Genomic DNA, 230686 nt, shown 5'->3' with positions numbered 1-230686 from the left:
GGAGGACGTCGGCTGGATCGGCGAGGACGGCATGACCGTCAACATGTCGGACTCGGTCGACAAGATCCGAGGGCACCAGAATCACGGGGTCGTCAAGACCTACATGTCGGACTCGTCTTCGGGGATCGAGGTCGTCGTCCTCGAGTCGAAGCTCAAGACCTTCCTCGCGTACTTCGATGCGACGGCGAAGAAGGTCGGGTCCATCGCGAGGATCGAGATCCCCGCGGCCCGCAAGGCGCGGACGATGACGGCCGTCATCGACGCCTTCGACACCTCGGACTCGTCGATCCAGTGGCGCGTGCTCCTGCCGAGCCTCCAGCTGGGGGCTCGCGAGGGCGTCCCGTTGAAGATCGGGGAGCTCACCGCCTACAAGTTCAGCTTCGAGATCCTCGACGGATTCCAGATCCTGACGAACGCGCCGGCGCTCATCCCCGCGGGCTGACCCTGGGCGCTGCTTATCTCCGTCCCCCTGGCTGGATGTCGGTCCCCGGCCAGGGGGACGGTCCCTCTCCATCACCTGCAGGACCGACTGATATCCCACTGAAAGGGGACCGACAATGACCACGACCACGAAGAAGAAGACTCCGTCGGCGGCCGAGCTGGCGCGCCGCGAAGCCCAGTCCGCAGCCGATAAGGGCGAGTCCCAGCCGATCACGGTGGACCTGTGGGGAGTCGATATGACGATTCCCCAAGAGCGGTTCAATGACCTGTCCTACACGGCGAATCTTCTGCGCATGGACGACGAGACACTGGACACGCCGGTCAGGACGAAGGCGGCGGTTTCGGTCGCGATGCACATGTGCGGCGGTCAATTCGATGAGGTGGTCGCCGCCTATCGTCGCGCGCACGAGGGGGCGGCGCCGATCTCAGCGTGCGGGGAGATCGTGCAGGAGATTTTCACGCAGCTGAACCCGGAATCCCAAGCCTCCTGACGCTGCTCCACAGGCGTTGGGAGGCGATCGAGGCGGATCTGCTGCGCGTCTACGGGGTGGATCTCCTCGATCTGTTCCGCGGGCGCCTGACCCTGCGCAGGCTCGCGGTCCTCGTCAAGGGGCTGCCTCCGGGGTCGCAGACGGGGCTCCTCGAGGGCGGGCCTGCGGCCCTGTCGAACGAGGCGAGCCTGATCCGCGATGTCGGGTGGCGTATCGAGTGCACGATCCTCGGCGCTATGGGGGCGAAGCAGTCGCAGATGCCGCCCCGGCCGGAGCCGCCCGAGCCGGGGTGGCAGGAGCGGGCCGCGGAGAAGCAGCGCAAGGCGGAGGCGAAGGCGCGGGCGTGGCTCGCGCGCCATCCGGAGATTGAGAACTGAACAGCATAACGAGGCGGGGGTGATCCGATGGCGGGGAATTTCGAGCTCGGGACCGCGTGGCTGCAAGTCTCGGTCTCCGGTAAGGGAATCGCGAAGGACATCAACCATGAGCTCGGCGGCGTCGACACGTCGGCGGCGGAGAACAAGATCACCGCAGGGCTGGGCGGGGCATTCAAGTCCGCGGCCAAGCTCGGCGCCGTCGCCCTGGGCGGCCTGACCGCGATCGGCGTCGGCGGCTTCCTCACTGACGTCACGAAGCAGGCCTTCGCGGCGTCGGATGCGACGGACAAATTCAAGGCGACCCTGAACTTCGCCGGTATCGATGGTGCCCAGATCGACGCGCTGACGGCCTCGGCGAAGAAGTACGCGGACCAGACGGTCTACGACCTCGGCGACATCCAGAACGTAACCGCCCAGCTCGCGGCGAACAACGTCAAGGACTTCGACAAGCTCTCACAGGCCGCGGGCAACCTGAACGCCGTCGCGGGCGGGTCCTCGGAGACCTTCAAGTCCGTGGGGATGGTCCTGACCCAGACTGCGGGCCAGGGCAAGCTGACGACGGAGAACTGGAATCAGCTCGCCGACGCGATCCCGGGCGCCTCGGGCAAGCTCCAGGAGGCCCTCCTCAAGAACGGCGCCTTCGTCGGCGACTTCCGCGACGCCATGTCCAAGGGCGAGATCACCGCCGAAGAGTTCAACCAGGCGATCCTCGACCTGGGCATGACCGACGCAGCGAACGAGGCGGCGACCTCGACGGCGACGATGGAGGGCGCCTGGGGCAACTTCGAGGCCACCATGGTCTCGGGGGTCAAGGAGATCGTCGACGGCGCTAAGCCCATGCTCACCGACGCCCTGGCCTCCATGTCCGACGCCGCCTCCAGCGCGTTCACGTGGATTCAGGAGGACCTCTTCCCCGGCTTGAAGGGCGTGTGGGACATCCTCGCGAACGGGGACTTCTCGGGGCCGATCTTCGGCCTCGAAGAGGACAGCGTCTTCGTGGACTTCCTCTTCAATGTCCACGAGCTCGGCCAGCAGGCCTGGGACATCCTCACCGGCCACCTGATCCCCGCGGTCCAGGACTTCTTCTCCTCTCTCCAGCAGAATCAGGGGCTGCGCGACTTCGTCTCAGCCCTCGGCGAGTTCCTCGCCAAGAAGGGGACGATCCTCGCCGTCGTCGGCGCCTTCACCTTGTGGAAGGCGGCGATGGCGGGAATCGCCTTCGCCCAGTTCGTCTCGGGCCTGTACGGAGCCGCGAAGGGCCTGGCCGTGCACACGGGCGCGCTCGTCGCCGACAAGACCCAGACGCTGATCCTCAAGGGCATGTACGGCGTCGACATGGTGAAGAACCTCGCCCTGTCGACGCTGGCATGGGGGAAGAACACGGCGGCGATCGTCCTGTCGAAGGGCGCCCAGCTGGCCGCAACTGGGGCGACGAAGGCCGCGGCCGCGGGCCAGTGGCTCCTCAACGCCGCGATGAATGCGAACCCGATCGGTCTGGTCGTCGCGGGCCTGGCGGCGCTCGCGGCCGGTCTGGTGTATGCGTGGAATCATTCGGAGACCTTCCGGGCTGTCGTGACGGCCGCCTGGGAGGGCATCAAGGCCGGCGCGATGGTCGTCGTCGATTGGTTCACCACCTATGTCCTGCCGACCTTGCAGGGCGTGTGGGAGGGTCTGAAGTTCGGGTTCGAGGTCTTCTCTGACCTCGTGCAACTGGGCTGGGACCTCATCAAGTACGCCGCGGGCCTCGTCGTGGACTGGTTCACCGCGCACGTCCTGCCGGTCCTGCAAGGCGTCTGGGAGGGGATCCAGGCTGGCGCCCAATTCATGGGCGACCTCATCACCGCAGCCTGGAACGGGATCAAGGCCGGCGCGGACATCGTCGTCAGCTGGTTCCAGACCTGGGTCCAGCCCGTCATCACCGCAGTCTGGGACGCCATCAAGGCCGGCGCCCAACTCCTGTGGGATGGGATCACGGTCGTCTGGAACGGGATCAAGGCCGTAATCTCGTCCGTCGTCGACTGGATCACCGGCACCGTGCGAAGCAGCATCGACGGCTTCACCGGCGGCGTGAAGGCCGCCTTCGAGACGATGCGCGACGCCATCGGCGCCGTCTGGGACGCCATCAAGGCCATCACCGCCGTTCCGATCAATTTCGTTATCGACACCGTCTACAACAACGGGATCCGGGCGACGGCGAACGCGCTCGCGGAGAAGATCGGCTCGGACGTGCGCCTGCCCTGGGCGCAACGGATCTCCGGCTACGCCTCCGGTGGTGTCCTGCCCGGCTACACGCCCGGCCGTGATATCTACCATTTCGTCTCGCCTGACGGCGGCGGCATGCTCGCCCTGTCGGGCGGCGAGGCGATCATGCGCCCGGAGTGGGTGCGCGCCGTCGGAGGCCCCAGCGCGGTCGCGGCTATGAACGCCGCGGCATCGAGCGGACGGGCTCTCCCGGGCGGGGACCGGGGCCAAGCGTTCGCCTCCGGCGGCATCTGGAACGCCGTGGAGGGCGGGATCACGGGGGCGCTCGGCTGGCTCCAGTCCTCGGCGCGCGCACTGTCGTCGATCATCACCGACCCTCTCGGCGCGGTCGCCAACCTCGTCCGCAAGCCGATCGACGCGATCATGGGTATGCTCCCCGGCCGGGGAATGTTCGCCGACGCGGGCAGGCACCTGCCCTACTCGTGGATCGATTCCATCGCCTCGTGGTTCCAGGAGTCCACGAAGGACATGAGCGCGTCGAGTCTGGTCGAGCAGGCCAGGCTCGCGATCGGCACGCCCTACGTGTGGGGCGGCGTCAACGTCCCCGGCGGCGTGGACTGCTCCGGCCTCGTCGTCTGGGCGCTCAGGGAGCTCGGCGTCGACGCCCCCCGCCACACAGCCTCCACCTTCCAGGCCGCCTCCAGCCCGGTCCCCCACGGGGCCGTCCTGCCCGGCGACCTGTACTTCTGGGGCGGCGCCCCCGGCGCCGGCGGCGCACACCACGTCGCCATCGCCTCAGGAAACGGGATGATGGTCGAAGCCCCGACCTTCGGGATGAGCGTCCGCGAGACCGGCGTCTACGGCGGAGCCCACGCCGGACGCTTCCTCTACGACAACGGAGGCCTCCTCCAGCCCGGCATCACCATGGTCGAGAACCGGACCGGCAAGCCAGAGCCAGTCTTCACCAACGACCAATGGGCCGCGATCCGAGACCGAGGAAACCCCATGCCGAGCGTCCTCGTCGTCAAAGACGCCGATGGCGCCCTCATCGGCCGCATGACCGTCGAAGCTGAAAACGTCATCAACCGGGCAACGGGAGCAGCCTCGCGCTCGCGGGTTCGTGAGCTGATGGGAATCTAAAAGAAGGAGGAAGCTGATGACGTCCTGGTCTGCTTCGTCGGGCTACATGTCAGTCGGTGTCGACCTGTCCTATTCGGGGGATCCATCATCGGGATACGTGACGGTCCGCGCGATCGTGACTGCGAGATCAGATGGGTATGGTCATAGCTTCTCATCGCAGTGGTCATGGTGGGGAGATTCTGGCGCTGGGTCTGAAGGATTCTCTTTTTCCTCTCCGTTCGGTGGGACTGTCCACAAGACCCTTTCGGACTGGACATTCCAGGCGTCAACCCGATACGGGGAGGCTCGATGGATCAAAGTAGGGGCTTCGCTGGGGCCGATCTGGAATGGCGGTAACCCGTCGGTCGAGGGATGGATTCAGATCCCCGCCCGCCCGTATTCTGCGCCGTCGGCTCCGACGGGCGTGAAGGCGCAGCGCCAGTCCGAGACGCAAGCCTTGGTCGCGTGGGCGCTTCCTGGGGCGTCTGCTGCGGCTCCGGTGCAGCAGATCGGTGTCCAGCGTCGTAGTCTGCGCGATCCGCAGTGGAAGCAGATGGTCTGGCTCACGGATGCGTCTGCGACGTCGTGGACGGATACTGCGGTGCCCGCGAACGACAGGGTCGAGTATCGGGTGCAGACCTGGAACTCGGGCGGGTATTCGGCGCATGCGGATGCGACGTCGGCTGTGACATCGAGCGTCGCGGCCCCCTCTGGGGTGCGTGCGGCGAAGGATGCGTCGGGGAACATCGTCGTCTCGTGGGACGCGAATTATCCCGGTGGAGGGATCTTCGAGGTCGTCGACAACGGGGTGAAGGTCGGGGAGGCTCCGGTCGTGTCCGGCGCTGCGCACTCGTTCACTCATCTGTCGCCCGATCCGCAGGTGACACACACATACACGGTCAAGCACATCGACGGAGGGGTGTCCTCTCTGCCGTCGACGCCTTCCCCGACGGTGCAGCTGCTCGCGAAGCCGAACGCGCCGAAAATCCTTCGCCCGTCCGCCGCTGTCCCATCGGGGGCTGTCCTCTTCGAGTGGCAGCACAATCCGGTCGATTCGACGAGCCAGAAGGAGGCGGAGATCCGTTATCGGGCTCGTGGGGCCGCCTCGTGGACGACGAGGCGCGTAACAACTGCTCGCCAGCTGTCGGTCGTCCTCGTCGCGGGATCCTACGAGTGGCAGGCGCGCACGAAGGGATTGCATGAGGAGTTTTCCGCGTGGTCTCCGGTCAGCTCGTTCACGGTCGCGGACGTACCGACGGTGGCGATTTCGTCGCCTGCTCCGAAAGCGACGATCAACCGGTCCCGCTGCGCCGTCGAGTGGTCGTTCTACCAGGCGCAAGGCGCCGGGCAGTCTGCGGCTGAGGCCGAGCTCCTCGATGCGTCTGGACGTGTCCTGGAAACGATCCAGGTGTCGGGCGCTGTGACGAGTGCAGTCTTCTCGACACCGCTGGAGGACGCGTCATCGTACATGCTCCGGGCTCGCGTCCGTTCCGGGCACGGACTCTGGTCCATCTGGGTCTCGTCCGCGTTCTCTGTGTCGTTTCCGGCGCCGCCGGTCCCGAAGGCGGAGGCCTCATGGGAGGAGAACGAGGGAGCCGCGACAATTTCGATCACGAATGCGGCTCCTCTTGATCCATCGCAGGACATCGTGAATCTGGCGAGAAACGGCCGGGGCAAGGTACAGGGAAGCCTCGTTGAGGTACGGCGGAACTACGCCGTGGCCCCCAACGGGGACGATTCGCTTGCAGACGGGGAGTTGGGGATCAAGCCCCTGTGGGGTGGTGAGGGGGCTCGCTGGAGCAGTGAGATCGTCACGGACCCGGTAGACGCTCCTGAGGGCGTTCGCGCGTATGTACTCAAACGCTGGTCGTCGATCGGGTCGGCGCTGGGAGACGTCGGGTTCCAGTTCACGAACGGGGCCGGAAAGAAGGGGTTTGCTGTTGCTCCGGGTGAATCCTGGTCAGTTTCCGCCTACATGCGGTCGAGTCGGTCGATCAAGCCGATTTACGCAAAATTGGCGCTTCTGCCGGCGAATGCGTCGGGCGAGCAGGTGACGCCATGGCTGTATCCGAGTGAAGAAGTGAAGCAGCTAGTCGGCGGGGTGTGGGAGCGATTCTCGGGGACATTCACCATTCCCGAAGGGGTTGCTTACATCAACCCCGTGATCTACCTGGGGATATCGCTCGACGAGTGGAGCACGTCGGATACTCTCGCGTGTGGAGGACTACTGGTTGAGAAGGATCAGCCTGTCTTGCCGTTCTTCGACGGGGCGTTTTCGCCGGATGAGGACATGATTCCAGCCTGGACGGGGAAGACGGGGGCCTCGGCGTCGACGCTTTCGGTGGTCCGGCCAGCCTGGGTGGACAAAACGAATGACAACGTCGTAGCGGCGGTGTCGAAGAGGGGTGGGATTCGCGTTCTCCGTGTGAAGGAGGGCAACGGATTCGCGTATCAGTCGCTGTCGGCGATCGGAAATGGAGTGGCCGTCGCGCTCGGCCTGTCGATGAGATCGGATGATCCAAATGCGGTCGTGGACTATCCAGTCGTCGCTCAATCGGCGGTGTCTCCATGGGTGAGCATTGTGAGGGCACTTCGGGAGAAGCAGCGGCTGCCGGAGGGGAGGGTCGTTGTCTCGGGGACGACCCCGAGCGATTCAGCGAAGTGGGATCCGTCGGCGTCGGTGTCGCTGGTCTTGCGAGCTCCGACGGTTCCGTGGACGTCGATCTGGTACGACGAGATCAGCTTCATCATTGCGCAGACCGAAGACGAGGCGAAGAGGATCGCCGCAGAGTATTTCGATGGCGACATGGGGCCGAACGTCATGGTGGGCGGCCAGTCGTATGCCGTGTCATGGGACGGTGGAGCGCGGGGGTCGTCGTCGACGGCGGTTCCGAATAGTCCGGCTGCGGTCTCGAATCTCATCGAGCGGTCGGTCGATGGGGGTGTGTCTTGGGAGGTCGTCGCCGAGGGGGTGGCGGTCTCGTCCTCGGTCATCGATCGGGAGTCCCTGTCTGCGGGGATGACCCTCTACCGGGTCTCCGCGATGACGGATCTTCCGTCGTCATCGTCGGCTCTCGTCGAGCTGCATGCGGACTCGGATGCCGTGTGGATCTCGGGTGGAGACGGGTTCTCTGTGGTGGTCCCGCTGGGGTGGGATCCTCAGCATTCGACCGGTGTGGGGCTCGTGAACAGGAAGGTCCATCATTTCGCGGGGCGTCGCCTCGGGGTGGAGATGTCGGGCAAGCAGCGCCAGCGGGCGGTGTCCGTATCAGCGACTCTCTTGGATGAGAGGCTCGATCTCATCCGGCGGCTGGAGGAGTTGTCATACCTGCCGGCGCCGTTCCTGTATCGCGATCCTCTGGGGAGGCGCTTCTACGCCAGTCTCAGCGGCGTGCAGATGGACCGGGCGGTCGGCGGGAAATGGAGCGTATCGGCTGCGCTTGAGGAGGTGGATCGGTGAGCGTTCATCGGCAGGCGGAGTACGTCGTGCGCCTCCTCGACGAGCAGGATCGGGAGATCCGCGTCCTGGACGGCGTGACCGGCGGGTCAGTGTCCCTGTCAGCATCGACCCGCCTGCGCGCCTCCGGGCAGCTCTCGATCAGGGACACGGGTGAAGAGATCGATTGGCTCTCCCACAGGGTGCGCATCGACTATGAGCCCGTCGGCGTGGAGCCGTGGCCGCTCGGCGTATTCCTCCTATCGACACCGCAGGACGCGCATTCGGATGCGGGGAGGGCATGGGAGGTCGACCTGCTCGGAAAGCTCGCTGTCCTCGACGGGGACAGTACCGAGCAGACCCTCACTGTCCCCGCGGGGGCGAATCTCGTCGAGGCGGCGCAGCAGCTCATCCGAGACGCTGGCGAGACTCGTCTCGCGGTCACTCCATCGGCGGCGTCGGCCTCCTCGGAGATGGTCTGGGACCCGGGGACCTCGGTCCTCACCATCGTCAATGACCTGCTCGACGCGGCCGGCTACTGGGCCTGCTTCACCGACGGCTCTGGCGTCGTCCACCTGGAGCCGTATGTGCGCCCCGCAGCCAGAGCCCGAGTATTCGATTTCATCGAGGGCGAGACGGCGATCCATTCGGCGGAGTGGACGCGGGATCAGGATCTCGCAGCCGTGCCGAACCGGGTGGTCCTCGTCGGCCAGGGCGAAGAGGAGAAGCCGGCGCTCGTCGGCGTGGCGACGAATGAGGATCACGAGTCGCGTTTCTCCAGGCAGCGGAGGGGTCGGTGGATCACGGTGTCGGAGACCGGGGTCGAGGCGGCCGACCAGGAGACGATCACCGCGAAAGCGCGCCGTAGATTGATCGAGGCGTCCACTCCGCAGGCGATCCTCCAGATCGCGCATATGCCGATCCCCATCGTCCCGAATGACGCCGGGGTCTTCCGCTCACAGGGGGTCGACTCGCGCGTCGTCCTCCAGTCGATCGAGTATCAGCTCGACCCGACCGCGCTGGCCCAGTCGAAGCTCCTCGAGGTGGTGGACCTATGAGCACCCTCGATTACCTCATGGACACTCTCGCTCAGGTGAAAGCCCGGGCCGAGTCCGCAGCCTCCTACAGGTGGGCGACCGTCACCAGCGTCCGCCCTCTGCGACTCCTCTTCGACGGCGAGCAAACCCCCGTCCTGCGCGAGCCCGTGAATCTCGTCGGCCCCCTCGAAGCCGGCCAACGAGTGTGGGTCATCACCGTCCTGCGCCGCTCCACGATCGTCGGCCGAGCAGGAGGATCAGGCCTTCCCACCGGAGCTCTCCTGCCCTACGCGGGCGCCACACCGCCTCAAGGTTTCCTCCTGTGCGACGGAGCAACCCACCCTAAAACGCAATATCCGGCGCTCGCGGCGGTGCTGGGCGCGACGGGGACGGGGACATCATTCAACGTTCCTGACATGCGGGGACGCTTCCCGCTGGGAGCTGGACGGAACCGCGCGAACACCTCCTCTTATTGGGGAACGGCCGCCGCGGGACAAGTCAACATACCGTTGGGAGAGTATGCGGGCGAGTATGAGCACACTCTCACAGTGGACCAGATGCCGAATCACAATCACGGCGTGTATTCCACGAGCTCGAAATGGGTGAATGGTGCGGGCATCTACGCCTCAAATGTCGGAGCCGGATCCGGGTGGGAGATCGTGTCGAACTGGGCTGCCAATGCGAATTTCCTCGACACCAGGAAGGTCGGCGGAGATAAGGCGTTTAAATCGATGCCCCCGTATTACTCGGTGAATTTCATCATCAAAACCTGAAAGGAAAGAACACGTGGTTGCGTCATCTACGGCGATCCTCGCCGCGCAGAACAATGAGGACCTGAAAGCCCGCGCGCGAGCGCTGGGGGCGACGCTTGGAATGACCTCTAGCGAGGTGGATTCCGTGTGGGATCAGACGGTCGTCAAGCCTGTGGACGAGACCGGAGCGTCATCGATCGCGACTGTCCTCGAGTACACGCAGGAATCTACGACAAGGCTCTGGCTGCGTTGCCGCCTGAACCTGGCAAGGACCTAGCGGCGGTGACGGACGCGCACATTCTCTATGCGCTCGTCCCGCATGAGACTCCGGAGTCCGACGTGGAGGCCGCCCATGAGGAGGGGATCCCGTCCGCCTAGCGTCTTTGCAGCGTCTCTACAACCAGCCCCGCCCGGGTCTTCCGGTGTGGGGCTTCCTCATACCCAGAAAGGGGAAACGGAATGGGTAATCTGAATCAGCTCATCTCCTCGATGAGATGGTGGTGCGAGTCCGGTAATTTGGGCTACGACCAGTCCAACCGGTGGGACGTGCGGGTCGGGGGCGAGACGGATTGCTCCGCGCTCGTGATCGCCGTCGCGCGATCCTGTGGCTTCGACACGGGGGCCGCGACGTACACGGGCAACATTCGCCGCGAGCTCACCGCACGCGGGTGGGTGGCCGTCACGCCCAACGGGGCGCCTGAGCCGGGGGACATCCTCCTGGCCGACGCGCACCACGTCGCCGTATATCTCGGCGGTGGGCTCCTCGCCCAGGCGTCGATCGACGAGCGCGGCCGAATCGCGGGCGGCCAGGCCGGGGACCAGACGGGCTACGAGACGAACGTCCGCGGCTACTACGACTACCCCTGGGACTGCTACCTGCGGTACACGGGTGGGCAGACCGCTGCCGAGGATTGGGCGGGCACAGGCTCGGCCTACAACCCCAACGGCTACGACGAGGAGTACACGCGCCGCGTGCAGACGCTCCTGGTCAACGCCGGGTATTCGGTCGGCCCCGACGGCATCCTCGGCGCCGATACGTTCGCGGCCGTCGAGGCATTCCAGCGCGACCGTGGGCTCGTGGTGGACGGTATCCCCGGCCCGCAGACGCTCGCGGCCCTGCAGGGTGGGAGCACCCAGGTGCAGACGGCGCCGCTCGTCGTCGACGCGATCATCGGCCCCGCGTCGATCCGCCGCCTCCAGGAGGTCCTGGGCACCGTGCAGGACTCGATCATCTCGGGCCAGTACGCGCCCAACATCGAGTACGTGCCCGCGGCAGGTGACGGCTGGGAGTGGACCAGCGAGGGCGAGGGGTCGGCGGCGATCGCCGAGCTGCAGCGCCGCCTCGGCGTCACCGATGACGGGATCCTCGGCCCGGACACGATCCGCGCCTGGCAGCGCCGCCTCGGCGTAACCGCCGACGGCTACCTCGGGTCCGCGACGGCCACCATGATCCAGAGGGCCCTCAACGAGGGGAGGCTGTGGTGAACGAGCTGCTCATCGGCATCGGATTCGACCCACTCGTCGTCTCCGCGATCCTCGGCCCGCTCCTGTCCGTCGCCTACGCCGCCGTCGACATCCCCTCGTGGTCGCCGACGAAGCGCCGCGTGATCGTCCTCATCGCGGCCGCGGTTCTCACCATCGGCGTCTGGGCGGCCGGCGCCTACCCGTGGGCCTGGGAGTACCTCGTGAGTGTCTGGGCAGTGATCATTGCATCAGCGCAAACGGCCTTCACGATCTTGAAGCGGATCGGAGTGATCGACTGGATCGGACGAGTCACCCCTGGCGGTGAAGGCTATGCGCCGCGCCACGCAGAGACAGGTGAGGATCAATGATCAGCATTCCGCCCCTCGAGTCTGCAATCGTTGTGGCCATCATCGGCTTCATCGGTGCGATTGCGGGAGCCCTCCTCAACCGCGCAACCCAACGCGATGCGGCCAGGATCAGCCTCCTGGACGTGACGATCCAAAACCTCACCAAACGCGTCGAGAACCTGGAGGCCGCGCTCGCCAGGGCCGAGTCTGATCGTGACGCAGCCAGAGCACTCGCACACGAAGCCGACTCCATTCGCTGGCACGCGATCTCCTATGCCAGAGCCCTCCTCGCGTGGGGACGGGATCTCCTCACCCTCATTCCCGAGGGCAGCGACACCCCGTCCGAACCGTGTCCGCCTCCTGAACTCGACGACAAGATCTAGCCCCTCAATCCACGCCCCGCCGGCCGCCTCTTGGGTGGCCAGCGGGGCGGCTTTCGCATTTTCCGACGGCTCCGGGGCGTCTCTGTAGTCATGACTACATTCCCCTGCGAAATCGTCATCTCCAGGGCTATTCTTTCTGGATCAACCTGCCGCGACTTTCCCGCAGAATCCCAACAGATTCGCACGATTTCGCGGGTAATCCGAATGCGCGATCCTCGTTTTCAACTCCCCTCTCGCGCACGTATGAGGAAGGGGTCGCCGGAGGCGGCCTCTTCCTCTTCCTCTTTTCATCTCCTCATTCCTTTCCTTCATCCTTCGTCGCGCTCCGGAGCCCGTTCGAGGGCTTGGGTATCCGTTCGCCTTCATCCCCCGGTTCCTGATCCGGCTTCGGGGTCGGCCGCCGAGGGCCCGGATCCCGGTCCCGCTCGAGGGCGATCGGGGACGAGACCTCTCTCACGCCCGCGGATCCGATTCCATGCTGTAGCGTTGAGCCCGTAGGAACGCGGTTTCAATGCAGTATCTCGCAGTGCGGTGGTGCAGGAGCTTCGGTCACTATGCCGGGCTCCGTTCGGATCCGGCCCACCGCCCGTGACGGGCATGCAGATTGGAAACACCCATGACCACTGGTGTCGTGAAATGGTTCAACGACGAAAAGGGCTACGGCTTCATCACCCCCGATGACGGTTCCGCCGATGTCTTCGCCCACTTCTCCAACATCGTCCAGGAGGGCGGCCGCCGCACCCTGTTCGAAGAGGAGAAGGTGGAGTTCGAGATCACCCAGGGCCCGAAGGGCCTTCAGGCCGAGAACATTCAGCGCCTCGGCTGATCCTCGCCTCTGAACGCGTGTGTCCCCCCGGCTTTCAGCCGGGGGGACACACGCGTTCAGCCCCGGGGGCGCTGGGGGCTGCGGCACGGCTCGCCGCCCGTCAACAACTCGGACAATCCCCGCGCGCACGTGACCACAACTCGGGCGCTCTGGGCGGTGCCAGCGCAGACGAATCCCACTGACCTGCGCATATGGCTGCGCTCGCAATATGCGATGTTCGAGTTGTCGCCGCACGCCCCCGGGCTCCTGTCCGACTTGTCGCCACGATCCCGAACGAAGCGCTCGGCTCCGCCACCGCCTCAGACCCGCACCGCACCTGCGAACCCCGTGTGATCTCATGCTCATCACTGGATTCCGCCCGAGGCCCCTTGCTACATTCGTAGGTGCTGAAACAGGTGGGCACCCGATCGGAAACGATTCCAGTCCACCCGGGGAAGCGAACTGACACGCTGCTGTGCGGGGCACGGTCAGTGCTTCGCGAGCACTGACCGAAAGAAGAACCCCATGGATCACATCGTCAAGTCCGAAGTCACCCCCGCCGCCTGGCAGAAGACCGCGGACCTCACCGGCCTCGTCCTCGCCGTCGTCCTCCTCGCCGTTCTCGGCGTGACCGCGGCCATCAACGCCTCTTCGACCGTTTCCGCCGTCATCGCCGCCCTCGTCGGTCTGACCGCCGCCCTCTTCGCGCCGGCCGCCTACGCGATCTCCCAGTCCACCAAGAACTGACACGCTCATTCCGGGGCGCGCAAGGATGCGCGCCCCCGCACGACTCGCGCGACGCACGGCGTCGCGCTTTTTCATTCCCCCTCCCACCCTCGTCCGAAGGCACAGCGATGACACGACAGCCCGCACCGAATAGCGGCCGCAACGAACCCCGCGCACTCGCCCTCGGGTTGAGCGTGTACGTGATCTGGGGATTCTTCCCCCTCTACTTCCACCTCCTCTCACCCGCAGGAGCCGTCGAGGTCATCGTCCACCGGGCCGTATGGGGCCTCGCCTGGTGCGCCCTCGCCCTCACGATCCTCAAGCGCTTCAACGCGCTCAAGGCCATCGCGGCCGAGCCGAGGATCCTGTCCCGCCTCGCCCTCGCGGGAGTCCTCATCGTCGTCAACTGGTCGACCTACGTCTTCGCGATCCAGACCGGCCACACGGTCGACGCCGCGATCGGCTACTTCATCAATCCACTCGTCACCGTCGCACTGGGACTCATCGTCCTCAGGGAGCGCATCTCCCGCCTCCAAGGCGCAGCCCTCGCCCTCGGCGCCCTCGCGGTCCTCATCCTCCTGCTCGCACAGGGCAGGCTCCCCTGGATCTCCCTCGCACTCGCCTTCTCCTTCGCCCTCTATTCACTGGTGAAGAAGGACGTCGCCGCGAAAGTCGACCCGCTGGCGGGAATGGCCGTCGAAACCGCGACGGTCGCGCCCTTCCTCCTCGCCTACTACGGCTACCTCGCCGCGAAGGGGCACACCTCCTTCCAGACCCTTCTCGCGCAGGGCGCCGATGCGCCCATCGATCCGCTGGCCCATCTCGCGCTCCTCATCGGGGCCGGGCTCATCACAGTCATCCCCCTCATCATGTTCGCAGCCGCCGCGAAGGGACTGACCCTCGGAACGCTCGGATTCATCCAGTACGTCTCGCCGGGCCTCCAGATGCTCATCGGCGTCGCCATCTTCCACGAGGAGATGCAGACGGCCCGCTGGATCGCGAGCGCGGTCGTCTGGGCGGCGCTCGTGATCCTGACCTTCGACGTCCTGCTCGCCTCCCGCAGACGGCGCCGACTCCTGCGGGCCGCCGGGGCCGCGAGCGCGCAAGCGGAGGGGGACGAGGGCGGGGCTGGCGACCCGGTCGAGGCCGACGGCCCCTCGGGCCCGCGAGACGATGGGCCCGGGACGGCCGAGGGCGCAAGCACGGCCCGGGAGGGCTGAAGGGCCGGGCCCGCGGGCCCTCAGTCCTGCGGCTCTTCGCGTCCCGTGTAGTTGACGAAGCGGGCCATGTGCCCCTGGAAGAGGGCGCGGATCGTGTCCGTCGAACCGTTCCTGTGCTTGGCGACGATGATGTCGGCCTCGCCGGGACGATCCTCCTTGTCGTAGTACTCGGGACGGTGGAGGAGCATGATGATGTCCGCGTCCTGCTCGAGCGATCCCGACTCGCGCAGGTCGGACATCATCGGCTTGCGGTCGTTGCGCGACTCGGAATTACGGTTGAGCTGCGCGACGGCGACGACGGGCACGTCGATGTCCTTGGCGAGGAGCTTGAGATTCCTCGACATCGCCGAGACCTCCTGCTGGCGCGACTCGACCTGGCGTCCGCTCGTCATGAGCTGGAGGTAGTCGATGACGATGAGACCGAGGTTGTGCTGCTGCTTGAGCTGGCGGCACTTCGCCCGGATCTCGGTGATCGTCATGTTCGCCGAGTCGTCGACGTAGAGCGGCGCATTCGCGATCTTGGCGACCGTGTTCGACACGCGCCTCCAGTCCTGGTCAGTCATCGAGCCCGACTGCATCTTCGAGAGGAAGACGCCGGATTCGGCGGAGAGCATGCGCATCGCGATCTCCTGCTGGCTCATCTCCAGGGAGAAGATGAGCGAGGTGATCCCGTGCTTGATCGATGCGGATCGGCAGAAATCGAGGGCGAGGGTCGATTTGCCCATGGCGGGGCGCGCGGCGACGATGATCATCTGGCCGCCGTGCAGGCCCTGGGTGAGGGCGTCGAGGTCGGTGAATCCCGTGGGAACGCCCTGGAGCTTGCCCTTCGAGTCCTGGATCTCCTCGAGGTGCTCGAGCAGGCTGTGCGCCATGGATTCCATGGAGACGTAGTCCTTCGAGGAGCGCTCCGAGGAGACGGCGTAGATCTCGGACTGGGCCTGCTCGACGATCTCCTCGACCTCGCCGCCCGCGTCGGCGTAGCCGAGCTGGACGATGCGCGTGCCCGCGGTGACGAGGCGGCGCATGATGGCCCTCTCACGGACGATGCGGGCGTAGTATCCGGCGTTCGCGGCCGTCGGCACCGAGGCGATGAGCGTGTGGAGGTAGGCGGCGCCGCCGACCTTCGTCAGGGTGCCGGCGCGCTGGAGGTGGCCCGCGACGGTGATCGCGTCGGCGGGTTCGTTCTGCCCGAAGAGGTCGACGATCGCATCGAAGATGATCTCGTGGTTCGGCAGGTAGAAGTCCGCTCCGCGGATCTCCTCGGTGACGGTGACGATCGCGTCGGTCGTCAGCATCATCGATCCGAGGACGGACATCTCCGCATCGATGTCCTGCGGCGGCGTGCGGTCGAATTCCTCAGACACCTCTCCACGTCCTTCCCTGTTGATCCGCTTCCCCGTACAGCTTCACGAGGGCGTTCGCGGGCGCGTCGGCTCCGGGGCCCTCGTTCGGAGGCGTTGCCGGGACGGGGGCGGGCAGGGGTCGCGCACACGCGAGAGTACAGCCTTAAGGGCGGCCTCCCGCACTCTGAACCTCCGGTTGAATGGGGATAACCTGGGGACAGGGTGTGGAAAACACGGCGAGTCCTCCACAGGCCTTGTGGGTAACCCTCATCGCCCTTCCGGGGAGCGCGGAGGTCGGGCTTAGGGTTTCCCGCACGATTCCGACACTTGTAATCACAGAATTGTCCACAGCTGTGTACACAGAATGTGGAAGGAAATCGGAGGCGAAATTCGTGGATGAACCTCGCGCGGGGGCGCCCGACCTTCAACCCGGACTTGAAGGTCGGGCCGGGGCGTCGCGCCGTCTGGTCCGCCGCATCCTCTCCCTCGCGCTTCCCGCCCTGGGCGCGCTGATCGCCGAGCCCCTGTTCACGCTCATCGACTCCGCGATGGTCGGGCACCTGGGAACTCCCCAGCTCGCGGCCCTCTCCCTGGCCTCCCAGGTCCTCCAGACCCTCGTCGTCCTCTTCATCTTCCTCGCCTACTCCACGACCTCCCTCACCGCCCGCGCCCTCGGGGCCTCCGACAAGAAGAAGGCCCTCCAGGTGGGCGTCGACGCGTCCTGGCTCGCCCTCGGACTCGGACTCGGCGGCGCGGCCCTGCTCGCCTGGGCCGCGCCCGCCCTCGTGCACCGCATGACGCCCGACCCCCAGGTCGCGGCCCACGCGATCGCCTACCTGCGCGCCAGCGCACCCGGAATCGTCGGCATGCTGATCGGCTTCTCCGCAGTCGGCGCTCTGCGCGGGCTCCAAGACACGAAGACCCCGCTCCTCGTGACGAGCCTGGGCGCCGCCCTCAATGTCGGCCTCAACGCCGCCCTCATGTACGGGATCGGCATGGGAGTCGCGGGTTCGGGCCTGGGGACCTCGATCGTTCAGCTCGCCATCGCGGGCGTCTACCTCGCGATCCTGCGGGCCCGGGCCCGCGAGGCCGGCGTCGCCCTCGCCCCGAGCGGAGCCGGGATCCTCGGCGCCACGAAGGAGGGCGCCCCCCTCGTGCTGCGCGGCCTCGCGCTGAGGGCCGCGGGGCTGGCGACGATCTGGCCGGTCTCGCGCATCGGCTCCGAGGCGCTCGCGTCCTACCAGGTCGTCCTGGCCACGTGGACCCTCTCCTCCTTCATCCTCGACGCCCTGGCGATCGCCGCGCAATCGCTCGTCGGGCTCGCGATCGGTCGGGGCGATGGGAGCGCCCTGAAGGAGCTTCTGCGGATCCTGACCCGGTTCGGGATCGGTGCGGGCCTCCTCCTGGGAGTCCTCATCGCCGCGACCTCCCCCTGGACGCCCCTTCTTTTCGGCTCCGATCCGGCGATCCGACCGATCGCCACCATCGGGCTGCTGGTGTCGTGCGCTTCGATGCCCATCAGCGCAGTGGTCTTCATGCTCGACGGCGTCCTGCTCGGCGCGGGGGACAACACCTTCTTCGCGAAGGTCGCGCTCGTGCAGCTCGCGATCCTCATGCCGGCCCTCGCCGCGGTGGAGTTCGCCCGCGAGGGCGGCGCCGGGCCCGCTTTCATCGTCGGCGGAGCATGGGCGGCGTACGGACTCGTCTACATGGGCGCGCGCTTCGTCTTCAACATGCACCGCACCTGGCGTTCGCCGAAGGGGCCCCTGGGGATATCCGCGTGAGCCCGCCGCCCCGCCTCGAGGACGAGGGCCGGGGCCCGACGCCGCCGAGGAGACGTGGCCGAGGACTCTTCGCGGGGACTGGTCCGCACTGGCCGATCCGACTAGACTTGCTCCTCGGACTGCCCTCGCACCCGCGAGGCGGTCCTGAGCGGGGGCCGGCGGCCTCCGCGAACGCATGACCCTCCTGTCACGGACCGTCCGTGACCGCGAAGACCATAGGAGGTGGGTACGCAACGTGCGTAACTACGAACTGATGGTGATCCTCGATCCTTCGATCGACGAGCGCACCGTCGCCCCCATGATGGAGAAGTACCTCGAGCCCGTCGCCGCCAACGGCGGTTCGGTTGAGAAGGTCGACATCTGGGGAAAGCGTCGTCTCGCTTACGACATCCTCAAGCGCTCCGAGGGAATCTACGTCGTCGTCAACATGACGACGACTCCCGATGTCGCGCTCGAGCTCAACCGCCGCATGGGCCTCGACGAGGCCATCCTGCGCACCAAGCTCCTGCGCCCCGACGCCCACTGAGCCCAGGTTCACCCTTTCCCTCATCCCACCGTCCAGGAGGAGACGCAATGGCACGAGAGACCCAGATCACGATCGTCGGCAATCTCACCGCCGACCCGGAACTCCGGTTCACGCCGAACGGTTCCGCGGTCGTCGACTTCACCGTCGCGTCAACGCCCAGCACCTTCAACCGGCAGACCAACCAGTGGGAGGACGGCAACGCCCTGTTCATGCGCTGCTCCGCGTGGAACGAATTCGCTGAGAACATCTCCGAGTCGCTCCGCAAGGGCATGCGCGTCATCGTCCAGGGCAGCCTCGTGCAGCGGTCCTACGAGGATCGGAACGGCCAGCAGCGCACCGTCGTCGAACTCCGCGTCGACGAGGTCGGCCCCAGCCTCCGCTGGGCCCGCGCCCAGGTGTCGCGCACTGAGCGCTCCGGTTCCGGTCAGGGCCGCGGCGGATATCAGGGAGGGAACCGTGGAGGCGCCCCGCAGGGCGGCTCCTACGGCGCATCGAACCAGGCCAGCTACGGCGCCCCCGCAGGCGGCACCGCCGACGACCCGTGGCGCCCGTCCGCTCAGGGCGACGCCCCCTTCGGCGAGCCGCCGTTCTGATCGACGCGGACGCGAGTCCGCATCGACCACGCAGACATCACATGCAGGGGCGGGACCGATTCCCGCCCGGATCCAAGGAGACCACCATGGCGAAGCCCCAACTTCGCAACAAGCCCATCAAGAAGAAGGCCAACCCGCTCAAGTCGGCCAAGATCGAGTCGATCGACTACAAGGACACCGCGCTCCTGCGCAAGTTCATCTCCGACCGCGGGAAGATCCGCGCGCGCCGCGTCACCGGCGTCTCCGTCCAGGAGCAGCGCCGCATCGCCCGCGCCGTGAAGAACGCCCGCGAGATGGCGCTCCTGCCCTACTCGTCGACCGGCCGCTGATCGGGGAAGGATACAGATATGGCTACCACCAAGCTCATCCTCACCCGCGACGTCGCCACTCTCGGCAACGCCGGCGAGGTCGTCGAGGTCAAGTCGGGCTACGCCCGCAACTACCTCGTCCCCCGCGGTCTTGCAACCAAGTGGACGAAGGGCGCGCAGAAGCAGATCGATCAGATCGCCGCCGCCCGTCGCCGCCACGAGATCGCCACCGTCGATGAGGCCCGCGAGCTCCGCGACGCCCTCCAGGCCGCCGCTCCCGTCACCGTTTCCGGCAAGGTCGGCAAGGCCGGTCGCCTCTTCGGCGCCGTGTCCGGCGCGCAGATCGCCGATGCGGTCAAGGCTCAGCTCGACAAGGTGATCGATCGCCGCCGCGTGATCATCGCCGATCCGATCAAGGCCGTCGGCGACTACACCGTCGTCGTCAACCTGCACCCGGAGGTCGCCGCGAACCTCAAGGTCCGCGTCATCGCCGAGTGATGCTCATCCTGTCGGCATGATCCTCTGACGCGAGGACTCCTGCTCCGACGGGCTGATCGAGACGCCGAGGGCCCGATCCGAAAGGATCGGGCCCTCACTCGTATCCGGGAGCGGCTCCTCCCGCAGGGTTGGGCCGGGAGCGGCCCTCCCGCGGGCCCAGGGCCCCGCGCGACGAGCGGCGACCGGAGGAAGCGGCCCTCGCTCAGGAGCCCCGCGCCCCTAGCCGGCGGCTCCGGCGTTCGGTTTCACGGCGCCGTTGTCCGGTTGCACGGCCTCATTCTCGCCGCCGGCGTTCGGATCGGGTGCGGGATGGACCTCATCCTGCCCCGAATCCGCGGGCGCCTCGGGAGCGATCGGCGTGGAGGGCACCGGTGCCGGAGTCGTCGCATCCGTTAGGGGCTGCTCCGTCTCGGTCGGCGCGGCGGGCGCGGTCTGCGCGCTCTGAGCCTGCTCCGGCACTGAATTCTTCGGCGTCCTCGTCGAGGGGACAACCCAGTCGAAGGTCGTCGTCGTCATCCCCTGGGTGGCCTGCGTCATGTACGCGATCCACACATCGGCGGCCCAGTCGGCGCCGTAGAAATGATCGAGGCCGCCGATGTTCGTCAGGGGGACCGCATTCCCGTTCTCATCGGACTGGTACATCGACACCGTCGTCGCGAGCCCCGGCACGAAGCCGGAGAACTGGGCGGACAGCTGATCCGAGGAGGTGCCCGTCTTGCCCGCCGTCTCGATACCGGGCAGCGCCGATCCGACCTTCCAGGCGGAGCCGTTCGCGCCGGTGACCGCGCGAAGCGCCGGCATGATGGACGAGACCTCTTCGACGTCGAATGCGCGTTCGCCCGTCTTCGCCGCCTCGTAGAGCAGGTTCCCGTGCGAATCCGAGGCCGTCTTCACGATGTGCGCAGTCATGCGCTCGCCGCCGTTCGCGATCGTCGCGAAGGCGTTCGCCAGATCGACGTTGTGCGGCGAGGCGAAACCGAGGACGTTGAGCAGGGACGCCTCGAGGCCGGCGGTGTCCTCGGGGATGCCCGCGTCGATCGCGGCCTGCATCGTCGCAGCGGGGCCGACCTCCTTGTTGAGGGCGACATAGGCGGTGTTGATCGACCATCCCGTCGAGGTGATGAGGTCCACCGAGCCGTAGGAGATCCCTCCGTTATTGGCGACGAGGCTCGTCAGCCCTTCGAAGGACTTCGGCGAGTTGCCGTCGTAGCGGTCGTGAACGGAGCCCCCCGCCCTGGCATTCGCGAGAAGCGCGAAGGGCTTGAAGGAGGAACCCGCCATGGCGATGTCCTGGGTGGCGGAGTTCTGCTGGCGCACCTCATAGTCGTAGCCCGCGAACTCTGCGACGATCTCGCCCGTATTCGGGTCGATCGAAGAGAGCGCGAGGTGCTGGAACCGCGGATCCCAGCCCTCGACCTCCTTCATCGAGTTCGCGGCGGCGATCGCTGCGTCCTGCTTGGCCTTGTCGATCGTCGACACGATCTTGAGGCCCCCGTTGAAGATCGTGTCCTCGTCCACGACGCCCGCGGAGATGAGTTCCGTCTGGACCTGTTCGATGAGGTAGCCGAGGGGGCCCGTCATCGACGAGGAGTTGAGGGTCGCGGGATCGATCGTTTCGGGGAACTCCGCGGCATCGGCCTCCGCCTGGGAGATCCAGCCGTCTTCGACCATGAGGTCGAGGACGCGCGCCCACCGGGACTTCGCCTGGTCGGGATCGACAGCGGGGTCCCATGCGGAGGGGGCGGGGATGATCCCGGCGAGCAGCGCCGCTTCGGAGAGGGTGAGGTCCTTCGCCGAATGGCCGAAGTAGGCCTTCGCCGCGGCCTCGATGCCGTAGGTGCGCCGACCGAAGTAGATCGTGTTGAGGTAGTTGCCGAGGATCTCGTCCTTGGACTGCTCCCGGTTGATCTTGAGCGCGAGGACGGCTTCTTCGGCCTTGCCGATGTAAGAGGTCGTCTGGCCGACGTAGTAGCGCTCGACGTACTGCTGGGTGAGGGTCGATCCGCCCTGGCGCGAACCGGTCGTGATGTTGTTGTAGAGGGCGCGCAGGATGCCCTTGGGGTCGATGCCGGAGTTCGTGTAGAAGGTCCGGTCCTCGGAGGCGACGATCGCCTTGCCGACGTAGTCGGGCAGCGTCGATGCATCGATGATCTGACGGTCGACTTCTCCGAGGTCGCCGAGTTCGGTCTCGCCGTCGGAGTAGTAGATCGTGGTCTTCTGAGCGAGGGCGAGGTCGTCCGCCTTGGGGATCGCGATGCTCGCGTACATGTAGAGGAAGGCCGCGAGTCCGGCGATGAGCACGGCGAGGAAGGTGAAGACCAGGCCGAGGCCGATCTTCTTCCCGATGCCGCGCTTGCGCTTCGCACCCGCCGCCGTCTTGGATCCCGCGCCCGAGGCGCGCCGCGAGGGCGCCTTGCCGCCTGAACGGCGGCCCCGGGTTTCGGCACGAGTGGGCAGGTGCGGGTGCGCGGAGCCGGATCCCATGATCTCGCTCCAGTCCTTCTTCCCGTCGCTTTTCGCCACGAATCCAACCTTTCAGCAGGGGTCGATTCCTCCAGCCTATGCACTCACCCTGAGAGTTAGCCGGAATCGTGATGGGCTCAACGTTTCATGCGGCGCCCGACGGTGCGCCCGCGTGCGCGGGATCCGGGCGCGCGGACGGCCGGCCTCAGTCCCACTGCTCCTCGGGGCGCCCCTCGGCGGCCCACAGGGTGTGGAAGGTCCCGGCGCGATCGATGCGCCGCCAGGTGTGCGAACCGAAAAAGTCGCGCTGGCCCTGGATCAGTGCCGCGGGCAGGCGCTCGGCGCGGATCTGACCGAAGTAGGACACGATGTCCGCCGTTGCGGCTCCGGGCGCCGTGATGCTCATGGGGATTCCTCCTCCTTCGATCGCGGGTCCGGCCTAGGGCCGTGACGGACGGCGCGCATGGCGGGGTCAGTCCGCCTGGAGCTCCGCCTCGCGCTTGGCCTTCGCCGCGGCCTTCCGGGCGCGCTTCGCCGCCACCATCTCCTCGTAGCGGGCCTGCTCGGCCTCGTACTCGGCGGCGATGTCGCGGACCTGGGGCGAGGACCACCACGCCAGCAGCGCCTCCTTCGCGGCTTCCTCGCCGAGAGGACCGCGCTCCATGCGGAGCTCGAGGAGGTGGTCGCGCGCCATCTTCACGGCGCGCGAAGGACGCAGGCCGAGGATCTTCATGATCTGGTCGCCGTCGAGGTCGGGGCGGATCGCGTCGAGCTCCTCCTGCTCCCGAAGGGCCGCGATCCGCGACTCGAGGTCGTCGTATGCGGCCGAGAGCATGAGCGCCTTGCGCCGATTCCGGGTCGTGCAATCGGCGCGGGTCAGGCGGTGCAGGCGCTCGAGGAGGTCGCCCGCGTCGGCGACGTACCGGCGCACGGCGGAGTCCGTCCACGCGGCCTCGCCGTAACCGTGGAAACGCAGGTGGAGGGCGACGAGACCGGCGACGGCCTCGGTGGTGGCCTTGTCGAACTTGAGCGCGCGCATCCGCTTGCGGGTGAGCTTCGCGCCGACGATCTCGTGGTGGTGGAAGGACACCGAACCGCCCTCGAAACGCCGGGTCGCGGGTTTGCCGACATCGTGCATGAGGGCGGCGAAGCGGAGGACGAAGTCGGGCGCGGGAACGGCGCCATCGGGCCCGGTCTCCAGGTCCATCGCCTGCTCGAGGACCGTGAGCGTGTGCTCGTAGACGTCCTTGTGCCGCTTGTGTTCGTCGACGGTGGAGACGAGCTCGGCGACCTCCGGGAGCACGATCGCGGCGACACCGGTGTGCACCATGAGCTCGAGGCCGCGCCTCGGGAAGGGGGAGACGATGAGGCGCTCGAGTTCGGCGCGGATCCTCTCGGCCGACACGATCTTAAGGCGCGGGGCCATCGCCTCCATCGCCTCCATGACATCGAGATCGACATCGATGCCGAGCTGCGCGGCGAAGCGGGCGGCCCTCATGATCCGGAGGGGGTCGTCGTCGAAGGACTGCTCGGCGGTCACGGGGGTCCGCAGGCGCGACTGCGCGAGGTCCTCAAGGCCGTGATGCGGATCGACCAGGGCCATCGAGGGCAGGCGCATCGCCATGGCGTTGACCGTGAAGTCCCTGCGGGTGAGGTCCCCCTCCAGGGAGTCGCCGAATGACACTTCGGGTTTGCGGGAGCCGACTTCGTAGGTGTCGGAGCGGTAGGTCGTGACCTCCACGCTCGTCGCACCGCGGCGGCCGCCGATGGTCCCGAACTCCTTGCCGACATCCCAGACGGCCTGGCCCCACAGGGCGAGGAGCTCCTCGGTGCGCTCCGGGCGCGCCGAGGTCGTGAGGTCGAAGTCATGAGGGGCGACGCCGAGGAAGGCGTCGCGCACCGGGCCGCCGACGAGGGCGATCTCCTCGCCCGCCGCCTCGAAGACCCGCCCGAGTTCGAGGATGTCGTCCGGGAGTTCGGCGAAGGCGCGCTTCGCATTCGCGAGGAGCTCGGGGATGCCTCGGACGTCATGAGTCATGGCTGTGCGACGATCGTCCGGAGCCGAGGGGGCTTCAGGGGACGCGCTGGGGGGATTTCGGGGAGTCATCGTCATTCAGAATGCCATGCCCGGGCGCCCGGGGGCCACGTCCGCCCCCGTGTCCGCAGCGTGAGGCCACCCACTGCGGAGGCCGCGGCCAGGGTGCCGACGCACGAAAACGAGGCGAGGCTGGCTAGAGTGGACGCATGCCCGAGCGCCCGAATGAACGCCGTCAGGGGGTCCCCAGCCCCCCTCGTCGTCGTATCGGCGAGCGCCCCGTGCACACGAGCGCCGCGAACCTTCCCGTCTCCCTCGAGACCTCCGCGGGGGGCATCGTCGTCGATGTCGTCAACGGGATCCCCTATGCGGCCCTCATCGCGAGGCGCAATCGCGCGGGCAGGATCGAGTGGTGCCTCCCGAAGGGGCACCTCGAGGCGGGAGAGACGGCCGAGCAGGCGGCCCTGCGTGAAGTCGCCGAGGAGACCGGCATCTCTGGGCGGATCATCCGCCACCTCGCGAGCATCGACTACTGGTTCTCGGGCAGCGATCGCAGGGTCCACAAGGTCGTCCACCACTACCTCATGGGCTATCAATCGGGCACGATCACCGTGGAGCACGATCCGGATCAGGAGGCCGAGGACGCGGCCTGGATGCGCCTGAACACCGTCGCGCATCGCCTCGCCTACCCCAATGAGCGCAGGATCGTCCAGATCGCCCTCGACCTCTTGTACAAGGGCACGTGAATGTCGCGCGCTCACGTCCTCACACGCATTCTCGTTCTCGGCGCCTCGGCCCTGACCGCGGCGTGCGCCACGGGTTTCGCGCTGACGCCGACGGGCCCCGCCCTCGCCGCCCCGGAGGAAGCGCGCGCTCTTCACGCGGCCGCCGAGGAACCCGCATCCGCACCTGCATCCCTCTTCGCGGGGGCGGCCCAATCGAACGGCCTCGAGGTGTCCATCAACGAGGTCGCGCCTCGGATCCTCACGGCCGAGAACGAGCTCCTGGTCGCCGGAAGCGTGAAGAACACGGGCTCGTCCGCCCTTCCGGCCCCGGTGCTCGAACTCTCGGTCGGGGCCTGGACGCCGGTCTCCGTAGCGGCCCTCGAATCCGAGCTCTCCTCGCCCTCCCCGTGGGAGGTCACGGTGTCGACGCAGGTCCTGGGGATGCAGCTCGAGCCCGGGGCCGAGTCCCCCTTCGAGTTCCGCGTGCCGATCGACTACCTGCCCCTCGGCTTCCCGGCCTCGTGGGGTCCGAGGACGCTCACCGTGTCCAGCTCGTCCCAGGAGGCCTCCGGCCGGGACCGCTCCTTGTTGATCTGGGACACCTCCCAGCCGATCGAGCAGACCCGGGTGAATGCGCTCATCCCCTGGACCTCGCAGAACACCCGCGGAGGTGAGGCCGGGCGCCGCGCGGTCCTCCAGATCGCGAAGACCCCCGGCGCAACCCTCGCAATGGATGCGCGGGTACTGCCGGCCCCCCGGGCCGGCGCCGACGAGGAGAGTGCGCAATCGGGCGTGTCGCGGGCTGAGGCCGAAGCCGCCGCGAACGATGCGCAGTTCGTCGATTCCCTCTACGGAGCGGCATCGGAGATCGTCGCCCTGCCCGAGGGCGACGCGTGCCTGGCGACCCTCGCCGCGACCGGCGCGGAGGACCTGCTCGATGAGGCGCTCGCTTCGATCGACGCCTTCCCCGCCTCTCCCGGGGCGCTCTCGGCCGTCTTAGGGGGCGGCGCTGCCGAGGGCGAGGGCGCGGAATCGGGTGCGGGCCCCCAGAGCGCCTCCCCCTCGGAGGAGTCGTCTCCGGCCGAGGACGGCGCCCACCGCCCCTCGATCGTGAAGAACGTGTCGTGGCCGCGCGGGGAGCTCTTCGGGACTCAGGCGCTCGGGGCGTTCGCGGACAGGGTGACGATCGCGCCCGAGGGGGCGCTCTCCCCCGTTCAGATCCTCGACTTCACGCCCTCCTCGGTCATGAAGGTCGACCCCGCAACGGGGAGCGCCGGTTCGGGGAGCACGGTGCTCGCACCGCACACGCAGCTCAACGAGCTCCTCAACTGGGCGACGACGAACAAGGCCGACGAGCTCGATGCCGAGCAGGGGCTCGCCGCGCTCACCGCGATCATCACGAGGGAACGCCCGAGCGCTTCGCGGACCCTCTTCCTCGCCGCCTCGCGCACCGAGGCCCCGACCGAGCGCTTGGCGCAGCGCCTGAACTCGCTTCTCAATGCGCGTTGGGTCGCTCCGATCTCCTTCCAGGAGGCGGCCGCCTCCGAAGCGAGCGACGTGGAGCGCCTCGCAGCGGATGCGGGGGCCGTTCCCGAGGCCTCGGCGGAGGCCGTGGCGACCGTGACGGATTCTTTGGCCTCCCTCGGTCATCTCGCCACGGCCGCCTCCGATCCCGAAGCGGTGTTCGCCTCGATCGGCGACGCGCTCCCCGCCCTGTCCGCGGCGGTCCCCGCGCAGGAGCAGCGCACGAGGGCGAACGCCATCCGCGCAGACGTCGCCTGGCTGCGCTCGCAGGTGTCGGCGACCCCCTCCGATGCGGTCAACCTCATCAACAAGTCCGCGGAGTTCCCCGTCCGGGTCCGCAACGATCTCGAATGGGACGTGGACGTCCTCGTCTCGATCGTCCCCTCCGACCCGCGCCTGGAGGTCACCTCCACGACTCGAGCCACCCTGAAGGCGCAGTCGGTGACCTCGGTCGGGGTCCCCGTGACGGCGATCGGTTCGGGGAACATCGAGGTCACCTACGACATTTCGACTCCCGACGGCGCGCCCCTCACGGATTCGCCCCCGATTCTCGTGAGGATGCGGGCCAGCTGGGAGGACGCGCTGACCGTCACCGCGGCATCGGCCCTCGCCGTGCTGTTCGTCGTCGGTCTCGTGAGAACAGTCCGCTCGAAGCTGAATCGCGCCCACGGACGCGCTATGAACGCACCAGGGGAAGATGCATAGATGAATCCACCGAATGACGCCTCTTCCGCTCCCACGGGCGAGCCCGCTCAGCCGAAACAGCACTCGCTCCTCCGAGCGAGCGCGCTGATGGCGTCCGGGACCCTGGTGTCGAGGATCCTCGGCCTCGTCCGTTCGATGATGCTCCTCGCCGTGATCGGTTCGGCCGGCGGCGGTGTCGCAGCGGCGTTCCAGACGGCGAACACCCTGCCGAACACGGTGTTCAACATCCTCGCCTCCGGCGTCTTCGACGCCGTTCTGGTCCCGCAGATCGTCGGCGCGCTCAAGCGCAAGTACGGCGGGGAGACCTACATCAATCGCCTCCTCACCCTGGCGGGGGTCATCCTCTTCGCCATCACCGTGGTCTCGATGATCGCCGCCCCGCTCCTCGTCGTCATCACCGCCGCGGGATACGACGCGGAGATCCGGGCGCTCGCCATCCTCTTCGCCCTCCTGTGCCTGCCCCAGCTGTTCTTCTACGGCCTGTACAACCTGCTCGGCGAACTGCTCAACGCGCGCCGCGTCTTCGGCCCGTACATGTGGGCGCCCGTCGTCAACAACGTCATCGGCATCGCGGGCCTCACGGCCTTCTTCCTCCTCTGGGGGACCACCGACGGCAGGATCGAGATCGCGGACTTCACGAGCACCCAGTTCTGGGTCCTCGGCGGATCCGCGACCCTCGGCGTGATCGCCCAGGCGCTGGTCCTCCTCATCCCGATGCGCCGCGCCGGCATCAGGTTCCGCCCCGATTTCCATTTCCGCGGAACGTCCTTCCGCTCGGCCTCCAAAGTGGCGGGCTGGACCTTCGCGACCCTCATGGTGTCGCAGATCGGGATCCTGTCGACGAACAACCTGGCGTCTCTGGCCGATTCCTACGCGAAGACGCACGATGTCTTCGACGTCGTCGGCATCAACGCCTATGCGACGGCCTTCATGATCTTCATGGTGCCGCAGTCGCTCATCACTGTCTCCCTCACGACGGCGATCTTCACACGCATGGCTGAGTCCGTCGCGGATCGCGACGATCGCAGCGTCGCAGCAAACTACGATCTTGGGGTCCGGACGATCACCTCCCTCACGCTCCTCGCGACTGCGATCCTCATGGCGGCCTCAGTCCCCATGATGCAGATGGTCCTTTACTCGACGAGGAACCAAGACGTCGTCTCCGCGTACGCATGGATTCTCGTCGCACTCATACCGGGAGTCGCCTCGACCGGCATGGTCCTCATGAGCCAGCGAGTTTTCTTCGCCTATGAGGACATCAAGCCCGTCTTCCTCATGGGAATCGGTCCTACGATCCTCCAAGTCGTCGTCGGCTGGTCGATGTACGCGCTGACGGGCGCGAAGTGGTGGGTTGTCGGGGCCGCGCTCGGCGAAACCGCTTGCCGCCTCGTTCAGGGCATCATCGCCGTCATGTGGGTCGCACGCCGTAACCCCTTCGTCGACCGTATCGCTCTCCTCCGTTCCTACTCGAACTTCCTCGGGAGCGCTCTCATCGCGGGCGGCGTCGCCTTCATGATCCTCCGCTTCGTCGGCGTCCACACGAAGCTCGCCTCGACCGCCGCCCGCTTTGGGGTCGCGAGCCTCAAAGTCGTTCTTGTCTCGATCATCGCCTCCCTCGTCTACATGGTTGTACTCCGCTTCCTATCCCCTTCGGACTCCGGTCGGACGATTGCGCCGCTCCTCGCCCGGCTCCGCGTCCCCGAGCCCCTTCGCCGTGTTCTCGCCGCGCCGATCACGGGGAACGGGGAAACGGCGGAGATAATGGGCGAAGACACCGACAGCGATTCTGGGGGGCCCATGGACGAGGATGAGAAGTTCGAGAACGACGAGTCGCCCTCTCCCGTTCCGACCTCCGATGCGGAGGCGGCCGATGATGCCACGGCTTCCGAGCACGCTGACGAAGGTGAAGAGCCTCGCGAGCTCGGCGGCGTCTTCCGCTCCCTCGCCGAGACCGACTCCGAGACGAACCAGGATGAGGCCCCTCTCCCCTCTTTCGAGGAGATCCTCACGTCTCAGGAGGGTGAAGCCGAAGAGCCGGGCGAATCGGATCATGACGCCGTGCCCTCCCATGCCGAGGAGAATGCGATCACGGGGAGGACCCGCGCGTGGCTCACGGCCGTTTCAGCGGCGGCCGTCGCCTCGGCGGAGAAGGTGAAGGCGCATTTCGCCGCGGCCCGATCCGTCGCCGGCGCTGAGGCGCCCGAGGCCGGGGCCGCCGGGGCCGCCGAGGGTGACGCCCCCGCCGGGGACTCGCCCGATCTCACCGCCGGGGCCGCCCTTGAAGACGAGGGGGCTGCGGCCTTTGCGGCTGACGGCGAATCCCCCGCCGTCGAGGAGGCCGCTGCGAGCAGGATCCCCGCCCCCGTGGCGGGCGCCGGCATCCCCGTGGCGCCGACCGGGCCCTCGGGCTTCGACGCCGTCCTCGCGCCTTCGAGCGCGGGAGCGGCGAAGATCCGCGCTTCGGCCGAGGAGCTCCTCACGACCCCGAACCCCGACGGGGGCGCGCACCCCCCTGCGAGCCCGGAGCCCGATCGCACGGACCGGGAGCGCCGTTTGATCGATCCGACGAAGCCGACGCTGATTCTCGCTGCGGCGCTCACCGTCGCCGCCGCCGTGTGGGCGGTCGGCACGGCCCTGTCGCCCGTGACGGATCTCGACATCGCCCAGTCGATCGTCGATGCGCAGTCGGGCGGCGCTCAGAGCGCCCAGTCGGCGCTCGACGGCGAAGCCGCGAGCGCGGCCCCCATGATCTCCTCGGTGTCGGTGCTCTCCTGGAACAACGACGACGGCGACCATCCGGATCTCGCCGTCAACATGATCGACCAGAATCCCGAGACCTCATGGAGGTCCCGCTACTTCGACATCAACGTATTCGATGAGAATGCGACGGTGACGATCGTCGTGAACCTGGAGGGGCCGGCCCTCGTTTCGGGTGTGACGCTCCAGATGGATCCCTCGACTCAGGGCGGAGAGGTCGTCGTGCGCAATGTCACCGATCCTTCCAACCCCCGGGGCGGAACAGAACTCGCGACTTCTGCGTTGTCAGAATCAACGGTGATCTCCCTGCCCGAACCCACGGAGGCCGGCGCCATCGCCCTGAGCTTCAGGGTGATGCCGACCTCGGTCGACGGCCGTCCGTGGGCGTGGGTGAGCGAGCTCTCCGTCCAATGAGCCCTGTCAGTGAGTCTGGGCCGCTCACGACCGAACCAAGATTGGATCCCCATGTCCTTCACTCCATTCCCGGATCTTCTCCGCTCCGTCGAGCTTCCCGCTGAGGAGACGGCCCAGGCCGTTGCCGCGCGTCCTTCCGGCAATGTTCCCGACGACGCTCAGATCCACGAGGTCGTCATCGTCGGGTCGGGCCCGGCGGGCTACACGGCGGCGATCTACACGGCTCGAGCGGGCCTGAAGCCCGTCGTCCTGGCGGGTGCTATCACCGCCGGCGGGGCCCTCATGAACACGACCGAGGTCGAGAACTTCCCCGGTTTCCCCGAGGGCGTTCAGGGTCCGGACCTCATGGGGCGCATGGCCGAGCAGGCCGAGAAGTTCGGCGCGGACATCCGCTACGAGGACGTCACCGCGGTCAATCTCTCCGGAAGCGTCAAGGTCCTCGCCGTCGACGACGAGCTGCTCTACGCGAAGGCCGTCATCCTGGCGACCGGTTCCGAATACCGCCGCATGGACGTCCCCGGCGAGGACCGCCTCTCCGGACACGGCGTCTCCTACTGCGCGACCTGCGACGGCTTCTTCTTCAAGGACAAGGAGCTGGCGGTCGTCGGAGGCGGCGACTCCGCGATGGAGGAGGCCACCTTCCTCACGAACTTCGCCTCGAAGGTCACCGTCGTCCACCGGCGCGACGAGCTGCGCGCCTCGAAGGTCATGGCCGAGCGCGCCATGTCGAATCCGAAGATCGAGTTCGCGTGGAACTCGGTGGTCGAAGAGGTCCTCGGCGAGGGCTCCGTGACGGGCCTGCGCCTGTCCTCGACCGTCGACGGCTCCGAGCGGGTGCTGCCGCTCGACGGCGTCTTCGTCGCGATCGGCCACCTCCCCCGCACGGACTTCCTCAAGTCCGAGGTCGACCTCGACGAGGCCGGTTACATCACGGTGGCAGAGCCTTCGACGCGCACGAACATCCCGGGGGTCTTCGCCTGCGGCGATGCAGTCGATCACACCTACCGGCAGGCGATCACGGCGGCCGGGTCGGGCTGCCGTGCGGCGCTCGACGCCGAGCGCTGGCTCGCCGCCGCGGGCGACTGACGCCTCGGCGGGACTCGGGGGGCGGGAGGCCTCCCGAGTCCCGCCGCGCACAGCCGGCCTCCCCCGCCCTCGACCCCGGCCCGAGGTCCCAGGGCCGGGCGGGCTCCATTCCTACAGTGGGGGCATGACCTCTCCAGTGAGCGCACCGAAGTCCGCCCCTTCATGGACCCGTCTCCTCCCCGGAGTCCTCGTCTCCTTCCTCGCAGTCGGGATCTCGTTGCTCGTCAACTCCTTCGTCCCGATCCTCTCGGCGATGCTCGTCGCCATCCTCCTCGGGGTCGTCGCCCGCAATGCGCTCCCCCTCCCCGCCTCCCTCGAACCGGGGCTCGCCTTCGCCGCGAAGCGCCTCCTGAGGGTCGGCGTCGTGCTCCTCGGCCTCCAGCTCATCGTCTCCGACATCGTCGCCCTCGGAGCCGGGATGATCCTCATCGTCGTCGCGGTCGTCGCCGCGGGCATGGGATCGACGCTCCTCATCGGACGCGCGATGCGCCTCTCGCTCACGCAGACCCTGCTGGTCGCCGGGGGCTTCTCGATCTGCGGCGCCGCGGCCGTCGCCGCGGTCGACGGCGTCATCGAGACGAAGGAGCGCGAGGAGGTGGTGACGGCGGTCGGCCTCGTCGTCATCTTCGGGACGCTGATGATCCCGATCGTCCCGATCCTGGGCGCCCTCATCGGCTTCGACCCCCTGACGACCGGCCTGTGGGCGGGGGCCTCCACTCATGAAGTCGCCCAGGTCGTCGCCATCGGAGGCGCCCTCGGCGAGGAGGCGCTGGCCGGGGCCGTCGTCGTCAAACTCGCCCGCGTGCTCATGCTCGCCCCCGTGATGGCGGGCATCTCGCTGTGGCGCCGCCACGCGATCCGCGCAGGCCGGGAGCTTCCCGGGATGGGCGCAGAGGGCGGGACGCTCCCGCCGATCATGCCGGCCTTCGTCGGGGGCTTCATCCTCATGGTGCTCATCCGCTGGCTGGGGGTCGTGCCCGCGAGCGCCCTGGCGCCCCTCAAGATCCTTCAGACCGCTCTGCTCGCCTCCGCGATGTTCGCCCTCGGCACCGGGGTGCGACTGAGGGACTTCGCGAAGGTGGGTCCCCGGCCCTTCGTGCTCGCGGCCGCGTCCACCCTCATCGTCGGCCTCACCGCCCTCGTCGGCGTGGGCTTTGCCCATTGAGCCGGGGCCGGGAAGAATACCCCCCCCCCGTGAGCGCCGAGAACCCCCGTCCTCTGTCCGATGCAAGGTTCCGAGGGGAGCCCCGCGACTACCAGGCCGCGGTCCTCGACGCCCTCGGACGCGAGGACTGGCGCGGCGGATGCGGCGAGGGGGATCGTTCCTTCCACCTCGTCGCGCCCCCCGGATCCGGCAAGACGATCCTCGGCCTGCTGCTCGCCGTTCACGACGGCCGTCGCGCGCTCATCCTCGCCCCTACGAGCGTCATCCGGGATCAGTGGGCGAATACCGCGCGGGAGCGCTTCGGGATCGGCGAGGGGGCGGCCGAGGATCCGCAGATGCTCGTCGACTCCGATGAGGTCGGCGACCTCAACATCATGACCTATCAGCGCCTGAGCGTCGTCGATTCCTCCTCCCCTTTCGCCGATGCGGCCCGTGAGCAGTGGATCGAGGAGATGGAGCGCTCCTGGTCGGATCGCGAGCGCGCGCTCGCCTGGCTCGAGGAGCTCCAGGACTCGAATCCGAAGGAGTATTCGAAGGGCATTCGTTCGCGGGCGAACGCGATCCGGAAGAACCTCCGCTCCCTCGACCCGAGGGTTCTCGAACAGACCCTGCACCCGCGAGCGCTGGCCCTCATCGAGGGGCTCATCCGCGCGGGCGTCCGCACGATCGTCCTCGACGAGTGCCATCACCTCCTCGATCATTGGGCGCTGGTCCTCCACCTCCTGAGCTCGAAGATCGAGGAGGCGGACGGCGACCCGCTCCTCATCGGCCTCACGGCCACTCCGCCCGATCCCGCCAGCCCCGCCGAGGAGCAGAATTACACGGGCCTCCTCGGCGAAGTGGACTACGAGGTCCCGACTCCCGCCGTGATCCGCGCGGGCGACCTCGCGCCCGTGCGCACGTGGGCGTGGTTCACCCGCGCGACCCCTAAGGAGCACCGTTTCATCGAGCGCCACGAGCGCATGCTCGAACGCGCCCTCGCGGGCGCGTTCGCCGCTCCCGAGGAGCTCGCCTTCCTCCACGAGTGCCTGATCGCCCCCGAGCCCGATCCCGAGGACGAGGGCGGGGCGACTCCCCCCTCCCTCGACGAGAGGATGCGGCGGGCCTTCGACTCCGACCCCTTCCTCGCCCTGGCCGCCGGGAGGATGCTCGTCCGGCTCGACGAGGAGGGCGCGGCGATCGACCCCGAGATCGTCCGGCGCCTGCCCGACACCACAGCGCCGAGCCTCGACGATCGCCTCCTCCTGCTCGCGCGTCACGCCCTGACCCGTCTCCTCCCGGACGAGGGGCGCGCTCAGGAGTGGCGAGAGCGCAAGCGCCTCCTGCTGGCGTTCGGATACCACCTCACCGACCGGGGGATCCGCAGGGGCAAGGATCCGATCGACGCGGTCCTGTCGCGCTCGGAGTCGAAGGACCGGGCCGTTCTGGACATCCTCGCCCTCGAGAACGAGTCCCTGGGCGAGGGCCTGAGAGCGGCGGTCGTGGCCGATCTCGCGCAGCACGACGACCGTTCGGCCCTCGCCGGGGCGCAGGGCTCCGGGACCGCGCGCGGGGGCGCCCTGCGCTGCTTCACCCTCCTCAGCAACGATCCTCTCGCGCGCTCGATGCACCCGGTCCTCATCACGGCTTCGCATTTGCGGCTTCTCGCCGAGGACGTCGAGGTGGGGATCGTGCGGCTCGTCGTCGGGACGCGCGGGCTCCTCGCCGAAGGATGGGAATGCCCCTCGCTCAACACCCTCATCGATCTCACGACGGTGACGACCTCCACGGCCGCCCAGCAGCTGCACGGCAGGACGCTCCGCCTCGATCCCGCATGGCCCGGGAAAGCCGCGCACAACTGGATCATCGCGTGCCTTCCCTCCTCGAATTCCCTGGTCCCGGACTCTCGCGAATACGCGCGCCTGCGGATCAAGGCCGAGCACCTGTGGGGGCCCAGCCGCGACGCGGCGGATCCCGAGGGGACGATCACCCGGGGCATCGATGCGATCCTCGACCCGGTTCAGCGCGAGATCCTGAGCGCGCCCTCCCCGCTCAAGGATCCCGTCTGCGACCTCAATGAGCGCACGAGGAAGGCCATCCCGCCGCGCGCCGAGAGCCACCGCCTGTGGCATCTCGGGACGACCGCGTCGGCGCGCATCCGATCGGGGGTCAAGCTGCGCGAGGACGCCCGTTTCGCCTTCGAGAGCTCGAACACGCCGCTCAGCGTCCTCCTGGGCGCCGTCGCCCTGCTCTTGTCGGCCGTCGCCTTCGCGGTCTCGGTGCTCGTGCGAATGGGCCCCGCCCAAGGGCTCCCCGCGCCGTTCGTCCTCATCGCGCTCCTCGTCCTCACGGCGCTGTTCCTCCTCTTCGGGATCGGGATCCCCGCGCTCAAGGAGACGCTCTTCCTCTGGAGGACCCGTTCTCATCCTGTCGCCCTCTACCACCGGGGCGCCCGGGCCGTCCTTCAGGCCCTTCAGGACTCGGTGTCCGGGGCGATCGACCCCGCGTCCATCCTCGTCGAAGAGGGCTCTCGCCTCCGCATCGAGTTCTCCGCCGGATCGGCCCGGGAAAAGGCCCTCCTTCACCAGTGCCTCGCAGAGCTCTTCACGCCCATCGGCCTTGGCAGGCCCCGCCACGTCATCATCCTGGGCCCGATGCCCGAGATCGAGCGGAGTTCCCCCGCTCACCTCCCGGGTCCTCTGCGGTGGTCCCTGGATCTGGGCATCGTCCTCGTGAACGCCGCGATGAGCTCGCGGAGCCACTATCTCGCGGTTCCCGCGGCCCTCGGCACCACGAAGGAGGCCGATGCGATTCGAATCCGCGTGGAATCGCGCCGTGGGTCCGGCCCGGGTCGTGGATCTGCGGATGAGGGCCAATTCGTCGATCTTCGTCGCCGCGCGCGCTCAGAACCGCGGGGGCATCCGGACGAATGCGAGAATCGTCGAGCATTGGGCGTAGGCGTCGCCCCCGGATCGGGAAGAATGTCCTCATGATCCCCGTTGCCCCGCTCGACGGCCTCGTGCCCGCGCCGATCTGCCTCGCCCTGCGCCCGACGCGCACCGGGCCCGGGGCTCCGGCCCTGTGGAAGGACCTCGTGATCGACTCGAGGCGCGCCGACCCGGCGAGGCTCGGCCTTCCCGACGACCTCGAGGAGTGGAGGATCGAGGAGGCGCACCGGATCGAGATCTCCTCGGGCCGCGCGCTCATCAGCGCCTCCACCGCCCTCGGCGAGTCGAGGGCGCGCCGCAGGCTCGCCGTGCTGTCCGCCTGCGCCGATCCGGCCTCGCCCGTCCCGGATCTCGTCCTCGTCGATTTCCCGAAGCACCGGCATCGCGGCCTCCACCTCGACATCGTGCGGCACTACTTCGGGCCCTCGACGATCCTTCGCGTCATGGACCTCATGGCCGATCTCGCGCTCAACGTCCTCCACCTGCATCTCACCGACGACCAGGCGTGGCGGATCGACATCCCCGCCCTCCCCGAGCTCGTGCGCGAATCCGGCGAGGGCGCGGTCGGCGGCGTCGAAGCGGCCGAGCGCGGCGGGGGCCTCGCCGAGGGGTGGCTCGGCCTCGATGAGCTCGCGGCCCTGTCCGCACGCGCCGAGGAGCTCGGGATCGCCCTCGTCCCCGAGGTCGATCTGCCCGGGCACACGAACGCCGCGCTGCACGCGATGCCCGGGCTCAATCCCGACGGGCGGACTCCGCCGGCGTACACGGGCGCCGAGGTCGGCTTCTCGAGCCTGTCGACCGGCGCGCCCGACACGGAGCGCTTCCTCACCGAGGTCGTGTCCGCCCTCGCGCCCCTGAGCGCCCACGGCCTCCACATCGGCGGCGACGAGTGCTTCTCGACGGAGCGCTCGGAATACGAGGCCCTCGTGACGAGGGCGCTCGGGCTCGTCCACGGGAAGGGGCTGCGCGCCTTCGCCTGGCAGGAGGCGGCGCCCCTCATGGGCGGGGGCGACCTCGTCCAGGTCTGGGATCCGCGCCTGTCCTCGACGGATGTCGCCGAGGCCGCGAAGCGGGGCGCGCGGATCGTCCTTTCGCCGGCCGACCGCGTCTACCTCGACATGAAGCAGGTCGAGGGCGAGCGCATCGGCTTGGACTGGATGGGCGTCGTGTCGGCGCGCCGGGCGCTCGAATGGGATCCCGAGCAGGTGGTCCCGGGGGCTCCCGCCGAGGCGATCGAAGGCGTCGAGGCGTGCCTGTGGACGGAGACGCTCCTGACCGAGGGCGATCTCGGCCAGATGCTCCTCCCCAGGCTCGCCGCCGTCGCGGAGGTCGCCTGGTGCGGGTCCGGGGTCGGCAGGTGGGAGTCCTTCGCGGCTCGGGCGGCGGCCCTGGAGCGGCTCTGGCGCTCGCGCGGCTGGACCCCGGCCCCCCTCACCGGCGAGTAGCGCCCTTCATGAGCGCAGGGCCCGTCACCGCACCGCCTCGGCGGGCGTGAAGCCGAGGCCGACGAGGAATTCGACGGTTTCGCGCTTGTCCTTGAAGACCGCGGTGTTGTCGAGGATCCGCGCGCACACGCTTCCGAGCTCGTCGCGGACGGCCCGGCGGACCTCCTCGCGGGTCGGCGAGGCCGGGACGCGCTCGGCGAGCTCGCTGAACACGAGCTCGAATTCGGCGAGTTCCTCGGGCAGGCCGCGCCCTTCGACGAGGGCGTCCTCGAGGGCGCCGAGCTGAGCGACGAGGCGTCCGGGGAGGATGAACAGGCCCTGGGCCTCGATGAGGCCGATCGATTCCTGTTTGATCGGGAAGAACTCGGGGTGGGCGTGGAAGACGCCGTCGGGGTAGCGCTCGCTCGTGATGTTCGAGCGCAGGATGATCGACATCTCGTATCCGCGATCGGTCTTGACGCAGGTGGGCGAGACGGCCGAGTGGATGCCCTCCTCGTCCTCGGCGATGATGCCGCGCTCGGGATCCGTGAAGGCCACCCAGGCCCGGCGGATCCTGTCGGAGATCTCCTCGATGTCGGAGCGGCGGGGCGAGACGACGCGGATGGCCGTGTTGAACCAGTCGAGGACCTCGACCCTCGCTTCGGGGAAGCCGTCGACCGTGAGGGCGGCGTAGGCGCCCGCCTTCTGCATCGGGAGGACTTCGCCGCCGCCCTGATAGTGGTCGTGGGCGAGGACGGATCCGCCGATGCGGGTGAGGGCGGCGTTCGAACCGATGAAGTAGCCGGGGAAGACGTCGACGAAGTCCATGAGCCTCGTGAATGCGGCCCGGTCGACGTGCATCGGGGTGTGCTCGGTGTTGACGGCAATTCCGTGCTCGTTGAAGTACCCGTAGGGGGAGAACTGCCAGAACCATTCCTGATCGCCCACCTTCACGGGCACCGTGCGCACGGTGAACTTGTCGCGCCCCGCGAATCCCTCGTTGTCGCGGCAGATCGTGCACTTCGGGTAGCCGCCGGAGACGGCGTTGCCGGCGGCGGCCTTCTTCGCGTCCTTGAACTCCGGCTTGGCGAGGTTGATCGTGACGATCAGCCCTTCGGGCGTTTCGAAGCGCGGGTTGCGGTCGAGGAGGGCGCGCTTCACGTATCCGTTGGCCACCGAGTAGTGGTAGAGCCAGGACATCGCGTCGGTGCCGCCCGCCTCTTCGAGGATGCGGGCGTAGGCGTCCTGGAGGCCCGAGGGCGCGAGCGAGCAGATCCCCATCACCCGGTCGCAGTAGTGGGCGGCCTCGGACTCGTCGAAGAGCCCGGCGGCGAGGCCGGCCTTCGCGAACTCGTCGAGCAGTTCATCGGGCGCCGTGTCCTGCGAGAGGCTCCCCGTGGGCGCGTAGGAGTTCAATCCGAAGAGCGCGAAGATCCGGTTGCGCACGTAGATCTCGTCGCGCTCGTCGAGCAGGAGGTTGATCCTCGCGTAGCTCACGAGCCGATCGACGACCGCGTAGAAGTCGCGGATCGGGTCCTCCTGCCCGTCTTCGGGCGCCCGGCGCCCCTGATACTCCTCCACGGTTTCACGCGTCACCCGGATCATCTCCTCCCATTGTTCTTCCATCTCCTCGACGAGCCTGATCTGCGTGCGCGCGCGCACGAGGTTGTGCTCGGGGTAGGCGGTCGCGAAGTAGGTGTCGCCCTCGAGGTGGTCGGCGAGGAAGCGCATGCCGCATTCGAGGGTCATGAGCTTGGCCGCGAAGGGCAGCAGTTCCGCCTCGAGCGCCGTCATCTGCTCCGCGACGGCGCTGACGAAGCCGTCGGTGTATGCGCGGTAGTAGTCGAGGCAGAAGTGGACCTTCGAGAGGTCCTGCTCGTCCTCGAGCGCGGTCGATGCGCCGAAGCGGATCGAATCGCCGAAGTCGTAGAGCATCGAGCCCGGCATCACGGTGTCGAGGTCGATGATCGCCTTCGCCTCGCCGGTCTTGGCGTCCATGAGGATGTTGTTGAGCTTCGTGTCGTTGTGCGTGACGCGCAGGGGCAGATCGCCCTCGGCCAGCGCATCGACGAGGCGCGCGTACTCCGGCGCCCGCGCGGTGAAGAACTCGATCTCGTCGTGCACGCCGGCCGCACGGCCGATCGGGTCCTCTTCGACCGCCCGTTTGAAGGCGGCGTAGCGCGAGGGGGTGCAGTGGAAGTCGGGGATCACCTCGACGAGTTCCGATGCGTCGAAGTCGGCGAGGAGCTTCTGGAAGCGCCCGAAGGCCCGCCCGGAGTTGCGGAAGACTTCGGCGCTCTCGACCCGGCTGTAGCTCACCGCGTCTTCGATGAACAGGTAGACGCGGAAGGATTCCTCGGAATCGGCGAGGAAGGGCTCGCCCTCGCGGGTCGGCACGAGGGTGAGGGTCTCCTGGCCGCGCTCGCGAAGGTGATCCGTGACGAGGCGGATGTTGCGGATGAGTCCGGCAGGATCGGGGAAGACGTCCGTGTTCATCGCCTGGAGGATGTAGCGGCGCTCGCTCGTCGTCACGAGGAAGGTCGAGTTGATGTGCCCGTCCCCGTAGGGCTCGACCGAGATGATCTCGCCCTCGAGCGCGAACCTCTCAGCGGTCCTGGTCAGATCGTCAGCACTGATGCCCATCACGCTTCTCCATTGTCGTCGTTCTGCATTCGATTCGGGGTCCGGGTGACGCCTTCGCCGCATCACAGGTCGAGCCAGCTCGATTCGCCGGCTCCGAGCGAGACCGCGATGTCGATCCGCGCCTCGTCCTGCGCGCCCTCGGCCCCGCCCACGAGGCCCGATCCGAGGATGCGGGCCTCCTGCGGCTCGTCGGAGTCGTTGTAGACGAAGGCGCGGCGCACCTGGGGGTACCACGCGACCTCGACCTGGGGGTTCGTGGTGATGAGGACGGATTCCCACTCGTCCTCGGCCCCTCCCGCCCACATGAGCGCGCGGTGGAGGAGGCGCGAGTTGACGGCCGACCACGTCAGTCCCGCCATGTAGACGGCGCGGCCCGCCCCGTACTCGTGGGTCGCCAGGCGCACCGAGCCCTTCTCGAGGCGGTGGATGCGGGCGCCGAGGGCGACGACGTCGCCGGGGTCTTCTCCCGAGGCGAACTCCTCGCCGAGGTCTTCGGTGATGAAGTGCTCGGGGGAGACTTCCGGGTAGCGATCGGTGGACAGGGACCAGGAGATCTCCCTATCGACGCCGAGCACGTCGGACAGGGTGAAGACGGTGCCGGATGCGGGGGTCGTCGATCCGCGGTCCGCCGCCTCGCCGATCCATGCGGTGGGTTCGCCGATTCCGATGAAGCCGCCGCCGTTCCACACGAATTCGCGGATCGTGTGCTGGAGCTTCTCGGAGGCCCAGGCGGGTCCGCCGGAGAAGGAGGTGTTCGCCGCGCCCGCGTTGATGAGGACGTCGATGCGGTCGAGGGCGGAGGCGTCGGATTCGAGGTCCTCGAAGGAGATGAACTCCACCGAGAAGGGCAGTCCGGCGAGGGATTCGATGACGCCGAGGTAGGTGTGGATCTGCTTGTACCACAGGGCGTGCGCGACCATGTGCGTCTGCCAGGTCCTCAGGGAGCCCCAGGCGTTGAGCACCCCGACGCGCACGCGCGTGTTCGCGGGGAGCTGCCCGCCGGAGGCTGAATGCAGGGAGCGGAATTCCGCGACGATCGCTTCGACGCGGTCGATAAAGTCGGGGAACTTCAGCGCGAGGGAGAGGTAGCCGCCGTATCCGATCCGGTCGAGGGGCTTGCGGACGATCGCCCGGCGCGCGGTGCGCCAGGATTCCTCCGCCTCTGCGACGGGGTTCCCTCCCTCGCGGAAGACGTCCGGGAAGAAGTAGGGGAGGAATCGGCCCTCGGTGTAGCGCACTCCGGGGATGTCGGCGATCATGCGGCAGGTCGCGGCCGAGCCGACCGATCCGACGACGGCGTCCATGCCGATGCCCGGGAAGTGCTTCCCGTAGGGCTCCATGCCGATCCAGTTGTCGCCGAGGAACATCATGGCTTCGCGCCCGGCCTCGTGTGTCATGTCGACGAGGGTCTTGGCCTTGTCGGCGACGCGTCGGCTCGTGAAGTCGATCCAATCGCGGAAACGGGGGCTCAGCGGCCTGAAGGGCGAGTTGTACCATCCGGCGTCGACGAAGTCCTCGGCCGTGAGGGCGTAGCCGTACTCCTTCTCGAAGGCCTCCATCGCGGGCACCGACACGGAGGCGGAGTATCCGAACCAGTCGACGTAGCGCTCGCGCCCTCGTGAATCGAAGGCCAGGGTGAAGTGGTAGAAGAAGGTCGTGAAGCGGACGACGTCGACGTGGGGGTTGCGCTTGAGCCAGATCGCGAGAGCGTCCTTCACGTGCGCCCAGGTCCTGGGGTATTCGACGTCGTAGGGGCGCTCCTTGACGCGCGAGGGGTCCAGGGCCCAGTCGTTCGTCAGGTAGTTGTACATCTGGGTGGAGTCCCAGATCTGCACGGCGAGGAAGGACACCGTGTAGACGTGCAGCGCTTCGGGATGCGCGATGGTGACGAGGGCGGAGCCGGCGTCGGCCGGGAGGGGGCCGACAAGGGGCACCGGATCGACGAGGGGGCGCGGCCCTGCGGTTTCGACCTCCCATTCCTCGGGGTCGAGGACACGGCCGGCGGTCCGGTCGATCACCTGCCACCAGCGTTTGACCTCGCAGTCGGTGTCGGGCCGGAACTGGGCTTGGAACCATCCCTCCATGACGTCGATGACGAGGGGGCCCGAGGGCGGGGCGGTGCGCCGTTCGGAGAGGAGGTACTGGTGGATGCGCTCCCCGGCCGACATGTCCGCCCATTCCTCGTCGCCGCGCGCGGGGAAGTAGGTGGAGTAGACCTTCGCGAATCCCCGGTCCACCCAGTCGGGCAGGGAGGTGCCGTCGGAATTGCGGACCGCGTCGGCGCCGAGGCGTTCGACGAGTGCCCGCACCTCCTCGTCGATCCCCGTTTCGATGGGAAGGGTGAGGCGCCCGGCGCGATTCTCGGTCATGGATACTCCCTTTCTCCCGGATGAGACGGGCACGGTGTGAGGATAGTCGGATGGGTTTCGCTGCTAGACGAGGACGACTTCGATGCCCGCTTCGCGGAAGCGGGCGACGGCCTGCGGGTCCGCGCGGTCGTCGGTGATGATCTGATCGATTTCGGACAGGGGGCAGATCCTCGCGAAGGCGCGGGCCCGGAGCTTCGTGCTGTCGGCGATGACGACGACCCTGCGGGCCTGGGCGGCGAGTCGACCGTTGATCGCGGCCTCGCCGTCGTGGGCGGTGAAGGCCCCCTTGGGGGTGAGCGCGTCGACTCCGAGGAAGAGGGTGTCGATCGATACGGAGTCGATGACGGGCGAGGCGAAGGGGCCGACGAGTTCGAAGCTCATGGATCGCACGACGCCGCCGGTGAGGACGACCCTAAGGTGCGGGCGCACGGCGAGTTCGGTGGCGATGTTGACGGCGTTCGTGACGATGACGACCTGTTCGCCCGAGGCCTCCGCGCGGAGCTCTTCGCGCACGGCGAGTTCGCGGGCGAGCTCGGTCGTCGTCGTCCCGCCGTTGAGGCCGATGATGTCGCCTGGGCGGACCTGGTCCGCAGCGGAGGCGGCGATCCTCCGCTTCTCCTGGCTGAGCTTCGCGCCGGGTCCGTAGCGGATGGGGATGTCGGAGGAGTGAGGGGAGGCCACGGCTCCCCCGTGGGTCCGGGTGATGAGCTGCTGGCCCGCGAGGTGGTCGAGGTCGCGGCGCACGGTCGCGGCCGAGACGCCGAGGCGCGCGACGAGTTCGTCGACCGTGACGCTCTCCTCTTCAAGGATCACCTCGAAGAGTTTCGTCAGCCGCTCGTGCCGTTGCATGGCACCGCCTCCCCGTGTGCGCCCCTCTCGGGGCCGGTCGTCATGCGATCGTAATCAGAGCGCAACCAAATCGAGCGTCGTTGCGTGGACCGCACTGTCCCGTTCAATTATGCTCTATTCCGTTGGCATCCCAGCATAAACGATCAGAGAGTTCTCAAAGAGGAGTATTCCAATGATCCGAAGGAAGAACGGTGTCGCCGCGACGATCGCGGCGGCCTCACTCGCCTCACTCGCCCTCGCAGGATGCTCGAACGGCGCTTCGAGCACGGACGCGAGCGCATCCGGCGCCGCTGCGAGCGACGGCGGAGCGATCACCATCGAGTACATCCACCGCCTGCCCGACGGCGAGGGGATGACGAAGATCTCCGAGCTCGCCGATCAGTGGAACGCGGAGCACCCGGACATCCAGGTGAAGGCGACGAAGTTCGACGGCAAGGCGCAGGAGCTCATCAAGAAGCTCGAAACCGACGTCAAGGCGGGCGCGGCGGCATGCCTCGCGCAGGTCGGCTACGGCGAGGTCCCCGAGGTCTTCGTCAAGGGCCTCCTCGAGGACGTCACCGCCGAGGCCGAGAAGTACAAGGACAACTACTCCGGCGCCTACACGAACATGTCCGTCGGCGGAACGGTCGTCGGCCTCCCGCAGGACACCGGGCCGCTCGTCTACTACTACAACAAGGCGGAGTTCGACAAGCTCGGCATCACGGCCCCCACGACGCTCGCCGAGTTCCAGGAGGCCGCGAAGACGGCCGCCGCCCAGGGCAAGTACATCGCGGCTTTCGAGCCCGATGAGGCCCAGTACTTCCTCTCCGCCCAGGTCGCGGCCGCCGGCGGCACCTGGTACTCGACCGAGGGCGACAACTGGGTCGTCACGGCCGATTCCGACGCCTCGAAGGTCGTCGCCGATTTCTGGCAGCAGATGCTCGACGACAAGTCCGTCCTCGTGACCGAGCGCTGGAACGACGGCTTCAAGGCCGCCCTCAACGACCAGTCGCTCATCGGCACGATCGGCGCCGCCTGGGAGGCCCCGCTCCTCGCGGGCGACATGGCGGGCACCCCGAACGAGGGCCAGTGGGCCGTCGCCCAGCTCCCCGACTTCGGCGCGGGCGCGAAGACCGGCCCCGACGGGGGCTCCGGCGTCGCCGTGACGAAGGGCTGCGCGCACGTCGCCGAGGCGATGGAGTTCAACAACTGGCTGAACACGCAGGTGGACGCCCTCGTCTCCCAGGGCCTCGTCGTCGCGACGACGACCGCCCCGATGAAGACCCCCGAGTCGCTCTCGAAGTTCTACGGCGGCCAGGACGTCTTCGCCGAGCTCGGCACTGCGAACGCCAACCTCTCGAAGGACTTCCCCTACATCCCCTTCTTCTCGACCCTCGGTGATCCGATGAAGCAGGCGGCCGCAGCCGCCGGAGCCGGCACCGGCAAGGTCGCCGACGTCTTCACCGCCGCCCAGGACACCTCGGTGAAGGCGCTGAAGGACGGCGGACTCTCCGTCAAGTGACGCGCTCATGAGCAAGGGGTCCCCTGCGTCACCCGTGGGGGACCCCTTGCTCGGGCCGGGAGTCGAACGACGCCGCCCGGCCGCCCCCCTGCCACCCCCACATCCACGAGGCGATACCCATGTCGAAATCGACCCCGGCGCCGCGGAACAGGAAAACTCGCGAACGTCATGAGGCGCTGACCGGTTGGGCCTTCATGGCCCCCTTCTTCGTGCTCTTCCTCCTCGTCTTCGCCATTCCGATCCTCGTCGCCATCCGCCAGTCCTTCTACCGCGAAGTCGCCGAGGGCGGCGGCCTCTACGGGGGCGGGGACCTGAAGACGACCTTCGTCGGATTCGACAATTTCGTCTACGCGGCCACGAATCCCGACTTCTGGTCGGGCATGGGGCGCGTCATCGTCTACGCGGCCTTCCAGATCCCCGTCATGATCCTCGCCGCCCTCGCCCTCGCCCTCGTGCTCGATTCCTACCTCGTCAAGCACAACACGATCTTCCGCCTCGGCAACTTCCTGCCCTTCGCGATCCCCGGCATCGTCGCTGCGATGGTGTGGCTCTACATCTACACGCCCGAACTCTCGCCGATCACGCAGATGCTCGCCCCCCTCGGACTCAACCCGGATTTCATGGCGAAGGGCTGGCCGATCCTCGCCTCGATGGCGAACATGACGACCTGGACCTACACGGGCTACAACATGCTGATCTTCCTCGCGGCCCTCCAGGCGATCCCCCACGAGCTCTACGAGGCCGCCCGCCTCGACGGCGCCTCCGGCTGGCAGATCGTCCGGCACGTGAAGGTCCCGCTGGTCTCGGGCGCGGCGATGCTCGCCGTGCTCCTGTCGATCATCGGGACGATTCAGCTGTTCAACGAGCCCTCGGTCATGTACTCCTCGAACACGTGGATGGGGACGAGCTACACGCCGATGATGATGGCCTATTACACGATGTTCGGGCAGATCTCGCCCGGCGGCGACGGGCCCGCCTCCGCGATCTCGATCCTCATGGCGATCATCGCCGGAGCCCTCGCCGTCATCTACGCCTTCGCCCAGAGGAGGACCCTCCGATGAGCACCTCGTCATCCGCCCGCTCGCGCCGGAGCACGGCCCGTCTCGCAGACGGCCGCGAATACCTCGCCTCCGCCGAGGGAATGCCGCCGAGGTCGATCGCCCCCTCGACTGCGGCCAGGACGATCACCCTCGTCGTCCTCGTCGTCACCCTCCTCTACTTCCTCGCCCCGATCGTGTGGGTGATGTTCTCGATGACGAAGTCGAATCCGGGCCTCGTCTCCTCGCCCGGATTCTGGTTCGCCGACGACATCCAGCTCACCGAGAACTACTCGAAGCTCATGAGCTGGACCCAGGGCCTCTTCTGGCGGTGGGTCGGCAATTCCCTCCTCTATTCGAGCACCGCCGCGGCTTTCGGCACGCTCGTCTCCGTCGCCGCGGGCTACGCCCTCGCGAAGTTCGCCTTCCCCGGCAAGAACATCACAATGGCCTTCATCATGGGCGGCCTCCTCATGCCGGTCGCGCTGCTGACGATCCCCCTGTACATCGTGTTCCACGGGATCGGACTGACGAACACGATGTGGGCGATCATCATCCCCTCGTGCGTCTCCCCCTTCGGCGTCTTCCTCGGGCGCGTCTACGCCGACTCCTCCGTCCCGAAGGAGCTCATCGAGGCCGCCCGCATCGACGGCGCCTCCGAGGCGAGGATCTTCTTCACGATCGTCCTGCGCCTCCTCGCGCCGGCGATGGTGACGATCTTCCTCTTCATCTTCGTCGCGACCTGGAACAACTTCCTCCTGCCCCTCATGATGGTCTCCTCCCCGGAGATCAAGCCCGTCACCCTGGGCCTGTACGGCATGATGAGCTACTTCAACCCCGAGAAGGGGGCCGTCATGATGGGCGCGCTCCTCGGGGTCGTGCCCCTCATCGCCCTGTTCCTCGGGCTCCAGCGGTACTGGCAGGCGGGTCTCGCGGCCGGTTCGGTGAAGGGCTGACGCGGATGAGCCGAGGGCCCCGCTCCGTCCGTTTCACGACGCCCGCCTACGGCGGCGACTGGAACCCCGAGCAGTGGTTCGCCGATGCAGATGCGGATGCGATCCTCGACGAGGACATCGCGAAGATGCGCGAGGCCGGCGTCACCCTGGTGACGCTCGGCGTCTTCTCCTGGTCGCGCCTCGAACCGGAGGAGGGCCGCTACGAGCTCGACTGGCTCGAGGGGATCCTCGACCGTCTTCACGCGGCGGGCATCGGGGTGGATCTGGCGACGGGGACCGCCTCGCCTCCCGTGTGGATGGCCCTCAACCATCCGGAGTCCCTGCCGGTCGATGCGCGCGGCGTGCGCCTCGGCTTCGGGTCCCGTCAGCAGTATTCCCCGAACTCGACCGCTTATCGCACAGCCGCCCTCGCCCTCGTCGATCGACTGGCCGACCGTTTCGGGGATCATCCGGCGCTCGTCCTGTGGCACGTGGGCAACGAGTTCGCCTGCCATGTCCGCGAGTGCTTCTCCGAGGAGTCGAAAGAGGCCTTCAGGGCCTGGCTCGAGGCCCGGTACTCGTCGATCGAGGCCCTCAACCGCGCCTGGGGGACGGACTTCTGGTCGCAGCGCTACACCTCCTTCGCGCAGGTGAGCCCGCCCTCGGCCATGCCGAGCTTCCCGAACCCCTCGCAGGTCCTGGACTGGCGGCGCTTCACGGACGACTCCTTCCGCTCCCTCTTCGAGGCCGAGGCCGCCGTGATCCGCGCTCATTCGACGCGCCCGATCACGACGAACTTCATGGGCGCCTTCCCCGTCCTCGACTACCGGAAGTGGGCGGAGTGCGTGGACGTCGTCGCGGACGACTCCTACCCGGATCCGGCCGATCCCCTCGCGGCTCATGAGATCGCCTTCGCGGGCGACCTCATGAGGGGCCTGGGCGGCGGGGCGCCGTGGATCCTCATGGAGCAGGCCCCCGGTGCGATCCAGTGGCGGTCGAGGAATTCGCCGAAGCGGCCCGGCCAGTTCCTCCTGTGGTCGCTGTCCCGGCTCGCCCATGGCGCCGATGCGGTCCTCCAGTTCCAGTGGCGCCAGTCGAGGGCGGGGGCGGAGACCTTCCACTCGGGGATGATCCCGCACGCGGGCGCTGTTTCGCGCACCTGGGACGAGGTCCTTGAGACCGGTCGGGCCCTGTCGCGGCTGGGACCGGTGGTGGGCGCCCGGACCGAGGCGGGGATCGCGATCGTCGTCGACTGGGAGTCGGAGTGGGCGCGGGCCGCTTCGATCGGTCCGACTGAGGAGCCCGCGGAGCCCCTCTTCGCATTGGCCCGGCACTGGCATCGCACGGCCTGGGAGGCCGGGTATCAGGTGGACCTGGTGGGCCCCGAGGCGGATCTGTCCGGCTATTCGCTCGTCATCGTCCCCGGCGTCTTCATCGATCGTCCCGCTCTCACGGACGCCCTTGCGGCCGCTGCGCAGGGCGGCGCCCAGGTCCTCGTCGTCGGGCCGAGCGGTGTCGTCGACGAGTCCGCTCATGCGATCCTCGGAGGGTATCTCGGGAGCGCCCGGGGGCTCCTCGGCGTCGCGGTCGCCGATCATGCGGCTCTGACGGGGCCCGTGCGCGGGGACTTCGATTCGCCTTCGGGTCCGGCGTCCGCGGTTTCGCGCATCACGAGGGCGGTCGGCGCTCCTGCCGCGTGCACCTCGATCGGCCTTCGGATCTGCTCGGAAGATCTGGCCGATCGGCTCAGCGCGCTGGCCGGTCCTGACGCCCGCGCCCGATGCGGCATGTGGGCGGAGGAGCTCGTCGGCTACGGCCGATCCGATGCCGGGGCGGAGAACGGGGGCTGCGGCGATGCCGGGGGCGAGGCGCGCGCCTTCACCCGGGCCGACGGCCTGCCCCCCGACGTCGATGCGGTCGCGGTCTTCGATGAGTCCGAAGGCGGAGCCGATCTCGCCGGGATGCCCGCCTTGACGCGACGCATGTTCGCTTCAGGGGGAGCCGCCTGGTATCTCGCCTGTCATCTCGACGATGTCACCGCGCGTGCCCTCTTCGACCTTCTCGCCGGGCGGGCGGGGGCCGCGCCCGTGATGGTGGGCCTCCCCGATGGCGTGGAGGCCTGCCGGCGCGGGGACTTCCTCTTCCTCCTCAACCACTCCGACGCCTCGGTGAGGGTGCGCGGGGTGAGGGGGACCGAGCTCCTCTCGGGTCGCTCCGTCGAGGACGGGATCGAAGTGAGTCCGAGGAGCGGGGTCGTCGTCGCCGCGCCCGCGTGAGCCACGATCCGGGCGGGTATGAGTCGAGGTCCGGGCGAGTGCGGACCCTGCTTGAGGCGGGGCAAGCCCGGGTCCAGCCGTTCGTGATCCGCGCTTGAGGCGGAGGCAAGCCCAGGTCCAAACGAGAAGGATCCGCGCTTGAGGCGGGTGCGAAGCTAAGGCCTGAGAGCCGATAGGCTGCGACCATGCCCTACGCCCAGATGCCACGATCCGAGGACGGGTGCCCCTGCGGTTCCGGCGCCCCCTTCGGCTCGTGCTGCTTCCCCTTCCTCGAAGGCGAACCCGCGCCCACCGCCCTCGCGCTCATGAGGTCGCGCTACACGGCCTTCGCGGTGGGCGACGAGGACCACCTGTTCCGATCCTGGCATCCGAAGACCCGGCCGGCCCCGCCCTTCTCCGATCCGACGATCACGTGGGAGGGCCTGCGGATCCTCGCCCTCGCCCAGGGCGGCGCGGACGATGAGGAGGGCGTCGTCGAATTCGAGGCGTACTTCCAGGATCATCAGGGCCGCGCCGGGAGCCTCCGGGAGCGTTCGCGATTCGCGCGGAGGGCGGGGCGCTGGTTCTACGTGGACGGCGAGGTCGGATGAGCCGCACGCATCCGGGCGACGAGGAACGCGCTCACGCCCCCTCCGATCCTCCGCCTCCCCCCGCCTTCAGGCCCTTCGAGGTGAGCCTCGGGCCCATCCGCATCGCCTCCGGCCTCGTCCTCCTCCTCGTCGCCCTCGTCCTCGGGCTCCTCGTGACGCTCAAGCCGATCGCGGAACTCGACCAGCGGGTCCTCGAATGGTTCGTCGCCCACCGGAGTCCGGGCGCGACTGCCGTGATGGAGGCGCTGACCGGCCTTTTCGCGCCGACGACCGCCGTCATCGGGGCTCTCGTCATCGGTGCGCTCGTCGGCGCCGTGTCACGCTCCGCGCTGTTCGGCGCGTACATCCCCGCGTCGATGGCCCTCACCTCGGCCTTCACCGCCGTTGCGAAGGACGGCATCGAAAGGGTGCGGCCGGCCCTTCCCGAACGGATCGTCGTCGAACTCTCTCACTCCTACCCGTCCGGGCACACGACCGCTGCGGCGGCGCTCGCCGTGTCGGCTGCGATCCTCATGATCTCGCGCTTCGCATGGACGCGGCCGCCCGTCCGAGGCGAATCCCCGGCGGGGGCTTCGGCCGGGACGGGTGGCGCTTCCGGGCGGGGGGCTGTTCGCGAGGACTTCGTTCGCTGGTCGAGGCCCGTCCGACGAGCGCTCATCCTCCTGGCGGCGCTCGGCCTCGTCGTCCTCATCGCCACGACTCGCGTGTACTTGGGCGCCCACTGGTTGAGCGATGTCGTCGGTGGTGCGATGGTCGGCGCGGGGGCGTCGCTCGTCCTGGCGGGGATCCTCCAGCCGCACTCGTCCTGAACTGTTTCCGCGACTGCTGCGACGGGTCGAGCAGGAGTCTTCTCGGACCCGGCGACAAGTCGGACAGACACCTTTCAGGCCCGGCAACAAGTCGGACAGACACCTTTCAGGCCCGGCAACAAGTCGGACACCCACCTTTCGAACCTGACAACAAGTCGGACACCCACCGCACTGCCTGCGGCGACAAATCGAGCATTTGAGCCCTTTTTGGGCCCGAAGCCCCTCATTTCAGGCCAGAATGACCGACTTGTCACCACCCGCCTGATGAGTCCCGACCGACTTGTTGCCACCCGACTGATGAGTCCCGACCGACTTGTTGCCACCCGACTGATGAGTCCCGACCGACTTGTTACCACCCGACTGACGGACCCCGACCGACTTGTCGCCACCCGACCGCTGAACCCCGGGCGACGGGCAATACCCGAGACCTCCCGATCCGCGCAGGCCTAGTCTTTCCACAGACCCGATTCGAGGAGGAGCCGTGGCCAAGACCGAGGATCTCATCGACTACGTCGAACGCGCCTTCGAGCCGCTCGCCCTCGAAACCTTCACGCCGGTCGATTCCCTCGTCCTGTCCTGGGCCTCCTACTTGCGGGTCCTCGGCGACGTTCCCGAGGCCGCGACTGCCGAGGGAGTGCGCTTCCAGGAGCTCCTGCGCGCTGAAGCCTTCCCCGCGTACTTCTCACCCCTGTGGGATCCGCAGAGGTCGAAACGCCTCCTCCTCGCGATGGGGTCGAGCCCCCGATTCCGCGACCTCGTCCAGTGCCGCTGCGTCGACGAGGTCGATGCCGATGCGCAGATGCAGTTCGCCGCTGCGACCTACATCCTCGGCGACGACCTCGTCTACGTGGCCTTCCGCGGGACCGACCGCACGCTCGTCGGGTGGAAGGAGGACTTCAACATGACCTTCCGTTTCCCTGTGCCCGCGCAGGAGGCGGCGGCCCGCTATCTCCGGCGGGTCGCGTCGGACACGAGGGCGAGGATCCTCGTCGGAGGTCATTCGAAGGGCGGGAATCTTGCGATCGCAGCCGCCGCTGCCAACCAGCAGCTCCTCGGAGAGCGTCTTCTTCGGGTGTATTCGCATGATGGACCCGGCTTCCTCCCATCCGTGCTCGAGCGTCCCGAATTCGTCGCCATCGCCGACCGGATCGACATGACCGTTCCCCAGTCCTCCGTCGTGGGGATGTTCCTCGACCATTCGGTGCCTTACGGCGTCGTGCGCTCGACCCGTGTCGGCCCCTGGCAGCACGACCCGTTCTCATGGGTGATCCTCGGCGAGGACTTCGAGTGCCTTGAGGGCCTGACCATCGATGCGAGGCATATTCAGGGGACGCTCGCCGAGTGGTTGGCCCGTCATGACGAGGCGGAGCGGGAGGCCCTCATCAATGCGGTCTACGAGCTGGTGACGATTCCCGGGGTCACGACGGTCGATGATCTGGCGGATTCATGGCAGCGGAACATCCCGGAGATCCGATCGCGCTTGGCGGGCATGGACCCGGAGACCCGCAGATTCATCCTTCAGTCATTGCTGCGGGTGGGAACGATCGGCCTGCATCGCATCCGTCCGACGCTGCGCGGGGCGCGCGGGGGCTTTGGCGGCGACTCGGGCCTCGCGGAGGCCTCCGCTGGCGGCGACTCGGACGCTGGGCGAAGGGCACCCGGCAACAACTCGGACACCAGGCCAGGCACCCCCGGCAACAACTCGGACTTTGGAAGAACCTGACGCCCTCTGAAGGTCGATATACGGCAGCGGATGACCGACTTGTCGACGCACCGCCTCGTGGGGGTGTCCGACTTGCAGACACGGCCACCCGCACCAATGCCCGACTTGTCGCCGGCCCTTCTCGCACTCGGTCGGATCAACCGCTCCCTCGGCGGAATGAACCCGTCGCCGGATGAGCAAAAGGGCGGCGGAAGGACCCCTCCTTCCGCCGCCCCTCAACGCTGAAGGGTCACTTCCTGCCCTTGATCGCACCCCAGATCGCGAGCACGACGATCGCACCGACGATCGAGAGGATCCAGGTCCGGAGGTTCCAGAACGAGCCGAGGCCGACGTTGAAGACGAAGTTGCCGATCCAGCCGCCGACGATCGCGCCGATGACGCCGATGACGAGGTTCGAGCCCCAGCCCTCCCCCGCACGACCCGGCATGATGGCCTTCGCGATGGCGCCGACGACGAGGCCGAGGATGATGTAGCCGAGGATTCCCATGCGGCTCCCTTTCGTTGACGGAATGATTTCGGCGGAGGTTCCGCCGTGCTTCCACCCTCTCACGATTCCGGGCCCACCGCAGATCGGTGCCGCCCCGCGAGGTGAAGAGTGCGTCACAGGGACGGCGTCCGAGGGCGGGGCCCTCAGTCCTTGAAGGGCCCGTAGGTCGCGAGGATGTTCCCCTTCTCCGTCGTCTCTACGCTGAGGAGGCGCAGACGGGTCGGGGCCGCGCCCTCGAAGGGCCGCCCCCTGAGGCGCCGACGATCGCCGGGTGGACGACGAGGGTGAGATCTTCGGGCGCGAGGGTCCGCGAGACGACGTGCTTCGTCGCGGAGTTGATGAAGTCGGCGTATGCCTGATCGGGGCCGTCGGAGGAGAAGGTCGACCAGTAGGGCGCCCACATCTCGTAGGTGACGCGGCCGAGGATCACCTCGTCGATCCGTTCGAGGGTTCGCGTCATGAAGGCGCCGAGCCCTTCGTCGAAGGAGTCGTACTGGAACTCGTTGGGGGTTCGACGCGGCGCCGTCGACTGAGAAGAAGGGCGCGGCGATGAGAGTGCGGGACATGGGGGGCCTTTCGCAGGGGAGGATCGTCCCCAGGATAGGCGCGCAGTCCCTTCGCAAGCCCTCTCCCCTCGGGCGCGGCAGGGGTTCGGCGACAACTCGGACTTTGGAAGACCCTGAGGCCCTCTGAAGGTCGATATACAGCAGCGGATGACCGACTTGTCGACGCGCCGCCTCGTCGGGGTGTCCGAGTTGTAGACACGGCCACTCGCATCAATGCTCGAATTGTTGACACCGAGAACCGAGGAAGAGTCCGAGTTGCTGCCACCCCTGTCTCCGCCTCAACAACCTCGTGGCATGAGCGGACCCCGCTCATCGCCTCAGCGCGCGGGCTCGAGCTCGATCCTCTCCCCCGCCCAGTGGTCGAGGAGCCAGCGGTCGTGGCTCGCGACGAGGAGGGTCCCGTTCCAGTCCGCGAGCGCGCCCTCGAGCGCTTCGATGGAGTCGAGGTCGAGGTAGTTCGTCGGCTCGTCAACGATGAGGATCTCGGGGGATGCGGCGACGGCGAGGGCGAGTTGGACGCGCCGCTGGTTGCCCGCTGAGAGTTCGGCGATCGGGCGGTGCCACATGGAGGGGTGGAGGATCCCGGCGCCGAGTTCCCCGATGCCCGCTTCCCAGGTCTCGGGGTCGAGGCCGGGGTCGCCGGGGGCGGGGAGGCGCTGGGGGACGAGGGCGAGGCGGCCTCCCGGATCGATGGTCCCGGTCGAATCCGGTGTCGGGGGCGTGCTGCTCGCGATCCATTGGAGGAGTGTCGATTTGCCCGAGCCGTTCGGGCCGGTGAGGAGGAGGTGCTCGCCGGCGCGCAGGTCGCAGGTGATCGGCGCGAGGCGTCCGGGCACATGCGCTTTCCGGATCGCGAGGGCGAGTGTTCCGCTCGCCTCGCCGACGGGAGGGAGGTCCATCCTGAGGAGGTATTCGCGGGGTTTGCGGACCTCACGGTGTGTGAGGGCCTCCATCTTCCGGTCGTCGCCCCGGGTCCTGCGGGTCATTGTTTTGGAGGCGCGGTCGGCGAAGAACTTCTTCTCTTTGCCCTTCGCTTCCTTGAGTCGGATGCCGCCCTCTTTGATGTCTTCGGCGGAGCGGCGGTGGGCGCGGATCTGCTTCTTCTCCTCCTGCTGGGCGGCGTGGAGTTGGACGTGTCCGGCTCGGGCCGCCGCTTTGCGTTCGAGGTAGTCGGCGTATCCGCCTGCGCAGCGTTGGACGCCCGGGAGGACACCTCCGCCCGTGGCTGTGAGGAGTGCCTGCCAGGGCGCGGTGTCGAGGTCGAGGAGGACGGTCGCGGTCTCGTCAATGAAGGCGCGGTCGTGGCTCGCGAAGAGGATCGGGCCGTGGAAGTCTCGGAGGAGTGCGGAAAGGAAGCGCGCGGCTTCGGCGTCGAGGTGGTTCGTCGGTTCGTCGAGGACGAGGACGGATGGGGCGGCCAACAGGGTGGCGGCGAGTTCGAGGCGGCCGCGCTGGCCGGGTGAGAGTGTCGACAGGTCACGCTCCTTCCCGTCTTCGCCTGCGAGGAGGCTGAGGCCTAGTCCGGCGAGGGTCTCTTCGATGCGCGCGTCGAGGCTCCACACGTCGGCGGCTTCCATCCGGGCGAGGAGCTCGTCGAATTCGCGGGCGAGGCGCCGTTCTTCGGCGGGAGACGGGCTGGTGGCGAGGGCGGCGTTCACCTCGTCGAAGCGGGAGGAGAGGGCACGGATCGGCTCGGTCGCAGCATCAAGGTAGTCGCCGACGGTCCCGGTCATCGTGAGGACGTCGGGGGCCCGGCGCAGGCCGGCCGCCCCGCCCTCGACGCCCGTGATTTCGGCTGAGCCGCTGCGCGGGACGAGGTCGCCGGTGACGATGTTGAGGAGGGTTGTTTTGCCGCAGCCGTTCGGCCCGATGAGGCAGGCGCGTTCGCCGTTGACGACGGTGAGGGAGACGCCTTCGAGGAGGGGCTCGGCGGTGTAGGAGAAGCTGAGTTCAGTGAGGGTGATCGCGGGCACGGGGGCTCCTGGACGCATCGATGCGGAAAGGGGGAAGCGTGTCGGCAGGGCCGAGGGCGTCAGGCGATCATGGGCAAACGGTAGCACGGCCGCGAGGAGCAGCTGTCGAACTGCTGGCAGAGACTCAGCGAAACCACGAAACGCATACAGCGAATCTATGAAAACTCAGCAGCGAAACGCCTGGATTCGGGACGAGGCTTGTCGCCGATGAAGGCTGCGCAGATACTGCCGTCATGCATGCCAACAGCGTCATTCTCTACGTCGCCGACCAGGGACGAGCCCGCGATTTCTATGCTGCGGTGCTGGAGGACACTCCATCGTTGGACGTCCCCGGGATGACCGAATTCGACCTTGGCGGCGTCACCTTGGGGCTCATGCCCTTCGATGACATGGCCGCGATGATCCCTGAACTGTCTGCCTCGCAGGGACAGCGGTGTGAGCTCTACCTGCGCCGCCCCGATGCGGCCGCCTGGCTGCATCGCGTCGAACTCGCAGGGGGACGGACGCTGTTACCGCTCGGCCCGCGAGCCTGGGGTGAGACCGTCGGCTACGCCCTCGACCCCGACGGCCACGTCGTCGCGATCTCGGAAGCCTGAGGCGGGAGAGGCTGAGGACGTGAACAACAGGCCGAGCGCACTCTTTCATTGCGATCGGCCCGTTTCGTGATGGTGGAGCCAATGGGACTCGAACTCGTAACCTCCTGCTTGCAAAGCAGGTGCGCTACCAATTGCGCCATGGCCCCTTGGAGGATTCAGTCGGCGAGAGGCTCGTCCGTGACGGACTTCCACAGCTTGACGTTATCGGAGAAGTCCTCGACGATCTGGCGGCTAACGATTCCTGCGGCGACCGCCGCTGCGATGACGCCCCCGGCCTCTACGGCGTGCCGGTGTCGGCGCTGTGGGAATGGCAGTGAGCCGCGGACCCTTGCCTCCGAGCATCGGAAAGAGACGGGTGTACGAGCTCATCGCAAGAGTGTGTGGGGGTTCCTGAAGCGACCAGCTTCGAGTAGCGAGGTTGATGTCGTTCGTCAGGTTCGGGAAGCTCAAAGCAGAGCAGTCAAGGTGCTCGATGCGGTCATTGATGGCTTCGGCGGGCAGGTACTGGCCTGAGCGGTTGCAGAACGCGAGGACGTCGGGGACGCCTCTCAAACTCGAACACCTGTCATCGAGGGCTGTCATGCGGGTGGGGCCCCGCCCTTTTCCACTCGGAGCGGAGTTCTTTCAGATTCCGAGGGCCTCGAACATTTCGTCAGCATCAGCAAAGCGGGATGTGCCGCGCGTACCGACTTCGCGGGCTTCTTCGAGCGCGGCAAGGGACTCCGCATTCGGCTCGCCATCGCTCTGCGTGAGCGGAATGCGGCTCTCGCGCGCGATCTGACGGTTGAAGGCCATGACACTGGACCGCGACGTTGATATCCCCTCCCTAGTTCCAAAGGTCTTCACGGCGCCAATCCTCTGGGAATCCCATCATCGTCTGAGCACTGAGACCAAGTGCTTCGACCGAGTGAGGAAAAGTCGTCATGACCTCGACGAACTTCGTAGGCCACGAGGTGTTCGGGTTGATCGCCTTGAGGAGATAAGCGGCCGTCGCTGAATGGAAATAGACGCGGTGATCCACCGGCGCCTTCGAGGAAGCCTCAAGATGAGCTAGGAAGTCGGGAGAACTCAACATATTGAGATTGAGGCGATCCGATTGGAACACGACGGGACGGTTCCATACTCGATTGCCGTGGGCACAGTGATTGCGTAGCACATTGAGCGGTCGCAGCCACCCCCGGAGAACATCCTGGTTTTTCAGGCTCAGCTCTCTGGCAATTGTGCGCTGGTCTTTGCGCTCCATGAGGCCCAAGAGACTGACAAGACAGCCCATCGTCATGAACTCAGTCGCCGCCCAAATCGGCACCTCACCGTTGTAGCGCTCAACGAAGTGTAGGACGAACTCGTGCTTACCGCGCTCAGCCTTAGCTTGCTGATCGTCGTACTCTCGGCGCCACACGTCGTAGCGACTCCGACCAGCAATGCGCCGATGCTCTTGAAGAGCCTGAGGCCCGAGCTCCGCGGTGTCCAGGTGAGCGAATGGGCCGTGTTTGCCCAGAACGTACCCGATCTTTACGCGCAGACCGATCTCGATCTGCTGGATGCCATCGAGGAGTACCTGGGCAAGCCTGTGATCAAAGTCGTGGAGCCGAACACCGTCCTCGAGGGATGCGCCATCAACGAAGGAGTCGAGGCGCTGAGGTCGTGTCCTCTTGCCCGTTGCTTGACGTTCTGGATCGATTCTCCTGAAGGGGTACAGGTATCCCGACAGTCTGTAATACCCGATCCTCTTGAGGTCTTGGATAGCACGCTCTGGATCTTCCACGGCGAGACCGCGACTGCGCAGCAGTGCCACCTGCTGGTCATAGGGGATATGAGGCTTGGCGTACTTCACGGAATCTGACCCCCATCGGAACATGAAAACCGGCCCATCGCGTACCGGTGGCCGCAGCCGAGTGGTACGTGAGAGGGGCCGGTGTTTATGGCATGATTCTATGCCATTTCGGCACACATTCACGCCGTTTGGACAGTGCACTCTCCCACTCAAGTCCATTGTCACTGGACGTCCCAGAAAAGGTCCACTCACCTCGTCGTCGATATGCCCCCCGTCAAGCTCCACGCGCCAACTGAGCAAGCCAGGCATCTCTTTGATCGTTACGAGCACGGACTCGGAGCGACATGCGCTCCGAGTCCGTCCGCCTACCGCCCCTCAAACCCGCAACTGGCATCGAAGCGGAGCACGCTCGCGTTCTCCTTGATGGTCCTCATTTCCACGTCGGTGAATCCTTCGGGCTTGCTGGCCTGAATGTCGATCGTGATCTCCAGGCTTGCTCCTGAGGCCGCGAGGAAGTCGATCATTTCGCGGCTGATGCTTCCAATGTGGCGTGCGTAGTGATCTGCGTCGACCGATACCGATCCGAAGAATCGTGTCTTCGGCGTTGGCGTTGGCGTTGGCGTTGGCAGGGTCGCAGGTGCCGTCGTCGCTGAGCTGGCTGTGCTGTGCGGCCCAGCATCCGCCCCCTGTTCGGGCAATGCCGCTCCGGGTTCGCCGTTCCCTGTGTGCTCACTCCCCGACTGTCCGGGAGAAGTACTCGGATCGTCGTGGGCCTGCGCGGCAGCGGCGCGACGCTGGTCTTCTTCTGCTTGGCGGGAGGCGCGCCCCATGTCGACCAGGAGCGTCGAATCCGTGATCTGGATTCTCGCGGTGGTGTCCGGCGGGATGATGAGGCCTTGGTATCGTCCGCTTTCGGGATCTTTCCCTGCAGCGATTGCGAATTGTTCGTCTCCGATGAGGACCGCGTCCGAGAGTGCGTGCTCGATCGCCCTGTCGAGGACGTCGCGCTGCACGAGTCGCGGCATGTACGGATAGCGGGTGAAGTACCCCCAGAGTTCCCCGACGCTGATCTCTCCGCGCTCGTCCCACAGTGTCCGCAGTTCGGTGTGGAGTGTCGCTCCGAGGATTGGGGCGCCGAGCTCGGTGATGAGTTGATCTTCTCGTCGGAGTTTGGTGCTCACTCGTTCGGCGAGCGATCGACCGCCGGAGTCGGGCACCCGCTCTGAAACGAGTTCGAAGGGCTTCGTGGCGTCGAGCTGTTCGGGGTAGAGCGCCCAAACGAAGGTGTCTCGAATCCGATCGGACACCGTCTGGTTGAATCGGGCGACCGAATCGTCGGTTTGTTTGCGCTGTTGGGCGGTGAGGTTGAGCGTGTCGCTGGTTGCTTGAACGCGTTTCCAGCCGAGGTAGCTGCGCGTCGCTGCCTCGAGGCTTTCCAGTGCTGTCTTGTCGGCGAGCAGGAAGATGAGGGCGTTGCGGTGGATGCGTTGGCTCGCGCCTTTTGTTTCGATGGCTTCGCGCACCCAGGTGTGCGCGGCCGAGTCGTCTCCGTCTTGTCTGCGTCTTACGTACCTGGGGTGCGCGATGACAAGTCGGGTGTCTTCAAGGTCGGGGATTTCTGCCGAGGAGGCGGGGGCGATGTGCACCCTGGAAAAGACGCTGCTTTCGCGTTCTTCGCTCTTGAGGCGCTCGGCGATCTCGTTCCATACGGTTTCGGGGTCTTCCCGGAGGCGTTCAGCGTAGTCGTTTGCGGTCTTTGTGACGGAGGGCTGTGTGTCGAACCAGTAGTGGCCTTGTTCTTCGTAGAAGTATGCGGAGCGTTGGGCGAGCAGTTCGAGGGCGCTGCCGAAGTTGCCGAGGGTGTCACCGGGAACGGCCGTACCGAGCCAGACGTATTGCTTGTCGATTCCCTTCCGAGTGCTGGTTGTCCGGGGGGCTGCGCCGAGGAAGATCGTGCGGGCGATTCTTTGGGTGACGAATCGTTGTCCGAGGTTCGGGCGGTCGAGGTCGATGTGGTGCGCGGTGGATCCGGTACCGTCGATGTCGGCGTCAATGATCGGTTTCCACTGGTCTTCGAGGTATTGGGTGAGGTCCGTGTTGACGGTGGTTGCGTCGAGGGGGACGTTGCCGGGGAGGATGAGCGCCGAGGTGTCGCCTTGTGCCCATAGTTCGTGGACGATCGAGGAGACGAGTTTGAGGACGCCGCGGGTGCGTTGGAATCGTTCGAGTGCTGACCAGTCTTCGTAGAGGCGGTCGAGGAGTTCGGGGTGCAGGGGGTATGAGGCGCGGATCCGCTTTTCGTAGTCGTCGTTGGGTGAGGCGGCGTCGCGGGGGAAGAGTGCGGTGTTGTTGCGGTAGAGGTTGGCGAAGCTTCGGGCCACGGTGGAGATCGTTGCGAGTCCGGCGGCGTTGGGTTCTTGGAAGAGGCGGCGCCTGACGATCTCGAAGGATTCGTCTTTGCTGGAGGGGCGCCATTGGTCGGCGACTCGGCGGATGACGTTTTGGAGGCGTTCGAGGGCGAGTTGGCCGTTTGTTCCGCCGATCTCGATGTCGTTGCCTTTCCCGTCGGTTCCGGCGTCGGAGGCGGGGATGGAGACGACGAGCATGACGCCGGGTACGGATCTCACGATTTCGGTGAGGGATTGAGCGAAGGTGAATTGGGTGTCGAAGGAGCCTGCGGGGAGTTCTTTGTCGGTGACGAGCTGGCGCGCGTAGGCGACCCATTCATCGATGAGGATGAGTGCGGGTGAGTATCGCTGGATGAGGGTGCGCAGTGCTTCGCCGGGGTTGGTGCCCGCTCGATCGTCTTCGGCGATGATTTCGTAGGCTTCTCGTCCGCCGAGTTGCCAGGCGAGTTCGCCCCAGAGTGTGCGCACTTCGGTCCCGTCGGGCTTGATCTGGGGCGATCCGGCTTTGAGGTAGGTACCGACGAGGGCGACGCGCTGTACTCCGAGATGGGCGAGGTTGGGGTTGCCGTTGTCTGTGATGAGTTCTTGGACTTCTTGAGGGAAGGCGCTGGCGGATGTTCCGCTGAAGAGGTGGTAGAGGGCGAGCATGGAGTGGGTTTTGCCGCCGCCGAAGTTCGTTTGGAGGTTGATGACGGGGCTTGCGCCGGTGTCGCCGCTGAGGCGTCGTAGTGCTCGCGACAGTAGGTCACGCAGGCCTTCGGTGAGGTAGGTGCGGGTGAAGAATTCGACGGGGTTGGCGTATTCGTCGCCGACTGCTTGGCCTGTGTGGACGAGGTGGAGGTCGGCGGCGAATTCGGAGGCGGTGAATTCTCCGCGTGCGACGTCGTCGTGGGGGCGGATGACTTCGCGCCAGGGTTTGAGGCCGGATCCGGGTTCGAGGGAGACGGCGGCGCGTTTGACCTGTTTGCGGGTTTGGTCTTCGTAGACGCTTCGTTGGAGGTCGGCGCGGAGTTTGTGTGCGTCGTCGGCGGAGTCGTTTGCGTCGACGGCGCGTAGGAGGCGTTCGATGGTGTCGAGGGCGCGGGCTGTGTCCTCGGAGTTGAAGGCTTCGCCGTGGGCCCAGAGGTTGCGGGTTTCGCGCAGTTCGGAGGCGAAGCTTTGTTGGGGTCGGGAGAGGATGTCTTTGAATTCTCGTCCGCGTTCAGTAATGGCGCGCAGTTGGACTTGGACGTCGTGTTTCACCATCGGACGCACCGGGGTTCCGCGGCGCTGAGCGTCTTCTTCTGCCCACATGTTCGGCCAGTCGGCGCTCCTGTAGATGCGGGTCATGACATCGTCGACGATGTCTTGAAGGCCTTCGCAGAGTAGGTCGAATCCCTTGCTGACTCTGTCCCTGTTATTCATCGCCATGGTCAGTCCTCTTCGTCGAAGGTGAAGGATTGTTGGGTGGAGCGTCGGCTCGGGTCGATGTGTCGAGCGTGTTCGCTGAGGTCTGCCCAGGCGCTCACAAGACCGTTGAAGAGGAGGGCGTCTGCGGTGTCCTTCTTCTTTTCCGCCTCGTGGAAGAGGAGGAATCCGAGTTCTTTGATGGCGTCCGCATTGATCCGCGTGCGGGCTTCGGCGAGTGCCGCAGCGACGGCGTCAATTCCGCGAGAGTCCATGAGTGCCGCGAGGCGCACCGTCGCTTCCCAGACGCTCACGCGCTCATCGGCGAGGGCGTCCCACTCGCCGCCGAGTTGGCTCGGTGCAAGGAGTCGGGCTTTGCCACCTTTAGCTTCGAAGATGCCTCCGCGCTCCAAGGCGCCGATCGAAGTGTCGGAGGAGCGGGCCAGCTGGTCGGCGATCCCGGAGTTCTCTTCGCTCCACCCGTATTGGCGGTACCACTTGACGGCAAAGCGGGTGTCGGGGTCGAAGTCGGATTCTTGTTCTCCGAGGACGTCGTCGAGGGTGGCGTTGATGAGGAGGAGCGCGTCGCGCACCTTCATGTCGGAGCCGTCGGCTTCGCGTACACGCGCGTATCGGGAGAAGACGGAGATCCCGGGCCCAATGGCTGCTTGTGCGAGGTCGACGGGGGCGATGCCGCCTTGCATGAGGGTGCGCAGGGCTTCGGGGAGTTCGGATTTGAGGCGTGCGACGAAGCCGCGACGCGTTGTGGATTCGGCGTTTTCAGGTCGGGGCCGACAGGCGAGGACGATCGAGGAGGCGAGGGCATTTGTTCCTTGGGAGAGCATCCGGTTCGACAATTCGCTGCGCACGGGCCAGGTCGCTGTGATTTCCCATCCGGTGGAAATGAGTCCGTCGAGCAGGGTGTGCCAGCCCGTCGAGGTCGTGCCCTCAGAATCCGCGTCCTGCTGCTTGTAGGCGTAGTAGACCGTGAGGGGTACCGAGGGGAGGGCACCTTGGCGAATTCGGGCGAAGACGGAGTTGAAGCCTTCGACAAAGAAGCGCGCGGCGCCGTCTTTCCCGTCGTGACGATAGGGATTAGCAACGAGCTCTTCGGCCTTGGGGGTGAGCATTGTGCCGACAACCTTGGTGTGAATTCCGCGCAGGCTGCGACGCAGCCACACGTAGAAAAAATCGGAGAGGTCGGAGTAGCCAATATTGTCGTAGTAGGGAGGATCGGTCGAGATCACAAGATTCGAATAGTCACGCTGGGAGGCACTGATCTGAGTGGCGACACCTTTGGCAACAGCCGGGGCGTACTCGACAGCTTTCGCTACCCACTCGATCTGCCCGAGGAAGTTGCCGGATGAAGAGGAGAAGGGGTTCGCTTCGGCATAGTCCCACACCATGGGGATTGCTTGACGCGCAAATACATTTCTGACGCTTTCACGACTCGAATCCCAGCTACACAAGCTTGCCGACCGATCCGACAATCGACTTACGCCAAGCGCCAGGTAGGTCGCGACAGCATCGGCATAGGCCCGGGCACCCGAACCTCCCTCCTCCAAACGCTCTCCCAATGGGAGTCCTGCCGCGAGCGCATCCGCCTCTACTCGCTCGCGAGCCTCTTCAACAAGGTCACTGAGGGTCATCATTGCCACAAGCTGACGGTGTGTAAAAAGATCGGAAAACGAGGCCATTCCGTATGCTGGTGGAGAGAACCACCTGGGATTATCCGCGATTTGACCATCGTCAATGCCATCGGGTCGGCCAACTTGCGCTGCAGCCGCGTGTTCTTCATTCGGGGAGATGTAGAGCCTCCCCCTTACCCCTTCAGCAACAACAGCAAGGAGATGCGCACCTATACGTCCGGCACGGCCTTCTTCGCGAATGTAGTCGTAGCTGAACGGAGTCCCATCCCCAACAGCTCGTGCGCCTTTCCCGTGTTTGATCGTCCATTCATCATCACCACGTGGCCCCTCGGCATTGTGGACAACCTCGTAGCGCACCTGCCCATCCTCGACAAAGGCGCGCACCCACGCTTCCTTGCCCTTCTTCTTACTCAGCCACCACGAGTTCACGAGCGGCACCTCAATGGGGTTCGCCGGATTGGGGCTGCGAACAGTGCGCGCCCACTTCCAGGCGATCACGGTGTACTCGCTGCCATCGGGCCCCACTGCTTTCGGGTAGAGGTGACCAATGCGGGCTTCGGCCTCGTTGCGCATCCACGTCCCGTAATAGCGGACGTCTTCGGCAAGGCCCTGCGCCCGCTCGTAGAAACGCTGAGCACCACCACCCGGATGGATGGGTTTAGCACCCGTGAAGCGCGGTGGAATCTCGACGAGGGCCTTATTGATGAGCAGCGCGAGGGGATTGAGGTCTGAGGCGTGAGCCGCAAGACCGAGGCGCTGTGCCTCCAAGGGAATGGAGCCTCCACCAGCGAAGGGATCGAGAACAGCGGGAAGCTTACCCCCGTTCGATTTACGGATCTCCTCTCGCGCCTGCTCAAGCAAGGTCTCATCCCAGCTGTTCTCCCAGACGACGAGGCGTTCCATGAGGGAATGGAGGCGCGCCCGCTCTGCATCTTGGGCCTCGATGGTGGGGAATTCCTCGGGACGTGAAGCCGGGTCGTCAACGAGCTGCGCAAAGAGAATCGCTCGTGCAGTCGCCAAGGGCTTACGTGACCAGTAAAGGTGCAGCGTCGACGGGTGCCCGTGCCGAATTGACTTCTCACGGATGGACGCCGCATTGATCGCCTCCAAAGGCAGGGAGGTTTCGATGAGCTTCTTCTTCGGCGTGCTCGTCACGTTTTTTCCTTTGTTGAGAGTGGAGGTGGAAGGAGAGGAGTGCGGTGTCATTGCGCAGGGCCTCCGCGCGCCCAGTAGTCGGCCCACACTTCGTTGTAGGAACGCGTCGTCGCAGAGGGCTCAAGATGAGAAAAGGCATGACGCACGTAGCGCAGACGATCAAGCGCTGAGCTCTGCGCCGATACCTCGACGAGGGCGAGGCGATGACGATCCCCCTGCGTATGCGCGAAGGTCACTTCATTCGTCGTGATCGTGAAGGTGTCCGATCCTTCGATCCGCCCCTTCACTTCGATGTAGTGGATGCGTCCCTCACCATCAGTCGAGGCAATGTCGTAACCGGGGTTGTTGCGCGGCATCTCCACCGGGTTTCGGCCAAGGGTCCGTTCGGCGCGAAGGACCGCTTCGACGGCCCGACGCTCCACCTCTTCGAGTCGCTCACGCCCGAAAACACCTGCCTCTGCCTGCGACTCTTCCAGGAGGTGACTGGGAATGACGAGCGCCCTGCCTCGGATAATGGCCGGGGTTGCGAGGAATTTTGTCGCCCCGTCGAGTTCGATCATTCGACGCTGCAAACGCTCATCCAACTCTCGGGCGCGAGCCCACGCGGTCTCCGCGCGCAGGCGCCCAACAGTTCCTTGACGCTCAAGGAGTTCAAGACGATTGAACTCATGATCCCAGTGGTTGATTTCCGCCCTCAGGCGCGCCCGCACCTGTGCCCGGGTTCGTTCAGTTTCGAGGCTCGTGCGCTCGACGAGCTCATGAAGGCGAGGCTGCAACCCCTCACGGAAGGCGAACGCCCTCGCCGCCTTGTCATGGCTGCCCAAGGCCCACTCGCTCGCGCGAATCCTTGCGATTCCCTCAGCCTCTGCGGGATCGGGGCGGTCATACTCCATGTACGGGGGAACACCAGCAAGGGTCACCGTCCCGTCCTCGGCAATGAGCGGATAGTCGAAATGTCGTTCCGCAGTGTCATGCGAGGAGGTTTCGATGCGCTGCTCGACGCTGAGCATGAGCATCGGCGCCTCGGCCTGACTGGGGCGCCGATCAACGAGCACCGTGCCCCGCTCCAAGGTGTCCCCGAGATCCTCGATCGTCAGCTCGATGAGTGCATCGAGAAGCGGATGCCCTGGAGCAATAAGCGCAGCATCAAGCTGGCCATCGGGATGCATGAGGGAACGCTCGAAGGTGACGCGCTCGTACTGCTCGGGCAGCGGAGCCCACCTATTGAGGCGTCGAGCCGTCTCAATCACGCGGCTCGGAACCCGTGTGATTTCGTAGCGGCCCCGTTCTCTTCGGAAAATGCGCCCGCCCAGACGGGTGAAGGCCGGGATGAAGAAGGCAGCGATGTAGCCGGGCTGGAGGCGGCGCTCGCGTGCCCGTTCCATTCGAGCCCGGACTTCATCAAGATCCAGGGAGGAGAACATCTCCGGGTGGAGTGCCCGCTCGGTGACCATTTCATGAAGGCCATCGGACACGCTCGAATCAATGATCCGATCGAGCTTCGCCTTCACCTGAGGCTGATCCCCATACCGGATTGCCTCGATAAGAAGGTCACGCAAGGACCGCTCCTCGAAAGCATCCTCTTCTCCGAGGACATTGAAGAGATTGCCCTCGTAGGCCGCTGACATCTGCTCGATCTTGCCGAGCAAACGAGTGAAGACATCACCCTCACGCGTATCCTTTGCGACCAGGTTCCACAGATGGCAGACCTCGCGTTGCCCGATGCGGTGAATACGGCCGAAGCGTTGCTCGATCCGGTTCGGATTCCACGGAAGGTCGTAGTTCACCATGAGGTGGGCACGCTGCAGGTTGAGCCCCTCGCCCGCAGCATCGGTCGCAAGGAGGACGACCGTGTCCGGGTCGTGGGTGAAGCGTTCACGTGCAAGCTTGCGATCCTCACGGCGTGTGCCGCCGTGGATCGTCACCACCGAATCTGCCCGGCCGAAGAGGGTGGTGATCTTCGATTCCAGGTATTCGAGCGTGTCGCGATGCTCCGTGAAGACAATGATCTTGCGGGCTTCGCTAGTCCTGCCCGGAGCGAGAAGCTGCTCGTCAAGAATCGAGCGGAGTTCGACCCACTTCTTGTCATCGTCTCGGTGTCGGACCTGACGAGCAAGAGTGATGAGTTCGGTAAGGACCGTAATTTCAGCCTGTAGCTCCGGGATCGTCTGAGCGGCAGTCGCTAGGTCGATGACCTCTTCAGCTTGTTCCTCAAAATGTGCGCGTTCTTCCGGAGTCGTGTCCTCGTCGATGTCATCGAAGTCATCGAGAGAGAAGGCGGGAAGACCGTCAGTGGTGTCGCTTACGCTGCCTGTGATTCCGCCCCACGAATTCGCGGGGGGGGGTACAATTCTCTACCCCGTCAGCGATCTGCTGCATTTCGCGGAGCTTATTCTCAAGACGGGAACGCCGACGGTCCAAGGACCGCCAGATGGCTTCGGGGCTTGAGGCAAGCCTGCGTTGAAGAACCGTCAAGGCAAAGCCCACGTTGTTCCCGCGCTTCTTGTCGCCCGCTTGCGCAATCCGCTCTGCGCGTCCCATTTCGGTGCGGACGTAGTCGGTAACGCGCTCGTAGAGGTCATGCTCAGCAGGACTCAATTTGTACTCGACCGTGTACGCCCTGCGTTCGGGGAAGAGTGGCTTGCCTTCGAAGGTGAGCAAGTCTTCCTTCACCATGCGTCGCATGAGGCCGTGAGTATCGGTACGGTGGACGCCTTTGCGGAACTGTCCTTCGAAGCGATCGCGGTCGAGCAGGGACATGAAGAGTTGAAAATCCTCTTCCTTGCCCGCGTGAGGGGTCGCTGTCATGAGGAGGAAATTGTGGGCGGTCTGAGACAGGAGGCGGCCGAGCGCGAAGCGCTTCGTCTCATCGACCTCGCCCCTCCATGAGGAGTAGTGGGCGGACATCCTGTGCGCCTCGTCGACGACCGCAACATCCCAATTCACCTCACCGAGCTGTTCCATGAGGTCCTCGCTGCGCGACAGCTGGTCCATGCGAGCGATGAGGAAGGGGTGCTCGGCAAAGACATTGCGCCCCTGGGCATCGTCGATCATCGTGCGAGTGAAAACATCGAAGTGGAGGTCGAACTTCTCGCTCAGTTCCTCACGCCACTGCTCGACGAGGCCCCCCGGAGCAACGATGAGGGCGCGTTCGCAATCCGAGCGCAGGATCATCTCTTTGAGATACAGGCCTGCCATCACGGTCTTGCCGGCACCTGGATCATCAGCGAGGAGGAATCGCAAGGGAATACGAGGAAGGAGCTCCTCGTACACGGCGCGGATCTGATGCGGAAGCGGATCAACATCCGAGCTGTTCACGGCGGCCAAGGGGTCGTACAGGGCGGCGTACTGGATCCGCAGAGCCTCAGCTGCCAAGCGGAATTCATCGGGATCGGCATCGAAAGCGGGAGCTGTATCTGCGTCACTGAGAACTTTGACCTGAACAAAATCGGCATCGGTGACCGTGCGAGCTCCGCTCACCCCTGAAGCCTCACGGTAGAAGATCTCGAAGACGCCCTCGTCGATCGGTCCGATCGCGATGAGCGTGACGTCCTGGCCGGGCACAAGTCCCCGGAGGCACTGCCCAGCATGCAACTGAGCGAAGGTCATTGCCGCGTCACCTTCAACATTCATCGCAGGGCACCTCCTTCCGGGTCGCAGGCACTCGATCAGTATAAGAAGGCGCATACGCGTCTGGAGCCCCCTCGATGAGGAGCAACATTGGGCCGCCCACATGCACACGGATCAGGTGACAAGACGAAAACGAGCGGTGCGATCGGCTAGAACTCATGGATAGTTCTTCGCGAGGTATCTCGCGGGAGGTGCGCAGATGCCTTCAAGAATCACGCGGTGAATCTCGTGCTGTTGAGCATGACCCACGGCAGCACTATGCGGGGCACACAACTTTAGATGTTATGCAGCAGATATTTCTAAAGTCAAATTTGTTCAAAGGCTGGGTAATGTCTCTGGTGCGCAGTCGATTCGTGAATGATCGTATCGTCCCCATCAATCCAGAAGAAAAGGACGATAACTTGGCTGCACACTTTGCACCACGTCGCATAGCCGTTGCGACCGCAGCCGGAGTACTCGCGACTCTCGGTCTCGGAGTCGTCTCACCGGCTCTCGCGGAAGACTCCGTGAGCTCATCGGCTCGTTCGATCACTTCCCCGGCTTTCACCACCGACGGTAAGCCGATGAACTACGCCGTAAATCTCACCACAGGCACCACTGCCGCATCCTTTGACCAGGCCGTCAGCCTGGCCGAGCAATGGGGTGTTTCACTGCAGAAATACCCTCAGTTCTCAAGCTTCTTCATCCAATCCGTTGACCCGCAATTCGCCGAGGATCTCAGCCAGGCGCTGAATGCCGCGGGTATCACCTTCGACTCCATCGGCCCGACACGACAGGCCGCTGTCACAGGCGACGAAGTGGTCGTGCCTCTCGAGAATCCCACAACACGCGCGGCCGCCAACGAACGCGCATCAACCGGCCTCGCCGATGGTTCACAGCTTGAAGACTTCACTCCAGACCCTTCTTCCTCACAAGCCTGGGGCCTTAGCGCAATCGGAGCGATCGAAGCTCAGAAGGTCGATGTTGAGCTCGATCCTGTCGTCGTCGGCGTCCTGGACACAGGCATCGCTCCGGACCACCCGGACCTCAAGGATCAGATCAATACCGATCTATCGGTTGGCTGCCAGTACAACGGCATCCCGAGGCAGGGTGTGGAGAACTGGGCTGACGATCACTACCACGGCACTCACGTCGCCGGAACCATCGCCGCCGCACACAACGGGATCGGAGTCGATGGTGTCGCCCCGCACACGACCTTGGCAGCCGTCAAAACCTCGAATTCTGAAGGACTCTTCTACCCCGAGTACGTGGTTTGCGCATTTGTCTGGGCCGCCGATCACAACTTCGATGTGACCAACAACAGCTACTACGTCGATCCTTGGGCCTACTGGCTTCCGAACGAACCCACCCAGGCAGCGGGCCTCGAAGTCGTCACGCGAGCAGTCCAGTACGCCGATGATCATGACGTTGTAAACGTCGTGGCCGCCGGTAATTCGAGCCACGACCTCGACCACCCCACGACGGACGACGAGTCTCCTAACGATGTGGGCGCGGATAATGTCATCAAAGGACGTGACGTCAGCAACGGCCTCGACATCCCCGCGATGCTCGATTCGGTTGTCACCGTTTCCGCAGTTGCACGCCCCTATAACGCCGATGCCGCGACCGCGACCCTGTCACGTTCGCGTTTCTCCAACTACGGCGTAAAGAACATTGAGGTCGCAGCTCCCGGCTCATCGATTTACTCAACCTTCCCAGCCAGCCGCAACTACTACGGAACAATTAGCGGCACCTCGATGGCATCACCACACGTCGCCGGTGTCGTTGCGCTCCTGCGCGGAGTCGATCCGACTCGCAGTGCCACCGAAACGAAGGAAGTGCTCTACCGACAAGCGGAACAGCTCTACTCACGCCTGGCGGAACCGACCGATGGCAGTGAATACCGCGGTCACGGCCTCGTCAACGCTCTCGGAGCGGTCTTGGAGGACCAGCCATCTGCCGAGGTGACGCTCAGCTATTCAACCGACGCGGGAAAAACCTGGAAGGAGTTCTCCGACGCGACTTCGATCCGCGACCCCTTCATCGTGCGTGCGCACGTCACCGGTCCCGCCACCTCCGTCCTCTTGAACGTGGCTTCGGACAACGCCGCTGTCGATGCCCTCTTGCCGAAGCTGTCGCAAGATGCCGACGGATCCTTCGACGGCGATGTCACGGTCACCACCGAGGAGATCGATCCGGCTGAGCTGCGCTCCGCTGCCCGCTCGAGCGCGACCTCTACTGAGAATCGTTCGGGAGCACTGTCCCTCAATGAAACTGACGATCCGCTCGTCCTTTCCATTGATGCCACCGCATACGGCCGAAATAACGATGCGCGCGCGGCGGACGACACCACCGTGGCGAGCATCGCGACCCTTCCCGAGGCCTCCCTCTCCGTTCACCCTGCGAACGCACCTGCTGACTCACTTGCCACGAGCGGTGCCGGTTCAGCACTCATCTTGACGGCGACCGGCCTTCAGCCGGGCGATTCGGCAAGCTTCAGCGCCGGTTCCCTCGGCCTGCTCGGCACCGCAACCGTAGATGCCGAGGGCGTTGCGACGCTGAACTGGACCGTCGGGAAGGAAACGGAGGCTGCTACCTACACCCTGTCGGTCACCGGTGCCCAAGGCGGATCCGCCAGCACGGCACTGGCAATCACCGCGGCTCCTGCGGAGCCCGAAACGAAGGCGGAAAGCTTCAGCGAAAAGTCCACCGCGACACCTGTGGCTGCCAGGGTCGCTACCGGTCTGGCCGCAACCGGTGCTGACACTCCCGCCCTTCTCGCGCTGGTCGCTCTAAGCGCCGTGGTCGGCATCGGTGGTGTAGCACTCGCGCGCCGTCACAAGTGACAGGCGAATGTCCGGGGCTGCGATAAAGCAGACGTGAACCCCGAAGCAAATGGGGTGGGAGCCGAGCGCTCCCACCCCATTTGCTTGCTCGAGGGTGGCCGAGAGGGTGAACGGCGCGTCCGTCGTAGGACGGACTCTCAACGAATGAGTGCCGCAATGACTACCAACGAGCGGTTCCCCTATGAAATGAAGAGGGACCTGATCACAAACTTTCCTCGCGATCAGGCCGTTTCGTGATGGTAAATGGGACATCGGGTGCATGAATCCTTTTGCTAGGTTCATGCACCCGACATCTACGTATGTTGAACGTACTAGGAGCGAACCAGCTTTCTTAGCTCCTCAATCGGGAGGTTAGCCAGCTGATCAAGGATCTCTTGCCGCTCGTCGTCGGGAAGCACCTGCGGTTCGGGATCCGGAGTTTCCTCGGGTCCATTAGCAGATCCGCCGCCCTTCGGGACAGTGGTGGTGATGGAGACGATCGCTGTCAACAGGAATACCAACGAAACACCAAGTGCCACCATCGCGGCGAGGCGTAGGGAGGTGTTATCACTGCGCCCAGTCATGGTAATCAGGTCGGGCACCTGGGCGCCCTGCAGGCCGTAGAAAACTGCCAGCGAAATAGCGGTGCCGATTGCACCACCGAGCGAGGACGCCATCTTGTAGATGCCAGCGCCGGAACCGGCCTGGGCGGCCGGCAGGTTTGCCAGCGCGGCATCGGTTGATGGCGTCGCGTAGAACGCCAGGCCGAGGCCGAATAGGCAGTAGGCGATGATTGCGAGAATGACGTACTGCCCAATGAGCAGATGGGTCATCATGAGCATCACGCACGACACGATGGTGATAAAGCAACCCCAGATCATTGGCTTCCGCGGCCCGAAGCGCTGTAGCAGCTTTTCGCCAATTCGGATGAACGCGATGATACACACGCCATAACCAAGCGAGAGCAGACCCGCATCGAACGGCGTGTACAAAGAGCCGTCAGCCTTGTGGCCTGCTAGCTGGATGACCTGCTGGCTAATGATCAGCATACCGATGGTGCCGTTGACCAGGAAGTTCGAGATCGTGGCGCCCGTGAAAGTGGTGTTCTTGAATAACGCGAAGTCGATGAACGGGTTGGATTGCTTGCGTTCCCATTGAACGAACAAGACGTATGCCACGACTGCCAGCAGTGCCAGGCCAAGGGTCGTGAAGCTGGACCAGCCCAGCTTGGAACCGTACAGCAGCACGATCATCAGGCCAAGGGTACCAACGATGAACAACGCCAGGCCGGGCGCGTCAAACTTCTTGTGGGTAGGCTCGGCGACCTTATTTTCAGGAGTACCGAGGATCATCAAGAACGAAATCACCGAGATGATGATCGATGCGATGAAGATACCGCGCCAGCCTACGAAGTTGACGACGGAACCGCCGAAGATCGCAGCCAGGCCCGAGCCGCCCCAGGAGCCAATGGACCACATCGACACCGCGCGCTGACGGGCAGGGCCGTCCCAATACGCCTTAACCAGAGCCATCGACGCCGGCATGATACAGGCAGCTCCGAGGCCTTGAATAGCTCGACCAGCCAGCAGCAACGGGAGCGCCAAGCCGCCAGAGGCGAAGACAGTGAGCAACGAGCCAGTAGCGTTCAACAAAATGCCAATGAGCGTGATCTTGACACGCCCGATCCGGTCGGCCAGGCCGCCCATCAACACCATGAACAGGCCGGAACACAGGCCGGTGATCGACACCGCCAGATTCATGCCCGCCGCATCGATATTGTCTGTCCCGATGTCGGCCATGATGTTCGGTGCGACGGTGGCCGCGGTGCCGGCAAACAGCCAGAACGTCACCACCGCGAGCACAACGCCCCACAGCAGCTTCTCAGTTCCCTGGTAGCCGGCCTTTTCGGTCGTTGTTGTCATCATTTACTCCTTCAGCCATGCCAGGCACGCGACGATCGCCGCTTCGGTTCCTGTGCGCAGGGTCGGCTGCATGACCGGCCCGAACGCAGGGTTATGGTTGGGGTACGTCTGGGCTCCAGCTTCGAATCCGCCGAAGCCCCAGTAGCAGTAGTCGATTCCGAACGCATCAGGGATGAAGCTGAAATCTTCCGACGCGGATACCTCGCCGCAATCCATCACGCGATCGGCACCGAAGTGATCGACGAACGCCTTGGTCACCTTCTCGGTTGTCGCGACGTCGTTGTCGGTGAGCGGGTAGGAATCGTAAACCTCAAATTCGGGGGCCTGAGGGCAGTTGGCGGCTTCGCATTCAGCGACGACGACGCGCTTGATGCCGGCCAGCAGTTGCTCACGGACGCCCATATCGTACGCACGGATATTAATCAGAAGCTGCGCCGAGTCGGGAATAATGTTCGACTTCGACCCGGCCTGAACCGAGCCTACCGTCAGCACCGCCATGCTGAACGGGTTGATCTCACGCGAAACCACCGTCTGTAGCCGCAAGACGATAGCCGACGCCAGAACCACCGGGTCCACTCCCAAGTGCGGCATGGAGCCGTGAGAGCCCTTGCCATGCAAAGTCACCTTGATTGAAGCGCCGGTCGACAGAATGGGGCCGACATGGGTGCCAACCTGCCCCGAACGCATCGGGCCAGCGAGGACGTGCTGGCCCAGGGCGACGTCGGGCTTGGGCAGCTTATCAACCAGGCCGTCCTCGACCATGGATTTGGCGCCGGCCGCTGTCTCCTCGCCGGGCTGGAACAGCGCGATGTGGGTGCCGCTCCAGGCATCGGTGTTTTCGGAGAGGATGCGGGCGGCACCGAGGTTGGCCACGATGTGGAAATCATGGCCGCAGGCGTGCATCACAGGCACCTCGTTACCGTTTTCGTCAGTTCGGGTAATCGTCGAGGCGTACTCAAAGCCAGTGCTTTCTTTAACTGGCAGGGCGTCGATGTCGGCCCGGAAAAGGACAGTAGCTCCCTTACCGTTTTCTAGGACACCAACAACTCCCCCACCGATCCGCTGCACCTGGTAGCCCAGCTTTTCCAGCTCGGCTTCGATGAAGTCGCAAGTTTCAGTTTCCTGCATCGAGAGTTCGGGATTCTTGTGCAGGTGGATGTATGACTCCTCCTGCCAATCGGTGATCGCGTCTAATGCTTTGTCAATATCGAGTGTTGACATCTTGCTCCTGTCCAAGCCGTTATGCGGCTTTTGAACAGTATCGACATAATGATACCTCGAGGTGATCTTGGGCTCGACCCCCGGAAAGTGGACATGGGGGTCGGGCCCTTTGAACTTTTCAGCGCTAAATAACCTGGCTCTTCTCAGTTGAGGGTGTAGGTCGAGCCGCGGCGGTGTCGGTGGGGGTGGGTGCGTCGGTGCCGGGGTAGGGGTCGAGGCCTCCCGAAGATGAAGGTTCTACACCGCTCATCTGGAAGACCTCGACATGCGCGACGCTACCTTCACTACCCCCGACGTGACCACCTTCGCCGGGCTGGATGACCTGGGCCTGCAGGCCGGCGGGCAACGCGTGGACCAGGATCGGGCGGTGCTGGCCTGCCGTGTCGTCGCGCAGGATCGGTGGTGTCACCAGTGTACGCGACGGGACCGGGACCGCTCGGCTGCTCGACATGATCGAGGGCCGGTCCAAGGCCGTGTTCAAGACCTGGCAGGCCTGGCGCGACCAGGCCCGGCGCGATGGCATCGAGGCCATCGCCATGGACGAATTCACGGGTTTCAAGACCGCTGCCGTCGAGAAGGTCCCACAGGCGGTGACGGTGATGGACCCCTTCCACATGGTCCACCTGGCCGCCGATACCCTGGACGAGTGCCAACGTCGCACCCAGCAGAACATCTTCGACCGCCCTGGCCGCGCCGGCGACCCGCTGTACCGGGCCCGTCACAGCCTGCACACCGGCGCCGACCTGCTCACCGACCAGGCGAAGACGCGCCTGCAGGACTTGTTCGCCGATGAGCGTCATACCGCGGTCGAGGTCACCTGGAACGTCTATCAGCAGATGATCGCCGCCCACCGCGACCCCGACCGAACGACCGGGAAAGCCACCATGACCGCGCTCATCGACACCATCGCCACCGGTGTCCCAACCGGGCTGCCCGAGATCGCCCGCCCGGGATGCACCCTGACTCGACGCGCCGACGACGTGCTCGCGTCCTTCGACCGCCCTGGCACATCCAACGACCCCACAGAAGCAATCAACGGCCGCCTGGAACACCTGCGCAGCACCGCCCAGGGCATCCGCAACCTCACCCACTACATCGCGCAGCCTCCTGGAAGCCGGCGGGTTCAAACGACACCTACACCGCTGATTGGGAAGAGCCGCCATCAGCGCTGAGCTGTCCGTGGAGCTAGCCGAGGCGATCCTCTACGCCGATGGTGGAGCCTCCGAAATCGTCAAAGAGTTTAAGTCCGGCACCATCACCCTCGGTATCGACGACATCGGCGCAGCCGTGGCAGCCGACCTAATCGGCGCACGAGTAGACGGCAACAAGGTACTGGTATCGGCCACCGAGGATGGAGGTTCTGGTGTGGCTATCGCGTTTCGAGCTGCGAAAGCAAACGGCACCTACCGCTACTTCTGGCTCTACCGCGTCAAATTCGCAGTACCAGCCACAAGCCTCACGACAAAGGGTGACTCTATCGAGTTTTCTACCCCAGAGATTGAGGGCACGATCCTGCGCCGCAACAAACCCGACAGCGCTGGTAAGCATCCGTGGAAAGCCGAAGCCGATGAAGCAACCGCTACCAGCAGCGTGATCACCGACTGGTACAACGCTGTTTATGAGCCCAGCTTCGGCAGCATGGAGGTGGGAGCATGAGCACCAAGAAGCAGCCAAAGCCCGCCTCGGTGATCACAATTAACGGCCAGGACTATCAGCTACGGCTCACCATCCGCGCGACCCGTGAGATTGCTGCCCGGTATGGCGGGCTAGATCATTTGGGTGACAAGCTCATGAAGTCGGAGAACTTTGAGCAAGCCATCGAAGAAGTTATCTGGCTGATCTGCCTGCTCGCTAACCAAGACGTCGCTATCTGGAACCTCCAGCACCCTGACGACAAGCGCGAAGAACTATCGACCGAGGTCGTTGAGCTGCTCACTGTGCCGGCTGACCTGACTGGATACAAGTCCGCGATCACTGCGGCGCTTGAGGAAGGCACACGCCGAGCGATTGTTTCCGAGCCTGACCCAAAAGCCGCAGAAACACCGCCAGCCAAGTGAGTGGCGAGTCGGACGAGGCCGCATTCACCCGTCTCGAATACATCGCCCTAGCCCACCTCCACCTCACCCAGGCGGAGGTGGGTTTACTGTGCTTCGGCTATCTACTCGACCTCATCGAATGCTGGCGGCAAGAAAACGGCCTCGCCAAACCAGCACTGCATCTCACGATTGATGATGTGATCCCTATCGGGATTTAATTCTGGTAGCGCTGCTTGTCGGCAATTTTTAGGCGGTTGAAGATGACTGTGGCAGCTTCGACGATGGATTTAAGTGGATAGCGTTGCTCCAGATACTCACGGTGCGCCTGGTATTTTCCACGACCTGTGCCGTAAGGAAGGTCGTTCAGCAGCGTGTTGACGACTTCATGCCCTTCGGAGCCAATCATGCCGAGAGCTTCAATCACCCACAGCCTGGCTTCAGGTCGAGTGATACCGCTCCACACCTTAGAAACGTCGAGGGTATCCCAGTCTTCGTACGCCTTACGCGAGATGTAGCCAACAAGGTGAGTGCGCTGTGAGAAATACCAGCGAGGAGATTCTTGATCTGCCCTTTCCAGTGAGTCTGAAAGTGGTAATTGCGGTTCAAGTTCTCCGAGCACTGCCGCGAAATCTCTAGCAAGCATTTTTCTAACGCCTTTCTTTTAGCTTCCGCTGCACAATGACATTCTCCCACGCACTACACGATTCGAGATGAGGTGAACCGGCTCTTCTCAGTTGAGGGTGTAGGTCGAGCCGCGGCGGTGTCGGTGGGGGTGGGTGCGTCGGTGCCGGGGTAGGGGTCGAGGCCTCCCGAAGATGAAGGTTCTACACCGCTCATCTGGAAGACCTCGACATGCGCGACGCTACCTTCACTACCCCCGACGTGACCACCTTCGCCGGGCTGGATGACCTGGGCCTGCAGGCCGGCGGGCAACGCGTGGACCAGGATCGGGCGGTGCTGGCCTGCCGTGTCGTCGCGCAGGATCGGTGGTGTCACCGGTGTACGCGACGGGACCGGGACCGCTCGGCTGCTCGACATGATCGAGGGCCGCTTCTCGGGTTAAAGGACAAAAGGAGTTGGTGGAGGGTTAGTCCCAGTCGTTTCGGTGGGGGCTTGTGTGGTGGAGTTCGTGCCAGCAGATGGCGTCGCCCCACCGGGGGATAGTCGCGGCGACGCCGTGTTCGCGTGAGGCGTGGTGCCAGGCGTCTTCGATCTGGGCGTCGGTGGGCATGACCTTGAGGATCTTGGCTGCAGGCAGGGGATGTTCGGTGTGCATGTAGCACCACCAGAAGATCGCTTTGATCCGCCGGCTCAGCCGCATGCCACGATGGTCGCGCAGCATCTGCCGCAAAGGCGCATTCGTGGCCCCTTCGATCTGGTTGTTCATCGCCGGCAGCACCCCCTCGAACTGAGGGTCGGTGTAGGTGAACAACACCCCCTTGACCAAGTAGCCGGTTCACACTGTTGCGCGCCCGCACGAGGCGTTCGTGCGTGTACTCCCAGCCGCCGTCAGGGGTAGGGGTCTTCTCGGCGAGGAAGTCCTCCCACCTCACGCACCACGCCATATAGTCCTGAACCCACACGGTCGCTTGTTCGCGATCCTTCACGTGAAGCAGCCGCGTGCCAATCTGGTAGAACTCGCGCGAACACGCCAATTTCGGCCGCGTGGTAGTGGCTTGTTTGACGATCCCGAACACGTGGAAGGTGCACCTTTGAACCCGAGTGTTAGGCCACGCTTTCTTTCGGGCCTTCTCAAAGCCGCTCCCCCCATCAGACACCACCACGACCGGAGGCGCGATCCGGTTCATGAGGGCCTCCCACGCACGCGAGTTCTCACTCCTTGCGACATACCAGCCCAACACATGCTCTCGTGTCTGGGCGATCAACACGACCGCTTTACGCCCCAAGTGCAGGCCGTCAACGAAGACGACCTCGTGGACCTCATCCACGACCGCAGACAAGGGCCAGACCTCCCACAAACGCTCACAGCGCCTACGAAACGACCTGCCACCACCTGGCATGTCCGCCTGCCTGGCCCCACCAAGCAGCCACGCGAGGAAGTTGTCCAGATGCTTCGCGGTGGCGTCAATCCGCTGCACGCCCGTTGAATGGCACGAGGTGCACTGCCACCTCTGCTTGCCCGTTTTCGACAGTCCGTACCGGATCAACTTCCTGCCACAAGAGGCACATTTCAGGATGTTCACTCACCGAATGTGCCAGCACCAACTTTGAACCCAACTTTCCCGCACCAACAAGCCGAAAAGTCGACGTTCTACCAACACATTTTGTCCACCCTCAAAGTTGGCGCCCAGCAACTTTGAACCCAACTTTCCCGCACCAACAAGCCAAAAAACCCAAGTCAAACCAACACGTCTTGTCCTATAACCCCGCTTCTCCGGTCTGTGGCGATCGGCTGAAGCGGCCCTGGGGTGAGGTCAGAGGCGGGAGAGGAGGTCGGCTTTTTTCGTCGCGAACTCTTCCTCCGTGAGGATGCCTGCGTCGCGGAGGTGCCCGAGTTTGGAGAGCTGCTCGGCGACGTCGGGAATCGCGGGTGTCGGTGCGCTCGCAGGTACGGGGGTCGGTTGGGGTGGCGTCATGGGCATCTGTGAGGCGGACGGGAGGGTGTAGCCGTCGCGTTGGATCTGGTGGATGGTGGCGATGATGAGGTCGGCTTGTCCGTGGTGGACTCGCATGGCGAGGTCGCCGCCGGAGGTGGTGAGGACGACTTCGGTGTTGAGCCCTTTGCCTCGGTGTTTGCCGATGTGGGTGATGGCGTTGAGTGGGATGATTTCGCCGTCTTCGCTGCGTCGGATTCCGGTGGCGAGGAGGGAGGCGCCCATGGTCATGAACCCGAGGGCGGCTTTGGATCCGGCGCCGAGCCAGCCTTTGCGGGTCCATTCGACGCGGTCGGGGTAGATCCTCACGTCGGCGTTTTTGCCGTGGATGTGGGATTTGAATTGCATGATGGGGTCCACAGTGGCCTCCTGATTGTTGGGTCGGCATCAATTGTGCACCGATGGCGTTGCCGACGGGGCGCGTATAGGGTGCGGGTGTGGGTGGTACCGGCTGCGTCAGGCCGGGGAACGCCAACTCCGGGGCCTGCGCTTAGCGCAGGCCCCGCGTCATTGCCTGAATGGCTACACGAATGGCTACACGCTCAGGCAAACCGCGGGGCCGACTACACGATTTTTCGTTGGAATCATGCGGATTCTTATGGTGGAGCTAACGGGACTCGAACCCGTAACCCCCTGCTTGCAAAGCAGGTGCGCTACCAATTGCGCCATAGCCCCTTGTGAAGGAATCAGTCCAGGGTTTCGTCTGTGACGGACTTCCAGAGCTCGACGTTATCGGAAAGATCCTGGGAGATCTGTCGAATGACGATTCCGATGGCGACGGCCGCTGCGACCGTCGAAAGAACCCCGATCCACTTCTTCATGGGATCTCCGCCTTTCCTTCGTCGCGGATGGTGGGCCTAGGTGGGCTCGAACCACCGACCTCAGTCTTATCAGGACTGCGCTCTAACCTACTGAGCTATAGGCCCAAATCCGTACCCCTCGGGCACCGGATTATCGTAACCGCACTTCACACGCACCGGCAAATCCGACGACGTGAACTGCGGCACGGAGTCGATCGGCGCGCCCGAAGGGAAAATCGACGCGCACCCACGGAGGACTGACAAGCGCGCACCCCCGAAGGAACGACAGGCGCGCGCACCCGAAAGCTCTCGGGCGCCGCTCGCCTCACTCGTCCATGAGGGAGACCTTGATGCCGCCGACCAGGGAGGCGATGACGTTGTAGAGCATCGCGCCCACGGTGGAGGCGGCGGTGAGCAGGACGACGTTGGCCACGGCGGCGATCGTCGCGTAGGACAGCACCTTCGGCAGGCGCACGTAGTCGAGCAGCACCGTGAACTTCTGCGCGCCGATCGTCGTGAGGAACTCCTCGATCGTCGAGAAGACGTGCATGCCGTCGACCATGAGCCACAGGACCGCCGTGCCGATGACGAGGGCGATGCCGAGGGCGACGGACAGCAGGAAGCTCACCTTCATGACGGTCCACGCGTCGATGCGGGCAACCGCCAGGTCGACCCTGCGGGGAGCGTCTTCGGTGGCGTACACGGTCGTCTCGTCGCTCATTCCTCGTTGCCTTCCTCAATGGAGTTCAGGTCTGACGCTACAGCCTCGACGGCGGTTTCGTCGTCATTCGCGTCCGACTGCGCGGAATCGCCACTCGTCGGGGACTCGGCGTCCCCCGCTCCGCGCGCCTCCGCCTCCACAGATGAGTCCTCTGCCGCAGACGCCTCCGCGGACTCCTCCTCATCCATCTCGCGCTCCGGGTTCGGGGTGATCGCAATGATCCGGTCGTCCCCGTCGGGGCGGGCGAAGATGACGCCCATCGTGTTGCGGGAGGTCGGGCGCACATCGGAGGCATTGACCTGGACGAGCTTGCCGGACTCGGTGATGACCATGACGTCCTCGTCCGGGTTCACGACGAGGGCGCCCACCAGGCCGCCGCGCTCGTCGACGAGCTTGCCGACGCGCACGCCCATGGTGCCGCGCCCCTTCGTCGGGTACTCCTCGACGGGGGTGCGCTTGGCGTATCCGGACTCGGTGACGATGAGCAGGTCCGCGCCCTCGCGCGGCACCTCCATGGACAAGAGCTCGTCATCGCCGCGGAACTTCATGCCGCGCACGCCCGAGGTCGATCGGCCCATCGGGCGCAGCTGCTCGTCGGTGGCGGCAAAGCGCACCGCCTGGCCGTCGCGCGACACGAGGATGAGGTCCTGGTCGGCGCAGATGACCTGGGCGGAGACGACCTCGTCGGGCCGTCCCTCCTCGTCCTCGCGCAGGTTGATCGCGATGATGCCGCCCGAACGCGGGGAGTCGTAGAGCTTGAGCGGGGTCTTCTTCACCAGGCCCGACTTCGTCGCGAGCACGAGGTAGTCGGCCATGTCGTAGTCGCGGATCGCGAGGACCTGCGCGATCTTCTCATCGGGCTGGAAGGCCAGGAGGTTCGCGACGTGCTGGCCCTTCGCGTCACGGCCGCCCTCGGGGATCTCGTAGGCCTTCGCCCGGTAGACGCGCCCGAGGTTCGTGAAGAACAGGAGCCAGTGGTGGGTCGTCGTGACGAAGAAGTGCTCGACGACGTCGCCGCCGCGCAGCTGGGTGCCGCGCACGCCCTTGCCGCCGCGCTTTTGCGAACGGTAGTTGTCGGTGCGGGTGCGCTTGGCGAAGCCGTCGCGGGTGATGGTGACGACGACGTCCTCTTCGGGGATGAGGTCCTCCATGCTCATCTCCCCGTCGAAGGGGACGATGCGCGTGCGGCGCTCGTCCCCGTACTTCTCGACGATCTCGGCGAGCTCTTCGGAGATGATGGCCCGCTGGCGCTCCGGCTTGGCGAGGATGTCGCGCAGGTCGGTGACGCGCGCCATGAGCTCGGTGTGCTCGTCGAGGATCTTCTGACGTTCGAGGGCGGCGAGTCGGCGCAGCTGGAGGGCGAGGATCGCGTCGGCCTGGACCTCGTCGACCTCGAGCAGCTCCATGAGGCCGGATCGCGCCTTGTCCACGGTCGCGGAGGAGCGGATGAGGGCGATGACCTCATCGAGGGCGTCGAGGGCCTTGAGGTAGCCCTCGAGGATGTGGAGGCGGTCGAGGGCCTTGTTGAGGCGGAACTGCGTGCGCCGCACGATGACCTGCATCTGGTGGGCGATCCAGTGCCGGATGAAGCCGTCGATCGACAGCGTCCTGGGCACCCCGTCGACCAGGGCGAGCATGTTCGCCGAGAAGTTCTCCTGCAGCGAGGTCCGCTTGTAGAGGTTGTTGAGGACGACCTTGGCGACCGCGTCGCGCTTGAGGACGATGACGAGGCGCTGACCGGTGCGGCCCGAGGTCTCATCGCGGATGTCGGCGATCCCCTGGATCTGGCCGTCGCGGACCAGCTGGGCGATCTTGTCGGCGAGGTTGTCCGGGTTGACCTGGTAGGGCAGTTCGGTGACCACGAGGCACTGGCGGCCGTGGATCTCCTCGACGGAGACGACGGCCCGCTGCGTGATGGAGCCGCGACCCGTCCGGTAGGCCTCTTCAATGCCCTTGTGCCCGAGGATCGTGGCGCCGGTCGGGAAGTCCGGGCCGGGGATGATGCGGATGAGGGCTTCGAGGAGTTCTTCGCGGGAGGCCTCGGGGTTGTCGAGGGACCACTGGACGCCCTTGGCGACCTCGCGGAGGTTGTGCGGCGGGATGCGGGTCGCCATGCCGACGGCGATGCCCTCGGAGCCGTTGACCAGGAGGTTGGGGAAGCGGGCCGGCAGGATCGTCGGCTCCTGGTTCTTGCCGTCGTAGTTGTCCTGGAAATCGACGGAGTCCTCGTCGATGTCGCGGACCATCTCCATGGCGAGGGGCGCCATCTTGCACTCCGTGTACCGGGGTGCGGCGGGGCCGAGGTTGCCGGGCGTGCCGAAGTTGCCCTGGCCGGCGACCAGCGGGTAGCGCAGGGACCACCATTGGACGAGGCGCGCGAGGGCGTCGTAGATCGCCGAGTCGCCGTGCGGGTGGTAGTTGCCCATGACGTCGCCGACGACGCGCGAGGACTTCGAGAAGGACGAGGTCGGGCGGTATCCGCCGTCGTACATGGCGTAGAGGACGCGGCGGTGGACGGGCTTGAGGCCGTCGCGCACGTCGGGCAGGGCGCGTCCGACGATGACGCTCATCGCGTAGTCGAGGTAGGACCTCTGCATCTCGACCTGCAGGTCGACCTGCTGGACGCGGTCGAAATCGACCGCCGCTTCGGTCTCAGTGGTGTGCTCGTCGCTCACGTTCGTCCTTCGCTTCGGGGGTGACGAGGGCGGGGCCCTCGCCTTGATAAGACTGGTTCGGTCGATGTCAGATGTCGAGGAAGCGCACGTCCGCGGCGTTGCGCTGGATGAAGGAGCGCCTGCGGTCGACGTCGTCGCCCATGAGGATCGTGAAGATCTCGTCGGCGTCGGCGGCCTCGTCGAGGGTCACCTGCTTGAGGATCCGGTGCGCCGGGTCCATCGTGGTCTCCCAGAGCTCGTGGTCGTTCATCTCGCCCAGGCCCTTGTAGCGCTGGATGCCGCCCTCCTTGGGCAGGCGCCGGTTTTGGGCCTGCCCTTCGGCGAGGAGCTTGTCGCGCTCCTTGTCGGAGTAGGCGAACTCGTGCTCGGCGTTCGTCCACTTGATCCGGTAGAGCGGGGGCATCGCGATGTAGGTGTGCCCGTGCTCGATGAGGGGCCGCATGTAGCGGAAGAGGAGCGTGAGCAGGAGGGTGGCGATGTGCTGGCCGTCGACGTCGGCGTCGGCCATGATGACGATCTTCCCGTAGCGGAGCTTGTCGAGGTCGAAGTCCTCGCCGATGCCCGTGCCGAAGGCGGTGATGAGCGAGCGGATCGTGTCCGAGGACAGGGCCCGGTCCAGGCGCGCCTTCTCGACGTTGAGGATCTTGCCCCTGATCGGCATGATCGCCTGGTGCTCGGGGTCGCGGCCGCCGACGGCCGAACCGCCGGCGGAGTCGCCCTCGACGATGAAGATCTCGCAGTCGGCAGGGTTGCGCGAGGAGCAGTCGCGGAGCTTGCCGGGCATGGAGGCGGATTCGAGGACGCCCTTACGGCGGGTCGCCTCACGGGCCTTGCGGGCCGCGACCCTGGCCGCCTGCGCCTGCTGACCCTTCGTGATGATGGCCTTCGCGTCGGCGGGGTGGGCGTCGAACCAGTCCCCGAGCTGGGCGTACACCTGCTGCTGAACGAAGGTGCGGGCCTCGGTGTTGCCGAGCTTCGTCTTCGTCTGGCCCTCGAACTGGGGCTCGGTGAGCTTGATGGAGATGACTGCGGTCAGGCCCTCGCGGATGTCGTCGCCGGTGAGGTTGTCGTCCTTGTCCTTGATGATCCCCTTGTCGCGCCCGTAGCGGTTGACGAGGGTCGTCAGGGCCGTACGGAAGCCCTCCTCATGCATGCCGCCCTCGGTCGTGTTGATCGTGTTCGCGAAGGTGTGGACCGAGGAGGAGTAGGCGGTGGTCCACTGCATCGCGATCTCGACGCTCATCGTGCCCTCGTCGTTCTCGGACTCGAAGTCGATGATCTCGGCGTTGATCGGCTCGTTCTTCTTCGCCGAGTCGATGTATTCGACGTAGTCGCGCAGGCCGTGCTCGTAGCAGTAGGACACCTGGCGGAAACCGGGGACCGGATCGTCCGCGGTGCCGAGCTCATCGCCCGTGATCTCATCGCCGTCGTCGACGGCGTTCGGGCGCTCGTCGGTGAGGGTGATCCGCAGGCCCTTGTTGAGGAAGGCCATCTGCTGGAAGCGCTGACGCAGGGTCTCGAAGGAGAACTCGGTGGTCTCGAAGATCTCGGGGTCCGGGTAGAAGGTCTGGGTCGTGCCCGTCTCATCGGTCTCCTCGCCGCGGACGAGCTCGGTGATCGGGGTGCCGCCGTTGGCGAAGGACATGCGCCAGGCGTAACCCTGACGGCGCACAATCGTGTCGACGCGGGTCGACAGGGCGTTGACGACGGAGATGCCGACGCCGTGCAGGCCGCCGGAGACCGCGTAGCCGCCGCCGCCGAACTTGCCGCCGGCGTGGAGGATCGTCATGACGACCTCGACGGTCGGCTTGCCCTCGGTCGGATGCAGATCGACGGGGATGCCCCGCCCGTCGTCGATGACGCGGATGCCGCCGTCGGCGAGGATCGTCACCTCGATGTGGCTCGCGTAGCCGGCAAGCGCCTCATCGACGGAGTTGTCGACGACTTCGTAGACCAGGTGGTGCAGGCCGCGTTCGCCGGTCGAGCCGATGTACATGCCCGGACGCTTGCGGACGGCCTCCAGGCCCTCGAGAACGGTGATGTCCGAAGCGCCGTAGCTTTCGGAACCATTCGTCGTCTTCTCGTTGTCAGCCACGCGGCTCCCCTCATCCATTCGGGCTGTTCACCCGAATATTCACCCCATCGATTCTAGCAAGAACGGCCATTCAACAGGGCTCGCCCCCGGTCGGCAGGGCCATCTCACACCCCGTGCGACCTGGGAGGATGCCGCTGTGAGCAGGGACACCCTAAGGATTGCGGATCGAAGGAGGGCGAATGGCGCCGATCCCCTCGCCGATGCTCCCGCCGCTCCCCCTCACCCGTAGGTGTCGCGGGGACCCCGGCCCTTGACCGACAGGGGCCCCTTGCGCCACGAGGGCGCGACCGGACCCCGGATGATGACCTGCTGAACGACCCCCGGGCCGACCTCTTCGTCGATGCGCCGTTCGATCGTCTGAAGCAGCAGGTGGAGCTGTTTCGCCCACGCCGTCGAAGAGCACCTGACGATGAGCGCGTGGTCCTCGAAGGCCTCGACCGTTGAATGCTCGGCCACATCGGGTCCGACGATCTGCGGCCACTTCGCCATGATGGAGCCCATCTTCGTGGGCGTGTCCCAGTGGTTCTTCGCGATCATCGCGTCGAGGACCTGGTCGATGCGTCCCGCCGGCCGGTAGTTGAGGCGCATCGCGGCAAGACCGGGCGCCTTCGCCCATTTCGAGCGCGCCCGGATCTTCGCGCGTTCGAGGGCGAGCAGATCGCCCTGCGCATCGCCCGACAGCGGACTCGGCGCCCCCTCCCCCGCCGATTCGGATCGGCCCTCGACATCAAGGGCCGTCTCCTCGGAGGCCCCCCGCAGGTCGCCCAGGCTCGGCCTCGATTCCTCCAGCCCCCAGGTCGGCGCCGTGGTGCGGACGTACCCCTTGGCCCGGGCGACCCGCTGGGCGCGGGCGAGCGCGCGGGCGAGGTACTCCTCAGTGGTCGCGGCCCGATCCGCGCCGCGACCCGCCCCCTCCCCGGCGGAAGGGGGTTGCGACCACGAGGAGGCGATCGCGCTCATGAGGCGACCGATCCGCCCTCGGGGGTCCAGGCGACGGGGATGACGTGCGCGACCAGCTCGGCGGGGATGTCCGCCTCGACCGCGGCGGTGATGAGGACCTGATCGGCCGCATCGACGCGCGCGGCCAGTCCCGTGCGCCGCTTCGCGTCGAGCTCGGCGAAGACGTCATCGAGGATGAGGATCGGCGTCTCCCCCTCCTCGCGCAGAAGATCGAAGGATCCGAGCCGCAGGGCCAGCGCCACCGACCAGGATTCGCCGTGGCTCGCGAAGCCCTTGACCGGCATGTGCCCGAGGACCAGACCGAGGTCGTCGCGATGCGCCCCCACGAGGTTCACGCCCCGGATCGTCTCCTGCTCGCGCATCCCGGCCAGCGCGGCGAGCAGCCTGCGGGTCTGCGCCTCGACGTCCTCCAGGTCGCCGCTTCCCGGATCGTCCCGGCTCGTGCCGATCACCCGGTCGACCGAGGCGTCGAAGGCCAGGGACAGGGCGCGCGGCGAATCGGCGATGTCCTCGTAGGCGCGCGCGGCCGGTCCGGCGAGCATCCTCGTCGCCCGGTGGCGGGCGGCCGTGACCTCCGCCGACAGTCGCGCGAACCTCTCATCCCAGATCTCGATCGTCGACAGCTCGGGTTCACGGCCCCTGCGGATCGCCGCCTGCGCCTGCTTCATGAGGGCCGCCCGCTGGCGCGCCACGCGATCGAACTCGCTGCGCGTCTGGGCGAAGAGGGGGCGCATCTGGATCGCGAGGTCGTCGAGCAGGGCCCTGCGCGCGCCCGGCTCGCCCCGAACGAGCTGGAGGTCCTCGGGTGCGAAGACGACGGTCCGGACGAGTCCGAGCAGATCCTTGGGCTTGGCGTTCGCGCGATTGATCCTCGCGCGGTTCGCCTTCCCGCGGACGATCTCGAGCTCGAGGACCTTCTCACGGCCTTCGGCTCCGACGGTCTTCACTCTGACGAAGGCGCCCCTGGGCGCCTCTTCGCCCTCGTCGATGGGGATGCGGACGAGCGCCGAGTCGGCGCCCACGCGATGGGAGGAGAAGGTCGACAGGTACGCGATCGCCTCGACGAGATTCGTCTTCCCCTGGCCGTTCGCGCCGAGGAGCACGGTCGGCCCCTCGGGCAGCTCGAGGACCAGGTGATGCCAGGAACGGAAGTCGTCGAGCGCGAGGTGCGAGACCCGCATCCTCAGACGCCGAAGCGAATCGGCATGAGGAGGTAGCGGAAGGTCGAGATCTCGCCCTCATCGGCCTTCGTCTGCCCGGTCATGACGGCCGGCTTGTTCGGGTGCGTGAAGCCGAAGCGGACGTAGTCCGTGTCCATGACGGCCAGGCCGTCGAGGAGGAACTGCGGGTTGAAGGCCGTGGCGATCTCCTCGCCGAACAGGGTCGCGTCGATCGCTTCGAGGGCCTGCGCGTTCTCGCCCTGACCGGCTTCGAGGACGAGGCGCCCTTCGGTGAAGGACAGTCGGACGGAGGTCTTGCGCTCGGCGACGAGGGCCATGCGCTTGACGGCCTCGAGCAGGGCGTGACGATCGCACACCGCCTGAATCGGCGTGGAGTCGGGGAAGAGCCTGCGCACGGGCGGGTAGTCGCCGTCCATGAGGGTCGAGGTCGTGCGGCGGCCCGCGGCGGTGAAGCCGATGAGCGAGGACGCGCCGGGCTGGTTCTCCGTGGAGACGCCGAGTTCGACCTTCGCGCCCGAGGTCATCGACTTCGCGACGTCCTGGAGGATGCGCGCCTTGACCAGGGCGATCTGCTCGATCGAAGGATCGGCGGGCTCCCATTCGAGTTCGCGCATCGCGAGGCGGTAGCGGTCGGTCGCGAGCAGGGTCATGCGTCCGCCGTCGATCTCGATCCTCACGCCCGTGAGCAGCGGAAGGGTGTCATCCTTCGACGCGGCGATCGACACCTGCGTGACGGCCTGACCGAGGACCTGCGAATCGATGGCGCCGGCGGTCTCGGGCTGCGCGGGCAGCAAGGGGTATTCGTCGATCGGCATGACGGCGAGCATGAAGCGCGAGGAGCCGCAGGTGAGGTTGACCTTCTGGCCGTCGAGTTCGAAGGTCACCGGCTTGGACGGCAAGGACTTGGAGATGTCCGCGAGGAGCCTGCCGGAGACGAGGACGTCACCGGGTTCCTCGACGGTCGCGGGGATCGTGGAGTTCGCCGAGACCTCGTAGTCGAAGGAGGAGAGGTGGAGCTCTTCAGCGGCGGCGTGTATGCGCACGCCGGCGAGGATCGGGCTGGCCGGACGCACGGGAAGGGCCCTGGCGGTCCAGGACACTGCCTCGGCGAGGACATCGCGGGCGACGGTGAACTTCATTCCGGCCTCCGTGAAGACATGACGATACGCCGTCTCACTCTACCTTCCCGAGCGGGCGAACGTTACTCGATCACCCGTCGGGCCGGGGGCGTGACGCGAATCCTCTGGAAAGAGCGGGTCCGGGGCTCATGTCATTCGGGGCGCGGGGGCTGGTGGCGGTGATCCGGCGTCATTCGAAATGACAAGAATCTTGTCATCATCAGGGATGTGGATTCTGTGGAAACGACGGTTTTCCCGTGCGCTGGGGCCCTTCAGCGGTGTTCACGCTTCCGGGGATGAGGATGGGGATCCGTCACGAGGGGCTGTGGACGGCGGAACATGTCATTCCACGATGTTCACAGGCGCCCCGCTCGAATCCCCAGGCTGAGGACGCTGATTCACCGCTCTGCTCACAGGGATTGTGAACGGGGCGGAAAAGGTGTGATTCGAGGGCGGGAGGAGCCTTACGAGCCCCGCGCGGCCTTCTTGATCCGGTTCGTGAGCTCCGAAACGTGGTTGAAGGTCTCCCGCTTCTCCTTCATCTGGGCGAGGATCTTCTTGTTCGCGTGGATGACGGTCGTGTGGTCGCGGCCGAAGGCCTGCCCGATCTTCGGCAGGGACAGGTCGGTGAGCTCCCTGCACAGGTACATCGCGATCTGGCGGGCCTCGACGACGTTGCGCGAACGGTCGGTCGAGCAGAGCTGGTCGATCGTCACCCCGAAGTAGGCCGCGCACTGGCCCATGATGAGCGAGATCGTGATCTCGTTGTCATCGGGATCGGAGACGTAGTCCTTGAGCATCATCTCCGCGAGGGAGAGGTCGACCCTCTCCTTGGTCAGGTTCGCGTAGGCGACGACGCGGACGAGGGCGCCCTCGAGCTCCCGGATGTTCGAGGAGATCCTCGAAGCGATGAACTCGAAGACCTCCGGCTGGATCTCGAGGGCATCCGTGGCGGCCTTCTTCTGAAGGATCGCGATGCGGGTCTCGAGGTCCGGCGGCTGGACGTCGACGAGGAGTCCGGAACCGAAGCGCGAGGTCAGGCGCTCTTCGAAGCCGTTGAGGTAGTTCGGGTGGACGTCCGAGGTCACGACGATCTGCTTATCGGCCTCGTAGAGCGCGTTGAAGGTGTGGAAGAAGCCCTCCATGGTCTGCTCCTTATCGCCGATGAACTGGATGTCGTCGATGAGGAGGATGTCGAGTTCGCGGTATCGCCTGTGGAAGGCCTCGACCTGCGAGTTGTCGGTCTTGTTGAGGCGGATCGCGTTGATGAATTCGTTCGTGAACTCCTCGGAGTTCACGTAGCGCACCTTGAGCTTGGGGTAGAGCGAGATCGCGTAGTGGCCGATCGCGTGGAGGAGGTGCGTCTTGCCCAGGCCGGAGTCGCCGTAGATGAACAGCGGATTGAAGGTGGTGCCCGGGGATTCCGAGGCGGCGAGGGCGGCCGCGTGCGCGAAGCGGTTCGACGGGCCGATGACGAAGGTGTCGAAGGTGTACTTCGGGTTGAGCCGGGTCTGCGCTCCGTCGAATGCGGGGGCGGGGGAGGCCGTCCGATGCTGTTCGGAGTGGGCCGGGGTGCGCTGGGGTGCCTGCGTCGGGCGCTCGTCCTGGTCGGCGTGGTCCCGCTGTCCGCTGCGCTCCCCGGGGTGCGCGCTCGAGTGCTCGGAGTCGTCCTCATCCTCGTCGAGGCTCGCGGCGAGCGCGGGGTCGACGGTGATGGCGATGCGGATCTCGCGTCCGAGTGTCGCTGAAAGAGCCCCCGCGACCTCGCTGCTCGCCTTGGATTCGATCCACGTCTTCGTGAAATCGGAGGGGACTGCGAGCAAGATGGTGCCCTCGATGTCGCCGAGGGGCTTGGCGGAGCGCAGATAGGTCGAGGCCGCGGGTCCGAGGTGATCTGTGGAAATGGTGTCGAGAGCCCGCTGCCAGGCAGCGTCCAGTGATGTCGTCTCCACGGTCCGTCCTCAAGGTGCTTCTGTGCGTGATGTCGATCACCGAATGGAGGGAGTTCCGCACCATTCGATCCTCTGTCACTGTAGCCGTCCCCAGCGTAATTCACAGCTTGGGGATGAAACTGTGGAAGGAAGTGCGCGAATGACATTTGTGTAGTTACACGGGCGGCGCTGCGCGGTGAAGCCGAAAGATGGAATTCCACAGGCCTGTGGATGGCGCGCGGGAATTCACACCTGTGGACGAGCTCGACCCACAGAGAATTCCACAGGTGTGAATACGGGGGTTTCGTCACAGCGGGACGAATGGCATTGACTCGCGTTCTTCGGCCTTCTAACCTGATTCTTCGTCTGTGCCCGTTTCGGCGGGCGCGCCATCGACTCCTGCGCGAAGCAATCGCGGTGGGGTCGCCACCACATGAACGATGAGCGGGAGTTGTCGGCCCGCTCCCGCCGAGGAGAACTGCAGTGACCACCAAGCGGACCTACCAGCCGAACAACCGTCGTCGCTCGAAGACGCACGGCTTCCGTCTTCGCATGAGCACCCGCGCCGGCCGCGCCATTCTGGCCGCCCGCCGCCGCAAGGGCCGCGCCAAGCTGTCCGCCTGAGACTGCGCTGGTGCTGCCTCGCGCACACCGGATGGTCGATCCCGAGGATTTCCGACGGACGTTCCGGCAAGGAGCGCGAGCCGGGGATCAGATCCTGATCGTCCACGCACGAACCGACGAGGAGCGCAATGACCGCCTCGTCGGTTTCGTCGTGCCTAAGCGGGAGATCAAAAGGGCGACGGGACGCAACCGGGTCAAAAGGCAGCTCCGACACCTCATGCGCGATCGCCTCGATTCCATTCCCGAGGGCGGCCGCATCGTCGTCAGGGCCAGCGGAAGAGCATTCGGCCGCAGCGCCTCGGAACTGGGCGCCCACCTGGATTCGGCGCTCGCCCGGGCCTGGAAGCGCTGGGAATCGAAATGAACGCCCCGGCGCGAATCATCGAGGTCATTCGCAGGCCGATCCGGTGGGTGCTCATCCTCCCGATCCGCCTCTACCGTCGATTCATCTCACCGATGATCGCCCCGCGATGCCGCTATGCGCCGAGCTGCTCGACCTACGCGATGGAAGCCATCGAGGTTCACGGGCCGATCAAGGGCATCATCCTCGGGACGTGGCGACTCCTCAGGTGCAACCCCTGGAGCCTGGGCGGCGTCGACCGCGTGCCGCCCAAAGGCCGATGGAAGCCGGAGCCGTGGACGCCCCCCGAGGACTGGGCGGGCAATGCGACCGACATCGTCAGACCCACCCCGATGGGGCTCGAACCCCTCCTGGGCGAGAACGCGGGTGCCGCCCTCGTCCCCGAAAACCCTCCGGCGAAGGCCGGACGATCACAGGGCGCGCGCCGCGCCCGAACTGCTTGAAGGAGCACGCATGTTCGACAAGATCCTTCACCCCTTCGCCGTGGCTGTGGCGTGGGTCTGGGTGAAGATCCACGACTTCCTCGTCCTGCTCGGATTCGAGTCCGGTTCAGGCGTCGCCTGGGTGATCTCGATCGTCCTCCTTACGCTCATCGTGCGCATCGCGATCGTGCCCCTCTTCCTCAAGCAGATCAAGAGCTCGCGGGCGATGCAGGCCGTCCAGCCCGAGATGCAGCGCATTCAGGCCAAGTACAAGGGCAAGAAGGATCAGGTCTCCCGCCAGAAGCAGGCCGAGGAGACCCAGGCCCTGTACAGGAAGTACAAGGTGAGCCCCTTCGCCTCCTGCCTGCCCGTCCTCGTCCAGATGCCGATCCTCTTCGCGATGTACCGTGCGATCTACGCGATCAAGGACCTCGCCGCGGGCACCTACAAGTACGCCGACATCGAGACCGATCACCTCGGTCCGATCGACCAGGAGGTCGCGAGCTCGATCGACGCCTCCACCGTTTTCGGAGTGCGCCTCTCGCACACGATCACCTCCGGGGACGGGACCGCGGCGGTCATCGTCTTCGTCCTCTTCATCGTCATCATGATGGCGCTCATGTTCTACTCCATGCGGATGTCGATGGTGAAGAACATGCCCCCGGCCGTCGACCCGAACAACCCGCTCGTCCAGTCGCAGAAGACCATGCTCTACATGATGCCGCTCATGTACCTCTTCTCCGGGGCCTTCTTCCAGATGGGCGTCCTCGTTTACATGATCACCGGTTCCGTCTGGGCGATCGGCCAGTCCTACTGGACCATCAAGGTCATGCCGACGCCCGGCGCCCCTGCGTACAAGGAGCTCGTCGCCAAGCGTTACGCGAAGTACACCGAATGGGCCAAGCCCTTCTTCGCCGACTACGATCTCGCCCGCGCGGGCCTGCCCTCCTCGGCGGAGGACCCGGGCGTCGTCGCCCTCAACGAGAAGACCTTCGAAGAGGCGGCCAAGCGGGCCAAGGGCCAGAAGGTCGCGACCGACTTCCCCGAGTCGATGACGGCCGGGGACAAGGTCTCGGTGCTGCGCAACCTCGCCCTGCAGGAGTGGACCACTCTTCCCGACGAGATGTGGATGCGCGGCGTCAAGGAGGCCACCGCCAAGGCCGAGGAGCGCCGCACCCAGCAGGCCAGGCGCGAGCAGCACAAGAAGATGTCCCGCGAAGAGCGACTCGCCGAGGCCGAGCGCCAGCGAGCACGCGAAGCCCGCAAGCAGGCGGCCGCGCAGAGCCCCGTTCAGAGCGCCGAAGAGCTCGAGCGCCGTCGCCAGGAGCGCCGGCGCGCCCGCAGGGAGCAGCGCAAGAACAAGGGCGAGTGAGCCACTCGCGACGGGGCTGAGAAGTCCGTCGCCTCAAGACCTCAACCCAATTCGAATTCGGGAGACTTAGATGACCGACAATCAGAAGGACAAGCTGACGCGCCTCGAAGAAGAAGGCGAGCTCGCTGCCGACTACCTCGAGGAGCTCCTCGACATCGCCGACCTCGACGGTGACATCGAGATCGACGTCGAGAACGGAAGGGCCAGCGTCGAGATCGTTTCAGAGGACCCGTCCGCCCTCGAGCGCCTCGTCGGAGAGGACGGGGATGTCCTCGATGCCCTTCAGGAGCTCACGCGCCTCGCCGTCCAGACCGAGACCGGCGAGCGTTCGCGCCTCATGCTCGACATCGCCGGCTTCAGGGCGGAACGCAAGTCCGAGCTCCAGGAGATCACGATGGAGGCGATCGCCCGTTTGCGCGCGACCGGCGAGTCCCAGCGCCTCGATCCGATGAATCCCTTCGAGCGCAAGGTCTGCCATGACGTCGTGGCCCGCGAGGGCTTCGTCTCCGAATCCGAAGGCGTCGAACCCCATCGTCGCGTGGTGATCCTCGCTTCCGAAGAACCCGGTGAAGAGGAAGCCGAAGAGGCGTGAGCACGGGGATGGGACCGGCCGCGGATGCCGCGGCTGCGGAGGCGAAGGGGCGCCGCGTTGGCGATCCCTTCGCTCCCGAGCAGCCGACGGATGAGGTGCGCGAGTTCTTCGGATCCTCCTTCGCCGATGTCGAGCATTTCGTCCGCATGCTCGAGGAGGAGGGTGAGATCCGAGGACTCGTGGGGCCCCGCGAAATGGAGCGCCTCTGGTCGCGTCATGCCGTGAACTCCGCAGCCGTCCTTCCCTTCCTGCCGAGGTCGGGGCAGGTCCTCGACATCGGTTCGGGCGCGGGCCTGCCCGGGATCATCATTGCGATCTGCCGTCCGGATCTGGACGTCCACCTCGCGGAGCCGATGGCGCGGCGCTGCGAGTGGCTTTCCGACGTGATCGACGAGATCGGTCTGGACAACGTCACCCTGCACCAGGCGCGCGCCGAGGAGCTGCGGGGCAAGGGTCGGGCCGACGTGGTGACGGCCCGGGCGGTGGCGAACATGTCGAAGCTGATCCGCATGACGACGAAGCTCATCGCGCCGGGGGGTTCGCTGGTCGCGCTCAAGGGACGCCGCGCGCCCCTCGAAGTGGAAGAGGCCGCACGCGAGCTCAAGAGCCATCACCTCGCTGCGAAGATCCATGAGGTTCCCTCGATCATGGAGGAGGAGTCCACCTTCGTCGTCGTGTGCAAGCGGACGAAGTAGCCTCCGCTCCTCCGCTTTCTTCGTTCATCGCGCCCGGGTGCGCCCGGCCGCACTTGGCCGGCGATCCTCGTAGACTGGACGGGCCGTGAGATGGAAGGTGGTCCTTTGAGCGTGGAATTGTCTGGCATGGATTCGACTCCGCTGCTGTCCCAGATGGAGCAGAACATGCGCGATCGGCGCCTTCTCGAGGACGCCGTGTTCGGACGCCCGTCGCGCACCCGGGTGATCGCCGTTGCGAATCAGAAGGGCGGAGTGGGAAAGACCACCTCGACGGTCAACCTTGCCGCCGCTTTGGCCGTGGGCGGTCTCAAGGTTCTGGTCATCGATGCGGATGCCCAGGGGAACGCCTCTTCAGCACTGGGTATTGAGCATTCGGCCGGAACGCCCTCGACCTATGACGTCCTCATTGGCGGCCAGCAGCTGTCGCAGGTCCTCGCGCCCTGCCCGGATGTCGAGGGACTCCTCGTGTGCCCTGCGACCATCGATCTTTCGGGAGCCGAGATCGAATTGGTCGATCTTCCGCGGCGCGAGTTCCGGCTCGCCGAAGCGGTGAAGGAGTTCCTCGCGCTCGTCCGCGATATCGATGTCGTCCTCATTGATTGCCCGCCGTCACTCGGGCTCGTCACCTTGAATGTGATGGTCGCCGCGGACGAGGTCCTCATCCCGATCCAGACGGAGTACTACGCGCTCGAGGGCCTCAGCCAGCTGTGGTCGACGATCGATCGCATCCGACGCGATCTCAATCCCCGCCTTCACGTCTCGACCATGCTGCTCACGATGTCTGATCGCAGGACGCGCTTGAGTGAAGAGGTGGAGGCCGAGGTGCGCGCGCATTTCGCGGATCTCACCCTGGAGACCGTGATCCCCCGTTCGGTGCGCGTGTCGGAGGCGCCCTCATACGGGCAGTCGGTCATCACTTATGATCCCCGGAACAGCGGAACCCTCGCCTATCGGAAGGCCGCGCTGGAACTCAGTCTTCGCCTCGCACGTTCCTGAGCGGGTGAGTCGCGGGCGGGGCCTCTCCTCTCGGTCTTCCATCGCGCTCTTTCGGTCGAGGCTTCTCGTCTCGATTTTGCTCCCACTCTCTGGCGCTTTCGCTTTCACTCTCTCACCCTTTCGCTCTGGCTCTCTGGCCCTCTCGCTCTGGCCCTCTCGCTCTGGCCCTCTCGCTCTGGCTCTCTCGCTCTGGCCCTCTCGCTCTGGCTCTCTCGCCCTTTCCCTCTCGCATTCTCCCTTTTTCGCGCGAGCATCCTTCCTCGTGATGCTCGCTTTCTTACGCTCAGGGGGAGACTGATCGGCCATCGTAGTCATCCGGACGGCTCCGTCAGGAGAGCGGTGCATCTTGCGCGATTTCGAAGGAGCTGAGCAGTTTTGTCGCTTTGATCTGCGAAAACACATCGGTGTTATTCACACTTCATGTTGATGCCGCGCCTCAGCTTCCCTCGTTTCAGTGAGTCGATGCCTCCTTCGCCACGGATGATGAGCACTGCTCGAGGGTGCATGGCATGGGTCTGGTCCTGGAGTCACCGTGATGTTTCACGTGAAACATTGAATGGGGCTTAAGCATGAGGGGTCCTCATCGCATGCTTCCTTTGAAGCGGGACTGATTGATGCTCAGCGGTGGTGGGCGGGCGACTTCGGGTTGAGGAGGGGCGCGGGTTCGGGGATCGGACTCTTGTTCATGGGTGATCGACGAGGAATGCCCCATCCCCGTATTCCTCTATCGTTTCCAGGACGGTAAGCTCGGTGTCTCGGTGTCTCGGTGTCTCGGTGTCTCGGTGTCTCGGTGTCTCGGTGTCTCGGTGTCTCGGTGTCTCGGTGTCTCGGTGTCTCGGTGTCTCGGAGTGAACGGAGTTTCGCCTTGTCCGGCGTCTCTGCTTGACTGAGCTTCGGCAGAGGCCACTGTGCCGCCGCATTCGCATCTCTCGCTACTTACGGCGTTTCGACATGGACCGATATTCGGGGCGGACGGCATTGCGTTGCGGCTGCTTCGGCCGCCGCTGCTTTCCCATCCCTGCCCTTGTTGTGTTGCGGGGCTTTTCTTTCGCCGCGGCTGCTCTCCCGCTCTGAGCCTTGTTGCGCTATGGATATCCTCTCACCGTGGCTCCTCTTCCGTCCCCGACCTTATTGCGCCATGCCTCTGCTCTCCCGTGCCTGCTCCCGTGCATCCTCGCCCTCTCGCAGCGGCCCCTATTTCGGCATGCCTCGCATTCTTCGTCATGTCGCTTCTCCCACGGAAATAGATGAGTCATCGGCTCATGAGTCGGCCGCTATCCCCTTTGCGGACTCCTCAACGCCGAAGGCGGGCCCGGAGGATTCTGATCTTCAGTGAAAGCCAAGCTCGGCGGATCTGATGCTCGATGAAGTCCGACCCGATGGACTTCGATGTTTCACGTGAAACATGGTCTGCTCATCAGTGAAGACCTGAGGAGAAAGCAGCTTGACGCATCTCCTCCCGATGTGGCCCGGGCGGACCGCGACAGTTCGATCGCCGCACTCAGGCCATTCGGCCTCCTCACGATGTGGCCGAGCAGACCGAGATGGCACGGCGCATCAGGGCATCCTTCAGTCGTCTAAGTCTCGACTTGTCTTGTTCACTCTTGAATCTGACTCGTGCATCGCGTAGGGCCTCTGTCCCCATCTTGGGCCCAGGTCCAGGTCCTTCTACTCCGCTTCTCGTGTCCACGAACTTCCAGGAGAAGTGTTCCGCAGTCCTCAGGCACTTCCATGTGTTCGGGCCAGATCCGAGTCGCAGGGCGGGTTGGACGGGGGCAGGTCGGAGTCCGGGGGCAGGCTGGATGGGGCAGGTGGGAGTCCCACTCTGCGTAGGTATCTCGTGTGCATTCCGGTGCCTCTCGGTTCTCCTCGGCGGGTGTCTCAGCTGCATGTTTCGGGGGCCTTCTTCGGTCCAGAGCGACAATGCCACGAGAGTGCGCGTCGTTCCACCTGCGTAGCTTTGCACCATAGAAGCTCAGGCCTGGAGCGCCGGGATACCCTGTCCATCTGTCGTCCCCCTGTCCGAATCATCACCCAGATATCAATCGCTCCATCTTCTTCTGGATTCAGCTGTTCATCGCACTGTCCGCAGTCCTCTTCCCATCCGATAGACGGGCCGTCCTCAAGGTCCGCCTCGTCATCTGGCAGTGCTCGACTCTCGAATCTTCTCCTCAGATTGAACTTTTGAGAAGCGGAATCGAGCTGCACTCCCCGCCGCACCCGCTCCCGACTTCGAACATCTGACATGCATCGGTCATGCACAGGCGGCCTGCGCGGGATGCCGTGAGACTGTTTCACGTGAAACAATGGGGCGACATTGATGGAGGTCATTATGGTGAACGAGAAGAGCAATCGCGCTGGTTCCGGAAGAGCTGCTACGAAACACGCAGCTTTGGGCAGGGGTCTTGGCGCGTTGATTCCTTCACAGGTGACCAATGATGACGACTCTGTTGCAGCATCGGGATCAGTGGATCCCCTCGACGTTCTCTTTCCCGGCCGACCTTCGGGCGCGCGCTCGCGAGCGCGAGGCGGCTCCGCGAAGGACTTGCTCATTCCCAAGTCTTCAAGCGCGTCGAAAGCTCGAAAGTCTGGCAAGTCGCCGAGCATCACTCCTTCCGAGGCGAAGAGCACGAATGCTCGAGGAACGGACGGGAAGGATGCTTCATCTGCTTCTTCGTCGGTTGATGAGCAAGTGAGGCATGGAAGAAGGAAGGGGTCGCAGGCCCGCTCCTCTTCGGCGAGTCCTGCGGATCGCAAGCTGGAGTCTTCGTCCGAATCGGGGACGACAACGGCTGCACTTGCTGACTCGCACAAGCCCAGCGCGCGTCTCTCACCGTCATCGAATGAAGTCGCTCAGAACAACGGCGAGCACGCGGGTCCCGATGCCGATGTTTCACGTGAAACATCGCAGGATCTTCTGCCCGTTCCGGGTGCGACCTTCGCGGATATTCCGATCGACTACATCGTCCCGAATGCGCGGCAGCCGCGCGAGGTCTTCGATGAAGACGATCTTGCAGAGCTGCGTGACTCGATCCGCGAAGTAGGGGTGCTTCAACCGATCGTCGTACGACCGATCGATTTCGATGCCGAGCATTCTCCGCGCCTCGTGGAATACATGGACGAGAAGCCGAGCGCGCGCTTCGAACTCATCATGGGCGAACGGCGCCTTCGCGCATCGGAGCTGGCCGGCCTCGAGAGCGTTCCGGCGATCATTCGGCAGACCGAGGACGAGGATCTGCTTCGCGATGCGCTGCTGGAGAACCTTCATCGCGCGCAACTCAACCCGCTCGAGGAGGCCTCCGCATACCAGCAGCTCATGGCTGATTTCGGTGCAACGCAAGAGCAGCTCGCGAAGAGGATTGCGCGCTCGCGTCCGCAGATCGCGAATACGCTGCGCCTGCTCAAGCTTCCGCCCGCAGTCCAGAAGAAGGTTGCGGCTCAGGTGATCTCCGCCGGCCACGCGAGGGCCTTGCTGTCCTTGGGGACGGCTCAGGAGATGGAGATGCTCGCCGAACGGATCGTCGCCGAAGGCCTCTCGGTGCGCACGACCGAAGAACTCGTGCGCCTCGGTCGAGTGAAGTCCGTTTCGAGAACGCGCACACCTCGCGTCCCGGTCGTCTCACCGCTCGGCGAATCAGTGGTCTCCGCATTGGAGAATCTGTATGAGACGCGAGTGACGATCACCGAAGGTGCGAAGAAGGGGAAGATCGTCATCGAGTTCGCCGGCCAGGAGGACCTCGAGCGAATCAAGGATCTCATCACGCGCCAAGGCTGAAACACCCGAAATCGTTTCCATCAACGACGGGGAAAGAACCGGGTCCGGCATGGGCGTTTCGTCCCCGTGCAATAGGCCACTAAAGTGGTCCGACCTACTGGGACGAAGGAGAATGGTCTCAATCCCGGAGTTCGAAGAGGAGGGTGGCGCGATGGTAGCCGAACCGTTGGCACGGCCTGTTCTCTTCGACGTGGGCGGCGTCCTCGTCAATTCGCACCCCGACCCCGCCTACATCGCAGAACTCATCGGCGACGGCTCGTCCGAACTGGTCTCCCTCGTGGATCAGGCGATGTGGGCGAACCGCGATGCTTATGACGCGGGAGCGAGCGACCGGGACTTCTGGGACAGGGTCTCGGGGGACTGTGGTCAACCCCAGGTCAGCGATGACGTGCTGGCCAAGCTCGTCGAACATGACTCCATGCGGATGCACGATGCCGATCCTGAAGCTGTAGCGCTCATCGACGAGCTCGCTCAAGCCGGTGCGCGCCTGGGGATCCTCTCAAACGCGCCCCGGCCCATCGCCGATCAGATCCGACGCGCCTCATGGGCGAAGGCCTTCACCAGTTTCGTCTTCTCCTGCGATGCGGGCTCATGCAAGCCGCATCGTCAGATCTACCGCGAGTCCCTTGAAGCATTCGAGGTCGATCCGGCCGATGCGATCTTCTTCGACGACAGGAAGAAGAACATCCGAGCAGCCCAGCTCCTCGGCATTCACGGCATCTTGTGGACCGGCGCCGCCCAGGCGCGCGAGGACTTGAAAGAGCTCGGCATCCTGGCCTGAATAGGGGTTCGTGAGCTTTCCTCTCCCCATCGCCTCTCCGGGAGTACCACCTCTCCGGAGGCTCCGCCTTCTCATGCGCTCCGAGAGCACCTTCATCGTCGACTGCTCTTCAGCACGGAGCCGGCCGTTAGCACGGTCCTGCCGAGCCATCGAGGGGTGCTGCCCGCACCTGAGGAGAACCGCCCGCGTCCAAGGGGCGCCGCCCGCGCCTGAGGGGCATTGCCTGCTGCACCTGAGGAGAAGCGCCCGCACCGGCGGAGAAACAGAACGGGGTCCTCCCCGAAGGGAGGACCCCGCACTCGAAGAACACTCAGGCGTCGTCGCCCTCGTCCAGCCGATCCCCGTCAAGCGGATCCTCATCAACCGGCCGTCCCGCGGCGACGAAATCCACGATGCGGCAGCACAGGCGGGCGAAGGACTCCGAAGCCTCGGCGGCCTGCGGAAGCAGGGAGGTGTCGGTCATGCCCGGCATGACGTTCGCATCGATGAACCAGCACTCGCCCTCGGCGTCCACCACGAAGTCCATGCGTGACAGGTCGCGCAGGCCGAGAATCGTGTGAGCCTCGATCGCCGCCTGGCGCAGCGCATCGAGCTGCTCCTCGCAGAGGCGCGCGGGCACGAAGTACTCGGTCGCATCAGTCGTATAGCGCGCAGCGTAGTCGTAGCGCCCCCCATCCGTCGCGATCTCAACCGGAGGAAGGGCCACGGGGCCGTCCTCGAGGTCGATCACCGAGACCGCGATGTCGCGCCCCTCGATGAACTGCTCGATCATGATGTGCTCGCCATAGGCGAAGGCGTCGACCATGGCCGAGCGCAGCTCAGTCGCATCGGCGACGGTCGACAGGCCGAGGGCGGAACCGCCGTCCGTCGGCTTGATGACGACGGGGAAGACGGTCCGAGACTCGATGGCGTCGAGCACCGGAGCGGCTCCGAGCTGACGGAAGAGCACCTGAGGGAGCGCCGCCCATCCGGGGGTGGCCAGACCCGCGGCGCCGATGAGGGCCTTCGCAGTCGGCTTGTTGGAGGCGAGCTTGGCCTGGACCGAGCTGGAACCGACGAAGGGGATGTCCAGGGCCTCCAGGAGGGTCTGAAGAGAGCCGTCCTCGCCGATCGAGCCGTGGACGAGCGGCCAGATCACATCGGGGGAGAAGGACTCGATAGTGGCGGTGAGCTGCTGGTCGAGGTCGGCGAGGCGGACTTCGTAGCCGGCCTGGACGAGGGCGTTGGCCACCCGACGACCCGAACGGACGGAGACGTCGCGCTCGTGGGTGAGACCGCCGGCGATAATGAGGACCTTCGATTTCACGGGTTTCTCCTTGTTCCCTCAGCGGGCGGGTGCCCGGCGAGGCGATTCGAATCGGCCTTGGATGAGCGTCGGATAGGGGTCACAGAGCGTTCGGAGCCGGCGCGATGCCCGGTCCGACCTCGTCGATGTCGTGCTTGTGGAAGCCTGCGCCGAACATGTCGACGAGTTCCTTCTCCGCGTTGACGACGGTGGACAGGCGACGAATGCCCTCACGGATCCGTTCGGGGGTCGGATAGCAGAAGGACAGGCGCATATGATCCCCGCCCTGCCCGTCGTAGAAGAAAGCGGTGCCGGCGACGTAGGCGACCTGGGCGCGGACTGCGCGCGGGAGCATCGACTTCGCATCGAGGCCCTCGGGAAGCGTCACCCAGGTGTAGAAACCCCCGTCGGGCGTCGTCCAGGTGCAATCCGGCATGTACTCCTCGAGGGCGCCGAGCATCGCCTGAGCGCGTTCGGCGTACATGGCGCGGAAGGCCTTGACCTGCGAATACCAGTCGTAATCCGTGAGGTATCCGGCGATCGCCATCTGGCCGACCATCGAGGGCGAGAGGATCGCCGATTCGGAGGCGAGGACGAGCTTGTCGCGAATCGCGTGGGGCGCGTAGGCCCAGCCGATGCGGAATCCCGGGGCGAACATCTTCGAGAAGGAGCCGAGGTAGACGACGCCCTCGGGCGAGAAGGACTTGATCGCCGGCAGAGGATCCGAATGGAATCCGAGAAGGCCGTAGGGGTTGTCCTCGAGGATGAGGAGGTGCTCGCGCATGCAGATCTCGGCGATGAGGGGGCGTCGCTCGAGTGAGAGGGTCACGCCCGCCGGGTTGTGGAAGTTCGGGATCGTGTAGAGCATCTTGATGGTCCGGCCGGAGGCGCGGACGTCCTTGATGGTCTGTTCGAGAGCCTCGGGGATGAGTCCGTTCTCGTCCATGGGAACGTGGACGACATCGGCCTGTCGGGCGCGGAAGACTCCGAGGGCGCCCACGTACGAGGGCGCTTCTGCGAGGATGACGTCGCCCGGGTCGACGAAGAGCTCGGTCATGAGGTCGAGGGCCTGCTGCGAACCCGTCGTGATGACCACGTCGTCGGGATCGGCGCCGACGATGCCGTCGTAGCTCATGACCTCGGTGATGCGTTCGCGCAAGACCTCCCAGCCCTGGCCCGAGCCGTACTGCATGGCCTGGGCACCATCGGTCGCGATGAGCTTCTTCGCGGACTCGGCCAGACGATCGAGGGGCAGGTCCTTGAGGTTCGGCATCCCCCCTGCGAGGGAGACCACCTCGGGACGCGAGACGACGGAGAACAGCGCGCGAATCTCGGAGGCCCGCAGGTTGTGAGCTCGTTCGGCGTAGGCGTTGAACCACGGGTCGAGTCGATTTCCCTGCTGATTGCCGTCCGGATTCGCTGAAGTGCTCACTGGACCTTCCTCTACTCGTCATGCTCTGCCGGGGTGGCAGAGTCTTCGTGTTCGCCGGGAGGGCGGCCGCCGAGGACGGGCCCCGACGCGGATGCGCGATGCGGGCGACACTCAGCCTAAGTGTGCCACCACTCACGCTGAAGAGCCGCATCGCTTCGCGCCGGGTGCGGATTGCGGGCAGCGCATCCGCGCGCGGCCCCGGAATCCCGGGGACCGGGGCGACAAGCTGAAATACCCGTGGGGCGGGGAGCACCTCCGGCCCGCCATCCAGGGGACCGGGGCGACAAGTCGGACGCTGACAGTCCGGTTTTGAAAGAGGGATCATGCTGACCTGGGCTTATGTTCGCAAGATGCCTCACCTGCGTCCGACTTGTCGCCGCCTCCGCACTGCATTCGAAGCTCCCAGGGTGGAATGATGAGTGGATGGTGCCCTCAGAAGAACGCTGAGGGGCCTGCTGAGCGGATGAATCCGCTGATCCGGCGCGGCCGGGTGCGCGGGCGGCGGGGAAGAGGAGAGACGATGAGCAGTGCGGGTGGGTTCGGGTCGAGCGGCCGCTGCGCCGATTCGCGTCCCCTTCGCCGGGGCGCCTCGCCCTCGTCCCTCATCCCGGACGGACCCGACCTCCTTGCGAGCGAGTTCGTCGCCGTCGACTTCGAGACCGCCAACCGGAAGGGCGGGGTCTCGGCCTGCCAGATCGCCCTGGTGAAAGTGGAGGAGGGGAGGATCGTCGACCGGGCCGCGACGCTCATCAAACCGCCTCCGGGATGGGATCGCTTCGAGTTCACCTACCTGCACGGCATCGGACCGGCGCATGTCCGCGAGGCGCCGATGTGGTCGGAGATCGCGCCGAGGATCGCGGACTTCGTCGGCGACGCACCCGTGTGGGCGCACAACTCCTCGTTCGATTCCAGGGTCTGGGCCGATCTCGACGGGCACTTCGGCACGCGCACGCATCCCTCGCGCTTCTACTGCTCCTACAGGACCGCGCGCAGGATCCTGCCGGGGCTCGAGAATTACAAGCTTCCCACGGTGACGAGGGCGTGCGCGCCCGAATTCCGCCTCGACCACCACCGCGCCGACTCCGACGCGGAGGCTTGCGCGCTCATTGTCGCCGCATTGCAGCACATGACCGCTGCCAACTGAGCGGCCGCCGCGAAGGGCTGAATGTTGCGTCAGTCCGACGGATGCCGAGCATGAGGAATCCCGTAATCGGAGAGCTGCTAGCAACTGCTAATTTGGGCTAAATTAGCAGTTGCTAGCAGTTGAGGAGGTGCGCGATCGATGAAGACACCAGTGCCGCCGCCCGCGCCTTTGGGCGTACTCAAACGGCGATTCCTCATGTCCGAAGCGAGTCCACAACGGATGCTCGACCTGGTCACGCTTCCCGAACTCGCCAGGGATCGCGAATACCACCCGTGGGAGTGGTTCTTCCGGCATGAGCCGCCAAGCGGCTTCACGCGGGAGGAGTGGTGGACCGCGGTCCGTTGGAAGCGGGAAGAAACTGCACGGCCGCTTCCGCTGCGCCTTACGGGCGGAACCCCGCTCTCCTTCAACCTCCCCGATCCGCTCCTCGAACTCCTCGAGGAGATCACCGCGCGCACGAAGGGGCAGATCGAACTCCCCGAGCCGGTGATGAATCCGACCACGCGGAACCGTTACCTCGTGAGCTCGCTCATGGAGGAGGCCGTCACCTCGTCGCAGCTCGAAGGCGCATCGACCTCCCGCGTCGTCGCCAAAAGGATGCTGCGCGAGGGCAGGACCCCGACGAATCGCTCTGAGCGGATGATCGTCAACAACTATCTCGCCATGCTAAGGATCATCGAGCTCAAGGATGAGCCCCTGAGTCCCGAACTCATCATGGAGATCCACCGGAGAGTCACCGAAGGAACCCTCGACGATCCTTCCGAGGCCGGATGCATGCAGGCTCCCGGCGAGGAGCGAGTGAGGATCTACGGCGACATCGCGAACGAGCAGGTGCTCCACGTCCCTCCGCCCGCCGAGGAACTCGAGGAGCGCATGAGCGCGCTCTGCGCCTTCGCCAACTCCGAAGGGAGTGCGGATACCGGCTACGTGCCACCCCTCATTCGCGCCATGGCGCTGCACTTCATGATGGGCTACGACCATTACTTCGCGGATGGGAACGGGCGCACCTCTCGGGCCGTTTTCTACTGGTCGATGCTCCACCAGGGGTTCTTCCTCGCGGAATTCCTCTCCCTCTCACGTCTCTTCCGCGCCGCCCCGGCGAAGTACGCGAGAACGTTCCTCCTCACCGAGCAGGACGAGGGCGACCTCACGCACTTCCTCCTCGAGCACGCGCGATTCCTCATGCGCGCGATCGAAGAGCTCGACACCTATCTCGCCTTGAAGACGCGGAGCCTGACAGCCCTCGGCCGTGCGCTTCGCGCAACGGATCTCAACCATCGCCAGATCGCCGTCCTCGAATCGTTCATGCGGGATCCCGGGGGCTGCGTGACGGTCGCGCAGCACAGCGCGACCCACGGGGTCGTCAAGCAGACCGCGCGCACCGACCTTCAGGGCCTCGAGTCGTGCGGCTTCCTCCTGAGCGCTCGGCGGGGGCGGGGCATCACGTGGTTCCCGGTCGACGACCTCGCGGATCGGATCGAGGGGCGGTCGATGTAGGGGGCGAAGGCCGACGGGGCTGAGGCGCGACGGCCGGGCGCGCTCATGAAGGAGCGTGCTGGAAGGGCTGACAGAGTGCAATCGTTTGCGTTACGATCGTCGCGCGGTGCCCGTCGGCGAAGGGCCGACGAGGGGCACGGCGAGGTGCGAAGCGCGGGCGAGGAAGCCCGACTGCGAGACCGTCCTCGTGCGGCGCCCGCGCATCGCTTCGAGAAGGGACAATCATGAGCATCGCCGTCATCGGCTCGAACAACACCGACCTCATCACCTACATCACGCGCATGCCGGTCGAGGGGGAAACGATCGAAGCGCCCGACTTCGAGATCGGCTTCGGCGGGAAAGGCTCGAACCAGGCGGTCGCCGCGGCGCGCCTGGGCACCGAAGTCGTCATGGTGACCTGCGTGGGCGACGACTCCTTCGGCCAGGCCTACATCGAGAACTACAGGGCGAACGGCATCGACACCGCTTACGTCAAACAGGTGCCGGGCACGTCCGGAGTCGCGCCGATCTTCGTCGATCCCGAGTCGCATAATCGCATCATCATCGTCAAGGGCGCGAACAACGGCCTTTCGCCCGAGGACGTTGAGGCGGCGGCCGAGGCCGTCGCCTCGACCTCGTTGATCGTGTGCCAGCTGGAGATCCGTCTGGAGACCGTCGCTGCGGCGATCGGGCTGGGGGAGCGGCTGGGCGTGCCCGTGCTGCTCAATCCGGCGCCCGCTTCGAGGGAGCTCGATCTTGAACTCGCCGCGAAATGCACCTACGTCATGCCCAATGAGACCGAGCTCGAGCTGCTCACGGGCATGCCGACCTCGACTGACGAGGAGGTGCGGGCGGCGGCGCATCGCCTGCTGGAGTCGGGCTGCCCGAATGTGATCGTGACGCTCGGGGCGCGCGGGGTCCTGTGGCTCAGCGCCGAGGGCGACGATGTCCGACTCGATCAGTTCCCGGCTCGGGCCGTCGACACCACGGGTGCGGGCGATGCCTTCATCGGCTGCTTCGCGCATTGCCTGTCGGAGGGCTTCGAGGTCGGCGAGGGGCTGCGGCTCGCGAACGCCTACGCCGCCCGTTCGGTGACGGCTCGGGGGACTCAGAAGTCCTATCCGGGCGCCGCCGAATTCCGCGCCTGGCTCCTCGAACGGGACGCGGCGCTCGCTGAATCCGCGATGAAACGCGATTGGTAACGATTGCACAACGAAGGGCGCGGACGCTCGACATGAAGTGACGCGCGTCCTAATCTCATCTGTGTTCGTGAAACCGAAACGTGAGTTCCCGCTCAGGAATCGGTCTTCCGCTTCCTTAGGGGACTGAGGAGTCCCCTAAGGAGCGATCGCGTTCTCATCCGAGAGCGCGCGAGCCTCATCAATGTCGATGTGAAAACACAAGGAGTCATCATGAAGCCCCGCTTCGCGGCCGCAAGTGCAATCGTTTTCGCTTCCGCTCTGGCGCTGACCGCCTGCTCCGGCGGCAGCGCCTCGAGCGACACCGCCTCATCGGGCGCCGCCGGCTCGTCCTCGAAGGACTACACCATCGCGATCGTCCCGAAGGACGCCACCAACCCCTGGTTCGTCCGCATGGAGACCGGCGTCCAGAAGTACGCCGAAGAAACCGGACTCAATGTCTTCCAGAAGGGCCCCGCCGAGACCGACGCGACCATGCAGGCCCAGGTCATCCAGGACCTCATCGCACAGGGCGTCGACGCGATCGGCGTCGTCCCCGTCGACCCGGGCGCCATCGAGCCCGTCCTCAAGGAGGCCATGGACGCCGGCATCGTCGTCGTCACCCACGAGGGCGCCTCGCAGGAGAACACGATGTACGACATCGAAGCCTTCAACAACGCCAAGTACGGCGCCTTCATCATGGACAACCTCGCCGCCGCCATGGGCGAGAAGGGCACGTACACGACGATGGTCGGCCACGTCACCAACGCCTCCCACAACGAATGGGCCGACGGCGCCGTCGCCCGCCAGAAGGAGGCCTACCCGAACATGACCCTCCTCGAGGCCGAGCCCCGCGTCGAATCCCAGGACAACGGCGAAACCGCCTACCAGGTCGCCAAGGAGGTCCTCAAGAAGTACCCCGAGGTCACCGGCATCCTCGGCACCTCCTCCTTCGACGCCCCCGGCGTCGCCCGCGCGATCGACGAACTCGGCCTCCAGGGCAAGGTCTTCACCGCCGGCACCGGCATGCCCGAAGCCAACAAGGAGATCCTCGACAAGGGCCTCGTCGCGGCCCTGACCCTGTGGGATCCGGCCGATGCGGGCTACGCGATGGCCTCGCTCGCCACCAAGATCCTCAACGGCGAGAAGATCGAAGACGGCATCGACCTCGGCCCCAAGGGCTACGTCATGCACTTCGCCGAGGGCTCCAAGAAGGTCCTCGAGGGCGACGGCTGGATCCAGATCACCAAGGAGAACGTCTCGAGCTTCGGCTTCTGACGAACCACCGGGGGCGCCGGCCCGCTCCGGCGCCCCCGGGCATTGCGCGTATCGGGTCGCGCCCTCGTGCGAGGGCGCACTGCGGCTTGGAAGGAATCGGGAATGGAATCCCCCCTCATCTCAGTGAAGAACGTCTCGAAGACGTTCGCGGGCGTGCACGCGCTCAAGAACATCGATCTCGACATCGCGCCCGGCGAGATCCACTGCCTCGCGGGCGAGAACGGCTCGGGCAAGTCGACCCTCATCAAAGTGATCTCCGGAGTCCACGAAGCCGACTCCGGAGTCATCGAGATCAACGGGCGCGCATGGACGAAACTGACGCCCCTGGATGCGATCGGCGCCGGCATCCAGGTGATCTACCAGGACTTCTCCGTCTTCCCGAACCTCACGGTCATGGAGAATCTCGCCCTCACGACCGAAGTCGCCGCCGGCCGCAAACTCGTCAACTGGAAGAGATTCCGGGCGATCGCCGAAGAAGCCGTTGCGAAGATCGGATTCGCCGTCGACCTGGACGCCAAGGTCGGCGACCTGTCAGTGGCCGACAAGCAACTCGTCGCCATCTGCCGCGCCCTCATGTCCGACGCGAAACTCATCGTGATGGACGAACCGACCACGGCCCTCACCAAGCACGAGGTCGACGCCCTCTTCTCCATCATCAGCGACCTCAAAGCCCGCGGGATCGCCATCCTCTTCGTCTCCCACAAGCTCGAAGAGGTCTTCGAGATCTCCGAGCGCTTCACGATCCTGCGCTCCGGCGAGAAGGTCATCACCTGCGACCGCGACGAACTCGATCGCCACAAGTTCGCCAAGTACATGACGGGCAAGGAATTCGACGAGACCCGCTTCGAGGCGGACCGCGTCACCGACGAGCCCGTCCTCGAAGTGAAGAACCTCTCCGCCCAAGGCGCATTCGAGGACGTCTCCTTCTCCCTCAAGGGCGGCGAGATCCTCGGCATCACGGGCCTACTCGGCTCCGGCCGCACCGAACTCGCCCTCGCGCTCTTCGGATCCCTCCCGACGTCCTCGGGAACGATCGCGGTCAACGGCGCGAACGTCACCCTCTCATCCGTTCAGGACGCCATCAAGGCCGGAATCGCCCTCGTCCCCGAGGACCGCCTCACCGAAGGGCTCTTCCTCACCCGATCCATCGGCGAGAACATTGTCATCTCCGAGCTCGACTCCTTCGCGGGGGCCCTCGGCGTCCTCGACAAGAAGAGGATCGAAGAGGAAGAAGCGCGCTGGGTCCGCGAACTCGAAGTCGCCACCCCGAACCACGAGAACGCCGTCAACACCCTCTCGGGCGGCAACCAGCAGAAGGTGGTCCTCGCGAAATGGCTCGCGACCAAGCCGGACGTCCTCATCCTCAACGGCCCGACCGTCGGCGTGGACATCGGTTCCAAGTACACGATCCACTCGATCCTCCAACGCCTCGCCAAGGAGGGCATGGCGATCGTCATCATCTCCGACGACATCGCCGAAGTCCTCACGAACTGCTCATCGGTCCTCATCATGCGCGGCGGCCGGATCTGCGAATCGATCGACCCCGCGACCACGAGCGAAGCCGAGCTCGGCGAACTCGTCTCCCGCGACGCCGCACCGGAAGGAGCGAAGTGAAATGACCTCCATGAAAACGAAGATCCTGCGCGCCAATGAATTCTGGGTCCTCCTCGTCATCATCGTCCTCGCCCTCGTCATCCAGATGAGAAGCGGTCAGTTCTTCTCGGCGAACAACCTCGTCGACCTCGCCAACGCCATGGTCGTCCCCGGTCTCTTCGCCGTCGCCGCGCACCTCGTCCTCGTCTCGGGCGGGATCGACGTCTCCTTCCCCGCCCTCGCCTCGCTCGCGGTCTACGCGACGACGCGGATCCTCGTCGATCAGGGCTTCAACGGCCCGGTCATCGTGCCCTTCCTCCTCGCGATGCTCTTCGGCGCCCTCCTCGGAGCCTTCAACGGCCTCTTCACCTCGTGGCTCACGGTCCCGACGCTCATCATCACCCTGGGCACGGCGAACGTGTTCTCCGGATTCATGCAGGGCGCGCTCAACTCGGTGCAGATCCCGAACATCCCCCAGTCGATGAAGGACTTCGGGGCGTCATCCCTCTTCACCGTCACGAACCCCCAATCCGGTTTGAAGTCGCAGATGCCCGTGAGCTTCCTGATCTTCGTCGCCGTCCTCGCGATCGCCTTCTTCATCACCCGGTACACGATGTTCGGGCGGGGGATCTTCGCCCTCGGCGGCGACGAATCCGCCGCCGAACGCGCGGGGTTCAAAGTCCGTCGCACGAAGTTCTGGCTCTACGTCATCGTCGGCGTGATCGCCGCGCTCGCGGGCATGGTCCGCACCACCTCCATGGGCCAGATGCACCCGACGAACCTCCTGGGCATGGAGATGATGGTCATCGCCGCCGTCGTCCTCGGCGGCACGGCGATCACGGGCGGCACCGGCTCGCTCACGGGCGTCGTCCTGGGCACCCTCCTCATCGTCATCGTCCAGAACTCGATGATCCTCACCGGCATCCCGACCTTCTGGCAGGGCTTCGCCCTCGGCCTCCTCATCATCATCGGAACCGGCGTCTCCGCCGTCCAGGTGGCGAGGTCGCGGCGCCTGCGGGCAGCGGCGTGAATAGGAGAACACTCATGAGCACTTCAACCACTCCCGCGCGCAAGCGGATCTCGATGCCGTCCTTCCTCGCGAAGGACACGTACATGACGAGGCTCGTCCTCATCCTCGTCCTCCTGCTCATCTTCTTCGCGATCGTGCGACCGGGGCCCTTCTTCGCCCTGCGCACATGGCAGTCGATGGCGATCCAATTCCCCGAATTCGGCCTCATGGCCCTGGGGGTCATGCTCACGATGTTCACGGGCGGCATCGACCTGTCCGCGGTGTCCATCGCCAACGTGACCTCGATCTGCACGGCGCTGGTGCTGCGGGCGATGCTCACCGGGGACGCGAACGCATCCTCAATGGGCATGGCCGTCCTCATCGCAGTCGCCATCGCCCTCATCGTCGGATCCGTCTTCGGCGCATTCAACGGCTTCCTCGTGTCCGTGCTCAGGATCCCCCCGATCCTGGCGACCCTCGGAACGATGGAGCTCTTCGGCGGCATCGCGATCATCCTCACCGAAGGCAAGCCGGTCTCCGGCATTCCCGACGCCTACGGCGCGGTCTTCGCCGCGCGCCTCGGCTTCATCCCGATGCCGCTCATCATCTTCATCGTGTGCGCGACGATCGTCGGCCTCATCCTCACCCTCACCGGGTTCGGCACGAAGATCCTCCTCATCGGGGCGAACGAGACCGCCGCCCACTTCTCGGGTCTGAAGATCAGGAGCCTCCTCATGAGGACCTACATGCTCTCGGGGATCATGGGGGCGATGGCGGGCCTCGTGATGCTCGCGAACTACAACTCCGCGAAGGCCGACTACGGGGCGAGCTACACGCTGCTCACGGTCCTCATCGCCGTCCTCGGCGGCGTGAACCCCAACGGCGGCAAGGGGCGGATCGCCGGCGTCATCCTGGCGGTCGTCATGCTCCAGGTCCTCTCATCCGGCCTCAACATGTTCCCGAACATCTCCAACTTCTACCGAGCACTCATCTGGGGCGGCGTCCTCCTCGTCGTCATCTGCGCAAATGAAATGAAGGGCAGGAACCCGCTGGCGCGTTTCCTCCCGGGAAGGAAGAACTGATGAAAACAGTGAGGAGCAAGCACGTCGTCGTGGGCGCCGACTTCGCGGGATTCCCCCTCAAAGAGGCCGTGAAGGCCCACCTGCAAGAACGCGGGTGGACGGTCACCGACCTCACCCCGGACATCGAGGCCTCCCCGATGTACCACCGCGTCGGCTTCGCCCTCGGGGCGAAGATCGCCGAGGGCGAGTTCGAGAGGGCCCTCGCCTTCTGCGGAACGGGGATGGGGATCCACATCGCCGCGTCGAAGGTCCCGCACGTCCATGCGGCCGTGTGCGAGACGGTGCCGGCGGCGAAACGAGCCGCGGCGGCGAACAATGCGAACCTGCTGGCCATGGGGTCCTTCTACGTCGCGCCCCCGACGGCCATGGCGATGGCCGACGCCTTCCTCGAATCCGAGCTCGGCACGGGCTACGAGGACTGGGACGGCTTCTACGAGTACCACCGCATCGGCTACGACGAGTGCGAGAACTTCGATTACGAGGCCTACAAGGCGAACGGCTTCGAGGTGCCGAACCCGCAGTCGGCCGTCCTGGCGGCCCAGCCGAAGGGGCTCGCGTACTGAAGCCGAGCCCGATCCGCATGAGGAGGGGCGCCCCCGTTGATCCGGGGGCGCCCCTCCCCCGCGTCTCAGCCCCGCAATCCCCCGGTGGATTCGCGGACGATGAGCTCGCCCTTGACCGCGAACCTGTGCGCGCTCCCGCCCTCGTCCCCCTCGTCCGACAGGAGCAGCTCGACCCCCAGGCGCGCGATCTCCGCGAGCGGCTGGCGCAGCGTCGTCACCGAGGGGCGCATGAACTGCGCGAACTGGATGTCGTCGAATCCGGTGACCATGACGTCCTCGGGGATGCGCATGCCGCGGTGACGCAGTTCGGTGATCGCGCCGATGGCGAGGAGGTCGTTGAGGCAGACGACCGCATCCCAACGGCTCCCCCTGGTCAAGAGCGAGGCGATCGCCTCACGGGCCGACTCGACGGAGAAGGAGCACTCGACGACGTCGGACTCGCTCAGGCGCATCCCGAACTCATCGGCCGCCGCCCGGGCCTCGCGCACGCGGGTGACGGAGGACAGGTCGGAGCCGGTGTTGGAGAGCATCGCGATCCGTGAGGCGCCCAGGCTCTGAAGGTGGGCGAGGACCGTGCGGATGCCGTGACGGTCGTCCACGCCGACCATCGGCAGCTCCGGCAGCTGAACCGCCCGATCGAGCTGGACGGAGCGGACGAGGGACGAGGTCCGCTCGACCGCCGGCGTGGAGAAGGACTCGTGGCAGGGGATGATGATGAGCCCGTCGACCTGGCCGCTCTCGAATCCGCGGAGCTGGACGTCCTCCTTGCTCAGCGACATCTGCGAATCGGACAGGAGGAGCGCGAGCCCGCGTTCGGCGAGCCTGTGCTCGACTTGGACGACGAGTTCCATGAAGAAGGGGTTCGCGATCGAGGGGACGACCATCCCGATCTGCCCGGTCCGGGCCAGTCTGAGCGATCGGGCGACGGGATTCGCCTGGTACCCCAGGCGCCTCGCGACATCGCGGACATGATCGCGGGTCTGGGCGCTGATGAGCTCTGATCCGCGGCCGAGGGCGCGGGAGGCGGTGGAGACGGACACGCCTGCCACGCGCGCGACGTCGACGAGCCGCGGTCGGGGAGGTTCGGCGTTGCTCATGCTCCCAGCCTACTTTGAGCCTCGGGTCGAACCGGGGCGCTGGAGGAAAAGTGGAACGGGAAGAGGCCCCGTTTCCTTGCGCTGGAAGCCCGGTGACCGAATAATCCCTTAAGAAGCTCATTTGTGACTGACAACGGAGTTGGCGCGCATGAACGCTCGAAGGTCCTCGTTCCGTCTTCTCGCCGCGGGATCGGCTTGGATACTCGTCCTCGCCCTTCTCATCGCCGTCATGGGAGCGCCCGCCCGGGCTCTCGGGCAGGACGGCGAGGGCCTGAGGCTCGTCTACGCGCAGCCGGCGTCGAAGACGAAGATGATCCGCTTCGCGAGCGGCGGCCAGTGCGATGACCGCTGGCAGCAGACGACACTGCCGATCGGGAGCGGGGATCTCGGCGCCACCGTTTACGGCGAGGTCAACAGCGAGCAGCTGCTCATCAACGAGAAGACCCTGTGGACGGGCGGGCCGAATTCCACGGCCGACTACGCCGGGGGCAACTCGCCCGAGCACGGGAAGAACGGCGCGACGATCCGTCGTGTTCAGGAGTTGTTCGAACGGGGAGACGCGGCCGGCGCGCAGAACGTCGCCAAGAGGGATCTGATCGGGGGGCTCGACCGCGACCGGGAGTACGGGGGCTATCAGGCCTTCGGCGTTCTCAAGCTCGCGCAGTCGACCGGACGCAGGTACGGGGAGTACGAGCGCTCCCTCGATCTGCGGTCGGGAATCGCCCGCGTGGCCTTCACCTCCGGGGGAGCGGCGTACGAACGCGAGTACTTCGCATCCAACCCTTCGGGCGTGATCGCGGGACGCCTCAGCGCTCAGGGCGCAGGGGTCACCGTCGGCATCTCCCTTCCGACGCAGCAGGACGCGAAGCGCAATGGCGAGGTGACGCGCGTGACGGACGAGGGCATCGAGGTGTCGGGCGCCCTGTGGAACAACGGCCTGCAATACGCCGCCGATCTGCGCGTCATCGTTGAGGGCGGAAGCGTCGCCGTTGACGGGCGACGCTCGACTCTCAACGTGAAGGACGCCCGCTCGGTGACCTTCTTCCTCGCAGTGGCGACGGATTACGCGAACGACTATCCGGACTACCGGACGGGTGAATCCCGACAGGATCTCGAGGGCCGTGCGGCGGAGCGGGCCGAGGCGGCCGCGAAGGCGGGGTACGAGGACGTCAAGGCCCGTCACCTGGCGGATTTCCAACCCCTGATGGATCGGATGCGCCTGGATCTCGGAGGGGACTCCGGGGGCCTCGCCACGGATCAGCTGCTCGCGGGGTACAAGGCGGGATCGAATGCTCCGGCTCAGGATCGCTATCTCGAGACCCTCCTGCATCAGTACGGGCGCTATCTGCTGGCGTCGTCATCTCGGGAGGATTCGCGGCTCCCCGCGAATCTTCAGGGCGTCTGGGCGGCCTGTTCGGCCGATAGGGGCAAGGAGAATCCCTGGCGCTCCGACTACCACATGAATGTCAATCTCCAGATGAATTACTGGCCGGCGTATTCGGCGAATCTCGTGGAGACCTCCGAACCCCTGGTGTCCTACGTCAACGGGCTGGTGGAACCGGGGCGCAGGACCGCGCAGATCTACGCGGGCACCAGCGGCGAGCCGGGAACGGGCTTCTTGGCGCACACGGAGAACACCCCCTTCGGGTGGACGGCTCCTGGGCATGAGTTCACCTGGGGGTGGTCGCCCGCCGCCCTGCCCTGGATCCTTCAGAACGTGTACGAGCGATACGAATTCACGGGCTCTGGCGAGACGTTGAGCGCCGACATCTATCCCCTGCTGAAGGAGAGCGCGACGCTCTACACCGAACGCCTCCTTCATCCCTCCACCGATCCGTACGGCGTCACCAGGCTGGTATCCTCGCCGGCCTACTCGCCCGAGCACGGTCCGATCACGGACGGCAACACCTACGAGCAGTCCTTGATCTGGCAGCTGTTCCACGACGCGATCGAGGCGGCCGAGGCGCTCGGAGTGGATGCGCCCATCGTCGGGACCGACGAGGGCTGCGCGGCGCAGAACTGGAACAGGGACTGGTCGGCCGAGGGGGCCTTCGTCGATTCCCGTGCGAATCGGTCATGGCGTTGCGCCCTCGAACTCCTCGACCCGATCGCTATCGGCGACGACGGGCAGATCAAGGAGTGGTACCTCGAGGGCCGGATCGGCAAGGACTCGGCCGGCGGGGCGATCAGCGGTTTTCAGGGCCGGCATCGTCACATGTCGCATCTTCTGGGCCTCTATCCGGGCGACCTCATCACCTCCGATGATGCGGCGAGCATGAACGCGGCGGTCGTGTCGCTCGATGAACGCGGCGCGAAGGCGACGGGTTGGGGCATGGCCCAGCGGATCGGCGCATGGGCCCGCACGGGCTCGGGCGACAAGGCGCATGAGCTGATCGCCTCGCTGATGAAGAACGGGATGTATCCGAACCTCTTCGACGCGCATCCGCCGTTCCAGATCGACGGCAACTTCGGTTATGCCGCCGGCGTGAATGAGATGCTCCTGCAATCGAATGCGGCCTTCGTCGACGCCGAGGGCGCGGAGCACCGGAACTACATGCGAGTGCTGCCCGCCTTGCCCTCCGCGTGGGCCGAGGGCTCAGTGGCGGGAATCCGCGCGAGAGGGGGCTTCCTTCTCGACTTCGCATGGAGGAACGGCGAGCTCAACGCCCTGCAGGTGACCTCCGAAGCCGGGAATGAGGCCGCGCTCGCATTCAGCGGAGCAGCCGGGACCCGTGTCATCGACATGACGGACGACGGGGCGAGCGTTCCGGTCACTGCGCTGGACGACGACCGCATCTTCTTCCCCACGCAGGCCGGGCACGTATACGCGATCAAGGGCTTCAGCTCGATGAAGCTGAGCGCGAGCGCGAGTGCGCGGCTCGTCGACGCCTCCGGCTCCGTGGACGTGACGGTCTCCGTGGCGAACGAGGGCGCGAGCGCCCTCGCGAAGGTAGTCGTCGAGGCGGTGAGCGATGCCCCCGGGTGGGAGTTCGATGCGTCTTCGCGTGAGATCGGCGAGATCCCCGCAGGCGGAAGCGTCGACGTGCACTTCGAAGCGACTGCGGCGGCCGCGGGGCCCGCTGCCCTTCGCTTCTGGGCCCTCGCGGAGGATCAGCGGGCCGTCGCCCAGGTCGATGTGGAGGCGCTGTGCGGCAGGTCGGTGCTCCCGAGCGTGACGGCCGCATCCTCCGAGCACACGGCGATCGAGGATACGGGCAAGGAGCGCGCGGCCGATGGGGATCCCGCGACGATCTGGCATTCGCAGTGGAGCGCGAAGTACCCCCATTGGATCGAAGTTGAACTCCCGGAGGCGATGTCGGTGTGCGGGCTCGCGTACACGCCGCGCACAACCGGAGGGGCGGTCAACGGGCGCGTGCGCGAATACGAGATCAGGGTGTCCGAGGACGGCGTGAACTGGAGCGAGCCCGTGACTCGGGGCGAGTTCACTGCGGAGGGGATCGCGCAGATCGCGCCCATCGGCATCCGGGCGAGATACGTGAAGCTCATCGGGCTATCGGCGCACGCCCCGGGAACCGACAACATGTCGGTCGCCGAGCTCTCGCTGATCGTGACGGATTCAGATCGGCGGGGTGCGCTCGCGGTCGCTGAAGCCGAGCGCGACGTGGTGGAATAGGGGAGGACCGCTCCGCGAAGGCAGGTGAATCTCATGGGGGACTTGTTCTCGTTCGCCCACTTCGGCTACGGGGTGGGGGCCCTGGCGATGACCGGGCTTCTGTGCTCGATCCTCGGCTTGGAGCGCCACTACCACCTCAAGGACGCGGGGGTGAAGACGCATGTCCTCGTCGGTGTGGGCGCCTGCCTGTTCACGCTCGTGTCGGTTTACGGATTCGGATCCTCGGGTCCCGCGGGTGCGCCGGTGGATCCCTCGCGCCTCGCCGCGCAGGTGGTCTCGGGCATCGGCTTCCTCGGCGCGGGGCTGATCTTCGTCAACAACGACACGGTGAAGGGGCTGACGACTGCTGCGACGGTGTGGGTGTCGGCCTCGATCGGCGTGGCCTGCGGCGTCGGAATGGTCCTCCTCGCCTGTGTGACCGTGCTCCTCCACGTTCTGCTGGTCTTCGCCGTGGGTCCCCTTCTTGAGCGCATTCCTTCACGGAAGGAGAATGATCGCCTCGTCGTGGAGTACGAGGCGGAAAAAGGCGTGCTGCGCCGGATCCTCGTGACCGCTTCGGGCTTGGGGTTCGCGGCGATGGTGAATTCAACGGAGCGGATCGACACCGAGCACGGTCGCGGTGTTCGCGCGATCATGCGTTTCGAAGGATCGCATTCCCTTGAGAATCTGATGAAACGGGTGGCCGATATCGAGGGCGTGAATGCGGTCGATCGGATCGAGCATTCCACCCTCGATTGAGTCGGCGCGTCGAGGATCGCCGTTTGACGCCCCTTCGCCCGGGGCGCTCAGGCGGTCCAGGCCATCGGGTCGTCGACGAGGCGTTGGAGGATCCTGTGGGCGGCGCCCTTGACCGCGAGGTCGCGCGAATCGGGGATGAGATCGATCCTCGGGTGCGACCAGGCGGCCTGGAGGACGCGCGTCCCGATCTCCTTCGCCGCGGGTTCGACGAGCCATTCGCCCAGCTCGGCGACGACGCCGCCGAGGAGGACGAGGGGGATGTCCGCAGCGTTGATGACTGCTGCGAGGGAGCGTCCGAGCGCTCCGCCGCCTTCTTCGAGTGCGGCGAGGGTCGCCGAGTCGCCTGCGAGTGCTGAGGCCTTCACGTCTTCGACTCCGGCTTCGCGCCCCAGTCCGGCGTGCTGTCCGAGTGCGCGCAGGCCGAGGTAGGCCTCGAGGCATCCGGTGGCGCCGCAGGAGCAGAGGGGTCCGGAGGGGTCGGCGCAGATGTGCCCGATTTCGCCCGACCATCCCCTCGCTCCGCTGAGCGGCCGGTGGTCGACGATGATGCCGGCGCCGATGCCGACCTCGCCGGAGACGTAGATGAAGGAGGCGGGTCCGGAGGGGACGCCGGGGAGCGGGTTGGCGACCGCGAAGGCCGCGAGATCGGCTTCGTTGGCGACGATCGCGGGGTGGACGCTGGTGAGGGGCGAGAGGAGGGCCTCCAGGGGGATGTCCCTCCAGCCGAGGTTGGGGGCCAGGGCGAGGGCGCTCGGGGAGACGAGGCCGGGCAGGGCCAGGCCGGATCCGAGGAAGAGGGCTCCTTCGGGCAGGGAGTCGGCGAGGAGTTCGCGCGCGGCTTCGCCGAGGCGGGTCATCGTTTCGAGGGGGTCGGATCCGGCGAAGTCGGATTCGATGCGTTTGGCGGCGATCTCCTGTCCGGCGAGGTCGATGAGGACGAGGTCGAGGGCGGAGATGTTGACTTCGAGGCCGAGGGCGACCGCCCTGCCGGGCGTCGGCGTGAGCCGGTTGGCGGGGCGCCCTCGTCCGCCTGTCGGGGGTTCGATCTCGATGACGAGTCCGGCGCTGATGAGTTCGTCGACGAGGCGGGAGATGGTGGCGCGGGTGATGCCCGTGGCCTGTGAGATGCCGGATCTGGAGATCTCCCCGGGTGCGGCGAGGATCTGGCGCAGGGAGAGGGAGAGGTTCATCGCGCGCAGGCTCTCCGCTTTCACTCCGGCCATGGCGCGTTCGGAGGGTTTGAGGGGGGAGCGCTGCACGACTGAGGCGCGTCGACGATGCTCGGCTTTCATGTCTTGACTCTAGCCTATTCGAACGACTAAGTTTTTCTTCGTAACAAAATCACTGTGGACCCGTCCATGAGAGGCACCCATGTCTGAGAACCTGTGGAACATCGAAAAGATCCCCTACGTCGGAACAGAGTCGCTCCGACAGGGACTCGGCTTCCGCTACTACGACGCCGACCGCGTCGTGGCCGGCAAGACCATGAAGGAGTGGATGCGCTTCGGCGTCGCCTACTGGCACACCTTCGAGCAGCGCCTCGTCGACCCCTTCGGCTCCGGCACCGCGATCCGCCCCTTCGACGGCAAGTACTCCACCCCCCTCGACCTCGCCCTCGCCAAGGTCGACTACGCCTTCGACTTCTTCACGACCCTGGGCGTCGACTACTTCTGCTTCCACGACCGCGACATCGCGCCCGAGGGCGACACCCTCCGCGAGACCAACGCGATCCTCGACAAGGTCGTCGACCGCATCGAGGAGAAGATGAAGGAGACGGGCGTCAAGCTCCTGTGGAACACCTCCTCCCTCTTCACCAACCCGCGCTTCCTCTCGGGCGCCGCGACCTCGCCCTTCTCCGAGATCTACGCCTACGCCGGCGGTCAGCTCAAGCACTCCCTGGAGATCGCCAAGCGCCTGGGCGCCGAGAACTACGTGTTCTGGGGCGGGCGCGAGGGCTACGAGAACCTGTGGAACACCGACCTCAAGCGCGAGCAGGACCACATCGCCCGCTTCTTCCACATGTGCGTCGACTACGCCGCCGAGATCGGCCTGGACTCCCAGTTCCTCATCGAGCCGAAGCCGAAGGAGCCGACCGCGCACCAGTACGACTTCGACGCCGCGACCTCGATCGCCTTCCTCCAGACCTACGGCCTGGCCGACAAGTTCAAGCTCAACCTCGAGGGCAACCACGCCAACCTCGCCGGTCACACCTACCAGCACGAGATCCGCGTGGCCCGCGCCGCCGGAATGCTCGGATCGCTCGACGCCAACCAGGGCGACAAGCTCATCGGCTGGGACATCGACGAATTCCCCTCGGACCTGTACGAGACGACCGCGGTCATGCACGAGGTCATCGCCGAAGGCTCGATCGGTCCGCGCGGCGGCCTGAACTTCGACGCCAAGCCGCGCCGCACCTCCTTCACCGCCGAGGACCTCTTCCGTGCCCACATCGTCGGCATGGACTCCTACGCGGCCGGCCTACTCGTGGCTGCGCGCATGCACGAAGAGGGCGTCATCAACGACCTCGTCGCCGAGCGCTACTCGTCCTTCGATTCGGGCATCGGCGCGACGGTCGAAGACGGCACCGCGACCCTCGCCTCCCTCGAGGAGCACGCGCTCGACATCCCGCAGGCCGAACTCATGGCCGCGGTCAAGTCGGACCACCTCGAGTCGGTGAAGGCGACGATCAACAACTACATCGTCGACACCCTCGGCCGCGCCTGAAATTCGACCCCGATAGGGGCCGTCCAGGCGCAGGGGCGTTGAGGCGGTCGGGTCCACCGGTCCCGACCGCCTCCTCCCCCCGCCGAGGTCATCACCTTTCTTCATCGAGATCATCACCTTTGGGCCGCGAGGGGATCTCCATTCCCCTCAATCCGCGGCACGCCCCGCCCTCGTCGCCCCTCGCCCGCAATTCCGGGGCGGCCCACCCGAATCCTCCCCAGGCCCATGACAACGAAGTTCTGGAGACTCCCATGACCACCCGCCCCTACGTCGCAGGCGTCGACACCTCGACCCAGTCCTGCAAGGTCGTCATCTTCGATCCCGCCACCAAGTCCGTCATCCGACAGGGCAAGGCCTCCCACCCGGACGGCACCGAGGTCGACCCCGCGAAGTGGTGGGACGCCTTCCTCGAAGCCGTCGATGAAGCCGGCGGCCTCGACGATGTCGCGGCCCTGTCCGTCGGCGGACAGCAGCACGGCATGGTCCTCCTCGACGAGGACGGCGAGGTCATCCGCCCGGCCCTGCTGTGGAACGACACCCGCTCCGCATCCTCCGCGCGCGACCTCATCCGCGAACGCGGCGCCGACGGGCGCGATGACGCGGGCTCCGAGGGCGCGAGCTGGTGGGCCGATGCGACCGGTTCGGTGCCAGTCGCCTCGCACACCGTGACGAAGCTGCGATGGATCGCCGACAACGAACCCGAGAACGTCGAGAAGATCGCCGCGATCTGCCTGCCCCACGACTACCTCGCGTGGCGGATCATGGGCTCGCCCTCCCTCGGGGCGCTCGCGACCGACCGCTCCGACGCATCCGGCACCGGCTACATGGCGCGCGAAACCCCCGAATACCGGCGCGACATCCTCGCCTCCGCCCTGCGCATCGACGAGGACGAGGCGGAGCGCATCATCCTCCCGGCGATCGCGGGCCCGTGGGACGTCGTCGGGCACGGCGACCCCGAACGCGGCTGGGGCGAGATCCTCATCGGTCCCGGTGCCGGCGACAACGCGGCGGCGGCCCTCGGCGTCGAACTGGAACCCGGGTCGGCGCTGCTGTCCCTCGGGACCTCAGGCGTCGTCTCCGCCGTGTCGACGACGTCGATCGCCGACGCATCCGGCCTGGTCACCGGCTTCTCGGACGCCTCCGGCAACTGGCTGCCCCTGGCCTGCACCCTCAACGCCTCGCGCATCATCGACGCGATGATGAAGGTGACGGGCCTGGGGTACGAGGAGTTCGACGAGGCGGCCCTGTCCGTCGATGACGCCGCCGGCCTCGTCCTCGTCCCCTACTTCGAGGGCGAGCGCACCCCGAACCTGCCGGACGCGACGGCCTCGCTTTCGGGCATGACCCTGGCGAACTCCGATCGCGCCCACGTCGCCCGTGCCACCGTCGAAGGACTGCTCACCCTCATGCGCTTCGCACTCGATGCGATGCGCGCCCAGGGCGCACCGATCGAGAAGGTGCTCATCGTCGGAGGCGGCGCGAAGTCGACGGCCGTCCAGGCGCTGGCCGCGCAGTTCCTCGGTGCGGCGGTCGAGCTTCCCGAGGCCGGCGAGTACGTCGCGCTCGGCGCCGCGAAGCAGGCCGCGAGGGTCCTGGCCGAAGCGGAATAGCCCTCGGCGCCGGGTCGCTGCGAGCCGGATCGCAGAGGGGAGCCGCTCGCCGACGGCACCGGGCCGGTGACGGCACCGGGTCGCCGAGGCGCACCGGGCCAACAAGGCGCCTTGGAGCGCCACCGCTGGGCACCACCGGGAAACGACGGGGGAGATGGAGTCGACATGAACGTCGGAGTACTCGAATGACTCGGGGAGAGGCGGGAGGGCTGCGGATCTACGCGGCCCTCCTGCGGCATCCCCATGTGGCGCGCTTCCTCCTGGGCGGGGTGCTCGTCCAGTTCCCCTACGCGATGGTGAACATGGCCCTCCTCATCGGGGCGCGCGACGGCTACGGCTCCTATTCGAGCGCGGGCCTCGCCGCGGCGGTCATGTCGATCGCGGGAGCTTTCTTCGGCCCGAACGTGGGCCGCGCCATCGATCGATGGGGGCAGAAGCGCGTCGTCGGCGTCATCGGCGCCTTCTGGGTGTTCTCCATCGCGGTCCTCGGCCTCGTCCTCGTGCTGCGTCCGCCCTACTGGGCGCTCGTCGCAGTCGTGGTCATGCTCGGGATCAGCGTCCCCGGCGGATCCTTGATCCGCGCCCGCTGGCGCGAGGCCCTGCGCGAGGAGTCCTCGGTGATGCCCTCGGCCCTGTCGCTCACCTCCGTGGCCGAGGAGTTCATGTGGGTGCTCTCCACCCCGATCGCGACCGCCCTGGCGACCTTGGTCTCGCCGATCGCGGCACTGGTCTTCGGCATCTTCACGATCCTGGCCGGTCTGCACCTGCTCCTCGGCGATTCGACTTTCGAACCCGTGCCCTTGGGTGAGCGCGTGCGTGCGCGACTCCGAGGTGCGCAGGGGCCGAGGGCGGAGCTCGGCTCCTTGGGGAACGAGGGCGAGCGCACGGAGGCCGGATCGGGCGACTGCGGGATCGAAGGCGCGTTCGCAAGCGCCGCTCATGCCGAGGAATCGATGATTCTCGAGGGCGGGGCGGATGCCCGGGCAGAGGCGGTGGCCCGGGCAGAGGCGGAGGCCCGGGCAGAGGCGGTGGGCGAATGCGCTCCCGGCGTTGCGCCGACTGCGCAGCCCTCGTCCTCATCGGCGGTCGAGCGCCTGTGGACGCCGACCTTCGCCGTCCTTCTTTTCGTTCTGATCTTCTACGGCGCTTTCCAGACGACCACGGGGATCGCGATCGTGGCCTTCGCCCGCGAGCTCGACATGCAGGCCTGGGCGGGGACCGTGACCGCCTGCTTCTCGGGCGGGTCGATGGTCGGCGCACTCGTCTACGGGATGAGGGCGTGGCCCGGATCCTTGTGGGCGCGCTTCTACATCGGGTTGGCGGCGCTCGCGGTCGCGTGCTCGCTGCTCGTGTTCGTCGGCTCGATGCCCGCGGCGGCGATCGTCATGCTCGTGTCGGGCCTGTTCCAGGCTCCGACGGTGGTCAACATCAATCAGATCTTCATGCGCATCGTGCCCGCGAAGCGCTTCACCGAGGGGATGGCCCTCTTCGGTTCGATGTGGGTGATCGGGATGTCGGTGTCGAACATCGGTGCGGGGGCTGCGATCGATCGTTGGGGAGCGTTCGGCGGTTTCGCGACCGTGGTCGGTTTCGCTCTGGGCGCCCTCGTGCTGGCGTTCGTCTCGATGCCCGCGGTGAAGCGGGTGTTGGAGGTGGGGCCCGGAGACGGGCCCGCCTGAGTCGGGGTGCGGCGGGTCTTTTCGTGGACTGAGCTACAGGACTACCCTCCGAGTACCGGGGGAGCCCGGTGTGCGTGTTTGTTTTGCTGCATCGGGTGGGGGATGTTGGAAGAGGAGTTGGTTGTTCCGCCGGTTGTGTATGTGCCGACGGCGCATGGTTCGGCGCGCTTCGGTGCTGAGGTGGAGCTGCGTCAGATGGATGATGGACGTGTCGCTTTGTTGGTGTATACGGCCTTGGATCGTTTGTATTCGTGTTGTGGGCGTGCTCAGCCGTGGGTCCTGTATCCGACGGAGCGTTTGGAGGATCTGGCCAGGGTCACTCCATACGATGTGATCTTCTTCGACATGGAGATTCCACGTGCCATGCGGCATCGTGAGAATGATGAGGGCGTGGGGTTGTCGGGTGGCGAATGAGTTCAGGGTGGATGCTGAGGCTTCCCGTGCGATAGCGGGGAGGCTTGAGGGGGTTGCCGTGTCGATCACTACGAGTGTTGACGGGATCCCGACGCAGTGTCGCGGTGGTGATGTGGAGCATCTTTTGTGGGGGATCGTGGGTGATGTGACCGCTGCGTGTGCTGTTCTCCATTCGAACGCGGCTCGGGGTTCGAATGCGGTGCGGAGGATTGTTGATGATGCCGAGTATGCGGATTCGGTGTTCGAGGCGGAGTTCGAGTCGCTGATGAGGGGGCTCGGCTGATGAGTGATGATCTGCTCGTCATCGATACCGAGATCAAGGGCTCGGCGTCGGAGATCGATGCTCTGGCGGATGCGGTGCGTGTAGTGGCTGATGCGCTCAGTGTTGGGCAGGATGACGTCATTTGGGTGCGCAATTTGCACAATGAGATGTCGGCTGGGGAGTTCGCCGCACGCTTCGATGAGTGGGTTGCGAAGCTGACGGCGGCGTTCGGGCGGGGCTGGGCTTTGGCGGTGAAGGCGGTGGATGTGTTCGCCGCGTATGCCGACCAGCTGCGGTGGGTTCAGAACAAGATGTCGGACTATCGCGCTCAGGCGCGTGAGGGTCATTTGGTGGTCGACGCGTTCTTGATCGTGTGTCCTGATGAGGTGTCGCCTCCGCTTCCTGAAATTGGCGTGCCGGGGCAGGGGCCAAGTGCTCAGTGGATGGCCGCGAATGCCGAATATGAAGAGAATGCGCGTCGTAGACAGCTGTTCAAGGTGTTGGCAGAGGATGTGCAGGATAAGCGCGACTACTTCGCCCGGTGGGTGAAAGATCATCTGGAGACTTTGCGGACGGAGTCGGTGAATCTGGTCGATGAGATCGGGGTCTCCTTGCAAGATGATGCGAAGGCGCAGGCATGGCAGATTCCCTGGGGCCTGCGTTCGGAGAGGCTGGCCGATCAGGCGGAGCTTTACCATTCGAAGGCGTTGGCGAGGGCGAGGGATTTTGTTGCGGCTCGTGCGACTGCTGCTGAGATTGAGGCTGGGGTTTTGTCTGTGGGGTCGAGGGCGATGGTGGAGGCTCTTGGTCGATCGCGTTTGGAGGTGCGTGCGCTTGATTTGGCTGAGGCGGGGCGTTTTGCCAGGGTGATGGGCAAGGCGGGTGGAACTGTGATCACGGTGGGTGCGATCGGGTATGACGTGGCGACCAGTGATACTCCGAGCACGAGTCTCGTGGGGGGCGTGGCCGGGGTGAGCGGAGGCGCAGCGGTCGGTGCGCTACTGGTAACGGAAGCTACTCCGATCGGGTGGACAATCGGCATCACGATTGCAGGTAGTGCGCTGGCGTCTAGCCTGGCATCAAGCATGTATGAAAAGGTGCTACCTCTGGAGACCCGTACGAAGATTGATCGAGGAATCAGAGAATTCCTCTACTGAGAGCTCTCTGCTCAACTTTGCTTCGACCAGACCGTAGGACGCGCAATCCCAAACGGGAGGTAATTTATCGAATGATAAAACGCAGGAATATTTCCGCTGATGAGTATGATCGTCAACAGCGTTCGCTTGTGTCGCTCGGCCTCTTTGTTTGTGTAGCCCTCTTAGCAATCGCATTCATTGCAAAGGATCGCTATCTATTGAGTGTTCGTCCGTTATTCCTAGCCTCTCCACTGATTTTTCTTCCAGGAATCGCTTTGGGGCTTCGAAAATCGATTTGTAGGGACCTGAGCATTCTCCAGGGAGAAAGAATCGTCCTCTTTGAGCCATTGATTCTCACAGTCTTTCATACCTTCTATATTATTGGATTCTGGATTGAGATTATCGTAATCATCTATAGTGCATTCTTTAGATTCACTGGCCTATCAGGAGCCTTCCTTGTTCTTGTTGCAATTGGTTTGTCTGATGTGGTTCCTCGTACACTGGGGCTTTTTAGGACGTCTGGGAGGTCGTATATTTCGTTTGGTGTGGAGGGGTTTGAGATGCGGGGGTCTTATGGTGAGGTGAGTCGTGTTTTGTGGTCGCAGAAGCCTCGGGTTGTCGGTGTGAAGCGGGGCGTTTTCTTGGAGGTTGAGCCGACGGTGTCGGGTTCTGGGTTGGCGGAGTTGTGGACCTTGCCGATTCGGTATTCGACGATTGAACGGATTGTTGATTATTACGTGGATCATCCGGAAGAGCGTGCCGTCCTCGGGACTGAAGAAGGGCTTCGGCAGATCGAGCGGCTCTGCAGGTGAACGATTCCGGGGTCGGGGAAGTGTGGTTGCTGTGGGTGCGATCGGGTATGACGTGGCGACCAGTGATACTCCGAGCACGAGTCTCGTGGGGGCGTGGCCGGGGTGAGCGGAGGCGCAGCAGCCGGTGCGGGTCTTGGGACAGTAGCGGCTCCTATTGCTGGTCCAGTTGTTGGACTCTTTGTGGGTGGCGCGCTAGCAGCATCGACGGAGTGGGGCTATGAAAGATTCGTTCCTCTTGAGACTCGGGGGAAGATTGACCATTGGATCATTGAGAAGCGTGACGAGTATCAGTGAACCGTAGGATGTGTTCGTAAAATAGGCGGACCCTGTCAATAATTCCAAAGAGATGGACCTCGAATGAGATCTTGTGTTGATCACGAAAAATTCAGTGATGCGATAAGTGTTGCTGTAGGTATCTTGATCCCTGTAGGAATTGTCTTCTACTCACATCCGCCGTACGCATATATTTACGTCCTAAGATTCACCTTCCTCATGGGTAGTATCACTTTGATCATTGCGCTGCCGATCCTGCAGAGAGCTCGAGTATTCAGGCATTTTTCCTGGAATCGTGATGGTGAAGTCATGTACCTCTCTGAGCCGCGCCTTCTTCTCGTAATCAGAATAGTCTATATTCTCCTAGCATTCATCACTGTTCTTTCAACCTTCATCCCAGTAATCATATATAGATTGCCGTCACTATTTGTAATTTCTGCAATATTCTGTTACTCATTTGCGCGCGATGGTGTCCTCTATTTGAGGGGGTTTTTTACTGCTCCGTATCGGGCGTTCGTTGCGTTGGATGTTGAGGGGTTCACGGTGCGCAGGGTTGATGGTCGGGTATCAACGTTCGCGTGGGAGGATTCACCTCGCGTGTTGGGTGTGAGTCGTCGAGGTCGGCTCGTGCTGACTGCATCGAGGAGTGGGCCGTCTGAAGTAGATTTCGCTTCGCTGCCTATCAAATATTCGGCGATTGAGCGAATCATCAATTACTACGTTGAGCACAAGGAGGCCCGTGCTGCTCTGGGTAGTGAGGAGGGGCTTCGGCAGATCGAGCGGCTCTGCAGGTGAGCGATTTCGGGGTCGGGGAAGTGTGGTTGCTGTGGGTGCGATCGGGTATGACGTGGCGACCAGTGATACTCCGAGCACGAGTCTCGTGGGGGGCGTGGTCGAGGTGAGCGGAGGCGCAGCAGCCGGTGCGCTTCTCCCCTCAGCAGCCATTATTCCCGCTGTTCTTCTAGGGGTAGGTGTTGGTGTTGGAACATCGTATGTTTCTGAATGGGTATATGAGAAGTCTGTTCCTCTTAAAATCAGAGGAAAGATCGATCGTGGGGTTAGAGAACTTCTCCACTGAATAAGGCCTGCATTCGTTATGTGCAATATTTTGTGTGTCCAGACGGAGTAAGAATGGTTTCTTATAATGTTTAAGAGAAGAGATGTGGCTGTAGATGAGTATGATAAAATGCAGCAGCGCATGCTCTATTTTGAAATTGCAGGAATTGCCCTTCTTTCAATACTGTCTATTGTTCCGAATAGTCGAACGATTGAAAGCGCTCGCGCGATACTATTGCTAGGTCCTTGGCTTTTGTTGAGTGCGATTCCGTTTGCAATGCGATATTCGCTCCAAAAGAAAATATCTTGGCGAATAGTTGGATCGAACATCCGCATAGATGAACCGCTGTTTCTGACAGTCTTTCACGCCGTGTATGTCCTTTCTGGATGGATTCTTGTTGGAAGCATTGGATATAGTGTTCTATTTCATTTCACTGGTTTGTCAGGCCTGTTTGTTGTATTTCAAATCTATCTGTTGTCTGATGTGGTTCCTCGTACATTGGGGCTTTTTAGGACGTCTGGGAGGTCGTATATTTCGTTTGGTGTGGAGGGGTTTGAGATGCGGGGGTCTTATGGTGAGGTGAGTCGTGTTTTGTGGTCGCAGAAGCCTCGGGTTGTCGGTGTGAAGCGGGGCGTTTTCTTGGAGGTTGAGCCGACGGTGTCGGGTTCTGGGTTGGCGGAGTTGTGGACCTTGCCGATTCGGTATTCGACGATTGAACGGATTGTTGATTATTACGTGGATCATCCGGAAGAGCGTGCCGTCCTCGGGACTGAAGAAGGGCTTCGGCAGATCGAGCGGCTCTGCAGGTGAACGATTCCGGGTCTGGGGAGGATCATCAATCCCGAAGTGTCGGCGATATGTCTGCGTCGGTGCGCAGTGTGCGCGTCGGGCGGGCGCTTTGGGGCGGGACCGATGGGGTCAGTCGCTGAGGGGGGCGGGGGCGGTTGAGTCGCGGACGACGAGCCGGGTGGCGAGCTGAATGGGCGAGCCGGCCGTCGCCCCCGGATCTTTCGACATGAGGAGCACGGTGCGCACGGCCTGCGCCCCCATGTCGCCGAGCGGCTGATGGACGCTGGTGAGCCTGGGGGTCGCCCAGCGCGCGAGGTCGGTGTCGTCGAAGCCGATGACGGAGAGGTCCTCGGGGATCCGCAGTCCGAGTTCACGGGCCGCCTCGTAGACGCCGATCGCGGTGACGTCGTTGGAGGCGAAGATCGCGCTCGGGCGCTCGGGCGCGGGGAGTGAGAGGAGACGGCGTCCGACTTCGAGTCCGTTCTCGTAGGAGTATTCGGAGCCGCCGACGAGGGCGGGGTCGAAGGCGATCCGGTTCATTCTCAGGGCCGACAGGTAGCCCTCGAAGCGCTCGTGGCCGGGCACCGAGTAGGCGGGGCCTTTGACGAAGGCGATGCGGGAGTGGCCGAGGGCGATGAGGTGCTGCGTCGCCTCGACGCCGCCGTTCCAGTTCGTCGCGCCGATCGAGGCGGTCCCGATCGGGGTGGGGGATGCGGGGTCGATCGCGAGGTGGGCGAGGCCGGCGTCTTGGAGGCGGGCGATGAGGTCGGTGCTCGAGGGCGAGGTGACGGTGATGATGCCGATGCCCCCGCCTTCGACGAAGTCCGAGATCCAACGATCGTCGAGGGGGCGGATCCTCGGTTCTTCGCCGGTGCCGAATGAGGTGTGGCTGAGGAGGAGGTCGGCGTCGAGCTGGAGGGCTGCTGTGGAGGCGCCTTTGAGGATCTCGAGGGTGTAGGTCGTCGAAAGATTGTCGGCGACGATGGCGATCGAGGGGCGAGCCGCGGTCGGGTGCGCGGGGGCGGTGCGCTGATATCCGAGTGCGGCGCAGGCGTCGAGGACGGCGCGCCGTGTCGATTCGGAGACGTCTTTGCGGTTGTTGAGGGCTTTTGAGGCCGAGGCTTTGGAAACGCCTGCCAGTTGGGCGACCGCATCGAGGGTGACCTTCTGCTTGCGAGGGGTATCACTCATAGCAACCTCCTTTCATCCTTCAGCATACGAAACAGTTTCGTTTTATTCAAGGAGTAATTGCAAAGAGTAATTGGCTGTTGGCATTTCGTTATCTGCGCGCAATCTGTGCGTCTTGACATATTTTCTCTCACACCTAAACTAAGTGGTGTTCAGGTTGGTTCGCGAAAGATTTCGGTTGATCCCTGACCGGAGCGACCACCGACGGAGGTTTCAACGGTGAAACGACACTCACGAATGCTCAGTGTGACGACAGTCGCCGCCGTCGCCGCGCTCGCCCTCGCAGGCTGCGCCGGTGGTGCGGGGTCCGACTCCGGGTCCGCCGACGGCAAGGTCACCATGGAGCTCTGGCACAACTCCACCACCGGTGAAGGCAAGGCCTTCTGGGACAGCACCGCCGCCGACTTCATGAAGGAGAACCCGAACGTCACGATCAACGTCTCGGCCGTCCAGAACGAAGAGCTCGACGGCAAGCTCCAGACCGCGATGAACTCCGGTGACGCCCCCGAGATCTTCTTCTCCCGCGGCGGCGGCAAGCTCAACGACATGATCGAGGCCGGACAGGTCCAGGACATCACCGATCAGATCACGGAAGAGACGAAGACCGCGATCGGCCCCGGCCCGATGTCCACGCTCACCGTCGACGGCAAGCTCTACGGCGTTCCGACCTCCGTTCTGCCCGGCGGCATCTACTACTCCGAAGAGCTCTTCGCCCAGGCCGGGATCACCGAAGCCCCCACGACCATGGACGAGCTCAACGCCGCCATCGACAAGCTCAAGGCGGCCGGCATCCAGCCGATCGCTCTGGGCGCCAAGGACGCATGGCCCGCCGCCCACTGGTTCTACTTCTTCGCCCTGCGCGAATGCAGCCAGGACACCTTCCTCACCGACTCCGCCAAGGGCGATTTCTCCGATCCCTGCTGGCTCAAAGCCGCTGAGGACCTCAAGACCTTCGCCGATACCGAGCCCTTCAACGACGGCTTCCTCACCACTTCCGCCCAGCAGGGCGCCGGCTCCTCAGCGGGCCTCGTCGCCAACCACAAGGCCGCCATGGAACTCATGGGCGCCTGGAACGTCGGCGTCATCGCGGACCTCACCCCGGACAAGAAGCCCCTCGCGGACCTGCGCTGGTTCCCCTTCCCGGCCGTTGACGGCGGACAGGGCGGCGAAGGCGCCCTCATGGGCGGTCTTGACGGCTTCTCCTGCTCGACCGAAGCCCCCAAGGAATGCGCAGAATTCCTCAACTTCGCCGTGAAGAAGGAATACCAGGAGAAGTACGCCGAGGCCTTCAAGACCATCCCGGCCAACACGGAGGCCCAGGGCGTCGTTCAGGAGCCCGCGCTCAAGAACATCCTCGAGGCCAACAACAAGGCCCCCTACATCGCCGTGTGGCTCGACACCCTCCTCGGCCAGAACGTCGGCAACGCCCTCAACATCGGCGTCGTCGACATGCTCGCCGGCAAGTCCGGCCCCGACGGCATCCTCAAGGCGGTCCAGGCCGCAGCGGATAAGGAGTGATTCGAGACCATGTCAGCAGCCCCCGTGCTCGACGGGGGATCCGGGGCCGCGGGAGCCGCCGAGAAGCGCTCCCGCGGCCGCGGCCGCTCACAGAAGTCGGAGATCGGTAGGCGCGAGCGCCTGGAGATCGCCGTCCTGTCCGGCCCGGCGATCCTCCTCTTCCTCTTCTTCGTCATCTTCCCCGTCCTCATGGCGGGCTACTACGGCTTCTTCAAATGGAAGGGCTACGGAGTCCCCACCGACTTCGTCGGCCTGAAGAACTACATCACGATCCTCACCGACCCCGAGTTCCACGCGGTCCTCGGCCACAACGCGATCATCCTCGTGGCATCCCTGCTCCTCCAGGGGCCGATCGCCCTGCTCCTCGCACTCCTCCTCAACAAGAAGATGCGCGGGCAGTCGATCATCCGCGTCCTCATCTTCATCCCCTACGTCATCTCCGAGGTCATCGCCGGCACCGCATGGTCGCTGCTCCTCCAGAGCCAGGGCGGCGTCAACCGCCTCCTCACCGACATCGGCCTCGGCGCCTTCACCCGGGACTGGATCGCCGATCCGAAGATCGCCATGGCGACCCTCATGTTCATCCTCACCTGGAAGTACGTCGGCTTCGCCGTCATCATCTTCCTCGCGGGGCTGCAGGGGATCCCGACCGAGCTCATGGAGGCCGCGAAGGTCGACGGAGCCTCCTACTGGCAGATCCAGCGCCGCATCACGATCCCCTTGCTCGGCCCGACGCTGCGCATGTGGGCATTCCTCTCAATCATCGGCTCCCTCCAGCTCTTCGACCTCGTCTACATCATCTGGGGCCAGTACATCGCCTCGACCGCCGGAACCTCGACGATGGCGAGCTACATGGTGATCAACGGCCGTCTGGCCGGCAACTACGGCTACGGCAACGCCGTCGCGGTCGTCGTCTTCTTCATCTCGCTCATCATCGCCCTCGCCTATCAGCGTTTCGTCCTGCGCCGCGACACAGAGGGCGCGCTTACAGGAGGCCGGAAGTGAGCACTGCAATCCCGCTCAAGCGACGCAAGAACGGCGCCCCGAAGCTCGAATGGGGCAACCCCGGCATCTACTTCCTCGCCGCAGTCGTCTCAATCGCGCTCCTCGCGCCCGTCGTCTACGTCATCATCGGCGGCTTCCGCACGAACTCGCAGATCACCGACAATCCGGCCGGCCTTCCCAACCCGTGGGTCATCGAGAACTACACGGAGGTCATCGCCAGCCCCGTCTTCTGGCGCCAGATCCTCAACTCGACGATCGCCGCCACGGCGACCACCGTCGGCGTCGTCATCCTCGGCATGATGGCCTCCTTCGTCATCGCCCGCTACCCCTTCAAAGGGCGCGAGGCCATGTACTCCCTCTTCGCCGCCGGGCTCATGTTCCCGATGACCGTCGCGATCACGCCCCTGTACATCCTCATCAAGTCCCTGGGGCTGACGAACAACCTCCTCGGGGTGATCCTCCCCGGCATCGCCTTCGCCCTGCCGACGACGGTGATCATCCTCGTGCCATTCCTGCGCACGATCCCGAAGGAACTGGAGGAGGCAGCCGCCCTCGACGGCTGCGGAAGGCTCGGCTTCTTCTGGAAGATCGTCCTGCCGCTGTCGGCTCCCGGCGTCATCACGACGGGCATCCTCGCCTTCATCGGATCCTGGAACTCGTACATGCTGCCGCTCTTCGTGCTCTCCGACGAGTCCCTCTTCACCCTTCCGCTGGGCGTCCAGGCCTTCGCCTCGCAGTACTCGGTGGACACCGCCAGGGTCCTCGCCTTCACCTCGCTGTCGATGATCCCCGCCCTCATCTTCTTCTCACTCTTCGAGCGCCGCATCGTCGGCGGTCTGACGGGAGCCGTGAAGGGATGAGCGCCCGAAATCCGATCCTCGCCGGGACCTTCCCCGACCCCTCCGCGTGCCGGGTCGGCGACACGGTCTACCTCGTGAACTCGACCTTCACCTGGTTGCCCGGCTTGCCCATCCACGCGAGCCGCGACCTGGAGAACTGGGAGCTCGTCGGCCACGCCCTCACCGAGGGCAACGCCGGCCCCCTCGACCTCGAGCTCGGAGCGGAGTCGCAGGGCATCTTCGCCCCGACTCTGCGCCACATCGGCGGACGATTCGTCCTCGTCTGCACGACGGTCGTCGGCACGACCGAGCGCTCCTTCGTCATGACGGCGCCGCGCGCCGAAGGGCCGTGGTCGACTCCCCGCTTCCTCGAAGGCGCCGGCGGCATCGACCCGGACGTGTTCGAGGACGAGGACGGGACCGTCTGGTGGACGGGGACCCGCTTGGCCGCCGACCCCATGTGGCACGATCAGACCGAGATCTGGACGCGCCCTGTGGACCTCGACGCCGCCCGCTTCACGGGCGAGGAGACGGTCATCTGGCATGGCGCCGTCGAGAAGGCCGTGTGGTCGGAAGGCCCGCACCTCTACAGGGTCGACGGCACCTACTACCTCTTGACGGCCGAGGGCGGGACCGCCGAGGAGCACTCCGTCTCAGTCGCCCGGGCGCCGCACCCGCGCGGCCCCTGGGAGGGCTGCAAGCGCAACCCGATCTTCACGCATCGCAATCTCGGCCGGAGCTCTCAGATCCACAACATCGGGCACGCCGACATGTTCACCATGCCCGACGGCTCCTGGTGGGCGGTCATGCTCGGCGTGAGGCTGCGCGGCAACCGCCACCTCCTCGGGCGCGAAACCTTCCTCGTGCCGGTCTCGTGGGAGGAGGGGTGGCCGGTGTTCGCACCGGGAGTCGGGAGGGTCCCCGCCGCCATCGACGTCCGTCCCGGGATCGCCCCCGAGCAGCGCTGCCTCGCGCCCCTCGGAGACGCCCCCGAACGCCCGCATGAGCTTGAACTCCCCATCGCCGAACTGAGCGCCAAAGCACTGAGACCGGTCGGGGCGGAGTGGATCGGCGAGGAGGAGCGGTCCTTCCGCGGCGTGCGCGTCGCCTCCTGGAAAGCCGCGATCAGCCTCGCCGCAGAGACGCTCGCCGCAGGAGGCCTCGTGCCCGGCATCGTCCAGGATGCGAAGAACTCGGCCCGCGTGCGCATCGACGAGGACGGTCGCCTGGTCGCCCGGATCCTCGCGCGCGGCGAGGAGGAGGAACGGGTGCTCGGGCGTCCCGATGCGGGCGCAAGGGTCCGAGTCGGCTTGCGCGACCTCGTCTGTGAGATCGCCTTCGGCGATGAACGCGCCGAGACGGTCCTCGCCCTGCCCGCGGGCTGGCTCTCCACCGAGGAAGCCGGGGGATTCACCGGCTGTCTGCTCGGACTGTGGGGTCCCGCCCTCGAGAACATGACTGCGCCGGTGCGCCTCGCCGGAACCGAATTGCGCCCCTGAGCGCCCGACCCCTGCGCCTGAGGGCGCACGACTTTGGAGACATCATGACCACCTGGCAGAACGCGTCCCTCAGCGACGAGGAACGGGTCGACGCCCTGCTCGCCGAGATGAGCCTGAAGGAGAAGATCCACCAGCTCGCCTCCTTCTGGGCCCGTGATCCCGAGGCGGCCGCCCCCGCGCCCGAGCCCACGGGGCCCGAGGGCGAGGCCGATTCCGTCGAACAGGGGGCCGGGCACGAGGTCGCGCCCATGGAGAACGCCTTCGCGGCCGATTCCCTGTCCTGGGAGGAGTCGATCGACGGCGGCCTGGGGCACATCACCCGCGTGTGGGGCACCGACCCCCTCGAACTCTCCGAGGGCGCGGCCAAGCTCAAGAAGATGCAGGCCGAGGTGCGCGAATGCAACGCCTTCGGCATCCCCGCGATCGTCCACGAGGAGTGCCTCACCGGTTTCACCGCCTACCGGGCGACCGTCTACCCCGCGGCGATCGCCTGGGGCGCGACCTGGAACCCCGGGCTCGTCGGCGAGATGGCTTCACGGATCGGGCGGGACATGCACGCCCTCGGCGTTCACCAGGGCCTGTCGCCCCTGCTCGACGTCGTGCGCGACTACCGCTGGGGGCGCGTCGAGGAGACCTGCGGCGAGGACCCCTACCTCGTCGGAACCGTCGGCACGGCCTACGTCAAGGGCCTCCAGGGCGCGGGCGTCATCGCGACCCTCAAGCACTTCGTCGGCTACCCGGCCTCGCGCGGCGGCCGCAATCACGCGCCCGTGCCGATGGGCCCGCGCGAGCTCGAGGACGTCATGCTCCCCTCCTTCGAGATGGCGGTCCGCGAGGGCGGCGTCGACTCGGTGATGAACTCCTACTCCGACATCGACGGCGTGCCCGCCGCGGCTTCGCGCCACCTCCTCACTGAGGTCCTGCGCGAGCGCTGGGGCTTCACGGGGACGACCGTCTCGGATTACTGGTCGGTCCGATTCCTCGAGAAGATGCACCGGATCGCGGGTGACGGGGTCGAGGCCGCGGCCCTCGCCCTCAACGCCGGATTGGATGTCGAGCTGCCCGAGACGACCTGCTATTCGGGGCTCGCCGAAGCGGTGGAGCGCGGCCTGGTCGAGGTCGCGGACATCGATGCGGCGGCTCGCCGGGTGCTCCTCCAGAAGGCGCGTCTGGGCCTGCTCGACGCCGAATGGGAGCCCTTCGTCGACGAGTCGCGCGACCTCGATTCTCCTAAGAACCGCGAGGTGGCGCGCCGCATGGCCGAGGAATCGATCGTCCTGCTCAAGAATGACGGGGTCCTGCCCCTCGCGCGCCGCTGCGGCGCCGTGGTGATCGGCCCGGTGTGGGAGGAGGTCCGCTCCTTCATGGGCTGCTACGCCTTCCCGAACCACGTGCTCGCCCGTTACGAGGACGGCCGCACGGGCCTCGACATCGAGACCCTGCCCGAGGCGCTCGGCTCCGTCCTCGACGATCCGGTCTTCGTCCGCGGCACCGGCTTCATGGAGGGGACCGACGAGGAGATCGCCGAGGCCGTTGCGGCCGCGAAGAACTCCGAGCTCGCGATCCTCACCCTCGGCGACATCGCTGGCATGTTCGGCGAGGGCACCTCCGGCGAGGGCTGCGACGTCGCGAGCCTCGACCTGCCAGGGCGCCAGGGCGAATTGCTCGACGCGGTCCTCGGCACGGGCACGCCCGTCGTCCTCGTCCTCGTGACGGGACGCCCCTACGCGCTCGGCGCCTATGCGGATCGCTGCGCCGCGGTCGTCCAGGCCTTCATGCCCGGAGTCGAGGGCGCGGGCGCGATCACCCGGGTCCTGTCGGGCGAGGTCTCGCCCTCGGGCCGCCTGCCGATCGCCATCCCGAACACCCCGGGCGGCCAGCCCGGCACCTACCTGCAGCCGCCGCTCGGATGGGAGTCGGAGGGCATCTCGAACATCGATCCGCGTCCGCTCTTCCCCTTCGGGCACGGCCTGTCCTACACGAGCGTCGAGTACTCGTCCCCCTCGGTCTCGACCGGGCGCATGGCGCTCGACGGGACGGTCGAGTACTCGGTGACGGTGACGAACACCGGTGGGCGCGCCGGGGCCGAGGTCGTCCAGCTCTACGCCTCCGACCCGGTCGGCGAGGTCGTCCGCCCGCTCAAGCAGCTCATCGGTTTCGCGAAGGTCGAGCTGGCGCCCGGCGAGTCCGCTCGCGTTACCTTTGAAGTCCACGCCGATCGCTTCTCCTTCACGGGAGTGGACATGAAGCGCATCGTCGAGGGCGGGAGGATCCTGCTCGCGGCGGGGCGCTCCTCGGAGGAGCGCCTGCCCGCGTCCGAGATCGAACTCGAGCCCGGGCGTCGTATCGTCGGCGAGGGGCGCGTCCTCACCACTCCGGTGAGGATCGAGAGGAACTGAGCAAGACTGCCGGGGGCCGGCGCTGGTTGGGTGCGCCGGCCCCCGGGAGCGGTCGCGAAGGAGTGAGCGATGTCGACCCGCTACGACATGGAACTGCCCGACTTGCAGGCGTATCGGCCGGAGCTGGCCGAGCCCGCCGACTTCGACGAGTTCTGGCGGACGACTCTGGAGGAGAACCCCTTCGATCCGTCCCTTGTGCGCGTCGAGGAGGTTGGGACGCCGCTTGAGACTCTGCGGGTCTTGGACCTCGTCTTCCCCGGTTTCGGGTCGGATCCGATCCGCGCCTGGCTCACGCTGCCCGCGTCGGCCGAAGGCCCCTTGCCGGCCGTCATCCAGTACCAGGGTTACGGCGGAGGCCGTGGCCTTCCGGTGGACCACCTCGACTGGGCGAGCGCCGGATTCGCACATTTCTTCATGGATTCGCGCGGGCAGGGCGGCACTTGGGGCAATGGGGGAGCGACCCCCGATCCGCGCGCTTCGGGCTACGGCGACCAGGGGTTCATGACGCGCGGCATCGAGGATCCCCGCGATCATTACTACCGCCGGATCTACGTCGACGCCCACCACGCGGTCGAGGCCGCGGCTTCGCTGGCGCAGGTCGACTCCTCCCGGATCCTCGTGACCGGCGGATCCCAGGGCGGGGCGCTCGCGATCGCCGCCGCTTCGCTCAATCATCGGGTGGTCGGCGCGATGCCGGACGTCCCCTTCATGAACCACTTCCGCCGTTCGGTCGCCCAGACCGAGGGCACGCCCTACGACGAGATCGTCCGTTATCTCGCGGTCTTCCGCGATCGGGTCGACAGGGTGTTCGAGACCCTCTCCTACTTCGACGGCGTGCTCCTCGGGCGCAGGGCTCTGGCGCCCGCGCTCTTCTCCACGGCTCTGCTCGATTCGGTGTGCCCGCCCTCGTCCGTGTTCGCGGCGCGCAACTGGTGGGGCGCGGCGGCCGAGGGGGAGGCGCCGAGGGCGGACATCGAGGTGTACTCCTTCAACAACCATGAAGGCGGGGGCGCCTACCAGTGGCTCAAGCAGGTCGAGTGGGCGAGGGGATTGCTCGGCGACGGAGAGTGACGCCGTCTTGAGGCGGACGCAGGCCCTTTCGCCCCTTCCGTCCTCGTCCCGTCGTCATCGGGGATGATGGCCGGTCGGGACTCGTCGAATCCGACTGGCGTCGGCGGTCGTCCGCAGGCTCTTCGGGGGCCTCGTGGCGCCTCTTGTCGGCTGTGAGGAGGCGTTGATCGCGCTTCTGGCGCGGCCTGTGCGCGCTCCGGTGTCGAGTGCGAGGGGGCGTGATCATCGCTCCTCGGCAGTCGATGCGACGTGCGGTACCGGGTGACGACTCCTGTTCTCGTGATTGATTTGACATTCGTAGAAACCGGTTGCGACAATGATAGAAACCGGTTTCCATGTTCGTTGGCAGACAAAAGGAACGCACGGCGATGACGACGCGCACCCCCACGGCTCACCTCCTTCCCGCCCTCGGGCTCATACTCGTCACCGCCGTCTGGGGATCCACCTTCTTCCTCACCAAGAATCTGCTCGAAGACCTGCAAGCACTGGACTTCCTCGCCCTGAGATTCACGATCGCCGCCCTGGCCGGATCCGTGATCCTCGGACGGCGAATCATCAAGGCCGATCAGCGCACGTGGGCGCGCGGCGCATCCGCAGGACTGCTCTACTTCGCCGCCCAATTCCTCCAAACCGAGGGACTGAAGACCACCGACGCATCGATCTCCGGATTCATCACCGGCATGTACGTCGTCCTCACCCCGGTCGTCGGATTCCTCCTCTTCTCAAACCGTCCGGCCGCCCGGACATGGATCGCCGTCATCATCGCGACCGGCGGACTGACGATCCTCAGCCTGAACGGCCTCTCGTACGGCATCGGGGAAACCCTGACGCTGGGCGGCGCCCTGCTCTACGCGCTCCACATACTCGTCCTGGGCCGATGGGCCGAACGCGACGACCCCCTCGCCCTGGCCGCGATCCAACTCATCGTCATCGCCGTTCTGGCCGACATCACGGCCGCCCCCGGCGGATACGGGCTCCCGACGAGCGCGGCGAATTGGGCCTGCCTGCTCTACATGGCCCTCGTCGCCGCCCTCGCCGCCCTCGTCATCCAAACCTGGGCGCAGTCGCGCATCCCCGCTGCCTCAGCAGCGGTCATCATGACGACCGAACCGGCATTCGCCTCCCTCTTCGCCATCGCACTCGGCGGAGAGCACCTCACGGGACGCCTCGCCATCGGCGGAACCCTCATGCTCTCGGCGATGCTCGTCACCGAACTGCGCCCGTCGGCCGACGAACGCAAAGGCGACGCCCGCCGATCCTCCCCAGAAGACCAAGCATCGTTCACACTCACCGCACAGAAAGGATGACAACGATGTCACTCAGAAGAACCGCCTGCCTCGCCCTCACCTCGGCACTCGCGCTCGGCGCGACCGCCGGGTGCTCCGCAGGGGGGAGCGCCGACCGGGCCGAAGGAAGCGTCACCTGGTCGACATGGGGGAACCCCGAAGAACTCGCCGTCTTCGAAGAGTTCAACAAGGACTTCATGGAACGCCACCCCGACATCCGAGTCGATTTCCAACCCGTCGCCTCCTACACCGACTACCACTCCAAACTCACCACGCAGCTGACCTCCGGCACAGCGCCGGACGTCTTCTACGTCGGAGACGACCGCATCGCCTCGCTCGTCGCCAACAACGTGCTCGAACCCCTCGATCCGCACCTGAGCGATGACGCAGCCATCAAGCTCGACGACTTCCCCGAGCGGATCTACCGCGTGGCGCAGCTCGACGGCAGCACCTACGCCCTGCCGAACGACGTCAATCCGGACGCCTTCTGGTACGACAAGCAGGCGCTCGCTCAAGCCGGCATCACCGAGGACCCCGCCGAACTGGCCGCCAAGGATCAATGGACGACGCAGGCCTTCTTCTCCATGACGCGCAAGCTCGCCGAAGCCGGCATGACGGGCGCAGCATTCTGGAACTACTGGTCGACCACCAACTCGATCATCGAGTCCCAAGCCGGACCGGTCTACACCGACAACGCCTACACGGCCAACACGAATCCCGCGGCCGTCGAAGCCGTACAGCAATGGGCGGACCGCTTCGCCTCCGGGGAACTAGCCGTCGCCGACCTCATGCCCGCAGGACAGGACGCCGACACCCTGTTCGTCACCCACCAACTCGGATTCCTCGTGCAAGGGCGTTACACGGTCGCCACCATCGAAGGCGCCGGGAACTCCATGAACGACTACGACGTCGTGCGCTGGCCGACCCCCGACGGCGCCGCCGCCTCGACGGGCGTCGCCTCCTCCTTCCTCGCCATCAACAAGAACGCCGCGGACAAGAAGGCCGCCTTCACCTTCTTCTCCGAATTCCTGTCGCGGGACGGGCAGACGCAGCGGCTCTCGAACTCCGGCAACGCCCTGCCCTCAATCGCAGGAGTCGACGAGATCGTCACGGGATCGGGCAAGCCCGCCCACGTCGCGACCCTCATCGAAATGAGGGACGAAGGATTCGCGAACTACCAGGTCGAGGCCGCCGTCCCCGACCTGTCCAACACCATCGCGAATGACTACATGCTGCCGATCTACCAGGGAAAGCTCACCGCTCAGGAGGGGCTGGACGCCATCGCGAAGATCGTCAAGGAATCCGTAGGCGACTGATTCCGGATCGAAGAGTAGAAGCACCATGACCACTCCTCCGCTGACCGGCGGTAAACGGGGACGGCTCGTGGAGGATGCGCGCAAGCCGAGTGCTCGAAGCGCCTCCTCCACGACCGCCCCGTGGCGCCGCAAGGACTCCTATTGGGCCGTGTTCTTCCTGGCCCCTCAATTCATCGGGACCGTAGTCTTCACGCTCATCCCGTTCCTTCTCGCCTTCGCCCTCGCCTTCACCGACTGGAACGGCTTCGGCCCCCTGCGCTTCATCGGATTCGCCAACTTCACCAAGCAGATCGGCGATCCGCTGTTCATCAGAGCCGTCGCGAATACTCTCGGCCTGGCCGCCATCACCGTTCCCGTAGGGCTGTTCCTCGCCATCGTGATCGCAGTGCTGCTCAATCGGATCCGGAGCAAGACCGTCTACATGATGATGTTCTTCGCCCCCGTCGTCACCTCGTCAGTGGCCGTTGCGCTGATCTGGCAGCAACTCCTGCGGGTCGACGGAGCGCTGTCGACCACGATCGCGGCGATCACCGGACTGGATTCACCCGACTGGCTCAACGACCCCCGTCTGACGCTCGTCGCCGTCAGCGCCGTGACGATCTGGTCATCGCTCGGACTCAACGTCGTGATCTTCCAAGCCGGTCTGCAGAACATCAGTCCGTCAGTCCTGGAAGCCGCATCCATCGACGGCGCATCGGCCCTGCGCTGCTTCCGATCGGTGACGCTGCCGATGCTGTCCCCCACGATCTTCTTCCAATCGATCATCGCCTTCATTTCCTCGCTCCAGGCGTTCGACATCGTCTTCGTCCTCGTCAAGAACGCCGGACCGGACAATGCGACCCGCACGATCGTCTACCACATCTACGAGCTGGGACTTGAGAAGGGGCAGATGGGAATGTCCTCGGCGGCGGCCGTCATCCTGCTCATCTTGTCCGCTGCGATCACGATCATTCAGTTCGGCTTCGAGAAGAGGTTCGTCCACTATGAGAACTGAAGGTTCGCGCCCCCTGCCCCGAGTGCGATTCGGGTCCCTGGCCACCCACCTCGTCCTGGCGCTCGGCGCCATCGCCATGTTCGCGCCATTCGTGTGGATGGTCCTCACGGGGTTCAAAACACTGCCGCAGATCCTTAAAGAACCCCTGAGTTTCATACCGGATCCGTGGACCACTCAGAACTTCACCTCCGCATGGACCCAGGCGCCGTTCGTCCAGGCCTACGCGAACTCGGCCTACATCACGATCGCGATCGTCTGCGGTTCGCTGATCACCACGTCAATGGCGGGCTACGCCTTCGCGCGCATCGACTTCCCCGCAAGCCGCTGGCTCTTCGGCGTCGTCCTGGTCAGCCAGATGATCCCGAAGCAGGTGACCCTGGTCCCCTTCTACCTGCTGATGGCGAAAATCGGTTGGGTGGACTCCCATCTGGCCCTGATCATCCCGGGAATCCTGGTCAACCCCTTCGGCGTCTTCCTCGCCCGCCAATTCATCCTGTCGATCCCCAAGGAACTGGAGGAGGCGGCCACCGTCGACGGGGCTTCGCGTCTGCGCATCTACTGGCAGATCATCCTTCCGCTGATCCGACCGGGCCTGGGGGCCCTGGCGATCATCGTGGCGCTCGATGCGTGGAACAACTTCCTCCTGCCGCTGGTCCTGCTCAACCGATCCCAGCTCTTCACCGTGCCATTGCTGCTCTCGCAGTTCCAAGGGCAGTTCGGCGGCATCAACACGGGACTGATCATGGCGGCGACCGCCGTATCGACCATCCCCATGCTCATCGCATTCGTCATCGGGCAGAAGCAGATCATGTCGTCGTTGGCATCATCGGGTCTGGGGGGAAGATGACGGGGAACGCCCTGCCTTCAGCCGCCCCCGGCTGCGAGCTGCCTTTCGTGGATCTCGACCACGTCGCCTTCAGCGTTCCGCGTTCGCGCCTGCTCGTCACCAGGAACGGGACTGATCTGCATATCTACGAGGCGCGTTACGAAGTTCTGCTCGATTCGTGCCTTCTGGTCATCGCCTCCTTCGCCTCCAGGCGGTCCGAGGGCGGTCAAGCGGCCGCCTGGATCGCTCAGGGAGCGCATCTGAGGAGCGGCGGAGCCGAGCTGGCGATCATGGGGGAACGCATCTGCTTCGGGCGGGACGAGCACGCCGGCTCGTGGCGCTTGACGGTCGTCGATCCGCTGAGGATCAGCGTCACCGAGCAGGACGACGCCCTGATCGTCGACGTGTGCGACGACGAAGCCTCCTCTCAGGGACGCCGGACCCGCGAGGGGGAAGACGCTACGAGCCCATCCGGGGGATCCGACTCCTTCGCGGACTTCGGGGCGAGCGCGGATCGGGTCGTCGACGAGTGGATGTCGCGCATGCCGGCGTGCGCGCCCCACCGCGTCCCCGCAATGCGCCACTGCTGGTGGACGTTGGGGGTCAACACCATCGACACGGTGATCGATGGGCGCGGGCATCGGATCATCGTGCCCTCGAAACGCGGCTACGTGGGCCTGTGGCAGTGGGACGCGTACTTCATCGCCATGGGCGTGGCCCACGGCGATCCGGATCTGGCCCTCGAGCAGTTCGAGATCGCGATGCGCTTTCAGGGCGATGACGGTCAGCTCCCGGATGTCGTCCACGAGGAGGGCGTGCTGGCCTCATCCGATGACCTGCCGCCCGCCGACCGCCTCAAACTGGAAGCGGAGGGTTCGGCCAGCATCGGACTCGGCGCCGTGCCCCTCACGAAGCCCCCGTTGACCGCCTGGGCATTGGAGAAGGTGCTCGCATCCACCTCGCCCTCGGTGCGCTCCCAGCAGATCGAGCGCTTCTCCGCTTCGATCGCGAAGAGCCAGGAGTGGTGGTTCGCCCAGGGGATCCCTCCCGTGTACGCCCACCCGTATTCCTCAGGTCTGGATGACAGCCCCGTCTTCGATTACGAATTGCCCGTTGAGACGCCGGACCTGCTGGCATACCTCGTGCGCCAGGATGAGATTCTCGCTTCGTGGCGGCGCGAGGGGCTGGGGCACTGCGACGACGAGGCTGATCGCCACGCTCATCGCGCTGAGGACACCCGTCGTCTGCTGCTGGATCTGTGGGACGCGGACGAGCAGATGTTCGTCGCGCGCAACGCGCATCGGCGGATCCCGCATCGCACGATCGTCCACTTGCTCGCATCATTCGCAGGAGGCCTTCCGGAAGGGATCGCTCGGAGCCTGAGCGAGGACATCCGATCCGAGAACCGCTTCTCGTCGCAGTACTCGCTGCCCGTCGTGTCCTTCGACGACGACGCCTACCGCGCCGACGTCATGTGGCGCGGGCCCGTCTGGGCGAATACGTCGTACCTCGTCGCGGAGGGCATGCAGGCATGCGGGCATGAACGGCTCGCGCAGGAGCTGCGCGCGGGGATCATGAAGATGATCGAAACAGCGGGTCCTGTCGAATACGTGAACGCCTCCACCGGGCAGCGCTGCGAGGGGGCCGCCTCTGCGTTCTCCTGGTCGGCCGCCCTCTACGTCGACCTCGCAGTGCGGGAGTACATGGCCTCGAGCTGAGGGGAGCTCCTCGCGTCGGTCGGGGGATCGCCGCATCGCTTGCGCGGGAAAGCGCGACCGGTGCCGGTTCAGCCTCGGCTTGAAGGCCTCCATGTCGAACGCGCAGCGGCAACACGCCTTTGAATCGTCGGCGGGACTCTCAGGCCCCTTCGGCGACCCGCGCGAGGATCTCGCGTGCGACCTCGTCCGTCGTCACGAGGCATGTGATGATCCCCGAAGCGGCGATCGCCCGGATCGCTCGTGCCTTGCCGATCTGACCGGCGACGGCGACGACTTCGGGAGTGGACTTCAATTGGTCGACGCTCACGGAGATGCGGCGGCGGTTGAGCACCGTGTCGATGTAGTCGCCGTTCGCGTCGAAGAAGAGTCCCACGACCTCCGCAACGGCGCCGAGGTCGTCGAGTTCTGCGATCTCATCCGGTGTCATGTGCTCGGCGAGCTGGTTGATCGCCGGGTTCTTCCACGATCCGACGGAGAGGTAGGCGGCGTCGAGGGAGTCGTAGAGGCCGAGGACTTCGGCGACCGCCGGCTCGTGGCGGACAGCGTTCGCGCCCTCGTCCGTGGTGGAGAAGAGCGGAGCGATGAGGGCTTTCGTTGAGAGCTGCGAGTTCGCCGAGATCGTCGCGAGCATGCCGATGGGGGACTGAAGCGGATCGTTTCCCACCATGCCGGAGACCTGGACGAATTCCATCTCCGGCAGGCCCGAGAGGCGTTCGACGACGGGGAGGAGCGTGCGCCCCCAGGAGAAGCCGACGCGATGTCCGCGTTTCGCGCGCGATGAGAGGTAGCGGGCCGCCCGTTCGCCGAGGCGCTCCCGCTCGACCTGGACGTCCTCGTCCGCACGGACGAGGAGGACTTCGTCGAGTTCGAGGGCGGAGCGGAGCTCCCGCGCGAGGGCGACATCGCCGAGGAGCGGGTGCTCGACCTCGATCCGAACGACCCCCTTCGCCCTCGCCGCCTGCAGAAGGCGGGCGACTTGGAATCGGGACATCCCCAAGGCGTTGGCGATCTGCACTTTCGACTCGTCGTCGAGGTAGTAGCGCCGGGCGACATCGGCCATGAGCGCGAGGTTCGTCTCCTCGTCGCGTGAGCGCGCCGATGCGGTCGTCATGACCCCATTGTGCCCGATCAGGGCGAGTGCCTTCGCTGCCGCCCGATCAGTCGATCCGCTCGGCGACGAGCCGGTGTCGAATCTCGTAGGTCCGTCCCCCTTCGAGGTCGACGGCCGTCGCGTAGTCCGCCCTCGTCAACGGATTGTCCGCCGCGGACACCCCTTCGCCGAAGTCGAAGGCGGAGGTGATCGGCTCGACGCCGAGGCAGAGATTCGTTCCTCCCCAGGGCTCGGCGCTCCGCCCACGATTTGAGATCCACAGCATCGCGTTCCCCAGGAGCTCCGGATCCCATTCGACGGCGACGCGATAGCCGTCGGCCCTGTTGACGAGGGCGATCCTCGGCTCCTTCGGGCCGGCGATGAGGACGATCTCGTCGACGTCGACCGTCAAAGGAAGGCGCGTGAGGTCGATCGTCGATCCATCAGCGCGGGGGGCGGCCCCGAGGTCATCGAACACGGCACCGACTTCGAGGACGCTCGTCCCCGAATCGAGGGGGAGGACCCAGAAGGCCCCGGCCTCGGGCGTCTCGAGCGCGGCTGCGCCCGGTTCCGTCGGGAGGGAAAGGATCGGGTGAAGGCCGAGGGGGAGTCGGCAATCGCGCCGCACGTGGATCCGATCGAAGAACTCGACGGCGCCTTCTCGGCAGGTCACCGTCCGTTCGAGCCCGGCGATCGGGGAATCGTCGGGGTAGGTGAGGGAGAGGGTTGCCGAGTCCTCCGCAACGACGATCGGCGTCCACTCGAGGTTTGAGGAGGGGCCGTGGATCCACGGGCTCTCACCGTCGTGCCCCTCGCGCCATCCCTCCGGGAGCTCCTCGGCGCTCGCGGGGGCCGCGCCGAAGGGGACGCAGAGGAAATCTCCGCGAAGACGGTCGAGGATCGGCGCCTCCGGGAATCCCTTCCACGTCGCGACGTAGGTCGGGGAGAACTCCCGCTCTGTGCCCGCTTCGAAGATCGCGGTCGTCATCGCGCCCTGAAGCTGAATGGCGGCCTTCGTCGTGCCGGTGCCGATACTGAGATCCATGGGTCGACTCCTTCGTCGTGCTCGCTTCTCTGCCAAGACTAGTGGAGCCAACAGCGCCAACCTGCGGCCCCGGGTCTCGTGAAGATCATGGTTCGCCATGTCGAGAGTCGCTCCAATTGTCGGATCAAGTTACAAATAGAGGATAATTCGTGATCAGCTTTCGTAACGAAACTGGCAATGAGAGCGCTCCGAATCGTGAATGTGGAGATGAAAGCGCAGATCACCTAGCCAGTAGCTACAAGATCAGGGCAGCTGTACGAACGTGCGGGGAGTGTTCTTTTATTTGCACAAAGGCTTGTTGTGCGCTCAAATCGATGCTAGCGTGAGCGACATCCCACTCGAAGGCGAGTGGAGTCGAAGCCGGGCCCTCCTCGTGAGGGCGCTGGTGGGGCGGCCACGCCCCCAGATTGTTCACGGTTCCAAGGCGCGGCGACGTTGAGGTTGCCGTTCCGTCAACAGCAAGGAAATGCAGAGAATGACACCTCGTCAATCCCTCAAGCGCGCCGCCATTGCCGGTGCCACCGTTCTCCCTCTCGCTCTCCTCGGCGCATGCTCGTCTGGGGGGACTTCACAGTCAGGTGCCGGCGCTAGCCAGACTGCGAAGATGTACACCTGGATTTCATCCGAGTCAGATCGTGAGCAGTGGCAGGCCTTCGTTGATGCCGCCAAAGAGGTGAATCCTGACTTCGCTCTCGAATTCGAAGGGCCTTCGTTCAATGACTACTTCACAAAGGTGAAGACGAGGATGGTCGCTTCGGATGCACCGTGCTTGCTAACTACTCAGGCTGCCCGGGCTCAAGAGCTCGCCGGTATTCTCGCTCCGCTGGATGATCTGATGGAAGCGAACGGCGTTGATGTCTCGATCTATAACGAGGCGATGATCAAGGGAATGACTGTTGATGGAAGCGTCGTTGCGCTTCCGTACGACGCCGAGCCGGATGTCCTCTACTACAACCGACAGATGTTCAAAAATGCCGGTCTTGAGGAGCCGACGACGTCATACTCGACGGAGCAATGGCTGTCTGATCTCAAGGCCCTGACGAAAGATGGCAAATGGGGGCTGGCGGTGAAGCCTAATCTCATGGATAACGCTCCCGGCGCTCTCGGGTTCTCCTTCGGCGGTTCGGTCTCGGAGGACGGTGAAGTCACGATTTCCGAGCCGGAATTCGTTGAGGGTGTCCAGTACGCCTTCGACCTCGTCGCCAAGGAAGGAGTTGCCCAGGCGCCGAACGCGGCTGACGGTGATGCTCCTTCGCAGGGTGCGTTCACGTCCGGCTCGGCAGCAATGCTGTTCGACGGGCCGTGGATGTATTCGACATTTGAGGAAGCTCTCGGAGAAAACCTTGGTGTTGCCGTCATTCCGAATCCGACGGGCAAGTCCATCGGTGTTATTCAGGGATCCGGCTTTGGCATCTCACGGAGCTGCCAGGACAAGGAAGGCGCCTTCAAGATCCTGATGCAGCTCGTCACGCCGGAGGTCATCGGCAAGGTCGCGGGAACGCGGGGCACGGTGCCGTCAGTCTCAAGCGTCGTCGACCAGTGGGCTGCCGACAAGCCGGCCGACAACGTTGAAGCAATCAACTATCTGCTCGACAACGGCACACCGCTCGTGACGACCACTGCATGGAACCAGATCTCGACGTCCTTTCTTCAGTACAGCCCGGAAGGCTTCCGCGGAGCCAGGACGGCCGAGGACATCCTCACCTCCATTGCAGAGTCCTCGAACTGATGATTCGTTCAAGAATAGGAGCTGACTCGTGAACGCCTCTGTACCTGTTCGCGAAGAAGCCTCCAGGAATGCCTCGCCGGTCCGCGAATCCCGCCAGGGTTTCGTGGGCCGGCCACGGCGGAGACACGGGGATGGGCTGAAAGCCGCCGTATATCTCGCGCCGGGCATGCTCGGCTTCCTCTGCTTCATCATCGTTCCGTTGATCGCATCGGCGATCATCAGCTTGTTCGACTGGTCGCTCTTCGGGGGAGCGGACTTCGTGGGAGTATCGAACTACTCGCGAATGCTCAAAGGCGAGGATCCAGCATTTTGGACCGTCATGCGCAACACTGTTGTGTTCGCCCTCTCCTACACCGCGCTCAACCTCGTCATCTCGCTCGGACTATCCTATTGGCTCCAACACCTTCCTGACTTCTGGTCGAGGCTGCTCAGAGTCATCTTCTTCATTCCTGTCGTGACGCCGATGGCTGGAAATGCTCTCATCTGGCGTCTTCTACTTTCGGACCAAGGCGTTGTCAATGCAGTGATCGGGAAACTCGGGATCGGACCGATTTCTTGGCTCAATACCCCGTCATTGGCAATGGCATCTCTGCTTATCATGTCGCTCTGGCAGGGCCTTGGATATAACATTGTCGTCCTGACCGCCGGGCTGAATGGCTTGAATACTTCGGTTCTTGAAGCGGCAGAAATCGATGGCGCGAACGGATTCCAACGATTCTTCCAGATCGTCTTTCCGATGATCTCTCCAACGGTGTTCTTCTGCACGATCATGACTGTGATCGGGGCGTTTAAAGTCTTTGCTCAGCCCTACTTCCTCACCGCTGGAGGTCCAGGCGAGTCGACGAACACTGTCGTGCTGTATCTCTACAGGAACGGGTTTGCATTCGACAAGCTCGGATACGCCTCTGCTCTCGCATGGGTGCTTTTCGTTGTCGTCATGCTCCTCACGGCACTGCAATTCAGTCAACAGAAGAAGTGGGTGAACTACGATGCGTGATCACACCAGGAAGTCTACTGGTAGAAGAGTTGCCAATGTGATCGGCGCTGTTCTCCTTGTGGTCATTGCGGCTGCGTTTCTCTTTCCATTCGTTTGGATGATCATCACGTCGCTCAAGCCGACCGCCGAGGTCTTCTCATCGGGTGCGGCTCTCACAGGCTCCAAGATCGAATGGTCAAATTACCCTTCAGCTTTGACCTCGATCCCCTTCGGAAGAGTGATTCTCAACTCATTTATCGTCTCTATCGCCGGATCCCTGCTTTCGGTATTCGTGTCAACGATGTCTGCCTACGCGTTCGCTCGCCTTCGGTTCAAATATCGGGATCACCTCTTCATGCTCTTCATCGGGACGCTCGTCCTTCCGCAGGAAGTCCTGGTGATTCCCCTCTATATCGGAATGCAGCGTCTCGGCCTCGTCAACTCGTACTTCGCCTTGATCGTTCCGTTCGCTTTCGGTGCATTCGGTGCCTTCCTCATTCGACAGTTCGTCATGTCATTGCCGCACGAATTCGAAGAGGCTGCCCGAATCGATGGGTGTGGGGACTTTCGGATCATGACACAGATTCTGTTGCCGTTGCTCAAGGCGCCTATCATGGTTGTGGCTGTATTCTCTTTCATTGACTACTGGTCGACCTTCCTTTGGCCACTCATCGTCGTCAATGATGCGAATCTTGCGACGATTCCTCTCGGCCTCCAGATGTTCTCTGGCGAACGTGGAACGGATTGGGGGCCGATGATGGCAGCGGTCACGCTGACGACGATCCCGTCAATCTTCATCGTCGTGTTCTTGCAGAAACAACTTGAAAAGGGCGTTGCGCTCGGCGCGTTTGGAGGTCGTTAAAATGGAGTTCGCTCCCACCGAAGTCAACTACAAGGCAAAGTCTTGGTCGGATCTTGAGCGGCCGGTGCCCAGGTGGTACGTGGAAAGTCCGCTCGGATTTTTCGTTCATTGGGGTGCGTATTCGGTTCCAGGCTGGGCTGAAGATCATGGCGAACTCGGCACGGAATCGGACTGGACGGAGTGGTTCACTCATAATTCCTATGCGGAGTGGTACTACAACACGATGAGGATTGACGATTCTCCGGCACAGGTTCGCCATCGCGACCTTTACGGCGCTCTTGAGTATGACTCTTTCCTTGATATGTGGGATGCGTCCGACTGGGATCCTCGATCGTGGGTCGATCTCTTCAAACGCGCAGGTGGGGATTATGCAGTGCTTACGACGAAGCACCATGATGGCATTACGTTATGGGATGCTCCGGAAACCGGCACTCGGAACACGGTCATGCGGGGGCCGAGGCGGAATATCGTCGCAGACTTCTGTGATGCTGTGAGGGAGGCGGGTGTTCATGTTGGCCTCTACTACTCCGGTGGTCTCGACTGGCACTACCGGCCGTTCCCGCCGATTCTCACTCAAGAGCAGTGCGAGAATACCTATCGACCTCGCGATGCCGAGTATGCGCGCTACGCCTTCGTTCAGTCGCGTGATCTCATTGATCGCTATCGTCCCGACGTCTTCTGGAACGACATCGATTGGCCCGACGAAGGAAAGAATTTCGGCGAATTCGGACTCGGTCGGTTGATGGAGCACTTCTACTCGGTCTGCCCCGAAGGAGTAACGAATGATCGTTATGGAGGGGTCCACGCCGACTTCCTCACGTCGGAGTATCAGCATTTCTCGGAGTCAGAAGATGCTGCGATGTGGGAGAACTGCAGAGGCGTCGGTCTGTCCTTCGGTTTCAATCGCAATGAGGGGGCAGACCAGTATCTCGACGGACCTTCTGCGGTCCGGCATCTCGTCGACGTCGTCGCGAAAGGTGGCCGTCTCCTCCTGAATGTGGGACCGAGGGCGGATGGACGCCTGCCCGATGAGCAGCGCGCGGCGCTCGAGGGTTTGGCAGAGTTCATGGGGCCGCACAAGGAAGAGCTCGTTGGTTCAAGGGTGTTGAGAGGAGCGTTCGCATCAGATGGGTGGGCGCGTGCGCTTATTCACGATGATCACGCTGCGCTTGTTGTCGATGAGACCGTGAACGTCATCAGGCACCTTCCCGAAGGGTATGACTGGTCGCGGGCGAGTTCTCGTGAGGCGCAGGTGACATGCGAAGGAGGAAGGCTGCTCATCAAGGCCCGTCCGGGGATTCCGGCGGTCATTTGCGCGCCACGGTCTTGACAGGGAATTCGGCAGGAGAGTGGGCCCCGCCGCCGGTGGGGCCCACTCTCGCGTCAGGACGTCTGCGAGTCGGTGAGCGTGTAGGTGAAGGAGTAGAGCGAGGCGTTGTAGATGTGGCTGCCGTATTCGATGACGCGGCCCGTCGAGTCGTAGGCCGTTCGGACCATGGTGAGGACCGGGTCGCCCGGCTTCATCGCCATCTTCTCGGCCTCTTCGGCCGTGACCGTCCTCGCGCCGATCGCCTGGGTCGCGGAGACGAGGCGGATCCCCCGCTCGCCGAGGCAGGCGTAGAGGCCGTGGTCGGCGAGCTGGGTGAGCGAGGGGGCGACATCGGAGCACAGGAGATTCGTGAGGAGGGCGAGGGGCTGCTCGTCGATGTAGCGGAGGCGCTCGATTCGGACGATCTCGGTCTTCTCTGCGACCTGGAGGAGTTCGGCGTCCTCGGTGTCGGCGAGAGCGACGGAGTAGGAGAGGACCTCGGTGCTCGGTGTAAGTCCGGCGCGCAGGAGGTCGTCGTTAAGGGAGGTGAGCCCAAGGGAGCGGCGGACGTGCGTCGGGGTGACGCGGGTGCCCGCTCCGCGTCGACGGGTGAGGAGGCCCCGTGCAACGAGGTCCTGGAGAGCCCGGCGGGCGGTCGGCCGCGAGACCTCGAGGCGTTGGGCCATGGAGACCTCGTCCTCGATGAGCTGGCCGGGGGCGAGGGTGCCCGTGGCGATGAGCCGTTCGAGGGGTTCGGAAATTTGGCTGTACAAGGGGGCGTCCGCGTTGCGATCGAGGACTAGCGTCGGTGCGTAAGGTTCGTCGAGATTCATGTCAGCACCTCCAAGGTGCGGGAGAAGTGTTCGTTGCCATTGTCTCAATTTGTTCGCACAAAGATTGACATCTCTGCGATGTTGAAGTGACAATAACAGAGTACAAGCCTCCGTCGAAGGAGAAGGGAAAGGAGGTCGGATGAACGCAGCGGTTCGCCCGAAGCACCGTTCAGACCACGACCCTCACCCGAGATGACATAGACCCCCGACGGGACCCTCCCGCCGAGACCGGGGAACTCCGCAGCACGGTCGACGCCGACCGCCGCGCGAAGGTCCCGCCAAGGGATCGGGCAGACCGATCCGAGGACACGAGAGTTGAGAAAGAACCGATGAACACTGTGAAGCACTGGATCGACGGAGCCGAATACGCCGGTGACCCCGTCGGCGTCCGCGACATCATCGACCCCGGCACGGGGGAGAAGACCGGCGAACTGCTCGAGGCTTCGGCCGCCGACCTCGACCACGCAGTCGAGGTCGCCCGCCGCGCCCAGAAGGAGTGGGCGAAGGTCTCCCTCGCCAAGCGGACCGCGATCATGTTCCGCATGCGTGAGCTCGTCCTCGAGCACCAAGACGAGATGGCGCGGCTCATCGTCTCCGAGCACGGCAAGAACTACTCCGACGCGATCGGCGAAATCCAGCGCGGCCGCGAGACCCTCGACTTCGCGACTGCGATCAACGTCGCCCTCAAAGGCGAGTTCTCCTTCGACATCTCCACCGGTGTCGACATCCACACGCTCCGCCAGCCCGTCGGCGTCGTCGCCGGCATCTGCCCCTTCAACTTCCCCGCGATGGTCCCCATGTGGATGCACCCGATCGCCATCGCGACCGGCAACGCGGTCGTCCTCAAGCCGGCATCCCCGACCCCCTCGGCCGCGCTCCTCACTGCCCGCCTCTACAAGGAGGCCGGACTCCCCGACGGCGTCTTCAACGTCGTCTCAGGCAATCGAACCCTCGTCGACGGCATCCTCCGCCATCCCGGCATCGACGCGATCTCCTTCGTCGGCTCGACCCCCGTCGCGCGGATCGTCCAGGAAGTCGGAACAACGCACGGCAAGCGCGTCCAGGCTCTCGGCGGTGCGAATAACCACGCGATCGTCATGCCCGACGCCGACCTCGACTTCGCCGCTCAGCACATCTCCGCGGCCGCCTTCGGCGCCGCCGGGGAACGCTGCATGGCCCTCCCCGTCGTCGTCGCCGTCGGCGGCATCGGCCCCGACCTCGCTCGCCGCGTTCGCGCCCACGCCGAAAAGATCCGCGTCGGATACGGCATGGACGAGGGCGTCGAGATGGGCCCGGTGATCTCCGCGGCCGCGAAGGCCCGCATCACCGGTCTCATCGACGACGCCGAGGCGCGTGGCGCCGACATCGTCCTCGACGGGCGTCCCCTCGTCATCCCCGGGCACGAGAAGGGCTTCTTCCTCGGACCGACCATCGTCGACGGCGTCGGTGTCGACGCCCCCCTCTACTCCGAAGAGGTCTTCGGGCCGGTCCTCACGATCGTCCACGCTGACAGCTACGAGGAAGCGATCAGCATCGTCAACTCCTCCCCCTTCGGGAATGGCTCGGCGATCTTCACGAACGACGGCGGTGTCGCCCGCCGCTTCACCCTCGACGTCGAGGCCGGCATGGTCGGCGTCAACGTCCCGATCCCGACCCCGGTCGCCTACTACTCCTTCGGGGGATGGAAGGACTCGCTCCTGGGCGACACCCACATCCACGGGCCCGAGGGCGTCCGCTTCTACACGCGAGCGAAGGCGATCACGGAGCGCTGGCCCTCCGAGAAGACCTACGCGGCGACGATGTCCTTCCAGCGGGAGGAGTGAGTCGGCCTCGACGAGGCCCCGCTGATCGGGGATCGGAGTCGATCGCGATGCGCGGCGGAGGGGAGCGAGCTCCCCTCCGCCGCGCGCTCGTACGGGTTCCGAGGACGTGAGCGCCCCGCCCGACTAGCGTGAATACGACACGCCGAACACGTGGAGGCACCCATGCGCATCGTCTGCGCCCCCGACTCCTTCAAGGAATCGATGACCGCTCTTCAGGCGGCCCGCGCAATGGAACTCGGCGTCCACGACGCCCTGCCCGATGCCGAATGCGTGCTCGTCCCGATGTCGGACGGGGGCGAGGGATTCACCGACGCCATCGGGCAGGCGTGGGACGCCGAAGCGGTAGAGGTCGATACGCTCGACGCGCTCGGGCGGCCGATTCGCGCCGCCTACCGGCTCGCCGAAGACCGGGCGGTCCTCGACGTCGCGTCCTGCTCGGGCCTCGAGCTCATCGCCCCGCAGGACCGCAGGATCGACCCGGCGAACACCCGCGGATTGGGGATCCTCATCCGGGAGGCGCTCTCGCGCGGGGCGAGGAGCCTCCTCATCGGGATCGGAGGGTCGGTGACGAATGACGCCGGAGCGGGAATGCTCGTCGCCCTCGGCGCCCGCCTCCTCGACGCGGGCGGGGCCGAGGTCGGAGCCTCCCCCCTCGAGCTTTTGCGGGTCGTCCGCGTCGACGACTCCGCCCTCGCCCGCCTCTTCGAAGGCGTCGAGGTGCGCGTCGCCTCCGACGTGACGAACCCCTTGTGCGGGCCGGAGGGCGCGAGCGCGGTTTTCGGCCCTCAGAAGGGCCTCGCGCCTGAGGATGTCCCCGCATTCGATGCGGCGCTTGAGACCTTCGCCCGCGCTTCGGGCCGCTGGGATCTCGCCGCACTGCCCGGATCCGGTGCAGCCGGTGGGCTCGGCTTCGCGCTGCGCGCCTTCCTCGGGGCCGCGCTCGTGCCCGGCCTCGACCTCGTCGCAGAGGCGCTCGGGCTCGCCGAGACGATCGAGGGCGCCGACCTCGTCCTCACGGGCGAGGGGAAGGCCGACGGGCAGAGCGCGCGGGGGAAGACCCCGGCCGGCGTCGCCGCGCTCGCGGGCAGACTCGGCGTGCCCGCTCTCGTCTTCGCCGGTGCGCTCGGGGATGGCGCCGAGACCCTTCTTGATGTCGGGGCGACGCGGATCATTGCGATCTCGACGCCGGACGAACCCCTCCCCGTGGCCCTGCGGCGCGGGCCCGAGAACCTCCGCCACGCGGTGGCGGCTGCCCTTCGTCAGTCGCGCTGAGGAGCGTTTTCTTCAGGGAATCGGTGTGATCGGCATCCTCTGAGGAAGGAGCGCGCCCCGCCCTCGGGAATCGAGGGCGGGGCGCGCCGCGCGGGCGGGGGCGAAAGCCCCTCAGACCCCGTACTTCGAGGCGAAGCCCTCCTCGAGCTTTTCGAGTGAGACCCCTTTCGTCTCGGGCACGACGAAGAGGTAGAAGCAGAGCGACACCACGTTGATCGCCCCGAAAGCGGCGTAGGTCCATGCCGCTCCGAGGTGCGTGATCATCACGGGGAACACGTAGGAGACGACCGCGTTCATCAGCCATCCGCACCCCACTGCGAAGCCCTGAGCGACTCCGCGGATCCGCGCCGGGAAGATCTCCGATACGAGCACCCAGTTCACCGTGCCCGACTGCTTCGCGAAGACGAACAGGGATACGAGGATCACGACCAACCAGGGCCAGAACGCGGGGATTTCGGCGGAGATCGTCCCGTCGGCCAGGGTGTACGGCGCGATTCCGAACGCGAAGACCAGGGCGAGGGTGAACAGGAAGAAGGTGACGCCCGATTCCTGGTAGATGCCCACGTGGCGGCGCTGGAGCCTGCCGACCAGCCACAGGCCGAAGGCCGCGCCGATCGTGGCCACGGCGCCGGTGATGACGTTCAAGGAGATGGAGTCGGTCGTCGAGAAGCCGGCGGCGTGGAGGATCTTCGGCAGGTAGTACATCGCCGTGTTGATGCCGGTCAGCTGGTCGAAGCAGGCCAGGCCGATGCCGATGAGGGTGAGGCGGCGCGTCCACTTCACCGAGAGGGTCCGGAGCAGCGACCACTTCCCTTCGTGCTCCTCGGCGGCGTGGAGCTCGATCATCTCCGAGATCTCGGCGCCGATGTCGTCGAGCTTCGGGTCGCGGATCCGCTTGAGGGAGCCGATCGCCTCGGCGTAGTGGAGATTCGCCGCGTACCAGCGCCCGGACTCGGGCATCATCCGCATGCCGATCCACAGCAGGATCGCGGGGATCGTCGCCAGGACCAGCATCCAGCGCCACGCCTGCCCGTTGCCGCCGATGATCTCGAGGGCGCTCATCGTCTGCGCCGCGTCCCAGGACAGGGACTCCCTGGTTCCGGTGGTGACCTCCGGGCCGCCGTGCCCTCGGGCGAGGGCGGCGTTCATCGAGTATGCGAGGAGCTGGCCGAAGACGATAATGAACTGGTCGAGGGCGACGAGCTGTCCGCGCACGCGAGTGGGCGCCGATTCGGACAGGTAGATCGGAACGGTCGCCGAGGCGCCGCCGACGGCGAAGCCGAGGATCAGGCGGAAGAGGAGCAGGACGGGGATGTTCGGCGAGAAGGTGCAGCCGAGCGTGCCCACGAGGAAGACCAGCGCGAGGAGGAGGATGTTGTGCCTGCGGCCGTAGCGGTCCGAAAGCCGCCCGCCGAAGATGGCCCCGAGGGCGGCGCCGACGGCGAGGGTCGCGCCGACGAGGCCTTCGACGAACTCGTTGAGCCCGAGGCCCCCTGCGGCCCGGGGCATGTACATGTACGGCAGTGCGCCCGCGATGACGCCCGTGTCGTAGCCGAAGAGCAGTGATCCGAAGGTGGCGACCGCTGCGAGGAGGGCGATGCTCCGCTTCTTGCCCGAGGCGGGCGTGGACTCGACGAGGCGGTCGAGATCCTTCCTGCTGGGGCGGGCGCCGATGGGGCCCGGGAGTGTGTGTGTCATGTGGCAATAGTGCTCCTTAGTCGTATGACATGCCGTGTCACGCCCGGCTGCGTTTCCGTGTTCGCGCGCCCCCGGGCCCTTTTCCGGGTGTGGGAAGGGTCGGAGGACCCGGATCCTCCCTTGCTATTTATTTATCGATCGGTAGAATATGTGTGTCGATCGAAGGAGCTCGCCATGAGTACACATGCAGACCTCACCGCCCGCGCCGCCGCCCTCGTCGAGGAGATGACCCTCGAGGAGAAGGCCTCCCTCACCTCCGGCCGGGACTTCTGGCACACGAAGGGGGTCGAACGCCTCGGCCTCGTCCCGCTCATGCTCACCGACGGCCCGCACGGCCTGCGCAAACAAGCCGGAGCATCCGACCACCTCGGACTCAACTCCTCCGTCCCCGCCACCTGCTTCCCGCCCGCCGCCAACCTCGGCTCCACCTGGGACCCCGAACTCGTCCGCGAGATCGGCGTCGCCCTCGGCGAGGAGACCAAGGCCAACGGGGTCGCCGTCCTCCTCGGCCCCGGCACCAACATCAAGCGCTCACCGCTGTGCGGACGCAACTTCGAATACTTCTCCGAAGACCCCCTCCTGTCCGGAGAACTCGCCGCCGCCCTCGTCGACGGCGTCCAATCCCAAGGCGTCGGCGCCTCCCTCAAGCACTTCGCGGCGAACAACCAGGAGACCGACCGCATGCGCGTCGATGCCCGCATCGACGAGCGCACCCTGCGCGAGATCTACCTCCCCGCCTTCGAAACCACGGTCCGCAAAGCCCAGCCCTGGACCGTCATGTGCTCCTACAACAAGGTCAACGGCACCTACGCCTCCCAGAACCGCGAGCTCCTCACGCAGATCCTCCGCGAGGAATGGGGATTCGAAGGACTCGTCGTCTCCGACTGGGGCGCCGTCGACCAGCGCATCCCCGCCCTCGAAGCCGGTCTCGACCTCGAAATGCCCGCCTCCGGCGGACGCACCGACGCGCAGATCGTCCGCGCCGTCCGCGAAGGCGAACTCGACGAATCCGTCCTCGACGCCGCCGCCACGCGCATCGTCACCATGATCCTGCGCGCCGCCGGCACCCCCGCCCGCGAGGACTTCGACGCGAGCGCCCACCACGAACTCGCCCGCCGCGCCGCAGCAGCCGGATCCGTCCTCCTGCGCAACGAGGAGGCCGAGGGCGGCGACGCACTCCCGCTGCGCCCCTCCTCCTTCACCGAGGACAACCCCCTCGTCCTCATCGGCGAGTTCGCACGCACCCCCCGATACCAGGGCGCAGGATCCTCCCAAGTCAACCCCATCCGCCTCGACACCGTCCTCGACTCGCTGCGCGCACGCCTCGGCGAGGAAGCCGTGGCCTTCGCCCCCGGCTTCCACCTCGCCGAAGCAGCGGGCGTTCAGGACCAGGACGGGACCGCGGACCTCGACCCCCGGGAGCTGAGGGAGAACGCCGTCGCCCTCGCCGAGGGCCGCACCGCCGTCCTCTTCCTCGGCCTGCCCGCCAAGAAGGAGGCCGAAGGCTACGACCGCACGGACATCTCACTGCCCGCCGAGCAGATCGAACTCCTGCGGGCCGTGTCCGAAGCGGCCTCCCTCAGCATCGTCGTCCTCTCCAACGGTTCGGCCGTCGAAGTCGAATCCTGGGAACGGCTCGCCAACGCCCTCCTCGAGGCCTGGCTCGGAGGCCAGGGCGCGGGCTCGGCCATCGCCGACATGCTCCTCGGAGACCTCGCCCCCGAAGGCCGACTCGCCGAATCGCTCCCGGCCGAACTCGCCCAGGTCCCCGCCCAACTCAACTTCCCCGGCGAGGCCGGAGTCGTCGAGTACGGGGAGAGGATCTTCGTCGGATACCGCGGCCTCGACGCGATGAACGCACCCGTCGCCCACCCCTTCGGCTCTGGCCTCGGCTACACGCGCTTCGACCTCGAGATCCGCTCCATCCCCGAGCGCCTCGACGCCAGGGGAACGGCCGACGGCGACATCCTCGGGAGCATCCGCGTCCGCGTGACGAACCTCGGCGAGCGCGCGGGCGCCGAGATCGTCCAGCTCTACGTGGGACGCGAATCGCCCTCCGGCATCGCCCGCGCACCGAGGTCCCTCGCCGGATTCGCGAAACTCCGCCTCGAAGCCGGCGAATCGCGCGAGATCGACCTCCCCATCACCCGGCGCGCCCTCTCCCACTGGGACGCCGCCGCTCACGGATGGGCCGTTGAAGAGGGGCGCTGGATCCTCGCCGTCGGCGAGCACTCGCGCGACTCCCGCCATGCGGTCGCAGTCGAGGTCCTCGCCGACGCGGCTCACCCCGAACTCGTCGATCACTCCACCCTCGCCGAATGGACTCGCCACCCCCTCGGCCGCCCCCTCCTCGAAGCGCACGCCCCCGGGCTCACCGCCCTCGCCGAGGACCCCGAGATCGGCGAGATGATGGGCGCGATGCCGCTCGTCCGACTCTCCCGCTTCCCCGGGATGCCGATCACCGAGGCCCAGTACGAGGCGATGGTCGCCGAGCTCCCCGCCCGCGGGGCCTGAACCCCCGCAGCGCCCCGCCGCCCCGGGTCCTCGGAAAGGCGCGGGCTCATGTGCGAGCATGCAGAGGCGAAGGAGGAGCAATGGAAACAGCACACGTCGACCGGAGGCCGGGACGCCCCCGCGCGGGCAGTGAGGACAAGCGCGCGCGGATCCTCGTCGAAGCGCTGAAGGTCTTCGGGGAGAAGGGGTACGAGGGCGCCTCCCTCGCCACGATCGCCCGCGCCGCCGACATCACGAAACCCGGTCTCCTCCACCACTTCGGATCCAAGGAGGAGCTCTTCACCGCGGTCCTCGACGAGCGCGACCGGAGAGCGGTCTCCCTCGGAGTCTTCGACGGGGATCGGAGCATGCGCGAAGTCCTCGACGCCTTCTGCGCCCTGGTCGCCTCCAACGTCGAGGAGATCGAGGGCACCGCCCTCTTCACCGCGATGACCGGCGCGGTCGTCACAGCCGATCACCCCGCGCATGCGTGGTTCGCCGATCACCTCGCCCGGGCGGTGAACGTGCTCGCCCGGGCCTTCGAGCACGGGAAGGCCGAGGGCGTCCTCCGCCCGGACGCGCCCTCCTGGGAGCTCGCCCGCGCGCTCGTCGCCCTCTCCGACGGCCTTCAGGTCCAGATGCTCTGCGCCCGGGCCGACAGGCGCGCGCAGAAGGAGAAACCCGGATCCGAGGCGGCAGGGGGAGCCCTGGCGGGGGCCGAGGGCGCTCCGACCCCCGCCTCGCCCGGAAGCGGCGCCGCCGAGGAGCCTCCCCTCGTCGGCCTCCCCTACGACACCGGCATCGCCGCCGAGTTCCGCGCGGCCGCCGACGCCCTCGTCGCGACGTGGCTCGTCGAGGATGCGGGCTCGGGCGGCGCACAAGGCTGACATCCGCGCCGCCGCCCCGCCCGGGGGCGGAGCACACGCGCATCAGAACCTCCTCACAGACGCCTCATAGGCTCCCGGGGTCAGATAGGGACATCTGAACACCCGTAAGGAGCCACGATGTCCACACTGACGATGATCGGCATCGACCTCGTCGCGATGACCCTCCTCGCCCTCCCCCTCTACTGGCGCCGCCACAAGCGCGCCGACCTCGTCGCCGCGTTCATCAGAGTGAACATCGGCGTCCTCGCCGTCACGATGATCCTCACGCAGGCCACGGTATCGACGGGACTCGGACTCGGGCTCTTCGGCGTCCTCTCGATCATCCGGCTGCGCTCCTCGGAGATCAGCCAGCGCGAAGTCGCCTACTACTTCGCCTCCTTGTCGATCGGGCTCCTCAGCGGAATGGCGGGCGCTCCCGATGCGCTGACCATCGGGCTCATCGCCCTCATCCTCGCCGCTCTCGCCATCGCCGACTCCCTCCTCCTCGGTTCGCAGCGGAGCCAACAGGTCCAGCTCGACCGCGCCATCGCCGACGAGAAGGAACTCGTGGCCGAACTCGAAGCGAGACTCGGAGCGGACGTCCTCAAGACCCGCATCCTCAAGATCGACCTCGTCAACGACCTCACCCTCGTCGAGGTCCACTCCCGCGCGGCCTGAAAGGAGGACCCCGCGCCCCGCACGCGACTTTGCGCCGCCCCCTCGGGGCCCTCAAGCGCTCGCGCCGCCCCCTCGCCTCCCTCGCCGTGATCGCGGCCCTCGCCCTCGGCGCCTGCACGAGCGGCGCCTCCTCCGCCGGGGCCGCCGCGAGCAGCACCGCCACCGCCTCCGAAGCCGTCGCCGCGTCCTCATCGGCCGACGATACGACGAACCCGCCGACCCTGGACGAAGCCCTCGCCGCGAACGCCCGGGCCAGCGCAGTCTCGGATGAGGAGTGGTCCTCCTCGGACGCCGTCGAGGTCGTCCTCTCCGGAACCTCGGCGAGCTCCACCTCGGAGTCCGTCGCCGTCGAGGACGGAACCCTCAGGATCAGCGCCGCCGGCGTCTACCGGCTCAGCGGCTCCTACGAAGGGCAGATCGTCGTCGACGCCCCCGAGGACGCCCGAGTCCGGCGGCGACGGCCTGAAGTCCGACGAAGACGAGGACGCGACCGCGGGCTACGTCCTGATCCGCGGGGGTGAGATCTGCGTGGTCGCAGGCGGCGACGGCATCGTCGCGCACAGCGACGCCCTTCTGGCGGGCGGCTCCATCGACATCGAATCCGGGGGCGGCGCCTCGACGGGCGCGGCTCTCGAGACCTCGAGCAAGGGGGTCAAGACCGGGGTCTACCTCATCGTCGAAGGCGCGGATCTGTCCGTCGACTCCGCGGACGACTCCCTCCACTCCGACGGCGCGATCCGCCTCAGCTCGGGGACCCTCGAGATCGCCAGCGGCGATGACGGGATCCATGCCGAGGTCGCGGCCGTTCTCGACGGGGCCGATGTCACGGTCTCCCAGTCGAATGAAGGACTCGAGGCGGGCCTCATCACCGTCGCCGACGGGAGCGTCGACATCACGGCCTCGGACGACGGGATCAACGGCTCCGGATCCACGAGCGTCGAAGCGGGCGTGGCCGCCGCGGCCGCCTCCTCCGACGAGACCGGCGCCGTTGAGCAGCAGGACCAGCGCCAGGCGGGCCCGGGCGGGGAAGGGGCGGACTTCACCGACTCCGGCGAGCTGGTCACCATCTCCGGCGGTTCCCTCGTCGTGAACGCCGGAGGCGACGGCCTCGACTCGAACGGCTCGATCTCCATCACCGGCGGCACGACGACGGTGTGGGGCCCGACGAACGACGGCAACGGCGCACTCGACTGCAACGGCACCATGAGCGTCACCGGGGGCACCCTCCTCGCAGTCGGCTCCGCCGGCATGGCCGAAGCGCCCTCCTCGACCGAAGGCGCGGGCTGGATCTCCGCGGCCCTCTCGGGCGCCCAGGGATCGAAGGTGAGGATCGTGGACTCGGCCGGAACGGAGATCCTCTCCTTCACGGCGAGCAAGGCCTTCGCATCGATCGTCTACGCCTCAGCGCAGATCACGAACGGCGCCGACTACACGATCGAGGTCGACGGCTCCTCGACCTCGGTGACCGCCGGACAGGCCGCCGCCGGAACGGGCGGGGCGATGGGAGGCCCCGGAGGCCAGGGAGTGCCGGTCGCCCTGGGCGGCCCCAGGGCCCGATGAGGCCCGCGCCGGCGTGAACGGCGTTTTCGGGACCGGCTCCGCAGCGGGGCCGGTCCCGAAAACGCGCCCGGAAGGGGGCTCACACCTGCTCGGGCACCATCGAGATCGCCCCGCAGGGGCACTCCTGCGCGCACACCCCGCAGCCCTTGCAGTAGTCGTACTTGAACTCGTACTCGCCGGGCCGGATCTTCGTGATCGCATTGTCCGGGCACACGCCGAAGCAGTTGTCGCAGCCGAAGCAGTTCCCGCACGACATGCACCTGCGGGCCTCGAAGAGGGCCGATTCCTCGTCGAGGCCCTGGACGACCTCGTCGAAGGTGGAGGCCCGCCGCGCGCCCTCGAGCTTGGCGCGCACCTGATGCGGGGCGTCCGCGTAGTACCAGGGCGTCATGCGCGAGAACTCGGCGTCCGCGTGCTTCGGCGCGGGCGAATAGGCCGTTCCGCGCAGGTAGGCGTCGATGTAGCGCGACGCCTTCTTCCCGTGCCCGATCGCGACCGTCGCGGTGCGCTCCGAGGGGACCATGTCCCCGCCCGCGAAGACGCCCTCGATCCCCGTCATCATCTGATCGCTCACCGTGACGACGCCGTCCTCGATCGTGATGCCCTCGGCGTTCTCGATGAGGGACAGATCCGACTCCTGACCGAGCGCCATGATGAGGGAGTCGGCGCCGAGCTCCTCGAACTCGCCGGTCGGCTGCGGGAAGCCCGACTCGTCGAGCTCCATCTTCTCGATCGTCATCGTCTCGCCGTCGACGTGCTTGATCGTCGAGAGCCAGCGCATCATGATGCCCTCCTCCTCGGCCTCGGCGACCTCCGAGTCGTGGGCGGGCATGCGGTCGCGCGTGCGCCGGTAGACGATGATCGCCTCCGAGGCGCCCAGGCGCCTCGCCGTCCTCGCGACGTCGATCGCAGTGTTCCCGCCGCCGTAGACGACGACCCTGCGGCCGAGCATCGGCTTCTCGCCGACCTCGACGTCCTGGAGGAGGGACACGGCGTCCATGATCCTCGCCGACTCGCCCGCCGGGATGTAGGCGCGGCGGCCGATGTGGGCGCCGACCGCGAGGAAGATCGCATCCCAATGACCGACCTCGTCCTCGATGCTCTCCACCTTCGCGCCGTACTCGATGCTCACCCCCATGTCGAGGATGCGGCGGATCTCCGCATCGAGGACGCCGCGCGGCAGCCGGTAGGCGGGGATGCCGAAGCGCATCATGCCGCCGGCCATCGGGCCCGCCTCCTTGATGTGGACGCGGTGCCCGGCCAGGCGCAGATGGTAGGCGGCCGACAGGCCCGAGGGCCCGGCCCCGACGACGAGGACCGACTTGCCCGAATCGGGGGCCGTCACCGGGACGGTCCACCCCTGTTCGATCGCCTTGTCGCCGAGGAAGCGCTCGATCGCGTTGATGCCGACGGCCTCGTCGACCTGCACGCGATTGCACGCGCTCTGGCACGGGTGGTAGCAGACGCGGCCCATCGTCGCGGGCATCGGATTGTTCCGCATGATCTCCGCCCAGGCGGCCCGGTAGTCGCCCTCCTCGGCGCGGTAGAGCCACTGCTGGATGTTCTCGCCCGCCGGGCACGCCGCGTTGCACGGGGGGAGGAGGTCGACGTAGATCGGGCGCTCCGTCCGCCACGAGCCGGTCTCATTCGCCAGGGACGATCCGACGTTGAGGGTGATCGCGAATGGCTGCTTCTCGATGGTCATGGCCTCACTCCTGCTCCGGGGCGTCGGCGCGCAGCGCCGCCCTCGTTAGGGCCTGCGGTCTGCGAAGGCCCACCTGCACTCCGCTCGCGCCTGCCGCCTCCCGGGCGAGGACGGCGGCTTCGGCCCGCCCCTGCTTCGTCTGGGCGGCCGCGTGGAGGATCTGCTCGTAGCGCCCCTCGGGATCCTCGGGGGCCGCGAGGACGCGGGCGCGCACGTCCTCGTCGAGCCTCTCCTCGTCGATGAGCCCGTAGCGCCGGATGTTGCGGTCCGCAATCGCCTGGAGCCTCGCCAGGGTCTCGGCGTCGCCCCCGCCCTTGAACAGGTGCGCGAAGCGCCGCTGCGGGCGCAGGTACTCCTCGACCGGCGCGGGCCTGCGGATCTTCGTCACCGAGGTGATCTCCCCGCCCTCGGCCTCGAAAACGGGGAAGAGCCCGGTCTGCGTCGCCAGGCGCGCGAGCTTGACCGTGATGTTCGAGGGCGCGCCCCAGCCGAGCGGGCAGGGCACGAGGACGTGGATGTAGCGGGCGCCCCGGTAGCCCATCGCCTTCGTCACCTTGTACTCGAGGTCGCGCAGGTCCGCGACGGTGGCGGTCGCGACGTAGGGGATCTCGTGGGCCATCGCGATCCGGGCCATGTCCTTGCCCTGGCCGAAGCGGTTGCCCGGGTTCGGGCCCACCGGCTGGGTCGTCGCGGTCCGGGCCGTCGGGGGAGTGGCGCCCGAGCGCTGCACCCCCGTGTTCATGTACGCCTCGTTGTCGTAGCAGATGTAGAGGACGTCGTCATTGCGCTCGAACATGCCCGACAGGCAGCCCATGCCGATGTCGACCGTGCCGCCGTCGCCGCCCTGGGCGACCACCCGGGTGCCGCGACCCTTCGCCCGCAGGCCGGCCGCCGCGCCCGCCGCCACCGCGGGGGCGTTCCCGAAGAGGGAGTGGAGCCAGGGGACGGTCCACGCCGACTCGGGGTAGGGGGTGGAGAAGACCTCGAGGCAGCCCGTCGCGTTCACCGCGATGAGATCGCCGCCGGTCGCCGCCGCCGCCGAATCGAGGGCGTAGCGGGCGCCGAGGGCCTCGCCGCAGCCCTGGCAGGCGCGGTGCCCGGAGGTGAGGGTGTTCCAGCGGTTCGGGTCGGACTGGACGGAGCGGTCGCCCTCCTCGGCGAGGCGGTTGCCGACCGCGTAGGAGCCGACCTGGTAGAACTTCACGTGCTCGCGCGCGGGGATCGCCGTCTCCCGCGTCCCGGGGATGCTCGGCTGAACGCTCATCTCCCGACTCCTTTCAGTTGGCCCCGGTCGCCCGCGGCGAGGGCGGTGCGTCGTCCGTTGGCGGCGCGCCGTGCGCGAGGGCCGCGTCGGTTCGGGCGTGCGAATCGCGCATGATGTTCTCCGCGGTCGGGCCCGAGCGTCGCGACGCCGCTTCCCGGGCGAGCTCCGCATCGACGAGCGCGCGGTCGAGGTCGAGGAAGGTCTGCTCCTCGAGGGCTCCTGCGGCGAGATCGTCGAGGAGGGAGTGGAGGGAGGCCTTCGTGATCGGGCGCCCGCCCAGGCCGGCGAAGACCTCGTAATTCTCGATGCTCATGCCGCGCACGGCGCTGCGGCAGTGCGAGGAGACGATCCCGCCGAGCCCGACCGAGAAGGCCTTCTCGACGTTGACGAATCGCGTACAGCCCTTGAGCGCTTCGCGCACAGCGTCCATCGGGAAGGGGCGGAAGCTCGTGATCCCCAGGACCCCGATCCTCTCGCCGCGCGCGCGGCGCTCGTCGACGACGTCCTTGATGGTCCCCAGGACCGAGCCCATTGACACGATGATCGTTTCGGCGTCCTCGGTGCGGTAGGGGCGCACGAGGCCGCCCGATTCGCGTCCGAAGACCTCCTTGAAGTCGGCCGCGACCCGAGGAATGAGCTCCAGGGCCTGCTTCTGGCGGTGGTGGGCGAGGTAGCGGACCTCCGTGTACGCCTCGGGGCCGACCATCGCCCCGATCGACACCGGCTTCGCCGGGTCGAGGACCTGACGCGGTTCGTAGGGCGGGAGGAAGCGGGCCACCTGATCCTCGTCGGGCACGTCGACGATCTCCATCGCGTGCGTGAGGATGAATCCGTCCATGCACACCATGACCGGGATCGAAAGCTCCTCGGCGATGCGGAAGGCCTGAACGTGCAGGTCGGCGGCCTCCTGGTTCGTTTCCGCGTAGAGCTGGAGCCACCCGGAGTCCCGCTGGCTCATCGTGTCCGTGTGGTCGTTCCAGATGTTGATCGGCGCGCCGATCGCGCGGTTCGCGACCGTCATGACGATCGGCAGGCCGAGCCCCGCGGCGTTGTACACGGCCTCGACCATGAAGAGGAGGCCCTGGGAGGCGGTCGCCGTGTAGGTGCGTGCGCCGACGGCGGAGGCCCCGATGCAGGCCGACATCGCGCCGAACTCCGACTCGACGTTGAGGTATTCGCAGCCCTCGAGCCCGCCCTTCTTCACGAGGGCGGAGAGGGCCTCCACGATGTGCGTCTGGGGGCTGATCGGGTAGGCGGCGATCACTTCGGGGCGGCAGGCCGCGACTGCCCTGGCGATGGCCTGCGAGCCCTCGATCTGTTCACGCATCGGCGTTCTCCTTCGTGTTCGCCCCCGAGCGGGAGGCGACCAGACCGTAGGCGGCGCTCGCTGCGGCGGCGTTCGCGTCGCCGACCCCGCCGGGGAATCGCCGGCGGATCGCACCGATCACGGAGTCGAGTGCGATGAGGCCGGTGAGGGCTGCGACGCCGCCGAGCATCACGGCGTTCGGGACGGGGCGCCCGACGTGCTCGCGTGCGATGTCGAAAGCGGGCAGGACGATCGCGTGCCCTGAGGGGAGTGAGTCGACGAGGCCGTCGAGGCCCAGCTCGTGGAAGTCCTTCGTCGAGTTGAGCAGGACGAATCCGTCGGGCTTGAGGCCTGCGAAGACGTCCATGACGGACAGCAGCGTCGGGTCCTGAACGACGACGACGTCGGGTTCGAGGACGGGTTCGCGCGTGCGGATCTCCTGATTGGCGATCCGGCAGAAGGAAACGACGGGGGCGCCGGTGCGCTCCGAACCGAATGAGGGGAAGGCCTGCGCGTGATGCCCGTCCGTGAACGCCGCCATCGCGAGCAGGTCGGACGCCGTGACGACCCCCTGTCCCCCTCGACCGTGGATTCTCACTTCGACCATGTCTTCGACGCTAGGCCGAGCGTCGGCGATGCGGGTGAGATCGCCATGAAGTCGCGGTGTCCTGCCGAATCGCCGGGGTCGCCTCCTGAGACCGGGGGTGACGGAAGGCACAAATTCGCGCGCCCGGCCTTCTCTAATCCCCGATTCGCAAGGGGCGCGCGCGTCTCGGCGCCCGGCCGGAGGCGCATTCGCCGCCGATCGTCGGCGCTTCGGACGCGCATCCCCCGACGAGGACGGGCCCCGACGGAGATGGGGCGCGATGCGGGCTGATGAGGCGTGGAAGGGCGGGGTCCGTCAGACTTGGGGCATGGACATGACACCGCAGCCCCCGAACCCCGTCCAAGTCCCGCACCCCCAGCAGGCCGATCCCCGGCCCCTGCCCCCTCAGCCGGGCGTTCCCGCCGAATGCCCGCAGGCCACCTATCCGCAGGCCGGATACCCCCAGCCGGGCGTTCCTGCCGGATACCCTCAGGCCGGGTACCCGCCCCTCGCCCCCCGGCCCCATGTCCCCGAACAGCCCCGCGTCGAGAAGGCCTCGAAGCAGCCCTGGCCCGCGCCCGGGCACTCCCGCCTCCACAAGTCCGACCGCCCCCGCCCTCGCAGATGGTGGACGCCGCTGCTCACCCTCCTCCTCGGCGGGGTCTCGTGGTTCTTCACCATGATGCTCATCCTGCTCGTCTTCGCCGTCGTCGTGGCCGTGAGGGGAGGCGACATCACCTCACTCCTCAACCTGTTCGAGGGCGGTCCGGCCTCGCTGTCGAACCCGTGGTTCTACATCTTCAACTTCGGGCTCCTCGCCCTCATGATCCCCTTCCTCTGGCTCGCCATCCGAGTCGTCGAAGGCGTGGGCATCGGCGCCCTGTCGTCCATCGAGGGCCGCTTGCGGTGGAAGCGACTCATCACCGCCCTTGGCATGGCCCTGCTCGTCCTCTCGCCCTCGATCATCCTGTCCATCGGCGACACGATCCGCGTGGGCGGCATCCCCGCCGACGCGCTCGAACGGGCGCCCCTGATGTTCGCGATCGTGATCGTCCTCGTGCCCCTGCAATGCGCTGCCGAGGAGTACGTGTTCCGCGGTTTCTTCCTGCGGATCCTCATGGGCTGGGGCGTCCCGGCGCTGCTCGCCATCGTCCTCGCGGTGATCCCCTTCTCGCTGGGCCACATCTACGGGTGGATGGGCATGGTTGACGTCACCGTCTTCGGGCTCGCGACGGGCTGGCTCGCCTGGCGGACCCGGGGGCTTGAAGCGTCGATCGCCCTGCACGTCGTGAACAACATGATCGGAATCGTGTTCGCGGTCCTGGGCGTCGCCAACCCCCTCGACGACTCCGGCATGCCCCTGTGGGTGCTCGGGCTCAGCGTCGGATCGACGATCCTGTACACGGTCATCGTCGACCGACTGTGGGCGGTGCGAGCGGAGGAAAGGCCGGACCGGGCCGCGATCGCCTAACCTGAAGACGCCCTCGTCATGCCCGGGCGCTGAACATCCCGAGCCGCCTGAAACGAAAGGACCGCCATGACCCTCCCCTCCGAAAAGCTCGCCGAGCTCGGCCTCGAACTGCCGCCCGTCGCCGCGCCGGTCGCCGCCTACGTTCCGGCGGTCCTCGACCGGGGCGTGATCCGCACCTCCGGCCAGATCCCCGTCGTCGCGGGCGAGCCGGTCTGCATCGGCGCGGTCGGCGCCGATGGCGCCGACCCGGATGAGGCGAAGGAGGCGGCGCGGGTGTGCGCTCTTAACGCGCTCGCGGCCGCCGCCGAGCTCGCCGGGGGCGTGGATCGTCTGGCCTCGGTGGTGAAGCTGACCGGCTTCGTCGCCTCGCTGCCGGACTTCTACGGTCAGGCGGGGGTCATCAACGGCGCCTCGGAGCTCTTCGGCGAGGTCTTCGGGTCTTCTCACGCGCGTTCCGCAGTGGGCGTCGCCGCACTTCCCCTCAATGTCTCCGTCGAGGTCGAGGTGGAGTTCGCCCTGCGCGAGGACTGACTCCCCGGTGCGCTCCAAGCGGAGCGCGTATAGACTGGCGGGGTACCCCCACCGGGTATATCGTTCCGAGCCTGAAAAGGATCATCATGGCCGACACCCCGCCCACCGCGACCCCCGGGGGCGCGCACCAGACCTTCAAGCTCGTCGCAGCCGACACCAAGCCCGAGAACCTCAAGGCAGAAGGCGGCGGCTGCGGCGGGCACGGACACGGCGGCGGTCGCAGCGCAGGCGGCTGCGGCTGCGGCGGGCACGGTCGTCGTCACGCGGTCGACGCCCCCGAAGCTGTCAAAACCGCGGGCGGCTGCGGATGCGGAGGCCGCGGTCACGGCGGAGGCCAGGCCGGTCGCGCCCGGGCCTCCAGCGACGTCGAGGAACTCGTCATCCATTCGATCCCGAAGCTCGTGCGCCATGCCGCGCTCTTCGCCGCGATCGACGCGATCCCCGTCGGGGAGAACCTCGTGATCGTCGCCCCGCATCAGCCGACTCCCCTGTTCCGCCGTCTGGAGGCCTCCGAGGCCCATTACCGCGTCGAGACCCTCGACGCGGGGCCCGACGACTGGCGCTACCGCATCACCCGCATCTCCTGAGGCCGGCATTCCGCTCGATGCGCGGCGGCCGAGCGCAGGCCGAGAGCGCCGCAGTCCGAGAGGGCTGCGGCGCTCGGCCGCATCGCATCGGGACAGGGCCGGACGGCACCGCCCTCGGCGATCGCGCACGACGCGCCGCACGCCGAAGCGGAAGGGTCACGCGCGGGTCCGGGGGCGTTTGATCTCCACCGCCCGATCGATCGCCTCGACCGTGTCCTTCGCATCGCCGAAGAGCATCGAGGCGTTCGGCTTGAAGAACAGCGGATTCTGCACGCCCGCGTAGCCGGTCGCCATCGAGCGCTTGAAGACGACGACCCTCTGGGCCTCCCAGACCTTCAGGACCGGCATGCCCGCGATCGGCGAACCCGGCTCTTCCGCAGCGGGATTCACCGTGTCGTTCGCGCCGATGACGAGGACGGCGTCGACCTCGGAGAAGGAGTCGTTGACCTCGTCCATTTCGAGGACGATGTCGTAGGGGACCTTCGCCTCGGCGAGGAGGACGTTCATGTGCCCGGGCAGGCGGCCCGCGACCGGGTGGATCGCGAAGACCACCTCCACTCCCCGGTCGACGAGGTCTTCGACGAGGGCGGCCACCGGGTACTGCGCCTGCGCGACCGCCATGCCGTAACCGGGCGTGATGACGACCTTCTTCGCTTCGAGGAGGAGGTCGGCCACGGCCTCGGCGTCGAGCTCGTGGATCTCGCCCTCGGGTGAAGCCTGCGCCGCCTGCGCCGTCGATGCGTCCGTGCCGAAACCGCCGAGCAGCACGTTGAGGAAGGAGCGATTCATCGCCTCGCACATGAGGTAGGAGAGGTAGGCGCCGGAGGAGCCGACGATCGCACCCGTGATGATGAGCAGGTCGTTGCTCACGAGGAAGCCCGTGAAGGCCGACGCCCAGCCGGAGTAGGAATTCATGATCGACACGACGACGGGCATGTCGCCGCCGCCGATCGCGATGACGAGGTGGACGCCGAGGGCGAGGCCGATGAGCGTCATGGCGAGCAGGGCGATCCAGGCGGGCGCCGAATGGTCCGAACGCATGACGAAGAAGACGCCGAGGGCGAGGCAGACGAGCAGGGCCGCGAGATTGAGCTGATTGCGCGCGGGGAGCAGGATCGGGCGGCCCGGGATCGTCCCGTTGAGCTTGAGCCCCGCGACGATCGATCCGGTGAAGGTCACCGCGCCGACGAACACGGACACGAAGACCTCGCCGAAGTGGAAGCCGCCGAGGGCTGCGGCCGAGGCCTCGGGGGCGATGTAGGAGTTGTACCCGACGACGACGGCCGCCAGTCCGACGAGTCCGTTGAAGATCGCGATGAGCTGAGGCATCCCGGTCATCGCGACCCTGAGGGCCCGCCAGATCCCGATCACTCCGCCCAGGCCGATCGCCAGGGCGATGAGCAGGCCGGTGACCAGGGCCCCGTGCGCCGGATCGGAGCGCAGGACGAGGAGGATCGCGGCCGCGCAGGCGATCGCCATGCCGACGGCTCCGGCGATGTTGCCGGCGAGGGCGGTCTCGTGCTTCGACAATCCGGAGCAGGCGACGATGAACAGGATCGAGGCGGCGATGTAGGCGAGGGTCACCGGTTGGGCGAGGGCGGGGATCTCGACGGGGAGGGCTTCCGCGGGCGGCATGAGGGTCATTGCGGGCATCTGTCGGCTCACTTCCTGAACATCGCGAGCATGCGGTGGGTGACGGTGAAACCGCCGAAGATATTCACGCAGGCCAGGACGATCGCGATGAAGCTCGCGCCTGTGATCAGCGGATGCGGGTCCCCGATCTGCGAGATCGCGCCGATGAGGATGATCCCTGAGATCGCGTTCGTCACCGACATCAAGGGGGTGTGCAGCGCGGGCGTGACATTCGAGATGACGTAGAAGCCGAGGATCACCGCGAGGATCAGGACGATGTAGTGCCCGGTCGCCGCGGGCGGGGTGGCGAGGACGAGGGCGGCGAAGGCCAGGGCGGCCAGGCCGAGGCCGATTCCCCGGGCGATTGCCGACTTGCATCGTGCTCGGGCCTTCGCGCGGGCGCGGGCGGCGAGCTCCTCCTCGGACGCTTCGGGAGCCGGGTCCTGCGCGGCCGGGGCCGCGGACACGGCGATGGGCGGCGGCGGCCACATGATCGCCCCCTCGGCGACGACGGTGATCCCGCGGATCACCTCATCGTTCATATCGAGGTCGATCCGCCCGTCCTTTGCGGGCGTGAGCAGTGCGAGCAGGTTCGCGAGGTTGCGCCCGTAGAGCTGGGACGCCTGTGCGGGCAGGCGCTCGGCGAGGTCCGCATATCCGATGATCGTCACCCCGTTCCCGGTGGTGATCGCCTCGCCGGGGACTGTGAGCGCGCAGTTCCCGCCGTTCGCCGCGGCCATGTCCACGATGACGGACCCGGGCGACATGGCGGCGACCGCGGCCTCGTCGAGGAGGATCGGCGAGCGGCGTCCGGGGATGTTCGCGGTCGTGATGACGATGTCGGACTTCGCCGCCTCTTCGGCGTAGAGGGCCCTGGCGAGGGCCGCGGCGTCCGCGTCCATCTCCTTCGCGTAGCCGTCGCTCGACCCCTCCTGGAGGTTCGGCACGGGAACGAAGGACGCGCCCATCGATTCGACCTGCTCGCCCACTTCAGGACGCACATCGGAGGCGTACACCCGGGCGCCCATCGAGTTCGCCGTCCCGATCGCGGCGAGTCCCGCGACGCCCGCTCCGATGACGTACACGCGGGCCGGGGGCATCTTGCCCGCGGCCGTGACCTGACCGGTGAAGACCCTCCCGAAGCGGGAGGCCGCTTCGATGACCGCCCGGTAGCCCGCGACATTCGCCTGGGAGGACAGGACGTCCATCGCCTGCGCGCGCGAAATCCGGGGGACCGCATCGATGGCGAGGGCGGTGATGCCGGTCGGGGCGATGCGTTCGGCCAGGCCCGGGTCCCGCATCGGCGCGAGCCTCGATACGAGGATCGCACCGGGATGCATGGAGGCGATGCGCTCCTCGCTCGGCGCATCCACGCACAGCACCATGTCGGCGTTCCACACTTCGGACTCCGGAACGATCGACGCGCCCTGCTCGGCGTAGGCGTCGTCGGGGAAGGAGGCCCGCGCTCCCGCTCCTTCTTCGATCGCGACCTCGTGGCCGAGCCGGATCAAAAGTGCTGCGGTCTGCGGACTCGCCGCAACGAGGGCGTGTCCTTCGGGCTCGCGGGGGATGGCGATGCGCATGCGCTTCTCCTTCGCGCGTCGTGGTGTGGATCACGGTTCTGAGTCGGTTCGTCACCCTATGCGCCGGATTCGCATCGGCTTCGGGACCTCGGGCCCCGGGACCTCGGGCCCGGGCGGGCGCATTCGATCCGCCTCGTCGTGTTGATCCCCGACGCGAGGAGGTTTCGGCGGCTACCGTTGTCGTATGGACTTCTTCGACGATGACTCAAAGCAGCCGGAAGAGGATTTCGACCGGGTCGAGGTCGAACGCGCCCTTCGCGCGCCGATCGAAGACGTGTGGGCGGTGGTCGCCGAACCGGGATGGTGGATGAACGACGGCCCCCTCGACGACCACGAGGTCACCCTGGATGAGGACGGCGTCTACCGGGTCCTCGACCCGGATGCGGGCGAATGGCTCGTGGCCAAGGCCGATGAGGATCCGATGGATCTTGTGGCCTTCCGCTGGTACCCCCTGGCCAGTGATGAGCTCCCCGAGGAGTACGCGACCCGCGTGGAGGTCTCCCTGTCCGACGAGGGCGGGGAGGTCGTCGTCCACGTCGAGGAGTCGGGCCTGTCCTCGGTATCCGATGACGAGGACGTCGCCCGGCAGGCGTGGGAGGACGAGGCCGGGATGTGGGAGGACGTCCTCGGAGCCCTCGAGCGCTTCTTCGAGGCGAAGGCCGCTCGCTGAACCAGGGGCCTCTCGGGGCGGCCCCAGAGGCGTCCCGCCGGACGCTCAGCCCTCGTCGTCGTGATGGCGGGCCGCGCGGGATTCCCGCCTGAGTCGATTGTGCTCGGCGACCTCCTCGGGCGAGAACGGGCCCAGGGTCGCGCCCTTCGCGCCGTCGGCGCGCACCCATGCGACGCTCAGTGAATCCTTCGCGCCGAAGCGGGCGAGGTGAACGCCGACGACGGCCTCGATCCGTTCCAGTTCCTCATCCGAGGGGGCGCGCAGTTCGAGGATGAGGGCGTCCTCCTCGCAGGAGAGGGCGCAAGTGCCGGACTCGATGCCGTCCCGGGTGAAACGCAGTTCGCCCAGGCAGGATCCTTCGTCCCAGACCGCGGGGATCCTCCGGCCCATGTGCGAGGCGAGCTGCTTGCCGTAGCGCGCCGGCTTGTCGGTCGAGACCCTCGCCGTCGAGGTGCGGACGTCCGAATCATTCATAAGGGTATCCTCAATCAATTTCGATGATCCTGCGTATCAGGCTTCTCACTATCCGCTCCGCCATGCGCTTCCGCATCCTCATCGCCTGAACTGGCGGGCCCGATGCGCGGCGGCTGGAGTAGCAGTTGCCTACTGCCCCGCGCAACCGAGAATGAACGCCGCCGCACTCTTGAGCCGACGGCGATTGGAGCCCGATGCCCGACCAGGAAACCCTCGACCCGACCCCCGAACGCTCCCTGAAGCGCAATCTGACGAACCGCCACGTCCAGCTCATCGCCATAGGCGGGGCGATCGGAACGGGCCTGTTCATGGGATCCGGCAAGACGATCGCGACCTCGGGCCCTTCGGTCCTCCTCGTCTACGTCATCATCGGCGCCGTCCTCTTCCTCTTCATGAGGACGATGGGCGAACTCCTCCTCTCCGACGAGCGCTACACGACTTTCGCCGACATCGCCCGCGACCTCATCGCGCCCTGGGCCGGATTCGTCCGGATGGACCTACTGGATGTGCTGGGTGGTCACCGGAGTCGCCGACATGGTCGCCATCACCGGCTACGTGCGCTTCTGGTGGCCGAACACCCCCGCGTGGATCCCGATCCTCGCGATGACGCTCCTCCTCTTCTCCCTCAACGCGATGACCGTCAAGGCCTTCGGGGAGACCGAGTTCTGGTTCGCCCTCGTCAAGATCATCGCGATCCTCGCCCTCGTCGCCGTCGGAATCGCGATGGTCGCCCTCGGCACCGTCGACGACCAGGGCTCCGCGGCGGCAGTCGCCAACCTGTGGAGCCACGGAGGCTTCTTCCCGACCGGATTCACAGGATTCCTCGGCGGATTCCAGATCGCCCTCTTCGCCTTCGTCGGCATCGAACTCGTCGGCACGACCGTCGCCGAGACCGCAGACCCCGAGAAGACCCTCCCCAAGGCGATCAACTCGATCCCCGTGCGCATCATGCTCTTCTACGTCGCAGCCCTCGCCGCCATCATGATGGTGACCCCCTGGGACCAGGTCGATCCCGAGCGCTCGCCCTTCGTCACCATGTTCTCCATGACCGGCCTCGGCGCCGCGGCGACCATCGTGAACCTCGTCGTCCTCACCTCGGCCGCCTCCTCGGCGAACTCGGGGATCTACTCGACCTCGCGCATGCTCTTCGGCCTCGCCAACCGCGGGGACGCGCCGAAGGTCTTCTCCCGCCTGTCCAAGCGGCACGTGCCCCGCAACGCGCTGTTCCTGTCCTGCGTCCTCCTGCTGTCCGCGATCATCCTCATGGCCTCCAGCGATTCGATCTCCGCGGCGTTCACGCTCGTCACCTCCATGTCGGCGACCCTCTTCATGGGCGTATGGGTCGTCATCGTCGTCTCCTACCTCCTCCACCTGCGCAATCGGCGCGAGCTTCACGAGGCCTCGGTCTTCAAGGCCCCGGGCGGCGCGCTCGCGGCGTGGATCGTCCTCGTCTTCATGGCGGCGATGGTCGTCGTCCTCGCCCTGTTCCCGGACACGAGGGCGGGCCTGCTCACCTCACTCATCTGGATCGTCTTCATCGTCGCGGCCGCCCTCGTCCATCGTCATCGGATGCTCGTGCGGGCCGAGGCCGATCCCCGTTTCGCGAAAGGGGACCGGGAGCGTTAGTCTGTGGTCGATGCCACGGGAACCCGGAGCAACCGGGTTGAGAGGAGGACTCGAGGTCCTCGACCGTCGAACCTGAACCGGCTCATACCGGCGTAGGGAGGCTGCCTGCTCGTCGGCATTCGCACGTGACCGATAGAGAGGTGAATCCCCTTCATGACCACTGCAACCGCAACCCGTTCGCGCCTCGGCTGGCGCGTCGTCGACATGGTGACCGCCGCGATCCTCGGCGTCGCCTGCGGACTCGTCTTCCTCGTGTGGAACCAGATCGGCGGACTCGGATACTCGCTCTTCGAAGCGGTGACGCCGGGCATCGGCGGCCTCGTCACGGGCATCTGGCTCATCGGCGGCACGCTCGGCGGCCTCGTCATCCGCAAGCCCGGCGCGGCCCTCTTCGTCGAGGTCCTCGCCGCCTCCGTGTCGGCCGCCCTCGGCTCCCAGTGGGGAATCCCGACCATCTACTCCGGCATCGCGCAGGGACTCGGCGTCGAGATCGTCCTCGCCCTCTTCCTCTACCGCCGCTTCGACCTCCTCGTCGCCTCGCTCTCGGGCGCGGGCGCGGGCCTCGGCGCCTGGATCCTCGAACTCTTCACCTCCGGGAACCTCGAGAAGGGCGCGGTCTTCAACGCCACCTACCTCGTCTGCCTCATGATCTCCGGCGCCCTCCTCGCGGGCATGCTCGCCCACGCCCTCGTCAAGGGACTCGCGAAGGCCGGCGCCCTCGACCGCTTCGCCGCGGGCCGCGAGGTCCGCGAAAGGGTCTGAGGATCCCGATGGCCGAGCCGACAGCTCCGTCCCTCCTCCACGGCGCGCCCCCCGAGCCGCGCCTCGGGCCCGCCTCCGTGTCGCTGCACTCGTGGGGGTGGCGGCACGGGGGCCGCAAGGCCTGGGCCCTGACCGACGTGGACCTCGAGATCGCGCCCGGTGAACGGGTCCTCGTCCTCGGCCCCTCCGGCTCGGGCAAGTCGACCCTCATGGCAGGGCTCGCCGGGCTCCTCGGGGACGAGGACGAGGGCGAATGGGCCGGTTCCCTGCTGATCGACGGGCGGGCGCCGGAGGAACAGCGCGGCCGGATCGGCCTCGTCATGCAGGACCCGGAGGCGCAGGTCGTCCTCGCCCGCGTCGGCGACGACATCGCCTTCGGCATGGAGAACCTCGCCGTTCCCCGCGAGGGGATCTGGCCGCGCGTCGACTCCGCACTGTCCCGCGTCGGCCTGGATGTCGCTCTTTCACATTCGACCTCGCGCCTTTCGGGCGGGCAGAAGCAGCGGCTCGCCCTCGCCTCCGTGCTCGCGATGGAGCCGGGGCTCCTCCTGCTGGATGAGCCGACGGCGAACCTCGATCCGAAGGGCGTCGCGGGCGTGCGCGACGCGGTCGGCAGGGTCCTGGAGGCCTCGCGGGCCACGCTCGTCGTCATCGAGCACCGCGTCGACGTGTGGGCTGACCTCGTCGACCGGATCGTCGTGATCCTCGACGGCCGTGTCGCAGCCGATGGGCCGGCCGCGGATGTCCTCGCCACCCGGGGCGACGAGCTGCGCGAACGCGGAATCTGGCTCCCCGGGGACCGGGTCGCGGCCGAGGCGCTCGCAGGCGTTTGCGCCTCCAAACGCGAATCGCCCTCCGGGACCCCCCGGGCGGAGCCCCTGGAGAACGTCGGGCCCGAGCCCTCGCCCGAGCCGATCCTCATCGCCCGGGATCTGTCGATCGGCTACGGCGCGGAGCACCCGGTGCGCAGCGGTATCGACCTCGACATCCCCCGCGGCGTCTCGACGTGCATCCTCGGGGCGAACGGGGCGGGCAAGACGACGCTCGCCCTCACCCTCGCCGGACTCCTCCCGGCCCTCGGCGGCACGATCGCGGCTTCACCGGCCGCCGGCATCCCCGGCGGATCGAAGGACCCGCACGACTGGAAATCCGCCGAGCTGCTCGGACGCATCTCCATGGTCTTCCAGGAGCCCGAGTACCAGTTCGTCGCCCGCAGCGTCCGCGCCGAGCTCGAGATCGGCCCGAGGAAGTCGGGGATTGAGGGCGAGGCCCTCGACGCCCTCGTCGACGAGCACCTGGCGGCCCTCGGACTGGCGAGCCTCGCCGGGGCCAACCCCATGACCCTGTCGGGCGGGGAGAAGCGCAGACTCTCAGTCGCCACCGCCCTGATCTCCGCTCCCGAACTCCTCATCCTCGACGAGCCGACCTTCGGTCAGGACAGGCGCACCTGGATCGAACTCGTGCGCCTGCTCCGAAGCGCCTGCGACCGCGGCACGACGCTCGTCTCGATCACCCACGACCCGGCATTCGTCGAGGCCATGGGGGACCGTGTGATCGACTTCGACGCGCTCGGCGAATCGGCGCGCCCGCCCGCCTCGGAGTCATCGCCTGCTCGGCCCCCGATGCCGGACCGGTCCGGCACGGCCCCGCATTCAGGAAAGGGGATGGGCGCCCCTTCAGCGCCGGCGTTCGGCGCGGCCTGCGAAGAGGCCCCGAGCAGGCGCTCGATCCTCGACGCGGTCAACCCGGTCACCCAGGTCCTCGCCCTGATCCTCATGACGACGCCCCTGCTGGCATCGATCGACGTCGTGTCCGCGGGGACCGCCCTCGTCCTCGAACTCGCCTTCGTCGCCGCCTCGCGCATGAACCCGAAGACTCTCGCCCTGCGGATGGCGCCGATCCTCGTGGCCGCACCCCTCGCCTCCCTCTCGATGCTCCTGTACGCCAAGCCCGAGGACTCGACGATCCTCTGGTCCTTCGGGCCCGCGATGATCTCGGAACGCTCGGAAATGCTCGCAGCCGGCATCCTCCTGCGCGTCCTCGCGCTGGGAATGCCCGCGATCCTCCTCCTCTCCCGGATCGACCCGACCGACATGGCCGACGGCTTCGCCCAAGTCCTGCGTCTGCCCGCCCGCCCCGTCCTCGCGAGCCTCGCGGCCGCGCGGATGACCGGCCTCATGGTGGCCGATTGGAAGGCGCTCGAGCAGGCGCGAAGGACCCGGGGGATCGATGATGCGCGGAGGATCGTATCTGCGGCGCGCGGCTCCTTCGCACTCCTCGTCTTCGCCCTGCGGCGATCGGCGAAGCTCTCACTCACGATGGAGGCGCGTGGCTTCGGGGCGCCCTGGCCGAGGACCTGGGCGCGCGAATCCCGACTGGGCGTCGCCGACTTCACGATGCTCCTCGCCTCGGCCGCGGTCCCCGCGATCGCCCTCGGCATCGCGATCTGGACCGGGCATTTCGAGGGGCTCGTGTGAGCGGGCCGGATTCCCCCCGGCCGCCCGCAACCGGCCTCCGGGCCTCCTGGGCTCCGGGGGAGACGATCCCCGAGCCCCTCCTCACCCTCGTGCTCGGAGCTCTTGCGGCCCCGGCGTCCGCGACGCCGCTCGTCCTCGTTGACGGCCTATCCGGGGCGGGGAAGTCGAGCTTCGCGGCCGGGCTCGCCGAGTCGCTTCAAGAACGGATCGGGGGCGGGTGGCGAGTCCTCGGCCCGGATCTCTGGTTCCCGGGTTGGGACGGGCTGCGCGCAGCGCAATCGGTGACTCTCGCCCTCGTGAAAGACCTGAGAAGGGGAAGGGCCGGTGCGTACCGGCCATGGGACTGGGAGCGCTCGCGGGAGCTCCCCCCGATCGAGGTCGCCCCCGGTGCGCCGACGATCCTCGAGGGCTGCGGGGCGCTCGCGCCTCAGACTCGCCCCCTCGCCGACTTCGCGATCTGGATCGAGGCCGCAGGCGGGGGCATGGTGCGGCGCACGCGTGCGCTCGAGCGCGACGGCGAGGCCTACCGCCCCTGGTGGGACCGCTGGGAGGCGCAGGACCTCGCGCGCCTCGCATGCGACCGGCCGCGCGAGCTCGCCGACGCGATCGTCCTCACCTGATCGTTTCTTCGTGATGTGCGGATGACTTCGGGGAATCAGTGAGCGGGAGGAAGCAGATGCGAGAGCAGGGGGTGCGCGTCTTCGGCTTCATACGAGGAGAGGAGCTGATCGGCGTCCATCTGAATCACATGGGACAGCATTGTCAGATTCCGGTGACGAGGGAAGGTGTCGCGCAGCTCCATCGGGATGAAGCCGTCCTCGGTGGCGAGGCGTCCGCTGAGGAAAGACAGCTGTTCGAATCGCCAATGAGGTTCGGCGCTCTCGGGCGCGGAGGGGATGACGATCGGTGCGAAGCCGAGGTGTCTGCGGGCCTCGGCACCGATCGCGACGATGGCCCATTTCTCTATGATCTCCTCATAGGGGCATAGCATCGTCGCGATCCGTGGTTCGGAGCGTTCACTCGTGCCGTAGCAGTACTGGTCGTTCTCTTTCCACAAGTGGTGGAAAAAATGTCCCATGTCCCAGGTGAGGCGCACCCCTCCGCCTTCGGCGGCGAATGCTTGGGCGCCGGAGCGGCGCGCGAAATTGATGAGGGAATCGGCGATGGACATTTCAGGCGCGTACCTTTCCGGCGAGGATTCCGAGTTCGATGCATTCGATGGCGGTGAGAGGAATATTGCCCCAGATGAACTGGACCCCTCGTGCCCCGCCTTCGAAGCCGTGCCATGGTGCGGTGATGCCGGTGCGAATGTGCACGCTTTCAGGAAGGGAATCGATCGTGTACTGGTAATAGGAGGAGTGGAGGGAAAAGGGATCGAGCGATCGGCTTTCGAAAGAACATGGGTTTCCATTTGCGGGAAGGTGGCAGAAGTATTTGCCGGTGGGCTCGCCGATTCGATCCACATGAGGGCCGTAGCGAGCTACGTAGTCGGAGAGGGAGGAGAATTCCTCGATAGTTCGACGAAGCATACCCATCAAATGGTCGTGGTCATCCCCGGGCCAACGGATCAAACCGACATTGGGCGTTGAGTGGGACATCTGCTCCCCTTTCGAGCGTGTGGCCTCGTGCGTTTTGAGGAGATCGGACATGTCGTGGTGATTGTTGAATCCCTCGTTGAAGGATCCTGCTTCTCCGGCGGATGCGCTTCCGCCCAGGATACGTCGTGTCAGGGAGTCATCGTTGAAGTGGTGTTGGGGTGTTCGAGGAGGTGGGTGAGGAGGGGGGTTCCTTGGGGGTGGAGGTAGGAGGTGAGGAGTTCGTGGGGGTCGGCGTCCAGGATCCATGTCATGGCGGATACGCCTTCGAAGCGTGGAGCCCATGTTCGAACCCGGAAGTCGGCTGTGGTGCCGTCGGGGCGGACGGGGATCCATCGGCTGTTGCCGACGTCTTGGAAAGACCAACCGGGACAGACCAGGGTCGAGTGGAGAGTGATAGCAATGTCTTGGAATCCTCTGCGCCAGCGGACTCCGTGCATGAAGGCGAGCATGACCCAGTTCGCCATGAAGTCGGGGTTGGACGTGTTAACTTCCCGGGTGGGAGGTTCGCCGCGTTCGCGTGTGCCGTAGAAGAAGCGTTCGTCTTCCTTCCACACGTGATAGGTCAAGGCCCCGTCGTAGAAATGAAGATCATCGCCGTCGCTTGCGAGGTGGTAGTTCCATTCTTTTACGACGATTTCGAGTAGTTCTTTAATGAAGTCCAATGGGTGTCACGACTCCTCTCAAAATCCCCTTGTCAACGAGGTCGGCTGCGTTCAGGGGTTTCCCGTTCTCAAAGAACTGAAGCTGACGCGCACCGCCGGGGGCGCGGGGGTGTTAGTTGGTGGTGTTGGGGTGTTCGAGGAGGTGGGTGAGGAGGGGGGTTCCTTGGGGGTGGAGGTAGGAGGTGAGGAGTTCGTGGGGGTCGGCGTCCAGGATCCATGTCATGGCGGATACGCCTTCGAAGCGTGGAGCCCAGCTCCAGGCGCGGAAGTCGGCTGTGGTGCCGTCGGGGCGGACGGGGATCCACATGCTCTCGCCGACGTCTTGGAAAGACCAACCGGGACAGGCCAGGGTCGAGTGGGGAGTGATAGCAATGTCTTGGAATCCTCTGCGCCAGCGGACTCCGTGCATGAAGGCGAGCATGACCCAGTTCGCCATGAAGTCGGGGTTGGACGTGTCAACGTCCCGGGTGGGAGGTTCGCCGCGTTCGCGTGTGCCGTAGAAGAAGCGTTCGTCTTCCTTCCACACGTGATAGGTCAAGGCCCCGTCGTAGAAGTGAAGATCATCGCCGTCGCTTGCGAGGTGGTAGTTCCATTCTTTTACGACGATTTCGAGTAGTTCTTTAATGAAGTCCAATGGGTGTCACGACTCCTCTCAAAATTCCTCTTCTGACGAGTTGATCGGCGTTCAGGAGCTTCCCGTTCTCAAAGAACTGAAGCTGACGCGCACCGCCGGGGGCGCGGGGGTGTTAGTTGGTGGTGTTGGGGTGTTCGAGGAGGTGGGTGAGGAGGGGGGTTCCTTGGGGGTGGAGGTAGGAGGTGAGGAGTTCGTGGGGGTCGGCGTCCAGGATCCATGTCATGGCGGATACGCCTTCGAAGCGTGGAGCCCATGTTCGAACCCGGAAGTCGGCTGTGGTGCCGTCGGGGCGGACGGGGATCCATCGGCTGTTGCCGACGTCTTGGAACGACCAACCGGGACAGGCCAGGGTCGAGCAGGGATCGATGACGGTGAGGCGGAGCCCCCTGCGCCAACGGACCTCGTTCATGAAGGCGAGCATGACCCAGTTCGCCATGAAGTCGGGGTTGGACGTGTCAACGTCCCGGGTGGGCGGTCCGCCGCGTTCGTGCGTGCCGTAGAAGAAGCGTTCGTCTTCCTTCCACACGTGATAGGTCAAGGCCCCGTCATCGAAGTTGAGATCGTCGCCGTCGTCAATGAGATAGTACGCCCATCTTGTCCCCTTCTTTCCTTCTGTTGTGACGATTTCGAGTAGTTCTTTAATGAAGTCCAATGGGTGTCACGACTCCTCTCAAAATCCCCTTCTTGACGAGTTGATCGGCGTTCAGGGGTTCTCCGTTCTCAAAGAACTGAAGCTGACGCGCACCGCCGGGGGCACCGTGCCAGGGGGCGACGGTGCCGGTGGTCACGGTGATCCCCTCGGGAAGAGGCCCATCGGCGATCTCGTACTGATAATACGACTCGTGAATCGATGAAGGGGCGATGGCGCGCTCCTCGAAGGAGGCGATGCGGCCGTCGTCAATGGCGCCGAAATAGCTGCCGCCCGGATTTCCGATGCGGTCGATCGTCGAACCGAATTGCGAGCGGTAGTCCTCGATGGAGATGTGATGCTGAATGGTGCCGTCGTCGACCATTCCATCGAAGACCTTCCCGGGTTCATCCTGTGGCCATCGTGCTCTGTAGCTTTCCGGATCGGCGAAGTCGCGCACCCAGTCGAAGAAGGTCTTCGGGCTGCCGTCGGGGTGAGTACCGAAGAAATGACGAGGATCCTTGACGAGGTCACCGGGGGTGACGCCATCAATCCGCCCGTGTGAATAATCAATTGCCGGGTTGCGTTTCAGCTCGCGCGGGTCCACCGCATCCACAATGTCCTGGATACTCTCGGGCGGACGACTACGCAGTTCCGCAAGCTCCGCCTCTGACAAATCGCGGCGCTCAACCCCTAAAACCCCATGATCAGCCTTCCCGGATTCGGCATGCGCATGGTGCGCAGCACCATCGGGGGTGTCATGCCTGCCGATGGGATCCGTGCCGGGGAAAGCGTCCCTATTATGGACGGACACCTCGTCGGCCCGGGCCATGGGAGCCAAAGCATCCGCCGCACTCGCCTTCGCCGCAGAATCGCCCCCGGTGGGAACAGGGCCAAGACGCTCCTCAAGAGAAGCGGAGGGGTGCGGGCTCCCAGTCGAACGAGAAGAACCGGGAACGGAATCGACCCGGGAGGAAGAACGCTTCGCATCCATCATCGCCTCAGCGGCATCGGTGCGCTCAAGAGCGTTCGGAGCAAGACCGCGCGCTCCACGACGCGCATCCGCCGCAAGGTCAGCACCATCGTGGATACGATCCGCAGCTCGTGCCACCCGGCCCGCTCTACTCAACTTCGCGGCCGCCAGCGCAGCCGTGCCCGCACCCGCCGTCGCGATCGTCGCTGCGGCGTCAGGAACAAGATGGCCGAGAGCCCGAGCCGGATCATCCGCCCAGGTGTCCCAGTCGAGCACGCCCTTGCCCACACTCACTGCGAAAGCCGCAGGATCCCGGTACGCGCCGCCCACGATTTCGGCGGCATCGGAATACTTGTGCGCATACTTCGCCGCGAACTCATCGGCACTCAAGTCCCCGCTCAAAACCCTCGCACCGTCGAACATCGCACCGAACTGAAGGCTCGCGATCAGACTCCCCAAATCGACGACGGCCTCCCCCGCGCCCTTGAGGACTCCACCGATGAATTCCAAACCGCTCGTCACCTAATTGCGCGCACTCGGAGCCCCCGCGCACCCCGCACGCACCTCGGAAGCCACCCACGTCGCCTTCTGATCCAACTCCTCGACAATCGCGGCAAAAGCCGCACTCGCCTCGTCACGCAGCGCCTGCCCCGGATCTGTGAACGGAGTCGGCGACAGACGGGCCAACTCCACCTGAGCGACGCCGGACCTCAACCACGAGTTTTGCGCATCCAGTTCACAGGTCAGCTGCGCTTCGTAGGCGACGCGCGCCCGGCGCGTCGCCTCCTCCCCCTGCTCATACAGTGCCTTACAGCTCGAAGCGCGCACCCGGGCGAGGGAAACGGCATCCGCCCACGCGGTCAGAGCAGCACCCGCACGCGCGAAACCGCTTGCGGCCTCACGCCAGCGTTGAGGCTCGCATTCGAAACGCGCACGGAAGCGATCGGCCGCCCGACCGCTCCACCCATCAGTCGAAATCGAGGCCACCGCATCGGCGAACTCCGCGAACTCGCGCGAACGGGCCTGCATCACCGCCGCGCGCGAGCGAACCTGGGCAGGATCCCCCTCAATCACGAATAACGGAGCACCCGAACAGCCCACACCCACCCGAATCACTCCCCCGCGAGAGGCCGTTGCGGAAGAGATGCCATGATCCCTCTCAGATGCGCCATCGTCTCAGCGCTCCGCTGCACATACTCCGCATAGTTCGCGGCAACCTTCGCCAAACGGCCCGACACCTCTGAAATGTCATCCGTCATGGCATTGATCCCACGTTCCCAACGATCCTGAAACTCGTCAACCGCGGACCACACCGTGTCGCAGGCAAGCGCGGCCTCCGTCGGGACGTAATCATCCACGTCCATGTCACGCTTGAGCTCAACCAGTTCGCTCGAACGATTCGCAGCAGTGAGCAGGGCCTCCAAATCAACGTCGAAATCATGACCGGCCACCGCGATCCCCCTCAGTCCATGATCGCAACATTGGCGACTTCAATTCGGTAAGCGTCATCGTGCAAAGACCCCATCGCCTCCGCAGCAGCCTCCAAGGCCGAAGCGAACTGATCCGCGCGCTGCGCAAGTCGAGCATCGAAATCCATCTGGGACTCCCGCGAGGCCGAACGCGCGCTCCAGCCTGAAACCCGCCGACCCACAGACATGCGCATCGCCTCATGCTCTTCACGCAATGTCGCCGCGAGCGAGTCAAGACCCGTGCGGATCGCCTCCGCATCAGCGTCGCGGAAGACCAAACGCTCAGCGGTCATAAAAGGGCCCCCAAACGAGAAGCCAAACGTTCTTGTGCTTCTCTCAATGCCAACGCACCCCTCACCTCGTCGTCAGTGCGGGCGGTCGTACGATCGACGGTGATGAGGGAATCCGCGTAATGCGCGTAGTCGGCCTCGAGGGTCCGGTAGGCCGCGCACCACTCGTCAACGCAGCGAAGGAAGAGAACCATCCCCTCCCCCGTGATCCCCGAAGCATGAGCGCCGAGCGTCGACTCCAAGGCCGAAACCCCATCGCCGATCGCACTGCGCGCCTCGCTGACATCGCCTGCAGCGGCAGTCTGCGCGCCCAAGGTCATAGCCGTTTCGATGGACACATCCCTCCCCGGTGCATGCCTACCCTGCAACGGGAATCTAACGGCCCCGCCAGTTCGTACACAAGTCCTTCGAGGAAGATACGCGTCCCTGAAGCCCCGGAACTGCCTAGAATCACCGGGATGGACAACCCCTTCGACATCGCGGCGCCGAAGTACGCCGCGGTGCGCCCCGCATACCCGGCGGCCGCCCTCGACGCGCTCCTCGCGAGGACCGAAGGACGCGCCTGCTCGCCCATGCGCGCCGCCGACATCGGCGCGGGCACGGGCAAGATGAGCCTCCTCCTCGCCGAGCGAGGCTTCGACGTCGAAGCCGTCGAGCCCTCGGCCCCGATGCGCGCCCAGATGCGCGAGGCGATCGAAGGCGCGCCCGGACGGATCCGGATCCGCGAAGCGAGCGCGGAGGCGACCGGCTTCTTTGACGCATCCCTCGATCTGGTCGTCTACGCCCAGTCCTGGCACTGGGTCGACGCCGAAGCCGCCGGCGTCGAAGCCGCGCGCATCCTCCGAGCGGGCGGCATCCTCGCAGCCGTATGGAATCAGATGGACGTGTCCGTCCCCTGGGTCCACCGGCTCACGCGGATCATGCGCTCCGGAGACGTCCACAGGCCCGAGAACCCGCCGGCTTTCGGGGGGCTCTTCGAAAAGCCCCGCCTCGACCTCGTCCCCTGGGAGGATCGCATGACGCCCGAGGCCCTTCTCGAGCTGGGCACCACCCGATCCTCCTACCTGCGCCAGGACCGCGCGGGGCGCGAGCGCATGCAGGCGAACCTGCGGTGGTACCTCTACGAGCACCTCGGGTACGCGCCCGGCCGGGAGATCGAGATCCCCTACACGACGCTCGTGTGGACGGCGGCCCTCCTGTGATCATCGACGGAGACGGGGTCTTTCAAGCCCGGCGGCATCGCGAGAGCCGCTGCGCGCCCGCCCCGCCTCCGACGCGCTTCGGGGTCCGCGCTCAACGCTCCCAGGGGTAGGCGATGCCGGTTGCGGCTCGGACCCCGTCGAGGAGCTCCATCACGCGCAGAGTGTCCGCCCAGGGCATGGTCGCCGACTCCTTGAGGCCGGCCGCCAGGCAGCGGGCCACCTCGGCGGCCTGGTACTGGAATCCGCCGGGAACCGTGCCGTCCCATTTGACGAGCTCGCCGTTGTCCGGCTTCCCCTCGCCGAAGGTGCGCAGGCGCAGCGACGTCGGCCGGTAGAACTGGTCGGCCATCTCGATCGCGCCGCGCTCGAACACGACCTCGCCGTAAGTCGCCGAGCGGCCGTTGAAGTTCGAGCTCGCGGTCGCCACCGCGCCTTCCGTCGTGAGCAGAGCCGCGGACTGGACGTCGACGCCCAGGTCTGTGAGCTTCGCGGTCGCGCCGACGAGGCGCGCCTCGGGCAGGATCTGCTGGACGAAGGACATCGAGTAGACGCCGAGATCCATGAGGGCGCCGCCGCCGAGTTCGGGGTCCCACATGCGGCGGACGTGCTCGAGCTTCTGGCCGTGGTCGGCGTGGACCGTCGCCACCGCGCCGAGACCGCCGTTCGCGACGATCTGCGACAGCACCTTCTGGTGGGGCAGATGGCGCGTCCACATGGCCTCCATGCAGAACAGATTCTTCTTCTCCGCGAGGTCGAGGACGGCTTTCGCGCTCGCGGCGTCCATCGTGAAGCACTTCTCGACGAGGATCGGCTTTTCGGCCTCGAGGGCGAGGGACGCCAATTCGGCGTGAGCGGGGTGGATCGCGGCGATGTAGACGGCGTCGATGTCGTCGGCGGCGAGGAGCTCCTCGTAGGAGTCGTAGGCGCGTTCGACTCCGAAGTCGGCTGCGAAGGCCTTCGCCCGTTCGGGGTCGCGTGCGGCCACGCCCGCCATCACGCCCGAGGAGTAGGAGGCGACGTCGCGGGCGAAGACGGAGCCGATCCAACCGGCGCCGAGGATGCCCCAGCGGATCGGGGGAGCTTCCATCGGATCGAGGAGTTCAACCCCTTCGGCGAGGGCGGCGAGGGGCTCGGGAAGGGGCGCGAGTGCGGCATGGGGGTTCGACTGCGTTGTCATGGCCCGATTGTTTCACACCAAGACGAAGTCGGCTGAGGCGGGCTCGCGCTTGCAGGTCCGGCCCCGCTGTCTCCCCCTCCCCCCCCCCCCCGAAAAGTGCCGGAAGTCTTCTCTCCCCCGAAAGTGCCCAAGAAGCCCTCTGAAGATCCACGGACCCCTTCTTGGGCACCTTCGGGGTTGTGGATACGCGTCGTGACCGCCGCACAAGTCCTACGGTTCGGCTGTTCAGCTCTGAAACCGAAGGAAGCGACCATGCCGATGAGCTCACGCCAAGTCCGGGACGCAATGGTGCTGACAAGCCGAAACAAGCGCCTTCCCACGCGCGAGGGCCTCATTCCCATCGGCCCGGGGGCGTGGCTTCCCGAATCACTTCTGAGAACGACGAAACGATCATGGGAGCGTGCGGAATTGATCGCCAAGGCTCGCGCGTGGGCCTGCCTTCACTCCCACGCGGCATGCGCCCCGGTCGGACTGACGGCCGCTCTCCTCGCCGACCTGCCCTTGGCCGCGACTCCTCGCGAGTGCTCACTCGCAGCTCGCGACGGCCGACGTTCTCAGAGGTTCACCCTTCCGGCCGTCGTCCTCGACGGGATGGTGATCGCGCCCGAACAGCCCTGTCGCGTCCGCCGAATCCGCGGAGGGCTCGCGCGCCGACCGGTCGTTGACTACGCCTCTGATGAATTCATTGAGGATGCGCTCATCACGATTCTCCTTCTCGAGAAGGGCGAGCAGGCCTTTGTGGCCGCATGCTCAGCATTGAGGCGCCTCGTCATCGGGAATGCGAACCGCTGGGCACCACGTCGGCGATCCGAGTGGAAACTCAAGGAATCGCTGCGGGCCAGGCTCGATGCTGCGAGAAGGCACTGCCCTGGAGCGGCCGACGCCCGGTGGATGCTTGCGAACGCCGAAGCCGGATGCGAATCAGTCGGCGAAGCGCGGCTTCTGTGGATCCTTCGATCATGCGGTGTCGGCGGTACCCGGGTTCAGTTCCAGGTCTCTGACGGATTCGAGGAGTACTACTTGGACATCGCCATTCCGGAGCTGGAGATCGCCCTCGAATTCGATGGACGGGCCAAATACGGAGTCACGGCGGAAGAACAGGCGATCGCATGGGGAGACCAGTTCGAGCGAGACCGTTTCCTGAGTAATCGCGGGTGGAGCGTCCTGCGGTTCAGCTGGAACGACCTCGAAGATCCTGCGGGCATTATCGAACGCCTTGAACGGGCCGCCCGGACGAGGGGGAGGAATCTTCGCAGGTGTGCGCGTGCGCGAGTCCGTGCGTTCTCGTGGGGATGACCGCATGCGTGAGATTCAGCCCCGTCCTCGTTCCTTCGCGCCCCCTCTTTCTCCCGAAGATGCTTTCAGAAGTCTTCTCTCTCCCCCAAAAGTGCCCAAGAAGCCCTCTGAACGTCCATGGACCCTTTCTTGGGCACTTTCGGGGGGAGGAGGAGAGAGAAAGCCCCAGGAGGGCCCGTCCCCGGAGGGCCCGGCCTCACAGGAGGTCCTTGCGCTCCATCCACTTCATCGCCAGCCAACCGAAGGGGATGCGCCCGTAGAAGGTGACGAGCCTGTAGAGCACTGCGGTGGGCAGGCCGATCGACAAGGGGATGCCCGCGACCTGAAGGCCTGCCGTCAGCGCCGCCTCGACCGGCCCGATGCCGCCCGGGGACGGGATCACCGACCCGAGCGAATTCGACGCGAGGTACGTCAGAGCCAGGGAGAGGAAGTCGAGAGAGCCGCCCATTGCGACCAGCCCCGCCCAGAACGCGCCGATGAAACCGATGTTCATCAGGAGGTTCCCCGCGAGGATCGCCGCGATCCGATGCGGTCGGCCGACGATCCAGATGAGGCGGGGGAAGACCTGCGTCCAGGTCGGTTCGACCTTCGACCACACCCACCTGCGGAAGCGGGGGACCGACAGGGCGATCCCGATGCCCGCGATCACCAGCGCCGCGACTGCGAGGATCGTGCCGTAGGGGAGCTGGACGGACAGCGAGTTGCCCGACAGGACCATGACGAGCAGCAGGAGCGACAGCATGATGAAGAGCTGGAGCAGCTGCTGGAGCGTCACGGTCGTCGCGGCGACGACCGTGCTCACCTTCTTCTTCTTGAGGAGGCGCAGGTTCACGACGGCGGGCCCGACGCCCGCTGGGGCGACGATCGTCGCGAGCGAAGCGGCGACCTGCGCGACGACCGCGTCCGAGAACCGCAGGCGCACGGGGCTCAGGGCCATGAGCGGGATCGCCCCGCCCACCCAGGTGAGGCAGGCGAGCCCGAAGGCGGCCGCCATCCACCACGGATTCGCTTCGGTGATGGCCGCGGTGATGTCCTCGAAATTCAAGGAGCCGAGGACGACGACGAGCGCGACGAAGAGGACCGCGACCATGATGACGGTGCGCGGTTCGAATCGCCTGACGTTCGTGAGTTCGACGGCCTCGCCCTCGTCAGCGCCCAGGACGCCGGCGCGAAGACCCTCGACGAGGGCGGATCGCTTCAGGCTCTGATTGAGGGAGGAGGGCAGGACGGCGCCCTGGATGACGGGCACCGCGGACTCGAGGGCCCGGGCGTCGACGATCCTGCGGGCCGATTCGAGGGCGCGCTCCTCACCTGCGCACAGGGCCTGATGGACGAGCATCTGCGCGATGTCGATCCTCCGGTTGAGCTCGGTCCCCGCCACCTCGCCGCGCTCCCAATCGAGGATCCACAGGTCGCCGTCCTCGTCGACGACCAGCGAGTCGAAGCCGAGGTCGCGGTGGCTGATCCCGCGGGAATGGGCGGCCAGGAGCTGGCGCCATGCGTCGTCGAGCATCTCATCGCTGAGGACGCTCCCGGGCAGCTCGTGCAACGGCGTCGTCGGGGGGAGAGCTTCTGAGACGGATACGAGGGAGTCGCCCGCCCGGGCGATCCCGATGAGTTCGGGCGTGCGGACGCCCGCGCGCTTCGCCGAGATGGCGACGAGGGCGGAGCGCTCCGCGGTCGCCTTCAACGAGGGGGAGATCCAGCGGCTGAGCCCGCGAAGGCGGATGTTGTTCCACACGTCGACGATCGTTCCGAGGATCTCGCGGCCCGGGTCGAGGACGACGACCTCGACGGTGCGCCCATTGTCGAGGAGCGCCTGGTAATGGCGGTTGCGATCCTGATCCGGGCGTCGCGTCACCGTGTAGTCGGCGGATTCCGTCGCGCGGTCGATGATCCTCAGCCGCGAACGCCGGTCCTCGACGACTGTCCGGGTGGTCAGGGGCTCTTCACTCGTGTCGAGGTCCGTGCGGACGATCTGCACGGGGACGGTCCCGATGTCGAGCAGGGCGCCGACGATGTCGGCCCCGGAGGCCCGGCGATCCTCGAAGCCGAAGATCCAGCGCGCGGAGCAGCCGACGGCCCTGCCGATGAACACGGAGATGAAGGCGCCGGGAAGGGTCATGGAGGAGCGCAGGACCCCGAGGAAGACGATGACCCACATTCCGGCCCACGACCAGCGGACGGTCTTCATGTTCTGCGCTTCACCGGCCGCCGTGAACAGGGCGCACAGCGTGATGACGACGATGTTGATGGCGATCGCGGTGGAGGTCGTGTTGCCCTGGACGGCGACCGCCTTGGCGACGCGCAGGGGCGCGGTGACGTTCTCGGGGAGCAGGGAGGCGCTCCAGAGGACCCCGGTCCCGATGAGCGCCGCGAGGATCGCGGTCCCGACGGACTGGAGGATCGCGGTGAGGCGGCGCCTCAGGGCGAGGGCGAGAACGATCGCGATCGGCGCGAAGAGGACGACCGTGCCTTCGACGAGCGTGATGGGGAGGAGGAGCACCTCGCGGATGAAGCGGAAGCGGAGGACGTCTTCGGTGACGCCCTGAGTCGTCGAGTTCGCGAAGACGCCGATCGCCCAGATCGCTCCGATCGCCAGGAGCGAGACGATGAGGTCGAAGAGGTCCGCCCGTCGCCGTTGGCGGGGCTCGACGCGGTCGGAGAAGCGCACCTCGCCGGGGAGGCGGCGCGGCCGAGGGGAGGGGGCCGGAGCGGAGTCGCCGGGAGACTCGGGGGCTTGTGCGGACTCCTCCGGGGGCGGGGAGGATACGGGTGAATCGAGGTCCGCTTCGGCGGACGCGACAGGATTCACTTCGCCGTCCATGTTTGAGATCCTACCGGCGCCTTCACGGCGGGTAGTGTGGGGGCGGAACGTGTACGCATATCAAGGAGACCGATTGTTCCTCCAGAACCTCGCCCCGATGGCCTCCGACGCATCTTGGCTTCAGACCTTCATCGGATGGTTCCACGATCCGGAGAGCCTGCTCCTCGCGATGGGCCCGTGGGTGCTGTGGGGCACCCTCGCGATCGTCTTCATCGAATCGGGAGTGCTCTTCCCCGTCCTCCCCGGCGACTCGCTCCTCTTCACCGCGGGTCTTCTGCACGATCGCCTCGGACTCCACCTTCCGACGCTCATCGCCCTGGTCTTCGTGGCCGCCTTCATCGGCGCGCAGATCGGATACTGGCTCGGCGCCCGTTTCGGTCGGAGGCTCTTCTCCGATGACGCGCGATTCCTCAAGACCGAGCACCTGGTCAAGGCGGAGCGCTACTTCGCCGAGTACGGGGGCCGTTCGCTGGTGATCGGCCGTTTCATCCCCTTCGTGCGGACCTTCATCCCGCTCGCCGCGGGCATCGCGAAGTACCCGTACCCGAAGTTCCTCGCCTTCAACTCCCTCGGGGCCCTGCTCTGGGGCGCGGGCATCACCTATCTGGGGTCCGCCCTCGGCGGCGTCCCCTTCGTGCACGACAACCTCTCGGCGATCATCCTCGCGATCGTCGGCGTCTCCTTGATCCCGATGCTCGTCGAGGTCATCAATCACCGTCGGGCGGCGAAGAGGAGCGCCCTCGTCGCGGTCGAAGCCCTCGCCGCCGACGAGGCCGCCGTCCCCGAGGGCCGCTCCTGTCAGGAGTAGCCGGACGATGCTCGGCCAATGGTGGGCGCTGATCCCGACGATCGTCGGGATGCTCGTCCTGACGGCGCTCCCCGCGTTCTTCTGGACGAGGGCGCACCTGCGCTCCTCAGTCGTCGCCCTGGCCGTCTCGCCCGCGATCGTCTTCGGGGTCCTCTCCCTGCTCTCCTTCGCCTTCGACGCCTTCGCCATCGCGTGGGAGCGTGCGAAGGTCTTCCCGGTCCTCGGGCTCCTCACCCTGGTGGGCGCTGTCGTCTGGCTGCTCGCCACCGCGAAGAGGGCGACCGGCGGGCCCCTGCCCGCCGGCGGCTTCGTCGACGCGATCGGGCCGAGGCGCCCGCTCGGTGAGGAGCAGGCGAGGGTGCGCGCCTCGACCTGGGGGATGATCGTCCTCGGATCCCTGCTCGCCGCGATGCCGATGCTCCTGCGGGCCGATCCGCGCCTTCCCGCCCAGCAGTGGGATTCAACCTTCCACCTCAACGGGGTGTGGTCGATCCTCCACTCGCACTCGGCGAGCCCCTTCGGAGGGCTCGCCGAGCTCTACGGCGGCCGCGAGGTCTACTATCCGACGACCTGGCACGCCCTCGTCGCCCTGTTCTCCACGCCCACTCGGGTCGTCCTCGCCGCGAACGCCTCCTCGATCGTCCTCATGATCATCTGGGTGCTCGGGGCGACGGCGCTGACGAGCGTCCTGGTGCGTTCGAGGGCCGCGATCCTCGCCTCGCCGATCCTCGCGGGGCTGCTGCTCGACATGCCGGCCGACAACCTCACGATGTACAACCAGTGGCCCAATGCGAGCGGGCTCGCAGTGGTCCCGGGAGTCGTCGCGCTCGCGATCATCGTCGGGAGGAGGTTCGCCGCGGATCTCGACGCCGGTCCGCGGGCGCTCCTCCGCCACGCCCCACTGCTCGCCGCCCTCCTGCTCGCGATGCTCGGCGCGGCCTCGGCGCATCCGAGTTCCGCCTTCGTCCTCGCCGCCCTGCTGCTGCCCGCGCTGCTGGCGGCATCGTGGAGGATCATCGCATCGGCGATCGGCGCGGGCGCTCGGGCTCGCGCGGTCGCGGTCGGCGTCTTCGCCCTCGCCGCCGCCGTCCTGCCCTTCCTCGCCCTGACCGCCGACAAGATCCGTTCGATGGGCGACTACCCGAGGTCGGGGATCTCCTGGAGCTACGCCTTCTCCCACATGTTCACGCCGGCGCCCCCCTTCACGCCGACGACCGCGATGAGCATTCACATCGTCGTGCAGGCGCTCCTCCTCCTGGCGGGCGTGATCGCCCTCGTCTTCTCGCGCAGGACTGCCGATCCGCCGCCGATGTGGCCGATCGCCTCCTACCTCGTGTTCTGCCTCCTCACCTTCCTCGCCTATGCGCCGATCGGCGAGGTCAGGAACTTCCTCCTGGCGCCGTGGTACCTCGATGCGCGCCGGATCATGGGTGCGCACGGCCTGACGATGGTGCCCCTCATGGCGCTCGGTTTCCATGCGATCGGGGCGGCCCTCGCCGAGCGCTTCGACTCCGCTCGATCGCGCGGCGCCCACGTTCAGGAGGATGCGACGAGGCCCGGGGCGCCCGTGCGATGGCGGGTCGACGTGGCTCTCGGCTTGGTCCTCCTGCTCGTGACGGGGCTCGGCGCCTACGATGCGCGGGCCGTGGCGAGCGACTACGTGTACGACCCCGACAACCTGGGCAAACCGGGGATGGCCAGCAGGGGCGAACTGGCGATGATCCGCCGCATGCGGCTGCTCATCCCGGCGGATGCCGTGGTGCTGGGCGACCCGATCGCAGGCGCCGCATACACCGAGGTCATCGGCCAGCATGAAGCGGTGTTCCCTCAGCTCACGCGGGTGAGCGCCAAGGACGCGCCGGAGAGCGTGCTCGCCGAGCGGTTCAACCGGATCGGCGTCGATCCGGCGGTGTGCGATGCGATCCGCGCCCTGGGGGTCACGCACTATTACGAGGACGAGGACGGCTGGTACTACGACTTCCGTCGTTCCTCGCGCTACCCCGGCTTGTACGAGGTCGACACCTCCACGGGATTCGAGCTCGTCGACGAGGGCGGGACCGCGAAGCTGTGGAGGATCACGGCCTGCGACCTCGGGGACTGACCCCCGGCCCCGAGTCCTCCTCCCGGTCGAGGGCGCGCCCGTGTGCCGCGGACGCGGATGCCGCGAGGGTCCTGGGCCGGATAGCCTTGCGTCATGCGCAACCCCCGATCGTCCGAGAACCCGTCGAGCGCCGCCGTGACGAACATGCCCGGTCCTGCGCCCGCCGGTGAGAGGATGCGGATCGCCTTCCTCGGTCCCTTCGGCACCTTCACCGAGCAGGCCGTCCACCAGGTCGCGCCCGCGGGGGCCGAGCTGCTGCCCATGTCGTCTGCGCCGCACGCGCTCGCCGCCGTGCGCCGGGGCGAGGCGGATCGCGCGGTCGTCCCGATCGAGAACTCGATCGAGGGCGGTGTGAATGCGACGCTCGATGCGCTCTCCCACGGGCAGCCGCTGGTGATCGTGGCGGAGATGGTCGTCCCCGTCGTGTTCCAACTGGTCGTCCGGCCGGGCACCCGGGCCGAGGACGTCCGCAGGATCGGCACGCATCCGCACGCCTGGGCGCAGTGCCGCAACTGGGTGGAGGCGACTTTCCCCGGTGCGATCCACGTGCCGACGACCTCGACCGCGGCCGGGGCCGAGCTCCTCGCGAGCGGTGACGCGAACTTCGATGCGGGCCTGTGCTCGGCCGTGTCGGTGACGACCTACGGCCTCGACGCGCTTCATCGCGATGTCGCGGACAATCCCGGTGCGGTCACGCGTTTCGTCCTCGTCGCCGAGCCGGGCGCGCTCCCCGCGCCGACGGGCGCGGACAAGACGACGATCCAGGTGGCCCTGCCGGTGAACGAGTCCGGTGCGCTGCTCACGCTCCTCGAGCAGTTCGCCGTGCGCGGCGTCGACCTGTCCAGGATCGAGTCGCGCCCCAGCGGCGACGGTCTGGGCGACTACACCTTCAGCATCGACATCGTCGGGCACATCGCCGAGGAGCGCGTCCAGGCGGCCCTGGTGGGACTCCACAGGTATTCGCCGGAGGTGCGCTTCATGGGTTCCTACCCGCGGGTGGACGGCGTCCGATCCGAGGTCCTGCGCGGAACGAGGGACGAGGATTTCCGGGTCGGGCGCGCCTGGGTGTCCTCGATCCTTAACGGCGGTGACGGTTCCGAAATCGCGGCGGAGAACGCGCCGGATTGGCCTTTGCTCGGCTGAGCCCCGATCCGCGTCAGGCGCTCGGCGGGCGCTCATCGGACGCTCGGCGGGCGCGACCGCCCGGTCGGCGCGCCTATTCGGCGGGAGGGACCGCGATGTCGAGGGCGCCGCGGTCGAGGCGCACGTGAACCGCTCGCGCCGTGCCGATCGCGTCGCCGTCCACTTGGACGACCTGCGGCGACTGAGCCAGGACGGACGCCCCTTTCGCCTGACGGAAGCGGACGCTGCCCGTCGACGCGGGGGGATTGAAGGTTCTTGCGCCCGTGCCCTGGGCGAGGATCTTCCACGACAGGTCCGCCCATCCGAGAAGACCGGACTGGGTCGACACGGCCATCACGTCGAGCAGGCCGTCATCGAGGCGCGCCGCCGGCGCCAGGGTGATGAGCGGGAGCAGGCCGCAGTTCGCGAACATGAGCGTGCGCGATTCGATCCAGGCGAGCTCCTGGTCGGGGGCGTCGTCGACGCGGACCCCTTCGAGGGTCGCGGATCCGGCGATCGTCGGGCTCCCCTCGTTCGGCGAGGGGGCGTCCCCGACGGGGTCCTCGGCCGGAAGGGGATCGCGCAGGAGGAGGCGCAGCTTCGTCCCCTCGCGGGCGATCGCGCCGAGGGCGGCGACGACGTAGGCGAACCATCCGATCCGCTTCTTCAGGTCGGAGTCCGTCGAAGCCATCGTTTCGCCGTCGAAGCCGAGTCCTGCGATGACGACGAAGGAGTACTCGTCGGTCGCCGGAAGGGAGGAGGGCTCTTCCATGTCCGCACCGCGGGCCGCGGCGGCCGTGCGGGCGGCCCGCACGAGCATGCCCTCCGCCGGAATCGATGAGGGCTCGTCGACGGCGTCGAGGCGGAGCCAGCCGCAGTCGACGAGCCGGTGCTCGGGGCCGAGGGCGACGCGAACGGCCTGTTCCGCGTCGTCGATCGGGATCGAGAGGTTGCGGGCCAGGACATTGCCGGTTCCCGCGGGGAGGATGCCCATGCGAACCCCGGTGCCCGCCAGGCCGGCGGCGACGGCACGGACCGTGCCGTCGCCGCCCGAGGCGATGACGAGGCTCGCGCCCTCGGCGATCGCCTCGATCGCCTGGCCGGTGCCGGGGTCCTCGGGGGTCGTGGTGATCCAGTGGACGTGCGGGACGCCGAGTTCGGCCGCCGTCGCGTTCACCGAGGCTTTGAACGCGGCGAGGTCTTCGTGCTTCGAGGGGTTGACGATCACCCAGGGGCGCGGCCGCCCTCGTTCGGGGTCGTTCGCGAGGGCGGGATCGAGCATCGCCTTCCGGGTCGTCGCGATGCGTTGATCGCGGGCGAGGAGGAAGCGGGAGAGGAATCGCACTCCGATGCCGGCGAGGCACACGATTCCGAGCAAGATCCATGCCGTGACGCTCATGACTTCAGCCTATCGGCGCCCGCCTGCCTGCGCGCGCAGGCGGCGGAAGCGGGTCCGTGAGGTGTTGAAGGCGTGAGCCGGACCGCCCGGAGGGGCGGCCCGCCGGGCGCGGGAGGCGCACCGGGCCCCGGGCGGGCGAGGGCCGCCCCGCCGAGGGCGGCCCGCCGCGTCCGCGCTGTCCTAGGATGGTCGCATGATTGATGTGCGCGCCCTCCGTGAAGATCCCGAACCCGCCCGCGCCTCCCAGCGCGCTCGCGGCGCCGATGTCGAACTCGTCGACCGCATTCTCGAGGCGGACGCCCTGCGCCGCTCCTCCCTCCAGGAGTTCGAGGCTCTTCGCGCCTCTCAGAAGGAGGTCTCGAAGTCGGTCGGCAAGGCCTCCAAGGAGGAGCGCCCCGCGATCCTCGCGAAGGCGAAGGAGCTCGCCGAGCAGGTGAAGGCCGCTGAAGCGCGCGCGAATGAGGCGGATGCCGAGGCGGATCGCCTCGCGCGCCTCCTGCCGAACCTGGTGCTGGCGGGGGTGCCCACCGGCGGCGAGGACGACTTCACGGTTCTGCGCCACGAGGGCCCGGCGGTCCGCGACTTCGCGGCCGAGGGCTTCGAGCCCGCCGACCACCTCGCGATCGGCGAGGGGCTCGACGCGATCGACACGAAGCGCGGTGCGAAGGTCTCGGGCGCGCGCTTCTACTACCTCAAGGGCATCGGCGCCCGCCTCGAGCTTGCCCTCATGTCGATGGCGATGGATCAGGCGCTCGCGGCCGGGTTCACCCCGATGATGACTCCGACGCTCGTCACTCCCGCGGTCATGGGCGGCACGGGCTTCCTCAACGAGCATTCCGACGAGATCTACTACCTGCCCGCTGACGACCTCTACCTCACGGGCACCTCCGAGGTCGCCCTCGCCGGCTACCACGCGGACGAGATCCTCGATCTCGAGGCCGGCCCGAAGCGCTACCTCGGCTGGTCGACCTGCTACCGCCGCGAGGCCGGGTCGGCGGGCAAGGACACGCGCGGCATCATCCGCGTCCACCAGTTCAACAAGGCGGAGATGTTCTCCTACTGCCGTCCCGAGGACGCCGAGGCCGAGCACGAGCGCTTCCTCGCCTGGGAGGAGGAGATGCTCGCCAAGGTCGAGCTGCCGTACCGCGTCATCGACACGGCCGCGGGTGATCTCGGCACTTCGGCCGCTCGCAAGTTCGACTGCGAGGCGTGGCTGCCGACCCAGGAGCGCTACATGGAGGTCACTTCGACCTCGAATTGCACGACCTTCCAGGCGCGCCGCCTCGGCATCCGCGAGCGCCGCGAGGGCGGGCAGATGTTCCCGGTCGCGACCCTCAACGGGACGCTCGCGACGACCCGCTGGCTCGTCGCGCTCTTCGAGAACCATCAGCGGGCTGACGGTTCGGTGTACGTCCCCGCGGCGCTGCGCCCCTACCTCGGGGGCGTCGAGGTCCTCGAACCGGTCAAGTGAGCGCGCTCGATCCTCGGATCCTCAACCTCGTGACGCCGCCCCCTTCGGGGGAGGCGCCGATCCCCTTCGAACGCCTCGTCGAGGCGGCGAGGGCGGCCCTGCCCGCGGATATGCCGACGGATCCTTCGAAGATCCTCGTGGGGCTCGACCTGGACGGGACGGTGCTCCTGCCGACGGGCGCCTCCGAACGGGTGCGTTCGGCGATCCGCGCGGCCGGGGATGCCGGCATGCATGCGGTGATCGCGACGGGACGGTCCCTGGAGGCGACCGCGCCCGTCCTGGATCAGCTGGGTGATCCGAGCGGGTGGGCGGTCTGCTCGAACGGTGCGGTCACGGCGCATTTCGACTCCGCCTCGCCCGAGGGGGCGGAGGTCTGCGAGCTCCGCTTCTTCGATCCGGACGGGCTGATCGGCCTCGTCGCCGAGCATCTGCCGGACGCGATCTTCGGTGTTGAAGTGCCCGGGATGTTCCTCGTCTCCGGATGGTTCCCTCCCGGCGAGCTCATCGAGGCGCATGAAGTCGTTCCCCTCGATGATCTTCGAGGCCGTCGGGCGATCAAGGTCGTGGTCCGCGCGCCGCATATGAGCAGGCCCGATTTCGATTCGCTGCTCACCGCGATCGGCGTCCCCGAGCGTTGGGAGTGCTCCGTCGGCTGGACGAGCTGGGCGGATGTGCTTCCGCTCGGAGTCTCGAAGGCGAGCGGTCTTGAATCCCTGGCCGAAAGGCTCGGCGTCCCGCCCTCGGGGACCGTGACGATCGGCGATGGGACGAATGACGTCCCCATGATCCGGTGGGCGAATTTCGGCGTGGTCATGGGAGGCGCGTCCGCGGACATCAAGGCCGAGGGCGATCATGTGACGGGCGCGGTCGAGAACGATGGGGCCGCGGCCGTCATCCGGGCCGTCCTGGAGCACTGCGGGGTCGTGGAACGCTAGCCAAGTGAACGTTCACAGTGGCAGAATCTCCACAGAAGGTCAACGACGACGTCAGGAGTGCGAATGTCTGAGTCAGTGAAGGAGCTCATCGAGTCGGGGAACACCTCCCTCGGTATCGAATTGGGGTCGACCCGCATCAAAGCCGTCCTCATCGGCCCGGACCACGAGGTCCTCGCATCGGGGGGCCACTCCTGGGAGAACCAGCTGGTCGACGGCCTCTGGTCCTATTCGCTCACGGCGGTCGTCGAGGGGATCCAGGACGCCTACGCCGACCTCGTCGCGCAGGTCGAGAAGCGCTACGGCGCCGTCCCGACGACCTACGGCTCGCTCGGCGTGTCCGCGATGATGCACGGCTACCTGGCCCTCGATGAGGACGGCGGACAGCTCGCCCCCTTCAGGACCTGGAGGAACACGAACACGGGGCGCGCGGCGGAGGAGCTCATCGAGGCCTTCGGCTTCAACATCCCGCTGCGCTGGTCGATCGCCCACCTCCACCAGGCCGTCATCGACGAGGAGCCTCACGTCGGGCGGATCGCCTCGATCAACACGCTCGCCGGCTGGGTCCATCAGCGCCTGACGGGCGAGCGCGTCCTCGGCGTCGGCGACGCCTCGGGCATGTTCCCGATCGATTCGACGACCGGCGACTACGACGCCGGCATGATCGCGGCCTATGACGCCCTCGTCGCCGAGCGCCGACTGCCCTGGAAGGTCAAGGACGTGCTCCCGAAGGTCCTGCCCGCGGGCGCGCCCGCCGGTTCGCTCACCGCCGAGGGCGCGCTGCTGCTCGACCCCGCCGGGCGCCTGCGCCCCGGCGTCCCGATGTGCCCGCCCGAGGGCGATGCGGGCACGGGCATGGTCGCGACGAATTCGGTGGCGCAGCGCACCGGCAACATCTCCTGCGGCACCTCGGTGTTCCTCATGATCGTCCTCGAGAAGGCCCTGGAGCGCCTGCACACCGAGGTCGACATGGTGACCACTCCGGACGGCTCGCCGGTCGCGATGGTCCACTCGAACAACGGCGCTTCGGAGATCGACGCCTGGGTCGCGATGTTCGTCGAGTTCTCGAAGCTCGTCGGCCATGAGATCTCCGTGCCCGAGGTCTACGACCTCCTCTACTTCAATGCGCTCAAGGGCGAGGCGGATGGCGGCGGCCTGCTCGCCTACAACACGCTCTCGGGTGAGCCGATCCTCGAACTGGACCAGGCGGTGCCCTTGTTCGCGCACGGGCCCGAGGCGCGCTTCACCCTTGCGAATGCGATCCGCGTGCAGCTCATGAGCATCTTCGCGACGGTTCGCGTGGGTCTGGACATCCTCGGGGCCGAGGGGGTGGCCCTCGACCGGCTCTTCGCGCACGGCGGTCTGTTCAAGACCCCGGGCGTCGCCCAGAAGGTGCTCGCCGATGCGCTCGGGATCTCCGTGTCCGTCGGCGAGACGGCGGGCGAGGGCGGGGCGTGGGGCATCGCGGTTCTCGCGCGCTACCTCGTCGCCAGGGCCGAGGGCGAGACCCTGCCCGAATACCTGGATGCGAAGGTCTTCGCCGATGCGGGCGCGAGCGTGATCGAGTCGGATGCGGCCGATCACGAGGCCTACGATCGTTTCCTCGCCCGGTATCGCGCGGCTCTGCCGGCGGTCCAGGCCGCGGGCGGGGCGCTCTCACTCTGATCCGCCCCCTCCCCGCAGCGAGGTCATCACTTTTCTTCGTCGAGGTCATCACTTCTTCACACCGAGGGGATGCGAACCCCGTCGTGCTGATACGTCGGGAGATCCCCTCGGTGAGAAGAAGTGATGCTTTCGAGGCGGGGAGGCGGGCCAGGACGGATTCCCCGGTGCCGCCGGTGCTTCCGCCCGCCCTCGTCCCCGCTCCACCGCCCCGGCCCTGCCGCCCCTGGCGGTTCCGTCCCCGCTCCACCGCCCCGCCCTCGTTCCCCCTCATTCCCCGAACGCGGACGACCGGGCGCACCGGCGTGTTCCGAGGCCTTCGCGCGGGCCGCTACGATTGCGGTCATGGGTAAAGCAAGCCGCCGTAAGAAGGTCGCGAATCCCGCCGCTCTGGCGGCCTACCGCGCACCGATCCCCTTCGTCGCCCGTCCCTTCGAGGGCCTTGTCCGAGAGGTCGAGCTCGTCGCCATGCGCGAGCTCATCCCCGCCGCGATCATGACCGCGCGCACCGACGCCGCGCACGGCGGCGTCGAATTCGACATCGTCACACTCCTGCCGGACGGCCGTTCCGCCATGGTCCGCGGTGACGGGCGCATCCTCATCGCCGCGCAGACCCGCGCGAACTCCGCCGATCTCTCCCACGACATGGGCGCGGCGCTCCTCGCTGCGATCTCGGCGAAGGAGGACGGGAACGAGGGCCTGATCGACCTCGATGTCCGCGAGCCCTCCGAGCGCCTCCAGGACCTCGTTGATCCGGACGGCTTCTCCGAGATGGAGATCGTCGAGAACTTCGCCTTCTGGCTGGACCCCTCGGAGGAAGTCGACGAGCAGACCCGCCGGGCCCTCGAGGAGAACCGCGACGAGATCATCGAGACCGTGCCGGTTCCCGGGGTCGCGGGGATGTACTGGTGCGAGATGAACCGCAACTTCGTCCGCTACGTGTCCGCCGTCGAGGAGAACCCGCTCTTCGACGCGCTCTCCCGCCTCCACGTCCGCGGTCAGGCGCGCCTGTCCGAGGGCTCCCGCTTCGTCGGCGCCTTCCGCGCCTGCGGCCTCGCGATCCCCGTTTTCGAGCTCGCCGAGGGCGAGACCGCCGAGGGCGTCGCGGCTCCCGCGGCGGCTTTCGTGAAGGCCCTTGACGAGGCCCTCGCCGAGAAGGGCGCCCTGAGCGCTGAGGAGCGCCGAGCGAAGCAGGGTCTCGTGTCCCGTCAGGTGACGATCCGCTGATCCCCTCCCGCCTGTGATCGGGGGCGCCCGGGCGAAGCCCGGCGCCCCCGATTCCGTGTGAGTCCCTCGGCCGGGCGCGAGGCCCCGGCGGCTAGAATCTGAGGCGTGGATTCCTCGGTCAGCAAGGCGCGTCCCGGGCCGCAGCGCGTGGCGGCGGTGATCCCGGCGCACAACATCGGTCATGATGTCGCTTCGACGGTGAGGGCCTGCCGCGCGATCCCGGGGGTCGACCTCCTCATCGTGGTGGATGACGGTTCGGAGGACAACACCGCGGCCTCAGCGAGGGCCGCGGGCGCGGTGGTCGTCAGGCACTCCGTCGCGCGAGGTCGGGCCTCGGCGATCGAAACCGGGGTGAAGGTCGCGGCGATGCGTGACCGCGCGGATTGGCCCGAGCGCCTCCTCCTCATCCTCAACGCCGATCTCGGGGACTCGGCGGTCGAGGCGACGGCCCTCGTGGAGGCCGTCGTCAGCGGCGAGGCGGATGTGGCGTGCGCGGTTCCGGCGGTCGCGGATTCCCGCATCCGCAAGTCGAGGGCGAAGTCGCTGGCCAGGGCCGTGATCCGCAGGGCGACGGGGTGGGAGCCGACCTCCCCGCTCGCGCCCGTGCGCTGCGCGACGCGTGAGGCGATTCAGTGCGCGATGCCCTTCATGAACGGATACGGCCTCGAGGTCGCGATGACGATCGACGTGCTGGTGGCGGGCTTGTCGATGGTGGAGATCCCGTGCCGCTTCGAGCGCACGGGCGCGGATCGGTCCTTCGGCGACTTCAACCGTTCGACGCGCTTCACGGATGCGGCGATCGCCTCGTTGAGGAAGACTCTCCACCGGGTGAGGATCCCCGCTGCGAAGCGGATCCACTCCGATGCGCGTCAGGGGATCGGGATCCCGTACCCGCGTCCCGCCCGCGAGCGCATCGAGCCGCCCGCGACGGATTGAGTCCTGGCGCGCGGCTTTCGCCGTCCCGCGCACGAATTGCTTTCCGTCGCCCGCTTCGCGCCGCCTGTCTCGCCGCCCTCAGCGCGCGGAGCGGAGCCTCAGCGAGTTGAGGACGACGAACACCGAGGAGAAGGCCATGGCGGCGAGGATTGGGCTGTGTCTGCTTCTGGTGTGTGGGTGGGGGTGGGGTCGTGACTTTGCCTGAACGTAGGATCGGGGGGTGAGGGTGAGGGGGTTGGGGTGAGTGTTGAGTTTCTTGGGGTGTGGACTGAGTCTCTTCGGGAGTGCGGGGCGTGTTGTGGATGAGGCGTATTTGAGTTTGACTCGTGTCCGGGTCGGAGTGTTCTTAGGGGTGCTGGTGTTGTCGGGGGGATTCTCACGGTGGGGTCTGTTGTGGAGAACGGGTATGAGCAGGCGCGTGATGATTCGATCGACCCGGGTCTGACTATGGGTGAGCGGGTTGCTCGCACTGTGACACACGGCCTCCTCGAAGGTGGGTTCGAGTCGGCCGGTGAATCGGCCGGAGCGATTGGTGGTGGTATCGCGGGGGTTGCGGGTGGCCCGACCGGGATCGGCGCCGGGTTCGTTGCAGGCGGAGAAGCAGGAGGGGAGTTGGGCAAGACAGCGGGTGAGCGTGCCGCGGGCTGGTTTGATTCCTTCATCATTCATCCTGTTCTCGGTTCCAAAGGGGCGGATTCGTGACGACGAAGATGCTGCTCGAATTGGTGGCCTTTACTGGGTTCATCTGGTTTTTGTGGGCGATGGCGATGTTTACGGACACGGTGGTCGGGCGCGCCGCCATTGCGGTCGGGGGTGCTTTTGGTCGGGGGGTGATTGCCGGGCTCTTCCCCCTGACAGGGCTCGCCTTCACTTCCTCGATCTTGGTTGAGCTCATCGGGCCGACGGGCTTTTATGCGACGATTCCGGGGGCGGTACTCCTCGGGGTCTTGGTGCTGCTGTTCGTTGTTGCCGGTGGTGGAGGTTTGGTTGTTTGGATTTTTGATGTGGACTTGCCGGAGTGGGCGTATCCGGAGTATCACGCGAGGCGGCGCAGGCAGCGTCGTGTAGAAGACGATGAGGTGAAGCGTTCTGATATGTATCATGTCGCTTCTCACCCGGATCCTGAAGCCTCGGTAAGGGTTAGTGCGGAGCTGGTGAGCCCGAACGCGCTGCGTGTTCGTCGTCCCTGGTCGTGGTACAACTCGGCTTTGCGTTCGGTTCTGATTACGGTGAACGGTGTTCGGGTGGGGCGGATCTGGAATGGTCAGACCCGGCTCTTCCCACTGCCCAAAGGCGATGTCGCCGTGTACGCCGTGCTGGATTGGGCGACATCGGACCTGGTCTACTCGGTCCTGCCCGAAGGTCATTGCCTGGATGTGACGCTCACTTTCGCCAGCCCGGACAAGATGTTCACCAACCCCAACACGTACCTGCGTCTCCACCCCACCAACCCCGATGATGGAGGAGTTGCACAGGCTGGGCCAGGGGAACCGTGAATTGCGGTGCATCAATAAGCCCCTCAGGCTACCTCGGCTTTTCTCGCAGCGGAACTTGCCGCCCTACAACGAGGCGATCCGTTGTTGCGTCGACGGGCACCTCGATCATTTCAGGGGTGAAGTAATCTGTCGCATCCGGGGGGCGATATGGCTGGCGTTGTCACTTCGCGCGCCTATTGACCCGACCAGGGACGCTCGGCCTGTACCACGGGTCTGCAAGACGCGGTCCTTACTGGCAAGATCAGACGGAATTCATGCGGACAACGACAGCGTGTACGGGGTACGCAAGATACACCAAAAGATGCGCCGCGAACATCATCTCCGTGCGGACCTTGGGCGGGTTGTGCTGCGCCGCGTTCATCACTGACTGTTCACTCGCCGGATCGGCGACGGGGCAGTCTCTTCGTCCCCTAACGCCCAGGGACTACCGTTACTCACCCTAGAACACGTAACCGATCTGCACAGGTGCCAGCCGCGTCCCTCGCGGCCTAAAAACCAGAAGGAAAACTGTCAACCAAACCCTCAGCAGTCCCGTTGCACCCTAACCACAGAACCAAACCCAAGATGCTTCATTCCCAGTCGGGTAGGGGCGGGAGAAGGTCTGCGGGGTTGGTGGGGTGGAGACGCAGGTACGTGTTGGGGTTGGTGAACATCTTGTCCGGGCTGGCGAAAGTGAGCGTCACATCCAGGCAATGACCTTCGGGCAGGACCGAGTAGACCAGGTCCGATGTCGCCCAATCCAGCACGGCGTACACGGCGACATCGCCTTTGGGCAGTGGGAAGAGCCGGGTCTGACCATTCCAGATCCGCCCCACCCGAACACCGTTCACCGTAATCAGAACCGAACGCAAAGCCGAGTTGTACCACGACCAGGGACGACGAACACGCAGCGCGTTCGGGCTCACCAGCTCCGCACTAACCCTTACCGAGGCTTCAGGATCCGGGTGAGAAGCGACATGATACATATCAGAACGCTTCACCTCATCGTCTTCTACACGACGCTGCCTGCGCCGCCTCGCGTGATACTCCGGATACGCCCACTCCGGCAAGTCCACATCAAAAATCCAAACAACCAAACCTGAGAAGACCGAGATCACTGCTATCAAAAGCAAGACCCCGAGGAGTACCGCCCCCGGAATCGTCGCATAAAAGCCCGTCCGCTCAATAAGCGCCGTAATGAGCCCGGTGGTGAAGGCGAGCCCTGTCAGGGGGAAGAGCCCGGCAATCACCCCCCGACCAAAAGCACCCCCGACCGCAATGGCGGCGCGCCCGACCACCGTGTCCGTAAACATCGCCATCGCCCACATGAACCAGGCGAGCGCAGCAAGAGCGAACCCCGACCAGAAGACGTCAGCTGGCATCATCTCGTCCCAACAATCGATTCCACACACGGTCATCAGCGAAGCTGCCTAGCCATTCGCCGAATTCTCGACCTGCTTCCCCTCCTGCTTCTCCGCCTGCAACGAACCCGGCGCCGATCCCGGTCGGGCCACCCGCAACCCCCGCGATACCACCACCAATCGCTCCGGCCGATTCACCGGCCGACTCGAACCCACCTTCGAGGAGGCCGTGTGTCACAGTGCGAGCAACCCGCTCACCCATAGTCAGACCCGGGTCGATCGAATCATCACGCGCCTGCTCATACCCGTTCTCCACAACAGACCCCACCGTGAGAATCCCCCCGACAACACCAGCACCCCTAAGAACACTCCGACCCGGACACGAGTCAAACTCAAATACGCCTCATCCACAACACGCCCCGCACTCCCGAAGAGACTCAGTCCACACCCCAAGAAACTCAACACTCACCCCAACCCCCTCACCCTCACCCCCCGATCCTACGTTCAGGCAAAGTCACGACCCCACCCCCACCCACACACCAGAAGCAGACACAGCCCAATCCTCGCCGCCATGGCCTTCTCCTCGGTGTTCGTCGTCCTCAACTCGCTGAGGCTCCGCTCCGCGCGCTGAGGGCGGCACCTCGACATCGCTCAATGCCTCAAGTATTCACCATGCGAATAGACGAAGTCTGTACAGGCTCGTTACTTCATCGCGTCTTCGTTTATATGACACCCACAAGTCGCCCGCGTATCCGGGAGTGTCCGGTTATCGGTGTAAGTGGCGCTTTCTACTGGTGGGTGCTGTCCGCGGGTATGCGGTCGGCGAAGGTGGTGGCGAACGCGTTCGATGCGGGCTTCCAGCGCATGCCCCAGCGGGTCTGCCCGGTGCCCTTTGGGTCTCGATCTCACGGTCGGATAGAGCGTCTTCAACGCGGCCTGCTCGTTCGGGAAATGCCCCCTGGCCCTCACCGCCGTGGGGAACCTGGCGTTCAACGACTCGATCGCGTTCGTCGAACACAACACCTTGCGGATCTCCAGATCCGTAGTCCAGGAACGAAACGAACTCGCTCCAGGCACCTCGCCAGAGCCGGATCATCGCCGGGCCGGACCTGCCCCACATGTCGGCGAACTCCCCGAACGCCCGCTCAGGCGCTTCCGCCGTGGGTGCTTTGTAGACGGGTTTCAGATCGGCGACGATCTCGAGCCAGATCCCCAAAATGTCCTTTGGCACACCGATCGCGGCGTAGAAGGGCTCCAATGGACGGCTCATCTGCGCGTTCATCTCGTCAACAACGCGGTCGGTGATCCGGTTGATCGTGTCCTTCAAGACCGACGTGCCGTAGACCCCGGCGAAGTGGGCGCCGATCTCACCGGTCGTCAGGCCTTTGCGGACAACGACAGAACCATAGCGTCCATGTCCGGCAAGCGGCGTTGGCGCTTCTTCACCAGCTGAGGCTCGAAGCTCCCGTTGCGGGAGTTACCGCTACCCCGGCCGAACGGGTCGTGCTTGTCATAGCCCAGGTGCTCGTTGAGTTCCTCGTCGTGAGCTGCTTTGAGACCTGCACGGTCAACGCTTTTAACAGGCCGTCAGGGCCGCACGGGACAATCCCCGCATCACGGGCTTGGCACACCATCTGCGCGATCACCTCACGCTGGGCCTTGTCCGGCTTAGCCGGCTCATCCGGGGAAAGTGCCGGGACCACAGCCACCAATCTGGCCGACTCCACGGCCAACGAGCTGCTGCTGGTGGTTATCTCGGTCGTCATGACTCCTCCTGCCCTGCCAGGCGATGAAGCCGCTTACACCGTTAATCGGATACTCCCGAATGGAAAGAAACCTAGATCGATTCTGAACGTAGGATCGGGGGATGAGTGTGAGGGTGAGGGGGTTGGGGTGAGTGTTGAGTTTCTTGGGGTGTGGACTGAGTCTCTTCGGGAGTGCGGTCGTGTTGTGGATGAGGCGTATTTGAGTTTGGCTCGTGTGCAGGTGGAGGGTGCGCCTGATTTGGGGCCGTCGACGGTTGCGGCTCGGGCGGTGCTCGATGCGGTGGAGTCCGGTGTGTGTGCGTCTGCGGAGGCGGTGCGCACGGTGTCGATGTCGATGATGGCTGCTGCGGATTCGTTCGAGGAGCTTGAAGAGCAGATTCGTGCGGGCATGGTTTCTGAGCAGGCGGTGTTCGATGCGTAGGGGTGTGTGGTGAGTGGTCTGGTGGATTGTCGGGTGCGGGTGGCCTCGGGTTCGCCGGTGGCTTTGGCGACTTCTTTGGGGTCGCAGCTTGCCAAGTTGATGGATGCTCGGGAGTGTTTGACTTCGGCGCGTTCGGCGCTGGTCGGGCAGATGAGCGGTCGGACGGTGACCGCGATTCGTGAGTGTGTGGATGCGCAGCTGCTGCTTGTCGGTTCTCATGTTCAGCGGGTGATGTTGCTGATCGCCGGGTTGGAGGCTTTGGGTGAGGACTTGGGGCTGGTGGAGACGGGCTTGTATGCGGTGTTGATGGAGGCTGAGGCGTGGGGTTTGCGGGTTGTGGGTGGGGTGGTGCATGCCCCGGGCTGGTCGGATCCTGATCGTGAGGTGAAGGTAGGGGTGTTCGCCAGGCTTTCGGGGATAGTCGGTGAGCTTCGTGCCGTCGAGGAGGTGGCGCATGCGCAGTTCGCTGAGGTGTGTAAGGATGCGCAGATGTTGCCTTCTGAGGCTGTGGAGGCTGCTAAGGAGTGGCAGCGGGAGATTGTTGCGGCGCGTAGTGCGGGGGTGACGGCTGCTTGGTCGACAGCGTTGCTTCCTGGCGTGACGTTCGTGTCGCCGGATTCGGCTGCCCGGAAGGCGCAGCTTGAGAAGATGATTAGCAACGGTGAGCCGGCGCAGAAGGTGGCGCGTGCCGTTGAGGGGTGGAGTGCGGGGCGTGTTGCGAATGAGTCGACGCTTGTGGGGCGTTGGGCGGCGCGGGTGCGGAGTTTGGTTCAGGAGGTGGATTTTTCGAACCGGGTGGCTATTGCGGGTGAGGCTTCTGCGACGGGCAAGGCGTTGCGGGCGGGCCGGACCGTCCTTAGGGGTGCTGGTGTTGTCGGGGGGGATTCTCACGGTGGGGTCTGTTGTGGAGAACGGGTATGAGCAGGCGCGTGATGATTCGATCGACCCGGGTCTGACTATGGGTGAGCGGGTTGCTCGCACTGTGACACACGGCCTCCTCGAAGGTGGGTTCGAGTCGGCCGGTGAATCGGCCGGAGCGATTGGTGGTGGTATCGCGGGGGTTGCGGGTGGCCCGACCGGGATCGGCGCCGGGTTCGTTGCAGGCGGAGAAGCAGGAGGGGAGTTGGGCAAGACAGCGGGTGAGCGTGCCGCGGGCTGGTTTGATTCCTTCATCATTCATCCTGTTCTCGGTTCCAAAGGGGCGGATTCGTGACGACGAAGATGCTGCTCGAATTGGTGGCCTTTACTGGGTTCATCTGGTTTTTGTGGGCGATGGCGATGTTTACGGACACGGTGGTCGGGCGCGCCGCCATTGCGGTCGGGGGTGCTTTTGGTCGGGGGGTGATTGCCGGGCTCTTCCCCCTGACAGGGCTCGCCTTCACTTCCTCGATCTTGGTTGAGCTCATCGGGCCGACGGGCTTTTATGCGACGATTCCGGGGGCGGTACTCCTCGGGGTCTTGCTTTTGATAGCAGTGATCTCGGTCTTCTCAGGTTTGGTTGTTTGGATTTTTGATGTGGACTTGCCGGAGTGGGCGTATCCGGAGTATCACGCGAGGCGGCGCAGGCAGCGTCGTGTAGAAGACGATGAGGTGAAGCGTTCTGATATGTATCATGTCGCTTCTCACCCGGATCCTGAAGCCTCGGTAAGGGTTAGTGCGGAGCTGGTGAGCCCGAACGCGCTGCGTGTTCGTCGTCCCTGGTCGTGGTACAACTCGGCTTTGCGTTCGGTTCTGATTACGGTGAACGGTGTTCGGGTGGGGCGGATCTGGAATGGTCAGACCCGGCTCTTCCCACTGCCCAAAGGCGATGTCGCCGTGTACGCCGTGCTGGATTGGGCGACATCGGACCTGGTCTACTCGGTCCTGCCCGAAGGTCATTGCCTGGATGTGACGCTCACTTTCGCCAGCCCGGACAAGATGTTCACCAACCCCAACACGTACCTGCGTCTCCACCCCACCAACCCCGATGATGGAGGAGTTGCACAGGCTGGGCCAGGGGAACCGTGAATTGCGGTGCATCAATAAGCCCCTCAGGCTACCTCGGCTTTTCTCGCAGCGGAACTTGCCGCCCTACAACGAGGCGATCCGTTGTTGCGTCGACGGGCACCTCGATCATTTCAGGGGTGAAGTAATCTGTCGCATCCGGGGGGCGATATGGCTGGCGTTGTCACTTCGCGCGCCTATTGACCCGACCAGGGACGCTCGGCCTGTACCACGGGTCTGCAAGACGCGGTCCTTACTGGCAAGATCAGACGGAATTCATGCGGACAACGACAGCGTGTACGGGGTACGCAAGATACACCAAAAGATGCGCCGCGAACATCATCTCCGTGCGGACCTTGGGCGGGTTGTGCTGCGCCGCGTTCATCACTGACTGTTCACTCGCCGGATCGGCGACGGGGCAGTCTCTTCGTCCCCTAACGCCCAGGGACTACCGTTACTCACCCTAGAACACGTAACCGATCTGCACAGGTGCCAGCCGCGTCCCTCGCGGCCTAAAAACCAGAAGGAAAACTGTCAACCAAACCCTCAGCAGTCCCGTTGCACCCTAACCACAGAACCAAACCCAAGATGCTTCATTCCCAGTCGGGTAGGGGCGGGAGAAGGTCTGCGGGGTTGGTGGGGTGGAGACGCAGGTACGTGTTGGGGTTGGTGAACATCTTGTCCGGGCTGGCGAAAGTGAGCGTCACATCCAGGCAATGACCTTCGGGCAGGACCGAGTAGACCAGGTCCGATGTCGCCCAATCCAGCACGGCGTACACGGCGACATCGCCTTTGGGCAGTGGGAAGAGCCGGGTCTGACCATTCCAGATCCGCCCCACCCGAACACCGTTCACCGTAATCAGAACCGAACGCAAAGCCGAGTTGTACCACGACCAGGGACGACGAACACGCAGCGCGTTCGGGCTCACCAGCTCCGCACTAACCCTTACCGAGGCTTCAGGATCCGGGTGAGAAGCGACATGATACATATCAGAACGCTTCACCTCATCGTCTTCTACACGACGCTGCCTGCGCCGCCTCGCGTGATACTCCGGATACGCCCACTCCGGCAAGTCCACATCAAAAATCCAAACAACCAAACCTGAGAAGACCGAGATCACTGCTATCAAAAGCAAGACCCCGAGGAGTACCGCCCCCGGAATCGTCGCATAAAAGCCCGTCGGCCCGATGAGCTCAACCAAGATCGAGGAAGTGAAGGCGAGCCCTGTCAGGGGGAAGAGCCCGGCAATCACCCCCCGACCAAAAGCACCCCCGACCGCAATGGCGGCGCGCCCGACCACCGTGTCCGTAAACATCGCCATCGCCCACAAAAACCAGATGAACCCAGTAAAGGCCACCAATTCGAGCAGCATCTTCGTCGTCACGAATCCGCCCCTTTGGAACCGAGAACAGGATGAATGATGAAGGAATCAAACCAGCCCGCGGCACGCTCACCCGCTGTCTTGCCCAACTCCCCTCCTGCTTCTCCGCCTGCAACGAACCCGGCGCCGATCCCGGTCGGGCCACCCGCAACCCCCGCGATACCACCACCAATCGCTCCGGCCGATTCACCGGCCGACTCGAACCCACCTTCGAGGAGGCCGTGTGTCACAGTGCGAGCAACCCGCTCACCCATAGTCAGACCCGGGTCGATCGAATCATCACGCGCCTGCTCATACCCGTTCTCCACAACAGACCCCACCGTGAGAATCCCCCCCGACAACACCAGCACCCCTAAGGACGGTCCGGCCCGCCCGCAACGCCTTGCCCGTCGCAGAAGCCTCACCCGCAATAGCCACCCGGTTCGAAAAATCCACCTCCTGAACCAAACTCCGCACCCGCGCCGCCCAACGCCCCACAAGCGTCGACTCATTCGCAACACGCCCCGCACTCCACCCCTCAACGGCACGCGCCACCTTCTGCGCCGGCTCACCGTTGCTAATCATCTTCTCAAGCTGCGCCTTCCGGGCAGCCGAATCCGGCGACACGAACGTCACGCCAGGAAGCAACGCTGTCGACCAAGCAGCCGTCACCCCCGCACTACGCGCCGCAACAATCTCCCGCTGCCACTCCTTAGCAGCCTCCACAGCCTCAGAAGGCAACATCTGCGCATCCTTACACACCTCAGCGAACTGCGCATGCGCCACCTCCTCGACGGCACGAAGCTCACCGACTATCCCCGAAAGCCTGGCGAACACCCCTACCTTCACCTCACGATCAGGATCCGACCAGCCCGGGGCATGCACCACCCCACCCACAACCCGCAAACCCCACGCCTCAGCCTCCATCAACACCGCATACAAGCCCGTCTCCACCAGCCCCAAGTCCTCACCCAAAGCCTCCAACCCGGCGATCAGCAACATCACCCGCTGAACATGAGAACCGACAAGCAGCAGCTGCGCATCCACACACTCACGAATCGCGGTCACCGTCCGACCGCTCATCTGCCCGACCAGCGCCGAACGCGCCGAAGTCAAACACTCCCGAGCATCCATCAACTTGGCAAGCTGCGACCCCAAAGAAGTCGCCAAAGCCACCGGCGAACCCGAGGCCACCCGCACCCGACAATCCACCAGACCACTCACCACACACCCCTACGCATCGAACACCGCCTGCTCAGAAACCATGCCCGCACGAATCTGCTCTTCAAGCTCCTCGAACGAATCCGCAGCAGCCATCATCGACATCGACACCGTGCGCACCGCCTCCGCAGACGCACACACACCGGACTCCACCGCATCGAGCACCGCCCGAGCCGCAACCGTCGACGGCCCCAAATCAGGCGCACCCTCCACCTGCACACGAGCCAAACTCAAATACGCCTCATCCACAACACGACCGCACTCCCGAAGAGACTCAGTCCACACCCCAAGAAACTCAACACTCACCCCAACCCCCTCACCCTCACACTCATCCCCCGATCCTACGTTCAGAATCGATCTAGGTTTCTTTCCATTCGGGAGTATCCGATTAACGGTGTAAGCGGCTTCATCGCCTGGCAGGGCAGGAGGAGTCATGACGACCGAGATAACCACCAGCAGCAGCTCGTTGGCCGTGGAGTCGGCCAGATTGGTGGCTGTGGTCCCGGCACTTTCCCCGGATGAGCCGGCTAAGCCGGACAAGGCCCAGCGTGAGGTGATCGCGCAGATGGTGTGCCAAGCCCGTGATGCGGGGATTGTCCCGTGCGGCCCTGACGGCCTGTTAAAAGCGTTGACCGTGCAGGTCTCAAAGCAGCTCACGACGAGGAACTCAACGAGCACCTGGGCTATGACAAGCACGACCCGTTCGGCCGGGGTAGCGGTAACTCCCGCAACGGGAGCTTCGAGCCTCAGCTGGTGAAGAAGCGCCAACGCCGCTTGCCGGACATGGACGCTATGGTTCTGTCGTTGTCCGCAAAGGCCTGACGACCGGTGAGATCGGCGCCCACTTCGCCGGGGTCTACGGCACGTCGGTCTTGAAGGACACGATCAACCGGATCACCGACCGCGTTGTTGACGAGATGAACGCGCAGATGAGCCGTCCATTGGAGCCCTTCTACGCCGCGATCGGTGTGCCAAAGGACATTTTGGGGATCTGGCTCGAGATCGTCGCCGATCTGAAACCCGTCTACAAAGCACCCACGGCGGAAGCGCCTGAGCGGGCGTTCGGGGAGTTCGCCGACATGTGGGGCAGGTCCGGCCCGGCGATGATCCGGCTCTGGCGAGGTGCCTGGAGCGAGTTCGTTTCGTTCCTGGACTACGGATCTGGAGATCCGCAAGGTGTTGTGTTCGACGAACGCGATCGAGTCGTTGAACGCCAGGTTCCCCACGGCGGTGAGGGCCAGGGGGCATTTCCCGAACGAGCAGGCCGCGTTGAAGACGCTCTATCCGACCGTGAGATCGAGACCCAAAGGGCACCGGGCAGACCCGCTGGGGCATGCGCTGGAAGCCCGCATCGAACGCGTTCGCCACCACCTTCGCCGACCGCATACCCGCGGACAGCACCCACCAGTAGAAAGCGCCACTTACACCGATAACCGGACACTCCCGGATACGCGGGCGACTTGTGGGTGTCATATAAACGAAGACGCGATGAAGTAACGAGCCTGTACAGACTTCGTCTATTCGCATGGTGAATACTTGAGGCATTGAGCGATGTCGAGGTGCCGCCCTCAGCGCGCGGAGCGGAGCCTCAGCGAGTTGAGGACGACGAACACCGAGGAGAAGGCCATGGCGGCGGCCGCGAGCATCGGGTTGAGCAGTCCTGCGATCGCCAGCGGGATCATCGCGACGTTGTAGGCGAATGCCCAGAACAGATTGCCCTTGATGATCGCGAGCGTCCGCCTCGAGATGCGGATGGCGGTCGCGGCGCTGACGAGGTCGGAGTTCACCAGGGTGATGTCGGCGACCTCGATGGCGGCGTCGGTTCCCGAGCCCATCGCGATGCCCAGGCCGCGGACCCCCGCCTGTGCGAGGGCGGCCGCGTCGTTGACGCCGTCGCCGACCATCGCGACGACCCGTCCTTCGTCTTGAAGGGAGGCGACGACGGAGCGCTTGTCCTCGGGCAGGACCTCGGCGATGACGCGCGTGATGCCCACTTCGTCTGCGACTCGTCGCGCAGCGGCCGCGTTGTCCCCGGTGAGGAGGATCGGCTCGATTCGGAGCCGTGCGAGGGAGGCGATCGCCTCGGCGCTCGTCGCCTTGACCGTGTCGCGCACGGTGAGCGCGCCGAGGACGCGCGCGCTGCCCAGTCGCGCCGGCAGGTTGCGCCCGCCCTCGTCGCCTGAGGCCCCCGAGGGCGGGGCCGCGGTTTCCACGGCTCCGGGGAGGGTGCGGCTGAGCACGCGCCCGGTGTATCCGGCGGCGTTAACGACCTCTTCGAGTTCGGAGTCGGTGTGCTCGGCGCTGAGGGTGATGGTCGCGGACTCTGTGGCGAGGTTGACCGAGGCGGTGACGCCCTCGAGCTTGGAGAGCTTGCGCTCGACGCGTCGGACGCAGGAGGCGCAGGTCATGCCCTGGACGTCCATCGTGAGGGTGGCGAGCGGCGCGGGGCCGCCCGGGGTCGTCAAGGCCTCTCGGAGCCCGCTCGCCGGGCGGGTGGGGGCGGGTTCGTCCGACCAGTCGGGCACGAGGGCGGCGACGACCGCGGTGGAGCCCTCGCTTTCCGCCCGGCCGATCTCGGTGCGCAGTTCAGCGGGGATCTCGACGCCCTTGGACTCCAACCAGGAGGGTCTGCCGACGAGGGCGAGTCCGGCGCCCGCCGAAGGGTGATCGACGAGGGCGGAGACGCCCAGTCCCGCATGGTTCGTGAAGGCGGAGGCGGGGAGGGGTGCGATGCCCCGATCGGCCGCGCCCTGGACGATGGCGCGCGCCACGGGGTGCTCGGAAGCGGATTCGACTCCGGCGGCGAGCGCGAGGAGGAGCGCCTCGGGGGAGCGGGCCCCGGGATGCTCCGGCGCGGGGCCTCCGGGGGCGGCGGGGTGATGCTCTCGAGGGCCTTCGGGCAGTGCCCCGGTCGGGGTCGGGGTCGGGGTCGGGGTCGGGGCGATGGCGTGGAGGGACATGCGGCCGGTGGTGACCGTCCCCGTCTTGTCCAGCAGCATCGTGTCGATCGAGCGGGTCTGCTCGAGGATCTCGGCGGACTTGATGACGATGCCGAGCCGGGCGGCGCGGCCCGAGCCGACGAGCAGGGCCGTCGGGGTTGCGAGGCCGAGGGCGCAGGGGCAGGCGACGACGAGGACGGCCACGCCCGCCGTGAAGGCCGCTTGGAGCGAGGAGCCGGCGATGAGCCAGCCCGCGAAGGTGAGGATCGCGATCGCGATGACCGTCGGCACGAACACCGAGGAGATCCGATCGGCGAGGCGCTGGACGGGGGCCTTGCCGGCCTGGGCCTCGGTGACCATTCGGGAGATCCGGGCGAGCGCGGTGTCGGCGCCGACCCGGGTCGCGCGCACCTCGAGGGCGCCCCACGTGTTGACGGTGGCGCCGGTCGCCTCGTCGCCGGGGCCGACGTCGACCGGCAGGGACTCGCCGGTGAGGAGGGAGGCGTCGAGGGCCGAGTGGCCGGACTCGATGACGCCGTCGGTCGCGACCTTGTCCCCGGGGCGCACGAGGAAGAGGTCGCCGACGGCGAGGGAGGAGGCGGGGACGGGCGTCTCGGCGCGCTGCCCGGTCGCCTCGTCGATGCGCAGGAGGGTCGCCTCCTTCGCGCCGAGCTCGAGGAGGGAGCGCAGCGCATCGCCCGCCCGGTAGCGGGTGCGCGCCTCCATCCAGCGGCCGAGGAGGAGGAAGAGGACGATCGTGGTCGCGCCCTCGAAGTAGATCTCCGCGTGATGGCCGGCGGCTCGGGGGAGCAGGGTCATGGACATCCGCATGCCGAGTTCTCCCGCTCCTCCGAAGAGGAGCGCCCACCAGCTCCACAGGCTCGAGGCGGTGACGCCGAGGGAGACGAGGGTGTCCATCGTCGTCGAGCCGTGGCGGCCCGCGGCGAAGGCGGCCCGGTGGAAGGGCCAGGCGCCCCAGGTGACGACGGGGATCGAGGCCGCCGCGACCGCCCACTGCCAGCCGGTGAATTGAAGCGCCGGGAACATCGAGAGGACGAGGGCGGTCAGCCCGAAGGGGAGGGAGATGAGGAAGCGGCGCTTGAGAAGGGTCGCGTGGGCGCGAGCGCCCTCGCCGACCTGCGCCGGTGCGGGGGCGTCGTCGGGGGCGGCGTCCGGAACGGGGGAGGGGGGCACGTTGAGGCTTTCTGCGTCCGCGGTCCGGGGCGTTCGCGAAGAGGTCGGGTGGGCCCGGGTGCGGGGGTTCGGTCGAGTCATCGGCGCCGCTGGGCGGGGCCGAGGGGACGGCCAGGATGCGTCCCCGGTTCGGTGCCGGGGACGGGGCGGGCTCTCGCCCGCGGAGGGTCAGAAGTCGCGCGTGATGCCGACGAGCTCGAATCCCGCTTCGGCGACGGCTTCGCGCAGGGCGTCGTCGTCGACTCCGGTGTCGGTGAAGACGGTGACCTTGGAGGTGCCGCCCGATTCGAGGATGACGTCGACGTGCTTGACGCCGTCGACGGCTTCGAGCTCTTCGGTGACGGAGGCGACGCAGTGGCCGCAGGTCATGCCGTTGACGGCGAGTTCAACGGTCCGGTCGATTTCCATGGTCATGGCGGTTCTCCTTCGTGGGGTGGCGGTGGTGGGGTCGGGGGAGGAGGGGGTCAGGACTTGATGAGGCGGGCGATCGCCTTGGTCGCCTCTTCGATCTTCTCGCGGCCCGCCTCGTCGGATTCCTTGGCGGCTTTGACGACGCAGTGGTTCATGTGGTCTTCGAGGAGGCCGATGGCGACGGAGTCGAGGGCGGATTGGACGGCGGACATCTGGGTGAGGATGTCGATGCAGTAGTCGCCTTCGGAGACCATCCGCTGCAGGCCCCGGACCTGGCCTTCGATCCGGCGCAGGCGGGCGAGATACCGGTCCGTGGTGTTCTCGTATCCGCGGGTCATCTCGTGCGCCTTTCGTCGGTCGATGCTCCGACAATACCCCTAGGGGGTATGGTGGTCAAGAGTTCCGCCTTGCCCGGGCGTCGACGCGGACTACGCTTGGTGAACAAGTGCAGGGCGGCTCCTCGCGCTCATCGCGAGTCATTCCTCCCGCCCGACCGGAACTCGACGACAGGGGGTGACGATGCCACGGCGCCACCCGCGCATGTACGCGCCCCGGAGAGTCCCCCAGTCCTACCCGCCCGTGTACCTGCGCGCCAAACTCCTCCCCCTCCTGCCCGTCCTGGCCTCATCCGTCGCCCTCGGCTTCGCATCGACCATCACGGCCCTGCCGCAGGAATGGCGCGAGGGCGCGAAGGACCGGGCCGCGAAACTCGGCGACGAGGCCTCGGAGCGCTCGCAGAGGATCTTCTTCGACCAGCCGGGCCTCGACACCCTCACGGTCCGCGGCCTCGCCCGGGCGGCCGGAGCGGCCTCGACCGCGATCCGCGGACTCATGAAGGCCAGGATCGCCCTCGCCGCCGGCCGCTCGAACAAGGGCGCCCTCAGAGCGCGCGAAATGCTCCCCCTCATCCCCGCGCGCCCCTACGACGCGCTCATGACCTCGATCCTCACCGCAGCGACGGCCGTCGGCGCGATGCGCGGAGGCGCCGTCCACGCCCACCTCCTCCGCGACTCCGCGCAGGAACCGCCCGAACGCCCGGGCAGGAAGGGGCGGCCCAAGGCGCAGCTCCGGCGCACGGATCCGCCCAGAACCCTCAGCGACATGTGCGCCGACATCGACGACATGTACTGGGCGATGACCGCGGGCACCACGCTCAAGATCACCCGAGTCGGAGAAGGGGGAGCCAGGCGCTGGCTCGTGTCGCTCCCCGGGACCGCGCACACCGACTTCGCAACCGATGAGAACCCCGCGGACATGGAGTCGAACACCCGCGAGATGATCGGCCTGGAATCGGCGATGCGCCTCGGCGTCGTCACAGCAGTGCACGACGCGATGATCCGTGACGGCGTCGCCGAAGACGAGCTCTGCACCCAGCCGGTCCTCATCTGCGGGCACTCCCAGGGCGGGATCGTCGCAGTCGCCCTCGCGGCCATGGATCCGGAACAGGCGGGGCTCGACGTCCAGGCGATCCTCGCCACCGGGACTCCGGGACGGCGCAGGAGGATCCGCCCGGAGGTCGCCATGGTGTCGGTCGCCCACGACCAGGACGTCATCCCCTCGATGGACGGCGCCCCCGACCGCTTCCCCGATCACCGCGTCGGAGTCCGGCGAACCCTCGTGCGCCCGAAGAAATCGCCCCTCTACTACGCCCACTCCTCGGCGACCTACACCGAAACGGTCCGCCACTTGGAGAGGAAGGTCCGCGTCATGCCCTGGGGAAGGCTGGCGTCCGCCGTCGCCGCCCTCGACGACTACCTCCCCCAGGCCGGCGAATCCACGCGCGTCATGTTCTACGAGATCTGGCAAGAAGTCCTCGAACCGCGGCGAAGGGACGCCGTCGACATCTTCGTCGCCCTCGACCGCGCGCAGGACTTCACCCCGGTCGAATACGCATCCGCGTGGGCGCCCGCGCCCTTCATCGACGTGGCGACTCCCCTTCGGAAGGGGATCGCCGGGATCAGAGCCGCACTGAGAGGGCGCGAAGACGCGCCCGGAATCCGAGGCGGCTCGCCCGCCCCGCGCACTGAGGAGGGACGATGAACAAGATTCCCGGGCAGGGGCCCGAGACGATGCCCTGGGGGGAGGTCGGCCGCTGGATGCGGCAGTCGACCCCGGTGAACAAGGGGATCGCCGGAAGGGCCGCGCGCCGCATGCCCCAGATCGCCAACCCCCTGCTCATCGGTGCGATCGGAGTCGGTGCGATCGGCGCCGGGATCGCCATGCGCGCGATGAGGCCGCAGCGCCGCCAAGGGCGCTCCGAGCGCTTCCGCGACCTGCTCCTCGAATCCCTCGAGGCTTCGGGCCTGTCCGACATCGAGGGCTGCGCCGTCGAGGTCGGAGAGGGATTCGGCAAACCCTCCCTGGTCTCCTTCGACGTCGTCGCGGCACCGCCCTCGTCCTTCGATGACGCGGTGAGGATCCTGGAGACGGCCACGCGCGCCGCCTGGGACAACCCCGAGCTCGCCCCGATCGTGATCCGCGGTCGGGTCCTGCGGGCGGATGCGAGCGCGGGGAGCGACGAGGGCGGCGCGGGGAAGAACGCTCCGGACCTCCCCTCGCGACGACTCTTCGCCGACATGACCGCCCTCGGCTTCGCCGATGAGATCGCGCGCCCCGACGAGCTGTACGCGAGCTTCGGCGCTCCGGCATCCGACCCGACCTGGCGGCCGTGACGGCGCAGCGCGGCTGAGCCGAGCAGATCCGCCGCTCATCCGCCGCCCGAAACTGCGCTCGAAGGTCGAAACGGCGCCTCGGCCCCGAAAGGAGAGGGCTCAGGCGGGCGCGCTCCGGGTGAAAGGAGTCGTCCCCGTGACCGCGACGAGCCCGGCCCGCTCGAGGATCCGCTTCGACATGGGCGTCGAATCCGAATGGAGGTACTTCTTCCCCATCCGCAGGGCGGCCCTCGCCCTCGCCGCCGTCAACGCGCGGTAAATGCCGCGTCCGCGGAACTCCGGATCGGTGACGCCGCCCCACAGGCCCGCGCACTCCGTGCCGAGCACCGGCTCGACGCGGCCGCAGGACACGATCCGATCCCCGACCCGCGCGACCCACACCTGAGGGTCGGGGATCCCCGCCGAGCGCGCGTGCGCGATGTCGTCGAGGACCTGCTGCGCCCGATCCGCATCGGGGGCGTTGCCGAAGAGGCGGTCGGCCGTCTCAAGGGCGTCGCGGATCTGAGCCGGGCCCTCCAGCATCGCAAGCTCCACGCCTTCGGCGTCGGGCGCTTTGGCGAGGGCCTCGGCTGATCCGATCATCACGGTCTCAGGCTCCTCGGCGGAGAACCCCGCCTCCGTGAGCGCATCCACCAAACCGGGGGTCTCGTCATGCGAGCGGGTCTTCCACTCGATCGACTTCACCCCCGCGTTCTCGAAGGCGGCGAGAACCGAGGGCAGCAGGCGCAGGAGCGAGACCGCCTGCTTCGCGTCAGGGCGGCCGTAGGTGACGAAGCCCCTCCTTCCGGGGAAGACCGCGCAGTGGAGCGGACCGATCCTCCACACGACCTGAGCGCCGATCGTTTCGGCGCGCGTCCGCAATTGGTCGTCGTAGACCTTGAGCAGGGCACTGGCGAACATGCGCAGAGTCTACGTCCATCGACCCCATTTGACATGGGGAAATCAACGTTATTCGATCGGTGCGAAGCGAAGAATCGGGATGGATCCGAGCGACGAGGGGAATGTGCAGTGAGTCACTTGAAGGATGGGGAGTCGGGCGCCTGGTGGCGCAATGCCGTCGCCTACCAGGTCTACGTCCGCTCCTTCAAGGACTCGGACGGCGACGGCCTCGGCGACCTCGCGGGAGTGACGCAGGCCCTGCCCGACCTCGCCGATCTCGGCGTCGATGCCGTATGGCTCAACCCCGTCTACCCCTCCCCTCAGCACGACCACGGCTACGACATCGCCGACTACCGGGACATCAACCCCGAGTACGGCACCCTCGAGGGTTTCGACGCCCTCGTCGAAACCGCCCACGGGCTGGGCATCAAGGTCCTCATGGACATCGTCCCGAACCATTCCTCCAATGAGCACGAGTGGTTCCGGGCGGCGCTCGCCGCCCCCGCGGGCTCCCCCGAGCGCGCCCGCTACATCTTCGCCGAGGGCGAGGGGGCGGGCGGTGAGGAGCCTCCGAACGACTGGCCCTCGATCTTCGGCGGCTCCGCCTGGGACCGCGTCGATGACGGGACGGACGATCCCCAATGGTTCCTCCACCTCTTCGACTCGACCCAGCCCGATTACAACTGGCGCAATGAGGAGGTCCGCGAGGAATTCCTTTCCGTCCTGAAGTTCTGGTTCGACCGGGGAGTCGACGGATTCCGCATCGACGTTGCACACGGCCTGGTCAAGGCCTCTGAGATCCCCCGAGGCGCGGGCGCCGACGAGTCGGTCCTGTGGACCCAGCCCGAGCTCTTCGAGGTCTACGCCTCCTGGAGGCGGCTCGCCGAGAGCTACGACCCGCCGAAGTACTTCGTCGGCGAGGCCTGGGTGAAGGACCCCGAGCTCCTCGCCCGCTTCACCGCCCCGGGTGAGCTCCAGCAGTCCTTCGCCTTCGACCTGCTGGTCCAGCCCTGGTTCGCCCACCGCCTGCGCACCTCGATCGAGCGCTCCTTCGAGGTCGCCGGCGCCGAGGAGGGCCCGGCCTGGGCCCTGGCGAATCACGACGTCTTCCGGCTCGTCACACGGCTCGGTCAAGTGCCGATCGACAAGGATCCCGACCCCTTCGACATGCTCGCCGATGCGCGTCGCACGACCGAGGTCGACCTCGCCCTCGGGACCCGTCGGGCGCGTGCCGCCGCCGCGCTCATGTTCGCACTGCCGGGCACCGTCTACGTCTACCAGGGCGAGGAGCTCGGCCTCGATGAAGTGCTCGACCTGCCCGACGAGGCGCGCCAGGACCCGATGTGGCTGCGCACGAATGGCGCGGAACTTGGCCGTGACGGCTGCCGCGTGCCGCTGCCGTGGAGCGGTGGGGGGCGAGACGATGGGGTTCGGCCCCGAGGGCGGGGCTCGCGCATGGCTCCCCCAGCCCGAGCGCTTCCGAGCGCTGGCCCGCGAGGTCGAGGCGAGGGATCCGGACTCGATGCTCTCCCTCTACCGTGAGCTCGCGCGCCTGCGCAAGCGGCTCCTCGACGATGCGCACCGGGTCGAGTGGATCGAGACGGGGGATCGGAACCTGCTCGCCTTCCGCGCGGGTGCGCTCGTCTGTGCGACGAACACGGGTGACGAGGACGCCCTCGTCGCGCTGCCCGCAGGAGCGCGTCCCCTCCTGTCCACCGCCTCCTCCCCCTCCGTCGAGGTCATCACTTCTTCGCGTCGAGGGGATCTTGTTGACAATGCGGTTCCGGCGAATTCGACCTCGTGGTGGGAACTCGTGCCGCGGTCCTGAGCAGACGCCGACACTCTGCCCGAGCATCCGAGAAGGCGGAAGGAGGAGCGCATCTCCTCGATGCACAAAGGTGATGACCTCGACGCGAAGAAGTGATGACCTCGGCGAAGAAAGGTGATGACTTCGGTGAATCGGGGGCGAGACTCTACCCTGGTCCGGTGAGCTCGCGCCCGATCCTCCTTCCCGCGCTGGCCCTCACTGTCATCACCGCGGTGTGGGGCTCGACCTTCTTCATGGTGAAGGACATCGTCGTATTCACGACTCCGCTCGACTTCCTCGGCGTGCGCTTCGCGATCGCGGCGCTCGCGGTTATCGTGCTGCGAGGGCGCAGGCTCCTCACCTGTTCACCCACGACATGGCGCAGGGGCCTGAGCGCGGGGGCGGTCTACGCCGCCGCGCAGATCGCCCAGACCTACGGTCTGAAAACGGCCGACGCCTCCGTCTCCGGCTTCATCACGGGGATGTACGTCGTCCTCACCCCCGTGATCCTCTTCCTCGTGTTCCGCGTCTCGACCCCGGCGCGGGTCTGGGTCGCGACCATCCTCGCGACCGCCGGACTGGCCGTCCTCAGCCTGCAGGGCCTCGCCCTCGGAACCGGAGAAGCCCTGTCGTTCCTGGGAGCCGTCCTCTACGCGATCCACATCATCGTGCTCGGCCGATGGGCCGGACAGGAGAAGGGGCTCGACCTCGCGGCCATCCAGATGATCGCGATCGGAGCGATCTGCGGCGCCGCGGCACTCCCCGGAGGGATCGGCTTGCCGAGGGGCGTCATCCCCTGGGCCGAAGTGTTCTACATGGCCCTTATATCCGGCCTTCTCGCCCTCATCGTCCAGACCTGGGCGCAGGCGCGCATCCCCGCAGCCCGGGCCGCGGTCATCATGACGACCGAACCCGTCTTCGCGGCCCTCTTCGCGATCCTCTTCGGCGGTGAATCCCTGAGCGGCCGCCTCCTCCTGGGCGGAGGACTGGTCCTCGCCGCGATGCTCCTCGCCGAACTCGGACCGACGGCCTCCCCGCGCCCCGCGCGGGACGGGCGACGAGGGCGCGACGCCGCCGGCGAACGGTAACGAACGGTAACAATCGAAGCGGAGGCGGATCCGGGCCTCGATTCGAAAAGCCCCTTCGGAATAAAATGCTCTCCCCGTCATCGCAGTCGAACAACACATGAGGAGACACCGTGGTCCCTGAATACTGCGTCGAGAATCTCGCCCGAACGGGCGGTCCCGTCGCCCTCGTCATCGGCATCGCCCTTGCCGCAGCTGTCGTCGGCTCCCTGCTCGTCACCCGCAGGAGGCACGGCGGCATCGTCGCGCTCGCCGTACTGGCGCTCGTCCCCATGCTCGCCCTCGTCCCCGGCAGGGCCGAGGCCTCCGCCTCGAAGACCTGCCCCGATGGCTACCACTACGTGGCGGCGAAGGACCGCGCCCCTGGAGCCGGACAAACGGTCGTCCCCGCGCCCGGGCCCTTAGAGGATCCGGAGAACCCCGCCCCCGAACCGCCCCCGGCGCCCGAGCACCGCTCCGACTACGACGAATCGTGGATGACGCCGCGCACGCGCTTCGTCCTCGCAGCGGACGGGAGCAGCGGAATCGGCGCCAGCGGTGAGGACCTGCCCAACTGGGACATCGCGCGCAACACGATCCGCGCCTACATGAACGCCGGTCGTGACGGCATCGCGAACAAGACCGAATCGCCCTACATCACCGACGTCACCTCCATCGCCGCCGCCAAGGCGGAGGAGATCGCGGCCGACTGCTCCGCCGCCAAGGCCGCGGGCAAGAAGCCCGCAGCGGTCTTCGACGCGGACGACACGACCCTGTGGACCTACGACATGGAGGACGGCGCGATGCACTTCGCATTCACGCCCGCCAAGCAGCAGGAGTGGTTCGATCACAACCAGATGCCCGCCACCCCGGGCATGGTCGCCCTCGTGAAGAAGGTCCACGCAGCCGGATGCGAGATCATCGGCCTCACCGGGCGCAACGACGCGCAGAAGGACTACACGATCCAGAACCTCACCGATGCCGGCTACGTCGACGACGGGGGAGCGCCCCTCTTCGCCGCCGACAGGTACTTCACGAAGTTCCTCAAGACGGCGCCGATGCCCGACTACCTGAAGGCCCAGGGGCGCTGCGACGCCGCCGCGAACAAGTGCACGACCGTCCAGTTCAAGGCCGGAACGCGTCAGCACATCATCGAAGACCTCGGCTACACGATCGTCGGGAACTTCGGCGATCAGTGGTCCGATCTGCAGGGGGGCTACGCCGACAAGTGGATCAAGCTGCCGAACGCCACCTACTACCTTCCCAGCCCGAACTTCCCCGAGACGGAAGCGGCGGATGCCGCGGCCGGAATGGCCCCGGCGCAGAGCGCCTACGACCTCGTGCCCGACGGTTCGAGCGGGAAGGCCGAGGGCGTCAAGGACTACATGGTCCCGAACATGGACGTCGTGAAGGCGACCATCCGCGCCTACTACAACGCGAGCCCGGACGCCGCGCTGGGGCAGTACGTCGCGAACAAGACCGAATCCTCCTACATCAGCGACGTCACCGCGGTGACCGCCGCCGCGAAGGAAGAGGTCGTCGCGAACTGCAAGGCCGCGGTCGCCCGCGGTGACAAGCCCGCGATCACCCTCGATGCGGACGACACGACCCTGTGGACCTATGACATGGAGGAGTGGCTCGAGTTCAACTTTTCGCCCGAGAAGCAGATCGAGTACCTGAAGACGAACTACCACGCGCTGCCCGCGACCCCCGGCATGGTGGACCTCGTCACCGCCGCGAAGGCCGCCGGATGCGAGCCGATCGGCCTGACCGGGCGCAGCGACGACCTCAAGGAGGTCACTCAGCGCAACTTGACCGAAGTCGGATACCCCTCGATCCCCTCGGAGCTGTACTTCACGAAGAAGTCATCGATGGCCTCCGAACTGCCCTCGTGGGTGTCGTGCGCGAAGGACAAGTGCACGACGGTCGAGTTCAAGTCCTCGGTGCGCAAGCACATCGAGAACGACCTCGGCTACCGGATCGTCGGGAACTTCGGGGACCAGTACTCCGACCTCATCGGCGGTTACGCCGATGTCGCCTACAAGCTGCCGAATCCGACGTACTACCTGCCGTAACCCGTCGTAACAGGCGCCGTTGACGTGAAGAGCTCCCCGCGACCATCCGGTCGCGGGGAGCAGTCGTCTTGATGCTCGCGTGAGGTTGATGCTCGCGTGAGGTTGATGCTCGCGTGAGGTTGATGCTCGCGTGAGGTTGATGCCTGCGTGAGGGGGATCAGTCCGCGTTCGTCCCGGCCCGCTGCGCCCAGCGGGCGATCTCGGGCGAGAGGCCGATGTAGCTCGCGGGCTCCAGGTCGAGGAGGCGCTCCTCGACCTCGGCGGGAAGGCCGAGCCCCGCGATGAACCCGTGCATCTCCTCGGCCCCGACTTCGTGGCCGCGGGTGAGCTCCTTGAGGCGCTCGTAGGGGTTGGCCATGCCGGTCGCGCCCGCGATCGCCGCCGCCCGCATCGCCTGCTGGACCGCCTCGCCGAGCACCGCCCAGTTCGCGTTCAGGTCCTCGGCCATGCGGGCCGCGTTGATGTCCACGCCGTCGAGGCCGCGCACGAGGTTGTCGTAGGCGAGGATCGAGTGGCCGAGCGCCACACCGATGTTGCGCTGCGTCGTCGAGTCGGTGAGGTCGCGCTGCATCCGGGAGGTCACGAGGGTGGCGGCCAGGGAGTCGAGGAGGGCGGCGGAGACTTCGAGGTTCGCCTCGGCGTTCTCGAAGCGGATCGGGTTCACCTTGTGCGGCATCGTCGAGGAGCCCGTCGATCCTTGGGCGGCGAGGTTCTGGTGGAAGTAGCCCATCGAGATGTAGGTCCAGCAGTCGGTCGCGAGGTTGTGGGCGATGCGCCCGGCGCGCGCGACATCCGAATAGAGTTCGGCCTGCCAGTCGTGGGATTCGATCTGGGTCGTGATGGGGTTCCACGTGAGTCCGAGGCCCTCGACGAAGGCCTTCGCGATGCGCGGCCAATCGGCGCCGGGGACGGAGACGACGTGGGCGGCCCAGGTGCCGGTCGCCCCGTTGATCTTCCCGAGGTACTCGGTTGCTTCGACGCGGGCGATCTGACGGGCGAAACGGCGGGCGAAAACGGCCATCTCCTTGCCGATCGTCACCGGGGTCGCGGGCTGGCCGTGCGTGTGCGCGAGCATGGGGACGTCCGCGCCGGCCTCGGCGAGACGGAGGAGGCGGTCTTCGAGGGCGCGGGCGGCGGGCAGCCACCCCTGCTCGATCGCCGCTTTGATCGTGAGCGCGTAGGCGAGGTTGTTGATGTCCTCGGAGGTGCAGAAGATGTGGACGACCTCGCGCAGCCCCGGCAGGGAGGATTCCTCGCCGAGGGCGGGGGCGGCGTTGGCGAGGTGTTCGCCGATGAGGTACTCGACGGCCTTGACGTCGTGGCGGGTCACGGCCTCGAACTCGGCGAGACGGGCGATGTGGGCCTCGGAGAAGTCGCGGGGGAGGGCGCGCAGGTATTCGCGCTCGGCGTCGGTGAGCATGGGGGCGCCCGGCAGGACGCGGTGGTCGAGGAGGTGGATGAGCCATTCGATCTCCACGTGGACGCGGGCCCTGTTGAGGCCCGCCTCGGAGAGGTGATTGGCGAGCGGTGCGACGGCCGAGCGGTAGCGGCCGTCGAGGGGGGACAGGGGTTCGCCGTGCGCGGCGAGGTCGGCGTAGCCGTGATTCGGGGAGAAGAGGGAGGACCAATCAGCGCTCATGGCCCCATCATTCCAGAATCCGCCCCCATTTCGGTCCGCCTTCCGCCCGATGCGCTCGGAGTGCTCGGGGAGGCTCGCCGAGGGCGGGGCGCGGAGCGCTTCAGGTGAAACGACGAACGATCCGCATGCAGTCGCCGACGTAGGCCCCGCCGAAGAGGAATGCGTGCACGAAGAGGATGTGCAGGCGGTGGAGGTCCACCCGCTCGGCCCGGCCCGCTTCGAGCGGTGAGGCCTCGTCGTAGGCGGCGAGGATGCGCTCCAGGTGGGGGCAGCCGAAGAGCCCGAGAGCGGCGAGGTCCTCTTCGGCGTGACCGCCTTGAGCCGCCGGATCGATGAGGACGGCACCGCCCTCGGTCCACATGACGTTCCCCGACCAGAGGTCGCCGTGCGTGCGCGCGGCTCGCCCGCTCCTGCTGACGAGTGCCGGTTGGGAATGATCGAGCTCTCCCGATGCGAGGCGTTCGCAGAGTCTGTCGATCGCGATGCGGTCCGCGCTGGTGAAGGGCGCGCCCTTCACGTAGGGGAGGAGGCGGTGCTCGGCGTAGAAGGCGCCCCAGGAGCCGGTGGCCTCCTCATCGAGGAGGGGGAGCGGCGCTTCGCCCATCCATCCGGCGCCCGTGTAGCCGGGCGGCGGCGCCCCGAGGTGCGAGGCCCCCGCGGCGTGCGTGCGCGCCAGGGCGCGCCCGAAGTCCTCGGCGGCGGTCCGGGTCGGGGGTGCGGACACCAGGTGCTCTTCACGCAGGCGGGTCGGTGAGCTTTCGAGCACGCGCACGACTTTCGCGCCCTGCGGGCCCGCTTCGGCCAGCCAGGCGAGCCCCGAGGCTTCGAAGGCGATGCGCCCGGGCCGTTGATCCGTCTTCGTCCACTGCCGCATCGTCCCTCTCCCTCTTTTCAGTGATGGCGCCCGGCCCATCGGGCCTCCCCGGCCTGCCCCGACTTCTCCGGATTTCTCCGGCGTCCCCGGAGCTCCGCGTCCACAGGAGCGCGGGCAGCGGCGGAATCCACATTCTCTCATCGCCCGTGCGCCTCCTGAAGGGGCGCGCCCCTACGGTCGCTGATATGAAGGATCACTCGGACGAACGGGGGGACGATGAGCCTCGCGATCCTCAATGCGCAAGAAGCGCTGCGCCTCATGAGCCTCGTCGACGATGAACTCGCCTCCGTGGCGGCGTCGCTCGCCGCGATCCGCCTCGACTCATGGGAGGGAAGCGCGGGCGAGGGGGCGAGAACCGCTGTTTCGGCGGTATGCGCCCAAGTGAGCACGGCACAAGCTTCCGTGCGCCTCGCCTGCGCGGCCCTCGCGGGGGAAGTCAGCTTCCTCGAGACCGTGGAGGCACAAACGTGCTGGCGGGCCGCGGCGGCGACCATGGATCCCTTCCTCACCGCGCTCGGGTCGGGGAGCGGGACGGGCGTCGCGGGAGGCGGGGGGCTTGAAAGTGGATGGTGATCTTGAACGGGTCCTCGTCACGACGGGCCGCGTGCGGGTCGACACGGAGGAACTGCGCCGCGCTGCGATGCGCCTCCGGGAGATCGTGGCGGAGCTGGAGCATCTGGCCGCGGGCTGTTCACGAGCGGAGGAGCTCGCCTCGAGCAGCGTCTCCCTGGTTCCGCAGGCGTCGAGGGCGGCGGTGGACGCATGCGGATGCGCGCGCACCGACGTGCTGCGCTTGCTGCGCATGGCGGAGGGCGGTGCTGAACGCCTCGCATTCGCCTCGGCGATCCTGGACATCGCAGAAGGCGAGGCTCTCCGGCTCTTCGCGAGCGATGGATCACTCAATGTCCCGGATTTGAGCGGCGGGGCGTGGGGCGCACGCCTCGATCCCCTCGTGGCGCTCCTCCCCGGTGCGCGTCTCCTTGAAGACCGGGTGCTGATCGCCGATCTTGGGCTCGCCGTCTGGGCCTTCGCCACCGGCAAGGGCGATGGGATGGTCGGGCCGCGATTCGAGTGGGACGCCCTGCTCCTCGGGGGGAGGATCGCGGGGCCGGGGTGGTTCGGGCGCGGTGGAGGGGGGACCCGGCGGGCCGCTCGAGTGGCCGGCGCGTGGGCCCTCGTCGCGGGGGCGCTCGTCCATGGGCGGAGCCGTGGCATCGAAGTCATCGGACCGATCTCAGGGCCGAGTGCGAGTCGTGGCGCCGGCGGATCCCCGGAAGGCGGATTCGGGGGAGGGGCGGAGTCGCCGGTGTTGGGCGCCGGCGGCGGGTTCTCAACGGGGGCGCCGGAGGCGTCCGATGCTCGTGTGAAGGCGAGGGGATACTGGACGGGAGTTGGAGCCGTTCCCCTCGTGGCGCGCTTCGTCGTCTCTCGCATGCTTCCCCGCGAGGTCGTTCTCGTGGGCGCGAACGTGTCGGATGGGGCGTCGCCTGCTCCTGCGGCGCCGACCGGGCACGCCACTCCTCGCACTCCCTCGGAGCTGCTCGGCGAGCTTTCGGACCTCCCTTCGGGCGGTGAGCGGGGCGGCTTGAAGATCCTCAAGCATGAGACGCCCCTCCCCGATGGCCGGATGCGGACCTCGTGGAGCGTCGTCATCCGCGGTACGCAGAGGTGGGGTGCGGGCGGATCGAATCCGCAGGACATGCTCACCAATCTCCAAGAGGTGGCCGACGTCGAGTCCGATCAGTCCCGCGCTGTCCTGCGGGCGATGGAGATGGCCGGTATCGGCCGGGGTGAGCCCGTCGAATTCGTGGGGCATTCCCAAGGCGGGATCGTGGCGGCGCGCCTCGCCTCCGACCCTGCGGTGGGTGCGCGCTATTCGGTCGTTTCGGCGTTGACGGCGGGATCGCCGATCGCCGCTTCCTCGCCTCCGGCGGGCGTGGGTGTTCTGGCTTTGGAGAACACCCGGGACATCGTTCCCGCCCTCGACGGCGCGGGCAATGCCGAGGGCGTGGTGACGGTCCATTTCGACGGGCGAGGGCGTTCCGGCGGGAGTCCGGGTGTGCCCGCGGCCCATGACCTTGCGACCTACAGGTCGCTCATGGCCGATATCGAAGAGGGGTCGGGGGCGAGTGGGGAGGACCCGTCGTTCGCCCCCGTGCGCTCGTGGGAGGCGGCGAGGGCGGAAGGGCTCGGCTTGAATGATCGGACGAGGACGACCGAATTCCGCTATGAGACGCGACGGATCCTGGACTGAAGCCGTTCAGTCGTTCTTCCCGGCGCCGACGAGCGAGGCGATGATCGAGGACACGATCGCCGTGATGAGCGCGCCCGCCAGGCAGGAGAGGAAGCCGCCGGTCGACAGGGCGAAGCCCAGCCTGGTCGACAGCCACCCCGTCAGCATGAACATGAGGGCGTTGGTGACCAGGGCGAAGAGCCCGAAGCTCAGGAGGTAGAGTGGGAAGGCGAGAGTCTTGACGACCGGTTTCACGATCGAGTTCACGAGCGTGAAGACGAGGGCGATCACGGCGAGGGTGAGCAGGTTGGCGCCGGTCGTCGAGCCGGTGGCGAAGGCGATATCGGGCACGATCAGGGTGGCCGCCCAGATGCCGGCCATGGTCGCGATGAGGCGGAGCAGGAATTCCATGCCCCCAGTCTTCCCCAGCATCGCGGAGCGCGCACGCGATGGCGCCCGGATGATGCGGGGGCGGAGGGGGCCGCAGTGCGAATACCTCGTCCTTCTTCGCCGAGAGTGCGGTAGGACTGAGTCATGAGCGAGCTCAAAGTTCCGATCCGACCCGCGGTCCGGGCCCTGCCCCGATACGCGCCCGGCAAGAGCGCCGAAGGCGCGGTCAAGCTCTCCTCGAACGAGATGCCGCTACCGCCCTCGGCGACGGTGACGGAGGCGATGCGGCGCGCCCTGGAGGCGGTGAATCGCTACCCGGATCTCACCGCGGTCGCGCTCCGCGGGGCCATCGCCGTGCGGCACGGCGTCGATCCCGATCAGGTGTGCATCGGGACCGGTTCCTCGGCGCTCCTCGTGGCGGCTCTCGGCGCGGTGTGCGAGCCGGGCGATCGCGTCGTCTACCCGTGGCGTTCCTTCGAGTCCTATCCGATCGCGATCCCGGCGAGCCACGGGGTCGGAGTTCCGGTGCCCCTCGACTCCGAGGG

Annotated in this window: 190 protein-coding genes, 3 tRNA genes, 7 pseudogenes and 1 riboswitch (1 of these 201 cut by a window edge); of the genes and pseudogenes, 123 read left to right on the top strand and 77 right to left on the bottom strand. The window is 66.2% G+C overall.

What is annotated here, in order from left to right; genetic code table 11:
* The 4 genes from HD592_RS00965 to HD592_RS00950 form a co-directional block, all read left to right on the top strand.
* Nucleotides 1-442, top strand: partial view of a hypothetical protein gene (locus tag HD592_RS00965; protein WP_184451329.1) — the 3' portion only. The gene continues 125 nt to the left of window position 1, outside the view; the window shows 442 of its 567 coding nt (coding positions 126-567); its start codon lies beyond the left edge, outside the window; the stop codon is at nt 440-442.
* Between the two features lie 115 nt (nt 443-557).
* A complete protein-coding gene (locus HD592_RS00960) occupies nt 558-932 on the top strand; it encodes a hypothetical protein (RefSeq protein ID WP_184451328.1) in 375 nt (124 codons plus the stop codon).
* Complete coding sequence (locus tag HD592_RS00955) at nt 872-1309, top strand: hypothetical protein (protein WP_184451327.1); 438 nt, start codon at nt 872-874, stop codon at nt 1307-1309. Before HD592_RS00960 ends, HD592_RS00955 begins: the two co-directional genes overlap by 61 nt.
* Before the next feature lie 27 nt (nt 1310-1336).
* The gene (locus HD592_RS00950) at nt 1337-4651 is read left to right on the top strand and encodes a tape measure protein (protein ID WP_184451326.1); all 3315 of its coding nucleotides are present in this window, start codon (nt 1337-1339) and stop codon (nt 4649-4651) included.
* Nucleotides 4652-5008: 357 nt separating this feature from the next.
* On the opposite strand, the gene HD592_RS00945 is transcribed toward HD592_RS00950, so the two are convergent.
* Entirely contained in the window at nt 5009-5197 is a 189-nt protein-coding gene (locus HD592_RS00945; protein WP_184451325.1) for a hypothetical protein, read from the bottom strand.
* A 34-nt stretch (nt 5198-5231) separates the two neighbouring features.
* Here HD592_RS00945 and HD592_RS00940 point away from each other — a divergent pair, with 34 nt between their 5' ends.
* The 9 genes from HD592_RS00940 (at nt 5232) to rarD (ending at nt 14800) form a co-directional block, all read left to right on the top strand.
* Entirely contained in the window at nt 5232-8090 is a 2859-nt protein-coding gene (locus HD592_RS00940; RefSeq protein ID WP_184451324.1) for a carbohydrate binding domain-containing protein, read from the top strand.
* Nucleotides 8087-9124 (top strand): hypothetical protein, encoded by a 1038-nt coding sequence (locus tag HD592_RS00935; RefSeq protein WP_184451323.1) that lies wholly within the window; start codon nt 8087-8089, stop codon nt 9122-9124. The genes HD592_RS00940 and HD592_RS00935 overlap by 4 nt, the downstream gene beginning before the upstream one ends.
* A complete protein-coding gene (locus HD592_RS00930; protein ID WP_184451322.1) occupies nt 9121-9876 on the top strand; it encodes a phage tail protein in 756 nt (251 codons plus the stop codon). Before HD592_RS00935 ends, HD592_RS00930 begins: the two co-directional genes overlap by 4 nt.
* A 438-nt stretch (nt 9877-10314) precedes the next feature.
* Nucleotides 10315-11340 (top strand): peptidoglycan-binding domain-containing protein, encoded by a 1026-nt coding sequence (locus HD592_RS00925; RefSeq protein ID WP_184451321.1) that lies wholly within the window; start codon nt 10315-10317, stop codon nt 11338-11340.
* Complete coding sequence (locus tag HD592_RS00920; protein ID WP_184451320.1) at nt 11337-11687, top strand: hypothetical protein; 351 nt, start codon at nt 11337-11339, stop codon at nt 11685-11687. The genes HD592_RS00925 and HD592_RS00920 overlap by 4 nt, the downstream gene beginning before the upstream one ends.
* On the top strand, nt 11684-12049 hold the full coding sequence (locus HD592_RS00915) for a hypothetical protein (protein WP_184451319.1): 366 nt from the start codon (nt 11684-11686) through the stop codon (nt 12047-12049). Before HD592_RS00920 ends, HD592_RS00915 begins: the two co-directional genes overlap by 4 nt.
* A gap of 616 nt (nt 12050-12665) precedes the next feature.
* The gene (locus HD592_RS00910; protein WP_184451318.1) at nt 12666-12875 is read left to right on the top strand and encodes a cold-shock protein; all 210 of its coding nucleotides are present in this window, start codon (nt 12666-12668) and stop codon (nt 12873-12875) included.
* A gap of 504 nt (nt 12876-13379) precedes the next feature.
* Nucleotides 13380-13601, top strand: coding sequence for a hypothetical protein (locus tag HD592_RS00905; protein ID WP_184451317.1), 222 nt, complete (start codon nt 13380-13382; stop codon nt 13599-13601).
* Nucleotides 13602-13708: 107 nt separating this feature from the next.
* Nucleotides 13709-14800, top strand: a complete 1092-nt coding sequence (gene rarD, locus HD592_RS00900; protein ID WP_184451316.1) for an EamA family transporter RarD — start codon at nt 13709-13711, stop codon at nt 14798-14800.
* 20 nt (nt 14801-14820) lie between these two features.
* Here the strand turns inward: rarD and dnaB are convergent, their stop codons facing one another.
* Nucleotides 14821-16164 (bottom strand): replicative DNA helicase, encoded by a 1344-nt coding sequence (gene dnaB / locus HD592_RS00895; RefSeq protein WP_184451315.1) that lies wholly within the window; start codon nt 16162-16164, stop codon nt 14821-14823.
* A gap of 371 nt (nt 16165-16535) precedes the next feature.
* Between dnaB and HD592_RS00890 the strand changes: the two genes are divergently transcribed.
* The 5 genes from HD592_RS00890 (at nt 16536) to rplI (ending at nt 19852) form a co-directional block, all read left to right on the top strand.
* Complete coding sequence (locus tag HD592_RS00890; protein WP_343058696.1) at nt 16536-17927, top strand: MATE family efflux transporter; 1392 nt, start codon at nt 16536-16538, stop codon at nt 17925-17927.
* Between the two features lie 235 nt (nt 17928-18162).
* Nucleotides 18163-18453 carry a 30S ribosomal protein S6 gene (gene rpsF, locus HD592_RS00885; protein ID WP_184451313.1) on the top strand — a complete coding sequence of 97 codons (291 nt, stop codon included), beginning with the start codon at nt 18163-18165 and terminating at the stop codon, nt 18451-18453.
* Nucleotides 18454-18500: 47 nt separating this feature from the next.
* Nucleotides 18501-19046 (top strand): single-stranded DNA-binding protein, encoded by a 546-nt coding sequence (locus HD592_RS00880; protein ID WP_184451312.1) that lies wholly within the window; start codon nt 18501-18503, stop codon nt 19044-19046.
* Nucleotides 19047-19132: 86 nt separating this feature from the next.
* Complete coding sequence (gene rpsR / locus HD592_RS00875; RefSeq protein ID WP_006680614.1) at nt 19133-19375, top strand: 30S ribosomal protein S18; 243 nt, start codon at nt 19133-19135, stop codon at nt 19373-19375.
* Nucleotides 19376-19393: 18 nt separating this feature from the next.
* Nucleotides 19394-19852: a 50S ribosomal protein L9 gene (rplI, locus tag HD592_RS00870; protein WP_184451311.1), complete on the top strand. Its 459-nt coding sequence runs from the start codon at nt 19394-19396 to the stop codon at nt 19850-19852.
* Nucleotides 19853-20071: 219 nt separating this feature from the next.
* Here the strand turns inward: rplI and HD592_RS00865 are convergent, their stop codons facing one another.
* The 3 genes and pseudogenes from HD592_RS00865 to HD592_RS00855 all read right to left on the bottom strand — a co-directional run bounded on the left by HD592_RS00865 (nt 20072) and on the right by HD592_RS00855 (nt 24353).
* Nucleotides 20072-22375 (bottom strand): transglycosylase domain-containing protein, encoded by a 2304-nt coding sequence (locus tag HD592_RS00865; RefSeq protein WP_184451310.1) that lies wholly within the window; start codon nt 22373-22375, stop codon nt 20072-20074.
* 145 nt (nt 22376-22520) lie between these two features.
* Nucleotides 22521-22706: pseudogene (locus HD592_RS00860) on the bottom strand (NADP-dependent phosphogluconate dehydrogenase); the annotation flags it as partial.
* A gap of 81 nt (nt 22707-22787) precedes the next feature.
* Nucleotides 22788-24353, bottom strand: a complete 1566-nt coding sequence (locus HD592_RS00855) for a CCA tRNA nucleotidyltransferase (RefSeq protein WP_246429956.1) — start codon at nt 24351-24353, stop codon at nt 22788-22790.
* Between the two features lie 206 nt (nt 24354-24559).
* Here HD592_RS00855 and HD592_RS00850 point away from each other — a divergent pair, with 206 nt between their 5' ends.
* The 7 genes from HD592_RS00850 (at nt 24560) to HD592_RS00820 (ending at nt 37098) form a co-directional block, all read left to right on the top strand.
* Nucleotides 24560-25096, top strand: coding sequence for an NUDIX hydrolase (locus tag HD592_RS00850; protein ID WP_184451308.1), 537 nt, complete (start codon nt 24560-24562; stop codon nt 25094-25096).
* Nucleotides 25097-27304 (top strand): DUF6049 family protein, encoded by a 2208-nt coding sequence (locus HD592_RS00845; RefSeq protein WP_184451307.1) that lies wholly within the window; start codon nt 25097-25099, stop codon nt 27302-27304.
* Complete coding sequence (locus HD592_RS00840; protein ID WP_246429955.1) at nt 27305-30475, top strand: lipid II flippase MurJ; 3171 nt, start codon at nt 27305-27307, stop codon at nt 30473-30475.
* A gap of 51 nt (nt 30476-30526) precedes the next feature.
* The gene (gene trxB, locus HD592_RS00835; RefSeq protein WP_184451306.1) at nt 30527-31561 is read left to right on the top strand and encodes a thioredoxin-disulfide reductase; all 1035 of its coding nucleotides are present in this window, start codon (nt 30527-30529) and stop codon (nt 31559-31561) included.
* Nucleotides 31562-31685: 124 nt separating this feature from the next.
* The gene (locus tag HD592_RS00830; protein ID WP_184451305.1) at nt 31686-32726 is read left to right on the top strand and encodes a YeiH family protein; all 1041 of its coding nucleotides are present in this window, start codon (nt 31686-31688) and stop codon (nt 32724-32726) included.
* 29 nt (nt 32727-32755) lie between these two features.
* Entirely contained in the window at nt 32756-35698 is a 2943-nt protein-coding gene (locus tag HD592_RS00825) for a DEAD/DEAH box helicase family protein (protein ID WP_184451304.1), read from the top strand.
* Complete coding sequence (locus tag HD592_RS00820) at nt 35695-37098, top strand: family 20 glycosylhydrolase (protein WP_184451303.1); 1404 nt, start codon at nt 35695-35697, stop codon at nt 37096-37098. The genes HD592_RS00825 and HD592_RS00820 overlap by 4 nt, the downstream gene beginning before the upstream one ends.
* Before the next feature lie 24 nt (nt 37099-37122).
* Here the strand turns inward: HD592_RS00820 and HD592_RS12320 are convergent, their stop codons facing one another.
* The 3 genes from HD592_RS12320 to HD592_RS00800 form a co-directional block, all read right to left on the bottom strand.
* Complete coding sequence (locus HD592_RS12320; RefSeq protein WP_281398984.1) at nt 37123-39720, bottom strand: phosphotransferase; 2598 nt, start codon at nt 39718-39720, stop codon at nt 37123-37125.
* Nucleotides 39721-39782: 62 nt separating this feature from the next.
* Entirely contained in the window at nt 39783-42089 is a 2307-nt protein-coding gene (gene gnpA, locus HD592_RS00805) for a 1,3-beta-galactosyl-N-acetylhexosamine phosphorylase (RefSeq protein WP_184451302.1), read from the bottom strand.
* Between the two features lie 63 nt (nt 42090-42152).
* Nucleotides 42153-42938 carry a DeoR/GlpR family DNA-binding transcription regulator gene (locus HD592_RS00800; RefSeq protein WP_184451301.1) on the bottom strand — a complete coding sequence of 262 codons (786 nt, stop codon included), beginning with the start codon at nt 42936-42938 and terminating at the stop codon, nt 42153-42155.
* Nucleotides 42939-43110: 172 nt separating this feature from the next.
* Between HD592_RS00800 and HD592_RS00795 the strand changes: the two genes are divergently transcribed.
* The 7 genes from HD592_RS00795 to HD592_RS00765 all read left to right on the top strand — a co-directional run bounded on the left by HD592_RS00795 (nt 43111) and on the right by HD592_RS00765 (nt 51809).
* Entirely contained in the window at nt 43111-44439 is a 1329-nt protein-coding gene (locus HD592_RS00795) for an ABC transporter substrate-binding protein (protein WP_184451300.1), read from the top strand.
* A gap of 119 nt (nt 44440-44558) precedes the next feature.
* Entirely contained in the window at nt 44559-45500 is a 942-nt protein-coding gene (locus HD592_RS00790) for a carbohydrate ABC transporter permease (RefSeq protein ID WP_184451299.1), read from the top strand.
* Nucleotides 45497-46432 (top strand): carbohydrate ABC transporter permease, encoded by a 936-nt coding sequence (locus HD592_RS00785; protein ID WP_407822774.1) that lies wholly within the window; start codon nt 45497-45499, stop codon nt 46430-46432. The genes HD592_RS00790 and HD592_RS00785 overlap by 4 nt, the downstream gene beginning before the upstream one ends.
* 5 nt (nt 46433-46437) lie before the next feature.
* Nucleotides 46438-48687, top strand: a complete 2250-nt coding sequence (locus tag HD592_RS00780; protein WP_184451298.1) for a beta-galactosidase — start codon at nt 46438-46440, stop codon at nt 48685-48687.
* 185 nt (nt 48688-48872) lie between these two features.
* Nucleotides 48873-49277 carry a YchJ family protein gene (locus HD592_RS00775; RefSeq protein WP_184451297.1) on the top strand — a complete coding sequence of 135 codons (405 nt, stop codon included), beginning with the start codon at nt 48873-48875 and terminating at the stop codon, nt 49275-49277.
* On the top strand, nt 49274-50086 hold the full coding sequence (locus HD592_RS00770) for a phosphatase PAP2 family protein (protein WP_184451296.1): 813 nt from the start codon (nt 49274-49276) through the stop codon (nt 50084-50086). The genes HD592_RS00775 and HD592_RS00770 overlap by 4 nt, the downstream gene beginning before the upstream one ends.
* 481 nt (nt 50087-50567) lie before the next feature.
* Nucleotides 50568-51809, top strand: a complete 1242-nt coding sequence (locus tag HD592_RS00765) for an Mbeg1-like protein (RefSeq protein ID WP_184451295.1) — start codon at nt 50568-50570, stop codon at nt 51807-51809.
* A 229-nt stretch (nt 51810-52038) separates the two neighbouring features.
* On the opposite strand, the gene HD592_RS00760 is transcribed toward HD592_RS00765, so the two are convergent.
* The 3 genes from HD592_RS00760 to HD592_RS00750 all read right to left on the bottom strand — a co-directional run bounded on the left by HD592_RS00760 (nt 52039) and on the right by HD592_RS00750 (nt 54835).
* Nucleotides 52039-52296: a GlsB/YeaQ/YmgE family stress response membrane protein gene (locus tag HD592_RS00760; RefSeq protein ID WP_184451294.1), complete on the bottom strand. Its 258-nt coding sequence runs from the start codon at nt 52294-52296 to the stop codon at nt 52039-52041.
* Nucleotides 52297-52492: 196 nt separating this feature from the next.
* Nucleotides 52493-52756 carry a dihydrofolate reductase family protein gene (locus HD592_RS11870; protein WP_221437788.1) on the bottom strand — a complete coding sequence of 88 codons (264 nt, stop codon included), beginning with the start codon at nt 52754-52756 and terminating at the stop codon, nt 52493-52495.
* Nucleotides 52757-53179: 423 nt separating this feature from the next.
* On the bottom strand, nt 53180-54835 hold the full coding sequence (locus tag HD592_RS00750; protein ID WP_184451293.1) for an ATP-binding cassette domain-containing protein: 1656 nt from the start codon (nt 54833-54835) through the stop codon (nt 53180-53182).
* Between the two features lie 233 nt (nt 54836-55068).
* Here HD592_RS00750 and HD592_RS00745 point away from each other — a divergent pair, with 233 nt between their 5' ends.
* Nucleotides 55069-55431, top strand: a complete 363-nt coding sequence (locus HD592_RS00745; protein WP_184451292.1) for a VOC family protein — start codon at nt 55069-55071, stop codon at nt 55429-55431.
* A gap of 70 nt (nt 55432-55501) precedes the next feature.
* Here the strand turns inward: HD592_RS00745 and HD592_RS00740 are convergent.
* The 7 genes from HD592_RS00740 to HD592_RS00710 form a co-directional block, all read right to left on the bottom strand.
* Nucleotides 55502-55577, bottom strand: a tRNA-Ala gene (locus HD592_RS00740).
* Between the two features lie 9 nt (nt 55578-55586).
* A complete protein-coding gene (locus tag HD592_RS12535) occupies nt 55587-55655 on the bottom strand; it encodes a hypothetical protein (RefSeq protein WP_425503116.1) in 69 nt (22 codons plus the stop codon).
* Between the two features lie 400 nt (nt 55656-56055).
* Nucleotides 56056-56226, bottom strand: coding sequence for a hypothetical protein (locus tag HD592_RS00730; RefSeq protein ID WP_184451290.1), 171 nt, complete (start codon nt 56224-56226; stop codon nt 56056-56058).
* A 31-nt stretch (nt 56227-56257) separates the two neighbouring features.
* Nucleotides 56258-57265: an Abi family protein gene (locus HD592_RS00725; RefSeq protein ID WP_184451289.1), complete on the bottom strand. Its 1008-nt coding sequence runs from the start codon at nt 57263-57265 to the stop codon at nt 56258-56260.
* A 305-nt stretch (nt 57266-57570) separates the two neighbouring features.
* Nucleotides 57571-61023, bottom strand: a complete 3453-nt coding sequence (locus tag HD592_RS00720; protein WP_184451288.1) for a DUF499 domain-containing protein — start codon at nt 61021-61023, stop codon at nt 57571-57573.
* Nucleotides 61024-61025: 2 nt separating this feature from the next.
* Nucleotides 61026-63803 carry a DUF1156 domain-containing protein gene (locus HD592_RS00715; RefSeq protein ID WP_343058695.1) on the bottom strand — a complete coding sequence of 926 codons (2778 nt, stop codon included), beginning with the start codon at nt 63801-63803 and terminating at the stop codon, nt 61026-61028.
* 47 nt (nt 63804-63850) lie between these two features.
* Nucleotides 63851-65809, bottom strand: a complete 1959-nt coding sequence (locus HD592_RS00710; RefSeq protein WP_343058810.1) for a helicase-related protein — start codon at nt 65807-65809, stop codon at nt 63851-63853.
* On the opposite strand from HD592_RS00710, the gene HD592_RS11860 reads away from it, so the two are divergent.
* Nucleotides 65717-65959 (top strand): hypothetical protein, encoded by a 243-nt coding sequence (locus tag HD592_RS11860; protein ID WP_221437786.1) that lies wholly within the window; start codon nt 65717-65719, stop codon nt 65957-65959. The two genes, HD592_RS00710 and HD592_RS11860, sit on opposite strands and share 93 nt — an antisense overlap.
* Nucleotides 65960-66092: 133 nt before the next feature.
* Here the strand turns inward: HD592_RS11860 and HD592_RS00705 are convergent, their stop codons facing one another.
* Nucleotides 66093-67436: a DEAD/DEAH box helicase gene (locus HD592_RS00705; protein WP_184451286.1), complete on the bottom strand. Its 1344-nt coding sequence runs from the start codon at nt 67434-67436 to the stop codon at nt 66093-66095.
* 326 nt (nt 67437-67762) lie between these two features.
* Between HD592_RS00705 and HD592_RS00700 the strand changes: the two genes are divergently transcribed.
* Nucleotides 67763-70258, top strand: coding sequence for a S8 family peptidase (locus HD592_RS00700; protein ID WP_184451285.1), 2496 nt, complete (start codon nt 67763-67765; stop codon nt 70256-70258).
* Between the two features lie 311 nt (nt 70259-70569).
* On the opposite strand, the gene HD592_RS00695 is transcribed toward HD592_RS00700, so the two are convergent.
* From HD592_RS00695 to HD592_RS12440, 3 genes are all read right to left on the bottom strand, one after another.
* The gene (locus HD592_RS00695; protein ID WP_221437785.1) at nt 70570-72162 is read right to left on the bottom strand and encodes an MFS transporter; all 1593 of its coding nucleotides are present in this window, start codon (nt 72160-72162) and stop codon (nt 70570-70572) included.
* Nucleotides 72163-73380 carry an amidohydrolase gene (locus tag HD592_RS00690; RefSeq protein ID WP_184451284.1) on the bottom strand — a complete coding sequence of 406 codons (1218 nt, stop codon included), beginning with the start codon at nt 73378-73380 and terminating at the stop codon, nt 72163-72165. It lies immediately after the preceding gene.
* Between the two features lie 124 nt (nt 73381-73504).
* A complete protein-coding gene (locus tag HD592_RS12440) occupies nt 73505-73789 on the bottom strand; it encodes a hypothetical protein (RefSeq protein WP_343058824.1) in 285 nt (94 codons plus the stop codon).
* On the opposite strand from HD592_RS12440, the pseudogene HD592_RS00685 reads away from it, so the two are divergent.
* The 4 genes and pseudogenes from HD592_RS00685 to HD592_RS00670 all read left to right on the top strand — a co-directional run.
* A pseudogene (locus HD592_RS00685) lies at nt 73785-74526 on the top strand (ISL3 family transposase); the annotation flags it as partial. The gene HD592_RS12440 and the pseudogene HD592_RS00685 overlap by 5 nt on opposite strands.
* Nucleotides 74527-74559: 33 nt before the next feature.
* Nucleotides 74560-75036, top strand: coding sequence for a major tail protein (locus tag HD592_RS00680; protein ID WP_425503072.1), 477 nt, complete (start codon nt 74560-74562; stop codon nt 75034-75036).
* Entirely contained in the window at nt 75033-75437 is a 405-nt protein-coding gene (locus HD592_RS00675) for a hypothetical protein (RefSeq protein WP_184451282.1), read from the top strand. Before HD592_RS00680 ends, HD592_RS00675 begins: the two co-directional genes overlap by 4 nt.
* Complete coding sequence (locus HD592_RS00670) at nt 75434-75634, top strand: hypothetical protein (protein ID WP_184451281.1); 201 nt, start codon at nt 75434-75436, stop codon at nt 75632-75634. The genes HD592_RS00675 and HD592_RS00670 overlap by 4 nt, the downstream gene beginning before the upstream one ends.
* Here the strand turns inward: HD592_RS00670 and HD592_RS00665 are convergent.
* Nucleotides 75631-76059 carry a hypothetical protein gene (locus HD592_RS00665; protein ID WP_184451280.1) on the bottom strand — a complete coding sequence of 143 codons (429 nt, stop codon included), beginning with the start codon at nt 76057-76059 and terminating at the stop codon, nt 75631-75633. The genes HD592_RS00670 and HD592_RS00665 overlap by 4 nt on opposite strands.
* A gap of 209 nt (nt 76060-76268) precedes the next feature.
* Between HD592_RS00665 and HD592_RS12070 the strand changes: the two are divergent.
* Nucleotides 76269-76418: pseudogene (locus HD592_RS12070) on the top strand (ISL3 family transposase); the annotation flags it as partial.
* A gap of 85 nt (nt 76419-76503) precedes the next feature.
* Here HD592_RS12070 and HD592_RS00660 read toward each other — a convergent pair.
* From HD592_RS00660 to dnaA, 12 genes and pseudogenes are all read right to left on the bottom strand, one after another.
* Nucleotides 76504-77620 (bottom strand): annotated as a pseudogene (locus tag HD592_RS00660) (IS1249 family transposase).
* Between the two features lie 231 nt (nt 77621-77851).
* Nucleotides 77852-78391 carry an SHOCT domain-containing protein gene (locus HD592_RS12435; RefSeq protein ID WP_221437784.1) on the bottom strand — a complete coding sequence of 180 codons (540 nt, stop codon included), beginning with the start codon at nt 78389-78391 and terminating at the stop codon, nt 77852-77854.
* A 239-nt stretch (nt 78392-78630) separates the two neighbouring features.
* Nucleotides 78631-78706, bottom strand: a tRNA-Ala gene (locus HD592_RS00650).
* Nucleotides 78707-78717: 11 nt separating this feature from the next.
* Nucleotides 78718-78852, bottom strand: coding sequence for a DLW-39 family protein (locus tag HD592_RS11850; RefSeq protein WP_221437783.1), 135 nt, complete (start codon nt 78850-78852; stop codon nt 78718-78720).
* Nucleotides 78853-78880: 28 nt separating this feature from the next.
* Nucleotides 78881-78957 (bottom strand) — tRNA-Ile (locus HD592_RS00645).
* Nucleotides 78958-79156: 199 nt separating this feature from the next.
* Nucleotides 79157-79552 (bottom strand): DUF3566 domain-containing protein, encoded by a 396-nt coding sequence (locus tag HD592_RS00640; protein ID WP_184451279.1) that lies wholly within the window; start codon nt 79550-79552, stop codon nt 79157-79159.
* Nucleotides 79549-82227: a DNA gyrase subunit A gene (gene gyrA / locus HD592_RS00635; protein WP_184451278.1), complete on the bottom strand. Its 2679-nt coding sequence runs from the start codon at nt 82225-82227 to the stop codon at nt 79549-79551. Before gyrA ends, HD592_RS00640 begins: the two co-directional genes overlap by 4 nt.
* Before the next feature lie 67 nt (nt 82228-82294).
* Nucleotides 82295-84340 (bottom strand): DNA topoisomerase (ATP-hydrolyzing) subunit B, encoded by a 2046-nt coding sequence (gene gyrB / locus HD592_RS00630; RefSeq protein WP_221437782.1) that lies wholly within the window; start codon nt 84338-84340, stop codon nt 82295-82297.
* A gap of 201 nt (nt 84341-84541) precedes the next feature.
* The gene (locus HD592_RS00625; protein WP_184451276.1) at nt 84542-85282 is read right to left on the bottom strand and encodes a DciA family protein; all 741 of its coding nucleotides are present in this window, start codon (nt 85280-85282) and stop codon (nt 84542-84544) included.
* A complete protein-coding gene (recF, locus tag HD592_RS00620) occupies nt 85279-86463 on the bottom strand; it encodes a DNA replication/repair protein RecF (protein WP_184451275.1) in 1185 nt (394 codons plus the stop codon). The genes HD592_RS00625 and recF overlap by 4 nt, the downstream gene beginning before the upstream one ends.
* A gap of 2 nt (nt 86464-86465) precedes the next feature.
* Nucleotides 86466-87602: a DNA polymerase III subunit beta gene (dnaN, locus tag HD592_RS00615; protein WP_184451274.1), complete on the bottom strand. Its 1137-nt coding sequence runs from the start codon at nt 87600-87602 to the stop codon at nt 86466-86468.
* Nucleotides 87603-88045: 443 nt separating this feature from the next.
* On the bottom strand, nt 88046-89533 hold the full coding sequence (dnaA, locus tag HD592_RS00610; protein ID WP_184451273.1) for a chromosomal replication initiator protein DnaA: 1488 nt from the start codon (nt 89531-89533) through the stop codon (nt 88046-88048).
* A gap of 462 nt (nt 89534-89995) precedes the next feature.
* Here dnaA and rpmH point away from each other — a divergent pair, with 462 nt between their 5' ends.
* From rpmH to HD592_RS00565, 9 genes are all read left to right on the top strand, one after another.
* Entirely contained in the window at nt 89996-90136 is a 141-nt protein-coding gene (gene rpmH / locus HD592_RS00605; RefSeq protein ID WP_009212821.1) for a 50S ribosomal protein L34, read from the top strand.
* Between the two features lie 10 nt (nt 90137-90146).
* The gene (rnpA, locus tag HD592_RS00600; RefSeq protein ID WP_184451272.1) at nt 90147-90500 is read left to right on the top strand and encodes a ribonuclease P protein component; all 354 of its coding nucleotides are present in this window, start codon (nt 90147-90149) and stop codon (nt 90498-90500) included.
* Nucleotides 90497-90940, top strand: coding sequence for a membrane protein insertion efficiency factor YidD (gene yidD / locus HD592_RS00595; protein ID WP_184451271.1), 444 nt, complete (start codon nt 90497-90499; stop codon nt 90938-90940). Before rnpA ends, yidD begins: the two co-directional genes overlap by 4 nt.
* Before the next feature lie 10 nt (nt 90941-90950).
* Nucleotides 90951-92291, top strand: coding sequence for a membrane protein insertase YidC (yidC, locus tag HD592_RS00590; protein WP_184451270.1), 1341 nt, complete (start codon nt 90951-90953; stop codon nt 92289-92291).
* A gap of 70 nt (nt 92292-92361) precedes the next feature.
* Nucleotides 92362-92883, top strand: a complete 522-nt coding sequence (locus HD592_RS00585; protein WP_184451269.1) for a Jag family protein — start codon at nt 92362-92364, stop codon at nt 92881-92883.
* Between the two features lie 8 nt (nt 92884-92891).
* Nucleotides 92892-93578, top strand: coding sequence for a 16S rRNA (guanine(527)-N(7))-methyltransferase RsmG (gene rsmG / locus HD592_RS00580; RefSeq protein WP_184454288.1), 687 nt, complete (start codon nt 92892-92894; stop codon nt 93576-93578).
* A 126-nt stretch (nt 93579-93704) separates the two neighbouring features.
* Entirely contained in the window at nt 93705-94574 is an 870-nt protein-coding gene (locus HD592_RS00575; protein ID WP_277298728.1) for a ParA family protein, read from the top strand.
* A 2332-nt stretch (nt 94575-96906) separates the two neighbouring features.
* Nucleotides 96907-98349 carry a ParB/RepB/Spo0J family partition protein gene (locus HD592_RS00570; protein WP_184451268.1) on the top strand — a complete coding sequence of 481 codons (1443 nt, stop codon included), beginning with the start codon at nt 96907-96909 and terminating at the stop codon, nt 98347-98349.
* A gap of 151 nt (nt 98350-98500) precedes the next feature.
* Entirely contained in the window at nt 98501-99130 is a 630-nt protein-coding gene (locus tag HD592_RS00565; protein WP_184451267.1) for an HAD family hydrolase, read from the top strand.
* 310 nt (nt 99131-99440) lie between these two features.
* On the opposite strand, the gene HD592_RS00560 is transcribed toward HD592_RS00565, so the two are convergent.
* On the bottom strand, nt 99441-100436 hold the full coding sequence (locus HD592_RS00560) for a D-alanine--D-alanine ligase (protein WP_184451266.1): 996 nt from the start codon (nt 100434-100436) through the stop codon (nt 99441-99443).
* A gap of 79 nt (nt 100437-100515) precedes the next feature.
* Complete coding sequence (locus tag HD592_RS00555; RefSeq protein WP_184451265.1) at nt 100516-101847, bottom strand: aminotransferase-like domain-containing protein; 1332 nt, start codon at nt 101845-101847, stop codon at nt 100516-100518.
* 520 nt (nt 101848-102367) lie between these two features.
* Here HD592_RS00555 and HD592_RS00550 point away from each other — a divergent pair.
* Both HD592_RS00550 and HD592_RS00545 read left to right on the top strand, forming a co-directional pair.
* Nucleotides 102368-102991: a 3'-5' exonuclease gene (locus tag HD592_RS00550; RefSeq protein WP_184451264.1), complete on the top strand. Its 624-nt coding sequence runs from the start codon at nt 102368-102370 to the stop codon at nt 102989-102991.
* A 138-nt stretch (nt 102992-103129) separates the two neighbouring features.
* Complete coding sequence (locus HD592_RS00545) at nt 103130-104488, top strand: Fic family protein (RefSeq protein ID WP_184451263.1); 1359 nt, start codon at nt 103130-103132, stop codon at nt 104486-104488.
* A gap of 90 nt (nt 104489-104578) precedes the next feature.
* Here the strand turns inward: HD592_RS00545 and HD592_RS12315 are convergent, their stop codons facing one another.
* A complete protein-coding gene (locus HD592_RS12315) occupies nt 104579-104710 on the bottom strand; it encodes a hypothetical protein (protein WP_281398981.1) in 132 nt (43 codons plus the stop codon).
* Between the two features lie 2 nt (nt 104711-104712).
* Between HD592_RS12315 and rbsK the strand changes: the two genes are divergently transcribed.
* The 6 genes from rbsK (at nt 104713) to HD592_RS00515 (ending at nt 111170) form a co-directional block, all read left to right on the top strand.
* A complete protein-coding gene (rbsK, locus tag HD592_RS00540; protein ID WP_184451262.1) occupies nt 104713-105669 on the top strand; it encodes a ribokinase in 957 nt (318 codons plus the stop codon).
* Nucleotides 105670-105879: 210 nt separating this feature from the next.
* Nucleotides 105880-106923 carry an autoinducer 2 ABC transporter substrate-binding protein gene (locus HD592_RS00535; RefSeq protein WP_184451261.1) on the top strand — a complete coding sequence of 348 codons (1044 nt, stop codon included), beginning with the start codon at nt 105880-105882 and terminating at the stop codon, nt 106921-106923.
* 102 nt (nt 106924-107025) lie between these two features.
* Nucleotides 107026-108537 (top strand): sugar ABC transporter ATP-binding protein, encoded by a 1512-nt coding sequence (locus tag HD592_RS00530; RefSeq protein ID WP_184451260.1) that lies wholly within the window; start codon nt 107026-107028, stop codon nt 108535-108537.
* 1 nt (nt 108538) lies between these two features.
* Nucleotides 108539-109546: an ABC transporter permease gene (locus HD592_RS00525; RefSeq protein WP_184451259.1), complete on the top strand. Its 1008-nt coding sequence runs from the start codon at nt 108539-108541 to the stop codon at nt 109544-109546.
* A gap of 14 nt (nt 109547-109560) precedes the next feature.
* Nucleotides 109561-110607 carry an ABC transporter permease gene (locus HD592_RS00520; RefSeq protein WP_184451258.1) on the top strand — a complete coding sequence of 349 codons (1047 nt, stop codon included), beginning with the start codon at nt 109561-109563 and terminating at the stop codon, nt 110605-110607.
* Entirely contained in the window at nt 110607-111170 is a 564-nt protein-coding gene (locus HD592_RS00515; RefSeq protein WP_184451257.1) for an RpiB/LacA/LacB family sugar-phosphate isomerase, read from the top strand. Before HD592_RS00520 ends, HD592_RS00515 begins: the two co-directional genes overlap by 1 nt.
* Before the next feature lie 65 nt (nt 111171-111235).
* Here the strand turns inward: HD592_RS00515 and HD592_RS00510 are convergent, their stop codons facing one another.
* Nucleotides 111236-112267 (bottom strand): LacI family DNA-binding transcriptional regulator, encoded by a 1032-nt coding sequence (locus HD592_RS00510; protein ID WP_184451256.1) that lies wholly within the window; start codon nt 112265-112267, stop codon nt 111236-111238.
* Between the two features lie 148 nt (nt 112268-112415).
* Between HD592_RS00510 and HD592_RS00505 the strand changes: the two genes are divergently transcribed.
* Nucleotides 112416-115901 (top strand): glycosyl hydrolase family 95 catalytic domain-containing protein, encoded by a 3486-nt coding sequence (locus HD592_RS00505; protein ID WP_184451255.1) that lies wholly within the window; start codon nt 112416-112418, stop codon nt 115899-115901.
* Between the two features lie 33 nt (nt 115902-115934).
* Nucleotides 115935-116639 carry an MgtC/SapB family protein gene (locus tag HD592_RS00500; protein ID WP_184451254.1) on the top strand — a complete coding sequence of 235 codons (705 nt, stop codon included), beginning with the start codon at nt 115935-115937 and terminating at the stop codon, nt 116637-116639.
* Between the two features lie 47 nt (nt 116640-116686).
* On the opposite strand, the gene HD592_RS00495 is transcribed toward HD592_RS00500, so the two are convergent.
* The gene (locus HD592_RS00495; protein WP_184451253.1) at nt 116687-117931 is read right to left on the bottom strand and encodes an ROK family transcriptional regulator; all 1245 of its coding nucleotides are present in this window, start codon (nt 117929-117931) and stop codon (nt 116687-116689) included.
* A 79-nt stretch (nt 117932-118010) separates the two neighbouring features.
* On the opposite strand from HD592_RS00495, the gene xylA reads away from it, so the two are divergent.
* From xylA to HD592_RS00450, 10 genes are all read left to right on the top strand, one after another.
* Complete coding sequence (gene xylA, locus HD592_RS00490; RefSeq protein ID WP_184451252.1) at nt 118011-119363, top strand: xylose isomerase; 1353 nt, start codon at nt 118011-118013, stop codon at nt 119361-119363.
* 251 nt (nt 119364-119614) lie between these two features.
* Entirely contained in the window at nt 119615-120973 is a 1359-nt protein-coding gene (locus HD592_RS00485; protein ID WP_184451251.1) for a xylulokinase, read from the top strand.
* A 185-nt stretch (nt 120974-121158) separates the two neighbouring features.
* Nucleotides 121159-122652: an MFS transporter gene (locus HD592_RS00480; protein WP_184451250.1), complete on the top strand. Its 1494-nt coding sequence runs from the start codon at nt 121159-121161 to the stop codon at nt 122650-122652.
* Between the two features lie 102 nt (nt 122653-122754).
* The gene (locus tag HD592_RS00475; protein ID WP_184451249.1) at nt 122755-123066 is read left to right on the top strand and encodes an SAV_915 family protein; all 312 of its coding nucleotides are present in this window, start codon (nt 122755-122757) and stop codon (nt 123064-123066) included.
* A gap of 7 nt (nt 123067-123073) precedes the next feature.
* Nucleotides 123074-123349, top strand: a complete 276-nt coding sequence (locus HD592_RS00470) for a hypothetical protein (protein ID WP_184451248.1) — start codon at nt 123074-123076, stop codon at nt 123347-123349.
* Nucleotides 123349-124485, top strand: coding sequence for a hypothetical protein (locus tag HD592_RS00465; RefSeq protein WP_184451247.1), 1137 nt, complete (start codon nt 123349-123351; stop codon nt 124483-124485). Before HD592_RS00470 ends, HD592_RS00465 begins: the two co-directional genes overlap by 1 nt.
* A gap of 71 nt (nt 124486-124556) precedes the next feature.
* Entirely contained in the window at nt 124557-125276 is a 720-nt protein-coding gene (locus HD592_RS00460; protein WP_184451246.1) for a hypothetical protein, read from the top strand.
* A gap of 357 nt (nt 125277-125633) precedes the next feature.
* Nucleotides 125634-126344 carry a hypothetical protein gene (locus HD592_RS00455; protein WP_184451245.1) on the top strand — a complete coding sequence of 237 codons (711 nt, stop codon included), beginning with the start codon at nt 125634-125636 and terminating at the stop codon, nt 126342-126344.
* A 94-nt stretch (nt 126345-126438) separates the two neighbouring features.
* Nucleotides 126439-126627, top strand: coding sequence for a hypothetical protein (locus HD592_RS11845; RefSeq protein WP_221437780.1), 189 nt, complete (start codon nt 126439-126441; stop codon nt 126625-126627).
* A gap of 108 nt (nt 126628-126735) precedes the next feature.
* The gene (locus HD592_RS00450) at nt 126736-127416 is read left to right on the top strand and encodes a hypothetical protein (protein WP_184451244.1); all 681 of its coding nucleotides are present in this window, start codon (nt 126736-126738) and stop codon (nt 127414-127416) included.
* Between the two features lie 108 nt (nt 127417-127524).
* Here the strand turns inward: HD592_RS00450 and HD592_RS00445 are convergent, their stop codons facing one another.
* The gene (locus tag HD592_RS00445) at nt 127525-128586 is read right to left on the bottom strand and encodes a LacI family DNA-binding transcriptional regulator (RefSeq protein ID WP_184451243.1); all 1062 of its coding nucleotides are present in this window, start codon (nt 128584-128586) and stop codon (nt 127525-127527) included.
* Between the two features lie 243 nt (nt 128587-128829).
* Between HD592_RS00445 and HD592_RS00440 the strand changes: the two genes are divergently transcribed.
* The 11 genes from HD592_RS00440 (at nt 128830) to HD592_RS00390 (ending at nt 143054) form a co-directional block, all read left to right on the top strand.
* Nucleotides 128830-130101, top strand: coding sequence for an ABC transporter substrate-binding protein (locus HD592_RS00440; RefSeq protein ID WP_221437779.1), 1272 nt, complete (start codon nt 128830-128832; stop codon nt 130099-130101).
* A gap of 9 nt (nt 130102-130110) precedes the next feature.
* On the top strand, nt 130111-131106 hold the full coding sequence (locus HD592_RS00435) for a carbohydrate ABC transporter permease (protein WP_184451241.1): 996 nt from the start codon (nt 130111-130113) through the stop codon (nt 131104-131106).
* On the top strand, nt 131103-131966 hold the full coding sequence (locus tag HD592_RS12430) for a carbohydrate ABC transporter permease (RefSeq protein WP_184451240.1): 864 nt from the start codon (nt 131103-131105) through the stop codon (nt 131964-131966). The genes HD592_RS00435 and HD592_RS12430 overlap by 4 nt, the downstream gene beginning before the upstream one ends.
* Nucleotides 131963-133444 (top strand): glycoside hydrolase family 43 protein, encoded by a 1482-nt coding sequence (locus tag HD592_RS00425; RefSeq protein WP_184451239.1) that lies wholly within the window; start codon nt 131963-131965, stop codon nt 133442-133444. The genes HD592_RS12430 and HD592_RS00425 overlap by 4 nt, the downstream gene beginning before the upstream one ends.
* A gap of 44 nt (nt 133445-133488) precedes the next feature.
* Complete coding sequence (locus HD592_RS00420) at nt 133489-135843, top strand: glycoside hydrolase family 3 N-terminal domain-containing protein (RefSeq protein ID WP_184451238.1); 2355 nt, start codon at nt 133489-133491, stop codon at nt 135841-135843.
* Between the two features lie 69 nt (nt 135844-135912).
* Nucleotides 135913-136914: an acetylxylan esterase gene (locus HD592_RS00415; RefSeq protein ID WP_184451237.1), complete on the top strand. Its 1002-nt coding sequence runs from the start codon at nt 135913-135915 to the stop codon at nt 136912-136914.
* A 368-nt stretch (nt 136915-137282) separates the two neighbouring features.
* On the top strand, nt 137283-138221 hold the full coding sequence (locus HD592_RS00410) for a DMT family transporter (protein ID WP_184451236.1): 939 nt from the start codon (nt 137283-137285) through the stop codon (nt 138219-138221).
* 5 nt (nt 138222-138226) lie between these two features.
* A complete protein-coding gene (locus HD592_RS00405) occupies nt 138227-139516 on the top strand; it encodes an ABC transporter substrate-binding protein (RefSeq protein WP_246429952.1) in 1290 nt (429 codons plus the stop codon).
* Between the two features lie 25 nt (nt 139517-139541).
* Nucleotides 139542-140510, top strand: coding sequence for a carbohydrate ABC transporter permease (locus tag HD592_RS00400; protein WP_184451234.1), 969 nt, complete (start codon nt 139542-139544; stop codon nt 140508-140510).
* The gene (locus HD592_RS00395; protein ID WP_184451233.1) at nt 140500-141357 is read left to right on the top strand and encodes a carbohydrate ABC transporter permease; all 858 of its coding nucleotides are present in this window, start codon (nt 140500-140502) and stop codon (nt 141355-141357) included. Before HD592_RS00400 ends, HD592_RS00395 begins: the two co-directional genes overlap by 11 nt.
* Nucleotides 141354-143054: an MGH1-like glycoside hydrolase domain-containing protein gene (locus HD592_RS00390; RefSeq protein WP_184451232.1), complete on the top strand. Its 1701-nt coding sequence runs from the start codon at nt 141354-141356 to the stop codon at nt 143052-143054. The genes HD592_RS00395 and HD592_RS00390 overlap by 4 nt, the downstream gene beginning before the upstream one ends.
* Nucleotides 143055-143193: 139 nt before the next feature.
* Here the strand turns inward: HD592_RS00390 and HD592_RS00385 are convergent, their stop codons facing one another.
* Together HD592_RS00385 and HD592_RS00380 are read right to left on the bottom strand one after the other, a co-directional pair.
* Complete coding sequence (locus HD592_RS00385; RefSeq protein WP_184451231.1) at nt 143194-144165, bottom strand: sugar-binding transcriptional regulator; 972 nt, start codon at nt 144163-144165, stop codon at nt 143194-143196.
* 46 nt (nt 144166-144211) lie between these two features.
* Nucleotides 144212-145189, bottom strand: coding sequence for an aldose epimerase family protein (locus tag HD592_RS00380; protein ID WP_184451230.1), 978 nt, complete (start codon nt 145187-145189; stop codon nt 144212-144214).
* A 604-nt stretch (nt 145190-145793) separates the two neighbouring features.
* On the opposite strand from HD592_RS00380, the gene HD592_RS00375 reads away from it, so the two are divergent.
* The 4 genes from HD592_RS00375 (at nt 145794) to HD592_RS00360 (ending at nt 150086) form a co-directional block, all read left to right on the top strand.
* Nucleotides 145794-146918, top strand: a complete 1125-nt coding sequence (locus HD592_RS00375) for an ABC transporter substrate-binding protein (RefSeq protein WP_246429951.1) — start codon at nt 145794-145796, stop codon at nt 146916-146918.
* A gap of 166 nt (nt 146919-147084) precedes the next feature.
* On the top strand, nt 147085-147915 hold the full coding sequence (locus HD592_RS00370) for a carbohydrate ABC transporter permease (protein ID WP_184454285.1): 831 nt from the start codon (nt 147085-147087) through the stop codon (nt 147913-147915).
* Nucleotides 147908-148756 carry a carbohydrate ABC transporter permease gene (locus HD592_RS00365; RefSeq protein WP_184451228.1) on the top strand — a complete coding sequence of 283 codons (849 nt, stop codon included), beginning with the start codon at nt 147908-147910 and terminating at the stop codon, nt 148754-148756. Before HD592_RS00370 ends, HD592_RS00365 begins: the two co-directional genes overlap by 8 nt.
* Before the next feature lies 1 nt (nt 148757).
* On the top strand, nt 148758-150086 hold the full coding sequence (locus HD592_RS00360) for an alpha-L-fucosidase (protein ID WP_184451227.1): 1329 nt from the start codon (nt 148758-148760) through the stop codon (nt 150084-150086).
* 53 nt (nt 150087-150139) lie between these two features.
* Here the strand turns inward: HD592_RS00360 and HD592_RS00355 are convergent, their stop codons facing one another.
* A complete protein-coding gene (locus HD592_RS00355; RefSeq protein ID WP_184451226.1) occupies nt 150140-150898 on the bottom strand; it encodes a GntR family transcriptional regulator in 759 nt (252 codons plus the stop codon).
* A 329-nt stretch (nt 150899-151227) separates the two neighbouring features.
* Here HD592_RS00355 and HD592_RS00350 point away from each other — a divergent pair, with 329 nt between their 5' ends.
* Both HD592_RS00350 and HD592_RS00345 read left to right on the top strand, forming a co-directional pair.
* Nucleotides 151228-152721, top strand: a complete 1494-nt coding sequence (locus tag HD592_RS00350) for a CoA-acylating methylmalonate-semialdehyde dehydrogenase (RefSeq protein WP_184451225.1) — start codon at nt 151228-151230, stop codon at nt 152719-152721.
* Nucleotides 152722-152883: 162 nt separating this feature from the next.
* Nucleotides 152884-153993: a glycerate kinase gene (locus HD592_RS00345; protein WP_184451224.1), complete on the top strand. Its 1110-nt coding sequence runs from the start codon at nt 152884-152886 to the stop codon at nt 153991-153993.
* A gap of 111 nt (nt 153994-154104) precedes the next feature.
* Here HD592_RS00345 and HD592_RS00340 read toward each other — a convergent pair whose 3' ends face one another.
* Nucleotides 154105-155691, bottom strand: a complete 1587-nt coding sequence (locus HD592_RS00340; RefSeq protein WP_184451223.1) for a sugar porter family MFS transporter — start codon at nt 155689-155691, stop codon at nt 154105-154107.
* Nucleotides 155692-155865: 174 nt separating this feature from the next.
* On the opposite strand from HD592_RS00340, the gene HD592_RS00335 reads away from it, so the two are divergent.
* The 5 genes from HD592_RS00335 to HD592_RS00320 all read left to right on the top strand — a co-directional run bounded on the left by HD592_RS00335 (nt 155866) and on the right by HD592_RS00320 (nt 161288).
* Nucleotides 155866-158205, top strand: coding sequence for a glycoside hydrolase family 3 N-terminal domain-containing protein (locus HD592_RS00335; RefSeq protein ID WP_184451222.1), 2340 nt, complete (start codon nt 155866-155868; stop codon nt 158203-158205).
* Nucleotides 158206-158285: 80 nt separating this feature from the next.
* Nucleotides 158286-159071, top strand: coding sequence for a TetR/AcrR family transcriptional regulator (locus HD592_RS00330; protein WP_184451221.1), 786 nt, complete (start codon nt 158286-158288; stop codon nt 159069-159071).
* A gap of 117 nt (nt 159072-159188) precedes the next feature.
* Entirely contained in the window at nt 159189-159728 is a 540-nt protein-coding gene (locus HD592_RS00325; protein WP_184451220.1) for a DUF4956 domain-containing protein, read from the top strand.
* Between the two features lie 29 nt (nt 159729-159757).
* On the top strand, nt 159758-160249 hold the full coding sequence (locus HD592_RS12055; RefSeq protein ID WP_246429950.1) for a carbohydrate-binding domain-containing protein: 492 nt from the start codon (nt 159758-159760) through the stop codon (nt 160247-160249).
* Entirely contained in the window at nt 160191-161288 is a 1098-nt protein-coding gene (locus HD592_RS00320) for a carbohydrate-binding domain-containing protein (RefSeq protein WP_246430035.1), read from the top strand. The genes HD592_RS12055 and HD592_RS00320 overlap by 59 nt, the downstream gene beginning before the upstream one ends.
* 79 nt (nt 161289-161367) lie before the next feature.
* Here HD592_RS00320 and HD592_RS00315 read toward each other — a convergent pair whose 3' ends face one another.
* The 4 genes from HD592_RS00315 to HD592_RS00300 are packed head-to-tail and all read right to left on the bottom strand — an operon-like array spanning nt 161368 to nt 166170.
* Nucleotides 161368-162993, bottom strand: a complete 1626-nt coding sequence (locus tag HD592_RS00315; protein WP_184451219.1) for an NAD(P)-binding protein — start codon at nt 162991-162993, stop codon at nt 161368-161370.
* Between the two features lie 4 nt (nt 162994-162997).
* Nucleotides 162998-164257, bottom strand: a complete 1260-nt coding sequence (locus tag HD592_RS00310) for a thiamine pyrophosphate-dependent enzyme (RefSeq protein WP_184451218.1) — start codon at nt 164255-164257, stop codon at nt 162998-163000.
* 13 nt (nt 164258-164270) lie between these two features.
* Nucleotides 164271-165584, bottom strand: a complete 1314-nt coding sequence (gene porA, locus HD592_RS00305) for a pyruvate ferredoxin oxidoreductase (protein ID WP_184451217.1) — start codon at nt 165582-165584, stop codon at nt 164271-164273.
* Nucleotides 165577-166170, bottom strand: coding sequence for a 2-oxoacid:acceptor oxidoreductase family protein (locus tag HD592_RS00300; RefSeq protein ID WP_184451216.1), 594 nt, complete (start codon nt 166168-166170; stop codon nt 165577-165579). The genes porA and HD592_RS00300 overlap by 8 nt, the downstream gene beginning before the upstream one ends.
* A gap of 307 nt (nt 166171-166477) precedes the next feature.
* Here HD592_RS00300 and HD592_RS00295 point away from each other — a divergent pair, with 307 nt between their 5' ends.
* The 3 genes from HD592_RS00295 (at nt 166478) to HD592_RS00285 (ending at nt 168738) form a co-directional block, all read left to right on the top strand.
* Nucleotides 166478-167620 (top strand): CPBP family intramembrane glutamic endopeptidase, encoded by a 1143-nt coding sequence (locus HD592_RS00295; protein ID WP_184451215.1) that lies wholly within the window; start codon nt 166478-166480, stop codon nt 167618-167620.
* 66 nt (nt 167621-167686) lie between these two features.
* A complete protein-coding gene (locus HD592_RS00290; protein WP_184451214.1) occupies nt 167687-168151 on the top strand; it encodes a RidA family protein in 465 nt (154 codons plus the stop codon).
* A gap of 86 nt (nt 168152-168237) precedes the next feature.
* A complete protein-coding gene (locus HD592_RS00285) occupies nt 168238-168738 on the top strand; it encodes a DUF2249 domain-containing protein (protein WP_184451213.1) in 501 nt (166 codons plus the stop codon).
* A gap of 156 nt (nt 168739-168894) precedes the next feature.
* On the opposite strand, the gene HD592_RS00280 is transcribed toward HD592_RS00285, so the two are convergent.
* Both HD592_RS00280 and HD592_RS00275 read right to left on the bottom strand, forming a co-directional pair.
* Nucleotides 168895-170373, bottom strand: a complete 1479-nt coding sequence (locus tag HD592_RS00280) for an NAD(P)(+) transhydrogenase (Re/Si-specific) subunit beta (RefSeq protein ID WP_246430034.1) — start codon at nt 170371-170373, stop codon at nt 168895-168897.
* Between the two features lie 26 nt (nt 170374-170399).
* The gene (locus HD592_RS00275) at nt 170400-171953 is read right to left on the bottom strand and encodes a Re/Si-specific NAD(P)(+) transhydrogenase subunit alpha (RefSeq protein WP_184451212.1); all 1554 of its coding nucleotides are present in this window, start codon (nt 171951-171953) and stop codon (nt 170400-170402) included.
* 184 nt (nt 171954-172137) lie between these two features.
* Here HD592_RS00275 and HD592_RS00270 point away from each other — a divergent pair, with 184 nt between their 5' ends.
* A complete protein-coding gene (locus tag HD592_RS00270; protein ID WP_184451211.1) occupies nt 172138-172623 on the top strand; it encodes an SRPBCC family protein in 486 nt (161 codons plus the stop codon).
* Nucleotides 172624-172668: 45 nt separating this feature from the next.
* Here the strand turns inward: HD592_RS00270 and HD592_RS00265 are convergent, their stop codons facing one another.
* Nucleotides 172669-173097, bottom strand: a complete 429-nt coding sequence (locus HD592_RS00265) for a DUF2218 domain-containing protein (protein ID WP_184451210.1) — start codon at nt 173095-173097, stop codon at nt 172669-172671.
* Nucleotides 173098-173291: 194 nt separating this feature from the next.
* On the opposite strand from HD592_RS00265, the pseudogene HD592_RS00260 reads away from it, so the two are divergent.
* From HD592_RS00260 to HD592_RS00245, 4 genes and pseudogenes are all read left to right on the top strand, one after another.
* Nucleotides 173292-174723 (top strand): annotated as a pseudogene (locus tag HD592_RS00260) (amino acid permease).
* 5 nt (nt 174724-174728) lie between these two features.
* Nucleotides 174729-174839: riboswitch (TPP riboswitch) on the top strand.
* Between the two features lie 37 nt (nt 174840-174876).
* Nucleotides 174877-175485: an ECF transporter S component gene (locus tag HD592_RS00255; protein WP_184451209.1), complete on the top strand. Its 609-nt coding sequence runs from the start codon at nt 174877-174879 to the stop codon at nt 175483-175485.
* An 8-nt stretch (nt 175486-175493) separates the two neighbouring features.
* On the top strand, nt 175494-177962 hold the full coding sequence (locus tag HD592_RS00250; RefSeq protein WP_184451208.1) for an ATP-binding cassette domain-containing protein: 2469 nt from the start codon (nt 175494-175496) through the stop codon (nt 177960-177962).
* Nucleotides 177959-178582: a nucleoside/nucleotide kinase family protein gene (locus HD592_RS00245; RefSeq protein ID WP_221437778.1), complete on the top strand. Its 624-nt coding sequence runs from the start codon at nt 177959-177961 to the stop codon at nt 178580-178582. Before HD592_RS00250 ends, HD592_RS00245 begins: the two co-directional genes overlap by 4 nt.
* A gap of 35 nt (nt 178583-178617) precedes the next feature.
* On the opposite strand, the gene HD592_RS00240 is transcribed toward HD592_RS00245, so the two are convergent.
* The 10 genes from HD592_RS00240 to HD592_RS00195 form a co-directional block, all read right to left on the bottom strand.
* Nucleotides 178618-179133 carry a hypothetical protein gene (locus tag HD592_RS00240; protein WP_184451207.1) on the bottom strand — a complete coding sequence of 172 codons (516 nt, stop codon included), beginning with the start codon at nt 179131-179133 and terminating at the stop codon, nt 178618-178620.
* 1 nt (nt 179134) lies between these two features.
* Entirely contained in the window at nt 179135-179611 is a 477-nt protein-coding gene (locus HD592_RS00235; protein WP_246429949.1) for a glycohydrolase toxin TNT-related protein, read from the bottom strand.
* Between the two features lie 77 nt (nt 179612-179688).
* Complete coding sequence (locus HD592_RS00230; RefSeq protein ID WP_184451206.1) at nt 179689-180222, bottom strand: hypothetical protein; 534 nt, start codon at nt 180220-180222, stop codon at nt 179689-179691.
* 112 nt (nt 180223-180334) lie between these two features.
* Nucleotides 180335-180856: a hypothetical protein gene (locus tag HD592_RS00225; protein WP_184451205.1), complete on the bottom strand. Its 522-nt coding sequence runs from the start codon at nt 180854-180856 to the stop codon at nt 180335-180337.
* A 112-nt stretch (nt 180857-180968) separates the two neighbouring features.
* Nucleotides 180969-181508 carry a hypothetical protein gene (locus HD592_RS00220; protein ID WP_184451204.1) on the bottom strand — a complete coding sequence of 180 codons (540 nt, stop codon included), beginning with the start codon at nt 181506-181508 and terminating at the stop codon, nt 180969-180971.
* Nucleotides 181495-182967 carry a TNT domain-containing protein gene (locus tag HD592_RS00215; RefSeq protein WP_184451203.1) on the bottom strand — a complete coding sequence of 491 codons (1473 nt, stop codon included), beginning with the start codon at nt 182965-182967 and terminating at the stop codon, nt 181495-181497. Before HD592_RS00215 ends, HD592_RS00220 begins: the two co-directional genes overlap by 14 nt.
* Nucleotides 182968-182979: 12 nt before the next feature.
* Nucleotides 182980-183531, bottom strand: a complete 552-nt coding sequence (locus HD592_RS00210) for a putative T7SS-secreted protein (protein WP_184451202.1) — start codon at nt 183529-183531, stop codon at nt 182980-182982.
* Between the two features lie 38 nt (nt 183532-183569).
* Nucleotides 183570-183908: a hypothetical protein gene (locus HD592_RS00205; protein ID WP_184451201.1), complete on the bottom strand. Its 339-nt coding sequence runs from the start codon at nt 183906-183908 to the stop codon at nt 183570-183572.
* Nucleotides 183909-183919: 11 nt separating this feature from the next.
* A complete protein-coding gene (locus tag HD592_RS00200; protein ID WP_184451200.1) occupies nt 183920-184219 on the bottom strand; it encodes a hypothetical protein in 300 nt (99 codons plus the stop codon).
* Nucleotides 184216-184554, bottom strand: a complete 339-nt coding sequence (locus tag HD592_RS00195; RefSeq protein WP_184451199.1) for a hypothetical protein — start codon at nt 184552-184554, stop codon at nt 184216-184218. The genes HD592_RS00200 and HD592_RS00195 overlap by 4 nt, the downstream gene beginning before the upstream one ends.
* Before the next feature lie 120 nt (nt 184555-184674).
* Between HD592_RS00195 and HD592_RS00190 the strand changes: the two genes are divergently transcribed.
* Entirely contained in the window at nt 184675-185418 is a 744-nt protein-coding gene (locus HD592_RS00190) for a class I SAM-dependent methyltransferase (RefSeq protein WP_184451198.1), read from the top strand.
* Between the two features lie 91 nt (nt 185419-185509).
* On the opposite strand, the gene HD592_RS00185 is transcribed toward HD592_RS00190, so the two are convergent.
* On the bottom strand, nt 185510-186595 hold the full coding sequence (locus tag HD592_RS00185; protein WP_184451197.1) for a Gfo/Idh/MocA family protein: 1086 nt from the start codon (nt 186593-186595) through the stop codon (nt 185510-185512).
* Nucleotides 186596-187003: 408 nt separating this feature from the next.
* Between HD592_RS00185 and HD592_RS00180 the strand changes: the two genes are divergently transcribed.
* A complete protein-coding gene (locus HD592_RS00180) occupies nt 187004-187891 on the top strand; it encodes a DUF559 domain-containing protein (protein WP_184451196.1) in 888 nt (295 codons plus the stop codon).
* A gap of 196 nt (nt 187892-188087) precedes the next feature.
* On the opposite strand, the gene HD592_RS00175 is transcribed toward HD592_RS00180, so the two are convergent.
* Nucleotides 188088-190718, bottom strand: coding sequence for a lysylphosphatidylglycerol synthase domain-containing protein (locus HD592_RS00175; RefSeq protein WP_184451195.1), 2631 nt, complete (start codon nt 190716-190718; stop codon nt 188088-188090).
* Nucleotides 190719-190815: 97 nt separating this feature from the next.
* Between HD592_RS00175 and HD592_RS00170 the strand changes: the two genes are divergently transcribed.
* The 3 genes from HD592_RS00170 (at nt 190816) to pheA (ending at nt 194770) form a co-directional block, all read left to right on the top strand.
* Complete coding sequence (locus HD592_RS00170) at nt 190816-191526, top strand: DedA family protein (RefSeq protein ID WP_184454279.1); 711 nt, start codon at nt 190816-190818, stop codon at nt 191524-191526.
* Between the two features lie 7 nt (nt 191527-191533).
* Nucleotides 191534-193627 carry a DUF6541 family protein gene (locus HD592_RS00165; RefSeq protein ID WP_184451194.1) on the top strand — a complete coding sequence of 698 codons (2094 nt, stop codon included), beginning with the start codon at nt 191534-191536 and terminating at the stop codon, nt 193625-193627.
* 93 nt (nt 193628-193720) lie between these two features.
* The gene (gene pheA, locus HD592_RS00160) at nt 193721-194770 is read left to right on the top strand and encodes a prephenate dehydratase (RefSeq protein WP_184451193.1); all 1050 of its coding nucleotides are present in this window, start codon (nt 193721-193723) and stop codon (nt 194768-194770) included.
* A gap of 73 nt (nt 194771-194843) precedes the next feature.
* Here pheA and HD592_RS00155 read toward each other — a convergent pair whose 3' ends face one another.
* Nucleotides 194844-196148 carry a diacylglycerol/lipid kinase family protein gene (locus HD592_RS00155; RefSeq protein ID WP_184451192.1) on the bottom strand — a complete coding sequence of 435 codons (1305 nt, stop codon included), beginning with the start codon at nt 196146-196148 and terminating at the stop codon, nt 194844-194846.
* A 193-nt stretch (nt 196149-196341) separates the two neighbouring features.
* Between HD592_RS00155 and serS the strand changes: the two genes are divergently transcribed.
* The 6 genes from serS (at nt 196342) to HD592_RS00125 (ending at nt 203872) form a co-directional block, all read left to right on the top strand.
* Nucleotides 196342-197619 (top strand): serine--tRNA ligase, encoded by a 1278-nt coding sequence (gene serS / locus HD592_RS00150; RefSeq protein WP_184451191.1) that lies wholly within the window; start codon nt 196342-196344, stop codon nt 197617-197619.
* Nucleotides 197616-198554: an HAD hydrolase family protein gene (locus HD592_RS00145; protein WP_184451190.1), complete on the top strand. Its 939-nt coding sequence runs from the start codon at nt 197616-197618 to the stop codon at nt 198552-198554. The genes serS and HD592_RS00145 overlap by 4 nt, the downstream gene beginning before the upstream one ends.
* A gap of 63 nt (nt 198555-198617) precedes the next feature.
* Nucleotides 198618-200216, top strand: coding sequence for a xylulokinase (locus tag HD592_RS00140; RefSeq protein ID WP_184451189.1), 1599 nt, complete (start codon nt 198618-198620; stop codon nt 200214-200216).
* A 342-nt stretch (nt 200217-200558) separates the two neighbouring features.
* Nucleotides 200559-201440, top strand: coding sequence for a DUF5926 family protein (locus HD592_RS00135; protein ID WP_184451188.1), 882 nt, complete (start codon nt 200559-200561; stop codon nt 201438-201440).
* Nucleotides 201441-201545: 105 nt separating this feature from the next.
* Nucleotides 201546-202376: a glycosyltransferase gene (locus HD592_RS00130; RefSeq protein WP_343058691.1), complete on the top strand. Its 831-nt coding sequence runs from the start codon at nt 201546-201548 to the stop codon at nt 202374-202376.
* Nucleotides 202377-203074: 698 nt separating this feature from the next.
* Entirely contained in the window at nt 203075-203872 is a 798-nt protein-coding gene (locus HD592_RS00125; protein WP_184451187.1) for a hypothetical protein, read from the top strand.
* A gap of 569 nt (nt 203873-204441) precedes the next feature.
* Here the strand turns inward: HD592_RS00125 and HD592_RS00120 are convergent.
* Together HD592_RS00120 and HD592_RS12050 are read right to left on the bottom strand one after the other, a co-directional pair.
* Nucleotides 204442-205236, bottom strand: coding sequence for a hypothetical protein (locus HD592_RS00120; RefSeq protein ID WP_184451186.1), 795 nt, complete (start codon nt 205234-205236; stop codon nt 204442-204444).
* A 764-nt stretch (nt 205237-206000) separates the two neighbouring features.
* Nucleotides 206001-206924 (bottom strand): annotated as a pseudogene (locus HD592_RS12050) (transposase).
* Nucleotides 206925-207105: 181 nt separating this feature from the next.
* Here HD592_RS12050 and HD592_RS12045 point away from each other — a divergent pair.
* The 3 genes from HD592_RS12045 (at nt 207106) to HD592_RS00100 (ending at nt 209406) form a co-directional block, all read left to right on the top strand.
* Entirely contained in the window at nt 207106-207399 is a 294-nt protein-coding gene (locus HD592_RS12045) for a hypothetical protein (RefSeq protein WP_184451182.1), read from the top strand.
* Between the two features lie 9 nt (nt 207400-207408).
* Entirely contained in the window at nt 207409-208320 is a 912-nt protein-coding gene (locus HD592_RS00105; RefSeq protein WP_184451183.1) for a hypothetical protein, read from the top strand.
* 288 nt (nt 208321-208608) lie between these two features.
* A complete protein-coding gene (locus HD592_RS00100) occupies nt 208609-209406 on the top strand; it encodes a hypothetical protein (RefSeq protein WP_184451185.1) in 798 nt (265 codons plus the stop codon).
* 569 nt (nt 209407-209975) lie between these two features.
* On the opposite strand, the gene HD592_RS00095 is transcribed toward HD592_RS00100, so the two are convergent.
* From HD592_RS00095 to HD592_RS12040, 3 genes are all read right to left on the bottom strand, one after another.
* Nucleotides 209976-210767 carry a hypothetical protein gene (locus HD592_RS00095; RefSeq protein WP_184451184.1) on the bottom strand — a complete coding sequence of 264 codons (792 nt, stop codon included), beginning with the start codon at nt 210765-210767 and terminating at the stop codon, nt 209976-209978.
* 288 nt (nt 210768-211055) lie between these two features.
* On the bottom strand, nt 211056-211967 hold the full coding sequence (locus tag HD592_RS00090; protein ID WP_184451183.1) for a hypothetical protein: 912 nt from the start codon (nt 211965-211967) through the stop codon (nt 211056-211058).
* 9 nt (nt 211968-211976) lie between these two features.
* Entirely contained in the window at nt 211977-212270 is a 294-nt protein-coding gene (locus HD592_RS12040; protein WP_184451182.1) for a hypothetical protein, read from the bottom strand.
* A gap of 181 nt (nt 212271-212451) precedes the next feature.
* Between HD592_RS12040 and HD592_RS12035 the strand changes: the two are divergent.
* Nucleotides 212452-213375 (top strand): annotated as a pseudogene (locus HD592_RS12035) (transposase).
* 157 nt (nt 213376-213532) lie between these two features.
* Here the strand turns inward: HD592_RS12035 and HD592_RS00075 are convergent.
* From HD592_RS00075 to HD592_RS00065, 3 genes are all read right to left on the bottom strand, one after another.
* Nucleotides 213533-216178 carry an HAD-IC family P-type ATPase gene (locus tag HD592_RS00075; RefSeq protein ID WP_184451181.1) on the bottom strand — a complete coding sequence of 882 codons (2646 nt, stop codon included), beginning with the start codon at nt 216176-216178 and terminating at the stop codon, nt 213533-213535.
* A gap of 87 nt (nt 216179-216265) precedes the next feature.
* Nucleotides 216266-216511 (bottom strand): heavy-metal-associated domain-containing protein, encoded by a 246-nt coding sequence (locus HD592_RS00070; RefSeq protein WP_184451180.1) that lies wholly within the window; start codon nt 216509-216511, stop codon nt 216266-216268.
* Between the two features lie 50 nt (nt 216512-216561).
* A complete protein-coding gene (locus HD592_RS00065) occupies nt 216562-216846 on the bottom strand; it encodes a metal-sensitive transcriptional regulator (protein ID WP_184451179.1) in 285 nt (94 codons plus the stop codon).
* Nucleotides 216847-217027: 181 nt separating this feature from the next.
* Between HD592_RS00065 and HD592_RS00060 the strand changes: the two genes are divergently transcribed.
* Together HD592_RS00060 and HD592_RS00055 are read left to right on the top strand one after the other, a co-directional pair.
* On the top strand, nt 217028-218548 hold the full coding sequence (locus tag HD592_RS00060; protein WP_184451178.1) for an alpha/beta hydrolase family protein: 1521 nt from the start codon (nt 217028-217030) through the stop codon (nt 218546-218548).
* Nucleotides 218545-219180, top strand: coding sequence for a pyridine nucleotide-disulfide oxidoreductase (locus HD592_RS00055; RefSeq protein WP_246429948.1), 636 nt, complete (start codon nt 218545-218547; stop codon nt 219178-219180). The genes HD592_RS00060 and HD592_RS00055 overlap by 4 nt, the downstream gene beginning before the upstream one ends.
* Nucleotides 219181-219279: 99 nt before the next feature.
* Here the strand turns inward: HD592_RS00055 and HD592_RS00050 are convergent, their stop codons facing one another.
* Entirely contained in the window at nt 219280-220080 is an 801-nt protein-coding gene (locus tag HD592_RS00050) for a GNAT family N-acetyltransferase (RefSeq protein WP_184451177.1), read from the bottom strand.
* Between the two features lie 108 nt (nt 220081-220188).
* Between HD592_RS00050 and HD592_RS00045 the strand changes: the two genes are divergently transcribed.
* The 4 genes from HD592_RS00045 (at nt 220189) to HD592_RS00035 (ending at nt 225005) form a co-directional block, all read left to right on the top strand.
* On the top strand, nt 220189-221601 hold the full coding sequence (locus HD592_RS00045) for an alpha-amylase family glycosyl hydrolase (RefSeq protein ID WP_343058689.1): 1413 nt from the start codon (nt 220189-220191) through the stop codon (nt 221599-221601).
* Nucleotides 221582-221887, top strand: coding sequence for a hypothetical protein (locus HD592_RS12030; protein WP_246429947.1), 306 nt, complete (start codon nt 221582-221584; stop codon nt 221885-221887). The genes HD592_RS00045 and HD592_RS12030 overlap by 20 nt, the downstream gene beginning before the upstream one ends.
* Before the next feature lie 158 nt (nt 221888-222045).
* The gene (locus HD592_RS00040; protein ID WP_343058688.1) at nt 222046-222954 is read left to right on the top strand and encodes a DMT family transporter; all 909 of its coding nucleotides are present in this window, start codon (nt 222046-222048) and stop codon (nt 222952-222954) included.
* A gap of 110 nt (nt 222955-223064) precedes the next feature.
* Nucleotides 223065-225005 carry an HAD family acid phosphatase gene (locus HD592_RS00035; protein WP_184451175.1) on the top strand — a complete coding sequence of 647 codons (1941 nt, stop codon included), beginning with the start codon at nt 223065-223067 and terminating at the stop codon, nt 225003-225005.
* A gap of 157 nt (nt 225006-225162) precedes the next feature.
* On the opposite strand, the gene purB is transcribed toward HD592_RS00035, so the two are convergent.
* Together purB and HD592_RS00025 are read right to left on the bottom strand one after the other, a co-directional pair.
* Nucleotides 225163-226644: an adenylosuccinate lyase gene (gene purB, locus HD592_RS00030; RefSeq protein WP_184451174.1), complete on the bottom strand. Its 1482-nt coding sequence runs from the start codon at nt 226642-226644 to the stop codon at nt 225163-225165.
* 100 nt (nt 226645-226744) lie between these two features.
* The gene (locus HD592_RS00025; RefSeq protein WP_184451173.1) at nt 226745-227518 is read right to left on the bottom strand and encodes a fructosamine kinase family protein; all 774 of its coding nucleotides are present in this window, start codon (nt 227516-227518) and stop codon (nt 226745-226747) included.
* A 216-nt stretch (nt 227519-227734) separates the two neighbouring features.
* Here HD592_RS00025 and HD592_RS00020 point away from each other — a divergent pair, with 216 nt between their 5' ends.
* Both HD592_RS00020 and HD592_RS00015 read left to right on the top strand, forming a co-directional pair.
* A complete protein-coding gene (locus tag HD592_RS00020) occupies nt 227735-228091 on the top strand; it encodes a hypothetical protein (RefSeq protein ID WP_184451172.1) in 357 nt (118 codons plus the stop codon).
* Entirely contained in the window at nt 228075-229772 is a 1698-nt protein-coding gene (locus HD592_RS00015; protein ID WP_221437776.1) for a hypothetical protein, read from the top strand. The genes HD592_RS00020 and HD592_RS00015 overlap by 17 nt, the downstream gene beginning before the upstream one ends.
* Nucleotides 229773-229778: 6 nt before the next feature.
* Here the strand turns inward: HD592_RS00015 and HD592_RS00010 are convergent, their stop codons facing one another.
* Entirely contained in the window at nt 229779-230162 is a 384-nt protein-coding gene (locus HD592_RS00010) for a phage holin family protein (RefSeq protein ID WP_184451170.1), read from the bottom strand.
* Nucleotides 230163-230285: 123 nt separating this feature from the next.
* Here HD592_RS00010 and HD592_RS00005 point away from each other — a divergent pair.
* The coding region (locus HD592_RS00005) for an aminotransferase class I/II-fold pyridoxal phosphate-dependent enzyme (RefSeq protein ID WP_184451169.1) at nt 230286-230686 on the top strand (401 nt) is incomplete at its 3' end.

Origin of the sequence: Schaalia hyovaginalis (assembly GCF_014208035.1) — a bacterium.
Lineage (GTDB): Bacteria > Actinomycetota > Actinomycetes > Actinomycetales > Actinomycetaceae > Pauljensenia > Pauljensenia hyovaginalis.
This window is presented reverse-complemented; position numbering and strand designations above follow the sequence as displayed.

Excerpts from the sequence above, each read along its gene's own strand:
- HD592_RS00065 (WP_184451179.1), bottom strand. The coding sequence starts at position 216,846 with ATGACCCGCGGATACGAGAACACCACGGACCGGTATCTCGCCCGCCTG.
- HD592_RS00340 (WP_184451223.1), bottom strand. The coding sequence starts at position 155,691 with ATGACACACACACTCCCGGGCCCCATCGGCGCCCGCCCCAGCAGGAAG.
- HD592_RS00775 (WP_184451297.1), top strand. The coding sequence starts at position 48,873 with ATGCCCTACGCCCAGATGCCACGATCCGAGGACGGGTGCCCCTGCGGT.
- HD592_RS00360 (WP_184451227.1), top strand. The coding sequence starts at position 148,758 with ATGGAGTTCGCTCCCACCGAAGTCAACTACAAGGCAAAGTCTTGGTCG.
- HD592_RS00570 (WP_184451268.1), top strand. The coding sequence starts at position 96,907 with ATGGTGAACGAGAAGAGCAATCGCGCTGGTTCCGGAAGAGCTGCTACG.
- HD592_RS00880 (WP_184451312.1), top strand. The coding sequence starts at position 18,501 with ATGGCACGAGAGACCCAGATCACGATCGTCGGCAATCTCACCGCCGAC.
- HD592_RS00135 (WP_184451188.1), top strand. The coding sequence starts at position 200,559 with ATGGGTAAAGCAAGCCGCCGTAAGAAGGTCGCGAATCCCGCCGCTCTG.
- HD592_RS00770 (WP_184451296.1), top strand. The coding sequence starts at position 49,274 with ATGAGCCGCACGCATCCGGGCGACGAGGAACGCGCTCACGCCCCCTCC.
- HD592_RS00575 (WP_277298728.1), top strand. The coding sequence starts at position 93,705 with ATGGATTCGACTCCGCTGCTGTCCCAGATGGAGCAGAACATGCGCGAT.
- HD592_RS00460 (WP_184451246.1), top strand. The coding sequence starts at position 124,557 with ATGATAAAACGCAGGAATATTTCCGCTGATGAGTATGATCGTCAACAG.
- rbsK (WP_184451262.1), top strand. The coding sequence starts at position 104,713 with ATGAGCATCGCCGTCATCGGCTCGAACAACACCGACCTCATCACCTAC.
- HD592_RS00410 (WP_184451236.1), top strand. The coding sequence starts at position 137,283 with ATGACGACGCGCACCCCCACGGCTCACCTCCTTCCCGCCCTCGGGCTC.
- HD592_RS00325 (WP_184451220.1), top strand. The coding sequence starts at position 159,189 with ATGTCCACACTGACGATGATCGGCATCGACCTCGTCGCGATGACCCTC.
- HD592_RS00280 (WP_246430034.1), bottom strand. The coding sequence starts at position 170,373 with ATGCCGCCCGCGGAAGCCCTCCCCGTCGAGATCCCCGCCCTCGCCCAA.
- HD592_RS00170 (WP_184454279.1), top strand. The coding sequence starts at position 190,816 with ATGGCCTCCGACGCATCTTGGCTTCAGACCTTCATCGGATGGTTCCAC.
- HD592_RS00450 (WP_184451244.1), top strand. The coding sequence starts at position 126,736 with ATGCAGCAGCGCATGCTCTATTTTGAAATTGCAGGAATTGCCCTTCTT.
- HD592_RS00050 (WP_184451177.1), bottom strand. The coding sequence starts at position 220,080 with ATGTTCGCCAGTGCCCTGCTCAAGGTCTACGACGACCAATTGCGGACG.
- HD592_RS00330 (WP_184451221.1), top strand. The coding sequence starts at position 158,286 with ATGGAAACAGCACACGTCGACCGGAGGCCGGGACGCCCCCGCGCGGGC.
- HD592_RS00850 (WP_184451308.1), top strand. The coding sequence starts at position 24,560 with ATGCCCGAGCGCCCGAATGAACGCCGTCAGGGGGTCCCCAGCCCCCCT.
- rsmG (WP_184454288.1), top strand. The coding sequence starts at position 92,892 with ATGGGACCGGCCGCGGATGCCGCGGCTGCGGAGGCGAAGGGGCGCCGC.
- HD592_RS00915 (WP_184451319.1), top strand. The coding sequence starts at position 11,684 with ATGATCAGCATTCCGCCCCTCGAGTCTGCAATCGTTGTGGCCATCATC.
- HD592_RS00070 (WP_184451180.1), bottom strand. The coding sequence starts at position 216,511 with ATGACCATGGAAATCGACCGGACCGTTGAACTCGCCGTCAACGGCATG.
- gnpA (WP_184451302.1), bottom strand. The coding sequence starts at position 42,089 with ATGACCGAGAATCGCGCCGGGCGCCTCACCCTTCCCATCGAAACGGGG.
- gyrB (WP_221437782.1), bottom strand. The coding sequence starts at position 84,340 with ATGGATGAGGGGAGCCGCGTGGCTGACAACGAGAAGACGACGAATGGT.
- rpsR (WP_006680614.1), top strand. The coding sequence starts at position 19,133 with ATGGCGAAGCCCCAACTTCGCAACAAGCCCATCAAGAAGAAGGCCAAC.
- HD592_RS00675 (WP_184451282.1), top strand. The coding sequence starts at position 75,033 with ATGAGCACCAAGAAGCAGCCAAAGCCCGCCTCGGTGATCACAATTAAC.
- HD592_RS00545 (WP_184451263.1), top strand. The coding sequence starts at position 103,130 with ATGAAGACACCAGTGCCGCCGCCCGCGCCTTTGGGCGTACTCAAACGG.
- yidD (WP_184451271.1), top strand. The coding sequence starts at position 90,497 with ATGAACGCCCCGGCGCGAATCATCGAGGTCATTCGCAGGCCGATCCGG.
- porA (WP_184451217.1), bottom strand. The coding sequence starts at position 165,584 with ATGCGTGAACAGATCGAGGGCTCGCAGGCCATCGCCAGGGCAGTCGCG.
- HD592_RS00530 (WP_184451260.1), top strand. The coding sequence starts at position 107,026 with ATGGAATCCCCCCTCATCTCAGTGAAGAACGTCTCGAAGACGTTCGCG.
- HD592_RS00120 (WP_184451186.1), bottom strand. The coding sequence starts at position 205,236 with ATGATGCCAGCTGACGTCTTCTGGTCGGGGTTCGCTCTTGCTGCGCTC.
- HD592_RS00780 (WP_184451298.1), top strand. The coding sequence starts at position 46,438 with ATGAGCCGAGGGCCCCGCTCCGTCCGTTTCACGACGCCCGCCTACGGC.
- HD592_RS00625 (WP_184451276.1), bottom strand. The coding sequence starts at position 85,282 with ATGAGCGCGATCGCCTCCTCGTGGTCGCAACCCCCTTCCGCCGGGGAG.
- HD592_RS00420 (WP_184451238.1), top strand. The coding sequence starts at position 133,489 with ATGACCACCTGGCAGAACGCGTCCCTCAGCGACGAGGAACGGGTCGAC.
- yidC (WP_184451270.1), top strand. The coding sequence starts at position 90,951 with ATGTTCGACAAGATCCTTCACCCCTTCGCCGTGGCTGTGGCGTGGGTC.
- HD592_RS00335 (WP_184451222.1), top strand. The coding sequence starts at position 155,866 with ATGAGTACACATGCAGACCTCACCGCCCGCGCCGCCGCCCTCGTCGAG.
- HD592_RS00795 (WP_184451300.1), top strand. The coding sequence starts at position 43,111 with ATGATCCGAAGGAAGAACGGTGTCGCCGCGACGATCGCGGCGGCCTCA.
- HD592_RS00310 (WP_184451218.1), bottom strand. The coding sequence starts at position 164,257 with ATGAGCGTTCAGCCGAGCATCCCCGGGACGCGGGAGACGGCGATCCCC.
- HD592_RS00345 (WP_184451224.1), top strand. The coding sequence starts at position 152,884 with ATGCGCATCGTCTGCGCCCCCGACTCCTTCAAGGAATCGATGACCGCT.
- HD592_RS00350 (WP_184451225.1), top strand. The coding sequence starts at position 151,228 with ATGAACACTGTGAAGCACTGGATCGACGGAGCCGAATACGCCGGTGAC.
- rplI (WP_184451311.1), top strand. The coding sequence starts at position 19,394 with ATGGCTACCACCAAGCTCATCCTCACCCGCGACGTCGCCACTCTCGGC.
- HD592_RS00175 (WP_184451195.1), bottom strand. The coding sequence starts at position 190,718 with ATGGACGGCGAAGTGAATCCTGTCGCGTCCGCCGAAGCGGACCTCGAT.
- trxB (WP_184451306.1), top strand. The coding sequence starts at position 30,527 with ATGTCCTTCACTCCATTCCCGGATCTTCTCCGCTCCGTCGAGCTTCCC.
- HD592_RS00390 (WP_184451232.1), top strand. The coding sequence starts at position 141,354 with ATGACGGGGAACGCCCTGCCTTCAGCCGCCCCCGGCTGCGAGCTGCCT.
- HD592_RS00435 (WP_184451241.1), top strand. The coding sequence starts at position 130,111 with ATGTCAGCAGCCCCCGTGCTCGACGGGGGATCCGGGGCCGCGGGAGCC.
- HD592_RS00385 (WP_184451231.1), bottom strand. The coding sequence starts at position 144,165 with ATGACGACCGCATCGGCGCGCTCACGCGACGAGGAGACGAACCTCGCG.
- HD592_RS00800 (WP_184451301.1), bottom strand. The coding sequence starts at position 42,938 with ATGCAACGGCACGAGCGGCTGACGAAACTCTTCGAGGTGATCCTTGAA.
- HD592_RS11870 (WP_221437788.1), bottom strand. The coding sequence starts at position 52,756 with ATGACGCGAACCCTCGAACGGATCGACGAGGTGATCCTCGGCCGCGTC.
- HD592_RS00295 (WP_184451215.1), top strand. The coding sequence starts at position 166,478 with ATGGACATGACACCGCAGCCCCCGAACCCCGTCCAAGTCCCGCACCCC.
- HD592_RS00720 (WP_184451288.1), bottom strand. The coding sequence starts at position 61,023 with ATGGCGATGAATAACAGGGACAGAGTCAGCAAGGGATTCGACCTACTC.
- HD592_RS00190 (WP_184451198.1), top strand. The coding sequence starts at position 184,675 with ATGGACAACCCCTTCGACATCGCGGCGCCGAAGTACGCCGCGGTGCGC.
- HD592_RS00285 (WP_184451213.1), top strand. The coding sequence starts at position 168,238 with ATGGCCGACACCCCGCCCACCGCGACCCCCGGGGGCGCGCACCAGACC.
- HD592_RS00705 (WP_184451286.1), bottom strand. The coding sequence starts at position 67,436 with ATGAATGTTGAAGGTGACGCGGCAATGACCTTCGCTCAGTTGCATGCT.
- HD592_RS00565 (WP_184451267.1), top strand. The coding sequence starts at position 98,501 with ATGGTAGCCGAACCGTTGGCACGGCCTGTTCTCTTCGACGTGGGCGGC.
- HD592_RS00060 (WP_184451178.1), top strand. The coding sequence starts at position 217,028 with ATGCCACGGCGCCACCCGCGCATGTACGCGCCCCGGAGAGTCCCCCAG.
- HD592_RS00365 (WP_184451228.1), top strand. The coding sequence starts at position 147,908 with ATGCGTGATCACACCAGGAAGTCTACTGGTAGAAGAGTTGCCAATGTG.
- HD592_RS00690 (WP_184451284.1), bottom strand. The coding sequence starts at position 73,380 with ATGTCAACACTCGATATTGACAAAGCATTAGACGCGATCACCGATTGG.
- HD592_RS00315 (WP_184451219.1), bottom strand. The coding sequence starts at position 162,993 with ATGACCATCGAGAAGCAGCCATTCGCGATCACCCTCAACGTCGGATCG.
- HD592_RS00300 (WP_184451216.1), bottom strand. The coding sequence starts at position 166,170 with ATGGTCGAAGTGAGAATCCACGGTCGAGGGGGACAGGGGGTCGTCACG.
- HD592_RS12320 (WP_281398984.1), bottom strand. The coding sequence starts at position 39,720 with ATGGGCATCAGTGCTGACGATCTGACCAGGACCGCTGAGAGGTTCGCG.
- HD592_RS00465 (WP_184451247.1), top strand. The coding sequence starts at position 123,349 with ATGAGTGATGATCTGCTCGTCATCGATACCGAGATCAAGGGCTCGGCG.
- HD592_RS00695 (WP_221437785.1), bottom strand. The coding sequence starts at position 72,162 with ATGATGACAACAACGACCGAAAAGGCCGGCTACCAGGGAACTGAGAAG.
- HD592_RS00760 (WP_184451294.1), bottom strand. The coding sequence starts at position 52,296 with ATGGGAATCCTCGGCTACATCATCCTCGGCCTCGTCGTCGGCGCCATC.
- HD592_RS00055 (WP_246429948.1), top strand. The coding sequence starts at position 218,545 with ATGAACAAGATTCCCGGGCAGGGGCCCGAGACGATGCCCTGGGGGGAG.
- HD592_RS00785 (WP_407822774.1), top strand. The coding sequence starts at position 45,497 with ATGAGCACCTCGTCATCCGCCCGCTCGCGCCGGAGCACGGCCCGTCTC.
- HD592_RS00270 (WP_184451211.1), top strand. The coding sequence starts at position 172,138 with ATGGACTTCTTCGACGATGACTCAAAGCAGCCGGAAGAGGATTTCGAC.
- HD592_RS00500 (WP_184451254.1), top strand. The coding sequence starts at position 115,935 with ATGGGGGACTTGTTCTCGTTCGCCCACTTCGGCTACGGGGTGGGGGCC.
- HD592_RS00275 (WP_184451212.1), bottom strand. The coding sequence starts at position 171,953 with ATGCGCATCGCCATCCCCCGCGAGCCCGAAGGACACGCCCTCGTTGCG.
- HD592_RS00950 (WP_184451326.1), top strand. The coding sequence starts at position 1,337 with ATGGCGGGGAATTTCGAGCTCGGGACCGCGTGGCTGCAAGTCTCGGTC.
- HD592_RS00075 (WP_184451181.1), bottom strand. The coding sequence starts at position 216,178 with ATGACTCGACCGAACCCCCGCACCCGGGCCCACCCGACCTCTTCGCGA.
- HD592_RS00520 (WP_184451258.1), top strand. The coding sequence starts at position 109,561 with ATGAGCACTTCAACCACTCCCGCGCGCAAGCGGATCTCGATGCCGTCC.
- HD592_RS00405 (WP_246429952.1), top strand. The coding sequence starts at position 138,227 with ATGTCACTCAGAAGAACCGCCTGCCTCGCCCTCACCTCGGCACTCGCG.
- HD592_RS00480 (WP_184451250.1), top strand. The coding sequence starts at position 121,159 with ATGACTCGGGGAGAGGCGGGAGGGCTGCGGATCTACGCGGCCCTCCTG.
- rarD (WP_184451316.1), top strand. The coding sequence starts at position 13,709 with ATGACACGACAGCCCGCACCGAATAGCGGCCGCAACGAACCCCGCGCA.
- HD592_RS00265 (WP_184451210.1), bottom strand. The coding sequence starts at position 173,097 with ATGAATGATTCGGACGTCCGCACCTCGACGGCGAGGGTCTCGACCGAC.
- HD592_RS00455 (WP_184451245.1), top strand. The coding sequence starts at position 125,634 with ATGAGATCTTGTGTTGATCACGAAAAATTCAGTGATGCGATAAGTGTT.
- HD592_RS00495 (WP_184451253.1), bottom strand. The coding sequence starts at position 117,931 with ATGAAAGCCGAGCATCGTCGACGCGCCTCAGTCGTGCAGCGCTCCCCC.
- HD592_RS00665 (WP_184451280.1), bottom strand. The coding sequence starts at position 76,059 with ATGCTTGCTAGAGATTTCGCGGCAGTGCTCGGAGAACTTGAACCGCAA.
- serS (WP_184451191.1), top strand. The coding sequence starts at position 196,342 with ATGATTGATGTGCGCGCCCTCCGTGAAGATCCCGAACCCGCCCGCGCC.
- HD592_RS00640 (WP_184451279.1), bottom strand. The coding sequence starts at position 79,552 with ATGAGCGACGAGACGACCGTGTACGCCACCGAAGACGCTCCCCGCAGG.
- HD592_RS00925 (WP_184451321.1), top strand. The coding sequence starts at position 10,315 with ATGGGTAATCTGAATCAGCTCATCTCCTCGATGAGATGGTGGTGCGAG.
- HD592_RS00845 (WP_184451307.1), top strand. The coding sequence starts at position 25,097 with ATGTCGCGCGCTCACGTCCTCACACGCATTCTCGTTCTCGGCGCCTCG.
- HD592_RS00240 (WP_184451207.1), bottom strand. The coding sequence starts at position 179,133 with ATGTCCATCGCCGATTCCCTCATCAATTTCGCGCGCCGCTCCGGCGCC.
- HD592_RS00485 (WP_184451251.1), top strand. The coding sequence starts at position 119,615 with ATGACCACCCGCCCCTACGTCGCAGGCGTCGACACCTCGACCCAGTCC.
- HD592_RS00155 (WP_184451192.1), bottom strand. The coding sequence starts at position 196,148 with ATGAGCGTCACGGCATGGATCTTGCTCGGAATCGTGTGCCTCGCCGGC.
- HD592_RS00745 (WP_184451292.1), top strand. The coding sequence starts at position 55,069 with ATGCATGCCAACAGCGTCATTCTCTACGTCGCCGACCAGGGACGAGCC.
- HD592_RS00930 (WP_184451322.1), top strand. The coding sequence starts at position 9,121 with ATGAGCACCCTCGATTACCTCATGGACACTCTCGCTCAGGTGAAAGCC.
- HD592_RS00550 (WP_184451264.1), top strand. The coding sequence starts at position 102,368 with ATGAGCAGTGCGGGTGGGTTCGGGTCGAGCGGCCGCTGCGCCGATTCG.
- HD592_RS00445 (WP_184451243.1), bottom strand. The coding sequence starts at position 128,586 with ATGAGTGATACCCCTCGCAAGCAGAAGGTCACCCTCGATGCGGTCGCC.
- HD592_RS00020 (WP_184451172.1), top strand. The coding sequence starts at position 227,735 with ATGAGCCTCGCGATCCTCAATGCGCAAGAAGCGCTGCGCCTCATGAGC.
- HD592_RS00375 (WP_246429951.1), top strand. The coding sequence starts at position 145,794 with ATGTACACCTGGATTTCATCCGAGTCAGATCGTGAGCAGTGGCAGGCC.
- HD592_RS00475 (WP_184451249.1), top strand. The coding sequence starts at position 122,755 with ATGTTGGAAGAGGAGTTGGTTGTTCCGCCGGTTGTGTATGTGCCGACG.
- recF (WP_184451275.1), bottom strand. The coding sequence starts at position 86,463 with ATGCGGGTCTCGCACCTCGCGCTCGACGACTTCCGTTCCTGGCATCAC.
- HD592_RS00250 (WP_184451208.1), top strand. The coding sequence starts at position 175,494 with ATGGCCGAGCCGACAGCTCCGTCCCTCCTCCACGGCGCGCCCCCCGAG.
- HD592_RS00370 (WP_184454285.1), top strand. The coding sequence starts at position 147,085 with ATGCTCGGCTTCCTCTGCTTCATCATCGTTCCGTTGATCGCATCGGCG.
- HD592_RS00165 (WP_184451194.1), top strand. The coding sequence starts at position 191,534 with ATGCTCGGCCAATGGTGGGCGCTGATCCCGACGATCGTCGGGATGCTC.
- HD592_RS00535 (WP_184451261.1), top strand. The coding sequence starts at position 105,880 with ATGAAGCCCCGCTTCGCGGCCGCAAGTGCAATCGTTTTCGCTTCCGCT.
- HD592_RS00185 (WP_184451197.1), bottom strand. The coding sequence starts at position 186,595 with ATGACAACGCAGTCGAACCCCCATGCCGCACTCGCGCCCCTTCCCGAG.
- xylA (WP_184451252.1), top strand. The coding sequence starts at position 118,011 with ATGTCTGAGAACCTGTGGAACATCGAAAAGATCCCCTACGTCGGAACA.
- HD592_RS00425 (WP_184451239.1), top strand. The coding sequence starts at position 131,963 with ATGAGCGCCCGAAATCCGATCCTCGCCGGGACCTTCCCCGACCCCTCC.
- HD592_RS00505 (WP_184451255.1), top strand. The coding sequence starts at position 112,416 with ATGAACGCTCGAAGGTCCTCGTTCCGTCTTCTCGCCGCGGGATCGGCT.
- HD592_RS00840 (WP_246429955.1), top strand. The coding sequence starts at position 27,305 with ATGAATCCACCGAATGACGCCTCTTCCGCTCCCACGGGCGAGCCCGCT.
- HD592_RS00830 (WP_184451305.1), top strand. The coding sequence starts at position 31,686 with ATGACCTCTCCAGTGAGCGCACCGAAGTCCGCCCCTTCATGGACCCGT.
- HD592_RS00960 (WP_184451328.1), top strand. The coding sequence starts at position 558 with ATGACCACGACCACGAAGAAGAAGACTCCGTCGGCGGCCGAGCTGGCG.
- HD592_RS12030 (WP_246429947.1), top strand. The coding sequence starts at position 221,582 with ATGCTCTCCCTCTACCGTGAGCTCGCGCGCCTGCGCAAGCGGCTCCTC.
- HD592_RS00395 (WP_184451233.1), top strand. The coding sequence starts at position 140,500 with ATGAGAACTGAAGGTTCGCGCCCCCTGCCCCGAGTGCGATTCGGGTCC.
- HD592_RS00290 (WP_184451214.1), top strand. The coding sequence starts at position 167,687 with ATGACCCTCCCCTCCGAAAAGCTCGCCGAGCTCGGCCTCGAACTGCCG.
- HD592_RS00235 (WP_246429949.1), bottom strand. The coding sequence starts at position 179,611 with ATGTCCGATCTCCTCAAAACGCACGAGGCCACACGCTCGAAAGGGGAG.
- HD592_RS00905 (WP_184451317.1), top strand. The coding sequence starts at position 13,380 with ATGGATCACATCGTCAAGTCCGAAGTCACCCCCGCCGCCTGGCAGAAG.
- HD592_RS00415 (WP_184451237.1), top strand. The coding sequence starts at position 135,913 with ATGTCGACCCGCTACGACATGGAACTGCCCGACTTGCAGGCGTATCGG.
- HD592_RS00855 (WP_246429956.1), bottom strand. The coding sequence starts at position 24,353 with ATGACTCATGACGTCCGAGGCATCCCCGAGCTCCTCGCGAATGCGAAG.
- HD592_RS00910 (WP_184451318.1), top strand. The coding sequence starts at position 12,666 with ATGACCACTGGTGTCGTGAAATGGTTCAACGACGAAAAGGGCTACGGC.
- HD592_RS00525 (WP_184451259.1), top strand. The coding sequence starts at position 108,539 with ATGACCTCCATGAAAACGAAGATCCTGCGCGCCAATGAATTCTGGGTC.
- HD592_RS00010 (WP_184451170.1), bottom strand. The coding sequence starts at position 230,162 with ATGGAATTCCTGCTCCGCCTCATCGCGACCATGGCCGGCATCTGGGCG.
- HD592_RS00585 (WP_184451269.1), top strand. The coding sequence starts at position 92,362 with ATGACCGACAATCAGAAGGACAAGCTGACGCGCCTCGAAGAAGAAGGC.
- HD592_RS00510 (WP_184451256.1), bottom strand. The coding sequence starts at position 112,267 with ATGAGCAACGCCGAACCTCCCCGACCGCGGCTCGTCGACGTCGCGCGC.
- HD592_RS11850 (WP_221437783.1), bottom strand. The coding sequence starts at position 78,852 with ATGAAGAAGTGGATCGGGGTTCTTTCGACGGTCGCAGCGGCCGTCGCC.
- HD592_RS00200 (WP_184451200.1), bottom strand. The coding sequence starts at position 184,219 with ATGACCGCTGAGCGTTTGGTCTTCCGCGACGCTGATGCGGAGGCGATC.
- HD592_RS00700 (WP_184451285.1), top strand. The coding sequence starts at position 67,763 with ATGTCTCTGGTGCGCAGTCGATTCGTGAATGATCGTATCGTCCCCATC.
- HD592_RS00730 (WP_184451290.1), bottom strand. The coding sequence starts at position 56,226 with ATGGCCTTCAACCGTCAGATCGCGCGCGAGAGCCGCATTCCGCTCACG.
- pheA (WP_184451193.1), top strand. The coding sequence starts at position 193,721 with ATGCGCAACCCCCGATCGTCCGAGAACCCGTCGAGCGCCGCCGTGACG.
- HD592_RS00255 (WP_184451209.1), top strand. The coding sequence starts at position 174,877 with ATGACCACTGCAACCGCAACCCGTTCGCGCCTCGGCTGGCGCGTCGTC.
- HD592_RS00140 (WP_184451189.1), top strand. The coding sequence starts at position 198,618 with ATGTCTGAGTCAGTGAAGGAGCTCATCGAGTCGGGGAACACCTCCCTC.
- HD592_RS00380 (WP_184451230.1), bottom strand. The coding sequence starts at position 145,189 with ATGGATCTCAGTATCGGCACCGGCACGACGAAGGCCGCCATTCAGCTT.
- HD592_RS00790 (WP_184451299.1), top strand. The coding sequence starts at position 44,559 with ATGTCGAAATCGACCCCGGCGCCGCGGAACAGGAAAACTCGCGAACGT.
- HD592_RS00400 (WP_184451234.1), top strand. The coding sequence starts at position 139,542 with ATGACCACTCCTCCGCTGACCGGCGGTAAACGGGGACGGCTCGTGGAG.
- HD592_RS00025 (WP_184451173.1), bottom strand. The coding sequence starts at position 227,518 with ATGCGGCAGTGGACGAAGACGGATCAACGGCCCGGGCGCATCGCCTTC.
- HD592_RS00820 (WP_184451303.1), top strand. The coding sequence starts at position 35,695 with ATGATCCCCGTTGCCCCGCTCGACGGCCTCGTGCCCGCGCCGATCTGC.
- HD592_RS00515 (WP_184451257.1), top strand. The coding sequence starts at position 110,607 with ATGAAAACAGTGAGGAGCAAGCACGTCGTCGTGGGCGCCGACTTCGCG.
- dnaN (WP_184451274.1), bottom strand. The coding sequence starts at position 87,602 with ATGAAGTTCACCGTCGCCCGCGATGTCCTCGCCGAGGCAGTGTCCTGG.
- purB (WP_184451174.1), bottom strand. The coding sequence starts at position 226,644 with ATGAGCGCTGATTGGTCCTCCCTCTTCTCCCCGAATCACGGCTACGCC.
- HD592_RS00355 (WP_184451226.1), bottom strand. The coding sequence starts at position 150,898 with ATGAATCTCGACGAACCTTACGCACCGACGCTAGTCCTCGATCGCAAC.